This is a genomic window from Jiangella endophytica (assembly GCF_003427025.1).
In the GTDB taxonomy this organism is placed as follows: domain Bacteria; phylum Actinomycetota; class Actinomycetes; order Jiangellales; family Jiangellaceae; genus Jiangella; species Jiangella endophytica.
Map to the genome: position 1 here is coordinate 57146 of NZ_QVAI01000004.1, position 229473 is coordinate 286618.

General features: G+C 72.9%; 207 protein-coding genes and 1 pseudogene (2 of these 208 only partly in view). 94 read left to right on the forward strand and 114 right to left on the reverse strand.

What is annotated here, in order from left to right; translation table 11 throughout:
- The 3 genes from DZA62_RS09735 to DZA62_RS09745 all read left to right on the forward strand — a co-directional run.
- Positions 1–492, forward strand: partial view of a tRNA (adenine-N1)-methyltransferase gene (locus DZA62_RS09735; protein ID WP_116948696.1) — the 3' portion only. It extends 408 nt beyond the left edge of the window; 492 of the gene's 900 nt are visible here — the last part of the coding sequence; its start codon lies off the left edge, out of view; it ends in the stop codon at positions 490–492.
- 124 nt (positions 493–616) lie between these two features.
- Positions 617–2302 (forward strand): proteasome ATPase, encoded by a 1686-nt coding sequence (arc, locus tag DZA62_RS09740; RefSeq protein WP_116948697.1) that lies wholly within the window; start codon positions 617–619, stop codon positions 2300–2302.
- 95 nt (positions 2303–2397) lie between these two features.
- Positions 2398–3561 (forward strand): hypothetical protein, encoded by a 1164-nt coding sequence (locus DZA62_RS09745; RefSeq protein ID WP_116948698.1) that lies wholly within the window; start codon positions 2398–2400, stop codon positions 3559–3561.
- Here the strand turns inward: DZA62_RS09745 and DZA62_RS09750 are convergent.
- From DZA62_RS09750 to DZA62_RS09760, 3 genes are read right to left on the reverse strand one after another with little or no spacing between them, the layout of a single operon-like run.
- Positions 3512–4015, reverse strand: a complete 504-nt coding sequence (locus DZA62_RS09750; protein WP_116948699.1) for a hypothetical protein — start codon at positions 4013–4015, stop codon at positions 3512–3514. The genes DZA62_RS09745 and DZA62_RS09750 overlap by 50 nt on opposite strands.
- Entirely contained in the window at positions 4012–4593 is a 582-nt protein-coding gene (locus DZA62_RS09755) for a hypothetical protein (RefSeq protein WP_116948700.1), read from the reverse strand. Before DZA62_RS09755 ends, DZA62_RS09750 begins: the two co-directional genes overlap by 4 nt.
- Complete coding sequence (locus DZA62_RS09760; RefSeq protein ID WP_157987576.1) at positions 4593–5219, reverse strand: hypothetical protein; 627 nt, start codon at positions 5217–5219, stop codon at positions 4593–4595. Before DZA62_RS09760 ends, DZA62_RS09755 begins: the two co-directional genes overlap by 1 nt.
- 42 nt (positions 5220–5261) lie before the next feature.
- Between DZA62_RS09760 and DZA62_RS09765 the strand changes: the two genes are divergently transcribed.
- The 11 genes from DZA62_RS09765 to DZA62_RS09815 all read left to right on the forward strand — a co-directional run bounded on the left by DZA62_RS09765 (position 5262) and on the right by DZA62_RS09815 (position 15619).
- Positions 5262–6278, forward strand: coding sequence for a Gfo/Idh/MocA family protein (locus DZA62_RS09765; protein WP_116948702.1), 1017 nt, complete (start codon positions 5262–5264; stop codon positions 6276–6278).
- A gap of 5 nt (positions 6279–6283) precedes the next feature.
- Positions 6284–6562 (forward strand): hypothetical protein, encoded by a 279-nt coding sequence (locus DZA62_RS09770; RefSeq protein WP_157987577.1) that lies wholly within the window; start codon positions 6284–6286, stop codon positions 6560–6562.
- A gap of 51 nt (positions 6563–6613) precedes the next feature.
- Positions 6614–8125 carry a depupylase/deamidase Dop gene (dop, locus tag DZA62_RS09775; RefSeq protein ID WP_116948704.1) on the forward strand — a complete coding sequence of 504 codons (1512 nt, stop codon included), beginning with the start codon at positions 6614–6616 and terminating at the stop codon, positions 8123–8125.
- A 1012-nt stretch (positions 8126–9137) separates the two neighbouring features.
- Complete coding sequence (locus DZA62_RS09780) at positions 9138–9347, forward strand: ubiquitin-like protein Pup (RefSeq protein ID WP_116948705.1); 210 nt, start codon at positions 9138–9140, stop codon at positions 9345–9347.
- Positions 9348–10190 (forward strand): proteasome subunit beta, encoded by an 843-nt coding sequence (gene prcB, locus DZA62_RS09785; RefSeq protein ID WP_116948706.1) that lies wholly within the window; start codon positions 9348–9350, stop codon positions 10188–10190.
- A 50-nt stretch (positions 10191–10240) separates the two neighbouring features.
- On the forward strand, positions 10241–10975 hold the full coding sequence (gene prcA / locus DZA62_RS09790; protein WP_232827368.1) for a proteasome subunit alpha: 735 nt from the start codon (positions 10241–10243) through the stop codon (positions 10973–10975).
- Between the two features lie 9 nt (positions 10976–10984).
- Positions 10985–12346 carry a Pup--protein ligase gene (gene pafA / locus DZA62_RS09795; RefSeq protein WP_116948708.1) on the forward strand — a complete coding sequence of 454 codons (1362 nt, stop codon included), beginning with the start codon at positions 10985–10987 and terminating at the stop codon, positions 12344–12346.
- A 109-nt stretch (positions 12347–12455) separates the two neighbouring features.
- Positions 12456–13526, forward strand: a complete 1071-nt coding sequence (locus DZA62_RS09800; protein ID WP_116948709.1) for an FKBP-type peptidyl-prolyl cis-trans isomerase — start codon at positions 12456–12458, stop codon at positions 13524–13526.
- Positions 13526–13891: an FKBP-type peptidyl-prolyl cis-trans isomerase gene (locus DZA62_RS09805; RefSeq protein WP_116948710.1), complete on the forward strand. Its 366-nt coding sequence runs from the start codon at positions 13526–13528 to the stop codon at positions 13889–13891. The genes DZA62_RS09800 and DZA62_RS09805 overlap by 1 nt, the downstream gene beginning before the upstream one ends.
- A gap of 94 nt (positions 13892–13985) precedes the next feature.
- Positions 13986–14501 (forward strand): SigE family RNA polymerase sigma factor, encoded by a 516-nt coding sequence (locus DZA62_RS09810; RefSeq protein ID WP_116948711.1) that lies wholly within the window; start codon positions 13986–13988, stop codon positions 14499–14501.
- Positions 14498–15619 carry a hypothetical protein gene (locus tag DZA62_RS09815; RefSeq protein ID WP_116948712.1) on the forward strand — a complete coding sequence of 374 codons (1122 nt, stop codon included), beginning with the start codon at positions 14498–14500 and terminating at the stop codon, positions 15617–15619. Before DZA62_RS09810 ends, DZA62_RS09815 begins: the two co-directional genes overlap by 4 nt.
- A gap of 317 nt (positions 15620–15936) precedes the next feature.
- Here DZA62_RS09815 and DZA62_RS09820 read toward each other — a convergent pair whose 3' ends face one another.
- Positions 15937–17025, reverse strand: a complete 1089-nt coding sequence (locus tag DZA62_RS09820; protein WP_116948713.1) for a DUF3866 family protein — start codon at positions 17023–17025, stop codon at positions 15937–15939.
- A 54-nt stretch (positions 17026–17079) separates the two neighbouring features.
- Here DZA62_RS09820 and DZA62_RS09825 point away from each other — a divergent pair, with 54 nt between their 5' ends.
- The 8 genes from DZA62_RS09825 to DZA62_RS09855 all read left to right on the forward strand — a co-directional run bounded on the left by DZA62_RS09825 (position 17080) and on the right by DZA62_RS09855 (position 25216).
- Positions 17080–18054 carry a helix-turn-helix transcriptional regulator gene (locus tag DZA62_RS09825; protein ID WP_198663596.1) on the forward strand — a complete coding sequence of 325 codons (975 nt, stop codon included), beginning with the start codon at positions 17080–17082 and terminating at the stop codon, positions 18052–18054.
- Positions 18051–19100 carry a helix-turn-helix transcriptional regulator gene (locus DZA62_RS09830; protein WP_198663597.1) on the forward strand — a complete coding sequence of 350 codons (1050 nt, stop codon included), beginning with the start codon at positions 18051–18053 and terminating at the stop codon, positions 19098–19100. The genes DZA62_RS09825 and DZA62_RS09830 overlap by 4 nt, the downstream gene beginning before the upstream one ends.
- Positions 19101–19109: 9 nt before the next feature.
- The gene (locus DZA62_RS35625) at positions 19110–19283 is read left to right on the forward strand and encodes a hypothetical protein (protein ID WP_157987578.1); all 174 of its coding nucleotides are present in this window, start codon (positions 19110–19112) and stop codon (positions 19281–19283) included.
- Positions 19284–19367: 84 nt separating this feature from the next.
- Positions 19368–19652, forward strand: coding sequence for a Sec-independent protein translocase subunit TatA (tatA, locus tag DZA62_RS09835; protein WP_116948714.1), 285 nt, complete (start codon positions 19368–19370; stop codon positions 19650–19652).
- Between the two features lie 30 nt (positions 19653–19682).
- Positions 19683–20552, forward strand: a complete 870-nt coding sequence (gene tatC, locus DZA62_RS09840; RefSeq protein ID WP_157987579.1) for a twin-arginine translocase subunit TatC — start codon at positions 19683–19685, stop codon at positions 20550–20552.
- Complete coding sequence (locus DZA62_RS09845; protein WP_116948716.1) at positions 20530–21432, forward strand: diacylglycerol kinase; 903 nt, start codon at positions 20530–20532, stop codon at positions 21430–21432. The genes tatC and DZA62_RS09845 overlap by 23 nt, the downstream gene beginning before the upstream one ends.
- Positions 21433–21436: 4 nt before the next feature.
- A complete protein-coding gene (locus DZA62_RS09850; RefSeq protein ID WP_116948717.1) occupies positions 21437–24196 on the forward strand; it encodes a DEAD/DEAH box helicase in 2760 nt (919 codons plus the stop codon).
- A gap of 9 nt (positions 24197–24205) precedes the next feature.
- Entirely contained in the window at positions 24206–25216 is a 1011-nt protein-coding gene (locus tag DZA62_RS09855) for an NAD-dependent epimerase/dehydratase family protein (protein ID WP_116948718.1), read from the forward strand.
- Positions 25217–25341: 125 nt separating this feature from the next.
- Here the strand turns inward: DZA62_RS09855 and DZA62_RS09860 are convergent, their stop codons facing one another.
- The 3 genes from DZA62_RS09860 to DZA62_RS09870 all read right to left on the reverse strand — a co-directional run bounded on the left by DZA62_RS09860 (position 25342) and on the right by DZA62_RS09870 (position 27623).
- Positions 25342–26166, reverse strand: coding sequence for a nitroreductase/quinone reductase family protein (locus DZA62_RS09860; RefSeq protein ID WP_116948719.1), 825 nt, complete (start codon positions 26164–26166; stop codon positions 25342–25344).
- A gap of 159 nt (positions 26167–26325) precedes the next feature.
- Positions 26326–26676, reverse strand: coding sequence for a hypothetical protein (locus DZA62_RS09865; protein ID WP_157987580.1), 351 nt, complete (start codon positions 26674–26676; stop codon positions 26326–26328).
- A gap of 17 nt (positions 26677–26693) precedes the next feature.
- On the reverse strand, positions 26694–27623 hold the full coding sequence (locus DZA62_RS09870) for a 5'-3' exonuclease (protein WP_232827334.1): 930 nt from the start codon (positions 27621–27623) through the stop codon (positions 26694–26696).
- A gap of 92 nt (positions 27624–27715) precedes the next feature.
- On the opposite strand from DZA62_RS09870, the gene DZA62_RS09875 reads away from it, so the two are divergent.
- Positions 27716–29863, forward strand: a complete 2148-nt coding sequence (locus DZA62_RS09875) for an MMPL family transporter (protein WP_116948721.1) — start codon at positions 27716–27718, stop codon at positions 29861–29863.
- On the opposite strand, the gene DZA62_RS09880 is transcribed toward DZA62_RS09875, so the two are convergent.
- Positions 29844–30545 (reverse strand): class E sortase, encoded by a 702-nt coding sequence (locus tag DZA62_RS09880; RefSeq protein WP_157987581.1) that lies wholly within the window; start codon positions 30543–30545, stop codon positions 29844–29846. The two genes, DZA62_RS09875 and DZA62_RS09880, sit on opposite strands and share 20 nt — an antisense overlap.
- A gap of 39 nt (positions 30546–30584) precedes the next feature.
- Between DZA62_RS09880 and DZA62_RS09885 the strand changes: the two genes are divergently transcribed.
- The 4 genes from DZA62_RS09885 (at position 30585) to DZA62_RS09900 (ending at position 34396) form a co-directional block, all read left to right on the forward strand.
- Positions 30585–31262 carry a GOLPH3/VPS74 family protein gene (locus DZA62_RS09885; RefSeq protein ID WP_116948723.1) on the forward strand — a complete coding sequence of 226 codons (678 nt, stop codon included), beginning with the start codon at positions 30585–30587 and terminating at the stop codon, positions 31260–31262.
- A 31-nt stretch (positions 31263–31293) separates the two neighbouring features.
- Complete coding sequence (locus DZA62_RS09890; protein WP_116948724.1) at positions 31294–32400, forward strand: M24 family metallopeptidase; 1107 nt, start codon at positions 31294–31296, stop codon at positions 32398–32400.
- Positions 32401–32477: 77 nt separating this feature from the next.
- Entirely contained in the window at positions 32478–32780 is a 303-nt protein-coding gene (locus DZA62_RS09895; protein ID WP_116948725.1) for a hypothetical protein, read from the forward strand.
- On the forward strand, positions 32777–34396 hold the full coding sequence (locus DZA62_RS09900) for an amidase (RefSeq protein ID WP_116948726.1): 1620 nt from the start codon (positions 32777–32779) through the stop codon (positions 34394–34396). The genes DZA62_RS09895 and DZA62_RS09900 overlap by 4 nt, the downstream gene beginning before the upstream one ends.
- 149 nt (positions 34397–34545) lie before the next feature.
- Here the strand turns inward: DZA62_RS09900 and DZA62_RS09905 are convergent, their stop codons facing one another.
- The 3 genes from DZA62_RS09905 to DZA62_RS09915 all read right to left on the reverse strand — a co-directional run bounded on the left by DZA62_RS09905 (position 34546) and on the right by DZA62_RS09915 (position 38031).
- Complete coding sequence (locus DZA62_RS09905; protein ID WP_198663601.1) at positions 34546–35898, reverse strand: FAD-binding oxidoreductase; 1353 nt, start codon at positions 35896–35898, stop codon at positions 34546–34548.
- Between the two features lie 105 nt (positions 35899–36003).
- Positions 36004–36951, reverse strand: a complete 948-nt coding sequence (locus DZA62_RS09910) for a DUF1254 domain-containing protein (RefSeq protein WP_116948728.1) — start codon at positions 36949–36951, stop codon at positions 36004–36006.
- 36 nt (positions 36952–36987) lie between these two features.
- Entirely contained in the window at positions 36988–38031 is a 1044-nt protein-coding gene (locus tag DZA62_RS09915) for an aminotransferase class V-fold PLP-dependent enzyme (RefSeq protein WP_116948729.1), read from the reverse strand.
- A 46-nt stretch (positions 38032–38077) separates the two neighbouring features.
- Between DZA62_RS09915 and DZA62_RS35630 the strand changes: the two genes are divergently transcribed.
- A complete protein-coding gene (locus DZA62_RS35630; RefSeq protein WP_157987583.1) occupies positions 38078–38224 on the forward strand; it encodes a hypothetical protein in 147 nt (48 codons plus the stop codon).
- A 50-nt stretch (positions 38225–38274) separates the two neighbouring features.
- The gene (locus DZA62_RS09920; protein ID WP_116948730.1) at positions 38275–38715 is read left to right on the forward strand and encodes an Lrp/AsnC family transcriptional regulator; all 441 of its coding nucleotides are present in this window, start codon (positions 38275–38277) and stop codon (positions 38713–38715) included.
- A gap of 220 nt (positions 38716–38935) precedes the next feature.
- Here the strand turns inward: DZA62_RS09920 and DZA62_RS09925 are convergent, their stop codons facing one another.
- The 5 genes from DZA62_RS09925 to DZA62_RS09945 all read right to left on the reverse strand — a co-directional run bounded on the left by DZA62_RS09925 (position 38936) and on the right by DZA62_RS09945 (position 45994).
- The gene (locus DZA62_RS09925; protein WP_116948731.1) at positions 38936–40108 is read right to left on the reverse strand and encodes an acyl-CoA dehydrogenase family protein; all 1173 of its coding nucleotides are present in this window, start codon (positions 40106–40108) and stop codon (positions 38936–38938) included.
- 1 nt (position 40109) lies between these two features.
- Complete coding sequence (locus DZA62_RS09930) at positions 40110–42257, reverse strand: thiamine pyrophosphate-dependent enzyme (RefSeq protein ID WP_116948732.1); 2148 nt, start codon at positions 42255–42257, stop codon at positions 40110–40112.
- Complete coding sequence (locus DZA62_RS09935) at positions 42254–43810, reverse strand: aldehyde dehydrogenase family protein (protein ID WP_198663602.1); 1557 nt, start codon at positions 43808–43810, stop codon at positions 42254–42256. Before DZA62_RS09935 ends, DZA62_RS09930 begins: the two co-directional genes overlap by 4 nt.
- 22 nt (positions 43811–43832) lie before the next feature.
- Positions 43833–45179, reverse strand: coding sequence for an L-lysine 6-transaminase (lat, locus tag DZA62_RS09940; protein ID WP_116948734.1), 1347 nt, complete (start codon positions 45177–45179; stop codon positions 43833–43835).
- 89 nt (positions 45180–45268) lie between these two features.
- Entirely contained in the window at positions 45269–45994 is a 726-nt protein-coding gene (locus DZA62_RS09945) for a GNAT family N-acetyltransferase (protein ID WP_116948735.1), read from the reverse strand.
- A gap of 51 nt (positions 45995–46045) precedes the next feature.
- Between DZA62_RS09945 and DZA62_RS09950 the strand changes: the two genes are divergently transcribed.
- Positions 46046–46606: a helix-turn-helix domain-containing protein gene (locus DZA62_RS09950; protein ID WP_116948736.1), complete on the forward strand. Its 561-nt coding sequence runs from the start codon at positions 46046–46048 to the stop codon at positions 46604–46606.
- A 697-nt stretch (positions 46607–47303) separates the two neighbouring features.
- On the opposite strand, the gene DZA62_RS09955 is transcribed toward DZA62_RS09950, so the two are convergent.
- Positions 47304–48407, reverse strand: coding sequence for a winged helix DNA-binding domain-containing protein (locus tag DZA62_RS09955; RefSeq protein ID WP_116948737.1), 1104 nt, complete (start codon positions 48405–48407; stop codon positions 47304–47306).
- Between the two features lie 60 nt (positions 48408–48467).
- Here DZA62_RS09955 and DZA62_RS09960 point away from each other — a divergent pair, with 60 nt between their 5' ends.
- The 8 genes from DZA62_RS09960 to DZA62_RS09995 all read left to right on the forward strand — a co-directional run bounded on the left by DZA62_RS09960 (position 48468) and on the right by DZA62_RS09995 (position 57777).
- Entirely contained in the window at positions 48468–50057 is a 1590-nt protein-coding gene (locus DZA62_RS09960) for an amidohydrolase (RefSeq protein WP_232827336.1), read from the forward strand.
- 212 nt (positions 50058–50269) lie between these two features.
- The gene (locus tag DZA62_RS09965; protein WP_116948738.1) at positions 50270–51148 is read left to right on the forward strand and encodes an FAD binding domain-containing protein; all 879 of its coding nucleotides are present in this window, start codon (positions 50270–50272) and stop codon (positions 51146–51148) included.
- A 1-nt stretch (position 51149) separates the two neighbouring features.
- Complete coding sequence (locus DZA62_RS09970; RefSeq protein WP_116948739.1) at positions 51150–51671, forward strand: (2Fe-2S)-binding protein; 522 nt, start codon at positions 51150–51152, stop codon at positions 51669–51671.
- The gene (locus tag DZA62_RS09975; RefSeq protein WP_116948740.1) at positions 51668–54061 is read left to right on the forward strand and encodes an aerobic carbon-monoxide dehydrogenase large subunit; all 2394 of its coding nucleotides are present in this window, start codon (positions 51668–51670) and stop codon (positions 54059–54061) included. The genes DZA62_RS09970 and DZA62_RS09975 overlap by 4 nt, the downstream gene beginning before the upstream one ends.
- An 11-nt stretch (positions 54062–54072) precedes the next feature.
- Entirely contained in the window at positions 54073–54966 is an 894-nt protein-coding gene (locus tag DZA62_RS09980; RefSeq protein ID WP_198663603.1) for an XdhC family protein, read from the forward strand.
- A gap of 3 nt (positions 54967–54969) precedes the next feature.
- Positions 54970–55830, forward strand: a complete 861-nt coding sequence (locus DZA62_RS09985) for an AAA family ATPase (RefSeq protein ID WP_232827338.1) — start codon at positions 54970–54972, stop codon at positions 55828–55830.
- Between the two features lie 20 nt (positions 55831–55850).
- Complete coding sequence (locus DZA62_RS09990) at positions 55851–56582, forward strand: SRPBCC family protein (protein ID WP_116948741.1); 732 nt, start codon at positions 55851–55853, stop codon at positions 56580–56582.
- A 7-nt stretch (positions 56583–56589) separates the two neighbouring features.
- Positions 56590–57777 (forward strand): vWA domain-containing protein, encoded by a 1188-nt coding sequence (locus DZA62_RS09995; protein WP_116948742.1) that lies wholly within the window; start codon positions 56590–56592, stop codon positions 57775–57777.
- A gap of 55 nt (positions 57778–57832) precedes the next feature.
- Here the strand turns inward: DZA62_RS09995 and DZA62_RS10000 are convergent, their stop codons facing one another.
- On the reverse strand, positions 57833–58792 hold the full coding sequence (locus DZA62_RS10000) for a LysR family transcriptional regulator (protein ID WP_116948743.1): 960 nt from the start codon (positions 58790–58792) through the stop codon (positions 57833–57835).
- A 725-nt stretch (positions 58793–59517) separates the two neighbouring features.
- Between DZA62_RS10000 and lnt the strand changes: the two genes are divergently transcribed.
- The 3 genes from lnt to DZA62_RS10015 are packed head-to-tail and all read left to right on the forward strand — an operon-like array spanning position 59518 to position 62272.
- Positions 59518–61017 carry an apolipoprotein N-acyltransferase gene (gene lnt, locus DZA62_RS10005; protein WP_198663604.1) on the forward strand — a complete coding sequence of 500 codons (1500 nt, stop codon included), beginning with the start codon at positions 59518–59520 and terminating at the stop codon, positions 61015–61017.
- On the forward strand, positions 61014–61757 hold the full coding sequence (locus DZA62_RS10010; RefSeq protein WP_198663605.1) for a polyprenol monophosphomannose synthase: 744 nt from the start codon (positions 61014–61016) through the stop codon (positions 61755–61757). Before lnt ends, DZA62_RS10010 begins: the two co-directional genes overlap by 4 nt.
- A gap of 26 nt (positions 61758–61783) precedes the next feature.
- Positions 61784–62272, forward strand: coding sequence for an FxsA family protein (locus DZA62_RS10015; RefSeq protein WP_116948744.1), 489 nt, complete (start codon positions 61784–61786; stop codon positions 62270–62272).
- A 322-nt stretch (positions 62273–62594) separates the two neighbouring features.
- Here the strand turns inward: DZA62_RS10015 and DZA62_RS10020 are convergent, their stop codons facing one another.
- The gene (locus DZA62_RS10020; protein WP_116948745.1) at positions 62595–62984 is read right to left on the reverse strand and encodes an RNA polymerase-binding protein RbpA; all 390 of its coding nucleotides are present in this window, start codon (positions 62982–62984) and stop codon (positions 62595–62597) included.
- Between the two features lie 164 nt (positions 62985–63148).
- Entirely contained in the window at positions 63149–64546 is a 1398-nt protein-coding gene (locus DZA62_RS10025) for an MFS transporter (RefSeq protein ID WP_198663606.1), read from the reverse strand.
- A gap of 83 nt (positions 64547–64629) precedes the next feature.
- Here DZA62_RS10025 and DZA62_RS10030 point away from each other — a divergent pair, with 83 nt between their 5' ends.
- Together DZA62_RS10030 and DZA62_RS10035 are read left to right on the forward strand one after the other, a co-directional pair.
- A complete protein-coding gene (locus tag DZA62_RS10030; RefSeq protein ID WP_116948746.1) occupies positions 64630–65124 on the forward strand; it encodes a peptide deformylase in 495 nt (164 codons plus the stop codon).
- A complete protein-coding gene (locus tag DZA62_RS10035; RefSeq protein ID WP_116948747.1) occupies positions 65117–66061 on the forward strand; it encodes an LLM class flavin-dependent oxidoreductase in 945 nt (314 codons plus the stop codon). The genes DZA62_RS10030 and DZA62_RS10035 overlap by 8 nt, the downstream gene beginning before the upstream one ends.
- 7 nt (positions 66062–66068) lie before the next feature.
- Here the strand turns inward: DZA62_RS10035 and DZA62_RS10040 are convergent, their stop codons facing one another.
- Entirely contained in the window at positions 66069–66854 is a 786-nt protein-coding gene (locus DZA62_RS10040) for a glycerophosphodiester phosphodiesterase family protein (RefSeq protein WP_116948748.1), read from the reverse strand.
- A gap of 29 nt (positions 66855–66883) precedes the next feature.
- Here DZA62_RS10040 and DZA62_RS36295 point away from each other — a divergent pair, with 29 nt between their 5' ends.
- Positions 66884–67585 carry a GNAT family N-acetyltransferase gene (locus DZA62_RS36295; RefSeq protein ID WP_198663607.1) on the forward strand — a complete coding sequence of 234 codons (702 nt, stop codon included), beginning with the start codon at positions 66884–66886 and terminating at the stop codon, positions 67583–67585.
- A 136-nt stretch (positions 67586–67721) separates the two neighbouring features.
- Complete coding sequence (locus tag DZA62_RS10050; protein ID WP_116948749.1) at positions 67722–68999, forward strand: serine hydroxymethyltransferase; 1278 nt, start codon at positions 67722–67724, stop codon at positions 68997–68999.
- 1202 nt (positions 69000–70201) lie between these two features.
- Here DZA62_RS10050 and DZA62_RS10055 read toward each other — a convergent pair.
- On the reverse strand, positions 70202–70735 hold the full coding sequence (locus DZA62_RS10055; protein WP_116948750.1) for a winged helix-turn-helix domain-containing protein: 534 nt from the start codon (positions 70733–70735) through the stop codon (positions 70202–70204).
- Positions 70725–71558, reverse strand: a complete 834-nt coding sequence (locus DZA62_RS10060; RefSeq protein ID WP_198663608.1) for a TrmB family transcriptional regulator — start codon at positions 71556–71558, stop codon at positions 70725–70727. Before DZA62_RS10060 ends, DZA62_RS10055 begins: the two co-directional genes overlap by 11 nt.
- Positions 71559–71756: 198 nt before the next feature.
- Between DZA62_RS10060 and DZA62_RS10065 the strand changes: the two genes are divergently transcribed.
- Entirely contained in the window at positions 71757–76217 is a 4461-nt protein-coding gene (locus DZA62_RS10065; protein WP_116948752.1) for a S8 family serine peptidase, read from the forward strand.
- 100 nt (positions 76218–76317) lie between these two features.
- Here the strand turns inward: DZA62_RS10065 and DZA62_RS10070 are convergent, their stop codons facing one another.
- On the reverse strand, positions 76318–77292 hold the full coding sequence (locus DZA62_RS10070; protein ID WP_116948753.1) for an N-acetylglucosamine kinase: 975 nt from the start codon (positions 77290–77292) through the stop codon (positions 76318–76320).
- 223 nt (positions 77293–77515) lie between these two features.
- On the opposite strand from DZA62_RS10070, the gene DZA62_RS10075 reads away from it, so the two are divergent.
- The 5 genes from DZA62_RS10075 to DZA62_RS10095 are packed head-to-tail and all read left to right on the forward strand — an operon-like array spanning position 77516 to position 82543.
- Positions 77516–78403, forward strand: a complete 888-nt coding sequence (locus DZA62_RS10075; RefSeq protein WP_116949084.1) for a MurR/RpiR family transcriptional regulator — start codon at positions 77516–77518, stop codon at positions 78401–78403.
- Positions 78400–79155, forward strand: a complete 756-nt coding sequence (locus DZA62_RS10080) for a sugar isomerase domain-containing protein (protein WP_116948754.1) — start codon at positions 78400–78402, stop codon at positions 79153–79155. The genes DZA62_RS10075 and DZA62_RS10080 overlap by 4 nt, the downstream gene beginning before the upstream one ends.
- A 43-nt stretch (positions 79156–79198) precedes the next feature.
- Positions 79199–80674: an N-acetylglucosamine/diacetylchitobiose ABC transporter substrate-binding protein gene (gene ngcE, locus DZA62_RS10085; RefSeq protein WP_116948755.1), complete on the forward strand. Its 1476-nt coding sequence runs from the start codon at positions 79199–79201 to the stop codon at positions 80672–80674.
- Between the two features lie 10 nt (positions 80675–80684).
- Positions 80685–81608 carry a carbohydrate ABC transporter permease gene (locus tag DZA62_RS10090; protein WP_116948756.1) on the forward strand — a complete coding sequence of 308 codons (924 nt, stop codon included), beginning with the start codon at positions 80685–80687 and terminating at the stop codon, positions 81606–81608.
- Positions 81605–82543 carry a carbohydrate ABC transporter permease gene (locus DZA62_RS10095; RefSeq protein ID WP_116948757.1) on the forward strand — a complete coding sequence of 313 codons (939 nt, stop codon included), beginning with the start codon at positions 81605–81607 and terminating at the stop codon, positions 82541–82543. Before DZA62_RS10090 ends, DZA62_RS10095 begins: the two co-directional genes overlap by 4 nt.
- Positions 82544–82649: 106 nt before the next feature.
- On the opposite strand, the gene DZA62_RS10100 is transcribed toward DZA62_RS10095, so the two are convergent.
- A complete protein-coding gene (locus DZA62_RS10100; protein ID WP_116948758.1) occupies positions 82650–83045 on the reverse strand; it encodes a winged helix-turn-helix transcriptional regulator in 396 nt (131 codons plus the stop codon).
- A 93-nt stretch (positions 83046–83138) separates the two neighbouring features.
- Here DZA62_RS10100 and DZA62_RS10105 point away from each other — a divergent pair, with 93 nt between their 5' ends.
- The 3 genes from DZA62_RS10105 to DZA62_RS10115 are packed head-to-tail and all read left to right on the forward strand — an operon-like array spanning position 83139 to position 88121.
- Positions 83139–84548: an MFS transporter gene (locus tag DZA62_RS10105; protein ID WP_157987584.1), complete on the forward strand. Its 1410-nt coding sequence runs from the start codon at positions 83139–83141 to the stop codon at positions 84546–84548.
- 34 nt (positions 84549–84582) lie between these two features.
- Positions 84583–86193, forward strand: a complete 1611-nt coding sequence (locus DZA62_RS10110; protein ID WP_116948760.1) for an MFS transporter — start codon at positions 84583–84585, stop codon at positions 86191–86193.
- On the forward strand, positions 86193–88121 hold the full coding sequence (locus DZA62_RS10115; RefSeq protein WP_116948761.1) for an ABC transporter ATP-binding protein: 1929 nt from the start codon (positions 86193–86195) through the stop codon (positions 88119–88121). Before DZA62_RS10110 ends, DZA62_RS10115 begins: the two co-directional genes overlap by 1 nt.
- Here DZA62_RS10115 and DZA62_RS10120 read toward each other — a convergent pair.
- From DZA62_RS10120 to DZA62_RS10135, 4 genes are all read right to left on the reverse strand, one after another.
- Positions 88085–89365 carry an alpha/beta hydrolase gene (locus tag DZA62_RS10120; RefSeq protein ID WP_116948762.1) on the reverse strand — a complete coding sequence of 427 codons (1281 nt, stop codon included), beginning with the start codon at positions 89363–89365 and terminating at the stop codon, positions 88085–88087. The genes DZA62_RS10115 and DZA62_RS10120 overlap by 37 nt on opposite strands.
- Positions 89366–89495: 130 nt before the next feature.
- Complete coding sequence (locus tag DZA62_RS10125; RefSeq protein ID WP_116948763.1) at positions 89496–90266, reverse strand: SRPBCC family protein; 771 nt, start codon at positions 90264–90266, stop codon at positions 89496–89498.
- Positions 90263–90766, reverse strand: coding sequence for an SRPBCC family protein (locus tag DZA62_RS10130; RefSeq protein ID WP_116948764.1), 504 nt, complete (start codon positions 90764–90766; stop codon positions 90263–90265). Before DZA62_RS10130 ends, DZA62_RS10125 begins: the two co-directional genes overlap by 4 nt.
- Positions 90763–91077, reverse strand: a complete 315-nt coding sequence (locus DZA62_RS10135; protein ID WP_116948765.1) for an ArsR/SmtB family transcription factor — start codon at positions 91075–91077, stop codon at positions 90763–90765. Before DZA62_RS10135 ends, DZA62_RS10130 begins: the two co-directional genes overlap by 4 nt.
- A gap of 335 nt (positions 91078–91412) precedes the next feature.
- Here DZA62_RS10135 and DZA62_RS35635 point away from each other — a divergent pair, with 335 nt between their 5' ends.
- Positions 91413–91571, forward strand: coding sequence for a hypothetical protein (locus tag DZA62_RS35635; RefSeq protein WP_157987585.1), 159 nt, complete (start codon positions 91413–91415; stop codon positions 91569–91571).
- A gap of 114 nt (positions 91572–91685) precedes the next feature.
- On the opposite strand, the gene DZA62_RS35640 is transcribed toward DZA62_RS35635, so the two are convergent.
- On the reverse strand, positions 91686–92612 hold the full coding sequence (locus tag DZA62_RS35640; protein ID WP_157987586.1) for a hypothetical protein: 927 nt from the start codon (positions 92610–92612) through the stop codon (positions 91686–91688).
- Positions 92609–93130, reverse strand: coding sequence for a SigE family RNA polymerase sigma factor (locus tag DZA62_RS10145; RefSeq protein ID WP_232827340.1), 522 nt, complete (start codon positions 93128–93130; stop codon positions 92609–92611). Before DZA62_RS10145 ends, DZA62_RS35640 begins: the two co-directional genes overlap by 4 nt.
- Before the next feature lie 235 nt (positions 93131–93365).
- Here DZA62_RS10145 and DZA62_RS10150 point away from each other — a divergent pair, with 235 nt between their 5' ends.
- The 4 genes and pseudogenes from DZA62_RS10150 (at position 93366) to DZA62_RS35645 (ending at position 97999) form a co-directional block, all read left to right on the forward strand.
- Positions 93366–95519: an MMPL family transporter gene (locus tag DZA62_RS10150; RefSeq protein WP_198663610.1), complete on the forward strand. Its 2154-nt coding sequence runs from the start codon at positions 93366–93368 to the stop codon at positions 95517–95519.
- 62 nt (positions 95520–95581) lie between these two features.
- Positions 95582–97131, forward strand: a pseudogene (locus DZA62_RS37540) (phytoene desaturase family protein).
- On the forward strand, positions 97128–97859 hold the full coding sequence (locus DZA62_RS36810; protein WP_157987587.1) for a tetratricopeptide repeat protein: 732 nt from the start codon (positions 97128–97130) through the stop codon (positions 97857–97859). The pseudogene DZA62_RS37540 and the gene DZA62_RS36810 overlap by 4 nt, the downstream one beginning before the upstream one ends.
- A complete protein-coding gene (locus DZA62_RS35645; RefSeq protein ID WP_157987588.1) occupies positions 97859–97999 on the forward strand; it encodes a hypothetical protein in 141 nt (46 codons plus the stop codon). Before DZA62_RS36810 ends, DZA62_RS35645 begins: the two co-directional genes overlap by 1 nt.
- On the opposite strand, the gene DZA62_RS10165 is transcribed toward DZA62_RS35645, so the two are convergent.
- From DZA62_RS10165 to DZA62_RS10190, 6 genes are all read right to left on the reverse strand, one after another.
- Positions 97986–98759, reverse strand: a complete 774-nt coding sequence (locus tag DZA62_RS10165; RefSeq protein ID WP_116948769.1) for an aminotransferase class IV family protein — start codon at positions 98757–98759, stop codon at positions 97986–97988. The genes DZA62_RS35645 and DZA62_RS10165 overlap by 14 nt on opposite strands.
- The gene (locus DZA62_RS10170; RefSeq protein WP_116948770.1) at positions 98756–99580 is read right to left on the reverse strand and encodes an oxygenase MpaB family protein; all 825 of its coding nucleotides are present in this window, start codon (positions 99578–99580) and stop codon (positions 98756–98758) included. The genes DZA62_RS10165 and DZA62_RS10170 overlap by 4 nt, the downstream gene beginning before the upstream one ends.
- Entirely contained in the window at positions 99573–100217 is a 645-nt protein-coding gene (locus DZA62_RS10175; protein ID WP_116948771.1) for a class I SAM-dependent methyltransferase, read from the reverse strand. Before DZA62_RS10175 ends, DZA62_RS10170 begins: the two co-directional genes overlap by 8 nt.
- A 311-nt stretch (positions 100218–100528) precedes the next feature.
- Entirely contained in the window at positions 100529–101032 is a 504-nt protein-coding gene (locus tag DZA62_RS10180) for a TetR/AcrR family transcriptional regulator (protein ID WP_116949085.1), read from the reverse strand.
- A gap of 125 nt (positions 101033–101157) precedes the next feature.
- A complete protein-coding gene (locus tag DZA62_RS10185) occupies positions 101158–103710 on the reverse strand; it encodes an amidase (RefSeq protein ID WP_116948772.1) in 2553 nt (850 codons plus the stop codon).
- Positions 103711–103817: 107 nt separating this feature from the next.
- Positions 103818–104519 (reverse strand): GntR family transcriptional regulator, encoded by a 702-nt coding sequence (locus DZA62_RS10190; protein WP_116948773.1) that lies wholly within the window; start codon positions 104517–104519, stop codon positions 103818–103820.
- Positions 104520–104567: 48 nt separating this feature from the next.
- Between DZA62_RS10190 and deoC the strand changes: the two genes are divergently transcribed.
- The 5 genes from deoC to DZA62_RS10215 all read left to right on the forward strand — a co-directional run bounded on the left by deoC (position 104568) and on the right by DZA62_RS10215 (position 109652).
- Positions 104568–105290: a deoxyribose-phosphate aldolase gene (gene deoC, locus DZA62_RS10195; RefSeq protein ID WP_116948774.1), complete on the forward strand. Its 723-nt coding sequence runs from the start codon at positions 104568–104570 to the stop codon at positions 105288–105290.
- 59 nt (positions 105291–105349) lie between these two features.
- Positions 105350–105760: a VOC family protein gene (locus tag DZA62_RS10200; protein WP_116948775.1), complete on the forward strand. Its 411-nt coding sequence runs from the start codon at positions 105350–105352 to the stop codon at positions 105758–105760.
- 31 nt (positions 105761–105791) lie between these two features.
- Positions 105792–108164: an ATP-binding cassette domain-containing protein gene (locus tag DZA62_RS10205; RefSeq protein WP_116948776.1), complete on the forward strand. Its 2373-nt coding sequence runs from the start codon at positions 105792–105794 to the stop codon at positions 108162–108164.
- 80 nt (positions 108165–108244) lie between these two features.
- Positions 108245–108634 (forward strand): VOC family protein, encoded by a 390-nt coding sequence (locus DZA62_RS10210; protein WP_116949086.1) that lies wholly within the window; start codon positions 108245–108247, stop codon positions 108632–108634.
- Positions 108635–108806: 172 nt separating this feature from the next.
- Entirely contained in the window at positions 108807–109652 is an 846-nt protein-coding gene (locus DZA62_RS10215; protein WP_198663613.1) for a glycine betaine ABC transporter substrate-binding protein, read from the forward strand.
- 166 nt (positions 109653–109818) lie between these two features.
- Here DZA62_RS10215 and DZA62_RS10220 read toward each other — a convergent pair whose 3' ends face one another.
- The 3 genes from DZA62_RS10220 to DZA62_RS10230 all read right to left on the reverse strand — a co-directional run bounded on the left by DZA62_RS10220 (position 109819) and on the right by DZA62_RS10230 (position 111172).
- Positions 109819–110322, reverse strand: coding sequence for a hypothetical protein (locus DZA62_RS10220; RefSeq protein WP_116948778.1), 504 nt, complete (start codon positions 110320–110322; stop codon positions 109819–109821).
- Positions 110323–110530: 208 nt separating this feature from the next.
- On the reverse strand, positions 110531–110782 hold the full coding sequence (locus DZA62_RS10225; RefSeq protein WP_116948779.1) for a hypothetical protein: 252 nt from the start codon (positions 110780–110782) through the stop codon (positions 110531–110533).
- 54 nt (positions 110783–110836) lie between these two features.
- The gene (locus DZA62_RS10230) at positions 110837–111172 is read right to left on the reverse strand and encodes a winged helix-turn-helix transcriptional regulator (RefSeq protein WP_116948780.1); all 336 of its coding nucleotides are present in this window, start codon (positions 111170–111172) and stop codon (positions 110837–110839) included.
- Positions 111173–111259: 87 nt separating this feature from the next.
- Between DZA62_RS10230 and DZA62_RS10235 the strand changes: the two genes are divergently transcribed.
- Positions 111260–112138 (forward strand): NAD(P)-dependent oxidoreductase, encoded by an 879-nt coding sequence (locus DZA62_RS10235; RefSeq protein ID WP_116948781.1) that lies wholly within the window; start codon positions 111260–111262, stop codon positions 112136–112138.
- 6 nt (positions 112139–112144) lie between these two features.
- Here DZA62_RS10235 and DZA62_RS10240 read toward each other — a convergent pair whose 3' ends face one another.
- Positions 112145–112648, reverse strand: a complete 504-nt coding sequence (locus DZA62_RS10240) for a helix-turn-helix domain-containing protein (protein WP_232827347.1) — start codon at positions 112646–112648, stop codon at positions 112145–112147.
- A gap of 112 nt (positions 112649–112760) precedes the next feature.
- Between DZA62_RS10240 and DZA62_RS10245 the strand changes: the two genes are divergently transcribed.
- Positions 112761–114686, forward strand: coding sequence for a vWA domain-containing protein (locus DZA62_RS10245; RefSeq protein WP_157987589.1), 1926 nt, complete (start codon positions 112761–112763; stop codon positions 114684–114686).
- Here DZA62_RS10245 and DZA62_RS10250 read toward each other — a convergent pair.
- The 5 genes from DZA62_RS10250 to DZA62_RS10270 form a co-directional block, all read right to left on the reverse strand.
- Positions 114670–115863, reverse strand: coding sequence for a serine/threonine-protein kinase (locus DZA62_RS10250; RefSeq protein ID WP_116948784.1), 1194 nt, complete (start codon positions 115861–115863; stop codon positions 114670–114672). The genes DZA62_RS10245 and DZA62_RS10250 overlap by 17 nt on opposite strands.
- A 21-nt stretch (positions 115864–115884) precedes the next feature.
- Positions 115885–117327, reverse strand: coding sequence for an NADP-dependent phosphogluconate dehydrogenase (gndA, locus tag DZA62_RS10255; RefSeq protein WP_116949087.1), 1443 nt, complete (start codon positions 117325–117327; stop codon positions 115885–115887).
- A gap of 81 nt (positions 117328–117408) precedes the next feature.
- On the reverse strand, positions 117409–118656 hold the full coding sequence (locus tag DZA62_RS10260; RefSeq protein WP_116948785.1) for an arginine deiminase: 1248 nt from the start codon (positions 118654–118656) through the stop codon (positions 117409–117411).
- Positions 118657–118684: 28 nt separating this feature from the next.
- Entirely contained in the window at positions 118685–120118 is a 1434-nt protein-coding gene (locus DZA62_RS10265) for a basic amino acid/polyamine antiporter (protein ID WP_116948786.1), read from the reverse strand.
- 107 nt (positions 120119–120225) lie between these two features.
- On the reverse strand, positions 120226–121008 hold the full coding sequence (locus DZA62_RS10270) for a TetR/AcrR family transcriptional regulator (protein ID WP_198663614.1): 783 nt from the start codon (positions 121006–121008) through the stop codon (positions 120226–120228).
- A gap of 101 nt (positions 121009–121109) precedes the next feature.
- On the opposite strand from DZA62_RS10270, the gene DZA62_RS10275 reads away from it, so the two are divergent.
- The 5 genes from DZA62_RS10275 to DZA62_RS10295 all read left to right on the forward strand — a co-directional run bounded on the left by DZA62_RS10275 (position 121110) and on the right by DZA62_RS10295 (position 126220).
- A complete protein-coding gene (locus DZA62_RS10275) occupies positions 121110–122081 on the forward strand; it encodes an ATP-binding cassette domain-containing protein (RefSeq protein WP_116948788.1) in 972 nt (323 codons plus the stop codon).
- On the forward strand, positions 122078–122932 hold the full coding sequence (locus DZA62_RS10280) for an ABC transporter permease (RefSeq protein ID WP_198663615.1): 855 nt from the start codon (positions 122078–122080) through the stop codon (positions 122930–122932). Before DZA62_RS10275 ends, DZA62_RS10280 begins: the two co-directional genes overlap by 4 nt.
- A gap of 221 nt (positions 122933–123153) precedes the next feature.
- Entirely contained in the window at positions 123154–124821 is a 1668-nt protein-coding gene (locus DZA62_RS10285; protein ID WP_116948789.1) for a substrate-binding domain-containing protein, read from the forward strand.
- Between the two features lie 83 nt (positions 124822–124904).
- On the forward strand, positions 124905–125744 hold the full coding sequence (locus DZA62_RS10290; RefSeq protein ID WP_157987590.1) for a polysaccharide deacetylase family protein: 840 nt from the start codon (positions 124905–124907) through the stop codon (positions 125742–125744).
- On the forward strand, positions 125741–126220 hold the full coding sequence (locus DZA62_RS10295) for a phosphatase domain-containing protein (RefSeq protein WP_116948791.1): 480 nt from the start codon (positions 125741–125743) through the stop codon (positions 126218–126220). Before DZA62_RS10290 ends, DZA62_RS10295 begins: the two co-directional genes overlap by 4 nt.
- A gap of 125 nt (positions 126221–126345) precedes the next feature.
- Here the strand turns inward: DZA62_RS10295 and DZA62_RS10300 are convergent, their stop codons facing one another.
- The 9 genes from DZA62_RS10300 to DZA62_RS10340 form a co-directional block, all read right to left on the reverse strand.
- The gene (locus tag DZA62_RS10300; protein WP_116948792.1) at positions 126346–127089 is read right to left on the reverse strand and encodes a prepilin peptidase; all 744 of its coding nucleotides are present in this window, start codon (positions 127087–127089) and stop codon (positions 126346–126348) included.
- Positions 127086–127937 (reverse strand): shikimate dehydrogenase, encoded by an 852-nt coding sequence (locus tag DZA62_RS10305; protein WP_116948793.1) that lies wholly within the window; start codon positions 127935–127937, stop codon positions 127086–127088. The genes DZA62_RS10300 and DZA62_RS10305 overlap by 4 nt, the downstream gene beginning before the upstream one ends.
- Entirely contained in the window at positions 127931–129082 is a 1152-nt protein-coding gene (mltG, locus tag DZA62_RS10310) for an endolytic transglycosylase MltG (RefSeq protein ID WP_116948794.1), read from the reverse strand. The genes DZA62_RS10305 and mltG overlap by 7 nt, the downstream gene beginning before the upstream one ends.
- Entirely contained in the window at positions 129075–129536 is a 462-nt protein-coding gene (gene ruvX, locus DZA62_RS10315; protein WP_116948795.1) for a Holliday junction resolvase RuvX, read from the reverse strand. Before ruvX ends, mltG begins: the two co-directional genes overlap by 8 nt.
- On the reverse strand, positions 129536–132220 hold the full coding sequence (gene alaS, locus DZA62_RS10320; protein ID WP_116948796.1) for an alanine--tRNA ligase: 2685 nt from the start codon (positions 132218–132220) through the stop codon (positions 129536–129538). The genes ruvX and alaS overlap by 1 nt, the downstream gene beginning before the upstream one ends.
- A 2-nt stretch (positions 132221–132222) precedes the next feature.
- Positions 132223–132525, reverse strand: a complete 303-nt coding sequence (locus DZA62_RS10325; RefSeq protein WP_198663616.1) for a DUF6167 family protein — start codon at positions 132523–132525, stop codon at positions 132223–132225.
- Positions 132525–132926: a DUF948 domain-containing protein gene (locus DZA62_RS10330; protein WP_116948797.1), complete on the reverse strand. Its 402-nt coding sequence runs from the start codon at positions 132924–132926 to the stop codon at positions 132525–132527. The genes DZA62_RS10325 and DZA62_RS10330 overlap by 1 nt, the downstream gene beginning before the upstream one ends.
- 142 nt (positions 132927–133068) lie before the next feature.
- Entirely contained in the window at positions 133069–133623 is a 555-nt protein-coding gene (locus tag DZA62_RS10335; RefSeq protein WP_116948798.1) for a YdeI/OmpD-associated family protein, read from the reverse strand.
- The gene (locus tag DZA62_RS10340) at positions 133620–134048 is read right to left on the reverse strand and encodes a VOC family protein (RefSeq protein ID WP_116948799.1); all 429 of its coding nucleotides are present in this window, start codon (positions 134046–134048) and stop codon (positions 133620–133622) included. Before DZA62_RS10340 ends, DZA62_RS10335 begins: the two co-directional genes overlap by 4 nt.
- An 89-nt stretch (positions 134049–134137) precedes the next feature.
- On the opposite strand from DZA62_RS10340, the gene DZA62_RS10345 reads away from it, so the two are divergent.
- Entirely contained in the window at positions 134138–135124 is a 987-nt protein-coding gene (locus DZA62_RS10345; RefSeq protein ID WP_116948800.1) for a helix-turn-helix transcriptional regulator, read from the forward strand.
- A gap of 113 nt (positions 135125–135237) precedes the next feature.
- Here the strand turns inward: DZA62_RS10345 and DZA62_RS10350 are convergent, their stop codons facing one another.
- From DZA62_RS10350 to DZA62_RS10360, 3 genes are read right to left on the reverse strand one after another with little or no spacing between them, the layout of a single operon-like run.
- Positions 135238–136191 (reverse strand): sensor histidine kinase, encoded by a 954-nt coding sequence (locus tag DZA62_RS10350; protein WP_116948801.1) that lies wholly within the window; start codon positions 136189–136191, stop codon positions 135238–135240.
- Complete coding sequence (locus DZA62_RS10355; RefSeq protein ID WP_116948802.1) at positions 136188–136859, reverse strand: winged helix-turn-helix domain-containing protein; 672 nt, start codon at positions 136857–136859, stop codon at positions 136188–136190. The genes DZA62_RS10350 and DZA62_RS10355 overlap by 4 nt, the downstream gene beginning before the upstream one ends.
- A 2-nt stretch (positions 136860–136861) precedes the next feature.
- Positions 136862–138508: a serine hydrolase domain-containing protein gene (locus DZA62_RS10360; protein ID WP_116948803.1), complete on the reverse strand. Its 1647-nt coding sequence runs from the start codon at positions 138506–138508 to the stop codon at positions 136862–136864.
- A 77-nt stretch (positions 138509–138585) separates the two neighbouring features.
- Between DZA62_RS10360 and DZA62_RS36300 the strand changes: the two genes are divergently transcribed.
- Entirely contained in the window at positions 138586–139416 is an 831-nt protein-coding gene (locus tag DZA62_RS36300; protein WP_116948804.1) for a Gfo/Idh/MocA family protein, read from the forward strand.
- A gap of 3 nt (positions 139417–139419) precedes the next feature.
- Here DZA62_RS36300 and DZA62_RS10370 read toward each other — a convergent pair whose 3' ends face one another.
- Genes DZA62_RS10370 through DZA62_RS10385 form a run of 4 tightly spaced genes read right to left on the reverse strand, consistent with a single transcriptional unit; the run spans position 139420 to position 146912 of the window.
- Positions 139420–140775 carry a replication-associated recombination protein A gene (locus tag DZA62_RS10370; RefSeq protein WP_116948805.1) on the reverse strand — a complete coding sequence of 452 codons (1356 nt, stop codon included), beginning with the start codon at positions 140773–140775 and terminating at the stop codon, positions 139420–139422.
- Between the two features lie 10 nt (positions 140776–140785).
- Positions 140786–141736: a dihydrodipicolinate synthase family protein gene (locus DZA62_RS10375; RefSeq protein ID WP_116948806.1), complete on the reverse strand. Its 951-nt coding sequence runs from the start codon at positions 141734–141736 to the stop codon at positions 140786–140788.
- 47 nt (positions 141737–141783) lie between these two features.
- Positions 141784–144471, reverse strand: coding sequence for a PQQ-binding-like beta-propeller repeat protein (locus tag DZA62_RS10380; RefSeq protein ID WP_157987591.1), 2688 nt, complete (start codon positions 144469–144471; stop codon positions 141784–141786).
- Positions 144468–146912, reverse strand: a complete 2445-nt coding sequence (locus tag DZA62_RS10385; protein WP_116948808.1) for an NHL repeat-containing protein — start codon at positions 146910–146912, stop codon at positions 144468–144470. Before DZA62_RS10385 ends, DZA62_RS10380 begins: the two co-directional genes overlap by 4 nt.
- 170 nt (positions 146913–147082) lie before the next feature.
- On the opposite strand from DZA62_RS10385, the gene DZA62_RS10390 reads away from it, so the two are divergent.
- Genes DZA62_RS10390 through thyX form a run of 3 tightly spaced genes read left to right on the forward strand, consistent with a single transcriptional unit; the run spans position 147083 to position 151048 of the window.
- On the forward strand, positions 147083–149473 hold the full coding sequence (locus DZA62_RS10390) for a ligand-binding sensor domain-containing protein (RefSeq protein ID WP_116948809.1): 2391 nt from the start codon (positions 147083–147085) through the stop codon (positions 149471–149473).
- 32 nt (positions 149474–149505) lie between these two features.
- Entirely contained in the window at positions 149506–150258 is a 753-nt protein-coding gene (locus DZA62_RS10395; RefSeq protein WP_116948810.1) for an NAD-dependent epimerase/dehydratase family protein, read from the forward strand.
- 4 nt (positions 150259–150262) lie between these two features.
- Complete coding sequence (thyX, locus tag DZA62_RS10400; RefSeq protein WP_116948811.1) at positions 150263–151048, forward strand: FAD-dependent thymidylate synthase; 786 nt, start codon at positions 150263–150265, stop codon at positions 151046–151048.
- Between the two features lie 705 nt (positions 151049–151753).
- Here the strand turns inward: thyX and DZA62_RS10405 are convergent.
- Genes DZA62_RS10405 through DZA62_RS10415 form a run of 3 tightly spaced genes read right to left on the reverse strand, consistent with a single transcriptional unit; the run spans position 151754 to position 154346 of the window.
- Entirely contained in the window at positions 151754–152476 is a 723-nt protein-coding gene (locus DZA62_RS10405) for an amidohydrolase family protein (RefSeq protein ID WP_116948812.1), read from the reverse strand.
- The gene (locus tag DZA62_RS10410) at positions 152473–153180 is read right to left on the reverse strand and encodes an amidohydrolase family protein (RefSeq protein WP_116948813.1); all 708 of its coding nucleotides are present in this window, start codon (positions 153178–153180) and stop codon (positions 152473–152475) included. Before DZA62_RS10410 ends, DZA62_RS10405 begins: the two co-directional genes overlap by 4 nt.
- A complete protein-coding gene (locus DZA62_RS10415; protein ID WP_408618602.1) occupies positions 153177–154346 on the reverse strand; it encodes a DegT/DnrJ/EryC1/StrS family aminotransferase in 1170 nt (389 codons plus the stop codon). Before DZA62_RS10415 ends, DZA62_RS10410 begins: the two co-directional genes overlap by 4 nt.
- Before the next feature lie 140 nt (positions 154347–154486).
- Between DZA62_RS10415 and DZA62_RS10420 the strand changes: the two genes are divergently transcribed.
- The gene (locus DZA62_RS10420; RefSeq protein ID WP_116948815.1) at positions 154487–155713 is read left to right on the forward strand and encodes a hypothetical protein; all 1227 of its coding nucleotides are present in this window, start codon (positions 154487–154489) and stop codon (positions 155711–155713) included.
- Here the strand turns inward: DZA62_RS10420 and DZA62_RS10425 are convergent.
- The 10 genes from DZA62_RS10425 to DZA62_RS10470 all read right to left on the reverse strand — a co-directional run bounded on the left by DZA62_RS10425 (position 155703) and on the right by DZA62_RS10470 (position 164191).
- A complete protein-coding gene (locus tag DZA62_RS10425) occupies positions 155703–156737 on the reverse strand; it encodes a dihydrodipicolinate synthase family protein (RefSeq protein ID WP_116948816.1) in 1035 nt (344 codons plus the stop codon). The two genes, DZA62_RS10420 and DZA62_RS10425, sit on opposite strands and share 11 nt — an antisense overlap.
- A 1-nt stretch (position 156738) precedes the next feature.
- Positions 156739–157755 (reverse strand): NAD-dependent epimerase/dehydratase family protein, encoded by a 1017-nt coding sequence (locus DZA62_RS10430; RefSeq protein ID WP_116949089.1) that lies wholly within the window; start codon positions 157753–157755, stop codon positions 156739–156741.
- Positions 157756–157878: 123 nt separating this feature from the next.
- Positions 157879–158127 (reverse strand): hypothetical protein, encoded by a 249-nt coding sequence (locus DZA62_RS10435; protein WP_116948817.1) that lies wholly within the window; start codon positions 158125–158127, stop codon positions 157879–157881.
- A 40-nt stretch (positions 158128–158167) separates the two neighbouring features.
- Positions 158168–158305, reverse strand: a complete 138-nt coding sequence (locus DZA62_RS35655) for a hypothetical protein (RefSeq protein ID WP_157987592.1) — start codon at positions 158303–158305, stop codon at positions 158168–158170.
- Between the two features lie 128 nt (positions 158306–158433).
- A complete protein-coding gene (locus DZA62_RS10445; RefSeq protein WP_116948819.1) occupies positions 158434–159612 on the reverse strand; it encodes a DegT/DnrJ/EryC1/StrS family aminotransferase in 1179 nt (392 codons plus the stop codon).
- A complete protein-coding gene (locus tag DZA62_RS10450; RefSeq protein ID WP_116948820.1) occupies positions 159609–160388 on the reverse strand; it encodes an amidohydrolase family protein in 780 nt (259 codons plus the stop codon). Before DZA62_RS10450 ends, DZA62_RS10445 begins: the two co-directional genes overlap by 4 nt.
- Positions 160385–161107, reverse strand: coding sequence for an amidohydrolase family protein (locus DZA62_RS10455; RefSeq protein ID WP_116948821.1), 723 nt, complete (start codon positions 161105–161107; stop codon positions 160385–160387). The genes DZA62_RS10450 and DZA62_RS10455 overlap by 4 nt, the downstream gene beginning before the upstream one ends.
- 7 nt (positions 161108–161114) lie before the next feature.
- A complete protein-coding gene (locus DZA62_RS10460; RefSeq protein ID WP_198663618.1) occupies positions 161115–161993 on the reverse strand; it encodes a carbohydrate ABC transporter permease in 879 nt (292 codons plus the stop codon).
- On the reverse strand, positions 161990–162895 hold the full coding sequence (locus tag DZA62_RS10465; RefSeq protein WP_116948822.1) for a carbohydrate ABC transporter permease: 906 nt from the start codon (positions 162893–162895) through the stop codon (positions 161990–161992). The genes DZA62_RS10460 and DZA62_RS10465 overlap by 4 nt, the downstream gene beginning before the upstream one ends.
- A gap of 42 nt (positions 162896–162937) precedes the next feature.
- Positions 162938–164191 (reverse strand): sugar ABC transporter substrate-binding protein, encoded by a 1254-nt coding sequence (locus DZA62_RS10470; RefSeq protein ID WP_198663619.1) that lies wholly within the window; start codon positions 164189–164191, stop codon positions 162938–162940.
- 195 nt (positions 164192–164386) lie between these two features.
- Between DZA62_RS10470 and DZA62_RS10475 the strand changes: the two genes are divergently transcribed.
- A complete protein-coding gene (locus DZA62_RS10475) occupies positions 164387–166696 on the forward strand; it encodes an outer membrane protein assembly factor BamB family protein (protein WP_116948824.1) in 2310 nt (769 codons plus the stop codon).
- The gene (locus DZA62_RS10480) at positions 166693–168639 is read left to right on the forward strand and encodes a PQQ-binding-like beta-propeller repeat protein (protein ID WP_116948825.1); all 1947 of its coding nucleotides are present in this window, start codon (positions 166693–166695) and stop codon (positions 168637–168639) included. Before DZA62_RS10475 ends, DZA62_RS10480 begins: the two co-directional genes overlap by 4 nt.
- On the opposite strand, the gene DZA62_RS10485 is transcribed toward DZA62_RS10480, so the two are convergent.
- The 3 genes from DZA62_RS10485 to DZA62_RS10495 all read right to left on the reverse strand — a co-directional run bounded on the left by DZA62_RS10485 (position 168539) and on the right by DZA62_RS10495 (position 171998).
- Positions 168539–169477, reverse strand: a complete 939-nt coding sequence (locus DZA62_RS10485; RefSeq protein WP_116948826.1) for a ribosomal RNA small subunit methyltransferase A — start codon at positions 169475–169477, stop codon at positions 168539–168541. The genes DZA62_RS10480 and DZA62_RS10485 overlap by 101 nt on opposite strands.
- A gap of 264 nt (positions 169478–169741) precedes the next feature.
- A complete protein-coding gene (locus DZA62_RS10490; protein WP_116948827.1) occupies positions 169742–171379 on the reverse strand; it encodes an ABC-F family ATP-binding cassette domain-containing protein in 1638 nt (545 codons plus the stop codon).
- Positions 171380–171527: 148 nt separating this feature from the next.
- A complete protein-coding gene (locus DZA62_RS10495; protein ID WP_116948828.1) occupies positions 171528–171998 on the reverse strand; it encodes a pyridoxamine 5'-phosphate oxidase family protein in 471 nt (156 codons plus the stop codon).
- Between the two features lie 122 nt (positions 171999–172120).
- On the opposite strand from DZA62_RS10495, the gene DZA62_RS10500 reads away from it, so the two are divergent.
- On the forward strand, positions 172121–174073 hold the full coding sequence (locus DZA62_RS10500) for a ligand-binding sensor domain-containing protein (protein ID WP_116948829.1): 1953 nt from the start codon (positions 172121–172123) through the stop codon (positions 174071–174073).
- 61 nt (positions 174074–174134) lie between these two features.
- Here the strand turns inward: DZA62_RS10500 and aspS are convergent, their stop codons facing one another.
- Both aspS and DZA62_RS10510 read right to left on the reverse strand, forming a co-directional pair.
- Complete coding sequence (gene aspS / locus DZA62_RS10505) at positions 174135–175904, reverse strand: aspartate--tRNA ligase (protein ID WP_116948830.1); 1770 nt, start codon at positions 175902–175904, stop codon at positions 174135–174137.
- Positions 175905–176131: 227 nt separating this feature from the next.
- On the reverse strand, positions 176132–177649 hold the full coding sequence (locus DZA62_RS10510) for an Rv2578c family radical SAM protein (protein ID WP_198663620.1): 1518 nt from the start codon (positions 177647–177649) through the stop codon (positions 176132–176134).
- Positions 177650–177815: 166 nt separating this feature from the next.
- Between DZA62_RS10510 and DZA62_RS10515 the strand changes: the two genes are divergently transcribed.
- The 3 genes from DZA62_RS10515 to DZA62_RS10525 are packed head-to-tail and all read left to right on the forward strand — an operon-like array spanning position 177816 to position 180046.
- Positions 177816–178442, forward strand: a complete 627-nt coding sequence (locus DZA62_RS10515; protein ID WP_116949091.1) for a dihydrofolate reductase family protein — start codon at positions 177816–177818, stop codon at positions 178440–178442.
- Between the two features lie 36 nt (positions 178443–178478).
- A complete protein-coding gene (locus tag DZA62_RS10520; protein WP_116948832.1) occupies positions 178479–178802 on the forward strand; it encodes a YciI family protein in 324 nt (107 codons plus the stop codon).
- A gap of 2 nt (positions 178803–178804) precedes the next feature.
- The gene (locus DZA62_RS10525; protein ID WP_116949092.1) at positions 178805–180046 is read left to right on the forward strand and encodes an RNA polymerase sigma factor; all 1242 of its coding nucleotides are present in this window, start codon (positions 178805–178807) and stop codon (positions 180044–180046) included.
- A 40-nt stretch (positions 180047–180086) separates the two neighbouring features.
- Here the strand turns inward: DZA62_RS10525 and DZA62_RS10530 are convergent, their stop codons facing one another.
- The 3 genes from DZA62_RS10530 to DZA62_RS10540 form a co-directional block, all read right to left on the reverse strand.
- Entirely contained in the window at positions 180087–180677 is a 591-nt protein-coding gene (locus DZA62_RS10530) for a class I SAM-dependent methyltransferase (protein WP_198663622.1), read from the reverse strand.
- An 8-nt stretch (positions 180678–180685) separates the two neighbouring features.
- Complete coding sequence (gene hisS / locus DZA62_RS10535; protein ID WP_408618604.1) at positions 180686–181882, reverse strand: histidine--tRNA ligase; 1197 nt, start codon at positions 181880–181882, stop codon at positions 180686–180688.
- Between the two features lie 70 nt (positions 181883–181952).
- Entirely contained in the window at positions 181953–182618 is a 666-nt protein-coding gene (locus DZA62_RS10540; RefSeq protein WP_116948835.1) for an MBL fold metallo-hydrolase, read from the reverse strand.
- A gap of 152 nt (positions 182619–182770) precedes the next feature.
- Between DZA62_RS10540 and DZA62_RS36815 the strand changes: the two genes are divergently transcribed.
- Together DZA62_RS36815 and DZA62_RS10550 are read left to right on the forward strand one after the other, a co-directional pair.
- A complete protein-coding gene (locus DZA62_RS36815) occupies positions 182771–183568 on the forward strand; it encodes a peptidylprolyl isomerase (protein ID WP_116948836.1) in 798 nt (265 codons plus the stop codon).
- Between the two features lie 16 nt (positions 183569–183584).
- Positions 183585–185375, forward strand: a complete 1791-nt coding sequence (locus DZA62_RS10550; protein WP_232827350.1) for a DUF349 domain-containing protein — start codon at positions 183585–183587, stop codon at positions 185373–185375.
- A gap of 22 nt (positions 185376–185397) precedes the next feature.
- Here the strand turns inward: DZA62_RS10550 and DZA62_RS10555 are convergent, their stop codons facing one another.
- The 15 genes from DZA62_RS10555 to pgsA all read right to left on the reverse strand — a co-directional run bounded on the left by DZA62_RS10555 (position 185398) and on the right by pgsA (position 197747).
- Positions 185398–187698 carry a RelA/SpoT family protein gene (locus DZA62_RS10555; RefSeq protein ID WP_269813866.1) on the reverse strand — a complete coding sequence of 767 codons (2301 nt, stop codon included), beginning with the start codon at positions 187696–187698 and terminating at the stop codon, positions 185398–185400.
- Between the two features lie 129 nt (positions 187699–187827).
- Positions 187828–188082 (reverse strand): hypothetical protein, encoded by a 255-nt coding sequence (locus tag DZA62_RS10560; RefSeq protein WP_116948839.1) that lies wholly within the window; start codon positions 188080–188082, stop codon positions 187828–187830.
- 8 nt (positions 188083–188090) lie between these two features.
- Positions 188091–188636: an adenine phosphoribosyltransferase gene (locus DZA62_RS10565; RefSeq protein WP_116948840.1), complete on the reverse strand. Its 546-nt coding sequence runs from the start codon at positions 188634–188636 to the stop codon at positions 188091–188093.
- Between the two features lie 26 nt (positions 188637–188662).
- Entirely contained in the window at positions 188663–189058 is a 396-nt protein-coding gene (gene yajC, locus DZA62_RS10570; protein ID WP_116948841.1) for a preprotein translocase subunit YajC, read from the reverse strand.
- Positions 189059–189154: 96 nt separating this feature from the next.
- Positions 189155–190231, reverse strand: coding sequence for a Holliday junction branch migration DNA helicase RuvB (ruvB, locus tag DZA62_RS10575; RefSeq protein WP_116948842.1), 1077 nt, complete (start codon positions 190229–190231; stop codon positions 189155–189157).
- Positions 190228–190845, reverse strand: a complete 618-nt coding sequence (ruvA, locus tag DZA62_RS10580) for a Holliday junction branch migration protein RuvA (RefSeq protein WP_116948843.1) — start codon at positions 190843–190845, stop codon at positions 190228–190230. Before ruvA ends, ruvB begins: the two co-directional genes overlap by 4 nt.
- Entirely contained in the window at positions 190842–191366 is a 525-nt protein-coding gene (gene ruvC / locus DZA62_RS10585) for a crossover junction endodeoxyribonuclease RuvC (protein ID WP_116948844.1), read from the reverse strand. The genes ruvA and ruvC overlap by 4 nt, the downstream gene beginning before the upstream one ends.
- 75 nt (positions 191367–191441) lie before the next feature.
- Complete coding sequence (locus DZA62_RS10590) at positions 191442–192206, reverse strand: YebC/PmpR family DNA-binding transcriptional regulator (protein WP_116948845.1); 765 nt, start codon at positions 192204–192206, stop codon at positions 191442–191444.
- A gap of 6 nt (positions 192207–192212) precedes the next feature.
- Positions 192213–192764 carry a pyridoxal 5'-phosphate synthase glutaminase subunit PdxT gene (gene pdxT, locus DZA62_RS10595; protein ID WP_232827377.1) on the reverse strand — a complete coding sequence of 184 codons (552 nt, stop codon included), beginning with the start codon at positions 192762–192764 and terminating at the stop codon, positions 192213–192215.
- A gap of 112 nt (positions 192765–192876) precedes the next feature.
- Positions 192877–193407: an NUDIX hydrolase gene (locus DZA62_RS10600; RefSeq protein WP_198663623.1), complete on the reverse strand. Its 531-nt coding sequence runs from the start codon at positions 193405–193407 to the stop codon at positions 192877–192879.
- 10 nt (positions 193408–193417) lie between these two features.
- The gene (gene pdxS / locus DZA62_RS10605) at positions 193418–194317 is read right to left on the reverse strand and encodes a pyridoxal 5'-phosphate synthase lyase subunit PdxS (protein WP_116948847.1); all 900 of its coding nucleotides are present in this window, start codon (positions 194315–194317) and stop codon (positions 193418–193420) included.
- A gap of 217 nt (positions 194318–194534) precedes the next feature.
- Positions 194535–195077 carry a hypothetical protein gene (locus DZA62_RS10610; RefSeq protein WP_198663625.1) on the reverse strand — a complete coding sequence of 181 codons (543 nt, stop codon included), beginning with the start codon at positions 195075–195077 and terminating at the stop codon, positions 194535–194537.
- Positions 195074–196213 carry a glycosyltransferase family 4 protein gene (locus DZA62_RS10615; RefSeq protein ID WP_116948848.1) on the reverse strand — a complete coding sequence of 380 codons (1140 nt, stop codon included), beginning with the start codon at positions 196211–196213 and terminating at the stop codon, positions 195074–195076. Before DZA62_RS10615 ends, DZA62_RS10610 begins: the two co-directional genes overlap by 4 nt.
- The gene (locus tag DZA62_RS10620) at positions 196210–197139 is read right to left on the reverse strand and encodes a phosphatidylinositol mannoside acyltransferase (protein ID WP_116948849.1); all 930 of its coding nucleotides are present in this window, start codon (positions 197137–197139) and stop codon (positions 196210–196212) included. Before DZA62_RS10620 ends, DZA62_RS10615 begins: the two co-directional genes overlap by 4 nt.
- The gene (pgsA, locus tag DZA62_RS10625) at positions 197136–197747 is read right to left on the reverse strand and encodes a phosphatidylinositol phosphate synthase (protein WP_116948850.1); all 612 of its coding nucleotides are present in this window, start codon (positions 197745–197747) and stop codon (positions 197136–197138) included. Before pgsA ends, DZA62_RS10620 begins: the two co-directional genes overlap by 4 nt.
- Positions 197748–197957: 210 nt before the next feature.
- On the opposite strand from pgsA, the gene DZA62_RS10630 reads away from it, so the two are divergent.
- Positions 197958–200087, forward strand: coding sequence for an elongation factor G-like protein EF-G2 (locus DZA62_RS10630; protein ID WP_116948851.1), 2130 nt, complete (start codon positions 197958–197960; stop codon positions 200085–200087).
- A 60-nt stretch (positions 200088–200147) separates the two neighbouring features.
- On the opposite strand, the gene DZA62_RS10635 is transcribed toward DZA62_RS10630, so the two are convergent.
- The 8 genes from DZA62_RS10635 to DZA62_RS10670 all read right to left on the reverse strand — a co-directional run bounded on the left by DZA62_RS10635 (position 200148) and on the right by DZA62_RS10670 (position 210537).
- Positions 200148–201650, reverse strand: coding sequence for a S10 family peptidase (locus DZA62_RS10635; RefSeq protein WP_116948852.1), 1503 nt, complete (start codon positions 201648–201650; stop codon positions 200148–200150).
- A 43-nt stretch (positions 201651–201693) separates the two neighbouring features.
- Positions 201694–202203: an HIT family protein gene (locus DZA62_RS10640; protein WP_232827352.1), complete on the reverse strand. Its 510-nt coding sequence runs from the start codon at positions 202201–202203 to the stop codon at positions 201694–201696.
- Positions 202204–202205: 2 nt separating this feature from the next.
- Positions 202206–204179 (reverse strand): threonine--tRNA ligase, encoded by a 1974-nt coding sequence (gene thrS, locus DZA62_RS10645; RefSeq protein WP_116948853.1) that lies wholly within the window; start codon positions 204177–204179, stop codon positions 202206–202208.
- A gap of 58 nt (positions 204180–204237) precedes the next feature.
- Positions 204238–205098 carry an ATP-grasp domain-containing protein gene (locus DZA62_RS10650; protein ID WP_116948854.1) on the reverse strand — a complete coding sequence of 287 codons (861 nt, stop codon included), beginning with the start codon at positions 205096–205098 and terminating at the stop codon, positions 204238–204240.
- A 252-nt stretch (positions 205099–205350) separates the two neighbouring features.
- Positions 205351–207747, reverse strand: a complete 2397-nt coding sequence (locus tag DZA62_RS10655) for a [protein-PII] uridylyltransferase (protein ID WP_269813868.1) — start codon at positions 207745–207747, stop codon at positions 205351–205353.
- Positions 207744–208082 (reverse strand): P-II family nitrogen regulator, encoded by a 339-nt coding sequence (locus DZA62_RS10660; RefSeq protein ID WP_116948856.1) that lies wholly within the window; start codon positions 208080–208082, stop codon positions 207744–207746. Before DZA62_RS10660 ends, DZA62_RS10655 begins: the two co-directional genes overlap by 4 nt.
- A gap of 4 nt (positions 208083–208086) precedes the next feature.
- The gene (locus DZA62_RS10665; RefSeq protein ID WP_116948857.1) at positions 208087–209382 is read right to left on the reverse strand and encodes an ammonium transporter; all 1296 of its coding nucleotides are present in this window, start codon (positions 209380–209382) and stop codon (positions 208087–208089) included.
- Positions 209383–209511: 129 nt separating this feature from the next.
- On the reverse strand, positions 209512–210537 hold the full coding sequence (locus DZA62_RS10670) for a LacI family DNA-binding transcriptional regulator (RefSeq protein WP_116948858.1): 1026 nt from the start codon (positions 210535–210537) through the stop codon (positions 209512–209514).
- A 157-nt stretch (positions 210538–210694) separates the two neighbouring features.
- Between DZA62_RS10670 and DZA62_RS10675 the strand changes: the two genes are divergently transcribed.
- Genes DZA62_RS10675 through DZA62_RS10690 form a run of 4 tightly spaced genes read left to right on the forward strand, consistent with a single transcriptional unit; the run spans position 210695 to position 216106 of the window.
- Positions 210695–212029 (forward strand): extracellular solute-binding protein, encoded by a 1335-nt coding sequence (locus DZA62_RS10675; protein ID WP_116948859.1) that lies wholly within the window; start codon positions 210695–210697, stop codon positions 212027–212029.
- 1 nt (position 212030) lies between these two features.
- On the forward strand, positions 212031–212939 hold the full coding sequence (locus DZA62_RS10680) for a carbohydrate ABC transporter permease (RefSeq protein WP_116948860.1): 909 nt from the start codon (positions 212031–212033) through the stop codon (positions 212937–212939).
- Positions 212936–213769: a carbohydrate ABC transporter permease gene (locus tag DZA62_RS10685; RefSeq protein ID WP_116948861.1), complete on the forward strand. Its 834-nt coding sequence runs from the start codon at positions 212936–212938 to the stop codon at positions 213767–213769. The genes DZA62_RS10680 and DZA62_RS10685 overlap by 4 nt, the downstream gene beginning before the upstream one ends.
- 21 nt (positions 213770–213790) lie before the next feature.
- On the forward strand, positions 213791–216106 hold the full coding sequence (locus DZA62_RS10690) for a glycoside hydrolase family 3 N-terminal domain-containing protein (RefSeq protein ID WP_116948862.1): 2316 nt from the start codon (positions 213791–213793) through the stop codon (positions 216104–216106).
- Between the two features lie 44 nt (positions 216107–216150).
- Here DZA62_RS10690 and DZA62_RS10695 read toward each other — a convergent pair whose 3' ends face one another.
- A complete protein-coding gene (locus DZA62_RS10695) occupies positions 216151–216540 on the reverse strand; it encodes a YkvA family protein (protein WP_116948863.1) in 390 nt (129 codons plus the stop codon).
- Between the two features lie 57 nt (positions 216541–216597).
- Between DZA62_RS10695 and DZA62_RS10700 the strand changes: the two genes are divergently transcribed.
- Positions 216598–216909, forward strand: a complete 312-nt coding sequence (locus tag DZA62_RS10700) for a hypothetical protein (protein ID WP_116948864.1) — start codon at positions 216598–216600, stop codon at positions 216907–216909.
- Entirely contained in the window at positions 216906–217322 is a 417-nt protein-coding gene (locus DZA62_RS10705; protein WP_116948865.1) for a MerR family DNA-binding protein, read from the forward strand. The genes DZA62_RS10700 and DZA62_RS10705 overlap by 4 nt, the downstream gene beginning before the upstream one ends.
- 73 nt (positions 217323–217395) lie before the next feature.
- On the opposite strand, the gene DZA62_RS10710 is transcribed toward DZA62_RS10705, so the two are convergent.
- Complete coding sequence (locus DZA62_RS10710; RefSeq protein WP_116948866.1) at positions 217396–218631, reverse strand: MFS transporter; 1236 nt, start codon at positions 218629–218631, stop codon at positions 217396–217398.
- Between the two features lie 106 nt (positions 218632–218737).
- Positions 218738–219130, reverse strand: coding sequence for a pyridoxamine 5'-phosphate oxidase family protein (locus tag DZA62_RS10715; RefSeq protein WP_116948867.1), 393 nt, complete (start codon positions 219128–219130; stop codon positions 218738–218740).
- Positions 219131–219216: 86 nt separating this feature from the next.
- Between DZA62_RS10715 and DZA62_RS10720 the strand changes: the two genes are divergently transcribed.
- On the forward strand, positions 219217–219885 hold the full coding sequence (locus tag DZA62_RS10720; RefSeq protein ID WP_232827353.1) for a response regulator: 669 nt from the start codon (positions 219217–219219) through the stop codon (positions 219883–219885).
- 21 nt (positions 219886–219906) lie between these two features.
- Positions 219907–222291: an HAD-IC family P-type ATPase gene (locus DZA62_RS10725; RefSeq protein WP_116948869.1), complete on the forward strand. Its 2385-nt coding sequence runs from the start codon at positions 219907–219909 to the stop codon at positions 222289–222291.
- Here the strand turns inward: DZA62_RS10725 and DZA62_RS10730 are convergent.
- The 5 genes from DZA62_RS10730 to DZA62_RS10750 form a co-directional block, all read right to left on the reverse strand.
- A complete protein-coding gene (locus tag DZA62_RS10730; protein ID WP_198663627.1) occupies positions 222273–223988 on the reverse strand; it encodes a sensor histidine kinase in 1716 nt (571 codons plus the stop codon). The two genes, DZA62_RS10725 and DZA62_RS10730, sit on opposite strands and share 19 nt — an antisense overlap.
- 274 nt (positions 223989–224262) lie before the next feature.
- Complete coding sequence (locus DZA62_RS10735) at positions 224263–225096, reverse strand: MetQ/NlpA family ABC transporter substrate-binding protein (protein ID WP_116948871.1); 834 nt, start codon at positions 225094–225096, stop codon at positions 224263–224265.
- Positions 225097–225116: 20 nt separating this feature from the next.
- On the reverse strand, positions 225117–225794 hold the full coding sequence (locus DZA62_RS10740) for a methionine ABC transporter permease (RefSeq protein WP_116948872.1): 678 nt from the start codon (positions 225792–225794) through the stop codon (positions 225117–225119).
- The gene (locus DZA62_RS10745; protein WP_116948873.1) at positions 225791–226780 is read right to left on the reverse strand and encodes a methionine ABC transporter ATP-binding protein; all 990 of its coding nucleotides are present in this window, start codon (positions 226778–226780) and stop codon (positions 225791–225793) included. Before DZA62_RS10745 ends, DZA62_RS10740 begins: the two co-directional genes overlap by 4 nt.
- 112 nt (positions 226781–226892) lie before the next feature.
- Positions 226893–229473 carry the 3' portion of a M14 family zinc carboxypeptidase gene (locus DZA62_RS10750; RefSeq protein ID WP_116948874.1) on the reverse strand. The gene runs 113 nt beyond the window's last position, so only the last 2581 of its 2694 coding nucleotides appear in the window; the start codon falls outside the window, past its right edge; the stop codon is at positions 226893–226895.

A 229473-nucleotide genomic window follows, 5' to 3' on the forward strand; every position in this document is an offset into this window, starting at 1 on the left:
GAGCGGCGCGCCGACTTCGCGAAGATCGCCGCCGAGAACGTGGAACGGTTCTTCGGCGGCGACCACCCGGCCTGGCGGCTCACCGTCGGCGACCTCGTCGAGTCGCTCGACGACGCCGAGGCCGACCGCATGGTGCTCGACATGCTGGCGCCCTGGGAGTGCGTCGACGCCGCCGCGAAGGTGCTGGTCCCGGGTGGCGTGCTGTGCTGCTACGTCGCCACCACCACGCAGTTGTCGCGCACCGTCGAGACCATCCGCGAGAGCAACCGGTTCACCGAGCCGGTGTCCTGGGAGTCCATGGTGCGCACCTGGCACGTCGAGGGCCTGGCCGTACGCCCCGATCACCGCATGATCGGGCACACCGGGTTCCTCGTGACGACCCGCCGCATGGCGCCCGGGGTCACCCCGCCGCCGCGCCGGCGCCGCCCCGCACCCGGCAACGACGCCGCCAATGACTCCGGAACCACCACGGCGGCGAGCGAGTTGGGGTAAACAGATTTCCACGTTCGTCGGACCGAAAGTCAACATCTGGTCACTAGCTGATCTCCTGCATGGCGTTCGGGCCGGGCGACTGTAAGGTCTGGCTATAGACGACCCCCTTCCGAGGAGGTGCGAGATGGCGTCGTACGACGATGGCTTCGATCACGGCCGTCGCGGGTCCGGGCGCGAGCCGTCCGACATGGCCGGCGAGGTGGCATTCCTCGAGGCACGACTGGCGTCCGTGAACGCCCAGAACGAGCGGCTGGCGGCCACTCTCCGCGAGGCCCGCGACCAGATCGTGGCACTCAAGGAGGAGATCGACCGGCTGGCCCAGCCGCCGTCCGGATTCGGCACGTTCCTGTCCAAGTACGACGACGGCACGGTCGACGTCTTCACCGGCGGCCGCAAGCTCAGAGTGGCGGTCAGCCCCGACGTCGAGCTCGGCGAGCTCCGCCCGGGTCAGGAGGTCATGCTCAACGAGGCGCTCAACGTCGTGCGCGCGCTCGAGTACGAGCGTGTCGGCGAGGTCGTCATGCTCAAGGAGCTGCTGACCGACGGCGAGCGGGCCCTGGTCATCGGGCACACCGACGAGGAGAAGGTGGTCCGCATCGCCTCGCCGCTGCAGGACTCCGGCCTGCGGGTCGGCGACTCCCTGCTGCTCGAGCCGCGGGCCGGGTTCGTCTACGAGCGCATCCCGAAGTCGGAGGTCGAGGAGCTCATCCTCGAAGAGGTCCCCGACATCGACTACTCCGACATCGGTGGCCTGTCGCGGCAGATCGACCAGATCCGCGATGCCGTCGAGCTGCCGTTCCTGCACGCGGAGCTGTTCCGCGAGCACGAGCTGCGGCCGCCGAAGGGCGTCCTGCTCTACGGCCCGCCCGGGTGCGGCAAGACGCTCATCGCGAAGGCCGTCGCGAACTCCCTGGCCAAGCAGATCGCCAGGCTGAAGGGGATGTCCGAGCACAAGTCGTACTTCCTCAACATCAAGGGCCCGGAGCTGCTGAACAAGTACGTCGGCGAGACCGAGCGGCACATCCGCCTGGTCTTCCAGCGGGCCCGCGAGAAGGCCAGCGAGGGCACGCCGGTCATCGTGTTCTTCGACGAGATGGACTCCCTGTTCCGCACCCGCGGTTCGGGCGTCTCGTCCGACGTCGAGAACACCATCGTCCCGCAGCTGCTGAGCGAGATCGACGGCGTCGAGAGCCTCGAGAACGTCATCGTCATCGGCGCCTCGAACCGCGAGGACATGATCGACCCCGCCATCCTGCGACCCGGCCGCCTGGACGTGAAGATCAAGATCGAGCGGCCCGACGCCGAGGCGGCCCGCGACATCTTCAGCAAGTACCTCACGACCACGCTGCCGCTGCACCCCGACGATCTCGCCGAGCACGGCGGCGACACCGCGGCCACCACGGCGGCGATGATCCAGCGGTCGGTCGAGAAGATGTACTCCGAGACCGAGGACAACCGCTTCCTCGAGGTCACCTACGCCAACGGTGACAAAGAGGTCCTGTACTTCCGCGACTTCAACTCCGGCGCGATGATCCAGAACATCGTCGACCGCGCGAAGAAGATGGCGATCAAGGACCTCCTCGAGACGGGCGCGAAGGGCCTGCGGGTGCAGCACCTGCTGACGGCCTGCTTCGACGAGTTCAAGGAGAACGAGGACCTCCCGAACACGACCAACCCCGACGACTGGGCGCGCATCTCCGGCAAGAAGGGCGAGCGCATCGTCTACATCCGCACGCTCATCTCGGGCAAGCAGGGCACCGAGGCCGGCCGCTCCATCGACACCGTGGCCAACACCGGCCAGTACCTCTGAGCAGCTCGTCCGGCGGAGGCGCCGTCCTGCTCGACGCAGGGCGGCGCCTCCGCCGTTGCTGGCCGGCGCTGGTCGCCCTGGCGGCGACCGGGCTCGTGGCCCGCGAGTACACGCTCGACGCCGCCGTGTGGGCGGGCCGGCACTCGGCGGTGGCCGGGCTGCTGGTGCTGGCGCTGGTGCCGCTCGGCGCCATGCTGGTCACCGTCGCGATGCTGCTGGTCATGCGGCCGTCGACGGTGCCGCCCGGGCGCCGGGTGCGCACGGTGCTGGCCGTTCTGGGCAGCCTCATCGTCCCGTTCCTCGTCGTCTACGAGCACTACGGCACGTTCGCCGAGGACCAGCGGCAGTATTACAACAGGTCCGCCCGCGACGCCGCCGAGCTCGCCGCCACGACAGGCGAGATCACCGACCGCATCCCGGCCGGCGCGTCGGCCGCGGTGCTGGGGACGGCGCTCGGCGCGCTGGCGCTGCGATCGCTGGCCGGGCGCCTGTCGCGCGGGCAGCCGCGCACGTCGGGACGGCGGACGCTGCTGCAGGTGCTGGCCGGCTACTGCGACGTCGTCTGGATCGTGCTCGGCGTCTTCGTCGTCGCGCTGGCCTCGCGCCGGTTCCGCGACTGGTGGTCCGGCCGGGTCGTCACGGACCGGCTCGATCGCTGGTGGACGGAGCTGACCGACCGGTTCGAGCTGCTCGACCGGCTGGCCGCCGGGCTGGTGCCCACGACGGACCTCCTGGTCGCCGGCGTGTTCACCGGCCTGGTGGTGCCGATCTCGTGGCTGGCGTTCGGCACCATCGTGTACGGGACGCAGCCGGCCGAGGCGATCGCCCCGGTGGCCGGGCGGGTCTCCGCCCGGCTGAGTGCCCGGGTGGGCGAGCAGAACGTCGCCCGGGCCTGGCGGGCCGGCCTGGACGGCGAGCGCCGGTTCGGGCCGCTGGCCGCCGGGCTGGCGATGATCTGGCGGTCCGGCTGGTCGTCGGCGTTGCTGTTCTGCCTGGCCTACGTCGCGGTCGGGCTGCTCGGGCACCTCGTCTGGGGCGTGGCCCGGCTGGTCGTCGGACCGGCGCCCATTCTCGACTGGACGGCGCTGGCCGGCCCGCTGGACGCCGTCGCGACGATGCTCGTCCAGGTGCTGTCCGCGGCGCTGCTCGCCGCCGCGGCCGACGCGCTCCTCGGCCGGCTGCCGGTCACGGAGGGGGCGGACGGCGCCGTCACGGCACCGGAAGCGACCAGTACTCCGGCAGCAGCCCCAGCGCGCTGACCCGCACGACGTCCGGCTCGGCGTCGTGCGGCAGCAGGAAGTAGGCGACACCACCGCCCTCAGCGCCGCCGCACTCGATGCTGACCGACTCGTCCTCGTACGACGGCAGGTAGCGCGACCCGGCGGCGTACCGGTGGCCGCCGGCGTCCTGCAGTTCGGCCGAGCAGGGGAGCGGATCGTCGCCGCCGTCGGTGACCAGCTCCGCCCGCCACACGGCGTACCCGTCCGGCGGCGGGTCGTCGGGCAGCTCGTCGGCCGGGCCGAACGCGGCCAGCCGCAGCGACACGTCGCCGACCGCGGCCCAGCCGTCGCCGGCGGGGGAGACGGGGACGTGCTCGCCGCGCGGCCACCACAGCTCGCGGGCCGCCTCCGACGCCGGCCAGGAGAGGCCCGCCAGGGCCACCACCATGACCGGCAGCGCGACGCGGTTCCGCCGCCACCACGTCCTGCTCACTCGTCCACCTCGGCGAGGTCGCGCGAGCGGAGCGTCAGCGGCTCGTCGGCCGCCTCGTCCACCCGCAACGGCAGCTCGGCCTCGGCCCGCGGCACCACCCGGCCCGGGGCGTCCGGGCTGATCACCAGCGTGAGCCGGCCGAGCGCGTCGGAGGGCAGCTCGAACACGACCTCTCCGCGCTCGGGGACCAGCGGGTCGAAGGGTCCGCCGACCATGGCGTTGGTGACCCGGTTGGACGACGCGTACTCGCGGCCGCGCCGGTCGCGCAGGGCCATGCCGGAGATCGCCGCCGGCTCGTCCAGCGCGGCGGCGGTGAGGTCGACGGCGATCCAGACACCGCCGGTGTCGAGGTCGTCCAGCCCGTCGGCCAGCACCGTCGCGGCGCGGACGCCGTGCACGGTCACCCGGACCGGCTCGACGACGACCGCCTCGCCGACCGCAGCCCCGGTGACGATCGGCCGGGCCTGCGGCCACCAGGTGTCCGCCCTGGCGGCGACGGCGCCGGCCGCGACCACGACGACGGTCATGGCGACCAACCCGGCCCGGGACGGCCGCTTGACCCTGCGGTGCCGCGCCATCACCGGTCGTCCTCCGGCTCTTCGGCGATCGCGTCGCCGGCGGCGTCGTCGCGGGGGAGCGTCGTGTGCGCGGCGACGCCGTCGGGCCGCCAGACCCGGCTGGCGTCGATGGTGCTGTCCGACAGCCGCGACCGCAGGTAGGTGAGCGCCAGCTCGTCACCCGGGTCGGCATCGTCGCCGACCGGCCAGAGCAGCGCCACGCGGGCCGGCAGTCCGGGCTGCAGCTGCGGCCCCAGCGTGTCGTCGGCGAGCAGCACGACGCGGTCCGGCTCGGTCTCCAGCCCCAGCTCGCTCGGCAGCCGCAGCGCCGTTTCCGGGAACGTGGTCGTGGCGTCGGTGAGCGCCGTGACCTCGGCCTCGACGACCAGCCAGGCGGCGGCGCCGGAGTACTCCAGGCCGCTGGTGGCGACGTCGTCGCGGATCGTCCAGCCCTGCGCGGCCAGCCGCACGGGCCCGACGTCGACGGCGTCGCCGGCCGCCACCCGCTCAGGGGCCGGCACGGGCGCCTTCGCGAGCCCGCCCGTCAGTACCGTCACCAGCACGGCGACCGGCGGGAGCAGCCAGGCGAGTCGACGCGGCCAGGTGCCGGCGAGGGTCGTGGTGGCGGCGCGGACGGACAGGGGCATCGGCGGGATCATACGAGACCGGGGCCACGTAGGGTTCGAGACATGACCACCTCGCAGCGCACGATCGGCTGGGGCGTCGTCGCCACCGGCTCCATCGCCCACAGCGTCGCCGGCGATCTGCGGCTGCTGGAGCACAGCCGGCTGGCCGCGGTCAGCTCCCGCCGGCTCGACCGCGCCGAGGCGTTCGCCCGCGAGCTCGGCGTCGACCGCGCCTACGACGACGTCCGCGCTCTGGTCGACGACCCCGCGGTCGACGTCGTCTACGTCGCGACGCCGCACGCGCAGCACGGGCCGGTCGTCCAGCTGGCCCTCGACGCCGGCAAGGCGGTGCTGTGCGAGAAGGCGTTCACGACGTCGCTGGCCGACACCACGCGGCTGGCCGAGCTGGCCCGCGAGCGGGGCGTGTTCTGCATGGAGGCCATGTGGACGCGGTTCAACCCGCTGATCGTGCAACTGCGGCAGCTGGTCGCCGACGGCGCCATCGGCGACGTCCGCGCGGTCTCGGCCGACCTCGGCTTCGTCGCCCCGGCCGACCGCACCGACCGGCTGTGGGACCCGGCGCTGGGCGGCGGCGTGCTGCTCGACGTCGGCATCTACCCGGTCGCGTTCGCGCAGATGCTGCTCGGCGCGCCGTCCGCGCTGACCGTCACCGGCAGCCTGAACGAGCAGGGCGTCGACAACGAGGCCGGGCTCTTCCTCACCTGGCCCGGGGGCGTACGGGCGCACCTGGACGTGTCGCTGGTCTCGCCGATCCCCGGATCCGCGCTGGTCATGGGCACCACGGGACGCATCGAGGTGCCGCCGAGGTTCCATGCCGCCACCACCATGCGGCTGGTGCACGCGCCGGCCCGCGGCGTCGAGGAGACCCAGACGTTCGAGTGGGAGAAGGAGGGCCGCGGCTACGTGCCGATGCTGCGCGCCGTCGCCGAAGCGGTCCGGCAGGGCCGGACCGAGTGCCCGGAGATGCCGCTCGCGCACACCGTCGAGATCGCCGACATCCTCGAGCAGGCGCTGGCCGGGCTGGGCGTCCGGTATCCGGAGCCGGCGCCGCTGGGGTGAGCGTCTTGCGGGTCGAACCGCTGACCGACGCGCTGTGGCCGGCGTTCGACGAGCTCATGGCCGACAGCGGCGAACCGCGACGACGTCCGGGTGGTGCTCGCGGCCGGGCCGCCGCCCGGGCTCGTGCGGCCGGGGCGCCCGCCGTCGAGGCAGATCCGCTGGACGGCGCGGTCTCGCCCAGCTCCACCAGCACGGGCTACGCGTCGACGTTCGTCCGGGCCGGCTTCCGGGAGATCGCGCGGCGGTCGCCGGAACGGCCGGTCATGCGGCTGGTGTGGGGCTGACGGCGTCCGCGTCGCGTGGGTGGACGGCCGTTGCTGCCGTAGGCTCGTGACATGAGTGCCCGGCGCATCATGGGAATCGAGACCGAGTACGGCATCTCGGTGCCCAGCAACCCGGCGGCCAACTCCATGCTGGCCTCGTCGCAGGTGGTCAACGGCTACGCGGCCCAGCGTGCCCATGCGCGGCGGGCGAGGTGGGACTTCGAGGAGGAGAACCCGCTGCGCGACGCGCGCGGGTTCGAGCTGTCCCGCGGGGGCGCCGACCCCAGCCAGCTCACCGACGAGGAGATCGGGCTGGCCAACCTGATCCTCACCAACGGCGCCCGGCTCTACGTCGACCACGCCCATCCCGAGTACTCCTCGCCCGAGGTCACCTCGCCGCGCGACGCCGTCATCTGGGACAAGGCCGGCGAGGCCATCATGGGTGTCGCGGCCACGTGGGCCGGCCGGTTGCCGGGCGCGCAGCCCATCCAGCTGTACAAGAACAACACCGACAACAAGGGCGCCTCGTACGGCTGCCACGAGAACTACCTGATGAACCGGTCGACGCCGTTCGCCGACATCGTCCGCCACCTCATTCCGTTCTTCGTCTCCCGGCAGGTCGTGTGCGGCGCCGGGCGCGTCGGCATCGGGCAGGACGGCAGCGGCCACGGCTTCCAGATCTCGCAGCGCGCCGACTACTTCGAGGTCGAGGTCGGGCTGGAGACCACCCTCAAGCGGCCGATCATCAACACCCGCGACGAGCCGCACGCCGACCCCGAGCGATACCGCCGCCTGCACGTCATCCTCGGCGACGCGAACCTCTCGGAGATCTCGACCTACCTCAAGCTCGGCACGACGGCCCTGGTCCTCGCCATGATCGAGGACGGCTTCCTCGTCGGCGACCTCGCGGTGTCGCGGCCGGTCGGGGCGCTGCACGACGTCTCCCACGACCCCACCCTCGGTCACCTCGTCGAGCTCGCCGACGGCCGCCGCCTCACCGCCGTCCAGCTGCAGACCGAGTACGCCGAGCAGGCCCGCAAGTTCGTCGAGGACCGCTACGGCGCCGACGTCGACCCCGTCACCGCCGATGTGCTGGCCCGCTGGGAGGCGACCCTGCACGCGCTGGCCACCGACCCCATGTCGCTGTCCGACCAGCTCGACTGGGTGGCGAAGCTGGCCCTGCTGCAGTCCTACCGCGACCGCGACGGCATGGACTGGACGCACCCGAAGCTGCACCTCATCGACCTCCAGTACGCCGACATCCGCCCGGAGCGGGGGCTCTACCGGCGGCTGGTGGCCAAGGGCCGCATGCAGCGCCTCATCACCGACCGCGACGTCGACGACGCCGTGCACCTGCCGCCCGAGGACACCCGGGCCTACTTCCGCGGCCGCTGTCTTGACAAGTACGCCGAGTCCATCGCCGCGGCGTCCTGGGACTCCGTGATCTTCGACCTCCCCGGCCGCGAGGCGCTGCAGCGGGTGCCCACCCTCGACCCCAGCCGCGGCACGAAGGCCCACGTCGGCGACCTCCTGGACCAGTGCGACACGGCGGGCGACCTCGTCAGCGCACTGACCCAGCGCTGAGGTTCTCGGGCTCGGCGCCGGTCGCCGCGGGTCCGCTGCGGTGGCCGTGGGTTGCCGCGTTCGCCGCTGTGCGGCCGTTGGCCGTCCCCCTGCTGCCCATTTCTTCGCCGCGGCACCGCGCCTCAAGCGAAGCCGAATGGCGCTTCGCGCGCGGGACACCGCTTGACCCGCGGCGCCGCGGGTCAGGAACGGGCAGCTATCAGGGGGATTGGGAAGTGCGGTCACAGCCCGCCCGGTGCACCGTCCGCCGCCCAGCGCGGCGTTCGCCGTTGCCCGGGTTCGTGCCGATGGCAGTGGGCCCGTCCTCGATACGGGGGTCGCGTTTGGGGCGCCGTTGGAGGCCGGTTCTCGTGGTTCTGGCTATCGAGGTCGATTCTGGGTGCCGTTTGGGCTGCGGGTGGTGGTGGGCGGCACGGCGCCGTTGGCTTCACTCGTGTGGCGTGCACTTCACCCGCCGTGGCGCCGGATGACGGCCGTTGTCGGCGGCCATGCGGTCCTGGCGCGGGTGAGGTGCCCCGGCGCGCGTGAAGCCACCCCCCGGGCGGCTGTTGATCATGGAGAAATCGGGGTTCCGGCGCACTGGGAACCCCGATTTCTCCATGATCAACTTGGTGATGGGGGGCCACGACGGGCCAGCATCACGGCGGCGAACCCCAAGGCGTGCCCAGACTTCCCCCGGATAGGTGCCCGTACTTGGCCGCGGGACCGTGGGTCAAGCGGACCTTCGCCGCGCGAAGCGCCCCACAAGTCCGCTCGAGGCGCGGTGGCGCGGCTGAGAGAATGGGCGCCAGGGGGACGGCCCACTGCCGCAAAGCGGCGAACGGTCGGCCAACCCACGGAACGCCTGGCGAACGCCGAGTTGGCCGGGGGAACGCCGAGTCGACCCCGCCCGGAGTCGGTTGCGCTGTCGGCGTAAGAAGAAAATCTCTGCCCCGATCCGGCGTCCCGGGGCGGCAAGATGTCACCACTCCTGGATAGGGTCGTTCTCAAGGCGACCAGGTGGAGGTTGGCGATGGCGCGTGAGACGACCGGTGGTCACAAGCAGACCCGGAAGAACGAGGACGCCGAGGACACCGCGGCGACCGAGTCGAGCGAAGAGCTCAAGGAGCGACAGGACAAGATCGACGACGACGTCGACTCCATCCTCGACGAGATCGACGAGGTGCTGGAGGAGAACGCCGAGGACTTCGTCCGTTCGTTCGTGCAGAAGGGTGGAGAGTAAGTGGTTGATGTCTCGCGTATCGGCAGCCTGCCGGCGGAGTTCCTGACTCCGGGGACGTCGTCGTTCACCGAGTTCCTGCGGCTGTACTCACCCGAGTTGCTGCCGGGGAACCGGGTTCCGGCGGGCGCCGATCTCGGTGGTCTCTCCCCGCACGCCACCACGCTGGTGGCCACCACGTTCGTGGGCGGGGTGGTCATGGCCGGCGACCGGCGGGCCACCATGGGCAACATGATCGCCCAGCGCGACATCCAGAAGGTCTTCCAGGCCGACGAGTACTCGGCGGTCGGCATGGCCGGCTCGGCCGGGCTGGGCCTCGAGCTGATCCGGTTGTTCCAGCTCGAGTTGGAACACTACGAGAAGATCGAGGGCACGGTGCTGTCCCTCGAGGGCAAGGCCAACCGGCTGTCGCACATGATCCGCGGCAACCTCGGCATGGCCATGCAGGGCCTCGCGGTCGTGCCGCTGTTCGCCGGGTACGACCTCGCTACCGGCGGCGGCCGCATCTACTCCTACGACGTCACCGGCGGGCGCTACGAGGAGCACCAGTTCTTCTCCGTCGGGTCCGGCTCGGTGTTCGCTCGCGGCGCACTGAAGAAGCTCTACCGCGACGACCTCACGGCCGACGACGCCATCGCGGTCACCGTCCAGGCGCTGTACGACGCCGCCGACGACGACTCCGCGACCGGCGGGCCCGACCTGCAGCGGCGCATCTTCCCCATCGTGGCGGTGGTCGACGAGACCGGCTACCGGCAGCGCGACGAGCAGGCCGTCGCGCAGATCGTCGAAGAGGTCGTCGCCGGCCGCGAGATCCGGCCCGACGGCCCGGTCGCGCCGCTGCGCTGACCGGCCACCACCCCAGCACCCAGCCCGCAGGAGAGGAATCGTCGGTGTCGATGCAGTTCGGATACGTCTCGCCCGAGCAGATCATGAAGGACCGGGCCGACTACGCCCGCAAGGGCATCGCCCGCGGCCGGTCGGTCATCGTGATCCAGTACGCGGGCGGCATCCTGTTCGCTGCCGAGAGCCCGTCGCCGTCGTTGCACAAGATCAGCGAGATCTACGACCGCATCGCGTTCGCCGCGGTCGGCAAGTACAACGAGTTCGAGAACCTCCGCCAGGCCGGCGTGCGCATGGCTGACCTGCGGGGCTTCTCCTACGACCGCGTCGACGTGTCGGGGCGGGCGCTGGCCAACGTGTACGCGCAGACGCTGGGGACGATCTTCACCCAGGACCCGAAGCCGTACGAGGTCGAGCTGGTGGTGGCCGAGGTCGGGCAGACCATCGAGACCGACCAGATCTACCGCATCACCTACGACGGCTCGGTGGCCGCCGACAGCGGCTACTCCGTCATGGGCGGCGCCGCCGAGCAGGTCGGCCGCTACGTCGGCGAGCACTTCACCGAGGGTGCGTCGCTCGAGGGTTCGCTGCGGCTGGCCGTCGACGCGCTGGGCCGCGACACCGACGAGCCGCGGCAGCTGGTGCCCGCGTCGCTCGAGGTCGCGGTGCTCGACCGCGAGCGCCCGCGGCGCACGTTCCGGCGGCTCAGTGGGCCGGTCCTCGACTCGTTGCTCGACCGTGGCGGTTCCGACACCCCGCCACAGGCCGACTCCGAGGGCTCGGGCGACTAGGCTCGAACCATGGATCGCCGCATCTTCGGTCTCGAGAACGAGTACGGCGTCACGTGCACGTTCCGCGGGCAGCGGCGGCTGTCGCCCGACGAGGTCGCCCGCTACCTGTTCCGCCGGGTCGTCACGTGGGGCCGCAGCAGCAACGTCTTCCTGTCCAACGGTGCGCGTCTGTACCTCGACGTCGGCAGCCATCCCGAGTACGCCACGCCCGAGTGCGACAGCATCACCGACCTCGTCACGCACGACAAGGCCGGTGAGCGGGTCCTCGAAGGGCTGCTGGTCGACGCCGAGAAGCGGCTGGCCGAAGAGGGCATCGCCGGCGATGTCTATCTGTTCAAGAACAACACCGACTCCGCCGGCAACTCCTACGGCTGCCACGAGAACTACCTGGTCGGACGGCATGGTGAGTTCTCCCGGCTGGCCGACATCCTGATCCCGTTCCTGGTCACCCGGCAGATCATCTGCGGCGCCGGCAAGGTGCTGCAGACGCCGCGGGGCGCGGTGTTCGCCGTCAGCCAGCGGGCCGAGCACATCTGGGAGGGCGTCTCGAGCGCCACCACCCGCAGCCGGCCCATCATCAACACCCGCGACGAGCCGCACGCCGACGCCGAGCGCTACCGCCGGCTGCACGTCATCGTCGGCGACTCCAACATGAACGAGTGCACCACGCTGCTGAAGGTGGGTGCCACCGACCTCGTGCTGCGCATGATCGAGGCCGGTGTGGGGCTGCGCGACATGACGCTGGAGAACCCCATCCGGGCCATCCGCGAGATCAGCCACGACCTCACCGGCCGCCGCAAGGTCCGGCTGGCCGGCGGGCGCGAGGCGTCCGCGCTGGAGATCCAGGAGGAGTACTTCACCAAGGCCCGCGACTTCGTCGAGCGCCGCGAGCTGGCCACGCCGGCCATCCAGCGGGTGCTCGAGCTGTGGGAGCGCACCATCAAGGCCATCGACTCCGCCGACCTCTCGCTGGTCGAGGGCGAGATCGACTGGGTGACGAAGTACCGCCTCATCGAGCGCTACCGCGCGAAGCACAACATGACGCTGACCCACCCGCGGGTCGCGCAGCTCGACCTCGCCTACCACGACATCCACCGTGGTCGCGGCCTGTACTACCTGCTCGAGAAGCGCGGCCAGGTGCAGCGGGTGGCGCGCGACGTCGAGATCTTCGAGGCCAAGTCGGTGCCGCCGCAGACCACCCGCGCGAAGTTGCGCGGCGAGTTCATCAAGCGGGCCCAGGAGCGCCGCCGCGACTTCACCGTCGACTGGGTGCATCTGAAGCTCAACGACCAGGCACAACGTACGGTGTTGTGCAAGGACCCGTTCCGGTCCGTCGACGAGAGGGTCGCTCGCCTCATCGAGGGCATGTGAGCGTAAGCTGCCTGCCGCAGCCCGTTCAGGTAGTTCTCAGGTGCAGCGCTTAGGGTTGCCGTTTCGTCGGACCACACAGCCCGCGATAGAGATGAAGGACTAGTTCACCGTGCGCAGACGACAGGCTCTGGCCGCTCTGATCGTGTCATCCGCCCTCGCGCTCTCCGCCTGCGGGGGCGACGACGGCGGCGACGGCGACTCCACCGCCACCACGGACCTGGGCGTCGAGGTCTCCGGCGCGCAGGGCGAGAAGCCGACGCTCACCATCCCTGACGAGGACCCGCCCGAGGACCTGCAGATCGAGGTCATCGACGAGGGCGACGGCGACGAGGTCGGCGAGAACGACGTCGTGGTGGCCAACTACCTCGGCCAGACGTGGGCGCCGCGGCCCCCGGCCTCGGACGCCCCGGTCGAGCCGCCCGCCGACGACCCCGCCGCGAGCGAGACTCCCGCCGAGGGCGACGTCGGCGGTGCCACCACGCCCGACGCCGAGGCCAGCGCCGACCCGTCGGCCGACGCGGGCTCCGGTGACGCCGAGCCGTACGTCTTCGACAACTCCTACGACCGCGGCAGCGCGGCCAGCTTCTCGCTGAACCAGGTCATCGACGGCTGGAAGGAGGGCCTGGCCGGCCAGACCGTCGGCTCCCGCGTCCTGCTGTCGATCCCGCCGGACCAGGGCTACGGCGCCCAGGAGGGCCACGACCTCCAGAACGACACGCTGGTCTTCGTGGTCGACATCGTCGACTCCATCGACCCCACCGCGCACGCGTCCGGTGAGGCCGTCGCCGACCTCCCCGCGGGCCTGCCCACCGTCACCGACGGCGAGGACGGCACCGCGCCGACGCTGGACTTCGCCAGCGCCACGCCGCCCGAGGCCTCCGACTCCACGCTGGTCATCACCGGCGACGGCGACGAGTTGGGCCCGAACCTGGTGGTCAACATGGTCCAGGCGTCCTACCCGGACGGCGCCGACGTCATCACGACGTGGGACGAGGGCCAGGCGCCGCTGACGCTGGCCGCCGAGCAACTGGCCGGCATCCCCGGCCTGGCCGAGGCGCTCACCGGCGGCACGGTCGGCAGCCGCGTGGTCAGCCGCATCTCCGCCACCGACAACGCCAACGCCGACGGCACCGAAGGTACGCCGCTGGTGCTGGTCATCGACGTCATCGGGAGTTACTGATGGGACTCAACCGACCCGAGATCGACTTCGTCGGCGGCGACGCCCCGGCGGACCTGCAGATCACCGACCTCACCGTCGGCGACGGCGCCGAGGCCGCGCCGGGCGCGACCGTCCTCGTCCACTACGTGGGCGTGGAGTTCGAGACCGGTGAGGAGTTCGACGCGTCGTGGAACCGCGGCGCCCCGATCGAGTTCCCGCTGCGCGGCCTGATCAAGGGCTGGCAGGACGGCATCCCGGGCATGCGCGTGGGCGGCCGCCGACAGCTGGTCGTCCCGCCGGACCAGGCCTACGGCCCGGCCGGTGGCGGCCACCGCCTGTCGGGCAAGACGCTGGTCTTCGTCATCGACCTGCTGGACGTCAAGTAGCCGAGTTCCTCTCGCGGACTCCCGTCACCCCTCGGGTGGCGGGAGTTCGCGCGTTCCGGGCAACCTTTCCGGACGTCTCGGTGTCTGGAGGGGTGTGCGCAACAACGGGTTCGACGATTTCGTGGCCGGGTGGTCCAGCCGACTGCTCCGCTCGGCCTACCTGCTGACCGGAGACCGGGGCCTCGCCGAGGACCTGCTCCAGGACATGTACGAGCGCCTGTACGTGGCCTGGCCGCGGGTCACCGATCCGGTGGCGTACGCGCACCGGGCGCTGACCCGGCACGCGATGAATCGCTGGCGGATGCGGTCACGGCGGCCCGCCGAGGCCGCTCTCGGCACGGAGCACGACCGGCCAGACCACCGCGCGGACGCCGTCGAGGCGTTGCACGAGCGCGCCGTCGTGGTGTCCGCGCTGCGGACGCTGCCGGCGCGGCAACGGGCGGTGGTCGTGCTGCGGTACTTCGCCGACCTCTCGGAGGCCGACACGGCGGTGGCGATGGGCTGCTCGGTCGGCACCGTGAAGAGCCAGACAGCGCGCGCACTGGCCCGGCTGCGGACAGTGCTGCCGGTCATCGACGACACCAGAGTCATTTCGGAGGACAGGTCATGACCCACGACGAGAACGCCCTGCGCGCTGCCCTGACGGCGGCGACGGCGTCGGTGGACCCCGAGGCGGACGCGGTGCGCCGCGCCCGCGAGGGCGGCCGCCGCCGGCTGCGCAGACACCGAGTGCAGGTGGGTGCTGCCTCGGTGCTGACGGCGGCGGCCGCCGTCACCGGGCTGGTGCCACTGTTCGGTGGCGGTTCGGGCCCGGAGACCCTGGCGCCCCAGCCCGCCGGGTCGGGGCAGGCGGCGTTGCCGACCGCGGCCGCGGAGCCCTGCGAGGACCAGCCCGGCTACGGCTACGAGATCACCCCGGCCGAGTTGCCGGACGAGGTCCGGCTGCTGTGGCCGGACGACGGGCGGCTCGAGGTCGGCGAAGCCTGGCCGCGGATGGAGACCGGCCCGTGCAGCGGCGGCGAGCTGAGCCTGGCCGGCGTGGACGACGACGGCGTCATCGAGCGGCTCGCCACCGTGTTCGGCCCGGAACCGGCCTCCGTGGTGCCGGCCGGCACGGCGCCGGGCACGCTGGTGCCGGGACCGGAGGACCACGAGGCGGGGCGGCGTGACCTCGCGTGGCTGCTGCCGGACGGTCAGCAGTTGCGGATCGACGCGGACGGCTTCACCCCCGCGCAGCTGGAGGACCTGGCGGCCACGGCCACCCTGACGGACGGCGCCGTCGACCTGGGCGACTGGCCGGCCGAGACGGCGCTGGAGTACGTCGGCGACCCCGGGGCCGCGTCGTCGACCCAGTACGTCTGGGAGGTGTCGGGCTCGCAGGGCTCGCTCAGCGTCCAGACCGCGTCCGGTGGCATCTACGGCTGGGGACTGGCCGGCGACCGCATCGTCGACCTCGACGGACAGCCGGCCGTGCTGCGTGGCACGGACCGTGTGGTGTGGGCGCCGGCGCCCGGCGTGGTGGCCTCGCTCACCGTCGCCGAGGGCCTGGATCCGCTCGAGGTGGCCGCCACCGTCGGCCCGGTGCCGGCCGATGACCAGCGGCTGGCCGACGCGGACGCCCCCGAGCCGGGCGAGAGCCCGTCGGCTGACGGTGAGACGCCGGCTGACGGTGAGACGCCGGCTGACGGTGAGACGCCGGCGTCAGGGGACACGACGCCGACCCCGTGACCACCGTCGGCGGGCGGTTGTCGGTGCCCGCCCATAGGGTGGGCCACCCACCCGAACGGGAGGGGTCCACCTAGCGGCACAGACGTCGCTCGCCGGTCACGCCGGCCGACCCGGTCACCCGGTCACGCGAGCCGACCTGGTCACGCCGGCCGACCCGGTCACCCGGTCACCCGGGCCAATCTGGCCACCCGGGCACGCGAGCCGACCTGGTCACGCCGGCCCGACCCGCCCCACCCGAGTTGATCATGGAGACGTGCAGGTTCCGGAGGATCGGGACCTGCACGTCTCCATGATCGACGGGTTGGGGTGCGGGAGGGTCAGCCGTCGTGCTGGAGCAGGGCGCCGGCGTGCCGGCCGGCGGCGGCCGCGGCGAGGAAGTAGGCGCCGTCGTCCTCCAGGCCGCGGCCCATGGTGGACAGGCCGACGGGTGCGGCCGCCAGGGCCTCCTCCAGGCCGTCGACGGCCACGGAGACGACGTTGTGCCGGTTCTCCAGCCGGGCCGCCTGGGTGCGGACCTTCTCGCCGAACTCACCGGGCAGGTCGGGGACGACGATGTCGGCCGGCGCCAGCGCGACCCGGCCGTACGCCGTCAGGCTGTGGTGCGACACGCCGTGGTGCCGGGCCCGAGGGTCGGCCGAGCTGACCCGCAGCGACCCCACCGGCCGCCCGCCCAGCACGACCGCCGCGTTGACCGCCTCGCCGCACGCGACGCCGGAGAACCCCCAGCGGGTGCCCGTGCCGAGGTTGCCCGGCCCCTGCGTCACGACGGCGACGTCGGCCTCCAGGACGTGTTTGGCGGCCAGCAGCCCGGTGTGCAGCGTCACGGCCTCCAGATCGCCGCCGAAGGCCTGTCCGACGGTGACCGTGCCGGCCAGCCAGCCGGCCTCGCGAAGCGCCGCCGCGGTCTTGCTGAACCAGAGCGGCAGCGCGCCGCCGTCGGTCATGACGTAGGCCACCCGGACGTCGGCGGGGAAGGCCGCCGACGTCGTCAGCCCGGCGAGGATGGCCGGCAGCGCCGAGTGCAGGTCCGCCGTCACGACCGGCAGCCCGTCGAGGTCGTCGGCCTCGCGCAGCAGTTCGTGCCACTCGGAGTCCTGCTCGTCGACGCCGAGGACGGTGGCCTGCAGCGGCGTGTAGCGGGCCTTGACCAGGTGCCCGGGACCCGGCTCGGGGTCCGGCGGCAGCTGGTTCGGCACGGCGACGACCAGCGCGTAGCCGCCGGTGCCCAGGCCCATGGCCAGGGCCGTGGTGTTGAGCACGACGATCTCGCCGGGCCGCGGCCGCCCGACCAGGTGGTCGTAGGCCAGGGCGCGCACCTGCTCGCCCTCGACCTCGACACGCAGTTGCGTGGCACCGGGCCAGGAGGCGTCTACTGTTTTGACAACACCGTTTCGCCAGCGAATCACGCGTTGAGACTAGCTATTGGCTAGTCTCGCGCTGGCAAGGGATTGGGGGTAGGCGTGTCGCAGGCGGCCAAGAGCGAGCGGCTGATGAACCTCGTCATCTGTTTGCTCGTCGCGCGCGGGTACGTGCCGAAGAGCCGGATTCGCGAGGTGGTCGGCGGGTACGGCGACCAGACCGACGAGGCCTTCGAGCGGATGTTCGAGCGCGACAAGGAGGAGCTGCGCGAGGTCGGCATCCCCATCGAGACCGGCGGCTTCGACCCGCTCGGCGACGAGGAGCCCGGCTACCGCATCCTGCGCCACGAGTTCGAGCTGCCCGAGATCCGGCTCGAGCCCGACGAGGCCGCCGTCGTGGGGCTGGCCGCCCGCGTCTGGCAGCACACGTACCTCTCCGAGGCCTCCAGCAACGCCGTGCTGAAGCTGCAGGCGGTGGGCGTCGAGGCCGACACCCGCTCGCTGGGCGCCGTCGAGCCGCGGGTCGGGGGAGAGGAGCCGGCGTTCTGGCCGCTCTGGGAGGCCGTGCGCGACCGCCGGCCGGTCGCCTTCCAGCATCGCAAGAGCTCGACGGCCGAGCCGCTGCTGCGCCACGTGCAACCGTGGAGCGTGCTGTCCTGGCACGGCCGCTGGTACGTCGTCGGCTTCGACACCGGCCGCGAGGCGGCCCGCATGTTCCGCATGTCGCGCATCGTCGGCGACGTCCGGCCCGACGGCGCTGCCGGCGGCTACGAGGTCCCGGCGCCCGAGACGGTCCGCGAGGCGGCCGCCAGCCTGGCCCCGCCGGAACGCTCGCCCGTCCTGCACGCGGTCGTCCGGGTCCGGCACGGCAGCGGGCACGGCCTGCGCCGGCGCGCTACGTTCGTAGCGACGGACGCGACCACCGGATGGGACGAGGTGACGGTGCCCTACACGAGCAACCAGGCCCTGGCCGAAGAGCTGGTCAGCCATGGTGCCGACGTCGTCGCCGACCAGCCGGTCGAGCTGCGCGACGCCGTCGTCGAGCGCCTGCGCGCCATCCTGGCGGTGCCGGCGTGACGCCGGCGAAGAAGCCCGCGGCGAAGACGACTCCCCGGAAACGGGCGGCCGGCCGGGCCACCGCGCCCACCCGCCGGGCCGACAGCGCGCAGTCGCAGGTCACCCGGCTGCTGTCCATGCTGCCGTACCTGCGTTCGCACCCCAGCGCGAAGGTCTCCGAGGTGGCGGCGCTGTTCGGGGTCACCGAGCGGCAGGTCATCCGCGACCTCCAGGTGCTCTGGTTCTCCGGCCTGCCCGGCCTGCAGATGGGCGACTACATCGAGGTCGACATGGAGGCGGTCGAGGGCGAGGGCATCATCAGCGTTTCCAACGCCGACTACCTCGCCCGGCCGCTGCGGCTGCGCACCGACGAGGCGGTCGCGCTGATCGTCGCGCTGCGCACGCTGGCGTCGGTGCCCGGCTCGTTCGAGCGCGGCGCCGTCGAGCGGGCCATCACGAAGCTCGAGAACGCCGCCGGCGAGGCCGCTCAGCAGGCCGCGGCGGTGCAGGTGCAGGTCGACGGCGACGCGGTCGCCGATGTGGCCGCCACCGTGCGCGGCGCGCTCGACGCCAAGAACCGCCTGCACCTGTCCTACTGGGTCCCGGCCCGCGACGAGGCCACCGAGCGCGACGTCGACCCGATGCGGCTGGTCGTGGTCGACGGCCGGCTCTACCTCGAGGGCTGGTGCCACCGGGCCGAGTCGGTGCGGCTGTTCCGGCTCGACCGCGTGCTCGACGTCAAGGAGCTCGACGTCCCGGCCGAGGTTCCCAGCGAGGCGCGGCCGCGCGACCTCGACGGCGGGCTGTTCCAGCCGTCGCCCGATGACGAGTTGGTGACATTCGAGCTGACTCCCGCCGGCCGCTGGGTGGCCGACTATTACCCCTACGAGACCGCCGAGGAGCTGCCCGGCGACGCGCTGCTGCTGCGGTTGCGGGCCCGCGACCGCGCGTGGGTGCGGCGGCTGGCGCTCCGACTGGGCAGCACCGGCCGCGTGGTCGCGCCGGCCGACCTGTCCGCCGAGGTCACCGCCGCCGCCCGCGACGCGCTGGCCGCGTACGAGAGGTAAGGTCGGGCCATGTCCGCACTCGCCGCTTGGCTGTTCGTCGCGCTGGCCGTCGCGCTGGTGCTGGCCATCGTGCTGGTGGTGCGAGCCGCGTGGGTGCTGGTGCGCAAGCTCGGCGCGCTCGGCCGGGAGATGAACGCTCTGCAAGACGACCTTGACGAAACCGTAGGATCGAGGTTGAAGTAGTCTCCGGCACGCGTCCGGCATGCCAGGCCCGCCGAGCGCGGCGGGTACCATCGACGGGACGTCCCCGTCAGGAAGAGGTCGACCATGGGTAGCATCGGCACCTGGCAACTCATCATCGTCTTGGCCATCGTTTTCCTGCTGTTCGGGGCCAAGCGGCTGCCGGAGGCCGCGCGTGGGCTGGGTCGTTCGCTGAAGATCTTCAAGACCGAGACCGAGGGTCTGATCAACAAGGACGACAAGAGGGACGACATCACCGGCGAGGGCGCCCCGCAGGCGCAGCAGCCGGCGCCGCGCGCCGTCGAGCAGCAGGCCGCCCCGCAGCAGCCGGCTCCGCAGCAGGCCGACGACCAGCCGCGTCGCGACGCCTGACCGGCGTCGCGCTGAACCGACGTGGCCACCGTGATCGGCCGTCGGGGGAAGGGCTCCAAGCCGGAGCGTGACCCCGAGGGCCGCATGACCCTCACCGAACACCTGCGCGAGCTGCGCAACCGCTTGCTGTGGTCCGCGCTCGCGGTGGTGGCGTTCGGCATCCTCGGGTTCATCTTCCGCGAACGCATCTTCGACTTCCTCGTCGACCCGTTCGTCGACGCAGCCCGGGAGACCGGCCGGAATGCCGATCTGAACTTCCGCGAGATGCTCGACCCGCTGACGGTGCCGCTGCGCATCGCCATGCTCACCGGCATCGTGTTCGGCGCGCCGGTCTGGATCTACCAGCTGTGGGCGTTCGTCACCCCGGCCATGTACCGCAACGAGAAGAAGTGGGCGCTGGCCGTGGTCGGCGCGGCGGTGCCGATGTTCGGCCTCGGCGTCGTGCTGGCCATGTGGCTGATGCCGCGCGCGATGATCTTCATGCAGAACTTCGCGCCGGGCGACACCTCGATGCTGGTCGACTTCAACAGCTATCTCAGCTTCTCGATCCGGCTGGTGCTGGTCTTCGGCATCGGGTTCCTGCTGCCCATCTTCGTGGTACTGCTCAACGCCGTCGGCGTGCTGCGGCACGAGACGCTGGGCACGGCCCGGCGCTGGGTCATCGTCGGCATCTTCGCGTTCGGCGCCGTCGCCACCCCCACGGGCGACCCGCTCTCGCTGATGGTGCTGGCCGTCCCGATGTGGCTGCTGTTCGAGATCGCCGTCCTGGTCTGCCGTGTCATGGACAAGCGCCGCGACGCCGGGGCCACGGGCGGGCTGTCCGACGACGAGGCCACCCCGGACGACATGCTCGACGGCCTGGGCCGCGTCGACGACGATGACGACCGCCGCCGCCGATGAGCTCGCGCTCCTGATCAACCCGTCGGCCGGCCGTGGGCGTGGCGCCCGGGCCGGCCGGCGCGCCGCCCACCGGCTGGCCGAGGCGGGCATCGCGGTGCGCACGCTGGCCGGGCGCGACGTCCGCGAGGCGGCCGACCTCGCCCGTGAGAGCGTCGAGGACGGCGTGCGCGCGCTGGTCGTGGTGGGCGGCGACGGCATGGTCCACCTGGGCCTGCAGGCCGTCGCCGGCACCGGTACGGCGTTCGGCGTCGTCCCGGCCGGCACCGGCAACGACTTCGCCCGCGCGCTCGGCCTGCCTCTGCGCGACCCGGACGCCGCGGCGGACGTCGTCGCCGCCGGTCAGCTGCGCGAGGTCGATCTCGGCCGCACCCACGGTCAGTGGTTCGCCGGCGTCGTCGCCGCCGGGTTCGACGCCAAGGTGAACGACCGCGTCAACCGCATGCGCTGGCCGAGAGGGCCGCGCCGGTACGACCTCGCCACGTTCGCCGAGCTGGGCGTCTTCCGGCCGATCCCGTACCACCTCGAGCTGGACGGCGAGGTGCTCGACCTCGAGGCCATGCTGGTCGCCGTCGGCAACATTCCGTCCTACGGCGGCGGGCTGCACATCACGCCCGGCGCCGAGCTCGACGACGGCGTGTTCGACGTCGTCGTGGTGGCACCGGTGGGCCGGGCCACGCTGGTCAGGGCGTTCCGCCGGGTCAAACGGGGCACGCACACGGCGTACCCGTTCGTCACCGTGCACCGGGCCCGGCGGGTCAAGCTCGACGCCCCCGGCATCACCGCCTACGTCGACGGCGAGCGGCTCGGCCCGTTGCCCCGCACGTTCGACGTCGTACCGCGAGCCCAGCAGGTGTACGCCCCGTCCGGCGGGTTACCGTAGCCCCATGAGTTCGCCGGCGGAACGCTACGCGGCAGCATATGAGCGGCAACGCGATCCGTCCCCGCGGTTGCGGGACTTCCAGGCCGGCTACGGCTTCGAGCTCGACGACTTCCAGCTGCGTGCCTGCCGCAGCGTCGAAGCCGGCCGCGGCGTGCTGGTGGCGGCGCCGACGGGGGCCGGCAAGACGCTGGTGGGCGAGTTCGCCGTGCACCTGGCCCTCGAGGAGGGCCGCAAGTGCTTCTACACGACGCCGATCAAGGCGCTGTCGAACCAGAAGTACCACGACCTCGTCGAACGCCACGGCGAGGACATGGTCGGCCTGCTGACCGGCGACAACACCGTCAACGGTGAGGCGCCCGTGGTCGTCATGACCACCGAGGTGCTGCGCAACATGCTCTACGCCGGGTCGGCGACGCTGAACGGGCTGAGCTACGTCGTCATGGACGAGGTGCACTACCTCGCCGACCGGTTCCGTGGCGCCGTCTGGGAGGAAGTGATCATCAACCTCCCCGAGTCGGTGAGCGTCATCTCGCTGTCGGCGACCGTCTCCAACGCCGAGGAGTTCGGCGACTGGCTGACCACCGTCCGCGGCGACACCGACGTCGTCGTCGAGGAGAAGCGGCCGGTGCCACTGTGGCAGCACGTGATGGTCGGGTCGCGGCTGTACGACCTGTTCGGCCAGGGCGAGGCCGACGGCGAGGGCCGCCGGGTGGTCAGCCCGGAACTGGTGCGGGCCGGCCGCGACGACTTCCGTGGCTCCCGGCCCGGCGGACGTGCGAGCCGCGGCGGGCGACCGCCACGCCGTCCGCGCGGCACGTACACGCCGGGCCGGGTCGAGGTGCTGGAGAAGCTGGACGCCGCCGGGTTGCTGCCGGCGATCGTGTTCGTGTTCAGCCGGGCCGGCTGCGAGGGGGCCGTACAGCAGTGCCTGAGCGCCGGCGTGCGCCTGACGTCGCCGGACGAGCGGGTCGAGATCCGCGCGCTGATCGAGGAGCGGACGTCCGGCATCCCCGAGGGCGACCTGCACGTCCTCGGGTACCACGAGTGGGCCGAGGGCCTGGAACGCGGCATCGCGGCCCACCACGCGGGCATGCTGCCGACGTTCAAGGAGGTCGTCGAGGAGCTGTTCGTCCGCGGTCTCATCCGCGCCGTCTTCGCCACCGAGACGCTGGCGCTGGGCATCAACATGCCGGCCCGCACGGTCGTGCTGGAGCGGCTGGTCAAGTGGAACGGCGAGACCCACGCCGACGTCACGCCGGGGGAGTACACCCAGCTCACCGGCCGGGCCGGGCGGCGCGGCATCGACATCGAGGGCCACGCCGTCGTGCTGTGGCAGCCCGGGTTCGACCCCACGGCGGTCGCGGGGCTGGCCTCCACCCGCACGTTCCCGCTGCGCTCGTCCTTCCGCCCGTCGTACAACATGGCCGTCAACCTGGTCGGAGCGGTCGGCCGCACGCCCGCGCGGGAGATCCTGGAGTCCTCGTTCGCCCAGTTCCAGGCCGACCGCGCCGTCGTCGGCCTCGCCCGCCAGCTGCGCCGCGCCGAGGAGGCACTCGACGGCTACCGCGAGGCGATGACCTGCGACAAGGGCGACTTCCCGGAGTACGCCCAGCTGCGCCAGGCGATCAAGGACCGCGAGACCCAGCTGGCCCGCGAGGGGACGGCGCTGCGCCGGGCCGCGTCCGCCGCGGCGCTGGAGAAGCTGCGCCCGGGCGACGTCATCCGGGTGCCGACCGGCAAGTTCGCGGGGCTGGCCGTGGTCCTCGATCCCGGCATGCCCGGCGGCGGACCGCACAGCGGCGACGGCCCGCGCCCGACCGTCCTCACCGAAGGCCGGCAGGTGCGCCGGCTGTCGCTGATCGACTTCCCCAACGCGGTCGAGCCGCTGGCCAGGCTGCGCATCCCGCGCTCGTTCAACCCGCGGGTCCCGGCCTCGCGGCGCGACCTCGCGGCGTCGCTGCGCGCCAAGGCGCCCCATGAGGCGGACCGGCAGTACCACGGGCGGCGCCGCGGCCGGTCCGCCGCGGCCGACGACGAGGAACTGGCCCGCCTGCGCCGGCAGCTGCGCGACCACCCCTGCCACCGCTGCCCGGACCGCGAGGAGCACGCCCGCTGGGCCGAGCGCTGGCTGCGGCTGCGCCGCGAGGCCGACCAGCTGCAACGCCGGGTCGAGTCGCGCACCAACACCGTCGCGCGCCAGTTCGACCGCGTCTGCCGGGTCCTGGAGGACCTCGACTACCTGTCCGGCGACGAGGTCACGCCGTCGGGCCGGCGGCTGGCCCGGCTCTACGGCGAGCTGGACCTGCTGGCGGCCGAGTGCATCCGCCGCGACGTGTGGGCCGGCCTGGACCCCGCCGAGCTGGCCGGCGCCGTGGCCGCGCTGACCTACGAGTCGCGCCAGCCCGACGACTCGGTCCCGCCGCGGCTGCCTCCGGGCCGAGTGCGCGACGTGCTGGCCGAGATGGTGCGGCTCTGGGGCGACCTCGACCACGTCGAGTCCACCCACCGGCTGGACTTCCTGCGCGAGCCCGACCTCGGCTTCACGCACGCCGCCTGGCGCTGGGCCAGCGGCCACCAGCTGGACTCCGTCCTGCGCGACGCCGACCTCGCCGCCGGCGACTTCGTCCGGGCCATCAGGCAGCTGCTGGACCTGCTCGACCAGGTCGCCGACGCCGCGTCCGGCACGCCGCTGCGCGAGGCCGCGCGACTGGCGGCGGGGACGCTGCGGCGCGGCGTCGTGGCGTACGCGACACTCTCGGCCTGAGGAGACGACATGCGGCTGTTGGTCCTGGGCGGGTCCGGGTTCGTCGGGCGGGCGGTCGTCGCCGACGCCATGGCGCGCGGCTGGGACGTCACGACGTTCAACCGCGGTCTGCGCGATCCGGCCGGCGACGGCGTCGAGTCGCTGCGCGGCGACCGGCTGGACCCCGCGTCGCTGGGCGTGCTGGGCGGGCGGGAGTGGGACGCGGTCGTCGACACGTGGTCGGGCATCCCGCGGGCCGTCCGCGACAGCGCCGGCCTGCTGGCCGGGCGCGCCGGGACGTATGTGTACGTGTCGAGCCGGTCGGTGTACGCGCCGCCCGTCCCGCCGGGCGCCGACGAGTCCGCACCGGTGCTGGAATCGTCGCCTGACGCCGAGGACGGCGATTACGGCGAGCAGAAGGCCGGCGGCGAGCTGGCCGCGCGGGCCGCGTTCGGCGACCGCGCGCTCGTCGCCCGGGCCGGGCTGATCCTCGGCCCGTACGAGGACGTCGGGCGGCTGCCGTGGTGGCTCACCCGGGCCGCGCGCGGCGGCGACATGCTGGCGCCGGGACCGCGGGACCTGCCGATCCAGTACATCGACGGCCGCGACCTCGCCGCCTGGCTCGTGTCGTGCGTCGAGGCCGGGACCGGCGGGGTGTTCAACGCGGTCAGCCGGCCGGGCCACGCGACGATGGGTGAGCTGCTGGACGCCGTGGTGGCGGTGACGGGCGGGGCGGCCACGCTGCGCTGGGTCGACCCGCCGGCGATCCTCGCGGCCGGTGTGGTGCCGTGGAACGACCTGCCGGTATGGATCCCGCCGCGCCACGAGTTCGAGACGCTCGGCCTGCACTCCGCCGACGTCTCCCGTGCCGAGGCGGCCGGGCTGCGGCCACGGCCGGTCGGCGAGACCGTCGCGGACACCTGGGCGTGGCTGCGCTCCATCGGCGGCGCGGCGCCGCAGCGACCCGACCGGCCGGCGGTCGGCCTCGACCCGGAGGTCGAGGCCGCCATCCTGACGTCAGCCGGCTCGCTGTCGCCCTGACCCGCCTCCGCGCCCCCGACAGTTGATCTTGGAGTTCTTCGCGCTTGCGGGGTGATTCGTCCGTATGATTCCCCCATTTCTCCAAGATCAACGTGGGGGTGGGCGGCGCGGAAGGGCGGCTCGGGTCAGAACACCGCGTTCAGCACCGGAACGAGCTGCTGTTCCTCCCAGTCCAGGTGCGCCTCCAGCCGCTCGATCAGCGCATCGACCTCGGGCAGGACCGGCCCGTCGGCCTCGATCGCCTGCTGCAGCCGCGCGATCAGGTCCGCGACGACGCCGTGCTCGGCACGCAGCCGCTCGAGGACGTCCGCGAGGTCCGGCCGGGCCGCCGCGATGGCCGGGAACATGCCGCCGTCCTCGGCCGTGTGGTGGAAGTGCAGGCCGTGGCAGGCGCTCAGGCAGTTGACCCGCAGCTGCGCCGACAGCTTCGGGCCGGCGGCCGCGACCTCGGCCCGGACCAGGGCCAACTCGCGCCGGAACGACTCGTGGACGGTGGTCAGGAACGCGGCGGGGGAGTCGACGCCGGGGCCGCCGGGCGGGCCGGGCACCGGCGTCAACGCGACGACCGGCAGCCGGCGGCCGGAGCGTCGCTCGTAGTCCGCCCAGCCGGAATCGGCCTCGACCGCGCGCGCGAAGACCGCGTCGCGCTCGTCGCCGTCGAGCACCGCGGCGTCCGCATCGTAGGCGAACAGGCCGTCCTCGACGTGCACGCGCGGGTGGGCGACGAGGTTGTGGAACCAGGCCGGGTGGCGGGGCGCGCCGCCGGCCGAGCCGATGACGACGAGGCGGCCGCCGTCGTCGGGCAGGTAGCCGACGGGGACGGTGTGAGCAGCGCCGGAACGGGCGCCGGTGGTGGTGAGCAGGAGCAGCCGGGCTCCGTCGAACGGCCCGCCGACGCGGCCGCGGCTCGCGCGGAACTCGTCGACGACCTGCTGGTTGTAGTCGATGATCGGTGACCCTTCTTCTCCGGGGGTGTCGTGCGTGGAACGTGAGGAGAAGAAGGCGACGGCGGGCTCCTGGCCCGCCTGGTGGTCACTCGGCGGCCGGGAAACCCGTCCGCTCGCGGCCCATGGCCGACCCGGCAGTCACGACGTCGACCCTAGCACCGGTCAGCTCTGGCTGAAGTAGACCCGGGTGACGGTGTCGTCAGGGCCGAAGTCGACCATCAGCAGCTCGAAGTCGAGCGTCGTGGGCCGCGTCAGGTACGTCCAGCTGGCGTCGCCGGGCTCGCCGCCCTCGCCGAGCAGCTCCGCCGTCTCGGCCCGGGTCGCGTCGTCGAGCAGCCCGCAGTCGACCACGATGCCGGCCAGCCCGGACCGGCTCCCGCCCTGCTCGTAGTCGGTGGGGTCCAGACGCGCCCACTCGGCGCGGTCGAAGTCGCAGCTCGCCTCGTCGTCGCTGCCCGAGCAGCCGGTCGCGAGCACGACCAGAGCGACGGCCGCAAGGAACGTCGTGCGCATGTCCCCGAACCGCACGGTCAGGCCGGAGCGGGGTTGAACGCGTTGAGCACCCGGTTCAGCGAGGAGTCCAGCCCCCATCGGCCGGCCAGCTCGACCAGTGCCTCCGGGTCGGCCGGCGTCGTCGGCAGGGTGTCGTCGTAGTCGGGCAGCGGGACGTCGTGGCGCACCTTCACGACGTCGGGGGCGACGGCCAGGTAGTCGCGCGCGTCGGTGATCTTGCGGCGCAGCGTCGGCGACAGCTCCGCCTCCGGGTCGTCGACCGCCGCCAGCAGGCCGTCGATGCTGCCGAACCGGGTGATCAGGGTGCCGGCGGTCTTGTCGCCGACGCCGGCCACGCCCGGGAGGCCGTCGCTGGGGTCGCCGCGCAGCGTCGCGAAGTCGGCGTACGAGCGGCCTGGGATGCCGTACTTGGTGGCGACGACACTCTCGTCGACGATCTCGTGCCGGCCGACCCCACGGGCGGTGTACAGGATGCGCACACCCCGGTCGTCGTCGACCAGTTGGAACAGGTCGCGGTCGCCGGTGACGACGTCGACCGGGCCCTTGTCGCTGGACGCGAGCGTGCCGATGACGTCGTCGGCCTCGAAGCCCGGCACCCCGAAGTGCGCGATGCCCAGCGCCGTCAGCACGTCGAGGATGACCGGGAGCTGCGCGTCCAGCGCCGCCGGCACCTCCTCGATGTTGCGCGCGGCGTTGGCCAGCCGGTGCGCCTTGTAGGACGGCAGCAGCGCCACCCGGAACGCCGGGCGCCAGTCGGCGTCGAGGCACGCGACCAGCCGGGCGGGCCTGCGGTCGGTCGTCAGCCGCGCGATGAAGTCGAGCAGCCCTCGCACCGCGTTGACCGGCGTGCCGTCGGGAGCCTTGATCGACTCGGGCACGCCGAAGAAGGCGCGGAAGTACAGCGAGGCGGTGTCGAGGAGCATCAGGCGGTTCTCGGTCCCGGGCATGGTCGCCAGCCTACTGAGACCCGGCCCCGCCAGGCCGTTGACAGGCCCGGACGGCCGTCTTACGTTCGCAGAGGGGACGCCAGGGGGGCACGATGGCGGAGTCAGCGGGGTTGGAGCGGCTCGGGCGTGCGTGCGCGCGGCATTCGTGGCCGGTCATCGCGGTGTGGCTGGTGGTCCTGATCGGCACGCTGGTCGCCGACCGGGTCTGGGGCGGGACGTACAGCGACGACTTCAACCTGTCGGGGACCCAGTCCGGCCAGGGCAGCGACCTGCTGGTCGAGCACGGCGTGACCGCCAGCTCCGACTCGGCCCGGCTGGTCTTCAAGGACGACGCCGGCCTGTCGGCGCAGTCCGACGCGGTCGACGAGGCGCTCACCGACGTCGCGTCGGTCGACCACGTGCTCACCGTGTCCGACCTGGTGCCGTCGCAGGACGGCACCATCGGCTACGCCACCGTCCAGTTCGACGGCAACCCGGGCGCGTTCGGACCGACGTTCGTCGATGACGTCGACACGGCCGTCGACCCGGCCCGCGACGCCGGCGTTCAGGTCTACTACACCGGCACCCTGGGCCAGGCCGCCGAGCCGGCGCCGAACGACCTGCGATCGGAGGGCATCGGGATCGCGGTGGCGATCGTGGTGCTGCTGGTGGCGTTCGGCAGCGTGCTGGCCGCGTTCCTGCCGATCGTGTCGTCGGCGATCGGGGTGCTGGCGGCGCTGAGCCTGCTCGGGCTGTTCGCGGCCGGCGTCGACTTCGCGACGGCGTCCCCGACACTGGCCGCGATGCTGGGGCTGGGTGTCGGGATCGACTACGCCCTGTTCCTCACGACCCGGTACCGGCAGCAGGTGATGAACGCCGCCGACCCGGTCACCGCCGCCGGGCGGACCGTCGCCACCAGCGGCCGATCGGTGCTGATCGCCGCGTCGACGGTGGTCATCGCGCTGTCCGGGCTGTGGGCCACCCGTATCGGCTTCATCGGCAAACTCGGGCTGGCCGCGACGGTCGCCGTCGTCGTCGCCGGGATCGCGGCCGTCACGCTGGTACCGGCGCTGCTCGGCGCGGCGGGCCGGCGGATCGACCGGCTGCGGGTCCGCACACCGGTGGCCGAGGAGTCCGGAGACGGCTCCGCGTCGGGCTGGCGGCGGTACGCGCTGGCGCTGGACCGGCACCCGTGGCGGTATCTGACCGGCGGTGTGCTGGTCGCCGTGGTGCTGGCGATCCCGGCGCTCTCGCTGCAGCTCGGTCACATCGACGACGGTGCGTCGGCGCCGGGCAGCACGACCAGGGACGCGTACGACGCGATCTCGTCCGGCTTCGGCGTCGGCGTGAACGGCCAGTTCACCGTCGTCATCGAGGTCGGGTCCGGCGACGACGGCGCGACCATCGGCTCCGAACTGGAGACCGCGATCGCCGGCACGGACGGGGTCGCCTCCGTCACCGACTTCACGCCCAGCCAGGACGGCGTCCTCCTGGTGTCGACCGTGACACCGACGACGCGCCCGCAGGCCGCCGCGACCGACGACCTGCTGCACACCCTGCGCACGGACACCATCGCGCCGGTGCTGGAGGGCTCGAACACGACGGCGTTCGTGACCGGCTCGACGGCGGCGCAGCTGGACTTCCGCAACCTGGTGGCCGACCGGCTGCCGGAGATCATCGCGATCGTCGTCGGGGCGGCGTTCATCGTGCTGCTGCTGTCGTTCCGCAGCCCGGTGCTCGCGCTCAAGGCGGCGCTGCTCAACCTGCTGTCGATCGCCGCCGCGTACGGCGTCGTCGTCGCGGTCTTCCAGTGGGGCTGGGGGTCGTCCCTGCTGGGCGTCGACCAGGACGTGCCGATCGAGTCGTACGTCCCGATGATCATGTTCGCGATCGTGTTCGGGCTGTCGATGGACTACGAGGTCTTCTTGCTGTCGCGGGTCCGCGAGGCCTGGCTGGCGACGGGGGAGAACCATGGCAGCGTCACGACCGGGCTGGCGGTGACGGCGCGGGTCATCTCGTCGGCGGCGCTGATCATGATGAGCGTCTTCTTCGCCTTCGTGGTCTCCGACCAGGTCGTCGTCAAGATGCTGGCGGTCGGGCTGGGGTTCAGCGTGCTGATCGACGCCACCGTGATCCGGCTGCTGGTGGTGCCGTCGGCGATGTTCCTGCTCGGCGACCGGTGCTGGTGGCTGCCGAACTGGCTGGACCGCGTGCTGCCGCACCTGGAGCCTGAGCCGGACGTCACCCGCTCGGGCCGCTGACCAGTGTGCCCGTGGCATACATGCGGTGCGACGAGCCGAACCGCGGCCAGCACGTGGTGAGCGTGATGCGCCGTTGCGTCGGCTCGGTGTCGCGCGGCTCGCCGGGCACGGGGTCGACCACCCACACGTCGCTGATGTTGATCTTGTTGCCGTTGCTGTCGCCGTCGGGCGCGTCGTCGAGCTCGTAGACGTACGTGCCGTCGGCCATCTCGATCTCGATGGTGTCGCCGACCCGCAGATCGGGGAAGTCGGCGAACGGCGACAGGTGCCCGGAGCGGTGCGCGGCGATGCCGACGTTGCCCAGCTCGCCGGGGTTCGCGGTGTTCGGGTAGTGGCCGGGGCCGCGCGCGAGGTCGTCGTCTTGCACGCCCTGGACGATGGTGAAGCTCCAGTCGTCGCCGAAGCGGGGGATGCGCAGGATGCCGTAGGCGTCGCCGTCGACCAGCTCGTCGGGGTCGGGCGGCGTGTTCTGGCCGGGCTGTCCCCACTGCACGCTCAGCTCGTCCTCGAGCTTGTCCTGCGCCTGCGCGGTCTGGATGCCGGTGCCCCAGATGACGTAGACCACGAAGAGCAGGACCAGGACGCCCGCGGTGAGCAGGAGCTCGCCGATGCCTCCGATGACGACGGCCCAAGCGCTGCGACGAGGGTGGGTGCTGACGCGCTCCTGCGCGTGTCGTGGCATACCCATGACCCTAATCGCGCGGCGGCTAGAGTCGAAGACGTGTTGATCGCCGAGGACCTCCTCCTGATCGCCTACGACGACGAAACGGGCAAATCGCTCATCGACGGCACGCGGCTGGAGTACGGCCTGGCCGGCGCTCTGCTCCTCGAGCTGTCCGTGCTGGGCAAGGTGTCGGTCGCCGGGCCGGGTGAGCAGGTGAAGCGCGACCGGCTGGTCGTACGCGACGCCGGACCCGTCGGCGACGACGTCCTCGACCACGCCCTGGCCGAACTGGCCGACGACGAGGGCAAGAAGCCGAAGAACGTCCTCGGTTCGCTGCGCAAGGGCCTGCGCGACCGCCTGCTGCGCCGCCTCGCCGATCGCGGGCTGCTGCGCCAGGAGTCCGGCACGGTCCTGGGCATCTTCCCGACCACCCGCTGGCCGGCCGCCGATGCGTCGCACGAGGCCGCCGTCCGGCAGCGGCTGCGGGACGTCCTCGTGACCGGTCTCGAGCCCGACTCCCGCACGGCCGCGCTGGTGTCGCTGCTGCTCGCCGTCGACGGCCTGCGCAAGGCGGTGCCGGCCGACGACCGCCGCGCCGTGAAGCGCCGGGCGAAGGAGATCTCCGAGGGCGACTGGGCCGCCGACGCCGTCAAGAAGGCGGTCCAGGAGGTCCAGGCGGCGGTCACCGCGGCCATCCTCGCCGGCAGCACCGCCGCGGCGGCCGGTAGCAGCTGACCAGGAGCAGGCATCGCCTAGAGTGCGACGCGTGACCGCCGACCTCGACGACCGTCTCGCCCGCGCCCGCGCCGCCGCCGCAGCCGAGGGCCTCGACGCCCTGATCATCACGCCCGGCGCCGGGCTGCGCTACCTCACCGGTTACGACGCGAAGCCGCTGGAACGGCTCACCTGCCTGCTGCTGCCGGTCGACGGCGCCGCGACGCTGCTCGTGCCCGCCCTCGAGCAGCCGGCCGCGCTGGCCTCCGGCGCCGGTGAGCTGGCGCTCGAGGTGCGGCCGTGGCAGGAGACCGACGACGCCGTCGCGCTGGCCGCCGGGCTGCTGCCGGACGCGCGCCGGGTCGGGCTGGACGACCAGATGTGGGCCGAGAAGGCGCTGCGGTTCCGCTCCGCGATGCCCGGCGCCGAGCAGGTCGCCGCCGGCGCCGTGCTGTCCTCGTTGCGGATGCGCAAGTCGGCCGAGGAGGTCGAGGCGTTGCGCGACGCGGCGGCCGCGATCGACCGTGTGCACGCCCGTATGGGCGAGTGGCTGCGGGCCGGGCGCACCGAGGCCGAGGTCGGCCGCGACATCGCCGCGGCGATCCTCGCGGAGGGGCACGAGGCCGTCGACTTCGTCATCGTCGCGTCCGGACCCAACGGCGCCAGTCCGCACCACGAGACCAGCGAGCGCGTCATCGCGGCCGGCGACCCCGTCGTGGTCGACATCGGCGGCACGACGGCGGCCGGTTACTGCTCCGACTCCACCCGCACGTACGCCGCCGGTGAGCCGTCCGAGGAGTACCGGACGGCCTACGAGGCGCTGCGGCGCGCGCAGGAGGCCGCGGTCGCCCACGTGCGGCCCGGCGTCACGGCGGAGTCGGTCGACGCGGCCGCGCGGGACGTACTGGTGGCGGCGGGACTGGGGGAGTACTTCATCCACCGGACCGGCCACGGCATCGGGCTGGAGACACACGAGGACCCGTACATCGTCGCCGGCAACACCTCCCCGCTGGAGCCGGGCATGGCGTTCTCGGTCGAGCCCGGTTTCTACCTGGCCGGGCGCCACGGTGCGCGCATCGAGGACATCGTCGTGACCACGGCCGACGGCGTGGAGGCACTGAACCGGCGGCCGCGCGACCTGGTGATCCTCGATACGTGACATTGCAGACATAACGCCGAAATCGCTCCGCGCGAGCGTGGTCCCGGACTCGTCCCGACCACCCATCGAGGAGCGACATGGCGCCCACCCCACCGACCGACGCCGAGCTCGACACCATGATCCGGGCCCGCCTCGCGGCCGTCGGCATCGACCTTGACCAGCTGCCGCCCGGCACGGCCGCCGACCCCGAGACCGGCGCTCCCGGCCAGGCCGCCGTCCTGGCGTCGCTGCGCTCGTTCACGCGCTCGTCGCTGGCTGAGCTCAGCGCCTGGGTGCCGCCGGCGCCGTCCGGCACGCCGGCCGGCCAGGCCGTCGAGCTGTCCCAGCAGGCCGCGCCGATGCTGTACCCGTCCATCAGCACCGCCTGGCGGGAGGCATGAGCGCCGAGGGCCCGCAGGACGTCCAGGTCGACCGGCGCTCGTTCGTCGCCCGGATGGCCGTGCTGTCCGCGGGCGCGGCCGTCGCGGGAACCGTCGGGCTGCCGCGGGTGGCCTTCGCCGGGCCGGCCGCGACGCGGGGGAGGACCGGGCCGCATCCGGACGCGTACACGGCGCCTCGGCCGGAGGCGATCGCCGACCCGACCGAGCTGACCATCGCCGAGGCCGCGTACCTGCTGCGCGCCGGGTCGCTGCGAGCGGAGACGCTGCTGGAGGCGTACCTGGACCGCATCGCCGCGTTCGACGGCACCTACCAGGCGTTCACCCTGGTGCTGACGGAGCAGGCGGCCGCCGCGGCCCGGGCGTTGCGGCGCGGGCACTACCACGGCCCGCTGCACGGGATCCCGCTGGCGATCAAGGACAACTACTACACGGAGGGCGTGGCGACGACGGCGAACTCGTTCGTCTTCGCCGACTTCGTGCCGCCGTTCGACGCGACGGCCGTCGCCCGGCTGCGCGAGGCCGGCGGGATCGTGCTCGGCAAGACGCAGATGGGTCCGCTGGCGACGACCCGCGCGACCACGCCCGACGGCCTCGTCACGACGGTGAACGCCTGGACGCCGGAGAACCCGTCGACGAACCCGGGTGGCTCGTCGACCGGGACGGCCACCGCCGTGGCCGGCCGGCTCGCCACGTCGGGCATCGGGACGCAGACCGGCGGCTCGATCACGGCGCCGTCGAACGCGCAGAACCTCACCGGCCTGAAGCCGACGATGGGCCGGGCCTCGCTGTACGGGATCGTGCAGCTCACGTACTCGCGTGACCACCCCGGCCCGCTGGCCCGCGACGCCAAGGACGCGGCGATCATGCTCTCGGCGATGGCCGGTGCGGATGTCAACGACCCGCGCACGCAGGGCCTCCCGCCGGTGCCGGACCTCGTCGCCGCAGCCACGCCCGCCTACCGCGGCAAGCGGCTGAAGCTGCGCTGGCCGACCCGCATCGGCGTGATCCCCGGGTTCGTGTCCGGCACGAGCCCGACGGCCGCCGCCCGGCGGGCGTTCCTGGACACCCTGGCCGGCGTCGAGGGCGTCTCCGTGGTGGACGTGACGCTGCCGGACGAGTGGGACCTGCTCACCGGCCGCTTCAACGACGTCCGGCTGCCGGAGCGGTCCGAGCCGTTCGTGCCGTACCTGCGCCAGGACCTGCGGCTGTTCGGGGTGTCGCTGACCAGCTGGCTGCAGGGGGCGCTCATGGGCGCCGACGAGTACGTGACCGGTCAGCGGGCCAAGCTGGTGCTGCTGGAGCGGGTGCTCGGCGACCTGTTCGCCCAGTGCGACGTCGTGGTGCAGACGTCGCCGGTGCCGTTCGACATCATCGGGCTGCCGGAGCTGGCGCTGCCGATCGGCTTCTCCGGCGGCCTGCCGATCGGGACCATCCTCGGCGGCCGCCCGTACGCCGAGGACCGCCTGCTCGCCGTGGCGGCGGCCTACCAGGCGCAGACCGACTGGCACTGGCAGCGACCGGCCGACCCGGTGGCGGCCGCGGGCGCCCGGACGCTGGCCACCGCCGGCGCCCGCCTCCGGCTGACCGCGGCGGAGGCGGCCGAGCAGTCGCAGTGAGTACCCGGCGGCCTGGCCCCGCGCCGCTGGGCCAGGCCGCCGGGCTGCTGTTCGGGCGGGGTGACACCAGCGCCGACTGCCGGCGATGTGGTCACCCCGCCCGAGTCACGTCTGCCCGAGCCACGCCTGCCCGGAAGGCGGCGGCCCGCTCAGGCCGCCGGCGGGACGTTGTGCGTGTAGCGGAACACGTTGTCGGGGTCCCACGTGCGCTTGATCTCCCGCAGCCGCTGGTAGGCGGCGTCGGAGAAGGCCGACTTCACGATCTCCGGCGTCGAGCCGGAAGAGAGGAAGTTGAGCGCGCCGATGGGCCGTGTGTGCGCGGCCAGCCCGGCGAACCCGTCGTCGAGGCGCTGCTGGACGGCGGCGCGCTGCTCCGGCGTCGCGGCCAGCGCGTTGGCCGCCGCGACGTACGGGGTGTCGCGGTGGGACAGCGGGCCGTCCTGCTCCTTCGCCGCCGCGCCGCCGAGGTGGCGGATGTCGACGCCCGGGACGGGGGATCCGGGCGCGACGAGCTCGAGCAGACCGTCGATGGCGGCGTCGCTCAGCCCCGCCACGCCGGTGCTGCGCCCGGCCGTCGGCATGGGATCGGTGGGCTCGCTGCCGGACAGCGCCGCCTCGAGGTACGTCATGGTGCGGAAGCCGCCCATGACCGGCTCGCCGAGAGCGGCCCGCAGCGGCTCGAGCACGGACCCGTCGTCGCCGGCGATGGTGGCCCGGAAGGAGACCATGTGCTGGCCCCGCAGCGGCTCGGGCACGGCCGGGATGGGCGGGAACGTCATGACCATGACGGCCGACGTGACGTCGTCGGAGACCTGGCCGGTCCACTCGGCCCACGCGCGCAGCACCTCGCCGGCCCGCGCGCCCGGGTACATCAGCGTGCCGTTGTGCACGGCCGGCAGGTCGTAGAGCTGCACCTCGAGCGACGTGACGACGCCGAAGTTGCCGCCGCCGCCCTTGAGCGCCCACAGCAGGTCGGGATTCTCGTCGCGGCCGGCCCGCACCAGCGAGCCGTCGGCGGTGACGACGTCGGCGCCGACCACGCTGTCGGCGGCGAAGCCGAAGCGCCGCAGCAGCAGGCCGATGCCGCCGCCCAGGGTGTAGCCGACGGCGCCGACGGTGGGCGCCGTGCCGGACAGCCCGGCCAGCTGGTGCGGCGAGGCGGCCTCGAGCACACCGCGCCAGCGGGCGCCGGCGTCGATGCGGGCGATCTTGCGCCCGGGGTCGACGTCGACCCCGGTGAGCCGCGTGACGTTGAGCAGCACGCCGTCGTCGTTGGGCCGGACGGCGCCGTGGCCGGAGGACTGGACGGCGAACGGCACGTCGTTCTCGCGCGCCAGCCGGACCGCGGCCTGGACGTCGGCGGCGTTCTCGGCCACGACGACGACCGCGGGATGCTGGTCGATGACCAGGTTCCACGGCTGTCGCACGTCGTCGTAGCCGTCGTCGCCGGGTGCGTAGGCCCGGCCGGTGAGCGTCGAGCGGAAACCGTCGAGGTCGATCATGGGACTCTCCATCCAGGTGCTGTGATCATGGGTGCCCGACATCAGTGTGCCGGGCGGGTCCGACAACGGGACGGATCGCAGCGCAGAAGTGTGACAGGGAACGGTTCAGGCGGCGCTGACCTGTGGGAACGTCCAGCTGCCGTCGAGGATCTCCGCGCGCGGGCGGTAGAGCCGCACCACGTAGTTCCAGCCGTCCACGAGCGGCAGGCGGTTGGGCAGGCCGGGGTCGCCGCCGAAGTGGACGGTGACCGACGCGTCGTCATCGTCGCGCGCGGCGGTGACGTTGTTGACGCTCACCGACGAGCCGTGGTCCCGGGGGAAGTAGCCGTCGGCGCCATAGAGCGAGATCGACCAGAAGCCGTCGACCGGCACGTCCCGCACGGTGAGCCGGTACGCACCCGACGCGGGCAGGCGGGGCTCGACATTGAGATAGGTCGCCTCGCGCTCGGGCAGGCCGCCCCAGGCGCCGGCCGTGCCGATGAGGTGCCGGACGGGGTCGACCTCCCCGCGGGCGCCGAAGGCCCGCTCGAAGCTTCTGAGACCGCGTCCGAGCTGTTGCAGGGCGTCGCGAGTCGCGGTGAAGGACGCCTCGTCGTAGGCGGGCGGCGCGAAGGGCGCGGCCGACCCGGCGTCCAGGCGCATCCGGTCCTGCAGGGCGTTGACGGCGGCCACGTCGGCGGGGTCGCCGGGGTCGACCAGGGTGCGCACGGCGACGAGAACGTGCCTCGTCCCGAACCGGGACGGGTCGAGCCGATGCTCACCGGCGCCGTGGAACACGTCGTCGACGTAGCCGTCCTGGTCGATCGGCATCGCGGACAGGTACCGGCCGCCGGCGTGGGGCAGCGTCACCGTGGCGCCCGCGCTCACGTCGGCCAGCACGGCGCTGTAGAGCGTGTCGCGGTTCTGCCGGATCACCGGCTGGTGGTCGAGCGGCGTCGGCGTCCGGTTGTGCATCCACGCGTTGACGCCGCCGCTGTCGCGCAGGATGGCCGTGAACATGCGATCGGTCTCGGCCCGGGCGAAGTTGTCGACGTCGACCAGCGTCTCGTCCATGCCGCCGACCGTACGGAGCCGCTCCGGCGGCGCGGCTCACCCGCGGCGGGTGAGTGCGCCGACCGCGAGATCGACGTCGGCCTCGGTGGAGTACAGGTGGAACGACACCCGCAGCCGCCCGCCACGCACTGCCGCCCGCACCCCTGCCGCCTCCAGCCGCTCCTGCGCGCCCGCGACGTCCACCGACACGATCGCGGAGTCGCCCGGCGGCAACCCGAGCCCGGCCCGGAACCGGTTCGCCAGCCCGACGTTCCAGTCGTGGACGGTCTCGACGGTCACGGCCTCCAGCAGCTCCAGCGCCGGCGCCGCACCGACCCAGGAGAACCACGCGGGCGACAGGTCGAGCCGGCGCGCGTCGGAGGCCAGCCGCAGCGGCGGCCCGTAGTACGCCGCATAGGGGTCGTCGCCCGCCCACCATCCGGCCTGCGACGGCACCACCCACGACCGCAGCTCGGCCGTCGTCACCAGGAAGGCGGTCCCGCGCGGCGACAGCTGCCACTTGTACCCGCCCGCGACGAGGGCGTCGAACCGGCTCGCGTCGACCGGCAGCCAGCCCACCGCCTGGGTGGCGTCGGCCACGGTGACGGCGCCGGCTGCCCGCGCGGCGGCCAGCACGCCGTCGACGTCGGCGATGGCCCCGCTGGCCGACTGCACGACGCTGAACGCGACGACGTCGACGTCCGGGGTGACGCGCTCCGCGAGCTGCGCCGCCGGCACCGTCCGCACCACGACGCCGCGGTGCGCCTGCGCCAGCCACGGGAACAGCAGCGACGTGAAGTCCTCCTCGGGCGCCAGCACCACGGTTCCGTCGGGAACCGACGCGGCCAGCTGCCCGACCAGCTGCGACACCTGCGCGCCGGTGGTCACGTCGGTCTCGGCCACCCCGACCAGCCGCGCGAACGCCGCCCGCGCCTGCCCCGTCGACACGCCCCAGACCTCCCACGACACCCGCCCGTGCCGCCACTCGTCCTGGGCCGCCTGCAGCGCGTCCCACGCAGTCGACGGTGGCAGCCCGTAGCTTGCGGTGTTCAGCCAGCCAGGCTCGGGCTCGAACAGGGAACGCGCCGCGGCAAGGTCCATGCCGCCATCGTGCCACCGCGGCCCACCGTCGCCCCGGCGCTGGAGCGTGGAGTGGGCGCGGTATCGCCATCGCCGCCGCCTCCAGGAGGCCGACGCCGAGCTCGCGCGCGCCGTCGTCGACGTCGGGCCGCGGCTGACCAGCATCCTCGCCGCGCTCCTGGACGGCTACGGCCGCGACGCCACAACGGCCTGACGTGCGTGCCGCGGCCGGGTTCTGGACCGCGCCGCCAGTAGAGTGCACTCGTGGAGGACATCGACAGGAAGATCGTGGCGCTGCTGATGCGGGACGGCCGGATGAGCTACACCGATCTCGGCAAATCGACCGGCCTGTCCACGTCGGCCGTGCACCAGCGGGTTCGCCGGCTCGAGGAGCGCGGCGTCATCCGCGGCTACTCCGTCGTCGTCGACCATGAGGCGGTCGGGCTGCCGCTGACGGCGTTCATCTCCATCAAGCCGATCGACCCCAGCCAGCCCGACGACTCTCCGGACCGGCTGGCCGGCGTCCCGGAGATCGAGGCGTGCTACTCCGTCGCCGGCGACGAGAACTACATCCTCAAGGTGCGGGTGGGCCGTCCCGCCGACCTCGAGGACCTGCTCGCCCGCATCCGCTCGTCCGCGAACGTGTCCACCCGCACCACCATCGTGCTGTCGACGGCCTACGAGAACCGCCCGATGACCGCCTGACCCCCATGTCGGACTGGGAATGATCACGTTCAGTGGGGGTGTGGTCGCTTCACCAGGAATGCATTCCTGGTGAAGCGGGAGGAAGCCTGGTGGAGTCGTCGGGCAATCGCTTTCCGCCAGGGCCCGGGGAGTTCACGGTTCACGAGGAATGCATGCCTCGCAGAGCGGGTGCACCCCCACTGAACGTGATCATTCCCGGTCGGGTGACGCGGCGGCGGGCTCAGCCGAAGGCGTTCTCGCCGGTCAGGGCCTGACCGATGACCAGCTGGTGCACCTCGCTGGTGCCCTCGTAGGTGAGCACCGACTCCAGGTTGTTGGCGTGGCGCAGCACCGGGTACTCCAGCGTGATGCCGTTGGCGCCGAGGATGGTGCGGCACTCGCGGGCGATCGTCAGCGCCTCGCGGACGTTGTTCAGCTTGCCCAGGCTGACCTGCTGTGACGACAACCTGTCGTCGTCCTTCAGGCGCCCGAGGTGCAGGGCGAGCAGATAGCCCTTCTGCAGCTCCAGCGCCATGTCGGCGAGCTTGGCCTGCGTGAGCTGGAACGACGCCAGCGGCTTGTCGAACACCTCCCGCGTCGTCGCGTAGTCCAGTGCCGCGGCGAGGCAGTCGCGGGCCGCGCCGAGCGCGCCGAACACGATGCCGAACCGGGCCTCGTTCAGGCACGACAGCGGCCCGCGCAGGCTCGACACCTCCGGCAGGACGGCGTCGGCCGGCAGCCGGACGCCCTCCAGCACCAGCTCGCTGGTCACCGATGCGCGCAGCGACAGCTTCTTGCCGATCTTGGGCGCGGAGAACCCGGGCGCCCCCGCCGGGACGAGGAAGCCGCGCACTGTCTCGTCGTCGCAGCGGGCCCACACCACGGCGACGTCGGCGACCGAGCCGTTGGTGATCCACATCTTGGTGCCGTCGAGCACCCAGTCGTCGCCGTCGCGGCGGGCGCGGGTGCGCATGCCGGCCGGGTTGGAGCCGAAGTCGGGCTCGGTCAGCCCGAAGCAGCCGATCAGCTCGCCGGCCGCCATGCCGGGCAGCCAGCGCTGCTTCTGCTCCTCGGAGCCGAACTTCCAGATCGCGAACATCGCCAGCGATCCCTGTACCGACACCAGCGAGCGGACGCCGGAGTCGCCGGCCTCCAGCTCCATGCAGGCCAGGCCGTACGAGACGGCGTTGGTGCCGGCGCAGCCGTACCCGGTGAGGTGCATGCCGAGCAGGCCGAGCTTGCCGGCCTCGCGCGCCAGCTCGCGCACGGCCTCGGTCGACAGACCGTCCTCGTACCAGTCCGCGATCGACGGGCGGACGCGGTCGTCGACGAAGTGGGCGACCGCGTCGCGCAGGTCGCGCTCCTCCTCGCTGAGCAGGTGCTCGACGCTCAGCAGCTCCAGGGGCGAGGTCATGTCACTCCTTCTCGGCCAGCTCGGCGGCGGCCGTCTCGATGTGCTGCTCGCCGAGCAGCACGTGGCTCGCGGCGGTGCCCAGCGGCACGAAGCTGTCGTGGCTGGAGACCCGGGCGATGCGGCCGTCGTACCCAGACTCCACCAGAGCCGTGACGACGCCCTCACCGACCCCGCCGGAGTGGCGGGTCTCGTCGGCCACCAGGACCCGGCCGGTGAGGTTGGCCTCGCGGACGATGTCCTCGACCGGCAGTGGCGCCAGCCAGCGCAGGTCCAGCACCTGGGCGCTGATGCGCCGCGCGGCCAGCCGCTCCGCGACGCGCAGGCTCATCGGCACGCCGTTGCCGAACGTGATGATGGTGAGGTCGGAGCCCGCGCCGTGCAAGCGGGCCCGGCCGATCGGCACGTGCTCGCCCGGATCGGCCGCGAGCCAGTCGCCGTCGCCGTCCTCGTGCAGGTCACGGGTGTGGTAGAGCGCAATCGGCTCGAGGAAGGCCGACACGGTGCCGTCGACGGCGGCCGCGGCCAGGCACGTGCGCAGCATGGCCGCGGCGTCGTCGCCACGCGACGGGCAGGCGACCACCAGGCCCGGGATGTCGCGCAGCACGGCGACGCCGTTGTCGTTGTGGAAGTGCCCGCCGAAGCCGCGCTGGTAGGCCAGGCCGGCGATGCGCACGACCAGCGGGTTGCGGTACTGCCCGGTGGAGAAGAACGCCAGCGAGGCCGCCTCACCCCGCAGCTGGTCCTCGGCGTTGTGCAGGTAGGCGAGGTACTGGATCTCCGGCACCGGCAGCAGCCCGGCGAGGCCCGACCCCAGCGCGAGGCCGAGGATCGACTGCTCGTCGAGCAGCGTGTCGAACACCCGCGCGCGGCCGTGCCGGCGGGCCAGCCCGCGGGTGACGCCGTAGACGCCGCCCTTGCGGCCGACGTCCTCGCCGAACACGACGACCCGGCGGTCGCGCTCGAGGGCGGCCGACAGCGTCTGGTTGATCGACTCGGCCAGTGTGGCCGGCTGGTCGGCGCGGGCCTCGTCGTACAGTCCGGTCGCCGCCCGGGCGACGGCGTCGGGCGTGCGCGGGGCGAGCGGGGCGACGATCTCGGTCGCCGAGCCGAGCGTGCGGGCGCCCTTCAGGTCGTCGGCGACGGCGTCGACCTCGGCGCGCAGTTCGCGGTAGCGGACGATCAGCTCGGCCGGGGTCGCGGCGCCGGCCGTGACCAGCGCGCGGGCGGTGCCCAGGATCGGGTCGCGGGCGTGGTCGGCGGCGATCTCGGCCGGCGTGCGGTAACCGATCTCGGCGTCGCTGCCGGCGTGCCCGAGGTAGCGGACGGTGCGCAGGTGCAGGAACGCGGGCCTGCGCTGCTCGCGGACGTAGCCGGCGGCCCGCCGCGCCGCCGTCAGCGCCGTCGCGGTGTCCGACCCGTCGGCCTGCAGGTAGGTGAGGCCGGGCCGCGAGCCGTAGGACGTCTCGATCCAGCCGGCGGGGGTCGGGACGGAGATGCCGATGCCGTTGTCCTCGCAGACGAACAGCACCGGCACCGGCAGTCCCTGGAACGCCGTGTTCAGCGCGGTGTTGACGGCGCCGACGGCGGTCGAGTGGTTCGCCGAGGCGTCGCCGAACGAGCAGACGACGACCGCGTCGTCGGGCCAGGCGACGGGCACGCCGAGGCGGTGTGCCCGGTGCAGCGCGACCGCCAGCCCGACCGCGCGCGGCAGGTGCGAGGCGATGGTCGACGTCTGCGGGACGATCGACAGCGCCGCGTTGCCGAACACCTTGTGCCGGCCGCCGGCGATCGGCTCGTCGGCGGCGCCCATGAGGCTCTGCAGCACGTCGCGGACCGGCGTCGAGCCGGGCACCTGGGCCGCTCGGGCGGCGTAGAAGCCGCCCGAGCGGTAGTGCAGCAGTGCCGGATCGCTCGGGCGCAGCGCCGTCGCGACCACGGCGTTCGACTCGTGCCCGGCCGACCCGATGGTGTAGAAACCGCGCCCGGCCGCCTGGAGCTCCCGCGCGACGACGTCCAGGTGCCGGCTGGTCACCTGGGCGTCGAACACGCCGCGCAGGACGTCGGCGCCGTCGACCTTCGCGGCCGGCCCGGCGGGCAGCGCCTCGATCGCCGCGAACAGCGCCTGCTCGAGCGCGGCCGGGGTGCTCACGGCTGGTCGAGCCGGAAGCCGAGGTCGGCGTCCAGGTCGGCGACGTCCATCTGCGCCTTCTGCAGCCGGCCGGAGTAGTCCCAGTTGACCGACTGCCAGCGGGTGAACTGGTCGAGCACCCACATGCCGGACTGCCGCGAGCCGTTGCCGGACTTGCCGTTGCCGCCGAACGGCAGGTGCGCCTCGGCGCCGGACGTCGAATTGTTGATGCTCACCATGCCGGCGGAGATGCCGCGCCGGTACGCGAACGCGTCGGCCGGGTTCGTCGTGTAGATGCTGCTGGACAGGCCGTAGCCGGGCGCGTTGGCGAGGTCGATGGCCTCGTCGAGCGTGCTGTAGGACGTGACGCCGACGATGGGGCCGAACGTCTCCTGGTCGAACAGCTCGTCGCCCGGACGCACGCCGTCGACCACGACCGGGTGGTAGAAGAGGCCCTTCGCGGGGTCGCCGACGAAACCGTCGCGCGGGTTGCTCGCGGTGATGCGGCCGGTGCGCCCGAGCACGGTGTGCTGGGGCTGGACCCAGCCGAGGAACTTCTCGTACCGCTCGGCGAACTTGGCATCGAGCAGCGGGCCCATGAGGACGTCCTGGGACGGGTCGCCGACGGCGGCGGCGTCGACCGCGGCGCCGTAACGGCGGATGAACTCGTCGTGCAGCGATTCGTGCACGATGACCGTGCCCAGCGAGGTGCAGCGCTGGCCCGCCGTGCCGAAGCCGGAGAACAGCGCGCCCTCGACGGCGAGGTCGAGGTCGGCACTCGGAGCGATGACCAGCGGGTTCTTGCCGCCCAGCTCGAGGCAGGCAGCCTGCAGGTGGCGGCCCGTGAGCGCGCCGATCTCGCGGCCGACCTCGGACGAGCCGGTGAACCCGACCTTGTCGATGTAGCCGAGCTCGAGCGACTCCTGCAGGCCGGCGTAGGTCTCGGCGCCGTCGGCGTGCACCAGGTTGAACACGCCGTCGGGCAGGCCGCCGCCCTTGACGAACAGGTCGTGGAAGGCGTTGGAGACGACCGCGGAGTACTCGGCCGGCTTCCACACGATGGTGTTGCCGGTGAGCAGCGCCGGGACGATGTACCAGGACGGCACCGCGACCGGGAAGTTGCCGGCCGTGATGATGGCGACCGCGCCGACCGGGTTCCGGAACGTGAACAGCTGCTTGTCGGGCATCTCGCTGGGCACCGTCTGGCCGTACAGCCTGCGACCCTCGCCGAGGAAGAAGTCGCAGGTGTCGATGATCTCGCGGACCTCGCCGAGCGCCTCGGCGTACGGTTTGCCGATCTCGCGGGTGACCAGCCGGGCCAGGCTCTCGGCGTTCTCCTCGACGACGCGGCCGATGTGCGCGATGGCGCGGCCGCGGACGGGCGCCGGGACGTCGGCCCAGGCCTGCTGGGCGTTGCGGGCGACGACCGCGGCGGCGGTGAAGACGCGCCCCGGAACGAGGCTCACCTCACCGACGACGTCGTCGAGGTCGGCCGGGTTGAGTGACTGGAAGGTCGGCTGTGTTGCGTCGAAGACGGCCTGGCCGTCGACGACCGAGGTGACGGTGCGGGTCACAGTGGTTCTGCTCCTCGAATGCTCAGCGGACGCGGGCGGACTGACGGGCGACGGCGCGGCCGAACGCCGCGACCGCGAGGTCGATCTCATCATCGGTCACCGACAGGGCAGGACGGAAGCGGATCGCCCGCTCGCCGCAGGGCAGCGCGATGACCTGCTCGTTCTCACGGAGGTCGGCGACGACCGCGCCGCGCGTGGCGGCGTCGGGCAGATCGGCGGCGACCATGAGGCCCCGGCCGCGCACGTTGCTCACGGCCCCGCCGGTCTGCGTCCCGACGGCGCGGAGGCCCGAGAGGAACCGCTCGCCCTTGGGCCCGGCCGCGCCGATCAGCCCGTCCTGCTCGATGATCTCCAACAGCCGGCGCGAGCGGACCATGTCGGCCAGCCCGCCGCCCCACGTCGAGTTGATGCGGCCGGACACCGTGAACACGTTGTCGGCGACCTCGTCCACCCGGCCGCCCGCCATGATGCCGCCGACCTGCACCTTCTTCGAGAACGCGACGATGTCGGGCTGCAGGCCGAGCTGCTGGTAGGCCCACGCCGTGCCCGTCGTGCCGGTGCCGGTCTGCACCTCGTCGACGATGAACAGCGCGTCGTGCTCGTGCGCGAGCGCCTGCATGGCCTGCAGGAACTCGGGGCGCATGTGGTTGTCGCCGCCCTCGCCCTGGATCGGCTCGCAGATGAACGCGGCGATGTCGTGCGGGTGGGCCTCGAACGCCTGCCGCGCCTGCTCGAGCGCGTGCCGCTCGGCGTTCTCGACGTCGGCCAGGTGGTCCTCGAGCGGGAAGGTGATGGCCGGGACGTCGATGCGCGGCCAGTCGAACTGCGGGAACCGGGCGGTCTTGTTCGGCTCGGTGTTCGTCAGCGACATGGTGTAGCCGCTGCGGCCGTGGAAGGCCTTCGTCAGGTGCATGATCCTGGTGCCCAGGCGGGCGTCGCGGCCGTTGGCCTCGTTGTGGCGGCTCTTCCAGTCGAACGCGACCTTGAGCGCGTTCTCGACGGCGAGCGCGCCGCCCTCGACGAAGAACAGGTGCGGCAGCCGCGGGTCGCCGAGCACGCGGACGAACGTCTCGGTGAACTCGGCCAGATGCACGGAGTAGATGTCCGGGTTGGCCGGCTTGTTCGCCGCCACGCGGCCCAGCAGGTCCATGAACGCCGGGTCGTCGATCAGTCCCTGCGGGTTGCAGCCGAGCGGCGCGGAGGCGAAGAACGTGTACATGTCCAGATACCGCTTGCCGTCACGCGCGTCGACCAGCCAGCTGCCCTGGCTGGCGTCGGTGTCGAGGACGAGCTTGAAGCCGTCCGTGAGCAGGTGCTTGCCGAGAACCGCGTGGACCTCGCCGGCGGTGATGGTGAGCTGTTCGGCCACGATCGGTGAACCTCCTCGAACCCGGGTACGGTGACAGAAGACGTCCCTCGTGAGGCTCGCCTTGACGTAATTCTTGCGTTGATTCGCCGCTAGAGCAAGAAGACATCCCGCGATGCCTGGCTCGGGTGCGGGGGTCGTTTCCGCCGGGCGAGGTCGGGGCTGTTCGCCCGCGAGCAGCCGAGGGTGCGCTGGAGCAGGACGGTATCGAGCCAGCGGCCGTGCTTGTAGCCGACGGCGGCCAGGCGGCCGGCCTCGGTGAAGCCGAGGGAGCGGTGCAGGGCGAGCGACGGGTTCGCCCGGGCTGTGGAGCCGGCGGACGGGGTGGGGCTGTTCTGGGTGGGGCTGCTCTCGGCGGAGCGGTCGCGGCCGGGGTCGTCGCGGCCGGGGTCGGGCCTCGGGCCGGCCGATGTCCGGCCGGCCTCCGCGTCGTCGCCCTCGTCGACGACGACGGCGACCAGTTGCCGCACGCCGGCTGCCGCGCAGGCGTCGAGCAGTGCCGTCATCAGCGTCCGGCCGAGGCCGCGGCCGACGTGTCCGGGGGAGAGGTACACGGTGTTCTCGGCCGTGTGCCGGTAGGCGGGTTTGGGTCGCCATTGCGCGGCGTAGGCGTAGCCGGCGATGGTGTCGCCGGCGTCGGCGACGAGGAACGGCAGGCCGCGGTCGCGGAGGCCGGCGAGCTTCAGCGCCCAGTCGGCGACCGGGGGCGGCGTCTCCTCGAACGTGACGACGCTGGTCTCGACGTAGTGGGCGAAGATCGCGGCGACGGCGGGCAGATCGGCGGTGGCCGCGGGCCGGACCGTGGTCGTCGTCAGCATGGAGTCTCCGTCATTCGCTATAGAGAACGAATTTTCATTATAGTGAGTGACGTGGACCTCGTCGCGCTCGGCCGCCGCATCACCGACGCCCGCACGCAGCGCGCGCTGACCATGAACGCGCTCGCCGATAAGGCGGGCGTCAGCGCCAGCATGCTGTGGTCGGTGGAGCGTGGCCGCAAGGCCGCGACGGTCGTCGTGCTGGATCGGATCGCCCGGGCGCTCGGCACGCCCATGTCGGCCCTCCTCGACCCCGGCGACGTTCCGCGGGTGATCGTCCGCCGCGCCGCCGACCAGGACGTCGCCGTGGCCCCGGACGGGTGGCGGCGCACGATCCTGACGCCGGTGGTGCCGGGCGTGAACTTCGAGTGGGTCAGGGCGGAGCTGCCGCCCGGCTCCGCGCCGGGGGAGTATCCGGCGTACGCCGCCGGATCGCACGAGTACGTCGTCGTCGAGTCGGGCCGCCTGCGCCTCACCCTCGCCGGCGACGTGCACGACCTCGCCGCCGGCGACTCGATCTACTTCGCCGCCGACGTGGAGCACGGCTACGCCAACCCGTGGGACGAGGCGTGCTCGTACCACGTGGCGGCGCTGATCATGCGGCCGCGGCGCTGACGGGCCGGCCGGGTCCGTGCGTCCGTTCGGTCGGCGGCCCGGCAGCCGGTTGGCCGGCGTGCCGTTCGTTGAGTTCGCCGTCCCCCTGCTGCCCATTTCCCCAGCCGCGCACCCGCGCCTCGAGCGGACCATTGGGCGCTTCGCGCCGACGAGACCGCTTGACCCACGGCCGCACGGTCGAAGAACTGGCAGCTGTCAGGGGGACGGGGCGAGTCTGGACACGCCTCGGGCTCCGCAGCCGTGCTCCCGGGCCGCCGCAAGTGGCCGTCGTGGTCTGCGGTCGCCCGTGAAGGGGTGCCTCGGCTGACCGTCGGTGGCCGTCGTGGTCCGCCGTCGCCGTGAGGGAGCGTCCGGCTCACGGGTCGGGCCGAGCGGCGAGCCTGTGCACATCCACGATCGCCGGCGAGCGCGTGCATCCCTTGGCGTTCTCACGCTTCACCTGGAATGCACGCCCTCTGAAGCAGCAGAACGCCTAGGGAGGTGCGCGATCGTTGATGATCATGAGGGTCCACGGCGTCAAGACGGCCGGCCGAAGCCGGAGGCCCCCACGTCAGAGGCCACCGACGGCGGGGTCGCCGAAAGCGCGGCGGCCACGTCCGGCCGGTTACCCCCGGCGTCCCAGGCCACCCCGGCGCACCGCGACTCGATCCGCCCGCCAGCTCACGAGCCGAGGAGCCTCACCCGGGCGATGGAGACCTCACTCCACCGGCATCACCCGCACCTCGGCCGCATCGAGCGCGTCCGACGACAGCGCGAACGCCAGCAACTCGCGCCCTTCCGCTTCGACCTCCGCCGTCTCGGGGACGGACAGCGGCCGGTACGGCGTCACCGCGAGCACGCCGTCCTCCAGCCGCCACCAACCGGCCACCTCGCCGTCGACGAGGAGGGCGTGCGGCACCACGCCGTTGCGGCGGTTCATGCGTTTGCGGCTGACGTCGTCGATGACGCGGGTGCGGTCGGAGTGCGAGCGCAGCAGGTTGTCGAAGTCGGGCAGGAAACGGACCGGTGCGGGGGTGTCGGCCGGTGGGCGGGGCGCGTCGGGGAGGTCGAACAGCTCGCGGCCGGCCTCGTCGCGGAAGACGAGCAGCGACGGCCGGAGGGCGTCGACCGCCGGGCGCAGCCGGGTCAGCCCGCACCACGTCTGCAGATCGGCCACCGACGCGGGGCCGAAGGCGCCGAGATAGCGCCGCACGAAGACCTCGGGCGGCACCGAATCATCCAGCGGCCGGCCGAGCCAGCGCTCCGCCGTGGTGAGCCGGGTCTGCCCCCTCTGCCCCCACACGGCCCGCGGGGGCACTTGAACCAGCGCCAGCAGGCTGCGCGCCGCATGCGCTAGATGCGACGCCTCGACGGACGGCCACGACGGCGCCAGCAGCGCACCCAGCTCGGCCATGGTGCGCGGCTCGGCATCGACCAGCGACCGCGCGGACGCCCCGACGGCGTCGAGGTCGACGTCGGCCAGGGCCTTCGCGTGCAGCGTGTTGGTGCGCAGATCGGCGTCGTAGAGCGACTGCACCCATGGTCGCAGCGCCAGCGCGTCGGGCGCCGACAGCAGGTGGATGGTGCCGCGCTGGGCCGCCAGCCGCACCACCGTGCGATCAAGCAGCAGCGTCGCCAGCTGCGACGGCACGAACCCGCGCAGCCGCGACCACAGCTGGTAGTACGGCGAGAACGGCTGCTGCGCCTGCAGACCGCCGAGGTGCTCGACGACAGGGAGCACCGGGGAATCGGCGCGGGACAGCAGGAACTGCCGGGCCAGCGTGGCGCGGTTGAGCTGGCGGCGCGTCAGGACGTCGGACATGGGCCAAGCCTCTCGCGCCCCGCCGACAGCGTCGCGCCGGGAGGCAGGGAGAATCGCCGGGTGACGACGACGCTCTACCGCAACGGCCGCATCCACAGCCCCGCTGACCCGTTCGCGACCGCGATGCTGGTGGTGGACGACACCGTCGCCTGGGTGGGCGCCGAGGGCGCGGCACAGACGCACGTCGACGCGGCCGACGAGGTCGTCGATCTGCAGGATGCGCTGGTCGCGCCCGCGTTCGTCGACGCTCACGTGCACCTGACGGAGACCGGGCTGGCCCGCGACGGCCTCGATCTCGCCGGTGTCGCCGGCCGGACGGCCCTGCTCGACCTCGTCGCCGAGCGGGTGAAGACCCGGCCGGGCGAGGTCGTTCTCGGCTTCGGGTGGGAGGAGGACGGCTGGAGCGACGGCGGCGCGCCCACGCCGGACGAGCTGGACCGCGCGAGCGCGAACACTCCCGTCTACCTGGCCCGGCGCGACGTCCACACGGCCGCCGTCTCCGGCACGCTGCTCGCCGCCGACCGCTCCATCGCCCGCGCCGACGGCTACGACGACGGCCTGGTGCGCCGCGACGCCCACCATCGTGCCCGCCAGGCCGCCCGGACCGCCGTCCCCGCGAGCCGCCTGGCCGGGCTGCGCACGGAGGCGCTGCGCCACGCGGCGACCCTGGGCATCGGCGCCGTGCACGAGATCGGCGCGCCGCACATCGGCGACCCCGCCGACTTCACCGCGGTCCTCGCGCTCGGCGCCGATCCGGAGCTGCCGGACGTCATCGGGTACTGGGGCGCGACGGCCGTCGGCGAGGCGCAGGCGCTCGGCGCGGCCGGGGCGGCCGGCGATCTCAACATCGACGGCTCGATCGGATCGCGCAGCGCCCGGCTGTCCGCCCCCTACGCCGACGCCCCGGGCGAGCGCGGCCGGCTCTACCTCGACCCTGACACCGCCGCCGACCACGTCGTCGCCTGTACGCGGGCCGGCATCCAGGCCGGTTTCCACTGCATCGGCGACGAAGCGGTACGGACCGCCGTCCAGGCCATCGCGGCCGCCGCCGAGGTCTGCGGACTGGCCGCCGTCGTCGGGTCACGGCACCGGCTGGAGCACGTCGAGATGATCGACGACCTGCTGATCGCCGAGATGGCCCGCCTCGGCGTCGCCGCGAGCATGCAGCCGGCGTTCGACGCGCTGTGGGGCGGCCCCGACGGCCTGTACGTCGAGCGGCTCGGCCCTTCGCGCGGCGTCGCGTTGAACCCGTTCGCCGCGATGGCCCGGGCCGGGGTGCTGCTGGCCTTCGGGTCCGACTCGCCGGTGACGCCGCTGGCCGGCTGGGAGACGGTGCGCGCGGCGTCGCAGCACCGGACGCCGTCGCAGCGCATCAGCGCGCGGGCGGCGTTCTCGGCGGCGACGCGGGGCGGCTGGCGCGCCGCACGGGTCGAGGACGCCGGCGTCCTGGCGCCCGGGATGCTCGCCTCGTTCGCCGTCTGGGAGGTCCCGTACGAGCTGGTCGTCCAGGCGCCCGACTCGCGGGTGGCCGCGTGGTCGACCGACCCGCGGGCGGGTGTGCCGGGTCTGCCCGACCTGTCGCCCGGGGGCGAGCTGCCCCGTTGTCTGCAGACGGTGGTGCGCGGCCGGACGGTCTACTCCGCCGCCTGATCGGTGCGCTGGAAAGCGGTTGCCTGGCCTCCTGCGCCAGGCGTTCTCACGCTTCACCAGGCATCCATGGGTGGTAGAGCGGGAGGACCCCCACTCCACGTGATCATTTCCGGGCCGGCGGGGTGAGTTAAGCGATCGATTAGGTCACCGTTGACATCCCCGCGCGCCGGGCGTGTGCTGATCTCAGCAGCACGGGGACAAGGGGGTCCGGCATGCAGGTACCCGCGCCGTTCGAGTACGAGCGAGCCACCAGCGTCGACCACGCGATCGGCCTGCTGGAACGCCTGGGAGGCAGCGCCCGGCTGGTGGCGGGCGGTCACAGCCTGCTGCCGATGATGAAGCTCCGCCTCGCCAACTTCGAATACCTCATCGACATCAACGACCTGCGCGACGAACTGGGCTACCTCGACGTCAGGACCGACGAGATCCGCATCGGGGCGCTGACGCGGCACCGCGAGCTGCTCGAGTCCGACGAGCTGGCGGCGGCGTTCCCGATCTTCCGCGACGCGGAGAAGGTGATCGCCGACCCGGTCGTACGGAACTGGGGCACGCTCGGCGGATCGTTGTGCCAGGCCGACCCGTCCGAGGACCTGTCGGCGGTCTGCACGACGCTCGACGGGCGCTGCGTCATCCGCGGCCAGTCAGGGGAGCGGGTCGTGCCGATGACGGAGTTCCACCGCGGACCGTACGAGACCGCCGTCGGCGACGACGAGATCCTCATCGAGATCCGGTTCCCGGTGCGCCCGCGCGGCGGCAGCGCGTTCGAGAAGGTCGAGCGGCGGGCCGGCGACTGGGCGGTCGTCTCCGCCGGCGCCGCGGTCTGGCTCCTCGACGACGGGCGCATCGCCGACGCGCGGGTCGGGCTGGCCGCCGTCGGCCCGAACACGACCGCGCTGCCGGAGATCTCCGCGGCCCTCACAGGCCGCGAGCCGTCTGAGGAGCTGTACGACGAGGCCGGCCGTCTCGCCGCCCAGGGCTGCCGCCCGGAGTCCGACATGCGCGGCAGCGAGGAGTACAAGCGGCACCTCGCCGGCGAGCTGACGAAACGGGCGCTGCGCCGGTCGGTCGAGCGCGCGCGGGAGAGGGGCTGACATGCAGGTCTCGATGACGGTGAACGGCGAGGAGGTCACCCGCGAGATCGAGGGGCGGCTGCTGCTGGTGCACTTCCTGCGCGACGTGCTCGGGCTGACGGGGACGCACTGGGGCTGCGACACGAGCAACTGCGGCACCTGCGTCGTCTGGCTGGACGGGCGGCCGGTGAAGTCGTGCACGGTGCTCGCGGCGATGGCCGGAGGCCACGAGGTCCGCACGGTCGAAGGGCTCGCGCAGAACGGCGAGCTCGACCCCGTCCAGCGCGGCTTCATGGAGTGCCACGGGCTGCAGTGCGGCTTCTGCACGCCCGGCATGATGATGACGGCGCGCGCCCTGCTGAACGAGAATCCCGACCCGTCGCCGGACGAGATCCGCGAGGCGATCAGCGGGCAGATCTGCCGGTGCACCGGCTACGCCACCATCGTGCGCTCCGTCCGCTGGGCGGCCGCCTACGAGGCGGACCAGCGCGCCGACGCGGACCAGCCGGCCGAACCCGCCGCGACGACCGGAGGTGCGCCATGACCACCGTCGGCGACCGCAAGCCCGCCGGCTTCGAGGACAACGACCAGCATCCGGTCGGTCACGGCCGCATGCTGCGCAAGGAGGACCCGCGCTTCGTCCGCGGCCGGGGCAACTACGTCGACGACGTGCAGCTGCCGGGCATGCTGCACCTGGCGATCCTGCGGGCGCCGGTCGCGCACGCGCGGCTGGTCAGCATCGACACGACGGCCGCCGAGGCGCACCCGAAGGTGAAGGCCGTCGTCACCGGCGCCACGCTCGAGACGCTGAACCTGGCGTGGATGCCGACGCTGTCCAACGACGTCCAGGCCGTCCTGGTGACGGACAAGGTCCGGTTCCAGGGCCAGGAGGTCGCGTTCGTCGTCGCCGAGGACCGCTACGCCGCCCGCGACGCGCTGGAGCTGATCGACGTCGAGTACGACGTCCTCGACCCGGTGATCGACGTCCGGCGTGCCCTCGAGGACGCAGCGCCGGTCATCCGCGACGACCTGGAGGGCAAGACCGACAACCACTGCTTCGACTGGGAGACCGGCGACGCCGCCGCCACCGAGGCCGTGTTCGCCAAGGCCGACGTCGTCGTCAGCCAGGACATCGTCTACCCGCGGGTGCACCCGGCGCCGATGGAGACGTGCGGCGCGGTCGCCGACTTCGACCCCGTCGAGGGCCGCCTGACGCTGTGGTCGACGACGCAGGCTCCGCACGCGCACCGGACGCTGTACGCCATCGTCGCCGGGCTGCCGGAGCACAAGATCCGGGTCATCTCGCCGGACATCGGCGGCGGATTCGGCAACAAGGTGCCGATCTACCCCGGCTACGTGTGCGCCGTCGTCGGCTCGATCGTCACGGGCAAGCCGGTGAAGTGGATGGAGGACCGGTCCGAGAACCTGGTGAGCACCGGGTTCGCTCGCGACTACGTCATGCGCGGCGAGATCGCGGCCACCCGCGACGGCCGGATCCTCGGCATCCGCACCCATGTGCTGGCCGACCACGGCGCGTTCAACGGCACCGCCGCCCCGGTGAAGTATCCGGCCGGGTTCTTCGGCGTCTTCACCGGCAGTTACGACCTCGAGGCCGCGTACTGCCACATGACCGCCGTCTACACGAACAAGGCGCCCGGGGGCGTCGCCTACGCCTGCTCGTTCCGTATCACCGAGGCCGTCTACCTGGTCGAGCGCATCGTCGACTGCCTCGCCGCCGAGCTGGCGATGGACCCGGTCGAGCTGCGGCTGAAGAACTTCATCAAGCCCGAGCAGTTCCCCTACACGACGAAGACCGGCTGGGTGTACGACTCCGGGAACTACGAGCCGACCATGCGCAAGGCGATGGACCTGGCCGGCTACGAGGACCTGCGCCGCGAACAGGCGGAGAAGCGGGCCCGCGGCGAGCTGATGGGCATCGGCGTCTCGTTCTTCACCGAGGCCGTCGGCGCCGGGCCGCGCAAGCACATGGACATCCTCGGCCTGGGCATGGCCGACGGCTGTGAGCTGCGGGTGCACCCGACGGGGAAGGCCGTGGTCCGGCTGTCCGTGCAGTCGCAGGGGCAGGGGCACGAGACGACGTTCGCGCAGATCGTCGGCGAGGAGCTGGGCATCCCACCCGCCGACGTCGACGTCGTCCACGGCGACACCGACAACACGCCGTTCGGCCTGGGCACCTACGGCAGCCGCTCCACGCCCGTCTCGGGCGGCGCGGCGGCGCTGGTGGCCCGCAAGGTCCGCGACAAGGCCCGCATCGTCGCGTCGGGCATGCTGGAGGTGTCCGCCGACGACCTCGTCTGGGACAAGGGCTCCTTCCACGTCGCCGGCGACCCGAGCACCGCGGTGACCATCCAGGACATCGCCATGCGGGCGCACGGCGCCGGCGACCTGCCCGAGGGGTACGAGGGCGCGCTGGAGGCGCAGATCACCTACAACCCGCCGAACCTCACCTACCCGCACGGCGCCTACATCTGCGTCGTCGACGTCGATCCGGGGACCGCGCAGGTGAAGGTGCGCCGGTTCGTCGCCGTCGACGACTGCGGCACCCGGATCAACCCGATGATCATCGAGGGGCAGATCCACGGCGGGCTCACCGACGGAGTCGGCATGGCGCTCATGGAGATCGTCGCGTTCGACGAGGACGGCAACTGCCTCGGCGGGTCGCTGATGGACTACCTGCTGCCCACCGCGATGGAGGTGCCCGACTGGGAGACCGGCTTCACCGTGACGCCGTCGCCGCACCACCCGATCGGGGCGAAGGGCGTGGGGGAGTCCGCGACGGTCGGCTCGCCGCCGGCCATCGTCAACGCCGTCGTCGACGCGCTCGCGCCGTTCGGCGTCCGGCACGCCGACATGCCACTGACACCGTCGCGGGTCTGGGACGCCATGCGCGGCCAGGCCCGCCCGCCGATCTGACGGAGCCGACGGTGACCACCGCGATCGAGGACCGGGCCGGCCAGCTGCTCGCCGGCCGAATCCCGTTCGTCCACGCGACCGTGGTCCGCGCCCAGGTCCCGGCGTCGGCGCGGGCCGGCGACGACGCGATCATCCTGGCCGACGGCACCATCGAGGGTTTCGTGGGCGGTCAGTGCACCGAGAGCTCCGTGCGGGCCGCCGCGCTGGGCGCCATACGCGACGGCGAGAGCGTGCTGCTGCGGGTCCTGCCGCAGGACGAGGGCGAGTTCCCCGAGACCCCGGGCGCACGGGTCGTCGTCAACCCGTGCCTGTCCGGAGGCGCGATGGAGATCTTCCTCCAACCGCGCCTGCCGCGGCCGCTGCTGCACGTCATCGGACACTCACCGATCGCGGCGGCGCTGTTCGAGCTGGGGGCGCCGCTGGGATTCGACGTGCAGCGGGCCGCCCCGGGCGCTGCACCGGGCCCGGTGCCGACGGCGTTGCTGATCGCCAGCCACGGCGGCGACGAGCCGGCCGCGATCAGGGCGGCGCTGGACGCCGGCGTCGGGTGGATCGGGCTGGTCGCGAGTCCGCGGCGGGGCGCGGGCGTGCTGGCGGAGCTGACGCTGACCGAGGGGGAGCGCGACCGCGTCAGCACGCCGGCCGGGCTGGACATCGGCGCACGCACGGCGGCCGAGATCGCGCTCTCGATCCTCGCCGAGCTGGTGCGCGAGGTGCGAGCCGGCCGGCTGGCCGTCCCGGCCCGGGCGCCGGCGTCGGACGCCCCGCGGGAGGCCGTCGACCCGGTCTGCGGCATGACCGTCGTCGTCGGGCCGGACACCCCGCACCTGGTCGTCGACGGCGCCGACGTGTGGTTCTGCGGGCCGGGCTGCCGCGACACGTACGCACGGACGACGGGGAGGTAGCGCTTGTTCGCCGACCCCGACGAGGTGCGGCGCCGGCTCGACCGCGTCGACTACCTGGTGGACGAGGGCACGGCCACCGCGATGTACTTCGCCGTCGAGCTCGGCCAGCCGCTGCTGCTCGAGGGCGAGCCCGGGGTCGGCAAGACGGCCGCCGCGAAGGCGCTGGCGCAGGTGCTGGACGCGCGACTGCTGCGGCTGCAGTGCTACGAGGGCCTGACCGCGGGCGAGGCGCTCTACGAGTGGAACTACCAACGCCAGCTGCTGGCGATCCGGCTGTCGGAGTCGCGTCACGAGCGGCTCACCGACGCCGACCTGTTCACCGAGGAGTTCCTGCTCGAGCGGCCGATCCTGGCCGCCGTCCGGGCCACCGGGCCGGTCCCGCCGGTGCTGCTCATCGACGAGATCGACCGCGCCGACGACGAGTTCGAGGCGCTGCTGCTGGAGTTCCTCGGTGAGGCCTCGGTGACCGTGCCGGAACTGGGTACCTACAGCGCCGTGCACCCGCCCGTCGTGGTCCTGACGTCGAACCGCAGCCGCGAACTGCACGACGCCCTGCGCCGTCGCTGCCTCTACCACTGGATCGACTTCCCGGCGCCGGAGCGGGCGGCGGAGATCCTGCGACGGACGGTGCCGGCGGCGAGCGAGCCGCTGATCGGCTCCACCAGTCAGTTCATCGGCCGCGTCCGGGCCCTGGACCTGGACAAGGCCCCCGGGATGGCCGAGACCATCGACTGGGTGGCCGCGTTGTCGTCGATCGGCGCGACCGAGCTCGTCCGGGCCGACGCCGTCCGGACGCTGTCGGCCGTCGCGAAGACCCCGGACGACCGCGAGACCATCGCCGCGGCGTTCGAGGAGCTGGCGTGAACCGGTGACAGGAGGGATCCATGCAGATCGACAACGAGTTCACCGTGGGCGTGCCCGTCGAGCGGGCCTGGGAGGTCCTCACCGACCTCGAGGGCATCGCGCCGTGCATGCCGGGTGCCCAGCTCACCGGCCGTGACGGCGACGTGTACCGGGGGAGGGTGCGGGTCAAGGTCGGCCCGGTCGTGTCCGAGTACGCCGGCACCGCCACGTTCGTCGAGAAGGACGACGCCGCCCGCCGCGCCGTCATCAGCGCGTCCGGCCGCGACTCCCGCGGCGCCGGGAACGCCTCCGCGCAGATCGTCGCCCAGCTCCGGCCCGACGGCGAGCGGACGGTCGTGACCGTCGACACCGACCTGCGGATCTCCGGGAAGATCGCGCAGCTCGGTCGCGGCATGATCAAGGAGGTGTCGACGAAGCTGCTCGGCCAGTTCGTCGACTGCCTGGAGGGCAAGCTGGGCGCCGCCGCGGCGACCCCGGCCGCCTCGGCCGCCTCGGCGGCCGAGCCCGTCCCCGAGCCGGCGGCCGCTCCGGCGGAGCCGGCGCCCGGCGCGGCGGCCGCGGAACCCGTCGCCGAGCCCGCGGCGGAGCCCGTCTCCGAGCCTGTCGCCGAGCCCGCCGCCTCGACGCGGCCCGAGCCGGAGCCGCTGGACATCATCGGCGTCGCAGGCGGCTCCATCGTCAGGCGGATCGTCCCGCTGCTGCTCGTCCTGATCGTGGTGGTCGGTGCGGTGATCTACCTGGCCACCCGCTGAGCCGGCCATGACCCTGTTGCGCGGCGCCGACCGGGCGGCGTTCGCGACGGCGTTCGGCATCCGGCTGCGCGAGCATGGCGTCGCCGCCGGGCAGACCGCCGTCGAGGACTTCGTGCGGGCGCTGGCCGCCTGCCCGCCCGACTCGCGGTCGCGGCTGTACTGGACCGCTCGCACGACGCTGGTGCGCCGCCACGGCGAACTGGCGGCGTTCGACGCCGTGTTCCGGGCGGTCTTCGAGCACGCCGCACTGGACCTGGGGGAGCGCGGCCAGGACGGCGGCCTGCCTCCCGCGCGCGGCGACGAGCAACGGCCGGCCGACGGCGCGACGCGGGGACGGGCCGACGGCGGTGGCCTGCCGTGGGTGACGCCGCCGCGGGTGACGGCGCCCGCGGAGGAGCCCGGCCCCGTCGCGGTCCCGCAGCGGCTGCCCAGCGGTCTGGCCGGGCTGCCCGACGCTCCGTTCGACCAGCTCGACGCCCGTCAGCTCGCGCTGCTGGGGCAATGGCTGCGCGCCGTCCTGCCGGACTGGCCGACGCGGCGCGGGCGACGGCTCGTGGCCGACCACGCCGGGCACCGTGTCGTCGTCCGCCCGACGATCGCCCGGGCCCGGCGGACCGGCTGGGAGGCCGTCACGCTGGTGCGGGCGCGGCCGGCCCGGCGGCCCCGCCGGATCGTGCTGCTCTGCGACGTCAGCGGGTCGATGCGCGCCCAGGCGACGGCGTACCTGCACCTCATGCGGGTCGTCGCGGCCGGCGCGCCCGGAGCCGGCGCGGAGACGTTCGCGTTCGCGACCACACTGACCCGGCTGACGACGGTACTAGCGCAGCGGTCCCCGGAGGAGGCGGTCGCCCGGGCGACCGAGCAGGTCACCGACCGGTTCGGCGGCACCCGCATCGCGGCCAGCCTGCGGGCGCTCCTGGCGTCGCACCATGCCGACAGCACCCGCGGCGCCGTCGTCGTCATCGCCTCCGACGGCTGGGACAGCGACCCGCCCGCCGAGCTGGCCGCCGTGCTGGCCCGGCTGCGGCGGCGTGCCCACAGGGTCGTCTGGCTGAACCCGCGGGCCGGCGCGCCGGACTACGCCCCCGCGGTGGCAAGCATGGCCGCTGCACTCCCGTACTGCGACGACTTCCTGCCGGCCGGGACGTTCCGGTCGCTGGCCGACGCGATCGCCGTCATCGGGCGGCACCGCTGAGGCCGGCGGGGCCGCCCACCGGCCTGGCTGTCCCGTCCGGCCCGGCCGCGCGTCGTCAGCTCCAGAGGGTCACGTGGATGGACGGGCGGAACCGGCCGACGTGGACGCCGGCGCCCTTGAGCATCGCCTGGGTGGCCCGTGGCGTCGTGACGAACCGGACCAGTTCGGCCGCGGGCGTCGCCGGGCCGCTGTCGGCCAGCGTGAGGGTGGCCCAGACGCCGTCGCCGTGCAGAGACGGGCCGGAGAGGCGCACCAGGCGTCCGCTGCCGACGTCGCGGGCGACGGCGTACGAGACCGCCAGCGCGACGCCGTGGCCGCGCTGTGCCTCCTCCAGCGCCGCCGCGTGGCTCTGGAAGATCCGCTGCCGCTCCTCGGCCACCCCGAGCCGCCGCAGCAGCACCGGGACGGTGCCGGTGTCGGCCGCCGCCGACGGGCCGAGCAGCCAGACCTGCTCGCGCAGTTGCGCGGCGCCGGGTGAGGGCACCGACGCCAGGGGGTGCGTCGGCCCGACGACCACGATCAACTGGTACTGCAGGAAGCGGGTGCAGCGCAGGGAGTCGTCGACGGTGCTCGGCTGCGGCCCGATCGCGACGTCGGCGGCGCGGGTGCGCAGCAGCGAGCCGAAGGTACGCGGGTTGTGCACGCTGAGCTCGACGTTGAGGTCGTCGGCCCGGCCGGCGAACAAGTCGATCAGGCCGGGCGCGGCGTACTCGGCGAACAGGCTGGACGCGGCGATGCGCAGCAGCCGACGACCGTCGCCGGCCTGGCTGACCTCGAGGATCGTGCGGTTCTGCAGGCCCACCAGCTCCGCCGCCCGGCTGGCCAGCCGCAGCCCGCCGGGGGAGAACGCGAGGCCGGCCGCGGTGCGGTTGAACAGCTGATCGCCCAGCTCACGGCGCAGTTTGCCGATGTGCAGCGACACGGCCGCCTCGGTGATGGACAGCTCGCTGGCCGCCTGCTTGACCGAGCCCAGCCGGACGACCGCGAGGTAGGCCCGCAGCTGCGTCGGCGTCACCCGTCGAGCCTATCGTCCGGACCGTCCCTCCCGGCGATTGATGATCATGGGTGTGGTATGTCCGGCTCGAAGATCGCGACACGCCGCGCGGAAGCAATGTTTCTCGATCGACTTCTCTGGATCCAGTCGTTCGTGACCAGCGGCGCAGGGACGTTCTCGCAGGTCGACCGGCGGCTTGACACCCTGCCGATGCATCCAGCAAAGTCACGAGAGTCCACCAGCGGACGAAACCGTTCGGGCCGGCAGTCCGGACGGGCGTTGCGAGAAGGGTCGAGGGGCGGTTCCTGTGCCAACAGGGGCCGGGCATCCTTCGTGAGCCAGGCCCTCGCTCGCATGACCCGTCTGTACGTCGCCCGCAACGGCACGGGGTGAGACGAGGTCGGGCCCGGCCCGCCCAGTAGACAACGGTCCGCGAGCCGCATCCAGCGGCGTCCGCGGCCCGGTCCGAAGGGCGGAGCCGGGCTGCGTCCTTCGTCACGGACGCTGGCTGTTCTCCAGGTTGTGCGGGGCTGTGGCCGCCTGCGATCTTCACGGCCGTCGGCCGGGTCGGCACGACCCCGGGCACTCTGCACCGCGGACGCACGTTGTACCGTCACGCGATCGGCAGCACACTTGACGGGGCCGGTCGCGCACCGCGCACGGCCCCACCGCCAGCCGCTGGACGTCGGACGGAGCAGGACAACGTGACTCACCTGTGGCGACACGCAGGAGCCGCGCTCCTCGGTGTGTCCCTGATCGCCGCGTTCCCGCCGTACGACCTCTGGTTCGTGGCGATCCTCGTCCCGGGTGCGTTCGCGCTGCTGGTGCGCGACCAGCCGCTCAAGCGTGTCGCCCTGATGGGTTACCTGTTCGGCGCGGGGTTCTTCCTGCCGCTGCTCGACTGGACGGGCATGGAGGTCGGGCCGATCCCGTGGCTCATCCTGGCCCTGTTCGAGGCGCTGTTCTTCATCCCGCTGGCGCTCGGCCTGACGCTCGTGCAGCGGCTGCCGGCGTGGCCGCTGTGGACCGCCGCGGTCTGGGTCGCCGACGAAGCCATCCGCGGGCGCCTCCCGTACGGCGGTTTCACCTGGGGCAAGCTGGCGTTCTCGCAGGCCGACAGCCCCATGCTGGGGCTCGTCTCGTGGGGCGGCACGCCCGGGCTGTCGTTCGCGGTCGCGCTCACGGGCGGGCTGCTCGCGTGGGTCGTCGTCGAGCGACGGCTCTGGCTGCGGGCCACCGCCGCCGCGGGCGCCGTCGCCATCGTCGTCGCGCCGCTGCTCATCCAGCCGTTGGAGCCCGACGGCGACACCGTCACCGTCGCGATCGTCCAGGGCAACGTGCCGGCCGAGGGCCTGGCCTACAACGACGAGAAGCGCGCCATCACCCGCAACCACGTCGAGGCGACCGAACGGCTGGCCACCGACATCGACGAGGGCCGCGTCGAGCGGCCCGACGTCGTGCTGTGGCCCGAGAACTCCTCCGACATCAGCCCGTTCCACGACGCCGACACCTACCGGGCCATCGACGGCGCCGTGCAGGCCATCGGCGTGCCGACGCTGATCAGCGCGATCGTCCCGACCGACGACGGCCGCAACGTCCGCAACACCTCGATCCTGTGGGACCCCGCCACCGGGCCGGGCGACACCTACGTCAAGCGGCACCCGATGCCGTTCGGCGAGTACATCCCCATGCGGTCCATCGCCGAGCGCATCACCGACGCCGTCAACCAGCAGCCACGCGACCACCTGCCCGGCGACCGCGTCGGCATCTTCCACGTCGGCGACACCACCATCGGCGACGTCATCTGCTTCGAGGTCGCGTTCGACGGCATCGTGCGCGACGCCGTCATCGACGGCGGCCAGTTCCTCGCCGTGCAGACCAACAACGCCACGTTCGGGCGCACGGAGATGACGGAGCAGCAGCTGGCGCAGTCGCGGGTGCGGGCGTTCGAGCACGGCCGCACGGTCCTGGTGTCCGCGCTGGCGGGCGTCAGCGCCGTCGTCGCGCCCGACGGGACGGTCCACGACCGCGCCGAGCTGTTCACCCAGGACGTCATCGTCACCGAGGTCCCGCTGGCCGACGGCCTCACGCTGGCCACGCGCATCGGTGCCTGGCCCGAGTGGGTCATCACCGCGCTCGGCCTCGGTGCCGTCGCCGTCGTGGTCGTCAACGCCCGCCGCGCGCGGCGCGACAGCGCCTCGGTCGCCGACGAGCCGCGGCCGCCCGTCGAGGCAGGTGTGCCGTGACCTCCGTCCTGGTGGTCGTCCCGACCTACAACGAGGCCCTGACCATCGGCAAGGCGGTCGACCGCACGCGGACGTCCGTGCCCGGCGCGCACATCCTCATCGTCGACGACGACTCGCCCGACGGCACCGGTGCCATCGCCGACGAGCTGGCCGAGCTCGACGACCACGTGCACGTCCTGCACCGCGGCGGCAAGCAGGGCCTCGGCGCGGCGTACGTCGCCGGCTTCGGCTGGGGGCTGGCGCGCGACTACGACATCCTCGTCGAGATGGACGCCGACGGCTCACACCAGCCGGAGGAGCTGCCGCGGCTGCTGCACGCCGCCGAGAACGCCGACCTCGTCCTGGGGTCGCGCTACGTTCCCGGCGGGCGCACGGTGAACTGGCCGTACAAACGGCAGGCCATCTCGCGCATCGGCAACACGTACACCCGCATCGCGCTGGGGACGGCGCTGCGCGACGCGACCGGCGGGTTCCGGGCGTTCCAGGCGTCCGCTCTGCGCGAACTGGACATCGAAAGCGTGGCGTCGCAAGGTTATTGCTTCCAGGTCGACATGGCGTGGCGGGCGGTCCGGGGCGGGTTCCGGGTCATCGAAGTCCCCATCACGTTCGTCGAGCGGGAGCAAGGAGAGTCGAAAATGGACGGCAAGGTCGTGCGCGAAGCATTGTGGCGGGTCACCCAGTGGGGCGCGGTCCACCGCGCCCGGCAGCTGCGGGCCCTGGTCGGAGGGAGCCGGCGGTGAGACGATTCGGCCCATTAGCCCTTGGCGTGGTCGAGCTGATCGCGCTGGTCATGGTGGCCGACTGGGTCGGATTCGGCTGGGCGCTGCTCCTGCTGCTCGGCACCAGCGTCCTCGGCGTCGCGTTGCTGCGCATCGAGGGCCTGCGCGCCTGGCAGGAACTGCGCGCGGCGGCTGCCGACGGCCGGTTCCCCCAGGACGAGCCCGAGTCCGTCGAGGCGTCCTCGGCGCGCATGGCCGACACCGGCGCGCGCATCCTGTCCGGCGTTCTGCTGACGTTCCCCGGCTTCGTCACCGACTTCATCGGCCTGGTGCTGCTGATCCCGCCCATCCGCCGCGGCGTGGGTCGCCGGCTGGCGGCGTCGGCGTTCCGGACGTTCCCCGGGCGGCGCGGTGCGGGCATGGGCGGGCTGGGCGGCCGGCCAGGTCCGGGCGGGGCGGACGGACCTGGGGTTCAGCACGGCGTCGTCATCGAGGGCGAGGTCGTCGACACCGACCCGCCGCGCGACCAGCGCTGAGTTCTACCGGGGATCTGCGACTGTTGGCCTTTCCTCCGCTACCCATTGTCCTAGCCGCGCATGCGGCCTGAGAACTGGCTATCCGGGGGCCTTGCCTAGGAGTGTGTTCGCTCTGCGAGGCATGCATGCCTGGTGGAGGGGGAGAACGCCTGGTGAGGTAGGCGATCCTTGATGATCATGGCTCGTTCGCGGCAAGAGAATGGGGCAGCAGCGGACGGCGAACCGTCGCAACTCCGGGTGCGGTTCCGCACGCAGAACCGCACCCGGCCCCCGGAACCAACGGGGGACGGGCGCGGGCTCAGTGTGTCGGGGTGGATGTGGCTCAGGCGGTCTTCTTACGGCGCGTGCCGCGGTCGGCCAGGTGGGCGGCGCCGGGGATGAGGCCGGAGCGGAGCAGCTCGAGCCGCTCGTCCAGCAGGGCTTCGAGGTCTTCGAGGGAGCGGCGCTCGAGGAGCATGTCCCAGTGGGTACGGGCCGGCTTGCCCGGGGCCTCTTCGGGACGATCGGCGGCGACCCGCAGCGACTCGGAGCCGCAGCGCGGGCAGTCCCACAGCGCGGGCACCTCGGCCTCGGTCGAGAACGTCATCTCGAAGCGGTGGCCGGCGGTGCAGCTGTAGGCGACCGTCTGGCGCTCGGCGAACTCGACGCCGCGCTCGTCCTCGTAGCTCGTCGCGCCGAGGCGGGAGCCGCGCAGGGTGGAACGCTCGGACATGTGTGAAACCCTTCCGGGGCGGTGGCCCCTGGGACGAGACGTCGGTCCTTTACCCGCCGTCGTGGTCACGTCGTGGCGATCACAACGACATGGTGACAACGGACGACCGCAGAGTAATGTTCCGCGTTCCCTGTGATAATGCAATCTGAGCGACGTGACGTTCCTCACCGGTAACCTGCGACCGACCGCGGTACCTGGTTGCCCGCCGCTACGATTCCGGCCCGTAGATCCACCTTCGACAGCAGCGCCAGCCCGGCGATGAAGAACGTCACCAGCACCAGCACCGACCACCGGTAGCTGTCTGTCAACTGGAACGCCAGACCGAACGCCAGGGTTCCGAACCAGCTCGTGCCGCGCTCGGCCGCCTGGTAGAGGCTGAAGTACTCCGCCTCCTTGCCCTTGGGGACGAGCAGGCTGAACAGCGACCGCGACAGCGCCTGGCTGCCGCCCAGCACGAACCCGATGGCCACGGCCAGGATCAGGAACGGCACCACCTGCTCCACCGGCAGGAAGAACGCCCCGCCGACGACCACCGTCCACAGCACGAGGCTCGACATGACGACGTTCTTCGCGCCGTAGCGGTCGGCCAGGCGGCCCAGCGCCAGCGCGCCGCCGAACGCGACGAACTGGACGATGAGGATCGCGACGATGAGGATGTCCTCGCCGAGCCCGAGCTCCCGGTTGCCGTAGATCGACGACGCGGCGATGACCGTCTGGACGCCGTCGTTGTAGAGCATGTACGCGACGAGGAACAGCAGCGTCTGCGGATAGCCGCGGGCGTGCCGCAGCGTCTCGCGGAGCTGGCCGAACGCCTGCCGCGTCGCACTGCCGCCGACCCGCACGACCCCGGTGGGTGGCCGGTCGCGGATGCCGCGGTACGGGATGATCGTCCACAGTGCCCACCACACGCCGGCCGACAGCAGGCTGATGCGGACGGTGTCCGACCGGCTCAGCCCGAACGGTTCCAGCGTCACCAGCGCCAGGTTCAGTGCCAGTAGCAGGCCGCCGCCGAGATAGCCGAACGCCCAGCCGCGCGACGACACGCGGTCACGGTCGTCCTCGTGGGCGATCTGCACGAGGATCGCGTCGTACACCACCATCGAGGAACCGAGGCAGATTGAGGCGATGACCAGCAGGAACGCGCCCAGCTGCCAGTTCGCCCCAGCGACGAAGACCATCGCCGCGGCCGCCGCGGACCCCGTCCACGCGAACCCCGCCATGAGGTGCCGCTTCTTCGCCGTGCGGTCGGCGATGGCACCGACGACCGGCAGCAGCAACGCGGAGAGGATCGTCGCGAACGTCACGGTGTACGCGGCGACCGACCCGGCGGCGATCGGGATGCCCAGCACGGACAGGTCGCCGCGGCAGGGATCGGCGGTGGTCCCGGCCTCACCGCACGCGGCCGTCTCTGCGACCGCCGTCAGGTACGGACCGAACAACACGGTGGCCGTCGTGGTGACGAAGGCCGAGTTCGCCCAGTCGTAGAAGTACCATGCTCGGTGCTCCCTGGCCCGCTCGACGGGGTCGGCCAGCGGGCCGGACGGGGCGAGGACGTCGGTCACGCGCGGACGGTATCGGGTGCGGGGCGGTCCTGGCCAGACGACACGATGTCGTGGCCGTGAACGAGTGATGAGGAGACGACGACGTGACGGTGCGGGAGATCCGGCTCTACGGCGACCCGGTGTTGCGGACGGTGGCGGACCCGGTGACGGAGTTCGGCGAGGCGAGCCGGGCGCTGGCCCAGGACCTGCTGGACACGCTGGACCTGCCCGGCCGGGCGGGTGTGGCGGCCCCGCAGATCGGGGTGCCTTTGCGGGCGTTCTCGTACGACCTCGAGGGCCAGCGCGGCGTCGTGTTCAACCCCGTCCTCGTGGCGACCGAAGGGGAGCAGGGCGGCGAGGAGGGGTGCCTGTCGGTGCCGAACCTCTGGTTCCCGACGACGCGCGCCGCCTGGGCCGCCGTCGAGGGCGTCGGCGCCGACGGCGAGCCGCTGCGCGTCGAGGGCGACGGCGAGCTGGCCCGCTGCCTGCAGCACGAGACCGACCACCTCGACGGCATCGTCTACATCCACCGCCTCGAGCCGTCGACCCGGCGCGGCGCGATGCGCGAGATCCGCCGCAGCGCCTGGTTCAGTGCCTGAGCCCGCGGGCCGGCGGCCGGTGAAGGTCGGCCTGCTGCTGCCCCACCTGGAAGGCTCCTACCTCGGCGGGACGGCCCGCTGGGCCGACCTCGCCGCCATGGCGACGGCGGCCGAGGACGCCGGGTTCGACTCGCTGTGGGCCGCCGACCACCTGCTGTACCGGTTCCCGGACACGCCCGAGTTCGGCGTCACGGAGTGCTGGTCGCTCATGGCGGCGCTGGCGGCCGTGACCAGCCGGGTCGAGCTCGGCACGCTCGTCACCGTCACCCCGTGGCGCAACCCGGCCCAGTTCGCCAAGACGGTCGACGCCGTCGAGGAGATCAGCGGCGGGCGGGTCGTCCTCGGGCTCGGAGCGGGCTCGCACGAGGCCGAGTTCCCGGCGTTCGGCTACGACAGCTGGGACCACCGGGTGAGCCGGTTCGAGGAGGAGATCGGCATCATCCACACCCTCCTGCGCACCGGCCGCATCGACCACCAGGGACGGTTCCACACGATCCGCGACTGCGAACTGCGCCCGCGCGGGCCGCGCCCGGACGGTCCGCCGATCATGGTGGGCGCGCTGCGGCCGCGGATGCTGCGGATCCTCGCGACCTACGCCGACGAGTGGAACATCCCGTGGCACCAGCGCGTCGAGGACCTCGTCGAGGTGCTGCCGCGCGGCGAGGACGCCTGCCGGGCGGCCGGGCGCGACCCCGCGACGCTGCGGCGCTCGGCCGCGCTGCAGGTCGACCTGCCGGACGCTGCCTCGCACCCGGGGAACGACCTGCTGCGTGCGGGCCGGGGCCGCGCCATCACCGGCGATCCGGCCGAGGTCGCCGAGACCCTCCGCGGTTACGCCGCCGCGGGTGTGGGGCACATCCAGGTCTGGCTGGACCCGAACAGCGTCGCCGGCATCGAGTGGTTCGCCGACGTGCTCGCCGACCTCGACCGCGGCTGACGGCTCCTCACCCTCCCCGGTGCCACTGACCGCGCGACTCCAGCACGTCGCGGAGCAGGTCGGCGCGGTCGGTGATGAGCCCGTCGACGCCGAGGTCGAGCAGGCGGCGCATCTCGGCCGGCTCGTTCACGGTCCACACGTGCACCGGCGTGCCCGCGGCGTGTGCGGCGGCCACCGTCGCGGGCGTCACCACCTCGATGCCGCGGAAGCGGGCCGGCACCTGCAGGCAGTCGACGCCGCGCAGGGCCGTGCCGGCGAAGCGGCGCAGCACGGGCGTGGACGCGAGTGCGACGAACGCCGCGATCAGCGTCTGCCCGGCCGATGTCGCCACCGGCGCGGCGACGCGGCGCACCACGGCCCGCCGCCGGGCGTCGGAGAAGGAGGCGACGCAGACGCGGTGGTGCGCGCGCGTGCGGTCCAGGACCCGGGCCAGTGGCGCCACGGCACCGGCCGACTTCACGTCGATGTTGACCCGCAACTCCGGCCAGGTCCCCAGCACGTCCTCGAGCGCGGGCACCGGCTCGACGCCGCCGATCAGCGCCTCGCGCACCTCGGACCACGGGAGTTCGGCGACCGCGCCGGTCCGGTCGGTGACCCGGTCCAGCGTCGCGTCGTGCAATGCCACGACCACCCCGTCAGCCGTCGCGTGCACGTCGGTCTCGACGTACCCGTAGCCCAGTTCCACAGCCGCGGCGAAGGCCGCCATGCTGTTCTCGAGGCCGTTGCGGGAGAATCCGCGATGGGCCAGCGCGAGCGGGCCGGGACGGTCGAGGTACGGATGGATGCCGGCCACGAGGCCAGGCTAACCGCAGGGGAGGGGCCGTGAGCGACGACGGGGTTCTGCGCGACGTGCTGCTGCGCTGGCACGCGGGCTGGGTGACGGCGCGCGACTATCGCAGCGCCGTCGGCGGCGACGCCGTCACCGTCCGCATCGGGCTGCCCGAGCGCGTCACCGAGACGATCCTGCTGTCGTCCGACCCCGTCCTGTACTCCGACGCGGCCGCGCGGCTCGGCGGGCCGAGCCAGTGGCTGACCGCCCCGACCGCCGACCGCGCGCGCACCGAGGCGGCCGCGGCCGCCGCCGGATTCACCGTCCACGCGCCGGAGTGGCTGATGTCTCGCCCGCTCGACGACCACCCCGCGGCCCACGCACCGGACGGTTACGAGCTGTGGCTGAGCGGGCGCCATCCGATCCTGGTCGCCGAGGTCGTGACGACGGGCGGCGAGTCCCACACGCTCGCCGCGAAGGGGCACCTCGCCCTGAGCGGCGACGATGCTGCCGACGCCGTCGCCGACCGCATCTTCACCGTGCCGGAGCACCGGCGGCGTGGCCTCGGCGCGGTCGTCATGGGCGCGCTGACGACGTCGGCCCGCGAGCGCGGCGCGCGCAGCGGGCTGCTGGTCGCGTCGGCCGAGGGGCGCAAGCTCTACGAGCGGCTCGGCTGGCGAGTCGAGGCCGAGATGGCGGTGGCGCACTGGTCCGGCCACGCGGCGCCCGAGGAACCGGCCGACCCGTTAGAGTGATGCCCGTCGCGACTGGCGCAGCGGCCCGGGTCACCGGGCACGGGTGGAACCGACCACCGGGGAGCGGACGTCCGTGGCACCGCGCGCCTGGGTGCCTCGGGAGACACCGACACATCGAGAGGATGTGGCTCTCGCCATGACCACGAACGTTCGCCCTGCGCTGCAGTCCGCCGACCCCGAGGTGGCCGCGCTCATCACGGCCGAGGAAGAGCGGCAGCAGCAGACACTGAAGCTCATCCCGTCCGAGAACTACGTCTCTTCCGCCGTGCTCGAGGCCACCGGCACGGTTCTGACGAACAAGTACTCCGAGGGGTACGCCGGCCGCCGCTACTACGAGGGCCAGCAGATCATCGACCAGCTCGAGACCCTCACCGTCGAGCGGGCGAAGGCGCTGTTCGGCGCCGACCACGCCAACGTGCAGCCGTACTCCGGCTCGCCGGCCAACCTCGCCGTCTACCTCGCGGTCGCCAGCGCCGGCGACACCGTCATGGGCATGTCGCTGCCGATGGGCGGGCACCTCACCCACGGCTGGAAGGTCTCGGCCACGGGCACCTGGTTCCGCCCGGTGCAGTACGACGTCCGCCGCGACACCGGCCGCATCGACCTCGACCAGGTCCGCGAGCTGGCGCTGGCCGAGCGGCCGAAGCTGATCTTCTGCGGCGGCACCGCCATCCCGCGCACCATCGACTTCGCCGGCTTCGCCGCCATCGCCCAAGAGGTCGGCGCCGTCCTCGTCGCCGACATCGCGCACATCGCCGGTCTCGTCGTCGGCGGCGCGCACCCCACCCCGATCGGCCACGCCGACATCGTCACCACCACGACGCACAAGACCCTGCGCGGCCCGCGCGGCGCGATGATCCTCACCACCGACGAGTACGCCAAGCCGGTCGACAAGGCGGTCTTCCCCGGCCTGCAGGGCGGCCCGCACAACCACACGACCGCCGGCATCGCGGTGGCGCTCGGTGAGGCGGCCCAGCCGGAGTTCAAGGACTACGCCCACCAGGTCGTGGCCAACGCCTCCACCCTCGCCGACGAACTGCTGGCCCGCGGGTTCGACCTCGTCTCCGGTGGCACCGACAACCACCTGATCCTCATCGACCTCACCTCCAAGGGCGTCGCTGGCAAGCCCGCCGCGCAGGCGCTCGACGTGGCCGGCCTCGAGACCAACTACAACACCGTCCCGTTCGACCCCCGCAAGCCGTTCGACCCGTCCGGCCTGCGCATCGGCACGCCCGCTCTGACCAGCCGCGGCATGGGCGATGCTGAGATGCGCGAAGTCGGCCGCTGGCTCGACGAGGTCGTCACCGCGGCGGCGGGTTCCGACGCCGACGCTCTGGCCGCGGTGATCGCCCGGGTACGCGGCGAGGTCACCGAGCTCACCGGCCGGTTCCCGACGCCCGGCCTCGACGGCTGAGCCCGGCTGCTCTCACCCGGGCGGCTGGCTCCGGCCGCTGATCTGGGCGGCCCCGACGTGGGCGGTCGGAGGTGGGCTGCCCGACGTGGGCGGCCCGGGCGGCGACCCGACGTGGGCGGTCGGAGGTGGGCGGCCCGGGCGGCGACCCGACGTGGGCGGTCGGAGGTGGGCGGCCCGGGCGGCGACCCGACGTGGGCGGTCGGAGGTGGGCGGCCCCACCCGGGCGACCCGAACGGGGCAGCCCGATTTGGGCGGCTGAGCCCGGTCGAGCCGAGCGGCCTGCCTCGCTGGCTGGTCTCGGAGGCTGGCCTGGGCGGGCGACCCGGGCGGGCGACCCGGGCGGGCGACTCGGGCGGGCGACTCGGGCGTCGGTTGGTAGCGGCCGCTCGGGCCGCTCTGATCGTGATGGGACGCGGGTTCCGGGCAGTCCGGAGCCCGCGTCTCCATGTCCGCCCATCGGCGTGGCTTCGGTCGCCTGTGCATGCGGCGACGCCCGCCGGTCCCGGTCCGCGGCCAGTCCCGATCCACGGGGCCGATGTACCCGGCCCAGGTGGGTGAGTCCGATCGACGGTGGGGCTGGAGCGCGCCGTGCCTCGGGACCATGGTGCCCGCCGTTGTGTGCCTTGACGTGAACCGGGCAGCGGCCCGTGCGTGGACGTCGCTGATCATCAACGATCGCGTACGACACCAGGCGTTCTCCCGCTCTACCAGGCATGCATGCCTCGTGATGCACCAGAACGCCTCATGATGGCCCGTCCTTCTGACGGCCGCTCAGAGCAGGGGCAGCAGGGGATCGCGAACGTGCGGTGTCCCGTTCATGCCGGCAGCTCCGGCGAACCCCGGCGCGACCTACCGGCGGAGCGGACTGCGGAGCCCGTTCGAACTCAGTCGTCCAGGGCGCGCCGAGCGTCCCCGGTTCACCAGGGCCGACGCGCCCCAGGCCCCGAGCCAGGGCGCGCCGAGCGTCCGCGGTTCACCAGAGCCGACGCGATCCGGACCAGAGCGCGCCGAGCCCCGTCTACCGGGACTGACGCATCCCGAGCCAGGGCGCGCCGAGCGTCCGCGGTTCACCAGGGCCGACGCGCCCCAGGCCCCGAGCCAGGGCGCGCCGAGCGTCCGCGTCCACCAGAGCCGACGCGACCCGGACCAGAGCGCGCCGAGCGTCCCCGGCCCCGACGGCCAGACAACCCCCACCGCGCCCGCTACCGGTGCGCCTCGCGCACGAGCGTGAGCTCCGGCCCGCCGTCCAGCCGGAACCCGACCCCACGCGTCGCCCGGATGGTGACCGACGCGCCCGCCGCCCGCAGCTTGCCCCGTAATCGCTTGATCACGGACTGCACCGCCGCCGGCCCGGCGAAGTAGGTGCCGCCCCAGGCACGCTCGTGCAGCTGCTCGTACGTCCACACCTGCCCAGGCCGCCCGGCGAGGCAGCTGAGCACCTTGAACTCGTATTGCGTCAGCGGCAGCCCGTGGCCGCGCCAGGTCGCCTCGTGACGGGGGAGGTCGAGCGCCAGCCCGCCGACCTGGACGACCTCGTCCGCCGCGGGCGCGACGCGGGCCGGAACCGCGGCGAGTCCGGTGCCTGTTCCGGCGAGGTGGCGCAGGAAGCTGCCGGCGGCCCCGGCGTCGGGCGCGAGCACGAGGATGCCGGTGCCGTCGAACTGACCGGCGAGACGGGCCCGCTCGGTGGGCGAGCTGGTGATGCACACGACGACCGGCGCGGGATCACTGGACATGGCCGCCGTCCACGGTCACGGGCTCGTGGTCGTGCTGGTGCTTGAAGGCGTCCGGATCGATGGGGATCGATGCCGCCCACAGGGTGTCGAACAGCAGCCCGAGCGCACCGCAGAGTTCCCGGCTGCGCACGATCAACGCGACCACGCCACCGACCCCCGGCGCGAACAGCGGCATGAGCACGGTGTGTCCGTCGAACACGGCGAACTTCATCGGCAGGTCGCCGTGGAAGACGCGCGCCTCCTCGCCGGCGTGGACCCAGGCGCCGATGTTGTCGGAGACCTCCGGATGCCGCATGAGCGCGTGGTCGTAGACGGCGCGCGCCCGGACGCCGCGGGACAGTGCGTCGAGCTCGGGCTGGTTGGTGCCGCCGAGCTGGACGGGCCGCCGCACGACGATGTCGATGCTCTGCTGCGAGGCCGCATGCAGACGGTCGAACCGGTCGCCGACCAGCTTGGGCGTACGCAGGATCTCGACCAGCTCGCCATCGCCTCCCGCGCTGGCCTCGAACCGCCGCATGAGGTCGGGCAGCGCCGACTGCACGTTGTGCTCGCGTTCGCGCTGTTCCTCGCGTCCGCGCTCGAGCAGCCCGGCGAACGCGACGTCGGGTGCGGCCGGCTGGAACCGGCTGCTGTAGCCGGCGCCGGCGTCGACCAGGCCCTTGTCGACCAGCGAGCGCAGGATGAGGTACACGCTGCTGCGCGACGTGCCGGTGAGGTCGGCGATGGTCCCGGCCGCCAGCGGTGACTGTTCGAGCAGGCACAGGTAGATGCGCGCCTCGGTCTTCGTGAGACCGAGGTCTTCAAGGAGCGATTCGGTGTGCACACGCGCCTCCGGGGGGTGTGGAGCGTGCCGGGATTGCGCCAATGGTGACCCCGTGTGACCCACCGCGTCAAACACGTCGTACAAGATGTGGACGACATTCTCCGATTGCCCGCGAACTGCCCCGATCGTGACCCCGAAACCGCCCGTTTCCGCCCGTAAGGTCACCAGCACCATCAGGCGTCGTAGGAGGTCAGGTCGATGAGCAAGCAGGTGCGGCTCGGTGCGGGCGTCGTGGGTGCCCTGGTGCTCGCGGCGGCTCTTCTCCCGGCCCCGGCGGCGACGGCGGCAGCCGGTCCGGCGCCCCGAGCGGTGGTGGCCACGCCGCCGGACGACGCGGCCACGAGCGACGGCGCCCCTGCGCCGGCCGCCGACGCCCCCGCCACCATCGAGCCGGGGCTGCGCCGCCAGCTGGCCGCCGCCGACACCGCCGAGTTGTGGGTCCGCTTCGACGACCGCGCCGACCTCGCCGCGGCGGCCGCCCTCACCGACTGGACCGAGCGCGGCACGGCCGTCGCCGAGGCGCTGCGGCAGACCGCCGAGAGCAGCCAGGCCGCCATCCGCGCCCGGCTCGACGCCGAGGGCGTGCGGTACGAGGCGTTCTGGGCCACCAACGCCATCCGCATCCCCGACGGCACCGCCGAGCTGGCCGCCGAGCTGACGGCGCAGCCCGAGGTCGACTCCCTGCACCCGGCCCGCGCCTACGACCTGCCCGACCCCGACACCACGCCGGCCCAGCAGGCACGCGCCGCCGCCGACGCCGTCGAATGGGGCATCGCGAACATCAACGCCGACGACGTCTGGGACCAGTACGGCGCCACCGGCCAGGGCATCACCGTCGCGAGCATCGACTCCGGCGTCCAGTACGACCACCCGGCACTGGTCGGGCAGTACCGCGGCGCCAACCCCGACGGCACGTTCGACCACGCCTACAACTGGTTCGACGCACGCGGGGTGTGCGACGGCGCGCCCTGCGACGACCACGGCCACGGCACCCACACCATGGGCACCATGGCGGGCGACGACGCCGGCGGCAGCGCCATCGGGGTCGCGCCGGGCGCACGCTGGATCGCCACCAACGGCTGCTGCACCGACGAAGCGCTCATCGCGTCCGGCCAGTGGCTGCTCGAGCCGACCGATCCGCACGGCGACCACCCCGACGCCGCCCGCCGACCCCACGTCGTCAACAACTCGTGGGGGAGTCAGCTGCCGTCCACCGACCCGTTCATGGAAGACATCAGCCGCGCCTGGGCGGCGTCGGGCATCTTCGCCGTCTGGGCCAACGGCAACCTGGGCCCGCGCTGCCTGACGTCCAGCTCGCCGGGCAGCCGCACGGTCAACTACTCCGTCGGCGCCTACGACGTCACCGACTCGATCGCGGGCTTCTCCGGCCGCGGGACCGGTCAGGACGGCGAGATCAAGCCGAACCTGTCGGCTCCCGGAGTCGACGTCCGGTCCGCCTGGCCGGGCGGCGGCTACGTCGACGCCGACGGCACGTCCATGGCGGCGCCGCACGTCGCCGGGGCCATCGCGCTGGCGTGGTCGGCGGCGCCGGCGCTGGTCGGCGACGTCGAGACCACCATCGACCTGCTCGACGGCACCGCCCGCGACACCGCGAGCGACGAGTGCGGCGGCACCGACGCCGACAACAACGTGTTCGGCGAGGGCCGCCTCGACGCCCTGGCCCTGCTCGACTCCGCGCCCGTCGGCGAGACCGGCACGCTGGTCACCACGGTCACCGACGCCGGCACCGGCGACCCCGTCCCGGGCGCGGTCATCACCGTCACCGGGCCGGTCGAGCGCCGGCGGACCACCGGCGACGACGGCACGTACACCGTCCCGCTGCGAGTCGGCGACTACGAGGTCACCGCCACGGCGTTCGGGTACGTGCCGCGGACGGCGTCGGTGCACGTCGCCGAGGACCGGACCGTCGCCCTCGACCTCGCGCTGGAACGGCAAGACACCGTCACCGTCAGCGGCCGGGTCACCGACGGCTCCGGGCAGGGCTGGCCGCTGTACGCGCAGGTCACGGTCGACGGCATGCCTGGCGGCACCGTCCACACCTCACCCGGCGACGGCCGTTACTCCATCGACGTCCCGGTCGGCACGTCGTACACGCTGACCGTCTCGTCCCAGTACGCGGGCTACCAGCCGGGCACCGCCACCGTCGTCGCCGATGACCGCGACGTGACCGCCGACGTCGCGCTCACCCGCGTCGACGACCGCTGCACGACCGCCGGCTACGCCTACGCCTACACCGGTGGCGGCGCCGACTTCGACCACGGCCTGCCCAGCGGCTGGAGTGTCACCGACGGCAACGACAGCGGCGAGGTCTGGGCCTTCGACGACCCCTACGACAAAGGCAACCTCACCGGCGGCAGCGAAGCGTCGGCCAGCGTGCAGAGCCCCGGCCTCGGCCTCTACATCGACACCACCCTGACCACGCCGGTCTACGACCTGAGCGACGACGCCGCGCCGGTCATCGGCTTCCGGCAGGCGCTGATCCAGCTCGGCGACATCGCCGACGTCGACCTCAGCCTCGACGGCGGAGCCACCTGGCAGACCGTGCTGAGCCAGACCCGCGTCGACGAACGCCGCGGCGCCGACAAGACCATCCCCATTCCGCAGGCCGCCGGGCAGTCCGCCGTCCAGGTGCGGTTCCACTACCACAACGCCCGGTACAGCTCGTACTCCTGGCAGCTCGACGACGTGTACGTGGGCAGCCGCGAGTGCGCGCCGGTCGAGGGCGGCCTGATCATCGGCGACGTCACCGATGCCAACACCGGCGCGCCCATCACCGGCGCCCGGGTGGCCGACGCCGCGGCGCCGCTCGACCCCGTCCTGTCCGCCGCGACGGCCGACGACCCAGCGCTGCCCGACGGCTTCTACGCGCTGTTCGCGGCCGGCACGTCGCCACGGCTCGTCGCCGACGCCGGCCGGTACGCTCGCGGCGAGGCCACGGTCGACGTCGCTGCCGGAGGCGTCACCAGGCACGACATCGCGCTGACCGCCGGCCGGCTCGAGGTGTCCGACGCGGTCGACGCGGCGCTCGAGCTGGGTGCGGCGGAAGAGCACACCGTCACGCTGACCAACACCGGCACCGCGCCGGTCGCGCTGCAGCTGACCGAGCGGCAGGGCGACAGCACCGTCCTGCGGCCCGACGGCAGCACCACCGGCCGGGCCGAGATCGCCGCCTCGCCGGGCGCGCCGATCGTCCGGGTCGAGGGCGACGCGTCGCCACTCGGGTTCGATCCGGCGGCGGCCGGCGCGGCGGAGACCGCCGGCGCAGCTGCGCCGCCGTCCGGTGACGGGCCGTGGACCGATGTCGCGGCGTACCCGATCCCCGTTCTCGACAACGCGGTCGGCGAGCTGAACGGGCGGCTGTTCTCCGTCGGCGGCATCGGCGGCACCGGGGTCCTCGACTGGGTCAGCGCGGGCTGGTCGTACGACCCGAAGTCGCTGCGCTGGGAGCCGATCGCCGACCTGCCGCAGGCGCGCGAGGCCGCGAGCGGCGCGGTCATCGGCGACCTGTTCTATGTCACCGGCGGGGCGTGGAGCGACCAGCGGCCCAAGACCGACACCTGGGCGTACGACCCGCACACCGACCGCTGGACCGCTCGGGCCAACGCGCCGATGCCGGTCTACGGCGCCGGGCGGGCCGTGCTCGACGACCAGCTGTACGTCGTCGGCGGCTGCGACAACAACTGCGGCCGCGACACCGTCTACCGCTACGACCCGGCGGCGGACACGTGGGCGACGCTCGCGCCATACCCGATCACCACGTCGCGGCAGGCGTGCGCCGGCATCGACGGCCGGGTCATCTGCGCCGGCGGCATCCAGCGCGACGGCCGCATCAGTGACCACACGTACGCCTACGATCCCGCCACCGACGCCTGGTCCCGGGTCGCCGACCTCCCCGCCGCGCGCTGGGGCATGGCCTACACCGGCGCGTCCGACGAACTGATCGTGGCCGGCGGCTACGACGGCAGCGCCATCACCAACGAGAGCTGGGCCTACGACTCCGGCACCGACGCCTGGCTCGACCTGCCGGCGCCGGCGCACGTGCTGTACCGCAGTGGCAGCACGTGCGGGCTGAACCGGGTCGGCGGCAGCGACCGCACCGGCTTCTTCCCGGTCACCACGGTCGACCAGCTCCCCACCTACGGCGACTGCCGGCCGGCCGACGTGCCGTGGCTGACGGTCGACGGCGGCGCCACCGTGCTCGAGCCGGGGGAGTCGACACAGGTCACGCTTCGTCTCGCGGCGGAGGTCGCGCAGCCCGGCACCTACGAGGGCGGGCTCTGGGTGCGCGAAGACACCCCGTACACCGTCGCCCCCGTCGACATCACGCTCACGGTCGACGTGCCCCGCCGCTGGGGCGCCCTCATCGGCACGGTGACCAGCGTGGCCTGCGGCGACGGCGAACCCGACGCCGGCGCGACGCCGGTTCCGGGAGCCGACGTGCTGGTCGACGGCCGGACGACGGACACCACCGTCCGCACCGACCGCGACGGCCGGTTCCTGCGCTGGATCGACCGCGCCGACATGCCGCTCACCGTCACCACCACGGCCGACGGCTACGAGACCGACACCCGGCGGGTGCGGCCGCCCGCCATTGGCCCGAGCATCGTCGACGTGGCGCTGAGGTGCGACGCCGACTGAGCGTGCTCCGGGGAGCCGGCGACCTCATCCAGGATCCGTGGCGTCCCGGCGCCACTGATCCTGGATGATCGACCGCGCCGGCCCGGCAGGTGGGGCATCCTCAGCCGAACAGGGCGCCATGCAGACGATCCGCTCCGGCCGGGTCCAGCAGCCGGGCGGCGAGCCACGCCGCGCCGGCGGCACCGTCGAGTGCCAGCCCGACGACCGCGTCGGGCCAGGTCGCCGCGAGACCCGAGCGGACCAACGCCGCCAGCGGGGTGCCGGTCGTCAGCAGCGACCCGGCGAGCACGATCGGCGTCGCGTCGTCATCGCCCCGCACGACGCCCGCGGCGGCGAGCAGGTGGCCGGCCGCACCCGCGAGAATCCGGTCGGCCTCCGGGTCGATCCCCGCGTTCGCCGTCACCAGCGGCGCCAACGCCGACAACGCGACCGGCGGCCGCTCGTGGACCGCCAGGACGATGTCGTTGGTCGCGGTGCGCGACGGCGCGTCGGTGCGACCGGTCAGCTCCCGGGCCACCGCCAGCCCGAGCGGCCCCGGGACGTCGCCGCGATCCAGCGCGGCCAGAGTCGCCTGGACCGCCGCGCGCCCGATCCAGAACCCCGACCCGAAGTCGCCCAGCAGCCATCCATGCCCGTCGACGATCTGGACGGGGGATCGGTCGGCGAACCGCGCGGTGATGGCGCCGGTGCCGGAGAGCACCAACGTGCCGTCAGGCGACGGCGTCCCCGACACGAACGCGCCCACTGCGTCCGCGACCACGCGATAGCCGCAGGTCAGGCCCACCTTCTGCCACAGTGAGGAGAATTGCGCGGCGACCTCCGGCCGGGTGAGGTGGTGATCGCCGGCGGTCGCGATGACCGCCGCCTCGACACGCGCCGGGTCCACCGGCGCCAGCGCCGCCGCCACCGCCGCCGCCACCGCGTCCAGCGCCTTCGCCAGCGCGTGCGACGTGACGTTGGCGCCGTCCGCCCGGCCGGTCCCGAGACGGCGCCCGGCACCGTCGATGACGACCGCCCGGGTGGACGTGCCGCCGATGTCCAGGCCGAGCGTGAGTGGCGCCTCCGTGGTCCGCACGAAAATCCTTTCCGCCCGGTCTCGCCCAGGCTGCGGGTGGGTCACGCTTCCGAAAACTCGCCTCAAACTCTTGACTTCCAGCCAAAGGTAGAAAGAATTCTCACCACTACGCCCCAGAGGGTCGCAGACGAAACTGACTACCACGCCGGGAGGTCGTGTGGCGGAAGGGACACTACCCACCGCGGAAGTGCCCGAGGCCGGGTCGCCGGCCGATTCCGTGCTGATGCGGATCCGGGCAGCGCTGCCCGACCTGCCCGCCGCGTTGCAGCGCGTGGGGGAGCAGGTGCTGTCCGCGCCCGCCGTCGTCGCGCGGGCGACGATCCTGGAGACGGCGGAGCGGAGCGGGACGTCGGCGGCGACGGTGACCCGGTTCTGCCGCGCGCTGGGGCTGCCCGGCTATGCCGACCTCCGGCTGGCGATGGCCGAGGAGACCGGCCGCTCGTCGGCGGTCGCCGGCTGGGAGATCGACATCGGCCGCGAGATCCTGCCGACGGACTCCCTCCAGGCCATGCTCGACCTCATCACGACGGCCGACCTGCGGGCCATCCAGGAGACCGCCGCCCAGCTGGACCTCACCGAGGTCGAGCGGGCCGCCGACGCCATCGCGAACGCCGGCCGGGTCGAGGTCTACGGCATCGGCGGCAGCGCCCTGGTCGCGGGCGAGATGCAGCTGTGCCTGCACCGCATCGGCATCCCGACGTGGTCCTGGAGCGACGTGCACGTCGGCCTCACCAGTGCCGCGCTGCTCGGCCCGAGCGACGTCGCCATCGCCGTGTCGCACTCGGGCGCCACCTACGAGACGGTCGAGATGCTGTCCGCGGCCGGCAGCCGGGGCGCCACGACCGTCGCGCTGACGAGCTACCGCAACTCCGCGCTCGCCGAGGTCGCCGACATCGTCCTCACGACCGCCATCCACGAGACGACGTTCCGGCCCGACGCCCTGGCGGCCCGGCACCCGCAGCTGATCGTGCTCGACCTGATCTACGTGGCGGTCGCGCAGCGGCGCTACGAGACCACGGGGGTCGCCCTCAATCTGACCGCGCAGGCGGTCAGCGCACACCGCGCCGTCAGCCCCGAGACGGCGCGCGCACTGAAGAAGGAGCAGCGGTGAACGACGTCAGCGCGCCGGCCTACCTGGCCCGGCTCACGGAGATCCTCGACAGCGTCAGCACGACGCAGCTCGAGGGGGTGCACCGTGCGGCTGACATCGTCGCCCGGGCGGTGCGCGACGGCGGGGTGGTGCAGGCGTTCGGCACCGGGCACTCCCAGGCGACGGCGATGGAGATCGCCGGGCGGGCCGGCGGGCTCATCCCGACCAACCGGATCGCGCTGGCCGACCTGGTCATGTACGGCGGAGAGGCCCCCGAGACGATCCTCGACCCGCGCACCGAACGCGACCCGTCGCTGGCGCAGCGGCTCTACGACCTCGCGCCGATCGAGGCGAACGACGTGTTCGTCATCGCGTCGAACTCCGGCATCAACGGCAGCATCGTCGGCATGGCGGAGGTCGCCCGCAAGAACGGCCACTCCGTCATCGCGATCACGTCCCTGCAGCACAGCGAGCAGGTCGAGTCACGGCACCCGTCGGGGCGCAAGCTCACCGACTTCGCCGACGTCGTCCTCGACAACGGCGGGCCGTTCGGCGACGCCGTCCTGCCGCTGCCCGGAGGCGGCGCGGTCTGCGCCGTCTCGTCCATCACCGCGGCACTGCTCGCGCAGCTGCTCACGGCGGAGGTCGTCCGCCGGCTCCTCGAGGCCGGCGACACCCCGCCCGTCTATCTCTCCGCCAACGTCCCCGGAGGAGACGTTCACAACGACGGCCTGCTGCAGCGCTACGCGGGCCGCATCCGTCGTGGTGGCTGAGGATTCGCCGGACCCACACACAACAGTCAGGAGAGGCTTCACGATGTCCAGCAGCATCGAACGCACCCCTGCGGCGGCAGGTACGGACCGCCGGACGTTTCTGCAACGCGTCGCGCTCACCGGCGTGGCCCTCGGGCCGGGTGGCGCGTTCCTCGCCTCCTGCGCGACGGGCGGCGGCGACGATGACGACGACGCCGCCTCCCCGGCTCCGACGGGTGACGTGTCGGACGACAACCCGCTCGGCATTCCCACCGACCAGCCGCTGGAGATCTACATCTTCGACGGCGGTTTCGGCGACGCCTACGCGACCGAGCTGCACCAGCCGATGTTCGCCGAGCGGTGGCCGGACGTCACCATCGAACACCGCGCGGCCGTCGACATCGGCGCGGAGCTGCAGCCGCGCTTCGTGGCCGGCGACCCGCCGGACTTCGTCAACAACTCCGGCGACGGGCAGATGGACACCGCGACACTCGTGGCGGACGGCCTGCTGTACGACCTGTCGCCGCTGTACGACGCGCCCAGCTGGGACGACCCGAACGTGACAGTGCGCGACAGCCTGCTCCCGGGCACCATCGAGTCCGGCACGTTCAACGGCACCCCGTACGTCTTCAACTACGCGTTCACGGTGTTCGGCACCTGGTACAACAAGACGCTCATGGACGAGAACGGCTGGCCGGTGCCGACGACGTGGCAGGAGATGATGGACGTCTGCGCCGACATCGCTGCCGCCGGCATCGCGCCGTGGGTCTACCAGGGCGTCACGGCGCCGCGGTACATGAACTGGCCGCTGCTGGCGATGGCCGCCAAGCTCGCCGGCCCGGAGATCCTCGTCGCCATCGACAACCTGGAGCCGGGCGCCTGGGGCAACGAGGCGGTGAAGGAGTCGGCGGCCGCCATCCGCCAGCTGGCCGAGAACAGCTACTTCCTGCCGGGTGTCGAGGGCATGGAGTTCCGCGACGCGCAGGGTCTCTGGGCGCGCGGCCAGGCCGTCTTCTGCCCGTCCGGCTCCTGGCTGGAGAACGAGGAGGCCGACGCGATCGCCGAGAACGAGACGTTCGAGTTGGCGATGATGCCCGACCCGCTGCTGTCGCCCGACGCCGTCATGCCGCTGGAGACCGTCCGGGCCACCGCGGGCGAGCCGTACATCATCCCGGCAGATGCGAAGAACCCGCTGGCGGCGATGGAGTACATGCGCGTCATGCTGTCGATGGACGCTGCGCGCGGCTTCAGCGAGCGCGTGACCAGCCTCACCGCGGTGGTCGGTGCCTCCGACGGCGTGCAGATCGACGCGCCTGGGCTGTCGTCGGCGCAGGCCGCGCTGCAGGCCGCCGGCACCAACGTCGTCAACTGGTTCTACCCGGTGTGGTATCCGACGATGGAGAACCCCGGTATCGACCAGGTGACCGCCGCGCTGCTGCGCGCCGAGATCACCGTCGACCAGTGGGTGGAGCAGTGCGAGGCGGTCGCCACGACCATCCGCGACGACGACTCCATCACCAAGCAGACCCGCGAGTCGTAGGGGCACAGGTATGCGGCACGGCAAGTATCCCTTCATCCTGGCCTTCCTGCTGCCCCCGGTCGGGATCTACGCGATCTACATGCTGTCGCCGTACATCCAGGCCATCTACATCTCGATGACGGACTGGAGCGGCTTCACGTCGTCCCAGACCTTCATCGGGTTCGACAACTACGTGGCGATGTGGCACGACGACCAACTGCGAACAGCGTTGCGCAACAACCTGATCCTGGTGCTCGTCGTGCCCGTCCTCACCCTGCTGCTCGGCCTGTTCTTCGCGTCGATGCTCAATGTCGGCGGGCGCAGACGCGGGGGAGCGGTGACCGGCGTGCGCGGGGCGTCGATCTACAAGGTCGTGTACTTCTTCCCGCAGGTGCTCTCCGTCGCGATCATCGGCATCGTCTTCAAGTACGTGTTCGCGCCGGAGAACGCGGGCGGCATCCTCAACCGGGTGCTCGGCGCCGTCGGGTTGGGCGGCCTGCAACGGCTCTGGCTGGCCGAGCCGAACTACCTCATCTGGATCGTCGTCCTCGTCATGACGTGGTCGTTCGTCGGCTTCTACGTGGTGCTGTTCTCCGCGGCGATGCAGTCGATCCCGCGCGACATCTACGAGGCCGCGCTGCTCGACGGCTCCAGTCGGCTCACCACGTTCCGCAAGATCACCGTCCCGCTGGTGTGGGACACGGTGCAGGTGGGCTGGGTGTACATGGCGATTCAGGCGATGGACGGGTTCGCGACGGTGCACATCATGCTCGGCATCAACGGCGGCGTGCAGGGCGCCGGCGACGTGCTGGGCATCGCGATGTACCGCGAGGCGTTCTCCGAGGCCGACTTCGGCTACGCCGCCGCGATCGGCGTGCTCATGCTCATCCTGACCATGGTGGTCTCGATCGTGTTCATGCGCGGACTGCGGCGGGAGAGGGTGGAACTCGCATGACGACGACGCAAGCGCCGCCGCGCGTGTCCGGCGACAGCAACGGCGGGGGTGGCAACCGTGGCCGGTTGCCCGGAACCGGCGCGGGGGAGAAGGCGATCGGCCTGCTCAACGGCGGGTTCCTGCTGTTCTGGGGGCTCATCACGACGCTGCCGTTGCTGTGGGCGATCCTGTCCGCGTTCAAGACCAACGGCGAGTTCCGCGTCGACCCCCTCGGGATGCCGACGGGAGTTCAGTGGGACAACTTCTCTCGCGCGTGGTCGGCGGCCAACATCGGCCAGTACTTCCTCAACAGCGTCATCGTCGTCACGATGTCGCTGACGCTGACCATGCTGTTCGGCGCGATGGGCGCGTACGTCCTGGCCAGGTACGACTTCCCGGGTAACCGGTTCATCTACTACCTGTTCGTCGGCGGGCTCGTGCTGCCGGTCTTCCTCGCCCTCGTCCCGATGTTCTTCGTCGTGCGCAATCTCGGCTCGTTGCCGGTGGTCGGGCAGTTCCTCGGGCTGAACAGCTACCTGAGTCTGGCGCTCGTCTATGTCGCCTTCTCGATGCCGTTCACGGTGTTCTTCCTGACGGCGTTCTTCCGAACGCTCCCGACTTCGATCGCCGAGGCCGGGATCATGGACGGCTGCTCGCATTTCACGCTGTTCTGGAAGGTCATGCTGCCGATGGCGCGGCCCGGCATGATCAGCCTCGCGTTGTTCAATTTCCTCGGCCACTGGAATCAGTACGTCCTGCCGCTGGTGATCATGCAGGACTCGGACAAGAAGGTGCTGGCCCAGGGGCTGGGCACGCTGGCCGCGAGCACCGGATTCCGGGCCGACTGGACGGCGCTGTTCGCCGGTCTGGTGATCGCGCTGCTGCCGGTGCTGATCGTCTACATCATCTTCCAGAAGCAGGTGCAGGCGGGGTTGACCGCTGGGGTGCTCAAGTAGGTCGGGTGATGGGCCCCATCAGGGCCGGGATCATGGCGCTGATGTTGCTGCTCCGGCGACACGAACAGCGCCATGATCACGGTTCTCAGCGGTGCCGGGGCGTCGCTCAGGCCGAGACGGAGGCGTTCTCGCTGTCGTAGGACTCGCGGCAGCGGCTGATCGCGAACCGGTGCCGTTCCGCCCACGCCGTCAGCTGGCGCAGAGTCTCGAGCAGTTCGCGGGCCATGTCGGTGAGCTCGTACTCCACCTTCGGCGGCACCGTCGGGTAGACCGTGCGCACGAGCAGGCCGTCGCGCTCGAGCTTGCGCAGAGTGAGCGTCAGCATGCGCCGGCTGACACCCTCGACGGCGCGTTCGAGCTCGGTGAAGCGGATGGGGCCCTGAGCGGCCGCGGTGATGACGCCGATGCTCCACTTGCCGGCGACGTGGTCGATGACCTCGACCACCGGGCACGCCTCCTCGGCGATGAGCTGGCGGGTCACATCGATGTTCCTCTGGGACATGAAAGTGCCTCCTTCCGCTGACCGGCATAGTCACACATCATGGCGTCAGTAACAAGTCGTGCACCAAGGACACGAACAGAAACTGAGGACGCCGTGACGACCCTGACCAACCAGCCGACCGCGAGAACCGCTCCGGGCGCCGCCGCGCTCGGGCTGCTCGCGCTGGCGCACTTCATCGTCTCCGTCGACTTCAACATCGTGTACATCGCGTTGCCGGAGATCGGCCGCGAGGTCGGCTTCACCGCTCAGTCGCTGCAGTGGGTGGTGAGCGCCTACGCACTCGGCTTCGGCGGGTTCCTGCTGCTCGGCGGCCGGCTGGTGGACCGGCTCGGGGCGCGGCGGATCTTCGTCGCCGGGGCGGCGTGGTTCGGCGTCGCGTCGGTTCTGGGGCTGGTGGCGACGGCGCCAGGCCTGCTGGTCGCGGCCCGGGCGCTGCAGGGGATCGGCGCCGCGCTGCTGTTCCCGGCGACGCTGGCCCTGGTCAACACCCGGTTCGCGGCGGGTGCCGAGCGCACGCGCGCGCTGGCCGTCTGGGGCGTCGCCGGCGCGTCCGGAGCGCTCGCCGGCGGCGGCGCGGGTGGCGTGCTGACCAGCGTGTTCGGCTGGCAGTCGGTGTTCGGCGTGATGGTGCCGCTCACGGTGGCCGCCGCCCTGGCGGCGCCGCGGCTGCTGGCGGCCGACGCCGTGCGGCACGTGCGGCTGTCCGGCATCGACGTCCCCGGGGCGGTGACGGCGACGGCCGGCTCGCTGCTGGTGGTGTTCGGCCTGGTCAGTGGCCCGGAGGCGGGCTGGACGTCGGCGCGGGCGGGCGGTGCCGTGCTCGCCGGGGTGGCGCTGATCGGCGTCTTCCTGCTCATCGAGGCCCGCACGCGGACGCCGCTACTGCCGTTGCGACTGCTCCGGCACCGCACGCTCGTCGCCGCGACCGCGCTGATCTTCGTGCTGATGGGCCCGGTCACCGGCCTGCACTACCTGTACACGACGTACCTGCAGGACGTGCTCGGCTACGGGGCGCTCGCCGCCGGCCTGGGGTTCCTGCCGCAGAGCGCCCTGGCGATGGCCGGCTCGTGGCTGCTGCTCCCGGTGCTGCTGCGCCGCTGGGGCACGCGGATGACGCTGGTGGCGGGGACGGCCGGGGTCGCGGTGTCGATCGTCGCGGTGGTCGCGGGGATGTCCGGCGACGGGACGTACTGGGCGCTGCTGCCGGGGCTGCTGCTGTTCGGCCTGTTCGCGGGGACGGCGTACCCGGCGGTCTTCGCGGCGGTCGGGTCCGAGGTCGACGCCGGTGAGCAGGGCGTCGCGTCCGCACTCGGGTCGACGGCGCAGCAGGTCGGCGGAGCGATGGGGCTGGCCGTCCTCGTCGCGGTGGCGAACGCGGGCGAGGGGAGCGGGCCCGCCACTGACGCCGTCGTCGACGGGTTGCAGCGGGCCGGGATGGTCGCCGCGGCGGTGACGCTGCTGGCCACCGTGCTCGCGTGGGGAATCTCGGCGCGCCGGACTTGACCTCAACCTTTGTTGAGGTATTTGACTCGTCGGCATGACGATCGAACCGCGTACCGAGACCGATCACCCGCCGCCGCGCGCGGGTGCCAAGGAATGGACCGCACTGGCCGTCCTGAGCCTACCGGCGATGCTCGTGATCATGGACCTGACGGTGCTGCACCTGGCCGTTCCGCACCTGAGCGCCGACCTGGCGCCGTCAGCGTCGCAACTGCTCTGGATCACCGACATCTACGGGTTCCTCATCGCCGGCTTCCTGATCACGATGGGGTCGCTGGGCGACCGGATCGGACGTCGGAAGCTGCTGCTCATCGGCGGCGCGGCCTTCGGCCTGGCGTCGGTCCTGTCCGCGTACGCGAGCAGCGCGGAGATGCTGATCGCGGCCCGCGCGCTCATGGGGATCGCCGGCGCGACGCTCATGCCGTCGACCCTGTCGCTGATCCGCAACATGTTCCTCGACGACCGGCAGCGGACCACCGCGATCTCGCTGTGGATGATGAGCTTCATGGTCGGCGGCTCGATCGGGCCGCTGGTCGGCGGGGCACTGCTGGAGGCGTTCTGGTGGGGCTCGGTGTTCCTCGTCGGTGTGCCGGTGATGGTGCTGCTGCTGGTCGCAGGGCCGATCCTGCTGCCGGAGTACCGCGACCCCCGCTCCGGCCGGCTCGACCTGCTCAGCGCGGTGCTGCTGCTGGCTGCCGTCCTGCCGGTGATCTACGGGATCAAGAAGCTCGCCTCCGACGGCTTCGGCTGGCTGCTGGTCGCCGCGATCGCGGTCGGGCTGACGTTCGCCGTGCTGTTCGTGCGGCGGCAGCGGACGCTGGACGACCCGCTCATCGACATCGAGCTGTTCCGGAACCGCGCGTTCGGCGCGACGCTCGGCGTGATGACGACGGCGACGTTCGCGATGATGGGGCTGAACCTGTTCGTCATGCAGTACCTGCAGCTCGTGCACGGGCTGTCGCCGTTCCGCGCCGGGCTGTGGGTACTGCCGATGACCGGCGCGATGATGATCGGGATGATGTTCGCGCCGCTGCTCGCGGCCCGGTTCCGGCCGGGGTACGTGATCGCCGGCGGGTTGCTGGTCAGCGCCGTCGGCATCGTGATGGTGACGCAGATCGACGGCTCGTCCGGGTTCGGCATGCTGATCGCCGGGACGTGCGTCATGGCCGCCGGGTTCACGCCACCGGCCGCGCTCGGCACCGACCTGGTGATCCGGGCGGCGCCGCCGGAGAAGGCCGGCGCGGCGTCGGCCGCGTCGGAGACGAGCAACGAGCTCGGTGGCGCTCTCGGCCTGGCGATCCTCGGGAGTGTCGGTACCGCCGTCTACCGTTCGGGCATGAGCGATTCCCTGCCCTCCGAACTGTCCGGCGACGCCGCCGCGACGGCCGGCGACACCCTGGCCGGCGCTACCGCGGTGGCAGCGGCACTGCCCGACTCCGTCGGCGGCCCGCTGCTCGACGCCGCGCGCGCCGCGTTCACCGACGGGCTGCAGACCACGGCCGTGGTCAGCGCGCTGACGGTGCTGGCCGGTGCGGTCCTCGCGGCGGTGCTGCTGCGCCGCGTCGGCGGGCCCGATGTCGAGCCGGCGTCCGGTGGCGAGGCCGAGCCCGCCGCCGTCGTCGTCCGTCCCGAGGAGGCGCCGGCCTGATGAGCATGGAAGTCACCGCATGGAACGCGCTCTACAACGCCATGCACACGCAGGAGGACACCCGGCCGTTCTCGCGGGCCACCCTGCGCCGCATCTTCGGGTTCGCGCAGCCACACCGGCGTTACCTGGTCGCGTTCATGCTGCTCAGCGTCGTGACGGCGGTCCTCGCGGTGGCCACGCCGGTGCTCGCCGGCCGGGTCGTCGATGCCATCATCGGCGGCTCGACGCAGCGCTACGTCGTCGGGCTGGCTGTGGTCATCGCCGTCATCGCCATCGCCGAGGCCGGGGTCGGGCTGGTGCAGCGCTGGCTGTCGGCCAGCATCGGCGAGGGCCTGATCCTCGACCTGCGCCAGTCGGTCTTCGATCACGTGCAGAAGATGCCGGTCGCGTTCTTCACCCGCACGCGCACCGGCGCACTGGTCAGCCGGCTGAACAACGACGTCATCGGCGCGCAGCGGGCGTTCAGCGACCTGCTGTCCGGCGTCGTCAGCAACGTCGTCATGCTGGTGCTGGCGCTCGTCGTCATGCTCGGCATCTCGTGGCAGATCACGCTGCTGGCACTCGTGCTGCTGCCGGTGTTCGTGCTGCCGGCGCGGCGCATGGGCGGCAAGCTCGCGCGGCTCGAGCGCGAGGCGGCCAACCACAACGCCGTCATGGGCACGCAGATGACCGAGCGGTTCTCCGCGCCCGGCGCCACGCTGGTGAAGCTGTTCAGCCGGCCCGAGCGCGAGTCCGCCGAGTTCGCCGTCCGGGCCCGGCGGGTCCGCGACATCGGGCTGCGCACCGCCATGGTGCAGTGGATCTTCGTCACGGCGTTGACACTGGTCGGCGCGCTGGCGCTGGCCCTGGTGTACGGGCTGGGCGGGTTCTACGCGCTGCGCGACGAGCTCGACGCGGGCGCGGTCGTATCCATGGCGCTGCTGCTCACGCGGCTCTACGCACCGCTGACCGCGCTGGCCAGCGCGCGGGTCGAGGTGATGAGCGCGCTGGTCAGCTTCGCCCGGGTGTTCGAGGTGCTCGACCTCAAGCCGCTCATCCAGGAGAAGCCCGACGCACGAGCCGTGCCCGACGGCCCCGTCTCCGTCGAGTTCGACGACGTGCACTTCAGCTATCCGGCGGCGTCGGAGGTCTCGATCGCCTCCCTCGAGGAGGTCGCCATGCTCGACACTCGCGGCGGCGACGAGGTGCTGCACGGCGTCTCGTTCACGGCCGCGCCGGGCGAGATGGTGGCGCTCGTCGGGTCGTCCGGCGCCGGGAAGTCGACCATCGCCCAGCTGCTGCCGCGCCTCTACGACGTCGACTCCGGCGCCGTGCGGATCGGCGGGGTCGACGTGCGCGACCTCACGACCGCGTCGGTGCGGGCGACGCTGGGCATGGTGACCCAGGACGGCCACCTGTTCCACGAGTCCATTCGCGAGAACCTGCTCATCGCGCGGCCGTCGGCCACCGACGACGAGTTGTGGGACGTGCTGCGCCGGTCCAGGCTCGACGCGTTGGTGGCGGCGCTGCCCGACGGGCTCGACACCGTCGTGGGGGAGCGCGGCTACCGGCTCTCCGGCGGCGAGCGGCAGCGGCTGACCATCGCGCGGCTGCTGCTGGCCCGGCCGCGCGTGGTGATCCTCGACGAGGCGACGGCGCACCTCGACTCCACCTCGGAGGCGGCGGTGCAGGAGGCGCTCGGCGAGGCACTCGTGGGACGGACCGCCGTCGTCATCGCGCACCGGCTGTCGACCATCCGAGCGGCCGACCAGATCCTTGTCATCGAGGCCGGCCGCGTCGTCGAGCGAGGTGCGCATCCGGAGCTGCTGGCGGCGGGTGGCCGCTACGCGCAGCTCTACCGGACCCAGTTCGACCAGCCCGCCGCCGACGCTGCGGCGGCCGCCGGCGGGGCTCAGGCAGTGGCCGCGGAGGAGGTGGCACCGCGCTGAGCCGCTGACCCGTCGGCGGTGGCGACCACCCACGCGACGAACGCCTCGACACCGTCGATCACGGCCTCGTGCCGCACGGAGCGGAACAGGTCGAAGGCGTGCTGCGCGCCGGGGAGCTCGGCATAGACGACCGGGTTCGGCGAGGCCGACCGCAGGTGCTCGACGAACTCCCGCGCGGCGGCGACGGGCACCAGGGAGTCGCGGTCGCCGTGCGCCACGAAGACCGGCGGCGCGCCGTCGGCGGCGTAGCCGAGCGGCGACGACACCGGCTGGTCGGCCGGGCCCATGCCGTAGTAGTGCCCGTAGTAGCCGTACAGGCAGATCGCCGCCAGCACTGGCGGGCCGTCGGCCGTGCTAGCGGCGGCGACCGTGGGGCCGGGCGCGTCGGCAGGGCTGGGCGCATCGGCAGGGGCGGCCGGGGCGGCGGCCGGCTCGTCGTGCCAGCCGGCGGGTCCGCGCTGGGCCGGCGAGAGCGCACGGACGGCCGCGAGGTGTGCACCGGCGGAGCTGCCGGCCACGATGACGCGCGCGGGGTCGCCACCGTGGGCCTCGATGTTCGCGCGGACCCAGGCAAGCACCCGGTCCAGGTCGGCGAGGTGGTCGGCGAACGTGGCCTGCGGGCGGAGCCGGTAGTTCGCGCTGACACCCACGTAGCCGCGGGCGGCGAGCCGGTACAGCATCAGCCGGCCCTCGCGGTTCTTGTGGCCGCTGAAGTAGCCGCCGCCGTGGAGGTACACGACCACCGGGGCAGGGGCGCCGGACCGGGGCGTGCGCGGCCGATAGACGTCGAGCAGCTGGCGGCGGCCGGCGTCGCCGTAGCGGAGGTCGCGGCTGCGCACCACATCGCGGCGGTGCACCCACACGGGCCGCAGCAGGATCGACGGCCACGGGATCGACCAGGCGGCGCGGCCGGCGGCGGTCTCGCCGAGGGCGCCGGCCACGGCGGCCCGGACGATCCGCGGCGCCGACAGCGCGCGGCGGGCGACCACCACCAGCCCGGCCGCGGACAGCACCGCGGCCCCGACGGCCGCCCACGCGCCCGCCGAACCGACGTCGCCCTGAGCGAAGACCAGCGCCGTCGACACCGCGAGCCAGGCGAGCGCCAGGAAGGCGAGCTCGTTGACGAGCAGTCCCAGGACGAAGCTCACCGGCCCGGCGACCGGGCGGCGGTAGGGAGCCGGTGCCAGCGCCGCCACCGTGCCGACGGCGAGCAGGACGGTCGAGAACAGGTATCCGTAGGGCATGCCGCCACGCTAGGGAGCGGGGCGGCCGCGCACCCATGACGGAAGTCACCACCCGGCCGTGAACCTGCGCCGGCCCGGCCGCGGCCACCGGGTCGAGGCCGCTCGGCGCCCCGGCGCCCCGGCCGCCGGGTCAGCCGCGCAGCTGGCGGGCGAGGTCGGCGACGCGGTCGGACCAGACCGGGTCGGCGGCGGCGTCGCCGGTGACGGTGAGCACGAGGCGCGCGCCGTGGCCGGTGCCCTCGCCCAGCTCCCAGCGCGCACGGGCGCCGTCTGCCGCGGTGTAGGCGAGCGCCTTCGGCTCGTCGCGCTCCACGACACCATCGGCCGGGGCGGCGGCCAGCCGCTCGATGATCGGCCAGGCGACGTCGGCCGGGGCGGTGAGCTGCCGCTCGAGCCGGACTCGGGGCACGCCGTCGACGGTGTCGGCCGCGCCGATGCCGAGGCCGAACCGGTCGACGTACGCGTCGTGCTGGGCTGCGGACGGGGAGGCGTCGACGACCGGCGCGCCGGCGAGCAGCTGGTCGAGTCCGACGAAGCACAGCTCCCAGCCGGAGGCGTAGCTCGCGGCGCCGTGATGGTCGTCGAAGACGTGGGTGAACTCGAGCCGGCAGCCGTCGCCGTCGTCGTGCAGCTCGAAGCGCAGCAGCTCGCTGGACCAGGTGAACGCGAGTACCCGGCCGGGGGTGGCCTCGGTGACCTGCCCGTCGACCTGGGGACCGGAGCCGTCGTCGTAGCGGACGTCGCTGCCGGCGACCGCCTCGAACTCGGCCCGGGCCGGGAACCACCGCTCCATCTGGTCGGGCTCGGTCAGCGCTCGCCAGACCTTGTCGCGCGAGTGCCGGAACCGGCGCTCCATGCGCAGCACGCTGCGGTCGCCGTCGGTGCGCAGGGTCTCGGTCATGATTGCTCCTTGTAGATGTTCTGCAGGTCAGTGACGCGTCGCCAGATGTCCCAGTCGATCGGGCGGTCGTCGAGCACGGCGTCGAGGACCTCGAGCCCCGCGTGCCAGCCGGCCGCGATGGCCGGGCCGGAGCCGTCGTCGTCGACGGTGTTGACGAAGACGAGCCGGCAGCCGTCGCCGTCGGGGGTCAGCTCCCAGCGCAGCGTCTCGGCGCCCCACGTGTACTCGAGCAGCCGTGGCGGGTCGACGGCGACGACGCGGCCGGCGACGGGGTCGGGGGCGACGCCGAAGCGTTCGCGCTGCTCGTCGGTGGGATGGAACCAGACGGTCGCGCCGAGGGTGAGGTCGAGCTCGACGATGGCGGGGAAGCGCCAGCCGCGCAGCTCGGCGGGGTCGGTGAGCGCCCGCCACACCTTGGCCGGCGGGTGGGCGAACCGGCGCTCGAACCTGATCTCGGCCCGCCCGCCGGCGGTACGGCGCAGGCTGCCCGGCGCGCTCACTCGTCGTCCATGGTGTCGAGGTGCCGCTCCAGGGCGTCGAAGCGGTCGGCCCACATCCAGCGGTACGGCGTCAGCCACGCGTCGATCTCGGCCAGCGGCTCGGGCCTCAGCTCATACCAGCGGCGCTGGGCCTCGGGGCGGACGGTGACCAGCCCGGCCTCGCGCAGCACCCGCAGGTGCTTGGACGTGCCGGGCTGCGACAGGCCGATGGCCTCGGTGAGTTCGCCGACCAACCGGGGGCGCTCGCGGAGTAGGTCCAGGATGCGCCTGCGGGCAGGGTCGGCCAGGACGACGAACGGTGCGGACGACATGCCATCGAGGTTAGCCTCTTGGCTATATAACCGCAACCGCATGTTCAGATGTGGCGTCACCGCGAAGGGCCGGCCGTCCGGGCATCGGCCGTTCGGTCAATACGCGCCACCGCCGAACGGATGAAATTTGCGTTCCAATGCCGCCACAGCGGGTTCGACCAGGGGAAACGCGGCGTGGCGCGGCTCGTTCGCGTTGCGGCCCCGGCATAGTCGGTAGATCATCGACAAGGCAGGGTTTTCCTCTTCCGGTCGGCCCCGGCCGGGGAGTCTTGGGTGAACTCAGATACCCACGGATCGTTGCCAGGGGACGGGCAGCGAGGAGCAGGAGGATCACGATGTTGCGCCGGGACACGGAGTACGTGTTGACCTGGAACGCACAGAACCACAGCTGGCTGGTGCGGCCGATCGAACGCGACGGAAACCAGATCATGCAGATCGGTGGCGGCACCCAGATGGGCGATCCCGCCTGGGCCAAGGCCGGCTGGGACGACTAGGAGCGCGGCGCCCGCCGCGATCCGTCGTCCGGCGACACCCTCCCGGCAGTACACGACGCGGTGCCTGCTGCCCTCCGCCATGAGCGTGGGGCAGCCGGCACCGCGGCATTTCGGCTACTCGCCGGACGTGGGGGTCTCGATCGGCACCTCGGTCGTGCCCTCGCCCTGCTCCAGAGTGAGCGGGCCGTGGTCGAGTTCGTCGTCCACCTCGTCGGGCACCACCTGCAGGTCGGGGTCGGTCACGAACGCGAACGCCTGCTCCAGCGTGACGTCGACCTCCGACACCGGGGTGAGGCTGTTGTTGCCGAACAGGTCGTACACCGCGACGCCTACCATCGAGCCGTCGGGACGCTCGTAGCTGACCGCGAACAGCAGGTTCAGCTCCGGGTTGGCCGGCGCCACCAGCACGGTCTCGCCGCCGGGCAGGGTCTGCTCGGTGCAGTTCTCCGGCAGGTCGCAGCCGAAGTCGACCACGAAGTTCTCGACGGCATGCTCCTCGGCCTCGGTGTACCCGGCTGTGGTGACGCCGACCCGCACCATGGCCTCGCCCTCCTCGCCGGTGTTCGTCCAGCCCAGCTTGGTGCCGACCTTCACCGCGCCGTCGCCGCCACCACCGGTGAAGCCCGTCGCTTCGTCCACCAGGTGCTCGTGTGCCGGGTCGAGGTGCTCGACGGCGGTCGCCAGCAGCAGCTGCCGGGTGTCCCAGAAGGCCTCGTTGCCGGCGGCCGGCGGCTCGGCCGGGGTGCTCGCGGAGTCGGGCGGGGTCGTCGTGGTCGGCTCGACCGGCGACTCCGTGGTGGCTCCGGCTCCGGCGACCGGGAGGTCCTCGGAGCCCGACGGCCCGCCGCTGGGCAGCGCGAACGCCACACCGACGGCCAGCGCCGTCACCCCCAGGACGCCGCCTCCCATGACCGCGGCGCGGCGCCGGCGCAGGTGCCGCCGTCCACGCGTGAGGTCGTCCGTCGCGGTGGAGGCCATCGGGGGCTCGCCGGCGAACCCCATCGCCTGGAACCGCCGGTGCAGCTGCTCGTCGTCGTTCATCTCGATCGCCTCTCGGTCGTCGTCGCGTCGTCGGTCGACAGGGAGACGCGCAGGCCGGCCATCGCCCGTGCGGTCTGGCTCTTCACCGTGCCCGTGGAGCAGCCGAGGTCGTCGGCGGTCTCCTCCACGGACAGCCCGCACCAGTAGCGCAGCACCACGGTGGCGCGTTGCCGCTGGGGCAGGGCCTTGAGGGCGGTGACGAGCGCGTCGCTGTCCTCCAGCGAGAGCGCCTCCGGCGCGGCGGCGTCGATGCCGTCGAGCCCGATGCGCTCGCGGCGCCAGGGCCGCCGCTTCTCGTCCAGGTGCGCCCGCACGATGATGCGGCGGACGTACGCGTCCTCGGCGCCGTCGGTGTGGATCCGGGGCCAGGCCGCGTACAACTTCATCAACGCGGTCTGCACCAGGTCCTCGGCGGCGTGCCAGTCGCCGCAGACCAGGTACGCGACACGGCGCAAGTACGCACGCCGGGCATCGACGTAGGCCACGAACCCGTCAGCTCGCGTCTGCCCTCTACTCACACCAGCGCCTTTCCGTGCGGCTCTCATCCTGTCTCACCTCCTAGACGGAGCGCGTGGGCGCCGGGTTGTCGCGGACCCGAAAGAAAACCGGGGGGATAGCCCCACCCAGGGCCGGTACCTGGCACCAGTGTGCCGTCGCACGGCCACGACCAGCATGGTGGGCGACCTGTTGATCACCTGCCCGGAGGGCCGTCCGGTGTCCCACACCACCAGCTCCCGCTACTCCCGTCCACCCGTGACCGTCCGCATCGCGCGCTGGAGCGCGACCCACCCCGGTCGCGCGATCGGCGGCTGGTTCGCGCTCGTGGTGCTGTGCCTCGCCGCGATGAGCGTCGCAGGCATCCAGCAGGCCAGCCAGCTCGACCTCGGCATCGGCGAGTCCGGCCGGGCCGACCGCATGCTCGACGAGGGCGGCCTCGACGCGCCGATCACCGAGAACGTCCTCATCACCCCGGCCGGCGGCGACGCCGACGCGGCGGCCGCGGAGATCGCCGAGCGGATGGCGGCGCTGCCCGAGGTGGACGTCGTCGGCGACCCCGTCACCTCGCCCGACGGCGCCGCCGTCACCGTCCCCGTCACGATGACCGGCGACGAGGAACAGGCCGAGGAGGACGTCCAGGCACTGCTCGACGTCACCGCCGGAGTGCAGGAGCGGAACCCGGACCTGCTGGTCGAGCAGGCCGGCGAGGCGTCGGTGATGAAGGGCTTCTTCGCCCTGCTCGAGGAGGACCTCGGGACGATCGCCGTGCTCAGCCTGCCGATCACGCTGCTCGTGCTGCTGCTCGCGTTCGGCGCGATCCTGGCCGCCGGCGTGCCGGTGCTGCTGGCGATCTCGTCGGTCGGGTCGGCGATCGGGTTGTACGCGGTGGCGTCGTACGTGGTGCCCGACGGCGGCACCGTCACCCACCTGGTGCTGCTCATCGGCATGGCCGTCGGCGTCGACTACTCGCTGTTCTACCTGCGCCGCGAGCGCGAGGAACGGGCCAAGGGGCGGGACACGCTGCAGGCCGTGGAGATCGCCGCCGCGACGTCCGGCCACTCCGTCGTCGTGTCCGGACTGGCCGTCGCGGTGTCGATGGCCGGGCTCTACCTGGCCGCGGACGTCAACTTCGCCTCGATGGCCACCGGCGCGATCCTCGTCGTCGCGATCGCCGTCGCCGGCTCGCTGACGGTGCTGCCGGCACTGCTCGCCAAGCTCGGCCACCGCATCGACCGGCCGCGGGTCCCGGTGCTCTGGCGGCTGACGAACCAGCAGCGGCCGCCCCGGTTCTGGCCGGCCGTCCTGCGCCCGGCGCTGCGCCGGCCCGCCGTCGCGCTGATCGTCTCGGTGCTGGCGCTGCTCGCGCTGGCCGCGCCCGCACTGAACCTGCGGCTGGCCAACCCCGACGAGGCCGCCTTCCCGCGCAGCCTGCCCGTCATGCAGAGCTACGACCGCCTGGTCGAGGCGTTCCCGAGCACCGGCGGCGCGCACGACGTCGTCGTCGAGGCGCCCGCGGCCGACGCCGGCGAGGTCCGCGCCGCGCTGGAGGACCTGGCCGCCCGCACCGCCGCCGACGAGAACTTCGCCCACGACCAGGAGCCGGTCCTCGAGCAGTCGGCGGACGGCCGGATCAGCTCGCTGCGGGTCGGCGTGCCGTTCGGGCCGGACTCTGAGGAGGCCGAGCACTCGCTGGCCGTCCTGCGTGACGAGCTGATCCCGGCGACGGTGGGCGCGCTGCCCGGCGTGGAGACGGCGGTGACGGGCGACGTCGCCGGCGGCGTCGACTACAACGACAACCTGGCCGCGAAGCTGCCGTGGATCATCGCGTTCGTGCTCGTCCTGGCGTTCGTGATGATGACGGTGACGTTCCGCTCCGTCGTCATCGGGCTCACCACGGTGTTCGTGAACCTGCTGTCGACGGTGGCCGCGTTCGGCGTGCTGGCGCTGGTGTTCCAGTACTCGTGGGCCGAAGGGCTGCTGGACTTCACCTCGACGGGGACGGTCGTGGTGTGGATCCCGCTGTTCCTGTTCGTGATCCTGTTCGGCCTGTCGATGGACTACCACGTGTTCGTCGTCAGCCGCATCCGCGAGGCCGCCGACCGCGGGCTGCCGATCCGTGACGCCGTCCGCTCCGGCATCACCACCTCCGCCGGTACCGTCACCAGCGCCGCGCTCGTCATGGTGGCCGTCTTCGGGCTGTTCGCCGCGATGCGGGTGCTGGAGATGAAGCAGATGGGCGTCGGCCTGGCGGTGGCGGTGCTGATCGACGCGGTGGTCATCCGGGCGGTCGTGCTGCCGTCGGCGATGGCGCTGCTCGGCAACGCGAACTGGTGGGCGCCTCGCTGGCTGCGCCGCTCGCGGCCGGCCGTGAGCACCGACACCGGCCGCGAGCTCACCCCCGTCGGCTGATGCTCTGGCTGAGGGCGGTCCCGGGTAGCGGCGGCGGAGCGGTGCGCGTGAGGATGTCGGGCATGGCTGACGATCTCTCGACGCTGCGGGCCCGGTACGACGCCGTCGTGGTGGGCGGCGGGCACAACGGCCTCACCGCCGCCGCCTACCTGGCCCGCGCCGGACGCAGCGTGCTGGTGCTGGAACGCCTCGACCACGTCGGGGGAGCGGCCGTCTCGGAGCGGCCGTTCCCCGGCGTCGACGCCCGGCTGTCGCGCTACTCCTATCTGGTGTCGCTGCTGCCGCGGCAGATCGCGGACGAGCTGGCGCTGCCGATCACGCTGCGGCGGCGCCGGTACTCGTCGTACACGCCGGTCGGCGACGGCGGACTGCTGGTCGACACCGGATCGCGCGAGGCGACCCGCGCGTCGTACGGTCCCGCCGCCGACCACGACGCCTGGGAGCGGTTCTACGCCATGACCGGCGAGGTGGCCCGCCGTCTGGCGCCCACGCTGACGTCGCCGCTGCTCTCCCGGGCGGCCGTGCGCGACCTCGTCGGCTCGGACGAGGCGTGGACGGCGCTGTTCGAACAGCCGGTCGGATCGGTGGTGCGGGCGGCGTTCGCCGACGACGTCGTCCGCGGCGTCGTCCTCACCGACGCGCTGATCGGCACCTTCGCCGCCGTCGACGAGCCGTCGCTGCGGCAGAACCGGTGCTTCCTCTACCACGTCATCGGTAACGGGACCGGAGACTGGGACGTCCCGGTCGGCGGCATGGGTGCGGTCAGCGGTGCGCTGCGCGACGCGGCGGTGGCGGCCGGCGCCGTCATCGTCACCAGGGCGACGGTGACGGCCATCGACGCCGACGGCGGCGAGGTGGTGTTCACGTCACGTGACGGCGGGGCGAGGTCGGTGGGCGCGGGGCACGTGCTGGCCGGCTGTGCGCCGTCGACGTTGGCCGGGCTGCTCGGCACGGCGCCGGGGAAGCCGCCCGAGGGCGCCCAGCTGAAGCTCAACCTGCTGCTGACCCGGCTGCCGCGGCTGCGCTCCGACGTCGACCCGGGCGCCGCGTTCAGCGGGACGTTCCACGTCAACGAGTCACTGACACAGCTGGAGACGGCGTACGCGCAGGCCGCGGCCGGGTCCGTGCCGGAGCTGCCGCCGTGCGAGATCTACTGCCACTCGCTCACCGACCCGTCCATCCTCGGGCCGTCGCTGCGTGAGTCGGGCGCGCACACCATCACGCTGTTCGGCCTGCACATGCCGGCGCGGCTGTTCCGGTCCGACCCCGAAGGCGCCCGCGCGGCCGCCGTCAAGGCGACGCTGGCCTCACTGAACTCCGTCCTGGCCGAGCCGATCGAGGACTGCCTCGCCGTTGACGCCGACGGCCGGCCGTGCCTCGACGCGCGCACACCCGTCGACCTCGAGGCATCGGTCGGGCTGCCCGGCGGGCACATCTTCCACCGCGACCTGTCCTGGCCGTTCGCCGAGTCGCCGGACGACGTCGGCCGGTGGGCGTCGAGACGGAGCACCCGCGGGTGCTGCTATGCGGGGCCGGCGCGCGGCGCGGCGGCGGGGTCAGCGGCATCCCCGGCCGGGCCGCGGCGATGGCCGTGCTGGGCGCGGGCCGATGAGTGCCACCCTCCCGCGTGGCGCAGAGCCCGTGCTGGCGGCCGCGTTCGTGACCGGCGACTTCGATGCCGCCGACGCTGCCCTGGCCGCGTCGTTGTCGACGGCTCAGGCGGCGGGCGACCAGGTCGCCGAGGCTGCGACGCTGCACTGGCAGGCGATGGCGCTGCACTACCGCGTGATCGACGGCGGCCGCGCGGCGCTGGCCGAGCTGGCGCCGTCGTCGATCGAGGCCGAGGAAGCACTGTTCACGCGGGCGTTGGACCTGCGGCGGGCGGTCGGCGACCGCGCCGGTGTCGCGGAGTCGCTGTTCGGCGTGGGGCTCGTGCACCAGGTGCTGCGCGACGACTGGGATGCCGCGATGCCGTACTTCCGCGAGGCGCTTGCCGAGGCCGGCGCGCACGGCGACCTGTACACGCGGTCCGAGACCTACCGGCACGTCGGGTTCTTCCACCTGGTCGTGTCCGGGCGGCCGGACGAGGCCGTCGACCACCTGCGCCGCTCCCTGGAACTGCGCGTCGAACTGGCCGATCCGCGGCTGCTGGCCAGCGCGTCGCTGTCGCTCGGGCAGGCCCTGCTCGTCGCCGGCCGCCGCGACGACGGGCTCGCCGCCCTCCGCGATGCCGTCGACCAGGCGGCGGGAGCGGGGTTGCGGCCCGTGTGGGCGGACGGCGCGGCCGGCTGGCTGCGGCGCGCCGAGGCCGGCGAGACGCCGTCGTTCACGCGTAGCTGATGTCGATGGAGGTGGCCGCGCAATTTCTCGTACGGCCGCGCGAAGGCCACTTCGACCCGGGTGAGCGCGTCGCGAACCTGGTGCTGCTCCCGGTCCTGACGGTCATCTGGATCGCGCGGGTAGCCGTCAGGGAGCGGTGAGCGGCTCGGTGGCGTAGGCCTCGTGCAGCGCGGCGACGAAGCCGGGGGCGTCGGGCAGGGGAGTGGCGCCGACGCGGCCGACGGGCACCCCCGGGGTCCACGAGTTCAGGACGACCGCGCCCGCGAGGGCGGGCAGATCGGACGGCCGCACCTCGGCGTCGCGCTGGGGGAGCCCGAGGGCGGCGAGGCGGCGGCGCAGGATGCCCATCGTCACGCCGCCGAGCACGTCGGCGACCGGCCACACCACCGCGGAGCCGTCCCAGAAGGCGAGGTTCCAGATCGACGCCTCGGTGAGCCGGCCGGCGCGGTCGACGAACGCGGCGTCGTCGAAGCCGTCGCGGGCGGCGACGCGCAGCACGTGCGACTTCGCGACCTCGCCCACGTGCTTGACGGCGGGCAGGTAGCGCTCGTACGGCACGACGGCGAGTGCGAGCGGACCCACGGGCGGCGACGCGGGTGGTCCCGTGCGCACGAGCAGGTCCAGTGGCGCGTCGTCGGCGCCGGAGTAGACCGTCGCCCTCAGCGAGACGTCGGCCGGCCCGGCCGCGAGCGCCGTCCGCAGGTGCTCGCGGACCACGTCGTCCTGGAGGGCGCGGCCGAAGAGCTCGTGCGAGGCGCGCCGGAGCCGGTCCAGGTGCAGGTCGAGGCCGCGAGTCCGGCCGTCGCGGACCTGCATCGCGGTGAAGTGGGCGTAGCCGGCGAACGCGAGCGGCGCGAGATCGGCGGTCGTCGCCTCGACGCCGTTGCGCTGAACGATCACGCGGCGACCTCGGCGCGAGCCCGCTCGACCCGCTGCATCGCCTCTCGGTAGATCGGCCCCTCGCGCACCGGCAGCGCGTTGATCACGCCGCGCAGCCCGATGACCGTCAGCGACGCGGCGACGTCCGTCGTCGGCAGGCCGGGCAGCCGGTACAGCCGGCGCGCCCAGCGGGGGAGCAGCGCGACCGCCGTCGTCGCCAGCCCTAGCCACGCGGGCCTGCCGATCGCGACCACGCGGCCCGGCATCGGCGGGAGGGTGAGGAACCGGGCGACGTCGCGGGCCTCGGCCGTGAGGGCCAGCTCGGGCCGGACCGACCGGTAGAACTCGTCGACGGCGGCGGCGCTGTCCGGGACGGTGGCGGGATCGAGTCCGACGAGTGCGGCGGCGCGGGTCTGCTCGGCGTAGTAGCGGTCGATGTCGGCGTCGGAGAGTCCGATGCGGGCCCGGCGCGCCGTCGACACGAACGACTCGACCTCCGTGACGTGCACCCAGCGCAGCAGGTGCGGGTCGTCGACGCGGAACTCCTCACCGGTGCCGGGGTCGCGGGCACGCAGGCGGTCGTGGATGCGGCGGACCCGCTGGCCGGCCTGTTCGGCCTGATCGGTGGTGCCGTAGACGACGGTGCCGACGTACTCGGCGGTGCGCATGAGCCGCGGCCAGCAGTTGCGCCGGATGTCGGAGTTCTGCACGACCCCGGCGACGGCACGCGGGTGCAGCGCCTGCAGGTACAGCGCGCGGATGCCGGCCAGCCACAGCACCGGCTCGCGGTGCACCCGCCAGCTCACGCTGTCGGGGCCGAACAGGCCGAAGTCGTCAGTCATGTCGGAACTCCGCCCGCCACCACCGCTGCTCCGGCCGCTCGATGGCCACCGGACGCAGGCCGTCCTTCCCGAACGCGTCGATCTCCGGCCGGGTGAGCGGCCAGGGCGGGCCCGCCGCGGCAGCGCCGTCGCCGGCCACCATCGTGATGACGAGCAGTGTCCCGCCCGGCGCGACGAACCCGGCGACCGATGCCGTGGCCGGCGGGTGGTACCGCGGCGGCATCGACTGCACCGTCATCACCTCGAGGACCAGGTCGAACGCCTGCCGGAACTCGGGCGGCGGCGCCAGCAGGTCGGCCGTCCGGTAGTCGACGGACGAACCGGGGAACCGTCCGCGTACGGCCGCGACGGCGCTGGGGGAAATGTCGAACGCGGTGGTCGTCGCGCCGCGAGCGGCGAGGAACTCGGCGTCGAACCCGGGCCCGAAGCCCACGACGAGGGCACTCCCGCCGCCCAGCTCGCGGCCGTCGGCCCAGTCGACGAGCAGCGGATGCGGCGCGCCCCGGTCCCACGGCACGAGGGCGGCACCGTCGGCCGCGGCGGCGTAGAGACGCTCGAACCAGCCGGTCGGGTCGTCGGCCGCGAGCGACACCGCCGCCAGCCGCCGGGCGGCCTCGTCGGGGTCCTCGGTCGTCATCACGTCCAGCCTAGGCGGAGTGACGCCGATTGTCGGTGGTGGGGCGGCGGCGTGATCGGGGATCGCCTACGACACCAGGCGTTCTCCCGCTCACCGAGGCATGCATGCGTCGTGATGCGCAGCACGCCTCATGATGCCCTGCGTCCGGGCCACGTGGGCGCGGCCGGATGGGCGCCAGCCCGTCGCGGGTGCGTCTCCCGCATCAGACCCTCGTCGGCCTCGTGGGAGCGGAGATCGGCTGAACGCGGTCATTCCGTTCGCCGGCCGCGGGATCGGGGACGAGGCACGGCGGCCGGGCCGGGGGACGGGCGTCAGCGGGCGACCGCGTGCCGCACGAGCTCGAGCAGCCGGGCCTGCTGGTCCGACGACGTCGCCGTCAGCGCCACCCCGCGCACCAGCGCCAGCAGGTCGCCCGCCGTCAGCTCCGGCCGGACCGCCCCGGCCCGCTGCGCCGCCGTGAGCAGCCCGGACACCGTCGCCCGCACGGACGCGTACCAGTCACCGTCGGCGGCGAGGGCGAGGTCGCGGGTGTGCGCCAGTTGCGTCGCCACCGCCCGCAACCACGCGTGCAGCGCGTCGTCCGGCGCCTCCTGCTCGCGCAGCAGCTCCGCGTAATCCCGCAGCGCCGCCAGCTCGTCCGCGTAGACGGCGGCCAGCAATGCCCGGCGGGTGGGGAAGTGACGGTACAGCGTCGCGTTGCCGACCCCGGCCCGCCGTGCGACGTCGTCGAGCGGGGCGTCGGCGCCGGCCTCGGCGAACACCTTCGCCGCCGCCGTCACCAGCGCCTCGCGGTTGCGCCGTCCGTCCGCCCGCATCTCCACCCGTCTCGTCGATGTGGGGAGTTATCCGGATCTTCCGGAGAACTCCCCACATATGGCCTCAGACGCGGATGACCCTACCGCGTGTCATCGATGCCACGCAGCCGATGGCATCGATGACATCATCCGTCGTTCTCGCGTTGCTCCGTGTCCGCGGCGAGCGGGCCGAAGAGACGCGCCCCGGTCGCCGCCGGGGTTCTCCCCGGAACCAGCGGGGAGATCTCCGGAACGGCGTGCGGCCGAGCGTCGGGCCGGTACTCCAGCGGCGGCGCGTCGTCGGGCACCTGCTGACCCCGCGTCCGCTGCTCCAGCGCATAGCCCATGCCCAGGATCGTCGCATCGTCCCACGCGCGGCCGACCAGCTGCATCGAGATCGAGTAGCCGTGCGGGCTCGCACCCACGGGCACGACCACCGTCGGCAGCCCGACGTTCGAGGTCAGCACGCCGGTGGCGCGGTCGGCGGTGAGCTGGTTGCCGGCCGCGTCGTTGTTGTACATGTCGCTGATGAACCCGGGATACACCACGGCGTCGACGTCGGCCGCGTCCATCCAGCCGGCGATGATCGCCTTGTAGTTCGCCCGGTAGGCCAGCCACGCGTCGACCTGCTCGGTCGTCATGCGCGGGGTGTCGCGCAACGCACGCTGGTTGTAGGGCAGCACCAGGGGCGAGGCGAGCAGCGCGTCGCCGTCGGGGTAGGGGAAGTCGTCGTGCAGCTCGATGTAGCGGGCCCAGCCCTCCTCGCTGCGGCTCCCGGACGGTGACGGCCCGCCGCTCGGCGGCGCGCCCAGCTCGACCATCGTCGCGCCGGCCGCCTTGAGGTCGGCGAAGTGCGCCCGCACGGCGGCGCCCGTCCCGTCGTCGGCGTACGAGGACACGAACGACGCGGGCAGGTACCCGATCCGCGTGCCCGACAACGCCCCTGCGTCGAGGTGCGCCGTCCAGTCCGCCGGCCGACGCGCGTCGGCCTCCACCGTCAGCGGGTCCAGCGGGTCCGTGCCGGTCGTGGCGTTGAGCAGGTGCGCGAGGTCGGTGACGGTGCGCGCGATAGGGCCGCCGTAGTCCTGCGCCCAGCTCAGCGGCATGATGCCGCGCAGGCTGGCCATGCCGTCCGTGCCGCGGAACGTCGCCAGGCTGTTGCCGGTCGACGGCGCGTAGAGCGACACGCCGGTCTGGCTGCCCAGGGCGCCGGCCGCCATGCCGGCCGCGACGGCGACCGCGGAACCGCCGCTGGAGCCGAACGACGTCTTCGACGGGTAGAGCGCGTTCCACACCTGGCCCCAGCCGCTCTCGCTGTAGCCGCCGGAGTTGGCGAACTCGCTCAGGTTCGCCTTGCCGATGATGACGGCGCCGGCGTCGCGCAGCCGCTCGACCTGGTAGGCGTCGGTCTCGGGCTGCCAGCCCTCCAGTGCCAGCGTGCCGCCGGTGGTCGGCATGTCGGCGGTGTCGTAGAGGTCCTTGATCGCGATCGGGATGCCCAGCAGTTCGCCGGTCGCGCCGCGTGCCCGGGCCCGGTCGGCGGCGCGGGCCTGCCGCATCGCGTCGTCGGCGACGTGGATGAACGAGTGGTAGCCGAGCGGGCCGCCGTCGTAGACCGCGATCCGGTCCAGGTAGGCGCGGGTGATCTCGGCCGACGTCGTCACACCGGCCTCGAGGTCGCTCAGCAGCTCGTCGATCGACGCGTTGACGACGTCATAGGAGGACGTCGTGTAGGCCGGGACCTGCGGGCCCGCCGACGGCGTCGCCAGCTGCCTGGCGGACGGGCAGCGGGTGACGCCGAGCTGCGACGGGTCCCAGTTCTCCAGCGTGCAGCGCTCCAGCGTCGTCAGGCCGGTGAAGTCGGGCCGGGCCGCGAGCGCGGCCAGTTGCTCGGCGGCGGCCGCCTGGGCGCCGCCGCCGGTCGCGCCGGCCGTCACGAACCGGGCCAGCGACCGGGTCTCACGCGGCCGCACGGTGAACGAGCTGACGTAGCCCTGGAAGTTGGCCTCGTGCCCGGTCGTCGCCATCGGGGTCACGAACGGGTCGCGCTGCTGGTTGCCGGTGCGATCCAACGTGCCAGGCGCGCCGGGGGCGCCGAGCACGACGCCGACCGGCCGCTGCGCCGCGTTCGGGGTGGCGGCCAGCGTCCACGCGTCCTGCCCGTCGACGACGGCGTCACCGCTCGACGTCGCCCGGATGGCGCCCTGGTTCTGAGCGGCGCCGTAGCCCAGGGAGCCGCCGAACGAGACCTCGACGGTGACCGCCTCGCGGCCCGTGTTGGTGAACGTGTCGAAGAACCGGGCCCAGCCGTCCGGGCCGTCGACCGTCACCTCGCGGGTGATGCGGACGTCGCCCAGCTGGACGGAGCGGGTCGGCTCGAACGTGTCGACTCCGTCGTACGTGAGGCCGAAGCCGCGCATCATCTCCCCGTTGAGCCGCGGCTCCGCCGTGCCCTCCGGCCCGTCGACGCGGACGAAGATGTTGCCGAACCCCTCGATCGGCGCGTTGCTCACTGCGCGGATGCTGCCGGTGTCCAACCCCGGTGGTGCGGCATCGTGGAGCTGCCACGTCGCGCCGTTGCCGGCCGGAACGCTGGTCACGGCGCCGGTGGGCGCCGCCGGCAGTAGGACGGCCGTCGTCAGTGCCGCGACGGCGCAGCCCGCCACGGCCGCGCGGCCTCTCGACACGCTGGTCCGCATGTGGCCCCTCTCTGGTGGATCGATGATCACCGGTGCAAACGGTGAAACTTCACCAGCCGGGCGTTGCGGACGGATTTCCGGGCGGTCGCGGGGGCGTAATGCGGGGCTCAGCCCGCCACGGTGAAATCGACCTTCAGGGCGTACCGCTCGGCGACGTAGCGGCTCACGGTGTGCTCGAGGGGAGCGCCGTGCTGGTCGACGATGGTCCGGGTCTCGATCAGCATCGGCGTGCCGGGGTCGACGCCCAGGGCGGCGGCGTCGGGGCCGGCGGTCCCGGCCGTCAGCACGGACGAGCCGAGCGTGGGTCGCAGCCCGAGCCGCCGCAACGCCTGGTGCAGCGAGCCGGACTCGAGGTCGGCGTCGAGCAGCGCGCCGAGCGACCCCGCGAACACGGCCCGCTCGACCGCGACCGGGACGTCGTCGGCCAGCCGCACCCGGGTGACGGCGACGACCTCGCCGCCGGGCGCCAGCGCCGCTGCCTCGTCGTCGCCGGCCGGGCGCACGCAGGCCTCCAGCAGCCGCGACCTCGGCGTCCGCCCGGCCGCGACCATCTGGTCGTGGAAGCTCAGCAGCGTCCCGACCGGCCGGACCGCCGCGGGCGCGCGCACGAAGGTGCCGCGGCCGGGGAACCGTTCCAGCCGGCCGTCGCGCTCCAGCCCGGCCAGCGCCTGGCGCACCGTCATGCGGGCCACGCCGAACTCGCGGGCCAGCTGCTGTTCGGACGGGAACGGGTCGCCGTCGGCGGCGGTGTCGACCCGGGCGCGCAGGCGCTTCTCGATGCGCTCGTACAGCGGTTGCGGAGCGGGCATATCATCAGTCTAGGCTGTCTAGACCGTTGCTGCTGGAAGGAGACCGCCGTGTCTGTCGCCTCGATCGACGCCCCGCGCTACGCCGGCCCGTTGCCGTCCGTCCGGGACGTCGCGAAACTGATCGATCACTCACTGCTGCGCCCGGAGCTGACCAGGGCCGACGTCCTGGCCGGACTGGCGACGGCGCGGGACCGCGACACCGCGTCGGTGTGCGTGCGACCGGCCGACGTCGCACTGGCGGCGGACGAGCTGCGGGGGAGCGGGGTCGCCGTCGGCACCGTCGCCGGCTTTCCGCACGGCGGCGCCACCACGGCGGCCAAGGCGTACGAGACGGCCGAGCTCGTCGCCCTCGGCGCCGGGGAGATCGACCTGGTCATCGACATCGGGCGGCTGCGCGACGGCGACCTCGCGTACGTCGAGGACCAGATCGCCGCCGTCGTGGCCGCCGCAGACGGCCGGCCGGTGAAGGTGATCCTGGAGACCTGGTACCTCACCGACGAGCAGAAGATCGCGGGCTGCGCCGCGGCCGAGCGGGCCGGCGCCGCGTACGTGAAGACGAGCACCGGGTTCGCCGCCGGCGGCGCCACGGCCGCCGACGTCGCGCTGCTGCGCCGCAGCGTGTCGCCGTCGGTGGGCGTGAAAGCGGCCGGCGGCGTGCGCACGCTGGACGCGCTCCTGGCACTACGCGACCTCGGCGCCACGCGGTTCGGCGCGACGACGACGGCGGCCGTGCTGGACGACCTGGCGGGGCGGCGGGCCGGGCGCGGCTGACGGCGACCGGTCAGGAATCGAGAAGCGCCGCCGACCTGGTCGCACCTAGCGTCACCAGCATGGACCTGTCCATCCAGGCGAGCTTCCTGCCGCACGACGACCCGGACGCCGCGCTCGCCTTCTACCGCGACGTCCTCGGCTTCGAGGTCCGTAACGACGTCGGCTACGAGGGGATGCGCTGGATCACCGTCGGCCCGGTCGGCCAGCCCGCCACGTCGATCGTTCTGGAACCGCCGGCCGCCGATCCGGGCGTGACGTCGGAGGAGCGCCGTACCATCACGGAGATGATGGCGAAGGGCAGCTACGCCGGGATCCTGATGTCCACCCACGACCTCGACGGCGTCTTCGAGCGCCTGCGGGGGAGCGGCGCGGAGATCGTCCAGGAGCCCCTGGAGCAGCAGTGGGGCGTGCGCGACTGCGCCGTTCGCGACCCCGCCGGGAACCTCATCCGCATCAGCGAGCTGCGCTGATGTGCACGTACGACGGACAGATGGAGACACGATGAGCGAGGCGGCCGCGCCGCACCTTGCCGACAGCCACGACCTCATCCGCGTGCAGGGCGCGCGGGAGAACAACCTGCGCGACGTCAGCATCGAGATCCCGAAGCGCCGGCTGACGGTCTTCACCGGCGTCTCCGGTTCGGGCAAGAGCTCGCTGGTGTTCGAGACCATCGCGGCCGAGTCGCAGCGGATGATCAACGAGACGTACAGCGCCTTCCTGCAGGGCTTCATGCCGTCGCTCTCGCGGCCGGACGTCGACCTGCTCGAGGGTCTGACCACGGCGATCATCGTCGACCAGGAACGGCTGGGCGCGAACCCGCGCTCGACCGTCGGCACCGTCACCGACGCCAACGCCATGCTGCGGATCCTGTTCAGCCGGCTGGGCGAGCCGCAGATCGGGCCGCCGCCCGCGTTCTCGTTCAACGTGCCTGCGCGCAAGGCCAGCGGCGTCATGACCACCGACAAGGGACACGGCGAGAAGACCGTCGTCCGCGACGCGATCTACCACGGCGGCATGTGCGCGCGGTGCGAGGGCCGCGGCAGCGTCTCCGACATCGACCTCACGCAGCTCTACGACGACAGCAAGTCGCTCAGCGAGGGCCCGTTCACGATCCCCGGCTACAACGCCGACGGCTGGAACGTGCGCATCTTCGCCGCCTCCGGCTACTTCGATCCGGACAAGCCGATCGCGAAGTACACGGAGAAGGAACTCGACGACCTCCTCTACCGGAAGCCCACGAAGATCAAGTTCGAGAACATGAACCTGACCTACGAGGGCCTCATCCCGCGCATCCAGAAGTCGTTCCTGTCCAAGGACGTCGACTCCCTGCAGCCGCACCTCCGCGCGTTCGTCGAGCGGGTCGCCACGTTCACCGCGTGCCCTGACTGCGGTGGCACCCGGCTGAACCAACCGGCGCTGTCGTCGCGCGTCAAGGGCATCAACATCGCCGAGGCGTGCGCCATGCAGATCACCGACCTCGCGGAGTGGATCCGCGGGCTCGACGAGCCGTCCGTCGGGCCGCTGCTGGCGGCGCTGGGCGCGAACCTCGACTCGTTCGTCGAGCTGGGCCTGGGCTACCTCAGCCTCGAGCGGCCGTCCGGCACGCTGTCCGGCGGCGAGGCGCAGCGCATCAAGATGCTGCGCCACCTCGGGTCGTCGCTCACCGACGTCACGTACGTGTTCGACGAGCCCACCGTGGGACTACACCCGCACGACATCCAGCGCATGAACGACCTGCTGCTGCGGCTTCGCGACAAGGGCAACACGGTGCTCGTCGTCGAGCACAAGCCCGAGGCCATCGCCATCGCCGACCACGTCGTCGACCTCGGTCCCGGCGCCGGTTCCGGCGGTGGGGAAGTGGTCTTCGAGGGCACCGTCGACGGGCTGCGCGGCAGCGACACCGTCACCGGGCGGCACCTCGACGACCGCGCGGCGCTGAAGTCGTCGGTGCGAGAGCCGTCCGGCGTGCTGGAGATCCGCGGCGCGTCGGCGCACAACCTGCAGGATGTCGACGTCGACATCCCGCTCGGCGTCCTGGTCGTCGTCACCGGTGTGGCGGGGTCGGGCAAGAGCTCGCTGATCCACGGCTCGGTGTCCGGCCGCGACGACGTCGTCGCCGTCGACCAGAGCGCGATCCGCGGATCGCGGCGCAGCAACCCAGCCACGTACACCGGGCTGCTCGACCCCATCCGCAAGGCGTTCGCCAAGGCCAACGGCGTGAAGCCGGCGCTGTTCAGCGCGAACTCCGAGGGTGCCTGCCCGGCCTGCAACGGCGCCGGCGTCGTCTACACGGAGCTCGGCTTCATGGACACCGTCGCCACGCCGTGCGACGACTGCGGCGGCAAGCGGTTCCAGGCCGCGGTCCTGGAGTACCGGCTGGGCGAGCTGAACATCGCCGAGGTGCTCGACCTCCCGGTCGCCGAGGCGCGGGCGTTCTTCACGTCCGGTGACGCCAAGACGCCGGCGGCCGCCACGATCCTGGCCCGCCTCGACGACGTCGGCCTTGGTTATGTCTGGCTGGGCCAGCCGCTGACCACGTTGTCCGGCGGGGAGCGGCAGCGGCTCAAGCTGGCCACCCAGATGGCCGAGAAGAAGGGCGACGTGTACGTCCTCGACGAGCCCACCAGCGGCCTGCACCTGGCCGACGTCGAGCAGTTGCTCGGCCTGCTGGACCGGCTGGTCGACTCCGGCAAGTCGGTCATCGTCATCGAGCACCACCAGGCGGTCATGGCACACGGCGACTGGATCATCGACCTCGGGCCCGGCGCCGGGCACGACGGCGGCCAGGTCGTCTTCCAGGGCACGCCGGCCGACCTCGTCGCGGCGCGGTCCACACTGACCGGCGAGCACCTCGCCGAGTACGTCGGCGGCTGATCCGTCAGGAATCGAGAAGCCCGGCCGGCGCCGGGCGCCGTAGCGTGATGGTGTACTCACTGGAAGGCAAGGAGAACATCATGTCGCTGCAGGTGAACGTGGTCATGCTCGGTGTCGAGGACATCGACCGCGCCAAGAAGTTCTACGCCGACGGCATGGGCGGCGAGCTCGAACAGGACCACCCGGGCTTCGCCCTGGTCCGTCTGGGCGGCGGCGCCACGAAGCTGGCGCTGTACCGCTGGGAGGCCGTGGCGGGCGACGCCGGCGTCGAGTCGGAGGGCTCGGGGTTCCGCCGCTTCGCGCTGCACTACATCGCCGACACGCGCCAGGAGGTCGACGACGTCATCCAGGCCGCCGTGGCCGCCGGCGCCACGGTGCTCAAGCCGGCCAAGGCCGCCGAGTGGGGCGGCTACTCCGGCACGTTCAGCGACCCTGACGGTCACCTCTGGAAGGCCGCGACCAACGCGTGAACCCTGGCGGGACGTCCCGCCCAGCATGGCCCCGACGGCGGGCCGCCCGAAGGTGGGCGGCCCGCCGTCTTGTAGCCTGATCCATTTGCCATGCGAAATTGCACGAAACGAGAAGGGACACCTTTTGCGGTTCGGACGGACTCGACGACAGACCATCGCCGCCACGGCCTCCGTGTTGGGACTCGGGCTGACGCTCGCGGCCTGCGGAGACGACGGCGGCTCAGACGACGACACGATCACCATCGGCGTCATCTCGTCGTGGACGGACTACCTGTCGATGGGCTACCTCTGGAAGGACATCTTCGAGGACGAGGGCTACACCGTCGAGATCCAGGAGCTGGCCGACAACGGGCCGCTCTACACCGGCCTCGCCGACGGCGACATCGACCTCATGCCGTCGTCGTGGCCCGAGGTCACCCACGCGCAGTACATGGACGAGTTCGGCGACGACATCGAGGATCTCGCCACCTACTACGACGGTGCGGTCCTGACGTTCGCCGTGCCGGAGTACACCGACATCGACTCGATCGACCAGCTCACCGGCAACGCCGAGCGCTTCGGCGGGCGCATCGTCGGCATCGAGTCGGGCGCCGGGCTCACCGAGATCACCCAGAACGACGTCATGCCGCAGTACGGCCTCGACGCCGAGTACGAGCTGATCACGTCGTCGACCGTGGCGATGCTGGCGGAGCTGTCCAACGCCATCGACGCGCAGGAGGACATCGTCGTCACGCTGTGGCGGCCGTTCTGGGCGAACAACGCGTTCCCGGTCAAGGACCTGGAGGACCCGCAGGGCGCCCTCGGCGAACCCGAGAGCCTGCACGTGCTCAGCAGCAAGGACTTCAAGGAGGAGCACGCCGACCTCGCGGAGATGATCGGCAACGCCTGGCTCGACGACGAACAGTACGGCTCGCTGGAGAACCTGGTCGTGAACGAGTACGGCGAAGGCCAGGAGGCCGAAGCCGTCGCCGAGTGGCTGGAGACGAATCCCGACTGGCTGGACACGCTGCAGGGCTGACGTCGTCGCCGTGCGGGCCGGGTGCTCCGGCCCGCACGGAACCGCAGGTCCAGGCCCGATCGCGTAACGCCGATAATGCACATTATGTCAAGTAGTGGAGATGGGGAGCGCCGGAAGAGGTTCGTGTCGGACGCTCCCCTTCGACCGGACCGTTGTGCGTCGTGGGTCAGCGGGCGTCGCCGGGCCAGTCAGATGAGCACCTCGACCCGATGCAGATCGTCACCTTCATGCGCGACTCCAGTCTGTAGATCCGGCCGCCTTCGGTGTACGTGATCTCCACGCCGTCGATGGTCGACGCGCCCGGGCGGCCGGGTCGCAGCCCGACGACCAGGTCGTGGCCGCCGCCGGGCGGGACGACCGCCCCCACCGCGTCGACCCGCTGCCGCCAGGTGAGCGCATAGTCGGCCCAGTGCTCGTCGTTCGTCTCTGGCGGATACGGGCCACCGATCGGGAACCGCCCCGGCACCACATGCGCCGCCTCCAGCGTGAGTCCGTCGGAGTTCAGCAGCCCCACGTGAGTGATCGTGACGGCCCGAGATCCGTCGTTCGGCAGCACGTAGCTGATGGTCACCGGGCCACCGTCCCGGGATCGCTGTCCGACCTCGGTGGTGAGCCCGGCCAGCGGGCCGTCCTCGACAACGCCGGCGGCGCAGAGGGCCGCCACCGCCACGACGGCCGTCAGTGTGGCCCTCCGAGCCCACCGGCGCGCTGCGTTCTCCGTACTCAGGTCGGGTTCCAGCCGGGACAGGTGCGCACATCCGTCACCAGCATGATGTCCCACTCCATCGTCACTCGGTGGGACCGGCCGGCGTCGAGGTAGGAGATGTCGAAGCCGCGGATCGTGGCCGGCGCGTCGGTCGTGCGGCGGACGACGAGGATCAGCGCACGTACCTCCCCGGGCGCGATGTGGGCGCCGGTTCACGCAGGGCGACGTCGGTGAGGGTGATCTTCGCGGGGCCGGTGTTCGGGAGCCACTGCCCCACCGTGGCCAGGCCGTTCTCCGGCCACGGCATGCAGATGCCGGCGCCGCTCGCGGAGATCGGGCCGGCCCCGACGGTGCCGGCCGCACAGAGCGCGGCGACTGCGGTCGTCGCCGTCAGAGCGATCGTTCGAGCCCACCTGATCGGCACCGCCGCCTCCCCCGGATGTGACCTCAGCGTAGCGGCGCGCTGCATTGTGGGGAACTACTCGAACGGGATCGCTTCGATGCGGTCCATGTTCTGCTCGCCCCAGTCCCCCAGCGGTGCCAGCGCGGTGTTCAGCGACCGGCCGAACTCGGTGAGCGAGTACTCCACCTTGGGCGGGACCTGCTGGTACACCTCGCGGTGCACCAGGCCGGCGGTCTCGAGCTCGCGCAGCTGCAGGATCAGCATGCGCTCGCTGATGGTGCCGACCTCCCGGCGCAACTGGCCGAAGCGGAGCGGACCGTCCTGGAGGGTGAACAGGATGAGGCCCTTCCACTTGCCGCCCATGACGGCGATGGCGGCGTCGAGGCCGCAGGTGTACGTTCGCCCGGCCATCTGACCTCCTGACATACAAGAATGTGGGTAGTGAACAGAATTGTAGGTACTTGCGGATCTGCAGGTGCAACCCGCAGCATCGAGGGCATGACGCACCACGAACCCGCCGCGGTCACCGTCCTCGGCCTCGGCTCCATGGGCAGTGCCCTGGCACGCGCGTTCCTCGCCGCCGGGCACCCGACGACGGTCTGGAACCGCACCCCGGACAAGGCCGCGCCGCTCGTGGCCGCCGGCGCGCGGCAGGCGGCCACCGCCGGCGACGCCGTCGCGGCGAGCCCGCTCGTCGTCGCGTGCCTGACCGGCTACGACGACACCCGGCGCGTCCTCGGCCCAGTGGCCGAGACGCTGGCCGGCCGCACGCTCGTCACCCTGAACAGCGGCACGCCCGCCGCTGCCCGGGAGTTCGCGTCCTGGGCCGGTGAGCGCGGCGTCCGATTCCTCGACGGCGCCGTCAAGGACGTGCCGGACGCGGTCGGCCGGCCCGGCACGCTGCTCTACTACGCCGGCGACGCGGCGCTCTTCGCCGAGCACGTGGCCACCCTGCGCGTGCTCGGCGGCGACACCATCTTGCTCGGCGGCGAGCCGGACCTCGCGAAGTTCTACGAGTCCGCCGTCGGCGCCACCCTGCTCCCCACGCTCGTCGGCTTCTTCGCCGGCGCGGCGGCGGCCCGCACCCGCGGCATCGCGGCCGCCGACCTGGTCCCTTACACGGTCCGCTGGCTGCAGATGATCGGGGAGATCCTGCCCGTGTTCGCCGCCGAGATCGACGCCCGCGACTACAGCGCCGGGGCGTCGTCCGTCGACCTGTTCCTCGCCGGCGCGGACTGGGACGTCGAGTTCGCCCGCGAGTCGAAGGTCGACGACGCGTGGCTGCGGCCGCTGCACGACCTGGTGCGCAAGGCGGCCGGCGCCGGCCACGGCGACGACAGCATCGCCGCCCTCACCGAGGTGCTCGGGACGCCGTAGGCGGGCTCAGCCGAGCAGGTGCGCGACGGCGTCGTCGGTGCGGCCGGCGCCGTAGACGCGCAGCAGCTCGGCGATCTCCGGGTGGGCGTCCGCGACCTGGTCCGCCGCGGCGAGGTAGTCGGGCGCCGACGCGACGCGGCGGAACAGGCTCTGGACCTGCTCGGCGGTCTCGCGCGCCGACGCGCGCCGGGTGGTCGCGCCGGTGAGCACCTCGCCCGGCGCGCCGGCCGCCTCGATGCGCGTGATGGCGTCGGCGACCGGCAACCTGCCGCCGGCGACCGCGTCGGTGACCTCGACCATGACCCGCAGCCGCTCGACGGCCGACGGGTTGCCGATCTTGATGCGTTGCCCGCTGACCAGCTGTGACAGCATCGGCGCGGAGATGCCGAGCAACGCCGCAACCCTCCCCTGCGTCAGGCCCAGCGTCGCACGGCAACGGTCGACGACGACGCCCAGCGGCTCGCCGTAGATCTCGCGCTGCGCCGCGCGACTGGCGTCGACGTCCGCCACGTGCCCTCCCACGATTTGCACCCGTAAAGCTGCAACCATGTTGACACGCGCGGTGTTCGCGGTCCAGACTCGGATCGAGTTTGCAAGTGCAAATCCGCTTCCGGGAGTCGCCATGATCCGTCTCGCCGCCGCCCTCACGGCCGCCGCCGCGGTCGTCGCGACCACGGTGGCGTTCCCCGCGCCGTCGTCGGCGATCGCGCCGGAGGAGCCGATCGATCCGGGCAGCCGGATGCTGCTGGTGCTCGACTCGTCCGGGTCCATGGCCGAGGCCACGCCGGACGGCGGCACCCGCATCGACGCGGCGAAGGACGCGTTGCGGCAGGTCATCGCGGGGCTGCCGGACGATCAGGAGGTCGGGCTGCGCGTCTACGGCGCCGAGGTGTTCTCGCAGAACGATCCCGGCGCGTGCACCGATTCCCAGCTCATCGCCACACCCGGCACCGGCAACCGCGACGCGCTCACCGCGGCCCTGGACGACTACGAACCGTACGGCGAAACTCCGATCGGTTACGCGTTGCAGGAGGCCGGGAAGGACCTGGGCACCGAGGGCCCACGCACCATCGTCCTCGTCTCCGACGGCGAACCCACCTGCGCGCCGGACCCGTGCGAGGTCGCGACCCAGCTGGCCGGCGGCGGTGTCGACGTGCGCATCGACGTCGTCGGACTCGACGTCGACACCGCGGCCCGCGACAAGCTGCGCTGCATCGCCGAGAACGGCCACGGCACTTATTACGACGCCAAGGACGCCGACGACCTCGTCCGGTCCCTCGACACCTCCACCACCCGTGCGTCGCGTCCGTTCGACCTCACCGGCACGCCCATCGAGGGCGCCGCCTCGCCGGCGGACGCGCCGGTCGTCACCGCCGGTCAGTACCTCGACACCGTCCCCCTCAACGACGGCCTCTGGTATCGCGTCGAACGCACCGCACCCGGCAGCACGATCCACGTCGGCATCGCGCACTACTCCGCCGACATCGGCAACATGGGCAACTGGATGTCGGTCTACCTCTACGCCGACCCTGACGGCATGGAGTGCGGCGGCCGCAGCTCGTTCCCGATGGGCAACCTCGGGTACACGGCGGCGATGACCTGGAGCGAACTCCCCGACGACGCGTGCAACACCGCCGACGTCATCTACGTGCACGTCGACGAGGTCCAGAACATCAGGGCCGACCTCGCCGGGCAGCCGGTCGAGGTGGTCGTGTACGAGGAGCCGCCGCTGGCCGACCCGTCCGGCCGCGACCTCGTGGCCGCTCCCGGCCCGCCGACCTGGGAGACCCTGGTACCGGGCGACCCGGCGACCGACGTGGTGCCCGGCACGTCCACGTCCAACGCCCCGGTGGTCTCCGACGGCACCTACGCCTTCGACATCAACCCGGGTGAGACGCAGGTGCTCGCGATCCCGCTCGACTGGGGCCAGAACCTGCAGGCGCAGTTCGACGGCGTCGTGCCCGAGGTGACCAGCATCGACGTCGGTCCCACCGTCCAGATCTCCGGACCGGTCCGCGACGTGGGGACGGTCGACTTCTACGGCGACCAACCAGCCGACTGGACCGGCAACACCTGGGGCATGATCGCCGTCGGCTCGCCGTACCGCACGGGAGCCCAGACCCTCACCGTCGGCTACCTCAACCGGCTCGAGTTCAGCGACGGCACCAGCATGCCCGGGCTGCGCTACGTCCAGGTGTCCTACGGCGAGATGGGCGACCCGCTCCCCTACACGTTGACGCTGCGGACGAACGGCACCGCCGGCGAGGGCGCCGCCGAGTACGCCGACATCGATGGCCTCACTCCCCCGGTGGCCGACTCGACGCTGGTGTCCGGTGGCGACGAGGGCGACTCCGCTGAGGAGCAGCCGGCCGATGACGCGACACCGGGCGACGAGGCGACCGAGGACCAGGCGCTGACCAGCGACGACGACAGCGGTGGCGGGTCGGAGCCGCCGTGGACGCCGATCGGGCTCGGGGTCGCCGGGGTGCTGGCGCTGGCCGGGGCGGGCTGGCTGGTCCGCCGGAACCGGGCTACGTCAACGCCGTGACGACGGCCGCCACCAGCAGGCCGACGCCGATCACGGCGAGGACCATCGCTGACCGCGGCACCCTCCTCGACGCCGGCCGCTCCGGCGCGGCGGGTTCGGCCGCCTGAGCGCCGAGCGCGGCCGGCCGGGCCGAGGGCGTCGTGGTGCCGGTCGACGAGGTTCCGGCGGTGACGGCTGACGGTTGAGCCGCCTCGGCGCCGTTCACCGTGGGCCGGGCCTGCGGTGCGGCGGGTCCGGTGGCCGCAGGTCCAGCCGTCGCCGGCTGCGCGATCGGTGCGGAGTCGGCGACCGTCGCCGGCGGGGCGGCCGGCACCGGTCCCCCGGGACCCCAGCCGGCCGGCCACGGCGGCAGCTGGTCGAAGACCTCGACCGGCTCGGCGTCGAGGGCGGGCGGTGGCACCGGCACGGCCATCAGTGCGGCTCGGGCCTCGTCGGCCGAGGCGAAGCGGTCGTCGGGATCCGCGGCCACGAGGCGCCCGATCACCCCGGCCAGCGGCCCGGCCGGCACCGACTCCGGCACCGACTCCGCCAGCGACTCCGACGGCGAGCCAGACCGCCCCGGGCGCCGGCCGGTGAGCAGCTCGATCAGCACGACCCCGGCGGCGTAGAGGTCGTGCCGCGGATCGGGATCGGCGCCACGGCGGGCCTCCGGCGCCGAGTAGCCGGGCGTGTGCACGACCTCGGTGTGCCGCGTCAGCCGCGGCTCGTCGACCCCGGCGGCGATGCCGAAGTCCGACAGCCGCAGCACCGGCCGGCCCGTCCCGGTCGCCTCGAGCAGCAGGTTCGACGGCTTCACGTCGCGGTGGACGATGCCCGCCGCGTGCACGGCGGCCAGCGCGTCGAGCAGCTGGCCACCCAGCGTCGCGGCCCACCACTCCCCCAGGACGCCGTGGTCGGCGAGGAGGACGGCGACCGATCCACCGGCGACGATCGGCATGGCGAACAGGACGCGGCCGTCGTCGGCCCACCAGCCGGCCGGGGTGAGGACGTGCGGGTGGTCGACTCGGGTCGAGGACTCGCGGACGAACCGCAGCAGTGCCGCTCCGTCGGACTGACGCTGCAGCTTGGCCGCACGGAACACGCGTTCGCGCAGGTCCCAGACCCGCCAGACGTCGCCCATGCCGCCGCGGCCGAGTACGTCGACCAGCTCGTAGCGGCCCGCGAACACCTCACCCACGGATCAGACCCTAGCGAGGGCTCAGCTCTGCTGCTCCTCGTCGCGGCCGTCGGACCAGAGCGTGTGGAACACGCCGTCGCGGTCGACGCGGTGGTAGGTGTGGGCGCCGAAGAAGTCGCGCTGGCCCTGGGTGAGCGCGGCCGGCAGCCGCGGCGCCCGCAGCGCGTCGTAGTAGGCCAGCGCGGTCGCGAAGCCGGGCGCCGGGATGCCGAGTCGTGTCGCCGTGGCCACGACGGTCCGCCACGCGTCCTGCGCGGCGCCCAGCTCGGCCGCGAAGCCCTCGTCGGCCAGCAGGCTGGGCAGCGCCGGGTCCTTCGCGTACGCCGCGGTGATGCGGTCGAGGAACGCCGCCCGGATGATGCAGCCGCCGCGCCAGATGCCGGCGATGGCGCCGAGGTCCAGCGTCCAGTCGTACTCGGCGCCGGCCGCCTGCAGCTGGTGGAAGCCCTGCGTGTACGAGACCAGCTTCGACGCGTACAGCGCCTGCTCGACCTGCTCGGCGAACCGCTCCGCCTCGTCGGCGGGCAGCGGCGACGGAGTCGGGCCGGCCAGCCCGCGGCCGACGGCGCGGAGGTCGCCGTGGCCGGACAGCGAGCGGGCGAACACCGCCTCGGCGATGCCGCTGACCGGCACGCCGAGGTCGAGCGCGATCTGCACCGTCCAGCGGCCGGTGCCCTTCTGCTCGGCCTGGTCGAGGACGACGTCGACGAACGGCTTCCCCGTGGCGGCGTCGACGTGGGCGAGGACCACGGCGGTGATCTCGATCAGGTAGGAGTCGAGCCGGCCGGCGTTCCAGCCGCGGAACACCTCGGCGATGCGGGCCGGCTCGTAGCCGGCGGCGTGGCGGAGCAGGTCGTACGCCTCGGCGATGAGCTGCATGTCGGCGTACTCGATGCCGTTGTGCACCATCTTGACGAAATGCCCGGCGCCGTCGGCGCCGATGTGCGCGCAGCACGGCGAGCCGTCGGGGGCCTTCGCGGCGATGGCCTCGAGCATCGGGCCGAGCGACGCGTACGACTCGGCCGAGCCGCCCGGCATGATGCTGGGGCCGTTCAGCGCGCCCTCCTCGCCGCCGGAGACGCCGGTGCCGACGAAGTGCAGCCCGCGTTCGCGCAGCGCCGCCTCGCGCCGCCGGGTGTCGGCGAAGTGGGCGTTGCCGCCGTCGATGATCATGTCGCCGGGCTCGAGCAGCGGCGCGAACTCGGCGATGACGGCGTCGGTCGCGGCGCCCGCCTTCACCATGATGACCAGCCGGCGCGGGCGCTCGAGCGCGGCCACGAACTCCTCTGCGGTCTCGGCCGGGACGAACGTGCCCTCGTCGCCGAACTGCTCGACGAGCTCGCGGGTCCGGCTCGCGGTGCGGTTGTGCAGCGCGACGGCGTACCCGTGGCGGGCGAAGTTGCGGGCGAGGTTGCGGCCCATGACCGCGAGCCCGGTGACGCCGATCTGTGCCGTTCCAGCCATCAGTGCCTGCTCCTGTCCCGCCTGCCCGAATCCGACGGCGGCCGCCGTCATGACCCAGTATGCCGAGCACCGCCCTGCCGGTCAGAACGCGACCGGATCGCGGATCAGCGGGCAGGTCATGCAGTGGCCGCCGCCGCGGCCGCGACCCAGCTCGGCGCCGACGACGGTGAGCACCTCGATGCCGGCCTCCTCCAGCGCCGCGTTGGTCTGGGTGTTGCGGTCGTAGGTGAACACGACGCCCGGCTCGACGGCGACGGCGTTGTTGCCGCTGTCCCATTGCTGACGTTCCGACGCGTAGACGTCGCCGCCGGTCTCGACGACGCGCAGCCGGTCCAGGCCGAGCGCCGCGGCGACGACGTCGACCAGCCGGGCGTCGCCCTCGTCGGTGACGTGGACGCCCGGCGGGCGGTCGTCGGGGCGCAGCGTGAACACGTGCACGGAGTCGACGATGCGCGGGAAGACGGTGACGACGTCGCGGTCGGCGAAGGTGAAGACGGTGTCCAGGTGCATCGCGGCGCGCAGTTTCGGCATGCCGGCGACGACGACCCGCTCAGCGGCGCCCTTGGCGAACAGGGCGGCCGCGACCTGGCTGATGGCGTGCCGGGAGGTGCGCTCGCTCATGCCCATGAGGACGGTCCCGTTGCCGATGGGCATGATGTCGCCGCCCTCGAACGTCGCCCGGCCCCAGCTGAGCTCCGGGTCGCCCCACCACACCGTCGAGCCGGCGTAGTCGGGGTGGAACGTGTAGATCGCCTTGTAGAGCAGTGTCTCGTCGTGGCGGGCCGGCCAGTACAGCGGGTTCATGGTCAGCCCGCCGTACAGCCAGCAGGTGGTGTCGCGGGTGTAGATCGTGTTCGGCAGCGGCGGCATCAGGTAGTCGCGGGCGCCGACGGACTCGCGCGCGAGCGCCCCGTACCCGGACGCCTGGCCGTCCGGCAGGTCCCCGGTCGCCAGCCCGCCGATCAGGAACTCCGCCAGCGCCGACGGCTCCAGCGACTCGAGGAAGGCGCGGGTGGGCTCGACGAAACCGAGTCCGACCTGGTCGGGCGTCACCTTGCGGTCCAGCAGCCACATGCGGGCGTCGGCGAGCGCCATCGTCTGCGCCAGCAGCTCGTGCAGCTCGACCACCTCGACGCCGCGGCCGCGCAGCTGGTCGACGAAGTCCTGGTGGTCGCGCTGCGCCGACTCCACCCACATGACGTCGTCGAACAGCAGGTCGTCGGCGTTGGTCGGGGTGAGCCTGCGGTGCGCGAGGCCGGGTCGGCAGACCAGCACCTTGCGCAGCCGTCCCACCTCGGAGTGGACGCCGTGGACTGTGCCGTCGGTCATGTCGGCTCCTTTCGCTTCGCGGACGGGGTCAGAGACTGATCCACCCCTGGACCAGCGCGACGACGCCGACCGCCGCGCCGACGAGCGAGACCACCAGGATCACCAGCTCGCCCGGCGAGAACGGTTTGCGCCCCTGCTCACGGCGGGCCAGCACGAACAGCACGCTGGCGGGGGCGTAGACGATGAACGAGACGAGCAGGTACTTCGGCCCGGCGGCGTACAGCAGGAAGGCCGTGTACAGCGTCGCGATCGCGCCGATGACGAGTTCGCGGGCCGGTCCGCGCGGCCAGGCGGTGTCGCGGCCGGACGCCAGCTTGACGGCGTAGGCGGCGGCGAGCAGGAACGGGATCAGCGTCAGGGCGCTGGTGAGGTTCAGCGCGAAGTTGAACGCGTCCTCGGAGAACGCCGTCACGATCAGCACCACCTGGACCAGCACGGTGGTCATCAGCAGCGCCGGCCCAGGCACGTCGGCGCCGGTCTTGCGGCCCAGGAACCGCGGCATGTCGTCGTCGGCGGCGGCGACGAACAGCACCTCGGCCGCCATCAGCGTCCACGCGAGGTACGCCCCCAGGACGGAGATGATCAGGCCGATGCTGACGAAGACCTCGCCCCAGTCCCCCACCGCCGCCTCGAGCACGCCGGCCATCGACGGCTGGCGCAGCTCGGCCAGCTCGTCGGCGGGCAGGATGCCGTACGACACGATCGTCACCGACGCGAAGATGCTCAGCACCATCGCGAAGCCGAGCAGCGTCGCCCGGCCGATGTCTTCGCGCCGGCGCGCGTGCCGCGAGTAGACGCTGGCCCCCTCGACGCCGAGGAACACGAACACCGTTGCCAGCATCGTCCCCCTGACCTGGTCGAACAGCGAGCCGAGGTCCTGGCCGCCGCTCCAGTTGTCGGCGAACACCTGGGGGTCCAGGTAGAAGACGGCCAGGATGACGAAGACGATGATCGGGATGACCTTCGCCACGGTGACGATGCGGTTGATCGCCGTGGCCTCCTGCACGCCGCGGCGGATCAGCAGGTAGAAGACCCACAGGCCGACGCTGCTGAGGACGATGGCCAGCGCGGTGTCGCCGTCGCCCAGCGCCGGGGCGATGGCCCCGATCGTCGACATGATCAGCACCCAGTACGTCACGTTGCCGACGCACGCGCTGGCCCAGTAGCCGAACGCGGAGAAGAAGCCGAGGTACTCGCCGAAGCCGGCTTTCGCGTACGCGTACACGCCGGCGTCGAGGTCGGGGCGCCGCACGGCCAGCGTCTGGAAGACGAACGCCAGCATGAGCATGCCGCTGCCGGCGATGATCCAGGCGACCAACGCTCCGGCCACCCCGGTCTCGCTGCCGAAGCGCTGTGGCAACGAGAAGACGCCGGCGCCCACCATCGAGCCGACCACCATGGCCGTGAGGGTCGCCAGCGTCACTTTGTGTGCGGTCGTCCGGGCCACCGAGGTGTCGGCCATATCACCCTCCGCGGAAGGTCCCGCTCTAGCGTCCCGCTCACGCTAACGCAAACTGATCATCACCTCAGGTGATCCCCCAAACTGACACCCGGGTGACATCAACGGCGTCACTCGGGTGACATCGCAGGCCGGCGACGCTCGACGTACCGGTCGATGCCGTCGAGGACGAGCTCGAGGCCGAAGGTGAAGTCGTCGCCCAGCCACTCGTCGTCGGGCTCGGCGTAGCCCTCGAACCCGTCCTCGGCGACGATGCGGGCCAGTGTCGGGTGGTCGTCGGCGTTGACGAAGGTCGTCAGCATGCGGCCGTACGCCTGGTCCCAGGCCTCCTGGGGTGTGCCGGTGCGCTGCTCGACGTCGGCCAGGGCGGTGGCCAGCTGGGCGTGCCCGCGGACGTAGCCGCTGAGCACGACCAGGATTCCGAGCATCTCGCCCCCGCTGAGGCCGGTCTCGTCGAGCGCGCTCAGGCCCTGTTCCATGCGCTTGACCTGGTTGGGGCCCATCGGCGGGGTGTTCAGCGGGACGTCCAGGGCCCAGCGCCGGCGCCGGTAGATCTCGGCGGTGTCGTTGGCCCACCAGCGCAGCTTGTCGCGCCACCCGGTCAGCTCCGGCGGCAGGTCCGGCACCTCGGCGGCGTGCTCGACCATGAGGTCGAGCAGGTCGGTCTTGCTGGGCACGTACCGGTACAGCGACATCGTGGTGTACCCGAGCTCGTCGGCCACGCGGCGCATGGAGACCGCCGCCACCCCCTCCGCGTCGGCGATCGCGATGCCGGTGTCGACGACCTGACGCAGCGACAGCGCGGGCTTGGGCCCCCGGGTCGGCGGCGCCTGGACGTCCCAGAGCAGCTCGAGCGTGCGGTTCGGATCGGCCTGACGCTGGTCGGTGCCCATGCTCTCCCTCGATGAAGTCGGTCGCTTGACGCCCATCCTAGAACTGTGTACAACATAAACCAAGCGCTATACGCCATAAACAGTTTTCCAGGAGGGTGGCTGTGACCACGAGCGACGCGGCGATCGCCGCAGAAGGGCTGCGGAAGCGATACGGCCGCAGCCATGCACTGAACGAGCTGGACCTGACGGTCGAGCGCGGGGTCGTCCACGGCCTGCTGGGTCCGAACGGCGCCGGCAAGACCACCGCCGTCCGTGCCCTGGCGACGCTGCTGCGGTTCGACGAGGGAAGCGCGCGGGTCGCGGGGCACGACGTCGTGACCGAGGCCGACGAGGTGCGTCGGCGGATCGGTCTCACCGGGCAGTACGCCGCGGTCGACGAGACGCTGTCCGGCCGGCAGAACCTGGTGATGTTCGGCCGCCTCTACCACCTGAGTCCGCGGCAGGCGAAGCAGCGGGCCGAGGAGCTGCTCGAGCAGTTCGACCTCACCGGCGCCGCCGACCGGTCCGGGCGGACGTACTCCGGCGGCATGCGGCGCCGGCTCGACCTCGCGGCCAGCCTGATCCTGGCGCCCGAGGTGCTGTTCCTCGACGAGCCGACGACCGGCCTGGACCCGCGCAGCCGCAACGACGTGTGGGACGCGGTCCGCGCGCTGGTGGCCGGCGGCACGACGGTGCTGCTCACCACCCAGTACCTGGAGGAGGCCGACCAGTTGGCGGACCGCATCTCCGTCATCGACACCGGCCGCGTCGTCGCCGAGGGCACCGCCGACGAGCTCAAGGCGCGCATCGGCGGCGACCGCATCGAGGTCGTCGTGCGCGACGCCGTCCAGCTGGGCGCCGCTGCCACCGTCGTCGCGCGCATCGGCACCGCGGAACCGGAGCTCGACGCCGACACCCGCCGGGTCAGCGCGCCCGTGGCCGACCGGATGGCGGCGCTCACCGACGTCGTCCGCGAGCTCCAGGCCGCCGGCGTCGTCGCCGAGGACATCGGTCTGCGCCGCCCGACCCTCGACGAAGCCTTCCTGCACCTCACCGGCCACCAGGCCGCCGCGAACGAGGAGACCGCCGCATGAGCGTCACACTGCAGCAGCCGCCGGCCCTGATCGCTCCCCCGCCGGCCCGCACGCCGCTGGCCCGGCTGCGCTGGACGCTCGCCGACGGCTGGGTGATGACGAAGCGCAACATGGCGCACGTCGTCCGGGCGCCCGAAGAGGTCGTCATCTACTTCACCCTGCCGATCATGTTCGTGCTGGTCTTCGGCTATGTGTTCGGCAGCGGCATGGCGCTGCCCGGCGGCGGCAGCTACCGGGAGTTCCTGCTGCCCGGCGTGTTCGCGATGACCATGCTATACGGGCTGGGCGCCACCGCCACGGGCGTCGCGTTCGACGTCGACCGCGGCGTCGTCGACCGCTTCCGGTCCATGCCGATGGCGCGGTCGGCGCTGGTCGTCGGCCGCAGCGGCGCCGACCTCATCCGCGCCGTGCTGGAGATGGCGACCCTGGTGCTCTGCGGACTGCTGGTCGGCTGGCAGTGGCGCAACGGCATCGGCGACGCGCTCGCCGCGGTGGGCCTGATCCTGCTGCTGCGCTTCGCGATGACCTGGATCGGCATCTACCTCGGCCTGGTGGTGCCGAATCCGGACACCGTCGGCGTCATCGTCTTCCCCGCCGCGTTCCCGCTGACGGCGTTGTCGAACGTGTTCGTCGCGCCGGAGCTGATGCCGGACTGGCTGGGCGCGGTGTCGGAGTGGAATCCGCTGTCGTCGACGGTGGCCGCGGCGCGCGAACTGTTCGGCAACCCCGGCTTCGGCGGCCAGTCGTGGGCCGCGGAGCACAGCCTGCTGCTGGCGGTCGGCTGGCCGCTGGTGATCCTGGCGATCTTCGTGCCGCTGTCCATCCGCCGCTACCAGAAGCTCAGCCGCTGACCGGCCGCCCCTCCGCCGTGTTGATCTTGGAGTAACGGCGGGATTCATCGGGCATTTCACCCCGTGATTCCCTGTCTACTCCACGATCGACGCCGGTGGTCCGGGGCGGGTTCGAGGGTCGTGACCACGGGTGTCACGGGCAACGCAACAGGCTCGTCATTACCCGTGTCCCAATACTCCCGGTTAGTCTGCTATCCCCGACTCGCCCGGAGCCGCCTTTCATGCCAGGACGCCACGCCTCGCACCGGCCGGCCGCGCCGTCGCCCTGGCTGCGCCGGCTCGGCCTGTCCGTCATGGCCGTCGCGCTCGTCGGCGCGGCGGGACTGGGTGTCGCGTCCGTCCTGGACCGGGGCGACGGCGAGTGCGACGGTGAGCTGGCGGTCACCGTTGCCGCCGACCCGACCATCGCGCCGGTGCTCACCGACCTCGCCCGGACCTACGCCGACACCGACCCGCGCCAGGGAGACCGGTGTGTCGAGGTCGACGTCGCCGCCAGCGCCGCGGCGGCCGCCGTGCCGTCGTTCGGCGGTGCCGAGGCGCCGGACCTGTGGATTCCCAAGACCCGCGCATTCGGTCCGGCGGTCGACGAGGGCCTCACCGAGCAGCTGGCCAACGTCGCACTGTCGCCGCTGGTCGTGGCGATGCCGCAGGAGGCGGCGGCCGCTGTCGGCGGCGAGAGCGCCGAGACCTCCTGGGCCGCGCTGGTGCAGGGCGAGGGGCCGGCGATCATCGCCGACCCCTCCGCCAACGACGAGGGCATCGCCAGCCTGGTCGCCGTCCGCACGGCGCTGGGCGACCAGGTGGAACGCGACCAGCTGGTCCAGGTCATGACGCGGGTGTCGCAGGCCGCCGTGCCCACCGTCGACGACGCGTTCGCGGCCGCCGCTGAGACGCCGGCCGCGATCACCGCGACCGAGCAGTCCGTCGTGGCGTTCAACCGGGGCACGTCCGGCCCGCGGCTGACCGCGCTCTATCCCGCCGAGGGCACGTTCGGCTTCGACTACCCGGCGTTCGCGGTGTCCGGCGCCGACGAGGACGACGCCGCCCGGTCGGCGGCAACGGCGTTCGTCACCTACCTCGGGTCGGCCGAGGCGCAGGAGACGGTCCGGGAGGCCGGTTTCCGCAGCCCCGACGGCACCGCCGCCGACGGCGCGGGGGTCGTCGACGGCATCCGCCCGGCACTGCCGGAGCTGCTGCCCGCCCCCGACCCGGCTCTGGTCACCGAGCTGTCCCGGCAGTGGGCGGCGCTCGCGCTCGACATGCGCATGCTCGCCGTCATCGACGTGTCCGGTTCGATGAACGAGCAGGTCAACGGTGGCGCCACCCGCATCGAGCTGACCCGCGACGCGGCGCTGGAGGCGCTGCGGCTGTTCCCGCCGGACGCCTCGGTCGGGCTCTGGGCGTTCTCGATCCTGCAGGACCCGCCGAACGACTACGTCCAGTTGGTCGACGTCGGCCCGATGAACGAGGAGCTCGACGACGGCACGACGCGGCAGGAGGCGCTGGTCGCGGCGTCGGAGTCGCTGCCGTCGCGCGCCGAGGGCGGCACCGGCCTCTACGACACCGCGCTGGCCGCGTTCCAGTCGATGCGCGGCAGCTACCAGGCCGGCATGGTCAACTCGGTCGTGCTGCTCACCGACGGACGCAACGAGGACGATCCCGACGGCATCGACCTCGACACCCTGCTCACCCAGCTCACCGCGCAGTTCGACCCCGCCGCGCCGGTGCCGATCATCACCATCGGCATGGGCCCGGAGGCGGACATGGAGGCGCTGCAGCAGATCTCCGCCGCCACCGGCACGACGGCCTACCACGCCGAGGATCCGAGCGACATCCAGAGCGTGTTCATCCAGGCCATGATCGAACGGCAGTGCCGCCCCAACTGCTGACCTCGTGTGGCGCGCCTGTCCGGTTTCCGCCTCGGCGAACTCTATGATCATGGGTCGACGAGCGCCCGAGGGAGGTGGCACCGGTGAACAACCTGTCCTGGCCGGCCACCATCCTCCTCGGCATCTTCCTCGGGCTCATCGCGGTCGCGGCCGAGAACACCGGCGCCGGGCTCGACGAACCGACGGCGAGCCCGTCGGAGTCGTCGTCGGCCTCCCCCGCTCCGGACGACTCCGGTGGTGGGTCCGGTGATGGATCTGGTGGCGGGTCGGCGGGCGGCGGGTCGGGTGGCGGCGCGAACGTCAGCGACGGCGCTGACGGCGAGACGAATCCCGACACCGGCGGCGCCGTCGAGGACAACACCGTCACGCTCACCTTCGACGACGGCCCGCACCCGGTGTACACACCACAGGTGCTGGAGCTGCTCGAGGAGCACGACGCCATCGCCGTCTTCTGCATGGTCGGCCAGCGCGCCCGCGAGCATCCCGAGATCGTCCGCCAGGTCGTCGATTCCGGCCACGCGCTGTGCAACCACACCGACAGCCACGACGAGAAGCTGTCCGAGCGGACCCGCGAGCAGATCGAGCGGCAGATCAGCGAGACCGACGAAGCCCTCGACGACGCCGTCGGCGGCGACACCGAGGTGCGCTGGTTCCGCCAGCCGGGCACGTACGTGCAGCCGCAGGTCGAGGCCGTCCTCGACGGCGACCTCGAGCCACTGGACTGGACGGTCGACCCGCGCGACTGGTCGCGGCCGGGGACGTCGGCGATCGTGCAGGATGTCCTGGGCAAACTGGAGCCCGGATCGGTCATACTGCTGCACGACGGCGGCGGCGACCGGTCGCAGACGGTCGCGGCGCTCGACCAGATCCTGACCGGCCTCGATGCCGCCGGCTACCGCTACGTCCTGCCTGGAGACCCATGACCCGCCCCGTCGCCGTGGTCGACATCGACGGCGTCCTCGCCGACGTCCGGCACCGCCTGCATCACCTGAAGCGGCGGCCGAAGGACTGGGCCGGCTTCTTCGGCGCGATGGCCGACGACACGCCGTACGCGGAGGGCGTCGAGCTGGTGACGCTGCTGTCGAACGAACACGACGTCGTCTACCTCAGCGGCCGGCCCGAGCGCACCCGCGCCGTCACCCGCATCTGGCTGGCCGACCACGGCGCGCCGGCCGGCACCGTCATGCTCCGCCCCGACGACGACCGGCGGCCCGCGCGGCAGTTCAAGGTCGGCGTGCTGCGCCGGCTCTCGGCGCACCGCGAGGTCGCCATGCTCGTCGACGACGACCCCGCCGTCTGCGCCGCCGCCCGGGCGGCCGGGTTCACCGTCTACGAGGCCGAGTGGAGCCGCCCCGACCAGACGCTGTTCAGCGCCCAGGAGTCCGACGGCCGCACCTAGACATCCCAGAGGCGCAACTTGTCGAGCAGCAGCTGGTTGGTCGTGGGTTCGGTGGGCCCAGGCGGTGTGTTCGTCGTAGTGGGTGTGGTGTCGTACGCAGTCGTCAACCGCAACAGGGGTTGAGGTCAAGCCAGCAGCAGCGCCGCCAGCGCACCCACCAGCATCGGCGGCCCGAACGGCAGGCTCGTCCGCCGGCCCGCCCGCCCCACCGCCAGCGCCACGATGCCGATCAGCCCGCCGGCCAGGAAGGCGAGGAAGACCCCCGACGCGACCGTCGCCCAACCGGCCCAGCCGAGCAGCAGTCCCAGCGACGCCGACAGCTTCACGTCGCCGAGCCCGAGGTCGGCCGGCCGGAGCAGGGCCAGCAGCAGGTAGAACGCCAGGCAGGCGCCGGCTGCCGCCCAGGCTCGTCCGTAGGCGCTCCAGTCGCCGGTCAGCGCGGACGCGACCGTGAGCAGCGCGCCGGCGGCGCCGAGCGCCGTGAGCGTCAGCCAGTCGGGCAGCAGCTGGGTGCGCAGGTCGACGTAGGCGAGCGCGACGCCGAGCGCGCCGACCACGAGGTATGCCGGAAGATCCTCCGGCGCGTTGGCCGCGCCGTCGCGGGCGATCGTCAGCAGCGCCCAGACGGCCGATGTGGCGACCGCCAGCCAGGCCGCCAGCCGGGGCGCCGCCGCCAGCTCGCGGTACGGGATCGGCGTCGGCGGCCGGCCGCCCTCGACCAGCTCCGGCGAGACCGGCTCCGGTGCCGGGTCGCCGGACGGCTCCGCCGCGACGGTGGCCGGCAGGCGGTCCGGGATGCGGGCGACCAGCAACGGCAGCAATGCGCCGGCGAGCAGGCCGGCCGCGGCCAGCACGAGCAGCAGGGTCACGCGCGGGCGCCGATCGCCGCGATCGCCGCCGAGCGCAGCAGGTCGGCCGGCAGGTCGGCTCCGGTCATCAACCGCAGCTGGCCGACCGCCTGATGGGCGAGCAGGTCCAGGCCGCTGGCGACCACGCCGCCGGCCGCCTGCCACCCGGCGGCGACCGGGGTCGGCCACGGGTCGTAGACGACGTCGAACAGCACGCGGCCCGCGGTCTTCTCACCGGCGGCCGAGACGACGGCGGGCGCCAGCTCGTCCAGGGCGCCGGACGGCGCCGTCGACACCGTCACACCGGCGTCGGCGCACGCGGGCAGGACCGCCCAGGGAGCGGGCTCCGCCGGGTGCCCCAGCGCGGCCGCCACGGCCAGCGCCGACTCCGCCCGTGCCGCGGACCGGACGTGGACGTGCACGGGCCCGGTCTCGAGGAAGGCCAACGCCGCCAGCACACTCGCCGCCGTGGCGCCGCCGCCCCACAGACACACCGGCGGCGCACCGGCATCGACGCCGGCACCGACGCCGGCCTCGCGCAGCGTCGCCACGACGCCCGGGACGTCGGTGTTGTCGGCCTCCCAGCCGCCGTCATCGCGGCGGACGAGCGTGTTCGCCGCCCCGACGGTCGCCGCGACGTCGGACGCGCTCGCCGCGACCTCCAGCGCCACCCGCTTCAGCGGCATCGTGAGCGAGAGCCCGCGCCACTCCGGCCCGAGTCCGGCGACGAACCCGGCGAGGTCCGCCTCGCCGACCTCGTGCGCGGTGTACTCCCAGTCCAGGCCCAGGTGCCGGTACGCGGCGCGGTGGATCACCGGCGACAGCGAGTGCGCGATCGGCGATCCGAGCACCGCGCAGCGAGTCAGCACAGGTCGCTCTCCCGGCAGTACTCGTCCAGGCGCGCGCGGTTGGCGTTGTGGTCCTCCGCGGTGACGGCGAACGCGGTCTCGCCGGTCTCGAGGTTCACCGCGACGAAGTAGCAGCTGCCCTCGCTGGTCGGGTTGAGCGCCGCCGCGAGCGCGGCGTCACCCGGTGACGCGATGGGGCCGGGCGGCAGGCCGGACACCAGGTACGTGTTGTACGGCGACTCGGTCTCCCGCTGCTCCCGCGACGTGTAGACGGTGGAGTAGTCGTCGAACGCGTAGTGCACCGTGGAGTCCATCTGCAGCCGCTCCTGCACCACGCCGTTGGCTGCGCAAGCGCCCGTGAGCCGGTTGTAGATGACCTCGGCGACCCGGGGCATGTCCTCCTCGCGGCTCACCTCGCGCTGCACGATGCTGGCGACGGTGACGATCTCGCGCGGCGTGTAGCCGAGCGCGTCGGCGCGGCTGACGAGGTCGGCGGAGGTCGCGGACTGCTCGAACCGCGCCACCATGGCGGCCACCAGCGTCTCCGGCGTCACCTCGCCGCCGAGGTCGTACGAGGCCGGGTAGAGGAAGCCCTCGGCGTCGCCCTCGGCGTACTCGGGCAGTGTCGCCGCGTCGACGGCGGCCTGCAGCTCCTCGGTGGAGAAGCCCGACGCCTCGGCCAGCCGGTCGACGGTCTGCCGGATCCGCAGGCCCTCGGGCAGCGAGACCCGGGAGCCGCCCTGGCCCTCGACGAGCGCGGCGACGGCGTCGGCGGCGGTCATCTCGCTGCGCAGCGTGTAGTTGCCCGGCTGGATCCCGCGCGCTTCGGGGTTCTGGTCGGCGGCCGCGATGAACGCGTCCTGGCTGGCGACGACGCCGGCCTCGACCAGGGTGGCGCCCATGGCGCGCAGCGTGGCGCCGTCCGGGATGGTGACCGGTACCTCGCCGGTGCCCGGCCCGGGGAAGTCCTCGGGCTCGCCGAAGAGGCCGTCGGCGCTGTTCAGCACCGCGTTGCCGCCGTAGTAGATGCCGCCCAGGACGGCACCGATGACAGCGAGCGAGGCCAGCACCGCCATGAACGAGCCGAAGCGGCTGCGCTTGCGCCGGCGGCGCCGCTGACGCCGGGGGCGGACGATCTCCTCCTCCGACGTGTACAGGTCACTCATCCGTTACCGTCAGCACCTCTCCAGGCGGCTCGCCGGTCGTTCGCTCGGCGTCCAGCGCATCTTGCAGGATCACCATCGCCGCGGCCTGGTCGATCGCCGGACGTCCCGCGCGCGACGAGACACCGCTGGCTCGCATGCCGCGCGCGGCGACGGTCGTGCTCAGTCGTTCGTCGACCAGACGCACCGGGCATGGTGCCACATATCGGGCTAAATCCGCACCAAAGGCCCGGGCGTGCGCGGCCGCCGCGTGCTCCTTCCCATCGAGACTACGCGGTAATCCGAGCACGACCTCGATCGCGTCGTACTCAAGTGCCAGGTCACGGATCCGCCGCAGGTCACCCTTCCCGCGGCGGACCGTCTCGACCGGCGTGGCGATCAGCCCGTCGCGATCGCACGACGCGACCCCGATCCGGACCGTCCCGACATCGACCCCCAGTCTGACGCCGCGCCGCACTAGTCCGTCACGGTCTGGCCGATGGCATGCTCGACCTGCGTCAACGCGTCGCCGATCTTGCTCGCATCGGTGCCGCCGCCCTGTGCGACGTCGTCCTTGCCGCCACCGCCGCCACCGAGGGTCTGCGCGGCCACCCGGACCAGCGCGCCGGCCTTGACGCCCCACTCGCGCCCCGGCTCGTTGACGGCGACGACGACGCTGGGCCGCCCACTGTCGCCGGCGCCGGCCACGGCGACCACCGCGGGCCGCTCGGCGCCGAGGCGGCCGCGGACGTCCAGCGCCAGCGAGCGCAGTTCGTCGGCGGCCGTGCCGTCGGGCGCGGTGTGGGCGACGAACGACACGCCGTACACGTCGCGGGCGGACGCCGCCAGCTCGGCCGCGCGGGCGCCGAGCTGCGACGAGCGGGCCTTCGCCAGCTCCTTCTCGGCGTCGCGGACCTGCGTGACGAGTCGCTCGACCCGCTCGGGAAGCTGGTCGGGCTGCACCTTGAGGAGGTCGGCCAGCTGGCTGACCAGCGTGCGCTCCTTCGCCAGGTAGCGGAAGCCCTCGATGCCGACGAACGCCTCGACCCGGCGCGACCCCGCGCCGACGGAGCTCTCGCCCGTCAGCGTGATCAGGCCGACCTGGGAGGAGTGCTGGACATGCGTGCCGCCGCAGAGCTCGCGCGACCACGCGCCGCCCATCTCGACGACCCGCACCTCTTCGTCGTACGTCTCACCGAACAGCGCCAGCGCGCCGAGCTCGCGGGCCCGCTCCAGCGGCATGTACCTGGCCGAGACCGAGTGATCGCGGCGGACGGCGAGGTTGGCGACCTCCTCGACCTCGCTGCGGGTCTGCGCGCCCAGCGCCTGACCCCAGGCGAAGTCGAGCCTCAGGTAGCCGGGCTTGTTGTACGACCCGCTCTGCAGCGCCTGCGGGCCGAGCACCTGGCGCAGCGCGGCGTGCACGATGTGCGTGCCGGAGTGCGCCTGGCAGGCGCCGACCCGCCACTGCTGGTCGACCTTGGCGTGGACGTCCTGGCCGCTGATGACCTCGCCCTTGAGCACCTTCACCCGGTGCACGATGAGGCCCTTGACCGGGCGCTGGACGTCGAGCACCTCCAGCTCGAAGCCGTCGCCGGTGATGACGCCGGCGTCGCTGTCCTGGCCGCCGGACTCGGCGTAGAACGGGGTCTGCTCGAGCACGACCTCGATCGTCTCGCCCTCGCTCGCGCCCGGCACCGCGACGCCGTCGAGGAGCAGGCCGCGGACCTTGCTGTCGGTCTCGAGCTCCTGGTAGCCGGTGAACGGGGTCGGGCCGGCGTCGCGCAACTGGCGGTACGCGCTGGTGCCTGGAGACATGGAGCCGCCGCCCTTTTTACCCTTGGCGTCGGCCCGGGCCCGCTCGCGCTGCTCGGTCATCAGCCGGCGGAAGTGGCCCTCGTCGACCTTCAGGCCCTGTTCCGACGCCATCTCGAGGGTGAGGTCGATCGGGAAGCCGTAGGTGTCGTGCAGCTTGAACGCGGTGTCGCCGGGCAGCGCGAACTCGCCCGCCCGCTTCGCTTCGTCGGCGGCGAGGTCGAAGATCTGCGTGCCGGTCTGCAGCGTGCGCCGGAACGCCTCCTCCTCCGCGTACGCGACGGAGGAGATGCGGGCGAAGTCGGACTCCAGCTCCGGGTACGCCGCCTTCATGCAGTCCTTCGCGACCGGCAGCAGCTCGGGGATGCTGGTGCCGTCGACGCCGAGCAGCCGCATGGCGCGCACCGAGCGGCGCAGCAGCCGCCGCAGCACGTAGCCGCGGCCCTCGTTGGACGGCGTGACGCCGTCGCCGATCAGCATCAGCGAGCTGCGGACGTGGTCGGCGACCACGCGCATGCGGACGTCGTCGCCGTGGTCGGCGCCGTAGCGCTTGCCGGAGAGGTCGGCGGCGCGCTGCAGGGTCGGGCGGACCTGGTCGATCTCGTACATGTTGTCGACGCCCTGCAGCAGGTACGCGACGCGCTCGAGGCCCATGCCGGTGTCGATGTTCTTCGACGGGAGGTCGCCGACGACGGTGAAGTCGTCCTTCGCCTTCACGTCGGTGATCTGCTCCTGCATGAAGACCAGGTTCCAGATCTCCAGGAAGCGGTCCTCGTCGACGACCGGGCCGCCGTCGGGGCCGTGCTCCGGCCCACGGTCGACGTAGATCTCGCTGCACGGGCCGCCCGGGCCCGGCTGGCCGGTGTGCCAGTAGTTGTCGAGCAGGCCGCGGCGCTGGATGCGCTCGTCGGGCAGCCCGGCGACCTTCTTCCACAACTCGGCCGCTTCGTCGTCGTCGTGGAAGACGGTGACCCAGATGCGGTCCTCGGCGAAGCCGTAGCCGCCGTCGTCCCGGGACTTCGTGATGAGGTCCCAGGCATAGCCGATGGCGCCTTCCTTGAAGTAGTCGCCGAAGGAGAAGTTGCCGTTCATCTGGAAGAACGTGCCGTGCCGGGTGGTCTTGCCGACCTCGTCGATGTCGCCGGTGCGGATGCACTTCTGCACGCTGGTGGCGCGCTGCCACGGCGGCGTCTGCTGACCGGTGAGGTACGGGATGAACGGCACCATGCCCGCCACCGTGAACAGCAGCGACGGGTCGGGCGAGATCAGCGAGGCGCTGGGGACGACGGCGTGCCCGTTCCGCTCGAAGTGGTCGAGGAACCGGCGCCGGATCTCGGCGGTCTCCATGGTCAGAACGTGCCTCTCGGGTGCGTGTGGAACAGGTCGTCGACGGCGTCGGGGTCGGCGACGCCGGGCTTGCCGGTGCCGTCGGGGGCGATGCCCAGCGCGTAGCGCAGCTCGGCGTCGCGCTCGGCCATGCCGGCGCGGACCTCGTCGGTGAACTCGCGGACGGCGTCGCCGAGGGTGCGCAGCCCGCCGGCGACGCGGTCGGCTGCTCCCTCGGGCGTCAGGCTCTCGGCCGCCTTGGTGAGCCGGCGGACGACGAGGACGCCGGCGGTGGCGCCGAGCGCGATCCAGAACAGCTTGCTCATCACCGGCTCCCGAACCGGCGCCGGCCGCCACCGGACGCGCCGTCGCGGCGGGCGGCGATGGCCCGGCGGACGCCGTAGGTGAACGCGGCCGTGCGCACCAGCGGGCCGCCCAGCGTGGCCGCGAACAGCGACGACATGGCGGCGACGTTGGTGGTGACGGTCTGCGCGTTCGACGTGATGGCGTCGATGCGCTGCAACTGCGCGTTCGTGGAGGCGAGCAGTTCGTTGGTCTCGTCGACCGTGGTGGCCGTCTTCGCGACGTGCTCCTGGCGCAGGTCGCGGACGACGAGGGTGAACTCGTCGACCGTGCGGCCCAGCTTGAGTATCGGAACGGCGAGGAAGCCGACCAGTGCCACCAGGGCGGCGGCGGCCAGCAACCCGGCGATCTCGCCTACGGACATGGGTGGAGCTGCCTCTCTTCGGATGGTCGTCTCAAGCGTCTGACCCTACCGCGCCGGACCACCCCGCGCGGTCACGACCGGGAGACGGCTGCGGGGCGTCCTGCGGCTGCTCGCCGGTGGATCGACACCATGTCCATACCCATCAGGGTAGGCGCCCTCCCGGCAGCCCGGCCAACGCCTTTTCCAGCGCCTTCGCCCGTGCGGCCGGCGTGCGCGCCTTCATCAGCGCGAGCAGGATCGCGTACCGGGCGGTCCTGGTCAGTGCCTCGAAGGCGGCGCGGCGGGCCGGGTCGGCGTCGAGGGCCGCGGCGAGGTCCGGCGGGACGGTGGCCGTCGCCTGCGAGGCGTACGCGGCGTCCCACCGGCCGTCCGCCTTCGCCTCCGCGACCTGGGCCAGTCCGCCGGGGCGCATCCGCCCGGCCGCCGCCAGGTCCTCGACCAGCGCGACGTTCACCGCGGACCACGGGCTCGCCTTGCGCCGCGGCGAGTAGCGCTGCAGGAAGTGGTGGTCGTCGCCGCTCCGCCGGACGCTGTCGATCCAGCCGTGGCACAGCGCCACCTCGAGCGCCTCGCGGATGGTGATCCCGGGCGCGCCCTTCCGTGCGATCCGCAGGACGACGCCGTCGCTGCTGTCGTGGTGCGCGGCCAGCCACGCGTCCCAGCCGGCCGCGTCGTCGAAGACGAGCACGTCGCTCATGCGTCCGCCAGCGCCTTCCAGTGCGGGTTGTACATGAGGCCGAGGAGGTTGCCGAACGGGTCGACGACGGAGGCGTTGGCGAAGCCATGGGTGCGGTCGACCCGCGGCTGGTGGACGGTGGCGCCGAGCTCGACGAGCCTGGCCAACGTGTCGTCGAGGTCGTCGACGTGCCAGTTCATGATCGCGCCGCCGGGGGCCTCGAGGGTGGTCGGGTCGGCCGGCGACCGCCACGCGCGGTTGATGACCCCGAACTCGTCCTGGTGGTCGCCGATGCGCCACTCGTAGTAGCCGACCATGCCGGACGCCGGGTCGGTGGCCTCGAAGTACGGCTCGGCGCCGAGCACCTCGGTGTACCAGGCGCGGGCGGCGGCCATGTCGTCGGCGTAGAAGTTCAGGGTGCAGAAGCCGCGCAGTTCGATGCTCATCGATCTCTCCTTCGTCTTCGTGCTGGTGAGAACGACGGTATCGGCGGTTGTGGAACCTGCGGTTCCGCAATCGGTGACAGACTTCGGACATGTTGGAGACGTCGGTGCGGCTGCTGCGGCTGTTGTCGCTGCTGCAGGTCAGGCGCGAGTGGTCGGGTGCGGAGCTGGCGTCGCGGCTGGAGGTGACCACGCGGACGGTCCGCAACGACATCGAGCGGCTGCGGATCATGGGCTACGAGGTCGAGTCGACGACCGGTCCGGCCGGCGGCTACCGGCTCGGCGCCGGGTCGTCGCTGCCTCCGCTGGTACTCGACGACGACGAGGCGGTCGCGGTGGCGCTGGGGCTGCGCGCGGCCGCCGCCGGCTCCGTCACCGGCATCGAGGAGACGTCGCTGCGGGCGCTGTCCAAGCTGGAGCGGACGCTGCCGTCGCGGGTGCGGCACCGCATCGACGCGCTGCGATCGGCCACGGCGTCCGCGGCCGGCGTGGGCACGCGGGTCGACGCGGAGGTCCTGACGGCCGTCGCGGCGGCCGTGCACGGACGCGAGCAGCTGCGCTTCGACTACGCCGGCCACGACGGCGCCGCGACCGTGCGGCGGGTCGAGCCGCACCGGCTGGTCTACACCGGACGGCGCTGGTACCTGCTGGCCTGGGACCTCGACCGCGACGACTGGCGCACGTTCCGCGCGGACCGGATCCGGCCGCGGGTCCCGACCGGGCCGCGGTTCGCGCCGCGCGAGCCGCCCGGTGGCGACGCCGTCGCGCATGTGCTGCGTGGTGTCGGGTCACAGGCGTATCGCGAGCAGGCGCGGGTCCGGCTGGACGCGCCGATCGAGGTGGTCCGCGACAAGATCACCGCGATGGGCGGCCTGGTCACCGAGCTGGAGGACGGCAGCTGCCTGCTGCAGACCGGCGGCGACTCCTGGCACGACCTCGCCGGCTATCTCGGCAGCCTGGGCGTCGCGTTCGAGGTGCTCGACCCGCCTGAGCTGCGCGACCACCTGCGCTCGCTGGCGCGGCGCTACCTCGCCGCCGCCTCCCCTCCCCCGGCGCGACCCCGCCCCGACGCACGTTGATCTTGGAGTTGTTCGCGATTCCGGTCCGAAATGCCCGATTGATGGACGAACAACTCCAAGATCAACTTCGGTGGGGGCGCGCGACCGGGGCGGCGCGTCCCTTGGGCGGGGGCTCAGCAGCGCAGGGTGAGGGTGGCGACGCAGCCGTCACCGGCCGGGCCGGGCGAGGTGAGCGTGACGTCGCCGCCGTGGGCGAGCGCGATCTGCCGGGCGATCGGCAGGCCGAGCCCGGTGCCGTGCGCGTCGCGGCTGCCGTGCCAGAACGGTTCGAAGGCGTGGGCCAGCTCGGCCGCTGCGATGCCGGGCCCGTGGTCGGTGACGACGACGGCCAACTCGGCGCCGCGCCGCTCCAGCACGACGTCCACCGCCGAGCCCCGCGGCGCGTGGCGTACGGCGTTGTCGACCAGGTTGGCGACGGCGCGGCGCACGGTGGCCTCGTCGACCGCGCCGACGACCCGCGACGGCGCCGTCACCGTGACCGTGACGCCGCGCCGGGACGCGAGCACCCGGGCGTCGTCGGTGACGGCGCGGACCAGGGCGGCCACGTCGGCCGGCTGCCGGTCGACGGTGCGGGCCCGGCCGCGGGCGTCGACGAGCAGCTCGTCGATGACCGCCCGCAGCCGCGTGGCGGCCCGGCCGGATCGCTCCACCCCTTCGCGATAGACCTCGAGCGTCGGCGCCGGGTGCGCGAGCAGCACCTCGGCGTTCGTCGCCAGCACCGCGAGCGGGATGCGCAGCTCGTGGCTGGTCTCCTCGATCAGCCGTCGCTGGGCGTCGGCCGCGTGCTGGAGCCGGTCGTACATCGTCTCGTACCGCCGCACCGCCCGCCCGGCCCACCACCACGCCAGTCCCCCGGCCGCCGGCGCGAGCGCGAGGACGGTCCCCGTCACCCACGGCGACCGCGCCGGCGACGAGTCGCTGGTGACCTCGACGCCGTCGACCACCTCGGTCGTCGTGTCGTACTCGGTGGCGACGGTGACGCCGAACAGCAACAGCACGGGCAGGTAGCTGGCGAGGAACCCGAGGACGGCCAGCCGCACCCGCAGCGACCGCCAGGCCCGGCTCACGGTCGTGCCCGCAGCCGGTAGCCGACGCCGGTGACGGTGTCGATCAACGGGGGGTCGCCGAGCTTGCGGCGCAGCCGGCTGAGGATCACCCGCACCGACGTCGTGAACGGGTCGGCGTTGACGTCCCAGACGTGTTCGAGCAGTTCCTCGGCGGGCAGCACCTCGCCGGGGTGGTGCATGAAGTAGCGCAGCAGCGAGAACTCGCGGGCGGTGAGCCGCAGGTCGGCCTCGCCGCGCCAGGCCCGATGGCGGGCGAGGTCCAGGCCGAGGTCGCCGACCCGCAGCGTCGCGCCGGTCTCGCCGGCCCGCCGGCCCAGGGCCCGGATCCGGGCCACCAGCTCGGCGAAGTGGAACGGCTTCACGAGGTAGTCGTCGGCGCCGGCGTCGAGCCCGGCGACGCGGTCGGTGACGGCGTCGCGGGCGGTCAGCACCAGCGTGCGCCGCGGCCGGCGCAGCACGGGGTCGGCGCCGAACCGTCGCAGCAGCTCCAGCCCGTCGCCGTCGGGCAGCCCGAGATCGAGGCAGGCGACGTCGTAGTCGGTGGTGACCAGCAGCTCCTCGGCCTCGGCGCGGGTGCCGGCGCGGTCGACCGCGTAGGACTCGTTGCGCAGCCCCAGCGCGACGACCTCGGCGAGGTCGTCGTCGTCCTCGAGCAGCAGGATGCGCATGGTCAGTCCCGTCGCGCCGTGGTGGCGCCGTCCGGGCCGGTGACCGTGACGGAGTCCGCGCCGAAGGACACGGTGACGTCGGGCGGGGTCCCCGCCGGGTCCGCCGGGCGGTAGTCGTCACCGGACGGCGCCAGAGTCAGCGACGGCGGGTCGGCGCCGACCTCCACGCCGTCCACGCCGCCCTCGTCGTTCAGCGCGTACCAGGCCAGCAGCGGCCCCTCCCCGGTGTCGAGCGTGACGTACGTGCGCAGCTCACCCTCGGCAAGAACGGTGCCGCCCGGTTCCGCGTCGCCGACGGGCCCGAACTCGTCCTCCAACGCGGCCAGCTCGTCGCGCCCGGCGTCGGTGTCGCCCGCGAGCAGCTCGGCGACCAGCCGCTCGTGAGCGCGGACGGCGCCGGGGTCGCGGGGCGGGAACAGCGCGAGGACGGCGTCGGCGCCGAGCGCGGCGATGCGCAGGCCGTCGTCGGCGGTCACGCGGTACGCACCTCCCGTGTCGAGCCGGTAGTCGCCGACGATAGCCGCGGCGGCGTCCGGATCGACGGCGCCGCCCGGGACGTCGGGCGCCGGGATCGGATCGCCGGCCGCCAGCGCCGGGCCCACCGCGGCGAGCAGCTCCTCCGCCGATACGCCCGGCCCGTTGGAGGCGATCGCGAGTACCCGCTCCCCCTCGGGGATCCAGATCACCACGGCGTCGTGGCCGACGTCGCCGCCCCCGCCGGCCGCGGCGAGGAACGGCACGCCGTACGCCGTGGCGTCGTAGGCCACCCAGCCGGGCGTCTCGGCCGCGCCGTCGGCCAGGTCCACCTCCGGGGTGGCGATCGCCGCGGCCGACTCCGCAGTGACGACCGCGCCGGTGAACAGCGCGTGCGTCCAGGCGGCGAGGTCCGACACGCTCATCGCGATGCCGCCGTTGCCGTCCAGCGCCCAGTGCGGCCCGGGGAAGTCGCCGGCCTCGCCCGTGCCGCCGTCGTCGAGCCGGCCGACGGCACGGTCACCGGACGCGGCCGGGTCGCCGTCCCAGAAGCCCGCCGACGGGAGGTCGCTCAGGATGCGGGACGCGGCGTGCTCGCGGTAGCTCCCGGCCACCTCCTCCACGACCAGCGCCAGCAGCGTGTAGCCGGCGTTCGTGTACAGGTAGTCGGTGCCGGGCGGGAACGCCGGCGCCATCGCGTCGATCGCGGCCAGTGCGTCGTCGCGGCTCAGGGGCTCGTGATCGGCGCCGGCCGAGCCGTTCAGGCCGCTGGTGTGCGTCATCAGCTGCCGCAGCGTGGCGTCGCGGACCGGCCCGCGCAGCTCCGGCAGCAGGTCGCCCACCCGGTCGTCGACGGACAGCCGGCCCTGGTCGGCCAGGTCGAAGATCGCGGCGGCGGTGAACGCCTTGGTGACCGAGCCGACGGCGAAGACGGTGTCCGCGGTGTTGGGCCGGCCGGTCGCCTGGTCGGCGACGCCGTAGCCCGCCGCGCACACCGGCTCGCCGGCCGCGGCGATCGCGACCGACCCGCTGAAGCCGGCGTCCGCCCAGGCGCTCAGCGCGGCGTCCGTCTCGGGGTCGCAGCGCGGGGGCGTCTCCGGTGTGTCGACGTCGGAGGTGCAGGCGGCGAGCACCACCGCGGCGGCCGCTGCCAGGGCCGGGAGGAATCTGGTCATGCGGCGACCGTAGGAACCGCGCTGCGAACGCCGTGTGAACCGCAGCGGGTGTCCGACACCCCCTAAGCTGGCTGACCGTGACGCGCATCGGTGTGATCGGGACGGAGAGCAGCCACGTCGACCAGTTCCTCCGCCTGCTCAACGTCGAACGGCGGCACGGCGACGCCCACGTCGTGGCGCTGACCGGCGGCGACACCGAGCGCAACCGCGCGCTCGCCGCGGTCGCCGGCAGCGACGTGCCGGGGTTCGTCGACACGCCGGGTGACCTGGTCGGCGCCGTCGACGCGGTGCTGATCTGCTCGCGCGACGGCCGCGGGCACCGGGCCGAGGCGGTCCCGCTGATCGAGGCCGGGCTGCCCGTCTTCGTCGACAAGCCGCTGGCCGGGTCCGCCGACGACGCGGCGGCCATCGTCGGAGCCGCCCGGACGCACGGCGTGCCGCTCTACGAGGGGTCGGCGCTGCGGTTCGTCCCGGCCATCGCCGAGCTGGCCGGCGACCGGCCCACGGCCGTCCACGTCACCGGGCCGGCCGACCCCGCGGGACCGCACGGCGGCCTCTACTTCTACGGCGTGCACCTGGCCGAGGCGGCGTTCCAGCTGATCGGCGACGACGCCGCCGGGCCGGTCGACGTGCGGGCCGGCGAGGGCGTCGTCACGGCGCTCACCACCATCGGCGACGTGCACGTCACGCTGACGTTCGTCGCCGGCCGGGTGCCGTTCCACGCGACCGTCGTGCGGGCCGGCGGCGTCGTGTCGCGCGAGTTGGCGTTGCCGCACGACTACACCGCGCCCGTGCTGGACCGCTTCCTCGCCGTCGCCGGGAAGGGCGAGCCGCCGTCCGAGGCCGACGCGGCCGCCATGGTGGCGCCGGTCGCGCTGATCGACGCGGTGACCGCCCGGCTGGGCTGAGGGCTACTCGCCGCGGACGATGCGGCGCAGCTTGGCGTAGCGGTCGGCGTAGTCGCGCTCCGCGCCGCGGCTGCCCGGCTCGTAGTACTGCTTGTCCTTGACGGAGTCGGGCGCGTACTGCTGTTCGACGACGCCGCGCGGGTCGTCGTGGGCGTAGGCGTAGGACGTGCCGTGGCCCAGCTTCTTCGACCCGGCGTAGTGGGAGTCGCGCAGGTGCGGCGGGACGGCCCCGGCCAGCCCGGCCCGGACGTCGGCGACGGCCGAGCCGATGGCGGTGACCACGCTGTTCGACTTCGGTGCCAGCGCCAGCGCGATGACCACCTGGGCGAGCGTGATCTGCGCCTCCGGCCAGCCGATCAGCTGGACCGCCTGGGCGCCCGCGACGGCCGTCTGCAGGGCCGTCGGGTCGGCCATGCCGATGTCCTCACTGGCCAGGATCACCAGCCGGCGGGCCAGGAACTTCGGGTCCTCGCCCGCCTCGGCCATGCGGGCGAGGTAGTGCAGGCCGGCGTCGACGTCGCTGCCGCGGATCGACTTGATCATCGCGCTGGTGACGTCGTAGTGCTGGTCGCCGTCGCGGTCGTAGCGCACGGCGGCGCGGTCGACCGCCATCTCGGCCACCTCGAGGGTGATGACGCCGTCGGCGCCCGCCGCTCCCCCGGCCGCCGCCTCCAGGTACGTCAGGGCCCGCCGGGCATCGCCGCCGGCCAGCCGGAGCAGGTGGTCGTGCGCGTCGTCGTCGATGGTGACGGAGCCGCCCAGGCCGCGTTCCTCGGCCAGTGCGCGGCGCATGACCTCGCGGATGGCGTCGTCGTCGAGCGGCTCCAGCGTCAGCAGCAGCGAGCGCGACAGCAGCGGGCTGATCAGGGCGAAGTACGGGTTCTCGGTGGTCGCCGCGACCAGCGACACCCACCGGTTCTCGACGCCCGGCAGCAGGGCGTCCTGCTGGGTCTTCGAGAACCGGTGCACCTCGTCGACGAACAGCACGGTGCCGGTGCCGGAGCGGACGAGGTCCTTGCGGGCGGTGTCGATGACGGCGCGGACGTCCTTCACGCCCGCGGTGACCGCGGACAGTTCGACGAACCGCCGCTGGGTGGCCCGGCTGACGACGTAGGCGAGCGTGGTCTTGCCGGTGCCGGGCGGCCCCCACAGCACGAGCGCCATCGGCTGGTCCTGCTCGACCAGCCGGCGCAGCGGCGTGCCCGGCCCGAGCAGGTGCTGCTGACCGACGATCTCGTCGAGTGTGCGCGGGCGCATGCGCACCGCGAGCGGCTTGCCGGCGATGTCGTCGTCGGCGCCGGCGAGCGACCCCGCGGGCACCGAGGGCGCGGCGCCGCCGAACAGTCCTTCCTGCTCCATGCCGTCGAGCCTAGCCACGGACCTGGTCGCGGCACTGCCGCACGACCCGGACCACTTCGTCGCGCTCGGCGTCGTCGAGCTCGGCCGGCCGGTACGGGTCGACGGCGAACTCGGCCGGCACGATGCCCTCGTCGGCCGCCAGCCACAGCATGCGCTGCACGTAGCCCTCGTACGGTGGCCGGAACGTCACGCGCGCGACCTCGTCGACGATCGCCGACACCTCGAGGAACCGGGCCGCGGCGTCGCGCGCCGACGTGTGCACCGCCGCCGCGAACGTCTGGACCGCGGCCACGGTGATCTGCACGGCGGCGGCCGCGAGCCCGATCAGCGCACCCTCGGCACCCCACATGAGCGATGCGCCGAGCATGCGGTCCTCGCCGGTGAGGACGAGCAGGCCGCGCGACCGGGCCGCCGCGATGGTCTCCTGGCAGGCGATGGCGTCGTGCAGCCGGGCCGGCTTGAACGCGCACACGTCGGGGAGGTCCAGCACCCGGCCGAGCGTCTCGAGCGGGTGCGGCCGGGTGTAGAGGTCGAACGCGATGAGCGGCAGCCCGGACGCACGCGCGACCGCCTCGTGGTGGTGGACGACGGCGTCCGGATCGGTCTCGGCCGGCGGGAACACCAGCAGCGCGTCGGCGCCCGCCGCGCCCGCCGTGGCCGCCCATTCGAGGTCGTGGTCGCGCCCCTCGGGGCTGCCGCCGACACCCGCCAGCACCGGGACGCCCAGGGTGGCGGCGCGGCGGACCAGCTCGGACTTGGTGGCGATGGGCAGGTGGTCGCCGCGCCCGGTGTGCGCGGCGATGGCCAGCCCGCCCGCGCCGCCGCGGACCAGGTGCCCGAAGTACGTCTCGCAGACGTCCGGGTCGGTGCTGCCGTCGGCCCGCATGGGGGTCGCCGCCGCGGCCACCAGGGACCACCGCAGCCGTCCCGTCAGCTCCGCCGCACCTCGCGTGTTGGCCACCGATGCAGACTACCCAGTGCCCGGTCGCGTTCCGTCACGGCCGTCCCTCAGCCGGCGCACTGCCCGCGCACCGGTCCGGTGACGTCGTTAGGCTCGTCCAGGACCGGTGCCGGGTCGTTGCCGGTGCAGGACAGCCCGCCGATGACCTGGTTGCCGGCGAACCGGACGCCGCCGGTGTTGCCGTCCAGCGAGATCGAGCCGCTCACGACGGAGTCCCGGACCGAGACCGCGCCGGCGCTGCCGGTCACGGTCAGTGGCCCGGACACCGTCGCGCCGGACAGCACCACGCCACCGGCCCGGTCGGCCCGGATCGGGCCCGACACCGCCGAGTCGGTGACGGTCAGCATCGCCCCCGGGCCGGCCTGCACCGGGCCGGACACCGTGGCACCGACCAGACAGGTGGTGCCCGACTCGACCCGCAGCGGCCCGGCGTGCGGCCCGTCGACGGTGACATCGCACAGCGGCGCCGCCGCCTGGAACGACGTCCACAGCGCACCCCGCGTGGAGAGCCGGCGGGCCTCGACGGTCAGCTCGCCGGAGCGGTCCAGCGGCACGGTGAAGGTCAGGCTCGCCGCGCCGGTGGCGTCGGCCCGCACCGTGCCCAGCTGCCGGGCGTCCGGGCGCAGCCAGAGCTCCGCCTCCTCGCCCGGGCCGAGCCCGGTGAGCGTGACGGTCTGCGGCCGGCCGGCCGGGACCGACTCCGCCGCCACGCCCGCGGCCGCCGCCGGCCGGTCACTCGGGGTGTACTCCCAGTACTGCAGGTCGCGGGCGATGAACACGTTGCCGTTGTTGTGCAGGAACCCGTACGAGGCCGGCCGGAACACTCGGGCGCGGTCCAGCGTCACCGGGTCGATCGTGTACATGCTCCGCTGTGAGACGACGTAGAGCTGGTCGACGTACGGGTCGTACCAGAGCCGTGAGCCGACGTGCGCGTAGTCGATGGTGTCCCACGGGTACGGCTCGTAGGTGCGCCGCGCCCGGACCTCCCGCGTGTCGACGTCGATGCGGAACACCGACACCGTCGTGTGGCTCCACAGCAGGCCGTTCTCGTCGAACGCCAGCTCGCCGATGGCGCCCTCGCCGGGCATCGGCGCGACCTCCCAGAGCTTGCGCCGCTCCTCGATGTCGTAGGCGAAGACCACCGCGTCGGTCTCGGTGGGCCGCGGCCCGCCGACGCCGCCGTAGACCGACGTCGCGCCGTACAGCACGCCGTCCCGGTAGGTCAGCGCCACGACGCTCTGGCCAGGCACGACGTCGGTGAACCAGGACTCGCCGGTCCGCGTGTTCAGCAGCGTCAGCCCGCCGCCGGGCGAGCCGTTCTTCGCCACGGTCCCGATGGCGAGGTGGTCGCCGGCCGAGGCCAGCGCGAACGGACGGGACTGGCCGTGGTCCTCGTACAGCCGCAGCACCGAGCGCGGGTTGACGCCCGGTTCGGCCGGCTGGCCGGGGTCGTAGCGCAGGATCTCGCCCCACGGGTAGGTGCCGACGTAGAGCGCGCCGTCGTGGGTGGCCATGCCTTCGGCCTGGCCGACCTCGGCGGCGAACGACGCCTTGGCGCCGGTCGCCGGGTCGTAGGCGGCCAGCCCGCCGGCCAGGAAGCTGCCGGCGTAGAGCAGGCCGTCGGGTCCCTCGGCGATCGAGCGCGACGCGGCCGGAGCCGCGACGGCGTCCGCGGTGCGCCGCTGCGATGCGCCGGTCTGCGGTGAGTAGACGAAGTAGCCGCCCTGGTGGTTCAGCCCGACGAGGGTGTCGCCGGGCCAGCCCGGGTCGCCGAGGTTCAGGAAGCCGAAGCCGCGGACGTCGCCGACCCCGGTCAGCGAGGTGGCCGCGTAGGTCCGGTCGACCAGGTCGTAGCTGTGCAGGGTCTCGTCGCGGACGAAATGGACGGTGCGCCCGTCCGATGCCACCGGCGACATGTTCAGCCCGTGAACGTCCGGGATCTCCTGCACCCAGGCGCCGGTGTCCAGGTCGTAGACGTGCAGCGGCGCGGGCGAGCCGGAGAGGCTGAAGCGGGCGAACAGCAGCCGGCCGCGGATGTCGAGGTCGTACACCCCGGCCGCCGGGTCGGCGTTTGGCGGCAGCCCGAGGTCGCGCCGCTCGCCCGTCGCCGCGTCGATCTCGACGACGCTGGTCGAGGCGTGGGTGCCGGCATAGACCTTGCCACCGGCCGCGGCGATGCCGCGCACGATCAGCGGGTCGGCCGTGGGTGCGAGCGACCCGAGGTTCGTCGTCGCGCCGGTGGCCGGGTCGTACCGGAACACGTTCGCCCGGGACTGACCGGTGCCGCCGTAGACGACGCCGTCCTCGTCGTGCGTGATCGACCAGACGAACGTCTCGCCCGGCACCGCCACGCCGAGGTCCTCGACGGCCGCGGCGCCCGGCCGGTACCGGTAGACCCGGCCTTCGCCGTAGCTGCCGACGTAGACGTCACCGTTCGGGGCGACGTCGACGGCCCACGAGCCCGACGACCCGGGCAGCGCGAACTCGTGCACCCGGCTGCCGTCGCGCGCGTCGACGACGCTGAACACCGCCGGGCTGCCCGACGACACCAGGTACAGCCACGGCTCGCCGTCCGGGCCTGGCCCGACCCCCGATCCGGGCGCGGTGACGGCGTTCAGCGGCAGGCCGCCGATGTCCTTGAAGGACGGGTAGTCGGCCGCGGCCGCGCCGCCGGCCGCCAGTGTGCCGGCCGCGACCAGCGCGGCGGTGGACCAGGCGATCAGGCGGCGCATCATGCCTCTGGGCACTGGCCGGACACCGGGCCGTCGACGTCGACGTCCTCGACCTCCGGCTCCGGGTCGTTGCCGGTGCAGCTCAGCGGGCCGGTGACGGTGAGCCCGGAGACGGTCGTGCCACCGGTGTTGTTCGTCAGCTCGACCGGGCCGGTCACCGTCGTGCCGGCGATCCAGACCTCGCCGACGGAGCCGGTCACCGACAGCGGGCCGGTCACGGTCACGCCGTCGAGCGTCACGCCGCCGGCGCCGACCGCGCGCACCGGCCCGCTCACCGACGAGTCCTCGGCGACCAGCACCGCGCCCGGGCTGACCTGCACCGGGCCGGACACCGTGGCGCCGTCCAGGCACGTGGTGCCGGCCTCGACGGTGATCGGGCCGGCGTGCGGGCCGGTCACCGTCACGTCGCAGACCGGCTGCGGGCGCAGCGAGAAGTTCCACCGGTACAGCGCCGCGCCCCGCGTGTAATAGAGGTAGCCGTCGTCGTCGCGGGCCAGCGAGCCCACGCCCGCCGCCGCCAGCTCGTCCACCGCCCAGCTCCGCGGGTCGACCCGCCACAGGCTGCCGGAGCTGGTGACGTACAGGTAGCCGTCCTCGCGGAACAGCAGGTGGCGGTCCTGGCCGTACATGTTCGTGCTGCGCGGGAAGAGCCGTTCGGACCGGGTGACGGCGCCCGCCTCGGTGTCGTAGGTGAACAGCGTCCCGTCCGAGACGCCCCACAGCGTGCCGCCGGCATCGAAGGTCAGCCCGTTGACCGCCCGGCCGCCGGGCACCGGCGCCAGGCTCTCCAGCACCTCGCCGGTGGCGGGGTCGGCGACGAACAACCGCGCCTCGGTGGCCACGGGGTCGATGCCGTAGCCGCCGTTGATCGACGTGCCGCCGTAGAGCAGCCCGTCGCGCTCGGCCAGCGACACCACGCTCTGGTCGGGTACGACGCCTCGGTGAGTCACGACCTCGCCCGTGGCCGGGTCCCACAGGCTGAGCGCGCCGCCGAGCCGGCCCGACTTCGGCACGCTGCCCACGGCCACGAGGTCGCCGACCGGCGCGAACGCCTGCGGCCGGTCCTGCTCGGCGGCGATGGTCGCCGCGGGGCCGGGGTTGGTGCCCACGCTCCACGGCTGTGCGGTGTCGAAGTCCAGCAGCCCGGCGTTCGGGTAGCGCCCGAACACCAGGTGCTCGCCGTAGGTGCCGAACCCCTCGACCTGGCCGGCGCCGGCCAGCAGCGTCGTCGAGCCCGCGGCGGGGTCGAACCGGGCCATGCCGGGCGGGGACAGGAACGCGCCGGCGTACACGGCGCCGTCCGGGCCGGAGCCCAGCGCGGTGAGGGTGTTCGGCGCGCCCTGCAGGTCGGTCTCGCCGATGTAGCGGCCATTCCGGGTCTGCGGGTTCCAGATGTAGATGCGGCCGTAGTAGTAGGTCATGGCCAGCGACCTGCCCGGGAAGTCCGGGTGGTCCAGGTCGACCCACGCCCAGCTGCCGGGGAACGCGTTGGGCGCCCAGCCGACCGGCGCGTAGGTGTGGGTGTCCAGGTCGTAGGCCACGACGCCCACCGCGGCGATGCGGAAGTAGACGTACTTCCCGGCCGGGTCGGGCGCGGAGATGGCGCGACCGGAGATGCCCGGCACGATGTTCACGAACTCGCCGCTGCCGGTGTCGTAGACCAGCAGGTCGTTCGAGGGCTGCACCCGCAGCAGCAGGTATTCGCGGGCCAGCGTCATGTCGTAGACGACCTCGTGCGTCTCGTACTGCGCCGGCAGCGCGACCTGGTGGTACTCCCCCGTCGCACGGTCGAAGCGGGTCAGCCGGGCACGCGGCTGGGTGCCGACCCAGACGCTCTCGTCGTCGGCCTCCAGCGTGCGGGCGTACGTCTCGCCCGGCACGGCCCGGCCGTGGTCGGTGAACGCGCCGGTGGACGGGTCGAAGGAGAACAGCTTGCCGCCCGGGTACGTGCCGCCGTAGACGACGCCGTCCGGCGCGGCGTCCAGCCGCCAGATGCCCTCACCGGCGAACGGCACGCCCAACGCCGTCACCGCGTCGTCGCCCGGTGTCCAGGAGTACAGCTCGCCCTCGGTCATGCCGAAGTAGACGGTGCCGTCGGCGGTGCTGAACGTGCTGGCCCAGCTGTTGATGCCGGCCGGCAGCCGCTCGGCGAACACCACCTCGGCGGTGCGCAGGTCGGTGACCTGGAACATGCCGGGGGTCTCCTCGTTCCCGGCGGTGACCCAGTAGGCCTGCGGCCGGCCCTCGGCGTCGACGCCCTGGGACTGCTCCTGCGAGAGCACGCGGCCCTCGATCGGGTAGCCGAGCGACTCCTCCGCGCCCACGATCGGCGCCTGCGCGGTGGCCGCCGGCGCCGGATCGGTGCGCGCGTCCGCCACGGGCACCGTCAACGACAGCACGAGTGCGGCGGCGACGGCCGCCAGCGGCGATCGGTACAGCCTCATCAAGGCATCCTCCTCGCGAGCTTCATTTCGGCCTGGCCCGTTAGCCCGTCATCCTGGCAGCCCGTCGCTCGGGAGGGCAAGACCTCCGGTAATTTCGGCCTTGCCCGATATCCGCGGTGCCGCTAGCCTCCGGGGCAGATCCCCCGTCCCGCCGTCTCGGAGGTCCCGCGATGAGATCGCTCCTGTCCGGATCGGCCGTCCTCGTGCTCGCCCTCGGCACCGCGGCGGTGGCCCCGTCCGCCGGCGCGTCCGGTGCGGCCACGGACGCGCCACCGCCCGGCGAGGTCACCTCGCTCGGCACGCCGCTGCAGGACGTGCTGCTGATCGGGGGCACCCTCGGTGCCGGTCCCGACGGCACGCCGGTGCTGTGGAGCGCGTCGTCCGGTGCGCCCGCGCACCTGAACGCCGTCGACCCCGCGACCGGCGAGGCCGTGGCCCGGTTCGACCTGACCGGCGCGGGCGGCTCGTGGGCCGTCGACGCCGGCGCCGACGGCTCGGTGTACGTCGGGACCTACGGCGCGGCCGGGCTGTACCGCTGGACGGCGGCCGGCGGTGTCGAGGCGCTCGGCAACCCGGTCGCCGGCGAGACGTTCGTCTGGGACGTCACGGTGGCCGACGACGGCCAGGTGTACGGCGGCACGTCGCCCACCGGGAAGCTGTTCGGCTACGACCCCGCCACCGGCGCGTTCCGCGACTACGGCCGACTCTCCCCCACGCACGCCTACGTGCGCAGCGTCGCCGTTCACGGCGACACGATCTTCGCCGGCACCGAGAACCCGGCCGCGCTGTTCGCCGTCGACCGAGTGTCCGGCGAGAGCACCGCGCTGCCGCTGCCCGACGGCCTGGACGTCTCGACCGCCTGGGCCTACGACGTCGACGTCGTCGGCGACCACCTGTACGTGCGGTTCGGCTCGGCGTCGCCGAGCCCGCTCCACGTCTGGGACATCGCCGCCGGTCGATGGGTCGACGACATCCAGACCGCACACGGGCTGGAACCGTCGCCGCCGGACGAGGAGGGCCGCGTCCACCTGATCGCCGGTGGCGAGCTGGTCCGCTACGACCCGCGCGACGGCAGCACCGTGTCCACCGGCGTTCCGTTCACCGGCCGCGTGGCGAACACGCGCGGCATCGGCTGGGCCGAGCTGGGACTGCCCGACTACCCGGGCCGCAGCATCGTCGGCCTGCTCTGGCGCGGGCTGATGTTCCGCTACAACCCGACGACCGGCGCGCACTCGTTCGTCCAGACCACCATCGAGGGCGAGCCCATCGACATCACCGCGCTCAGCGAGGGCCCGGACGGGCGTGTGTACGCGGGCGGCTTCCTCAACGGCGGATTCGCGGCGGTCGATCCCGCGACCGGCGTCCGCGAGGAGTTCCACACGTTCTCGCAGAGCGAGGCGATGACGACGCACGCCGGGCGGCTGTACGTCGGCGCCTACCCGGACGCGCGGGTGTACTCCTACGACCCGGCACTGCCGTGGCACAGCCCGGAGTACTCGCCGTCGCCGGATCCCGGCGCCACCGACAATCCGGCCAGACTGTTCGACTTCAAGGCCGACCGGCAGATCCGGCCGCGGGCGCTGGCCTCGGCCGGCGACCACCTGGCCGTCGGCACCATGCCCGACCTCGGCGAGCTGGGCGGCGTGTTCGCCCTGTACGACACCGCCGGCGGCGAGCTGGTGCATGCCGAACGCGACCTCGTCGACGACGAGAGCATCGTCGCGCTGGCCTACCGCGACGGCGTCGTCTACGGCGCCACCAGCATCTACGGCGGGCAGAGCGCCACGCCGCCGACGCAGCCCGAGGCGACCGTCTTCGCGTGGTCGGTGGCCGAGCGGCGGCTGCTGTGGGAGCTGCACCCCTCGCCCGGCAAGCCGTCGATCCCGGCGCTGGCCTTCGACGACGCCGGTCTGCTGTGGGGGCTCTCCGGCACCGACCTGTTCGCCGTCGACGTCGCTGCCGCCTCCGTCGTCGAGCGGGTGAGCCTCGGTTCGAGCGGCAGCAGCTCCGGCGACCTCGTGCTCAGCCCGGCTGACGGCCTGCTCTACGCGTCGCCGGCCGGCTCCCGGCTGGTCCGGGTCGACCCGTCGACGCTGGCCGTCGAGGAGCTGTGGACCGGCACGGCGTCGCACCTGGCCGCGCACAGCGACGGTGACGTGTACATCGGGTCCGGCGACGAGCTGCTGCGGTTCCGCCCGGCCTGCACGGCGAGCGTCACCGGCACCCACCGCGGCGCGCTGACCGCGTCGGCCGGCACGCTCTGCCTCGACGACGCCACCGTGCTCGGCTCGATCACCGTCACCGGCGGCGCGGGGCTGCGCATCACCGGCGGTTCGGTGTCCGGGTCGGTCACGGCCGACGGCGCCTCGCCGGTCGTCATCTCCGGCGCGACGGTGCGTGGAGCGGTGACGCTGACGAACGGGCCGGCGCCGGCCGCCGTCATCTCCGGGTCGACGATCGTCGGGTCGCTGGCCTGCTCGGGCAACGCCGAACCGCCCACCGACGAGGGGGTGGCGAACCGGATCCGTGGTGCGCGCTCCGGGCAGTGTGCGACGCTGTGAGCCCTGATCCAGGCACCGGGAGGAGCGGCGGCATGCACGTCCTGGTCATCGGCGGCGCCGGCATGGTCGGGAGCAACGTCGTCCCGCACCTCGCCGAGCGGCACACCGTCCGGGTGCTCGATCCGCGCCCGGTGGACGTCGCCGGCGTCGAGTCGGTGGTCGGCGACGCCCGCTCCCCCGGCGACGTCTCGGCCGCGCTCGCGGGCGTCGACGCCGTGGTGCACATGGCCGCCGCCATTCCGCGGGTCGGTGGCTACGACCCGGCCGCGAACCACCTGTCGTTCGAGGTCAACGTCGGATCGCTGCACCTGGCGATGTCGCTGGCGGCGGCCGGCGGCGTGCGGTCGTTCGTGCACATCAGCACGATGTCGGTCTTCGGCGACTACTCCACGCGTCTGATCGACCCGGCGGCCGCGCCCGACTCCGCCGAGGTGTACGGGCTGACCAAGCGGCTCGGCGAGCAGGTCGTGGCCGCGCTGTCGCCGTCGCTGGGGCTGCCGGCCTGCTCGCTGCGGCTGATCTTCCCCACGCCCGACGCCGACTGGCCGCTGTGGCGCTCGCCCGAGGGTCATCCGCCGCGGCAGATGACCATGCGCGACGACGGCGGCGCCCGCATCCCGGCGCTCGCGGCCGCCGACCTCGCGGCCGCGATCGACCGCGCTCTGGCCTGGACCGGGCCGTACCGGCCGTTCCTCGTCACCGCCGATGTGAGTGGGGTCTCCGTGCTCGCCGACGACACGCAGGCCGTCCTGGGCTGGCGTCCCCAGCGGGTGCTGGCAGACTGACCCCGTGCGCAAGGTAGAGCCTGAAGTCCACCTCATCGCCCGTCCCGACTTCGACTACGACGAGGTCGCGGCCTACTTGAAGGAGGTCGGCGGCGAGACCTGGCTGGAACGCGTCGACCGCGGCGACCTCGACGACGCGCAGAACCTCGCCGAGTTCGCCGGACGCATCTGCTATCGGTCGTGGGAGCCGGGGCTGAACCCCAACGTCAGCCGTATCCGCACCGACCAGGCCGAGTACCTGAAGAACATCCTCGCCAGCGCGCACGGCTCGGTGCTCGAGCACGTCAACTTCTCCTTCGTGCTGCACAACGTCAGCCGGGTCGCGACCCACGAACTGGTCCGCCACCGCGCCGGCGTCGCCGTCTCGCAGGAGTCGCTGCGCTTCGTCCGCCTCGACGACCTCCCGTTCTGGTTCCCCGACTGGGCCCGCGAGGACCCTGAGCTGATGGAGCGGGCCGGCGCTCTGCTCGGTCAGATGGAGGAGTTTCAGCACTGGATGGCCGGCCACTTCGGCCTCGACGACGAGGGCGTGAAGTTCGGCGAGAAGAAGCACAAGACGTCGTTCATGCGCCGGTTCGCCCCCGAGGGCCTCGCGACCGGCATGGTGTGGACGGCCAACGTCCGCACGCTGCGCCACGTCATCGAGAACCGCACCGCGCCGGGCGCCGAGGAGGAGATCCGGCTGATCCTCGGCAAGGTCGGCGCGCTGATGGTGAAGGAGGCGCCGGCCCTGTTCGGCGACTACACCGTCGAGGACGGCGTCTGGACCCCCGGCTGGCGCAAGGTCTGACCCCTCCCGGAATGATCACGTTCAGGTGGGGTGTGTTCGCCGAGCAAGGCATGCATGCCTGGTGAAGCGAACGGACGCCAACTGAACGTGATCATCTCGGGCGCCGCCGGTGCGACATGGCGCCCTGGGCACTTGTGGACAGCGATGATCATCAACGATCGCGTACGTCACCAGGCGTTCTCCCGCTCTACCACCCATGCATGCCTGGTGAAGCGAACGGACGCCAACTGAACGTGATCATCTCGGGCGCCTCGGGTGCGACGTGGCGCCCTGGGCACTTGTGGACAGCGATGATCATCAACGATCGCGTACGTCACCAGGCGTTCTCCCGCTCTACCACCCATGCATGCCTGGTGAAGCGAACGGACGCCTGGTGGAGTGCCCTGCGAACCCGGCCCACGCCAGCGGTGGAGGTCGACGGTCGGCCCCGACGGCCAACGGTGGAACCCGGGACCACGCCTGCGGAGCCCGAGGTGTGCCCAGACTCGCCCCGTCCCCCTGATAGCTGCCAGTTCTGAGACCGCGCGGCCGTGGGTCAAGCGGTCATTCGTCGGCGCGAAGCGCCCAAGCAGGTCCGCTCGAGGCGCGGTTGAGCGGCTGAGAACATGGGCAGCAGGGGGACGGCGAACGGCACGTACCCGACACACGTACGCAAGGCCCACGACCCCGTCGCCCCGACCTACGCGAGCGGCAGGAACGGCTCGTTCAGAGGCCGAACACCTCGGCCGCGTTGCGCCACATGATCAACTCCTCCTCGGCGGAGCTGAGCCCGGCCGCCCGGATCGCGCCCAGCGTGACCGCCGGGTGGATGAGGGTGGCGTCGCTGCCGAACATCAGGCGCTCCGGTCCGATCCGGTCCAGCACCCAGCGGATGCGGCCGGGTGCCGGCGTCGACCAGCAGGGCTCGAACCAGAGCCGGTCGGTCCGCTCGGCCGCCGCGGGCGTCAGCGGCCAGGCCGGTCCGCCGAGGTGCGCGGCCACCACACGGGCGCCGTCGACCTGGGCCACGACGTCGGCGAGGGCGACGATCTCGTCGCCCCACGTGTGCACCAGGGCCGGCAGGTCGTGCTCGGCCAGCAGCGCCAGCGCGTCGGCCATCGCGGGTGAGCCGCCGGGCGAGCCGGCGTAGTGGGTGTGGATCTTCGCGCCCGCGAACAGCCCGGTCGGCAGCAGCTCCTCGAGCTGCGAGGCGGCAAGGTCCAGCTCACGCGGATCGACCACGAGCAGGCCGCGCAGCCGCGGGTGCGCCTCCAGGGCGGGCAACAGCGCCGGGTTGCCGGTCAGCGGGTCGTACACCACCGCCTCGACCGCCGACACCAACTGGACGTCGATGCCGCAGTCGTCCATCACCCGCAGGTTGACCGCCGCGTCGGCGACGTCGGTGCTGAAGAACCACGGGCCCCAGTGGCCGTGCACGTCGATGATCACGCCGGCACCCCCAGCAGTCGGCGCAGGTTGCCACCCACGACCAGGTCGTGCTGCGCGGGCGTCAGGCCGCCGGCCGCCAGCCGGTCCACGACGGCGGCCGCCTCGAACCAGCCGGGCCGGCTGCCGAACACCAGCCGCTCGGCGCCGACCTCCGCGGCCAGCACCTCCCAGCCGTCGATATCGCCGAGCAGCCGGGTCGACGCGTGGAAGCCGGGTTCGTCGCGGGCCAGCAGCACGAAGTCGCCCAGGTGGTAGAAGTGCGCGTCGACGAAGACGGCGGACGCGCCCAGCCCGGCCAGCGCGGGCCCGACGACCCGGACGTCGCCCTCGACGAGCAGCAGCAGGTCCGCGTCGACGGCCGCCCGGGCCACCGCCGCCAGGCCGGGCGCGGTGGCCGGCACGCCCTGCCGGTCCGGCGCCAGCCGCACTGCCCGCACGCCCAGCGACGCCGCGCGCGCCACCTCCGCCAGCGCGGTCAGCGGGTCGCGCAGGTCCACCCCGGCCGCCGCGTGCCAGCCCTGCTCGGCGGCGACGGCCCGGGCCTCGTCGTTGCCGCTCGGCGCGTCGAACAGCAGCGACCGCAGCGACGTGACCAGCCCGCCGCCGATGCCGAGCGGCCCCAGCGCCGCCGCCAGCTCCGCGCCCGGCAGCCGCGCGCCGGTCGCGATGTCGCGGCCGATCAGCAGGTCGGCGTCGGTGATCACGACGTCACCAGCGCGGTGTGCACCTTCTCGACCGCGGCGGCGATGTCGTCGACGTCGGTGCCGGTGAAGTTCTCGTTCCACGGCACCACGACGAGCCGCCGGTAGACGAGGTCCTCGGCCACCGGGCAGAGCCCGTCGGGGTAGTCGCGGCCGGCCAGCGGGTAGCCGGACGAGCCGTAGGTGAGCGGCTTGCGCAGCACCGGCTCGGCGTAGAGCGGACGGGCCAGATACCCGCCCAGCGCCGGGACGCCCTCGGCGGTCAGCGCCGCCGCATACCGCTCCAGCCCGGGCTCGTCCAGGCCGTCGACCAGCAGCGGGAAGTACCAGTACACGTGGTCGCCGTCGTCGGGCGGCAGCCCCAGCCCGCGCAGCCCGGCCAGCCGGCCGGCGACCGCCGCGGCACTGCCCCGGCGTCGCTCGACGACGGCCGGCAGCTTGCGCAGCTGCTCCCGGGCGACCGCGCCCACCAGTTCGGTCATCCGGTAGTTCAGCGCGAACGAGAGGTACGCGCGCTCGCCGGTCTCGCGTGGCCAGCCCTTGTCGGCGAACCGGCGCAGCCGCAGCGCCAGTTCCGGGTCGTCGGTGGTGACCAGGCCGCCGTCGCCGGCGGTGATGTGTTTGTACTGCTGCAGGCTGAAGCAGCCGAGCTGGCCGACGGCGCCGGCCAGCGCACCGCCCGGACGGCTCGGCGCGAGGTAGGCCTGCGCGCAGTCCTCGATCAGCATGATGCCGGCGCGGTCGGTGAGCTCGCGCAACCGCGCCACCGGAGCCGGCTTGCCGAACAGATGGACGGCGAGGACGGCACGGGTACGCGGCCCGATGAGCGCCGCGACGGCGTCGGGGTCGAGGTTGCCGGTGACCGGGTCGACGTCGGCGAAGACCGGGACCGCGTTCTGCGCGATGATCGGGGTGACCGAGCCCATGTCGGAGATCGGCGGCACGATGATCTCGTCGCCAGGCTCGGGATCGACGGCGGCGACGGCGAGGTGGATCGCCGCGGTGCCGCTGCTGCACGCCACCGCGTACCGGGTGCCGATGAGCGCGGCGAACTCCTCGGTCAGCGCCGGCACCTCGGTGCCCCAGACGCCGGACAGCATGCCGCTGCGCAGCACCCGCAGCACGGCGGCCTCCTCCTCGGGGCCGATGGTCCGCCCGCTCGGCTCCATGGGTGACGGCAACGGCCGTCCGGCGCGTACCGGCGTCCCGCCGTCGATGGCCAGCGTCACTGCCTCGCCTGCTTCCTGTCGTCCGACTCGCATCGTATCGGCCCGGCCCGAAAACTGGACCGGGTGGCTACAGTTGTCGTATGGACACCTCGATCGGCGTGGTCGGCCCGCACGACCTGGTCGACAGCGTCGCGACGGTCTGCGAGGAGCAGGCCGGGGTGCGGGTGCACCGGTTCGACTACGACCACGAGACGCAGGCCTCGGCCATGGTCACCACGCACGCCTCCGGCGTCGACGCGTGGCTGTTCACCGGCATCGTTCCGTACACCCTCGCGCACGATGCGCTGACGCGCCCGGCCGCCTTCGTGGACTACAGCGGATCGACGCTGCTCGAGGCGCTGGTGCGGCTGCTGCGCGACGGCTACGACGTCACCCGGCTCTCCGTCGACACCCTCGATCCCGCACAGGTGCACGGCACGCTGCAGGACGCCGGGGTGCCGGTCGCCGAGGTGCGCACGCTCCCCTACCGGCCGGGCGCCACCGCCGCCGACTTCGCCGCCTTCCACCGCCGGCACGCGAGCCGTCACGCGGGCACCGTCGCCGTCACCTGCCTGGCGTCCGTGCACGACCAGCTCAGCGGCGAGCTGCCGGTGTTCCGGCTGGCGCCGTCGCGGCAGTCGGTGCGCGCGGCGCTGCGCCAGCTGCTGCTGTCGGCCACCAGCCAGATCCAGGAGGACGCGCAGGTCGCGCTCGGTCTGGTCGAGGTCTCCCCCGCGACCGAGCTCGACGACCTCGCGCGCGAGGTCGGGCTGCTGGGCGGCTCGCTGTCGCAGTACTCCGAGACGCTCTCGCTGATCGTCACCACCCGCGGACCGCTGCACGACGCCTCGCGCGGGTTCACCGCCCTGCCGCTGCTGCACCGCCTCGGGCAGCGGCACGACGTCGTGCGCATCGGGTTCGGCATCGGGCACAGCGGCGCCGAGGCCGAGCGGCTGGCTCGCCGGGCGCTGGCCCGGGCGCGCAGCCACGGCGACGTCGCCGCCGTCGTGTCGTCGCGCAACGACGTCGACATCCTGCTCGAGACGGTTCTCCCGGCCGAGGCGCCGAAGCCCGAACAGAGCCGGGCCGTCGTCGCCAGCCGGGTCGGACTGTCCGTCGGCACGCTCGACCGTCTCCGCGAGATCACCTCCGCCACCGCCGACCGCCCGCTCACCACACGCGACGTCGCCGACGGGCTCGGCGTGCAGCTGCGGACGGCGCGCCGCATCCTGCAGCGGCTGGAGCTGGCCGGGTGCGCGGAGCGGTCGGGCAGCCTGGAGTCGGGGACCATCGGGCGGCCGCTGACGCTGTACCGCATCAGCCTCTGAGCCAGCGGTCCAGCCGCTCGGCGATGAAGGCGTCGTCGCGCAGCTGCGGGTGCGCGGCCCAGATGCGGTCGATCTCGTCCAGCTGGCCGGGCGACAGCACCTCGTTCTCGTCCAGGCACCAGAGGCCGGCCAGCAGACCCTGCCGGCGCAGCACCTCGTGGATGCCCGGCACGCAGCCGTGGAATCCGTGCGCGGCGTCGAAGACGGCGGCGTTGGCGTCGGTGAGGACGGGGTTCAGCGCGAGCAGCTCGCGCAGCGCCGTGTCGTCGCCGCCTCGGGCCCGGCCGGCGGTGGCGAGGATCTCGACCGCGCCACGCACCCACACCGCCCACTGCCCGAGCAGGCCGCCGACCACCTCGATGCGCTCGCCGCCGACGTCGTACGTGGTCAGCAGGTCCATCACGATGTGGTCGTCGTTGCCGGTGTAGAGGGCGATGTCGCCGGACCGGCCGGACTCGGCCAGCCCGTGCACGACCTCGAGGGTGGCGTAGCGGTCGAACGGCGCGACCTTGACGCCCGCGACGGCGGGCTGCTCGGCCAGCCGCCGCCAGAAGTCGCGGCCGAGCACCCGGCCACCGACGGCCGGCTGCAGGTAGAACCCGATGACCGGGATGACCTCGCCGACGGCGCGGGCGCGGTCCAGCAGCTCGTCCTCGGAGGCGTCGCCGGTGCCGTACGGCGTCAGCAGTGCGAGGTCGTAGCCCAGGTCGCGGGCCAGTTCGGCCTCGGCCACCGCTTGCTCCGTCGGTCCGACGATGCCCGTGACCAGCACGGGCGCCTGGTCCGGGTACTCGGCGGCGGTCTCGGCGGCCAGCTCGAGGACCGGCGCGAGCAGGCCGCGGCCGGGCTCGTGGACGGCGAACTGGGTGGTGTGCACGGCGACCGCCAGGCCGGTGGCGCCGGCCTCGACGTAGTACCGCGACAGGGCCCGCTGCCGCTTCTCGTCCAGCTTGCGGTCCTCGTCGAGGGCGAGCGGGTGAGCGGGGATCACTCCACCGGCGCGAAACCGGTCCAGGGCCGTCATCTCAGAACTTCCCGTCGCGTCGCTGGAACTTGGTCGGCTTGCCCAGCGTCGGCAGGCCGGCGCGGACCCAGTGCGCCGTCGCCTCGACCAGCTCCGGCACCGTGACGTCGGGATAGCCGAACAGTCCGTGGCAGCGCTGCGCGTTGGCCAGCAGCGCGGTGGTCGCCTCCTCGCCGGTGAACGTCACCGGCTTGTCCAGCGCCGCGGACAGGTCGCTCGCCAGCCGGCGCACGCCGAGCGTCTCGGGACCGGTGACGTTGAGCAGCAGCGGCGGCGTCGACGCGTGCAGCAGCGCCCGCAGCGTGACCTCGTTGGTGTAGCCCTGCCAGACCAGGTTGAGGCTGCCCATGGTGACGTCGACCGGCCCGCCCGCGTCGATGGCCTGGGCGAGGTCGACCAGCACGCCGTAGCGCATCTCGACCGCGTAGTTGAGCCGGATGATCGCCACCGGGGTGCCGTCGCGCTGCGAGGCGGCCTCCAGGACCCGCTCGCGGCCCAGGCAGGACATCGCGTACTCCCCGATCGGGCCGGGCAGCGTGTCCTCGGTGGCGCCGCCGCTGCCGACGTCGACCAGCGGGTACACGTTGCCGGTCGACAGGGCGCTGATGCGGCTGCCGGCGTAGCGGCGGGCGACGCGTCCGGGCAGGTAGACGTTGGTCTCCCAGGTCCCGGCCTGATTTCCCTCGGTGCCGAACTTCGCGCCGACCAGGTACACGACATTCGCGGCGTCGGGCAGCGCCGCCAGGGCGTCGTCGTCGGTGACGTCGGCCGCGACGACCTCCGCACCGGTGGCCTCCATGGCCTCGCGAGCGCCGGGCCCGCCGTAGCGCGACACCGCGATGACGCGTGCGCCGGTGCCGGCCGCCTCGATGCCCCGCACGGCCAGCCTGACCAGGCTGACGCCCAGCTTGCCGCTCGCCCCGATCACCACCAGATCGCCGTCGAGGCGGCGCAGATCCTGCACCAGCTCCGGCCGTGGCCGCGAAAGTCGCTCGTCGAGCTCGTCGATGCTCCGCACCCGCACACCCCTCCATCAACCGTACTTACGGTCCAGACCGTATTTGGACGGGTGTGGCGATGTCAAGGTGACGGAACCGGTCATGGTCAGGCGCCGTCGCCAGGGCCGTGTCGAACGCGGCGGTCATCGCGCCGAGCGTCCGCAGACGACTCTCTTCGAACGGCGGTTCGTGCCCCACGTCGTCCCACCGGTGGCGCCGCGACCCATGGCCGACTGGTCCATCAGCGCGATCCTCGCGGCGAACCTGACGTCCCATTCGCGGCGCGCCAGGGCCGACACCGCGAGCATCAGCACCTCGACGAACACCTCGGTGCCGCCGTTGGACCTGCGCACCCGCACGTCGACACCGTCCGCCGAGATGACGTGACCCACGATGACCGACCCTCTTGGGTGGACCGTAGGGCGTCGCTGCTCAGTCGGCGGCGAGACCCGCCCCGAAGACGAGTGCGAATCCCACGGCGAAGCCCGCCGCGGAATGGTCGAAGATCAGGGCCAACAGCAGCCCTAGTCCGAACGCGACCATGAACCTCTTAGCCAGCTTCTGACCCATCGCCACTCCCTGCAGTGGTGGGGACAACGCTGGTTCCATGATCAGCCAGACCGCCCGGAGCAGCGCAAGCGGAAGTCTCACATTGAGGGACGGCACCCCGGTGGTTCGTCCCGGTGTGTCGCGGTACGTCAGGGCCGGAGGACGGCCCGATCGTCGCCGAACACCCGGCGGACGGCCGTGACGACGTCGTCCGCGCCGTCCGGGCCGGCCATCAATTGCGGCTGGCGCAGCCAGAAGACCGTCGCGGCGGCCGCCTCCGCTCCCGGCGCCGGCAGCGCGCGGACCTGTCCCCGCAGCGGCTCCAGGCCGCCCAGCGGCGGGTAACCGTCGTCGACGGAGACGCCCTCGGCGGCCAGCGCCCGGCCCACCCAGTCGCGGTCGACGCCCGGCGCCGCCCGCAGCATGAGCAGGTGCCGGGAGTCGGCCGTGGTACCCGGCGGTTGCGGCACGACCTCGACCGGCCGGTCCGCCGCGGCCAGGCCGTCGATCACCCGCCGGGCGAACGCGTCGCGGGCGGCGACCTCGTCGTCCAGACGGTCCAGCCAGGGCAGCAGCAGTGCCGCCTGCAGCTCCGTCATGCGCAGGTTCCAGCCGATGCCGGCGTGGTGGTACCAGGCGCCGCCACGGACCCGGCCGACGTTGCAGGCCGACCAGACTCGCGCGGCCAGCTCGTCGTCGTCGGTGACGATCAGGCCGCCCTCGCCGGCGGTCATCGCTTTGCTGGACTGGAAGCTGAACGTGCCGGCCGTGCCGTGCGCCCCGACGGGGCGGCCGCGGTACGACGCGCCGTGCGCCTGCGCGCTGTCCTCGACGACGGCCAGGCCGTGCTCCGCGGCCAGCGCCAGCAGGTCGTCCAGCGGGGCCGGGCTGCCGGCCAGGTGGACGGGCATGACGGCGCGGGTGCGCGTGCTCAGCGCCGGCCGGACGGTCCCGGCCGTCAGGTGCAGGTGCTCAGGGTCGACGTCGGCCACCACCGGCACCGCGCCCAGCAGCAGCACCGCCGTCGCGCAGGCGACGAACGTGTAGGCCGGCACGACCACCTCGTCACCGGGCCGGACGCCCGCGGCTCGCAGCGCGACGAACAGCGCCAGCGTCCCGTTGGTCAGCACGATGCCGTGCTTCGCGCCGTGCCGCTCGGCGAAGTCGGCGGCCAGGCGCTCGCACAGCGGGCCGGACGTCGCGCCCCAGTGGCCGCTGTCGACCACCTCGGCCAGCAGCTTGCGCTGCGCGTCCGACGCCGGCGGCGGCCAGGCCGGCCAGGGGGCGCGGCGGACCGGTGCGCCGCCGTCGATCGCGAGTGTCGTCATGGCGTCTCCTGCGAGGCGAGGGTGAGTCGCCGGCCGAGCAGCCGGGCGGCGTTGCCGCCCAGCACCAGCGCGCGGTCGGTGTCGGACAGCCGGGCCAGCCGGACCTTTCCCAGGCCCAGCCGCGGGTCGAGGAAGCAGGCGTCGGTGCCGAACAGCACCCGGTCGGCGCCGGCGATCGCGACCATGCGCTCCAGCCAGCGGGTGGTGAGCCGGGAGCCACAGATCTCCAGGTACAGGCCGGGCTGCTCGGCGGCCAGGCGGGCGGCGCGGTGGAAGCCGTCCGGCGACAGCCCGGCGTGCCCGGCGAATACCGGGACGGCCGGGTGCCGGCGGGCCAGCTCGGCGAGGACGCCAGGGTCGGCGAACGGCGACCGCGTCTGCCCGTGGACCAGCGCCGGGACGCCGGCCGCGGCGGCCAGCTCGAGCAGCGGCTCGTACCGGGGGTCGGTGGCGGCGCACTCGTGCGTGTCCGGGTGCAGCTTGAGGCCCCAGACCCCCGGACGGTCCAGCTGATCCCGCAGCCGCGCCGTGGCGTCCGGGTCGTGCGGGTCGGCGACCAGCCAGACGCCGAGCCGGCCGGGATGTCGTCCGGCCTCGGCGAGGGCCAACTCGTTGCCGGTGGCGGGGTCGCGCCCGACGGCGACCAGGTGCGACACGCCGACGGCGTCGATGCCGATCTCGGTGTTGACGTCCACCAGCCAGTCCGCGTCCGGTTCCGGGACGAAGAAGTCCGCCCACGCGCCCAGGTGGCCGTGCGCGTCGATCACCGGGGTCATGGCGTCTCCCCCGCCCGCAGGGCCGCGAACGACCCGGCCGCGATCAGCTCGACGTCGGCGTCCGGCAGCCGCAGGTGGTCCAGCTGGAACCGCGGTCCGGCGTCGTCCCAGACCGGCGCGCCGGTTCCGAACACCAGCCGGTGCGCCCCGGCCTGCCGGGCCAGCCACTCGACACCGCCCGCCGCGGCGAGCGTGCCGGTCTCGACGTAGACGCCCGGATGGACGGTGAGCAGTTCGGCCAGCTCGCGCAGGCACCGGTAGCCCGGCGAGAGCACCAGCACCCGCAGCTCCGGCACCGCCGTGACCAGGGCGCGGACGCGGTCCAGGCCGACTTCGCCGGCGTCCGTCGCGAGCGGGATGCCCGCCGCGGCCAGTTCCCGCCACCAGCCCAGCGCCACCGGGCCGGTGAGCGCGAACCGGTGCCGCACCGGGCAGGCCCGCACCAGCGCCGGTGCCGCGTCGACGACCGCGCCAGGGCCGTCGGGCCAGCCCGCACCCGGCACCGCGGGCAGGATCACCGGGACGGTGACCAGCCGCGCGTGCCCGGCGTCGCGGTGCCGGGCACGAGCCGGGTCGCCGTACAGCTCGTCGCTGGGCGTGACGGCGGCGCCGTCGACGCCGAGGTGGTCCAGCTCGGCGAGCAGTCCAGCGATGTCGGAGGACGGCACGTGGTCGCCCGGCACCGGCCCGAGCACCCGGTGCGCGTCGAAGATCCGCACCGGCAGGTCAGCCCTTCAACCCGGTGGTCGCGATGCTGTTCACCAGGTACCGCTGCAGAACCCCGAAGATGACCAGGCACGGGATCACGCTGATCGCGGCAGACGCCATGATCCGAGCCCGGGCGATGGTCTCGGCGTTCAGTGTCGACAGCCCGACCGTCAAGGTCCGCATGTCGTCGGTCTGTGCGACGACCAGCGGCCACAGGAAGTCGTTCCAGTGCCAGAGGAACACGAAGATGCCCAGTGTCGCCAGCACCGGCTTGGTGAGTGGCAGCACCAGCCGCCAGAACACCGTCCACTCCCCCGCGCCGTCGATCTTCGCCGCGTCGAACAGGTCGTCGGGCAGCCCTTTGATGAACTGCCGCATCAGGAACACCGCCTGCGAGTTCGCCAGCGTCGGGACGATCAGCCCCCAGAAGGTGTTGACCCCCTCCATGCGAGAGACCAGCACGAACATCGGGATCAGGGTGGCCTGGGCCGGCACCATCAGCGTCGCCAGGAACGACCACATCAGCGCGTTGCTGCCCGGGAACCGCTTGCGCGCGAACGCGTAGCCCGCCATCGCGGCCGTCAGCAGGATGACGACGACCGAGACGATCGAGTAGATGAACGAGTTCAGTGTCCAGCGCAGGAACGACGACGCCGACAGGACCGCGGACAGGTTGTCCAGCGTCACCTCGTCGGGCAGCCGCTGCGGGATCGTCTGGGCGCCCTCCGGGGTCACCGCGAGCACGATCACCGCGACGAACGGCACCACGGTGAAGACCGACGCCAGGATCAGCAGGACGGTCAGCCAGAGGTTCGCCCCGCTCCTCCGGCGGCGACGGCGCCCGGTGCCGGCCGGACTCGTCGCCGCCGGAGCGGGTGGTGCGGTGAGCGTGGTCACGTGTTCTCCCGGTCCAGGACGTAGCGCTGCACCAGGGAGATCACGAGGACCACGAGGAACAGCATGACGCCGATGGTGGCGGCGTAGCCGAAGTCGAAGAACTTGAAGCCCTGGTCGTACAGCATGTAGACGAGCCCGTACGACGCCCGGGCCGGCCCACCGCCGGTCATGACGTAGATCGTGTCGAACACCTGGAACGCCACGATCGTCTCGATGACCAGCACGAAGAAGATCACCGGACGCAGCAGCGGCAGCGTGATGCGGCGGAACTTGGCCCACGCACCGGCGCCGTCGAGCGTCGCCGCCTCGATGACGTCCTCGGGGATGTTCTTCAGGCCGGCGAGCAGGATCAGCATCGAGTACCCGAAGCTCTTCCAGACCGACACGATCGCCAGCGAGCCCAGCACCATCGCCTGGTTGCCGGTGAGGAACGGCACCGGCCCGAGGCCGACGCGCTCCAGCAAGCCGTTGGCCAGACCGTTCGAATCGTAGATCCAGATCCAGATGATGCCGGCCATGACGAACGACGTGACGTACGGCAGGAACAACAGACCCCGGAACAGTCCGCGGCCGCGCACCACGTGGTGCAGCATCGTCGCCGTTCCGAGCGACACCACCAGCGTCAGCGGCACGTACATCAGCGCGTAGAGCAGCGTGACGCGCAGGCTGTCGAAGAACAGGTCGTCCTCGATCAGGCGGCGGTAGTTCTCCGCGCCGACGAACGAGAAGTCGCCGCTGAGCCGATAGTCGGTGAAGCTCATCCCGAGCGCACCGAGGCTCGGCACGAACCGGAAGATCACGAACAGCACGAGCATGGGCAGGACGAAGATCAGTCCCCAGCCCGGGTCGCGCACGCGGTCCCGCCACGACGGGCGCGGCGGGGCCGTGCGTTGCAGCGTCATACGGGTCTCCTCGCCCGGCGTCGGGCGTCAGCCGGTGTGGCGTCAGCCGCCACGAGCGATCAGGTCACGCGCCTCCGCCGCGGCGTCTGCGAGCGCGTCCTCCGGCGACTTCGAGCCCTGCAGCGCGGCCTGGAGCTGCGCCGACAGCACCGCCATGACCTGACGGGAGGTCGGCTGCACCTCGCCGGGGCGAGCGTACTGGAGCGCGTCGCTGAGCGGCGTCAGCGCGTCGTCGCCGGTGGGCGCGTCGACGTCGGTGCGGGCCGGGAAGGTGCCGGCCTCGGCGTTCAGCGCCGCGGAGACGTCCGGGCCGGCGATGTACGACGCCACCTCGTACGCGGCGTCCTCGTCGTCGGTGATGCTGGTCAGCGCCAGGACGCCGGGAATGCCGAAGCTCACCTGCTCCTCGCCGATCAGCGGCGCGCCCACCGCCACGTTCTCGGCGCCGAGGCTGGTGCGCATGATCTCGATGTCGGGCAGCGTGATGGCGTACGTCATGGCCGTCGCGCCCGTGGTCAGCGGCCCGCCGTCGACGAGGTTGGTCTTCGTCGCCGCGTCGGCGGGCAGCCCTCCGGCCGCCTGGAGGTCGAGCAGGAACTGCAGGGCCGCCAGGCCCTCGGGTCCGTCGAAGGCGACGTCGGAGCCGTCCTCGGTGAAGATGGTGCCGCCGGCCTGCCACAGCAACGGGTAGAAGGTCAGGTTCAGCGTCGTCTCCGGCGAGCCCGAGTAGTCCAGGACCGAAACCCCGTTCGCCGCCAGCGCGGGAGCCGCGGCGAGCACGTCGTCCCACGTGGCCGGCGGCTCGGTGATGCCGGCCGCTTCGAGGACAGTCGTGTTGTAGGCCGTCGTGGTGCTGGTGTGGTAGATCGGCACGCCGTACAGCTCGTCCTCGAACGTGACGACGTCCAGGGCACTCGGCAGGTACGCGTCGCGGTCGTCCTCGACCGCGCCGTCGAGCGGCTTCAGCCCGCCGCTGACCTGGTATTGCAGCGTCTGGTCGGGAGTGAGCAGCACGAGGTCCGGACCCTGGCCCGACGCGATCGCGGTCGCGATCTTCTCGTCCTTGCCCTCCCACGGCTGCTGCTCGATGGTCAGGTCGATGTCCTCGTTCTCGGCCTCGAAGTCCGCCTCGACCTGGTCCCAGAACGCGATGCTGGCGTCCTGGTCCGGAATGACCGGGTACATCCACACCGTGACCTCGGCCGAGCCGCCGCCGGCCGTGTCGTCGTCCGAACCCCCGCAAGCGGCGACGGTCAACAGCGCCGCCACTCCGACCGCCATACCTCGAACTCGCACCGGAAACCTCCTCGCCGAAGAGCCGGCAAATACCGGCCTGGGCCGAAACTATAGCTGACCAGGCCAGCCGTCAAGGCGCCGCGAGGATCGCACGCCGAACCGGCCCACGCAGGCCGGATGTGCGCGGGAATAACGGTCTTGACCGAATATAACCGGCCCAATACGCTGCGGCCACGCCGAGGCTGAGGAGGCCGGATGCTCCGCCGATCCCCGATCGTCGCATTCCTGCTCGTGATCGCCGTGATCCTCGCGCCCGCCGCGAGCGCGGCCGAGCCGGTGGAGGCGCCACCACCCGCGGCGGCGGACGCGACCTGGACCGCAGAGCCCCTCGGCCCTGCCAGCGTCGCCACCCCGACCGGCTCGGGCCAGTTCATCGGCGACACCCTGTGGTTCTCGACCCGGCAGGCCAACCCGCCGGCGCTGATCGGGCTCGACCCCGCCACCGGCCAGGCGGTCAGCCAGATCCCGCTGCCGGACAGCCTGGGCGCCTGGGTCAGCGCGCCGTCCGGCACGGACGTGTACGTCGGCACCTACACGCCGGCGAAGCTGTACCGCGTCGACACCCTCAATGGTGAGGTCGACGAGATCCTCACCGCCGGCGGTTCCGGCGCGGTCGTCTACGCCCTGACGGTGGCACCGGACGGCGTGGTGTACGCCGGGACCTACGAGTCGTCCGGCGGGCGGATCTTCGCCTACGACCCGGCCACCGGCGTCGTCACCGACCTGGGGGTGACCGTGCCGGGCCAGGACTACGTGCGCGCCCTGGTGGCCGACGAACGGTACGTCTACGCCGGCATCGGCTCGGCCGCGTCGCTCCTGCGCATCGAGCGAGCCACCCACGAGATCACCGACCTCACTCCCCCGGATCTCGCCGGCGCCACCTTCGTCTCGTCGCTGGCGCTGCACGACGGAGCCCTGCTGGGCGGTGTGTCGCCGCGCGGCCAGCTGCTCGTCGTCGACACCGCCGACCCGTCGCGGTACGAGCTGGTCCAGGCTCCGGCCGAGACGTTCGTCGTCGCGGTGACCGGCGGCGAGCCCGGCCGGGCGTACTTCGCCGCGCGCCCGTCGGGGACGCTTTACGGCTACGACCTGTGGTCGGGCGCCGCGGAGCCGCTCGCGGTGCCGGCGCCGGAGAAGGCGGCCAGCGGCCTGACCTTCCACGACGACCGGCTCTGGGGCCTGGTCGACGGTCTGGTCTACGGCTACGACCCGGCCGACGGCAGCGTCACCGGGCTGCCGCTCGACGCGGCCGGCGTCGCACCGAGCCCGGAGGGCCCGATGGCTCTCGCCGCCGACGCCGAGAACGTCTACGTCTCCGGGTCCGGCGGCGTCCAGGTGCACGACATCGCCGATGGCGGCAGTCACCGGGTCTTCGTCCCCGGCGAGGCCAAGTCGGTCTGGCCGGCCGGCGACACCGTCTACCTGTCGATCTACACCCGGGCACTGATCTACGAGCTGCCCTCCGCCGCCGGGCCGGTGCTCCCGCTCGCGGAGATCGGACACGAGCAGACCCGGCCGCGCGACTCCTTCTTCGACGACGGCACCGGCCGGCTCTACGTGGGCACGGAGCCCGACTACGGCCGCTACGGTGGTGCGCTGGCCGTGTACGACACCGCGAGCGGCGGCCTCGACGTCTACCGCGGCATCGTCGAGGACCAGACGATCTCAGCCGTCACCGCCGAGGGCGACACCGCCTACATCGGCAGTGATATCAAGACCGGCCTCGGCACCAGCCCCATCGCGACCCGGGCCGAGGTGGCCGCCGTCGACGTGGGAACCGGCGCGGTGCGCTGGTCGATCCCGGCGCCCGGTGGCGCCACCGTCGTCGGGGACCTCCAGCTCCTCGACGCCGAGCTGGTCGGTCTCACGTCGACCGGACTGCTGTTCGGGCTCGACCCCGCCACCGGGACGGTGCGCTGGCAGCACGCGCTGGGCGTTCGGGCGTCGATCCTGACGCCGTCGGCCACCGGGGTCTACACGACCGACGGGACGTCGATCCTCCGCCTGACCTGGCCCGAACCGGGCGCGCCGGTCGTCTCGACCGTCTACACCGGCCTCGCCGGCGAGTGGTACGGCCCGGCCTCGGTCACCGCGACGCCGGACGGGTCGGCGCTGTTCGCCGTCCAGGGCCGCACCCTCGTGCGTCTCGACGTCCCCGGCGAGCTCTTCGCCGACGTGTCGACGGCGTCCTCGGCGGCCTGGGTGGGTGACCCGGACCGGTCCCGGGTGTGGCGGGCGTCGGTCACGGTCACCGTTCGCGGCGCCGACGGGTCGCCGATCGCCGGCGCCCGCGTCACCGCGGGCTGGCCGGGCGGCGACCGCCCGGCGACCCCGTCCTCCTGCGTCACCGGCGACGACGGCGGCTGCGTGCTGCGCCGCACGGTCGCCGACGCCGCATCCGTCACCGCCGAGATCACCGGTGTCGCGCACCCGTCCCTGCCGGGCGACGGCGTCGAGGTGTCCGAGACCGTCACCGTCACCGCTCCGGAACGAGGCTCCCGATGACCGAGCTCAGCCGTCGTACCTTCCTCTCCGCGGTCGCGGCCGCGGGTGCGCTGCCCGCCGTGCCGGGCCTCACCGGGGTGGCCGCCGCGGCCGGCTCGCCGCCGCCCGAGCTGTTCGGGCCCGCGGCCGTGACGGCGGCCATCGTGGGCATGGCGGTCGAAGGCGACACCGGCTACGTCGTGACCCGCGGCCAGACCCCGCCCAAGGTCGTCACCGTCGACCTGGCCGGCCGGACCGTGACCCGCATCGACCGGCTCGACCGCGGCGACGGCGGCTGGGCGTGCACCATCTCCGGCGGGCAGGTCTACGCGGGCACGTACCCGACCCCGGACCTGTACCGCTACGACCCGGTCAGTGGCGAGGTCGAACTGCTCGGCACGATCGGGCCGTCCGGCGGCTTCGTCTGGTGCCTGACGACGGCGCCCGACGGCACCGTCTACGCCGGCACGTCGCCGCGCTGTGAGCTGTGGGAGTACCGGCCGGACACCGGCGCGCTGCGCAACCTCGGCCGGGTCGCCACCGACACGCAGTTCGCCCGGGTCGTCGCCGCCGACGACACGACGGTGTACGTGGGGACGACGCCGCTGCGGCACGTCATCGCCGTCGACCGCGCCACCGGGGCGATGCGCGACCTCTACCCGGCGGAGCTGGAGCGGGCCGGCTCGGTCGACGCGATCATCGCCACCGGCGAGCGGGTGCTCGTCTCGACCGGAGGCCAGGTGCTCGACCTCGCGCCCGACGGCTCCGACTACACGATCGTGGCCCCGCCCGAACCCTCGACCATGATCGACGGGCTGACCCTGACCCCGTCGGGTGAGCTGCTGGGCGTCGCGCGCCGCACCGGCGCGGTGTTCCGGCGGGTGGGCGACGCGCTGGAACCGGTGGGCGTCGCCAACGCCGGCGACGAGACCCGCGGCCTCTGGCAGCGCGACGGGTCGGTGCTGCTGGGCGCCGGTGGCAGCGGGGTGCTGTGGTTCCACGACCTGGCCACCGGCGAGACCGAGACGTTCGACCTCACCGAGACCGACGTGGCCGGGCCCGACCTCGTCCAGTACCTCAGCTACGACCGCAACGCCGTGTACATCGGCGGGCACTTCTACGTCACCGTGCACCAGCCGTGGGCCGGCGTCGAGCCGCGCCGGATCCGGGTGAACGGCGAGATCAAGGCGCTGCTGCCGCATGAGGGCCTGGTGCTGGGCGCCATCTATCCGAGCGGCGAGCTGATCAGCATCGACCCGGCGACCGACACCGTCACGTCACTGGGCGTGCTCGGGAACGACCAGCAGCGGCCGTGGGAGCTGGCGCTCGACGCCGAGCGCGGCCTGCTGCTGGTGGCGTCGGCGGCGGGCACCGGCCGGCTGAACGGCGCCCTGACCGTGCTGGACCTCGAGACCGGCGCGATGGAGTCCTACGTCGGCGTGCTGCCGGACCAGAGCGTCATGTCCGTCGCTCTGCACGACGGCATCGCGTACCTGGCCGGCGACACCTGGGGCGGCGGCGGCGCCACCCCGACGCAGCCGGCCGCGCAGGTGGCCGCGTTCGACCTGGAGTCCCGGACGGTGCTGTGGCGGACCGAGCCGATCGCCGGGCAGGCCAGCCTTCAGCACGTCGACGTCCACGACGGGTACCTCTACGGCGTGTACAAGCGCCTGAGCGGCACCTGGTTCGCGATGGATCTCGCCACCCGCTCCGTCGTACGGCAGGGCAAGATCAGCGGCTACGGCGAGATCGTCGTCCACCACGGCCAGGTCTTCGCGGCGACCAACTTCGGCGACTACCTCTACCGGCTGCGGCCCGACCACGACGCGGAGCAGCTGGCCGGGCCGCTGGTCGCCAGCTGGTTCACCGTTCCTCAGCTGGAGTTCGAGCGGGGCTGGGGCGCCTGGGGCGTCGCGGGCCGGGAGCTGGCGCGCTTCGACCTGCATCCGCGCCACCGGCGCTGAGACTGCGAGCCAGGTCCAGCCAGACGGCCGTCGGGACGGTCCCGGCGGCCGCCGGCGGGTCGATGCCCGTCGACGTCAGCAGCCTGTGGGCGCGCTTCATCGGCACGTGCGCCCCGAGGACGTCGCGCGCGGCCCGCCGCGGTGCACGGTAGGCGTCGCGCAGGAGCTTCCGGGCCAGCCGGGCCTGCGGCCCCGACACGTCCGTGCGCCTGCGGACCACCAGGTGCGCCGAGTCGACCGACGGCGCCGGCCGGAAGCTGCCGGGCCGGACCCGTCCGGCGACGCTCAGCTCGAACCGTGCCTGCCACCAGGCGACCTCCAGATCGCGCGGGCGGTCGTCGGTCATGCGTTTGGCGAACCCCCACTCGACCAGCAGATCCGCGCTCCTGATCGAGGTCGTGTCCGGGTCCAGCAGGCGGCGCAGCAGCGCCGTCGAGATCGCGTACGGGATGTTCGCGACCACAGCGTACGGCCGGTGCGGCAGCATCACCGTGCGCGCGTCGGCCTCGACCACCCGCACGCCGTCGTCGCCGGCGAAGCGCCGCTCGAGCTTCGCGACGAACCGCGGGTCGCGCTCGACGGCGATGACGCGCGCGCCGGTGGCGGCCAGCGTCGCCGTCAGCGCACCCAGCCCGGCGCCGAGCTCCATGACCAGGTCACCCGGCCCGGCGCCGGACGAGCGGACCATCCGGGCGCTGACGGACGGGTCGCGGAGCAGGTGGATGCCGGCATGGTTCGCCGGCGGAATGGTGGCTTTCGAGGCGGCGCGCTTCTGGCCGTTCGGGCGGCCGGCTCGGTTCGGGCGGCCGGAGTTCTGGGTGCGGGCATGCCGTGGCATGGGTCATCACGACCAATCGGGATCACGGGAGGACGCGGACGTCGAAGAGCCGCGCTGTGCGCCTCGGGCATGATCACCGAGGGGCGGACGCGGCTGCGGCGTGCTCCCGTGCCGCCGGCCCGGACCGCTTCAGATCGCGGTCAGCCGGGGCGACGCAGGACTACGCCGTGACGGCCTGGCGGGGACGCCAGTACGCCACAGCGCTGTTCTTTGTCATTCCCACAACTCCACCGTAACGGGTCCGGCCGGCCGGACACCAATGATTTAGACCAGCAGCTCGCCGTCGACGACCTCGGCGCGTTCGCCCTGCCAGCGGTGCCGCGCCCACCGGTCGTGCGTCACCACCACGACCGCCAGCCCGGCACCGTCGACCGCGGCCTCCAGCTCCTCCACCAGACCGAGCGACAGGTGGTTCGTCGGCTCGTCGAGCAGCAGCACCTGCGGGCGCGTCACCAGCAGCCGGGCCAGCGCGAGCCGCCGCTGCTGGCCGACCGACAGCGCGCCGACCGAGGTCGCGAGCGCCGGGCCGGGCAGCAGGCCGAGACCGGCCAGCTCGGCCTGGTACTCGTCGGCCGGACCGGGGCGGCCGGCCGCGAACGCCTGCACCGCCGTCAGGGACGGGTCGGGGAAGCTGCCGGTCTGGGGCAGCCAGCCGATGCGCAGCCGGCGCGAGCGCAGCACGTCGCCGGTCTCCGGCTCCAGCGCCCCGGCCAGGACCGAGAGCAACGACGACTTGCCCGAGCCGTTGCGGCCGGTGATCATCAGCCGGGTGTCGCGCGTGACGTCCAGGGCGCGGGCGGCGATGCGGCCGGGCACCTTGACGTCGCGGACCGCGATCAGCACGCCGTCGGGCACGTCGGCGCCCAGCGCGCCGTCGAAGGTCAGCAGTCGCGGCGGCTTCGGGATGCGCAGCTCCTCGAGCCGGCGCAGCCGGTTCTCGGCGTCGCGGACCCGCCGCGACACCGCGGCGTCGACCTTCTGGCTGAGGAAGTGCGGCACGAACTTGTCGTTGTCGCGGCGGCCGCGGCCCTCGTGCCCGACCCGGCGGGCGTCCTGCTTGACGACCGCCCGGGCGAGGTCGACCTCGTCGGACCACGTGACGTACGCCTGCTGCCACCGCGCCCGGGCGGCCGCCTTGCCGGCCAGGTAGTCGGTGTAGGCGCCGGTGTAGCGTGCCGGTCCGACGTGCGGCGTGCCGTCGCGGTCGACCGTCAGCACCGGGTCGAGGTCCAGGATGGACGTCGCGACGCCGTCGAGGAACGCGCGGTCGTGCGAGACGGTGACCACGGCGCCGCGGTAGGCGCGCAGGGCGTCCTCCAGAAAGCTGATCGCGTCGTCGTCGAGGTGGTTGGTCGGCTCGTCCAGCAGCAACAGGTCCGGCGCCCGGACCAGCGCGAGCGCCAGCGCCAGCCGGGACCGCTGCCCTCCGGACAACGTCTCGAGCGTCCGGTCGCCGGCGACGTCGGCCAGGCCCAGTCCGGCCAGCGCGCGGGCCGCCCTGGCGTCGGCGGACCAGCCGTCGCGGTGCTCGAACTCGGCGAGCAGGTCGCCGTACTCGTCCAGCACGGACTGGTCGCCGTCGGCCAGCGTCGCCTCGGCGGCGCGCATGCGCTGCTCGAGGACGCGGAACTCGGCCAGCGCGGCATCGATCGCGCCGTCGACGGTGCCACCGGCCGGCAGGTCGGGCTCCTGGGTGAGGTAGCCGAGCGTCCCGTGCCGTTCGACGGTGCCCGAGTCGGGCCGCTCCACCCCGGCGGAGAGCCGCAGCAGCGTCGACTTGCCGACGCCGTTCTCGCCGACGATGCCCAGCCGCTCCCCCGCGGAGGCGTCGTAGCTGACCCCGTCGAGGACCCGGCGGCCGGCGTAGGCGATGGAAAGAGCGCGAACGGAGAGCAAAGACACGTGACGACCTCGACGAGGTTGCTGGGAGCCCGCCGGGTGGAGACACCTCGGGCACGGGCGGAGTCACGCGTCAGATCACATCGCTGTCGATGATGCCAAACCGCCCGGCCGCGAGGCAAGCGATTAAACCCCGCGGCCGGGCCGTCGGTCAGTCGACGGGCTCGTCCAGCCAGGAGCCGTCGAGCATGACGGTGCGTCCGCCGTACTCGTGGAAGCCGTTCCAGACCTGGATGCGGTCCGGCCGGAGGTACAGGTACAGGAAGCCGGGTATCCGCCGCGGATCGTGCGAGACCTGCGCGTACCGATCGGCGACCGTGGCGTCGACATCCGCCACCTCGACGATCGACACGTCGCCGTCGATGGCGACGACGTCGTCGGTATCGCCGATGGCCAGCCTGGCCCGCGGACGAGCCCGGAGATTGGCCATCGTCCGGCTGCGTTCGAAGGTGGCCATCGCGACGTACTCGCCGGCCAGGACGAAGCTCACCGGGATCAGGTGCGCGCCGTGACCGTCGCTCCCGGTGGCGAGCCAGAGCCGTTGGTGCGTGGACAGCCGATGCCGGGCGACCTCGCGGCGTTCGGCCAGCGCCCGCGGGGCGAGGGTGGGTGGCGCGGTCATCTGGTTCCTCCCATGTCTCGAGGCAGGTTCTCTACCTCCTAGACGTCTGGACGCCGTCCGGATCCGACACGGTGCGCGTCCGACCATAGACATTACGGTCCAGGCCGGAATACCATCCGCGCATGATTCCCCGCCGACGCTTCCTCCAGGCCGCCGCCGCGACGGGCGCGGCCGTCACCCTTCCAGCCGTCTCCTCCCTGCCTGCCTCGGGCGCCACCCGCCCGGCCGAGGGCACCGTCACCAACCTCGGCCCGGCCAGCGTGGCCAGCCCTCTGGGCAACGGCGAGTTCGTCGGCGACGTCCTCTACATGGGCTCGCGCGGCCTGGCCCCCAACGTCGTCGGCGCCTGGGACCTGGGCACCGACAGCATCGCCGAGCACTTCGAGATCACGACGGGCATCGGCATCTGGGCGATGTGCAAGGTCGGCACCGACGTCTACGTCGGCACCCACTCGCGTTCCGACCTCTACCGGATCGACTCGGTCAGCGGCGAAGTGAGCAAGCTCGCCGAGTACCCCGACCACTTCATCTGGACCATGGCCGCCTCGCCCGACGGCAAGATCTACATGGGGATGTCCGAGCCGGGACGCGTGGTCGAGTACGACCCGGCCACCGGCGCCAGCCGCGACCTGGGTCAGCCCGCGCCCGGCGAGGCCTACGTGCGCAGCATCCAGGCCGACGACACCTACGTCTACGCCGGCATCGGGGCCAATGCCCACCTCATCGCCATCCACCGGCAGACCGGCCAGAAGCGCGAGCTGCTACCCGCCGAGCTCCTGGACCGCGACTGGGTCTCGAGCATGCACATCAGCGCCACCCACATCGCCGGAGGGCTCAACTCCACCGCCGAGCTCGTCGTCCTGGACAAGGCCGACCCCAGCAGGTACCGGATCGTCAAGGCGAGCGCCGCGGGCGAGAAGTACACCGTCGCCGTCCTCATCCACGACGGCTGGGTCTACTTCGCCGGACGCCCCACCGGGACGGTCTACCGCGTGCCGGTGGACGGCGGGGACCTGGAGGTGCTGGGCGTGCCGTTCCCGGAGGCGCAGACGGTGCGGCTCCTGGAGCACGGCGGGCGGATCTACGGCCTGCAGGACCCCGGCATCTTCGTCTACGACCCGGCCACGGGCTCGATGGACTACGTCAGCCACGTCCAGCGCGGCTTCCGCGCCGCCGCCGAGGCGCCGATGTCGGTGCACTCCGACGGCCAGGTCGTCTACGTCGGCGGCAAGAGCGGAGCCGACCTGCACGACCTGGCCACGGGCGAGGTCACCCGGCTGCCCATCGCGGGTGAGCCCAAGACGGCCATCACCGTCGGCGGCATCACGTACCTCGGCATCTACACCCAGGCCGCGCTCTACTCCCACCGGGCCGGCGACGCGGAGGCCGAGCTGCTGTTCCGCACCGGCCACCATCAGGACCGGCCCAAGGACCTGGCCTACGACCGCGCCACCGGCCTGATCGCCATGTCCACCCAGCCCGAGCCCGGCCACCCCAACGGCGCGCTGGACCTGTACGACCCCAGGACCGGCGAGCTGGACACCTACCGCCCGATCATCGAGCGGCAGACGGTGTTCTCGCTGACCGCCGTCGCCGGAACGCTCTTCCTGGGCACCAGCACGCAGGAGGGCCTCGGTGCGCCGCCCGTCACCCCCACCGCCAAGCTGGCCGCCTTCGACCTGCGGACCAGGAAAGTGACGTGGGAACTGGAGGCGCTGCCGGGCATCGGCGCCATCATGGACCTGGCGCACACCCCGCTGGCCGTGTACGGCATCACCAACACCGGCGTGCTGTTCGAGTACAGCCTGGTGAAGCGCAAGATCACCCGGACGCTGAAGGTCAGCGAGCGGGGCGGCGACCTGCTGATCGCCGGGCTCACCGCCTACACCAGCGACGTGAACGCCGTCTACCGGATCGACCTCGTCCCCTTCACGGCGAAGAAGATCGTCGACGGCCTCGCGAGCGACTGGTTCGGCGGCGGTTCCCGGCTCACCATCGCACCCGACGGTCGCGCCCTCTACGCGTTGAAGGGGCGCGACCTGATCAGCATCGCGATCCGCCCGCTCCTCGGCTGAGTCCGACGAGCAGCAGCGCCCGGGCGGGACCGGCGGCGACGCCGCCGGTCCCGTCGGTGCGTCAGCTCTGCGGCTGCTCCGGGGCGGCGTCGATGCCCGCTTCCTTGCGCTGCTGCGCCGTGATGGGCGCCGGAGCCGCGGTCAGGGGGTCGTAGCCGCCGCCGGTCTTCGGGAACGCGATGACCTCGCGGATGGAGTCGGCGCCCGCCAGCAGCGCGGTGATGCGGTCCCACCCGAAGGCGATGCCGCCGTGCGGCGGGGCGCCGTACTTGAACGCGTCGAGCAGGAAACCGAACTTCTCCTGCGCCTCCTCCTGGCTCAGGCCCATGACCCGGAAGACCCGCTCCTGCACGTCGCGGCGGTGGATACGGATGGACCCGCCGCCGATCTCGTTGCCGTTGCAGACGATGTCGTAGGCATAGGCCAGCGCGCTGCCCGGGTCGGCGTCGAAGGTGTCGGCCGACTCCGGCTTCGGCGACGTGAAGGCGTGGTGCACGGCGGTCCAGGCGCCGCCGCCCACGGCGACGTCGTCGGTCTCGTCGACCGGCTCGAACAGCGGCGAGTCGACCACCCAGGTGAACGCCCAAGCGTCCTCGTCGATCAGCCCGGCGCGCCGGCCGATCTCGAGCCGGGCCGCCCCGAGCAGGTTCTGCGAGAACCGCCGGGGGCCCGCGCCGAAGAAGATCGCGTCGCCGGGCACGGCCCCGACCAGCTTCGGCAGGCCGGCCTTCTCGTCCTCGGACAGGTTCTTGGCGACCGGGCCGGACAGCTCGCCGTCGGCACCCACCAGCACGTACGCCAGGCCGCGGGCGCCGCGCGCCTTGGCCCAGTCCTGCCAGCCGTCGAGCTCCTTGCGGGTCTGCGACGCGCCGCCCGGATGCACGACGGCGCCGACGTACGGCGCCTGGAACACCCGGAAGTCGGTGTCGGCGAAGTGCTCGGTGACCTCGGTGAGCTCCTGGCCGAACCGCAGGTCCGGCTTGTCCGAACCGAAGCGGTCCATGGCGTCGCGGTAGGTCATGCGCGGGATCGGGGTGCTGATCTCGTGGCCGACCAGCGCCCACAGCGCCCTCAGCACCTTCTCGGCCAGCGCGATGACGTCGTCCTGCTCGACGAAGCTCATCTCGATGTCGAGCTGGGTGAACTCGGGCTGGCGGTCGGCGCGGAAGTCCTCGTCGCGATAGCAGCGGGCGATCTGGAAGTAGCGCTCCAGCCCGGCGACCATGAGCAGCTGCTTGAACAGCTGCGGCGACTGCGGCAGCGCGTACCAGGACCCCGGCCGCAGCCGGGCCGGGACCAGGAAGTCGCGTGCCCCCTCGGGCGTCGAGCGGGTCAGCGTCGGCGTCTCGACCTCGACGAAGTCTTCGGCCAGCAGGACGTCGCGGGCGGCCTTGTTCACCGCGCTGCGCAGCCGGATCGCGGCGGCCGGGCCGGACCGGCGCAGGTCGAGGTAGCGGTACTTCAACCTCACTTCTTCGCCGACGGCAGCGCTTGAACTGGGGTCGTCGATCTGGAACGGCAGCGGCTCGGCCTCGCTCAGCACCTCGACGGTCTCGGCGACGACCTCGATCTCGCCGGTCGGCAGGTTCGGGTTCTCGTTCCCCTCGGGGCGCCGGCCGACCTGCCCGGTGACCTTGATGCAGAACTCGTTGCGCAGCCCGCTCGCCACGGCCTCGTCGCGCACCACCACCTGCGCCACCCCGGACGCGTCGCGCAGATCCAGGAACGCCACTCCCCCATGATCGCGACGGCGGGCCACCCAGCCGGTGAGGGTGACGGTCTGGCCGGCGTGGCCGGCACGCAGTGTGCCGGCCTCATGGGTGCGGAGCACGGGTGTTCCTCTCGGGTGTGTTTGCGGCGCTGGCGAGCTGTTGGGTACACAACAGCTCGCCAGCGATCCTACGTAACCCGCTGCGCCAACGGCGAGGCGATTCCCCTCACGACGTTGATCTTGGAGTTGTTCGGCCATCTTTCGGACATTGCGGACGGCATTGCCGAAGAACTCCAAGATCAACGTGGGCGGACGGACGTGGGCGGTCGTGGCGGCGCGGGGCGGCGTCAGAACAGGGAGTCCTGGCCGGGCTCGGACGGTGGCGGCTCAGGGGCGAGCCGCGGCCCCCAGCGCTTGCCGTGCAGTGGCCGCCGGCGGTCGTCGAGCAGCTCCTCGTCGTCGTCGCGGAGGCGGTGCCGGCGCAGGTGCGGCTCGACCCGGGCGCGCAGCCAGTCGCGATAGCGCTGGTCGGAGTAGGAACCGCGGTGGTACAGGCGCCGGTACAGCGGCAGGAGGTCGGGCCGGGTGGACTCCAGCCAGCCGAGATACCACTCCCGCGCACCCGGGCGCAGGTGCAGCGGGATGTAGCTGATGCCCGTCGCGCCTGCCTCGGCGACGGCCGCGACCAACGCGGACAGGTGCTCCTCGGAGTCGGTCAGGCCGGGCAGGATCGGTGCCAGCAGGACGGTGCACGGCAGGCCCGCCTCGCGGACCGCGCGGATGAGGTCGAGCCGTGCCTTCGGCGTCGGCGTGCCGGGCTCGACCGACCGATGCAGTCGTTCGTCGAGCAGGGCCAGCGACACGCCGATGCCGACCTGGACGTCCTCGGCGGCACGCCGCAGCAGCGGGAGGTCGCGGCGCAGCAGCGTGCCCTTGGTGAGAATGCTGAACGGCGTGCCGGACCCGGCCAGCGCCTCGATGACGCCCGGCATCAGCCGGTACCGGCCCTCGGCGCGCTGGTAGGGGTCGGTGTTGGTGCCCATGGCGACGTGCTCGCGCCGCCACGTGTGCCGGGCCACCTCGCGGCGGAGCACGTCGGCGACGTTGACCTTGACGATGACCTGCCGGTCGAAGTCGTCGCCGGCGTCGAGGTCGAGGTAGGTGTGGGTGTTGCGGGCGAAGCAGTTGTGGCTGACGACGCCGTGCGCGATGAAGTCGCCGGTGCCGGTGGTGAGGTCGAACATCGGCAGCTCGACGTCCATCGGCCGGACGTAGCTGACCGCCAGCGCGTCGTCGGACCGCACGGCCGCGCCGACCACGCCGCGGCGCAGCCCCGTCAGGCGGTCGCGGACGGTCAGGTGCGGCCGCGGCGGCTCACCCTCGGCGGCCGCCGCCACGTGCTTCCAACCGTCGGGGGTGAGGAACCGGTGGTCGCCGCCGGCCACGATGGACGTGCCGCCGTCGAGCTCGACGCGGTAGGCCGGCTTCGAGGTGCGCCAGTGGTCGAGCACCTGGGTACGCACCAGCCGGCGGCTCAGCCCTTCGCGCCGGGTGCCGAGCACGGCGTCGCCCGGCCGCACCCGCGCCAGCGGGACGGTGGAGCCGTCGGCCATGCTGATGGGCGCGTACCCGGACAGGCAGTAGGTGCACGCGTGGCTGCAGCCGCGGTACGGGTTCACCGTCCACCGGAACGGCACCTGCGCCGCCGCCGGCACCTTGTTCAGCGCCGACTTGGACGTGACCTCGTGGAACGTGATGCCCTCGAACTCAGGCGTGCGCACGCTGCGGACCAGACCGGACAGCCGCTGCAACCCGGGCAGCGCCGCGCCGTCGGCGACCGCGAGCTCCTGACCTTCCCAACGCACCCATTCATTCGAACACACGTTCGGCACGGTGGCAATCTCCCCGGTCGAGATTTCTGGCAGGGCTCCAGAAGGTCGTCGAACGACGGTGTCGGAACGGGGCACGGCCGTTCGTGGAAGGGGTGAGCGGCCGCCCATGGGAGGCGCCCCGAGGAGAGGAATCGTGATCATGAAGCTGACGACTGTCACCAATGTCTCGGTCGACGGAGTGATGCAGGGGCTCGGCGGGTCCGAGGAGGACCGCAGGGGCGGCTTCGAGCGCGGCGGCTGGGCCCTGCCGTTGTTCGACGACGAGGCCTCGGCGTACCTCAGCCAGGTCTACCAGCGAGCCGACGCGTTCCTGTTCGGCCGGCGGACGTTCGAGATCTTCGCCGCCTCCTGGGGCACCATCGAGGACATGGCGAACGCCCCGATCGGACGTGCCCTGAACGCACGGCCCAAGTACGTGGTGTCGTCCACGCTCACCGACCCGAAGTGGGCCGAGTCCACCGTCCTCTCCGGCGACGTCGCGGCGGCCGTCCGGGAGCTGAAGGCCAGGCCGGGAGGGGAACTGCAGGTGCACGGCAGTGGCACGTTGGTCCGCTGGCTGCTCGACCACCAGTTGGTCGACGAGATCACCCTGCTCGGTTACCCGGTGGTCGTCGGCCAGGGCACGCGGCTGTTCCCCGACGACGGCCCGGACACCGCCCTCGGCCTGGTCGATTTCCGCGCCTTCGCGAGCGGCATCACCCTGCAGGTCTACCGGCCGGCCGGGCGTCCGCAATACGCGACGTCCACGCCGGTCCCCGCCACGTGACGCGACACCGCCGCCCCGACAGGAGATGATCTTCAGATGCGGTACCTGGTTTCCGTGATCGACGACAAGACCGACTCCGCCACGCCTGACGTGATGGCGGCCATCGACGCGTTCAACGAACGGATCCAGGCGGAGGGCCACTGGGTCTTCGCCGGCGGCCTCGCCGCGCCCAGCTCGGCCACCGTCGTCGACAACCGCGGCGGTGAGGCGCTCATCACCGACGGACCCTTCCTGGAGTCGAAGGAGTATCTCGCCGGCTTCTGGGTCATGGAGGCCGCCGACCTCGACGAGGCGCTGAAGCTCGCCGCCGACGGCTCGAGGGCCTGCGACGCGCGCGTCGAGGTGCGACCGTTCCTGTGAACGTGGCCGACGTCCAGGACGCGATCACCCGGGCCCACCACGGGGAGTGGGCGCGGGTGATCGCCTCCTTGACCAAGCGTTTCGGTGACCTCGACATCGCCGAGGAGGCGGCGGCCGAGGCGTTCGCGGTCGCCGTCGAGCGGTGGCCGGCCGACGGCGTGCCGCCCAACCCCGGCGCCTGGCTGACCACCACCGCCAACCGCAAGGCCATCGACCGCATCCGGCGCGAGAGCAAGCGCGACGACAAACACAAGGAGGCGCAGCGCATGTGGGACGACCCGGCTGAGCCGGCCGTGCCCCTCGGCGCCATCGACGACGACCGGCTCCGGCTGATCTTCACCTGCTGTCACCCGGCGCTCGCGATGCAGACCCGGGTGGCGCTGACGCTACGCATGGTCGGCGGCCTGACCGTGCCCGAGATCGCCCGGGCCTTCCTGTTGCAGGACACCGCCGTCGGGCAGCGCATCACCCGCGCGAAGGCCAAGATCAAGGCGGCTCGCATCCCCTACCGAGTGCCGTCGGCCGAGGACCTCCCGGCCCGCGTCCCCGGCGTCCTCGCCGTCCTGTACCTCATCTTCAACGAGGGCTACCTGACGACCGGCCCCGGTACCGATCCCGTACGTCACGACCTCACCGCCGAGGCGATCCGGCTCGCCCGGCTGATCCGTGCCCTCCTGCCGGACGACGGCGAGGTGGCCGGGCTGCTCGCTCTGATGCTGCTCACCGAGGCCCGCCGCACGGCCCGGGTGTCGGCCGGCGGCGAACTGGTCACCCTCGACGAGCAGGACCGCGGCGCCTGGGACGCGGCGCTGATCGCCGAGGGGCACCGACTGGTGCGCGAGCGGCTCGCCGCTGCCGCCGCCGGGGTGGCGCCGGGTCGCTACCAGATCCTCGCCGCGATCAACGCCGTGCACACGTCCGCCCGCGACGTCCGCGACACCGACTGGTCGCAGGTCCTCGCCCTCTACGACCAGCTCGTCCGCGTCGACCCGTCCCCGATCGTCGCCCTCAACCGGGCCATCGCCCTCGCCGAGCTCGACGGCCCGGAGGTAGCCCTGGCAGCCGTCGACCGGCTCGACGATGCCCTGGCCGGCTATCACGCCTACCACGCGACCCGCGCCGACCTGCTGCGCCGGCTGGGCCACAGCCGGCAGTCGCGCGCGGCGTACGACCGCGCCATCGACCTGGCCGGCAACACCGCCGAGACCGCCTACCTCACCCGCCGCCGCGACCAACTCGGGTAGCGTCCGCCACCATCGAGCCTTGCCACGGCACGCCGGACGATCAGGCCGGTGCGCTCCAGGTCAGCGCGTAGCGGAACAGCGGCAGCCGCCGCCAGCGCACGCCCGGCAACGCCGTCGCGGCGATCGCGCGCACCTGGGCATAGGTGTGCGGGAAGTCCAGGCGCACCGGGGCGGTGTGCTCCCACCACCCGCGGGTGCGCGAGTACACCCGGTGCTGCACAGCGCCGACGACGTCCATGGCGAAGTCGGCCGGCCCGGCGCTGCGGGCGCAGCCGATCACGACGAGCACACCGCCCGGCGCGGTCAGCTCCCCCAGCCGGCGCAGGGCGGTGCCGAGGTCGGGCAGGTGGTGGACGGTGGCGATCGACGCGACGACGTCGAACGGGGCGGCGGGCAGGGCGTGCGTCATCACGTCGCCCGCGACCCAGTCGACGTCAGACCGGGACGGACGGGCGCGGTCCAGGACGCCGGCGTCGACGTCGATGGCGGTGACGTGCTCGACGCGGTCGCGCAGGTCGGCGGCCAGCAGGCCGTCGCCGGTGCCGGCGTCCAGGGCGGTCCGGGCGCGGGCCGGAACCGCGTCCAGCACCAGCCGGTGATACTGGACGTTGTGGTTCCAGCCGCGCGCCACGCCGGCCACTAGACCATCCGCTTCAGGTGCGTGACCAGTCCGTTCACCGAGACGGCCTGCTGATCGCCGGTCGTGAGGTCCTTCACCTGGGCCACGCCCTCGGCGAGGTCGCGCTCCCCCACGACGACGGCGTATTTGGCGCCGCTGCGATCGGCCGCCTTCATCGCACCCTTGAGGCCGCGGCCTCCGGTGGCGAGGTCGGCCGCGACCCCCGCGCGCCGCAACGAGGTGACCAGCTCGAACGCCCACGCGGCGGCGTCGTCGCCGAGCGGGACGGCGAACACCTGGACGCCCGTGGCGCCCGGAAGCGGCAGCCCTTCGGCCTCCATGGCCAGCAGCGTGCGGTCGGCGCCGAGCGCCCACCCGACACCGGGCAGGGCGGGCCCGCCGATCAGTTCGGACAGGCCGTCGTAGCGGCCGCCGCCGCCCACCGCGGACTGCGAGCCGAGGCCGTCGTGGACGAACTCGAACAGGGTGCGGGTGTAGTAGTCGAGGCCGCGCACCAGCCGGGGGTCGTCCTCGAACTCCACGCCCGCCGACGTCAGCAGCGAGCGGACGACGTCGTGGTGCGCGCGGTCGGCCGGCGACAGGAAGTCGGTGACGACCGGGGCCGACGCCAGCGCCTTCTGGATCTCCGGCCGCTTGTCGTCGAGCACCCGCAGCGGGTTGATCTCCACCCGCCGCGCGGTCTCGTCGTCGAGGTCGAGGCCGCGCAGGTACTGCTGCAGCGCCGCCCGGTAGGCCGGGCGCGACTCGTGCGAGCCGAGCGAGTTCAGCAGCACCCGCACGCCGGTGAGCCCGAGCGCGCGGTAGGCGTCGACGGCGAGGACGATCAGCTCGGCGTCGCTGGCGGGGTCCTCGGTACCCAGGATCTCGGCACCGACCTGCGAGAAGTGCCGGTAGCGGCCCTTCTGCGGCCGCTCGTAGCGGTAGTACGAGCCGGAGTACCAGAGCTTCACCGGCAGCGCGCCGCGGTGCAGGTTGTTCTCGAGGACGGCGCGCAGCACCGGCGCCGTCCCCTCGGGCCTCAGCGTGACGTCGTCGCCGCCGCGGGTGGTGAAGGAGTACATCTCCTTGCTGACGATGTCGGTCGACTCGCCGACGCCGCGGGCGAACAGCGTCGTCTCCTCGAAGCTGGGCGTCTCGACGTAGCCGTAGCCGGCCGAGCGCAGCGGCGCCGCCATGGCGTCGCGGACGGCGAGCATGGCCTCGCCGCGCGGCGGCACGAGGTCGAAGGTGCCCTTCGGGGCACGGAACTCAGAAGCAGTCACGTCTCTACAGTCCTCGCAGGTACGGGTTGGATGCGCGTTCCCGGTCGAGGGTCGACGCCGGGCCGTGGCCGGGCCGGACGGTGGTGGGTCCGGGCAGCTCGTGTTCCGACGCGAGCCGGGTCAGCGTCGCGCGCATCAGCGCGTCGTCGCCGCCCGGCAGGTCGGTGCGGCCCACCGTGCCCGCGAACAGCACGTCGCCGGTGAAGACGACGTCGTCGGCGGGCGCGTAGTAGAGCGTCGACCCCTCGGTATGGCCTGGGGCATGGATCGCGCGCAGCCCGACGCCGGCGAGCTCCAGCACGGTCTCGTCGCCGCCGAACGGCCGGACGTCGGCCGGCGGAGTCCAGTCGGCGCCGAACTGGGCGAACTGCGCCGACAGCTGCGGGCCGAGCGAGCCGAGCGGGTCGGCCAGCCGGTAGGCGTCGCCTTCGTGCAGGTGGACGGGGAGGTCGCGGCCGCGGCACAGCTCGCTCAGCGCGTGCGTGTGGTCGAGGTGTCCGTGGGTGACGAGGACGGCGGCCGGCTCGAGCGCGTACTCGGCGAAGACCTTCTCCAGCGCCTCGGCGACCCCGATGCCGGGATCGATCACGACGCACTCGCGGCCGCCGTCGGCCGCCACGACATAGCAGTTGGTGCCCAGCACGGGGGCGACGACGGTGAGCAGGAGCACCCAGGAAGGTTACCGGCGGGCCACTCATCGCCGCGAACTCGTTACCTGATTCCCGCCGTGTACTGCCTAGACTGTCCTCCGCGTACCACACACGCGAAGGGGGGTCGCTGAGGCCTTCCTGGACGTTTCGCGACGGAGCGGGAGGATGGCGGGTGGCCCAGAGCGCCAAGCAACGGCGACGTGAGCTCGCGCGCAAGCACGTGGAGCGCCAGCAGGCCCGGAGGGCCGCCGATACCGTGCGCAAGCGGAAGATCGGCATCGTCGTCGGCACCGTGATCGTCGCGGTCGCCCTGGTCATGGGCACACTGCTGGTGTCCGGGGCCCTCGGCGGCGACGACGATCCCGTCGCGGCCGGCTCCGATTCCACGCCCTCTCCCGGCGCCGCCGCCGGTCCCTGCGCCTACCGCGCCGCCGGCGAGTCGGCCGTCCCGGACCTCGGCACGCCGCCGGGCGTCGACCCGGCCGCGCTCACGACGCCACTGCCCACCACCGCGACGTTGACGATCAACGGGGCGCCGGTCACCGTCACGCTCGACGCCGGCGCGCCGTGCACCGTCAACTCGCTGGCGTTCCTCGCCACTGCCGGGTACTACGACGCGACCAGCTGCCACCGCCTGACCACGTCCGAGACGCTGAAGGTGCTGCAGTGCGGCGACCCCACCGGCACCGGCTCCGGCGGCCCCGGCTACGAGTACGACAACGAGAACACCGATGGCGCCACCTACCCGGCCGGCACCGTGGCCATGGCCAACGGCGGGCCGAACACCAACGGCAGCCAGTTCTTCCTCGTGTACGGCGACTCCCAGCTGCCGCCGGACTACACCGTTTTCGGCCAGATCACCACTGGTCTGGACGTGATCACTGGTATCGCCGACGCTGGAACGGACAATGGACTGGAGGATGGCGCGCCCATCACCCCGGTCACCCTCGATTCCGTCACCACCGCCTGACCCGGATGAGGACACCGTGACGAACACGACTGGTAGCCCCGAGCACGACGACGCGGCGACGCCCGCCGCCGAGGTCGAGCCCACGGCCCCCGAGTCCCCGAGCGCCGCCGAACCGGCGCCGACGCCCGAAGCCGCCGCGGCTCCCGAGCCCGCGCCGGCCCCCGAAGCGGCGCCGGTCGATCTCGCGGCCGAGGCGGCACCGGAGGAACCGACGGCTGCGCCGGCGGAGCCCGAGCCAGCGGAGGCCGAAGCCGCTCCCGCGGAGCCCGAAGCCGCTCCCGCGGAGCCCGATGCAGCGCCGGCGGAGCCGGAGCCAGCGGAGGCCGAGGCAGCGCCCGCGGAGGCCGAAGCCGCTCCAGCGGAGCCCGAGGCAGCGCCCGCAGCCGCTGCGGAGGCGGCGAAGCCAGGGCCGCCGGCAGCCGCTCCCGCCGCCGCGACCGAGGCCGCGACTCAGCCGGAGACGGCCGTGGCCGAGGCGGCGCCGGAGCCCGTGGCCGAGGCGGCGCCCGCAGCGGAGCCGACCCCCGCACCCGCGGCTGAGCCGACGTCCGCGACTCCCGCCGAGGCCGCGCCGACCGTCGCGTCCAACGAGTGGGGCCGCGTCGACGAGACCGGCGAGGTGTACGTCCGCACCGCCGAGGGCGAGCGGAGCATCGGCTCGTGGCAGGTCGGCAAGCCCGAGGAGGCGCTGGCCTTCTTCGTCCGCAAGTACGAGGACCTCGCCGTCCAGGTCGACCTGCTCGAGACCCGGCTGGAGTCCGGTGCCGCCGCGCCCGACGACACCGCCCAGGGCGTCTCCAAGGTGCGCGCGCAGCTGGCCGAGGCGCACGCCATCGGCGACCTCGCCGCGCTGTCGGGCCGGCTCGACGCGCTCGACGCCCGCATCGCCGAGCGGCGGGCCGAGCGCCGCGCCGCCCGGGCCCGGGCGCTCGACGAAGCGCGTGGCCGCAAGGAGCAGATCGCGAGCCAGGCCGAGACCATCGCCGAGGGCAACGACTGGCGCAACGGCGCCGACACCCTGCGGGGCCTGCTCGAGGAGTGGAAGTCGCTGCCGCGGCTCGACCGCGCCACCGACGACGAGCTGTGGCGCCGGTTCTCGTCGGCTCGCACGCACTACACCCGCCGGCGCAAGGCGCACTTCTCCGAGCTGGCCGAGCGCCGCGACGAGGCCCGCGTCGTCAAGGAGCGCATCCTCGCCGAGGCCGAGGAGATCTGCACGTCCACCGACTGGGGCCCGACGTCGCGGCGCTACCGCGAGCTGATGACGCAGTGGAAGGCCGCCGGGCCGGCGCCACGTGGCGTCGAGGACAGCCTGTGGAAGAGGTTCCGGGCCGCCCAGGACACCTTCTTCGGCGCCCGGACCTCGCACCAGTCCCAGCGCGACGACGAGCAGCAGGCCAACCTCGTGGTGAAGGAGGGCATCCTCACCCAGGCCGAGGCGCTGCTGCCGATCACGGACTGGAAGGCGGCCCGCCAGCAGCTGCGCGTCCTGCAGGAGCGCTGGGAGGAGGCCGGCCACGTGCCGCGCGACGCGATGCGCTCGGTCGAGGGCCGCATGCGCCGGGTCGAGGACGCCATCCGCGAGGCCGAGCAGAACGAGTGGCAGCGGTCCAACCCCGAGGCGCGGGCCCGCGCGCAGGCGACCGTCACCCAGCTCGAGGCGTCGATCGCCGACCTCGAGCGGCAGGCCGCCAAGGCGCGCGAGACCGGCAACGAGCGCAAGCTGCGCGAGGCCGAGGAGGCCATCACGGCCCGCAAGTCGTGGCTCGAGCAGGCGCAGCAGGCGCTGGAGGAGTTCACCAGCTGACCCGCCGCCCCGGCGCCGCCGCTCAGTGCGTCGGCGCCGGGATGCCGCTGGTGAGCCGGTAGGCGTCGAAGACGCCCTCGACGCCGCGGACCGCCTTGAGGACGTGCCCCAGGTGCTTGGGGTCGGCCATCTCGAAGGTGAACCGGCTGGTCGCGATGCGGTCGGTGTTGGTGGACACCGTGGCCGACAGGATGTTCACGTGCTGGTCGGACAGCACCCGCGTGACGTCGGACAGCAGCCGGGCGCGGTCGAGCGCCTCGACCTGGATGGCCACCAGGAACATGCTGTTGGCCGTCGGGGCCCACTCGACCTCGACCATGCGGCCGTGCTGGCGCCGCAGTCCGTCGACGTTGACGCAGTCTTCGCGGTGCACCGACACACCCGAGCCACGGGTGACGAACCCGACGATGGTGTCGCCGGGCACCGGGGTGCAGCAGCGGGCCAGCTTGACCCACACGTCGGAGACGCCCTTGACGACGACGCCGGGGTCGCCGCCGCTGCGCCGGCGCGGGCGGTCGGGGGTGGCTGCCTCGGCGACGTCCTCGGTGGTGCCCTCTTCGCCGCCGAGGATCTGCACGAGCTTCTGCACGATGCTCTGCGCGGAGACGTTGCCCTCGCCGACCGCCGCGTACAGCGCGGAGATGTCGGGGTAGCGCAGGTCGTCGGCGACGGCCTTGAGCGACTCCTGGCTCATCATGCGCTGCAGCGGGAGGTCCTGCTTGCGCATGGCCCGGGCGATGGCGTCCTTGCCGTGCTCGATGGCCTCTTCGCGGCGCTCCTTCGAGAACCACTGCTTGATCTTGTTGCGGGCCCGGGCGCTGGTGACGAAGGTCAGCCAGTCGCGGCTGGGGCCGGCGCCCTGCGCCTTGGAGGTGAACACCTCGACGACGTCGCCGTTGTCGAGGTTGGACTCCAGCGGCACCAGGCGCCCGTTGACCCGCGCGCCGATGGTGCGGTGCCCGATGTCGGTGTGGACGGCGTAGGCGAAGTCGACCGGCGTGGCGGCGGCCGGCAGCGCGACGACGTCGCCCTTCGGCGTGAAGACGAAGACCTCGTTGGACTCCATCTCGAACCGCAGCGACTCGAGGAACTCGCCCGGGTCCTCGGTCTCCTTCTGCCAGTCGAGCAGCTGGCGCAGCCAGGCCATGTCGTTGCCCGCGTTGTCGCCGGACCCGACGTGCTTGTCGGTCTCGCGGCCGGCGTTGGAGTCTTCCTTGTACTTCCAGTGCGCGGCGATGCCGTACTCGGCGCGGCGGTGCATGGCGTGGGTGCGGATCTGCAGCTCGACCGGCTTGCCGCCCGGCCCGATGACCGTGGTGTGCAGCGACTGGTAAATGTTGAACTTCGGCATGGCGATGAAGTCCTTGAACCGGCCGGGCACCGGGTTCCAGCGGGCGTGCACGATGCCCAGGACGGCGTAACAGTCGCGCACCGACTCGACCAGCACGCGGATGCCGACGAGGTCGTAGATGTCGGCGAAGTCGCGGCCGCGGACGATCATCTTCTGGTAGATCGAGTAGTAGTGCTTGGGCCGCCCGTAGACGTTGGCCTTGATCTTCGACATGCGAAGGTCGCCCTGCACCTGGTCGATGACCGACGCCAGGTAGTCGTCGCGCGACGGCGCCCGCTCGGCGACCAGCCGCACGATCTCGTCGTAGACCTTCGGGTGGAGCGTGGCGAACGAGAGATCCTCGAGCTCCCACTTGATGGTGTTCATGCCCAGCCGGTGGGCCAGCGGGGCGTAGATCTCGAGAGTCTCGTGTGCCTTGCGCCGTGCCGACTCCTTCGGCACGTACCGCCAGGTGCGGGCGTTGTGCAGGCGGTCGGCCAGCTTGATGACCAGGACGCGGATGTCCTTGGCCATGGCGATGACCATCTTGCGGACGGTCTCGGCCTGCGCGGCCTGGCCGTACTTGACCTTGTCGAGCTTGGTGACGCCGTCGACCAGCATGGCGATCTCGTCGCCGAACTCGCCGCGCAACTGGTCGAGCGAGTAGTCGGTGTCCTCGACGGTGTCGTGCAGCAGCGCCGCGGCCAGGGTGGGCGGCGTCATGCCCAGCTCGGCGAGGATGGTGGTGACGGCCAGCGGATGCGTGATGTAGGGGTCGCCGCTCTTGCGCTTCTGCCCGCTGTGGGCGCGCGCGGCGGTGCGATAGGCGCGCTCGATGATCTCGAGGTCGGCCTTCGGATGATTGGCCCGGATGATCCGGAACAGCGGTTCCAGAGCGGGGTCGGACTGCTGTCGTTGCGCGGTCAGGCGGGCGAGCCTCGCCCGCACCCTGACCGGGGTCAGCGCGCCGCTGGGAACAGTCTGCTCGGCCACAGGCCCCCTCTCGTCCCGTGTGAAGGACACAACACAGTTTAGGGGGTCACTGTTCCCGGCGGGTAACTCAACGTCATCGCGCCCGGTGATCGTGCGTGGCGAATGATCAAGTCCGGCGCGAAGACCTGGTCAGGACGGCCGTGTGAGGAACCGGACCGCAGCGATCACCACGGCACACCCGGTGACGGCGACGAGCGTCAGGAACACCGCCAGCAGCACCCACGAGTCCTCGCCGACGCCGTCGCCCCACCAGCCGAATCGCAGCCCCGCGTAGTACAGCGGGACGGCGACCACCGGCACGGCGAGCGCCCACCAGCGCCGGAGCGCGAGCGCAGCCAGTAGCGACAGGGCGAACGGCGCCAGGAACAGCGCCGCCGCCTCCATCGACCTTCCTAGACCAGCAGCAGCGACTGGACGTTGACGTCGGGCAGCTTGTCGCGCCCGGAGAGGAAGCCCAGCTCCATGAGGATGCCGACCCCGACGACGTCGGCGCCGGCCCCGCGGACGAGGTCGACGGTCGCACGGACGGTGCCGCCGGTGGCGAGCACGTCGTCGACGATCAGGACACGCTCGCCGGGCTTGAAGGCGTCGACGTGCACCTCGATGGTCGCCTGGCCGTACTCCAGCGAATAGCTGGCCGCCGAGGTCTTCCACGGCAGCTTGCCCTGCTTGCGGACCGGCACGAAGCCGGCGCCGAGCCGGTGCGCGACCGGCGCGCCGAGGATGAACCCGCGCGCCTCGATGCCCACGACGACGTCGACGTCCTCGCCGCCGACGGCGCCGAGCAGCTCGATCATCGTGTCGAACGCCGCGGGGTCGCGCAGCAGCGGCGTGATGTCCTTGAACACCACGCCCTGCTCCGGCCAGTCAGGGACGTCCCGGATGCGCGAGAGCAGCAGGTCGCGGTCGGAGTCGGCGATCGCCGGGGTTTTCGTCACGACGTCAGAGGGTAGCGCCGCCCGGTTCAGCGGACGTCGTCGCCGTTGGTGCGGTCGTCGGCCTTCGCCTGCGCCGGCTGGTGCGTCGGCGCGTCGTCGGCGATGTCGGCGGCCGAGTCGGCGACCGGGTCGGACGGCGCGGCGGTGGCCGGCTCCTCCGGCTGGATGACATTGGCGATGGCGCGGCGCACGTAGCGGTTGTGCACGCCCGGCGCCGTCTCGAGGACGACCTCGTCGTCGTCGATCTCGACGACCGTGGCCAGCAGGCCGGCCGTCGTCATGACCTTCGTCCCCGGCTGGACCGACTGCTGGAGCTCCGCCATCTGCCGCCGCTGCTTCTGCTGCGGCCGGATGAGCAGGAAGTAGAAGACAGCGATCAGCAGGATCGGGAGCAGCAGTGCTTCCATGATGTGGGCAAGCATCCTTTCCACGGTGCCCCGAGGTGCAGGTGCCCGTGCGGCGGCCGGCGGTCCCGATGACCGCCGAAAGTACGAGTCTACCCGGGCCGCGTCCGGAGGCTACGCCCCGTCGGCGGCCGAGAACAGGTCGGGCTCGTCGAACCCGCGTCCGAACGCCGCCTGTGCGGGGACGCTCAGCCCGAGATGCGTCCACGCGGCCGGGGTCGCGACCCGTCCGCGCGGGGTGCGCGCGAGCAGCCCGGCCCGGACGAGGAACGGCTCGGCCACCTCCTCGACGGTCTCGCGCTCTTCTCCGACGGCGACGGCGAGCGTCCCCAGCCCGACCGGTCCCCCGCCGAAGCTCTTGCACAGCGCCGTCAGCACGGCGCGGTCGAGGCGGTCCAGCCCCAGCTCGTCGACGGCGAACACCTTGAGCGCCGCGCGGGCGACGTCGCCGCTGATGGTGCCGTCGCCGCGCACCTCGGCGAAGTCGCGCACGCGGCGCAGCAGCCGGTTCGCGATACGTGGCGTGCCACGGGACCGGCCGGCGATCTCGCCGGAGCCGTCGCCCTTCAGCTCGACGTCGAGCAGGCCCGCCGAGCGGCGCAGCACGAGCTCGAGCTCGGCCGGCTCGTACAGCTCCAGGTGGCCGGTGAACCCGAATCGGTCGCGCAGCGGCCCCGGCAGCAGGCCGGTGCGCGTCGTGGCGCCGACCAGCGTGAAGTGCGGCAGGTCGAGTGGGATCGCGGTGGCCCCGGGGCCCTTGCCGACCACGACGTCGACCCGGAAGTCCTCCATCGCGGTGTAGAGCATCTCCTCGGCGGGCCGGGCCATGCGGTGGATCTCGTCGAAGAACAGCACGTCGCCCTCGTTGACCGAGGACAGGATGGCGGCGAGGTCGCCGGTGTGCTGGATGGCCGGGCCGCTGGTGATGCGCAGCGGCACGCCCATCTCGGCGGCGACGATCATCGCCAGCGTGGTCTTGCCGAGGCCGGGCGGGCCGGACAGCAGGATGTGGTCGGCGCTCCTCCCCCGGGCCCGCGCGGCGTCGAGGACGAGCGAGAGCTGCTCGCGCAGCCGCTCCTGCCCGACGAACTCGGCCAGCGTGCGCGGCCGCAGCGCCGCCTCGACGGTCCGCTCCTCCTGGTCGGCGTCGCCACCCACCAGCCGGTGCACGTGGTCGTCGGGAAGGCTCATGTCTTCGCCAGGGTACGCAGGGCCTTGCGCAGCAACACGGAGACGTCGTGGCCGGCGTCGCCGTTGACCTCGGCGGCGACGGCCTCGACGGCGCGGTCGGCCTCACGGACGGACCAGCCCAGGCCGAGCAGCGCCTCGTGCACCTGGCCCTGCCAGTCGGCGGTGCCCGGCGCCGGGCCGGACGGTACCGCCGTCAGCGACGGCCCCGTACCGGGCACGCCCAGCTTGTCCTTGAGCTCGATGACGATGCGCTGGGCGCCCTTCTTGCCGATGCCGGGCACCTTGGTCAGTGCGACGAGGTCTTCGGTGGCGACGGCGCGACGCAGGTCGTCGGGCGAGTGCACCGACAGCATGGCCTGCGCGAGCCGCGGCCCGACGCCGCTGGCGGTCTGCAGCAGCTCGAACACCGTCTTCTCGTCCTCGTCGGCGAAGCCGTACAGCGTCAACGACTCCTCGCGGACGACGAGGCTGGCGGCCAGCTGGGCGACCTCGCCGAGCCGCAGCGCCGACGTCGTGGACGGCGTGCAGTGCAGCGCCAGCCCGATGCCTCCGACGTCGACCACCGCCTCGGTCGGGCGGACCACCGTGACCTGGCCACGGACGTAAGCGATCATCGTCGTCCCCTCCCCGCGGCGGCGGCCGCGGCCTGCAGCCGGTTCTGTGCCGAGCCGCGCCACACCTGGCAGATGGCCAGCGCCAGCGCGTCGCTGGCGTCGGCCGGCTTGGGGCGGGCGTCGAGCCGCAGCAACCGGGTCACCATGAACGCGACCTGTGCCTTGTCGGCCTTGCCGCTGCCGCTGACGGCGGCCTTCACCTCGCTCGGCGTATGGGTGACGACGGGGATGCCGCGGCGCGCGGCGACGAGCGTCGCCACGCCGCTGGCCTGCGCCGTCCCCATGACCGTGCGGACGTTGTGCTGGCTGAACACCCGCTCGACGGCGACGGTGTCGGGCCGGTAGGCGGCGACCCACTCCTCGATGGCCGTCTCGATGGCCATCAGCCGGTGCCCGAGCTCGGCGTCGGCGGGCGTGCGGACGACGTCGACGGCGACGAGGCTCAGCGGTCGCCCGGGCGACCCCTCGACGACGCCGAGACCGCACCGCGTCAGCCCCGGATCGACCCCCAACACCCGCATGCAGCACCCTTCACCGAACACCAGTTCGGTGCCGAGCCTAGCGGCCGCCTCGGCGGCGCCCGCGCAGGCGCGCCGTCAGCCGACCGCGGCCATGACGTCGTCGGAGACGTCGAAGTTGGCCCACACGTTCTGGACGTCGTCGCTGTCCTCGAGGGCGTCGATGAGCCGGAAGATCTTCCGGGCGCCGTCCTCGTCGAGCGGGACGCTGACCGACGGGACGAACGACGACTCGGCGGAGTCGTAGTCGAGGCCGGCCTGCTGGACCGCGGTGCGGACGGCGACGAGGTCGGTGGCCTCGCTGCGGATCTCGAACGCCTCGCCGAGGTCCTCGACCTCGTCCGCGCCGGCGTCGAGCACCGCCTCGAGCAGGTCGTCCTCGGTGAGCGTGCGCCCGCCCTCCTGGGCTGCCGGCACGACGACGACGCCCTTGCGGTCGAACATGTAGGAGACCGAGCCGGGGTCGGCCATGGAGCCGCCGTTGCGGGTCATGGCGACCCGGACCTCGGACGCCGCGCGGTTGCGGTTGTCGGTGAGGCACTCGATGAGCACCGCGACGCCGTTGGGGCCGTAGCCCTCGTACATGATCGTCTGGTACTCGGCCCCGCCGCCCTCGGCGCCGGAGCCGCGCTTGACGGCGCGGTCGATGTTGTCGTTGGGGACCGACGACTTCTTGGCCTTCTGGATGGCGTCGTAGAGCGTCGGGTTGCCGGCGGGGTCGCCGCCGCCGGTGCGGGCCGCCACCTCGACGTTCTTGATCAGCTTGGCGAAGAGCTTTCCCCGCTTCGCGTCGACCAGGGCCTTCTTGTGCTTGGTGGTCGCCCACTTGGAGTGGCCGGACATAAGGGGTCAAGCCTCCTTCACGATGTCGAGGAAGAGCGCGTGCACACGCGCGTCCGCGGTCAGTTCCGGGTGGAAGGACGTGGCCAGGAGCCGTCCCTGCCGGACCGCGACGATATTACCGGTGTTGCCCCCGTCGGCCGTTGCCACGCGGGCGAGGATGTCGACACCGTCGCCGACCTTCTCGACCCACGGCGCCCGGATGAACACCGCGTGGAACGCCGGGCCGGCGCCGAGTGCCGGGAAGTCGAGGTCGCCCTCGAAGGAGTCGACCTGGCGGCCGAACGCGTTGCGCCGCACCGTGATGTCCATGCCGCCGACGGTCTCCTGGCCGGCGACGCCGCCCTCGATGCGGTCGGCGAGCATGATCATGCCGGCGCACGATCCGTAGGCCGGCATGCCGCCGGCGACCCGCTTGCGCAGCGGCTCGAGCAGCCCGAACGTCCTGGCCAGCCGCCACATGGTGGTCGACTCGCCGCCGGGCAGCACGAGGGCGTCGACGGCGTCGAGCTCGGCCGGTGTGCGGACCGTCGTGCTCTGCGCGCCGACCTCGGCCAGCATGCGCTGGTGCTCGCGGACGTCGCCCTGCAGGGCGAGGACGCCCACGGTGGGCTGGGTCACGGTGCGCCTTTCGTTCGGGGGGTGCCGACCTCCGATTTTACCGTCCCCGAGGTCAGTCGACCGTACGGGCGACGCCGTCCCAGCCGCGGTCGAGCAGGCCGCGCACGATCGACGGCAGCGCGGGCGGGTAGATCGGCTCGCTGACGGCGTCGAGCTCGTCGGCCGTGCACCAGCGCAGTTCCGTCAGCGACGCCCGCTCGACCGCCGTCCAGCCGGTGGTGTCGAGCTCTTCGCCCGCGTCGACGACGCGGGCGAAGAACAGCACCTCGTCCTGGCGGTAGGGGCGGCCGTCGAAGCTGAACCTGGCGCTGCGGGCGGCGACCGGACCGGCCAGCTCGGCCGGGTCCAGCCGGATGCCGCTCTCCTCGTACAGCTCGCGGACGGCGCCGCTGCGCTCGTCCTCGTCGGGTTCGAGGCCGCCACCTGGGGTGATCCACCAGACGTGGTCGTGCGCGGCGGGGTCGACGCCGCGCATCACCAGCACCCGCCCCTCGGCGTCGGCGGCGATGACCCGGGCGGCGCGGCGGAACCAGACGCCGTCGTCGTCGCGCCACTCCCCCAGGTCGGAGGCGTCTGCCGTCACGGCCGCAGGCTCACCAGCCGCGCTCGGCCAGCCGGTGCGGCTCGGGAACGTCGGCGACGTTGATGCCGACCATGGCCTCGCCGAGCCCGCGCGACACCTTCGCCAGCGTGTCGGGGTCGTTGTAGAACGTGGTGGCCTTGACAATGGCCTCGGCGCGGCGGGCGGGGTCGCCGGACTTGAAGATGCCCGAGCCGACGAAGACACCCTCGGCGCCCAGCTGCATCATCATGGCGGCGTCGGCCGGCGTGGCGATGCCGCCGGCGGTGAACAGCACCACCGGGAGCTTGCCGGCCTGAGCGACCTCGCGGACCAGCTCGTACGGCGCCTGGAGCTCCTTGGCGGCCACGTACAGCTCGTCCTCGGGCAGCGACGACAGCCGGGTGATCTGGTCGCGCAGCTGCCGCATGTGGGTCGTCGCGTTGGAGACGTCGCCGGTGCCGGCCTCGCCCTTCGAGCGGATCATGGCCGCGCCCTCGGCGATGCGGCGCAGCGCCTCGCCGAGGTTCGTCGCGCCGCACACGAACGGCACGGTGAACTTCCACTTGTCGATGTGGTGTTCGTAGTCGGCCGGAGTGAGCACCTCGGACTCGTCGATGTAGTCGACGCCCAGGCTCTGCAGCACCTGCGCCTCGACGAAGTGACCGATGCGCGCCTTCGCCATGACGGGGATCGACACCGCGTCGATGATGCCGTCGATGAGGTCGGGGTCGCTCATGCGCGCCACGCCGCCCTGGGCGCGGATGTCGGCCGGTACCCGCTCGAGCGCCATGACGGCGACGGCGCCGGCGTCCTCGGCGATGCGGGCCTGCTCGGCGGTGACCACGTCCATGATCACACCGCCCTTGAGCATCTCGGCCATGCCACGCTTGACCCGGGCGGTACCGACGGTGGACTGCGTCTCTTCGGACACTGCTGCTCGAACCTCATGAGTCGATGGACGGGTGGACAGGTCCATGGTACGTCCTCGCGGGTGACACCCTGCGCGCCCGTTCTTGCGCTCCGGGCGGCCGGACAGCGCACGCGCCGGCTCACCCCAGGCGTTCTCACGCTTCACCAGGAATGCATGGGTGGTGGAGCGGTAACACCCCTACTCAACGTGATCATTTCCGGCCAACCGGAGCAAGGGCCTACTCCGAGGCCAACCCCCGCGGCACGGTGTCGTCCAACTCGACGGTCTCGGGCATCGGCGCATAGCCGGCCAGCCGCAACCAGCGCACGAACGCCTTCCGCCGCAACCGCACCGCCCCACGGACCAGCTCGTTGTGGAAGCGCCGCGCGTGCGCGGCCCGCCGGCACGCCATGGCCAGATCCTCCAGCGAGGCCTCGGCCGCCGGATCCGAGCGCAGCGGCTCGAGGTCGGCGGGATCGTCCAGCACCACCGTCAGCACGGCGGTCAGGTCGCTCTCGGCCTGGTAGCGCTCCGCGCCCTCGCCCGCGGTCCGGGCCCGCGACGCCGCATCGGCCAGGGCCACCGACGTGGCGGGGTCGAGGAGCCCCGCCGTCGCGAGGTCCAGCACCGACCCGGACCGCCGCAGCAGCTCGGCGTCCAGCACCGCCCGCGATGCCTCCAGCCGGGCGTGCCGGCGGTCCAGCCGGCCGGCCGTCCAGGACAGGTACACGCCCAGTGCGGCGAGGACGACGATCGTGACGAACAGCCATTCCCAGTTCACGGCAGCCCCGGCAACTTGAACGTGTGGCCGCCGGACCCGACGGCGATGGCCATCTCGTACACCGCCAGCACCTCGTCGGCGACCCGCGACCAGTCGTAGCGGCGCACCCCGAGCGACGCCGCCGCGCGGTACCGCGCCCGTCGTGCGGGGTCGCCCAGCAGCGCGATCGCCTCGTCCGCGAGCGCGGACGCGTCGCCGATGGGCACCAGCGCGCCCAGGCGGCCGCCGTCGAGGACGGCCCGAAACGCCTCCAGGTCGCTGGCCAGCACCGGCGCGCCCGCCGCCATGGCCTCGGCGAGGACGATGCCGAAGGACTCGCCGCCGGTCTGCGGCGCGACGTAGATGTCGCTGGTCGCCAGCATGGCCGCCTTGTCCTCGTCGCTGACGGCGCCCAGGAACTCGACGGCGTCGCGGTGCCGGCTGTCGATGCCGCGGCGGATGCCGTCGATGTCTCCAGGCCCGGCGACCAGCAGCCGGGCCTTCGGGAACGCGTCGTGGACCGCGGACCACGCCTTGAGCAGCACCTGCAGGCCCTTGCGCGGCTCGTCCAGCCGGCCGAGGAAGGACAGCGTGCCGTCGGGCGAGCGCCACTCCTCCTTCGGCGCGACGGCGAACCGGTCGACGAACAGGCCGTTCGGGATGAGGACGGCGTCGACGCCGAGGTGCTGGACGACGGTGCGCCGGGCCTCCTCGGACACGGCGATGTGGGCGGTGAACTTCTCGAACGCCGACTTGAGGATGCCCTGCGCGGCGCTCATGGCCCGGGACCTGCGCATCGCGGAGTGTGACGTCGCGACGATCGGCACCTCGGCCCACAGCGTGGTGATCAGCCCCAGCGACAGCGACGCCGGCTCGTGCACGTGCACGACGTCGAACTGGCCGTCGACCAGCCAGCGACGCACCCGGGCGGCGATCCGCGGCCCGAACGCGACGCGCGCCACCGACCCGTTGTACGGGATCGCCACCGGCCGCCCGACCGTGGTGACGTACGGGGGGAGGTCGTCGTCGTCATCGCCGGGCGCGAGGACGGACACCTTGTGCCCGCGGCTGGTCAGTTCCTCGGTGAAGTCGCGGATGTGCACCTGGACGCCGCCGGGGACGTCCCAGGAGTACGGGCAGGCGATGCCGACCTTCACGGTGCCACCGAGTGCGGCCGCCGCCGCGGGTCGTTGACGTCCAGGTCGGCCAGGAACAGCCGCTGTGTCATGTGCCAGTCCTCGGGGTTGGCACGGATGCCGACCTCGAACGCGTCGGCGATCCGCTGTGTCATCGTCGCAAGCCGCTCGCCGCGCTCCTCCGGCGGCTCGATCGGCTCGTGGAAGCGGATCACCAGGCGGTGGTCGGGCTCGCGGCCCTCGTACGACAGCGTGACGGGGATCAGCGCGGCCCCGGTGCGCAGCGCCAGCATCGCGCTGCCGGCCGGCATGCGGGTCGGCTCGCCGAACAGCGTGACGGGGATGCCGCGCCGCGACAGGTCGCGCTCGGCCGGCAGGCAGACCAGGCCGCCGCGGTTCAGGTGCTCGGCCAGCGCGCTCATGACGCCGTCGCCGCCCAGCGGGTGCACCGTCATGCCCAGCGCCTCGCGATAGGTGACGAACCGCTCATACAGCGCCTCCGGGCGCAGCCGCTCGGCCACCGTCGCCAGCGGCGCGCCGGTGAGGCAGGCCCACGCTCCGGCCCAGTCCCAGTTGCCCATGTGCGGCAGCGGGACGACGACGCCCCGGCCGGCGGCCAGTGCGTCGCGCAGGCGGTACTCGTCGACCACGCGGACGCGGTCGAGGATGCGCTCGTGGCTCCACTCGGACATCCGGAACGCGTCGCACCAGTACCGCATGTACGAGCGGGCACCCAGGCGGGTCAGCTCGCGCAGCTCGTCGGGGGTGTACTTGCCGACCCGGGCCAGGTTCAGCTCCAGCCGCCGCACCGACGGGCTGCGACGACGCCAGAAGAAGTCGGCGATGGTCCGGAACGACCGGTACGCGGCCCGTTCCGGCATGTGCTGGACCGCTTTCCAGCCGGTGCTGTAGAGCCACAGCTGGCGCCGGTCGCTGAACGCACTCACTCCAGGGCCGCCTGCCGCCGCACCGTGTTGACGCGGTGCCACACCGTCCACGCGCTGGCCGCCGTCAGCAGCCACAGCAGCACCTCGAGCACCACGACGGGCAGGTCGAGCAGCCCGACCAGCCCGGTCACGAGAAGGATCGCGACCAGGCGGTCGGCCCGCTCGGCGATGCCGCCGCCGGCGGTGTAGCCGAGGCTCTCGGCCCGTGCCTTCGCGTACGAGACGACGGCGCCCAGCGTGAGGCAGGCGATCAGCAGTGCCACCATGCGCAGGTTGTGGCCGTCGCCGGCGAACCACATCGCCAGCCCGCCGAAGATGGCGGCGTCGCCGAAGCGGTCCAGCGTGGAGTCGAGGAACGCCCCCCATTTGCTGGTCCGGCCCTGCAGCCGCGCCATGATGCCGTCGATGTTGTCGAAGAACACGAAGGCCGTGATGAACAGCGTTCCCCAGAGGAACTCCCCCTGCGGGTAGAAGATCAGGGCACCGGCGACGACGCCGAGGGTGCCGATGACCGTCACCGCATCCGGGCCCAGCCCCAGCCGCAGCATGCCGCGTGCGGCCGGAGTCAGGATGCGGGTCGAATAGACCCGGGTGTACTTGTCGAGCATCGCCCGTCCGTTCGACTCCAGATGTCCGTAGCCGGAGCGCTGATTGAGCAGTATCCGGCGCCGCCATGCTACTGGCGTTATGCCGATCACCCTTGCGCATCCACGCGTCGGGCACCAAAGTGGCCATCACCACATCTACGAACCGCGGCGGCGCATCGAGGCGCTGGGACCGCCGGGCCGCGCGTCGCCTGCGAGGCAGGAGGCTGGCGCATGGCGACACGGCACCAGACAGGAGAGCAGGGCGACGCCGGAGGCGTACCTCCGGCCGACGGGGTCGACGTCCGCAACGTCGCCCTCGTCGGCCCGACCTCCGCCGGCAAGACCACGCTCGTCGAGGCCCTCCTCGTCGCGTCCGGGACGATCCACCGGGCCGGCCGGGTCGAGGACGGCACCACCGTGAGCGACCACGACGAGAGCGAGATCCGCCAGCAACGGTCGGTCGGGCTCGCGCTCGCCCCGCTGCTGTACGAGCAGACCAAGATCAACCTGCTGGACACCCCCGGCTACGCCGATTTCGTCGGTGACCTGCGGGCCGGGCTACGCGGCGCCGACTGCGCCCTGTTCGTCGTCTCCACCGCCGAGCCGATCGACGGCACGACGCGGCTGCTGTGGGCCGAGTGCGAGGCGGTCGGCATGCCGCGCGCCGTCGTCCTCACCAAGCTGGACCACCCCCGGTCGGACTTCGCCGGCACGCTGGCCGCGATCCGCGGCGGCTTCGGCGACCGCGTGCTGCCCCTCTACCTGCCCAGCGGGACGGACTCGCTGGTGGGCCTGCTGAGCGAGCGGGTCTTCAGCTACGACGACGGCCGGCGCCGCGAGCGCGACCCGTCGCTCGACGAGGCCGCCCGCCTGGAGGAGGCCCGCGGCGAGCTGATCGAGGGCATCATCGAGGAGTCCGAGGACGAGACGCTGATGGAGCGCTACCTCGGCGGCGAGCACATCGAGCTGAAGGTGCTGATCGACGACCTCGAGCAGGCGGTCGCTCGCGGCTCCTTCCACCCCGTCATCCCCGTCTGCTCCGCGACCGGCCTGGGCACCCAGGAGCTGCTGGAGGTCATCGCGGGTGGGTTCCCCGCGCCGGCCGAGCACCCGCTGCCCGAGGTGACGTCGCTGAACGGCACGCCGCGCGCCGGCATCGCCGCCGACCCCGCCGGCCCGCTGCTGGCGGAGGTCGTCAAGACCACGTCCGACCCGTACGTCGGCCGCGTCAGCCTGGTCCGGGTGTTCTCCGGCACGCTGCGCCCCGACGCGACGGTGCACGTCTCCGGCCACTTCCTCGCCGACCGCGGGCACGAGGAACACGACGAGGACGAGCGCATCGGCGCACTGTCCTGCCCGCTCGGCAAGACGCAGCGGCCGGTCGGTGAGGCACACGCCGGCGACATCGTCGCCATCGCCAAGCTGTCGCGCGCCGAGACCGGCGACACGCTGTCGGCGAAGGACGACCCGCTGCTCATGCGGCCGTGGGCGATGCCCGAGCCGCTGCTGCCTTTCGCGATCGTCCCGTCCGCCAAGGCCGACGAGGAGAAGCTGGTGCTGGGCCTGGCCCGGCTGGTCGCCGAGGACCCGACGCTGCGAGTGGAGAACAACGGCGAGACCCACCAGCTGGTGCTGTGGACGATGGGCGAGGCGCACGCCGACCTCGTCCTGGACCGGCTCAGGACCCGCCACGGCGTCCACGTCGACACCGTCGCGCTGCGGGTGCCGCTGCGCGAGACGCTGGCCGGCAAGGCGAACGGCCGCGGCCGTCACGTCAAGCAGACCGGCGGGCACGGCCAGTACGCCGTCTGCGAGATCGAGGTCGAGCCGCTCCCCGAGGGCGCCGGCTTCGAGTTCGTCGACAAGGTCGTCGGTGGCGCGGTCCCCCGCCAGTTCATCCCGTCGGTCGAGAAGGGCGTGCGGGCGCAGATGGAGCGCGGCACCGTCGCCGGTTATCCGATGGTCGACATCAAGGTGACGCTCTACGACGGCAAGGCGCACAGCGTCGACTCGTCGGACATGGCCTTCCAGACGGCCGGCGGGCTGGCCCTGCGCGAGGCTGCCTCGACGGCCGGGGTGAACCTGCTCGAGCCGGTCGACGAGCTGTCCGTCATGGTCCCGGACGACTACGTGGGCTCCGTGATGGGCGACCTCGCCGGCCGGCGCGGGCGGGTGCTCGGGACGGAGGCCGTGGGCGCGGGGCGCACGGTGGTGCGCGCCGACGTGCCGCAGACGGAGATCGTGCGGTACGCGATCGACCTGCGCGCCATGAGCCACGGCACCGGCACGTTCACCCGGCGCTACGCCCGCTACGAGCCGATGCCGCACAACCTCGCCGCCAAGGTGACCGCCGGCGGCTAGCGGCCCTCTCCCATGATCATCGGCGTTCGACCACACCATCGTGTGGTGGATCGCCGATGATCACTGCGACCCGCCGGTGGTCCGGCGCACGAAGTCCGCGAGGTCGGCGCTCTGCCGCAGCCGGCTGGGCTCGTGCACGTACATCATGTGGCCGGCCTCGTAGTACCGGCGCTCGATGTTGCCCTGCAGCTCGGCCGGGATGTTCAGGTGAGCGAGGTCGTCCTCGGCGCAGGAGAACGGGGTGGCGCCGTCGTAGTAGCCGAAGGCGACGTGGACGCGCAGGTGCGGGTTCTGCCGCATCGCCCGGGAGAGGCGGTCGAGCACCGACACCGGCGCGTTCTCGAACTCCTTGTAGCTCCACTTGCCGATGACGTCCTGGCCGAACACGTGGAACGGCGAGGTGTCCTCGACGCCGAGTTCGGCGCGCACGTAGTGCTGGTACGCCGTCGCGTACGGGCCGAGGATCGCGTCCATGGACGGGTCGGCGTCCATGCCGTCGGCGATGCCGTCGCCGGCCGGTCCGGTGAACCGCGCGTCGAGCCGGCCGACGCTCAGGCCGTCGGCGCGGCGCAGCTCGGTGAAGTAGCGCCAGTGCTCCGGGCGCAGGTCGGCGCGGGCGACGTAGTCCTCGCTCACCCCGGTCAGCCGGGCGAGGGTCGCGACGGCGTCGGCGCGCTCCCGCGGGGTCAGCCGCGACCCGCGGGCGAGCACGTAGAGGTAGTCGCGGGCGGCGTACGCCTCGGCCTCGGCGACGACGTCGCGCAGCTCCCGGCCCGGGTGTTTGCCGTGGTAGTGCGCGGTCGCGGCGTAGAACGGCAGGTAGCGCGCGTAGGCGTCGTCGTTGCCCACCTGGAATTCGGCCACGCCGAAGTTGAGGACGCAGGAGATCAGCATGAGCCCGTTGAGGTACATGCCGGTGCCCTGCAGGTGCTGGGCGAGCGCCGACGCGCGGGTGGTGCCGTAGGACTCCCCCGCCAGGAGCTTGGGCGAGAGCCAGCGTCCCTCCGCGGTGACCCACTGACGGATGATCTCGCCGACGGCCTCGATGTCCGCGGTGAACCCGTGGAAGTCGCCCGCCTTCTCGCCGTCGACGACCCGGGAGCGCCCGGTGGAGACGGGGTCGATGAACACGAGGTCGCTCACCGCGAGCAGCGACTCCGGATTGTCCGCCAGACCGTACGGCGGCGGTGCCAGCGCACCGACGTCGCCCATGACGACGCGGCGCGGTCCGAGCACACCGAGGTGCAGCCACACGCTCGCCGAGCCCGGCCCGCCGTTGAACGCGAAGGTCACGGGCCGAGTGCCGGGCTCGACGTCGTCGAGGGTGTATGTCGTCAGGCCGACCTGGGCGCGCGGCCGCCGGCCCTTCCACACGTCGTCCTCGACCTTGTCCTCCCACAGCACGACCCGGCCGGCCTTGGCCGTGTAGCGCAGCGGGCCGTCGGGGGTGTCGAGAACGTGGTGGCTGGTGACCAGCTCGTCCTCGAGGTGCCGTGCGCCGGCGTCCGAGGCGGGCTCGGAGCCCGGTGTGCTGGACCGCGAGTTGGGGTCGGCGTCGCTCATCGCCGCCGACCCTATCGGTGCCTGCCCAGAGGCAGTCGCCGGGTCAGGCCGGCCAGGCGGCGGCCAGCAGGGCGCGGGTGTCGGCGAGCAGCTGCGGCATGATCTTGGTGTTGTCGAGGACGGTCATGAAGTTGGCGTCGCCGTTCCATCGCGGCACGACGTGCTGGTGCAGGTGCGACGAGAGCGAGCCGCCGGCGACGCCGCCGAGGTTGAGGCCGACGTTGAAGCCCTGCGGGCGGGACGCCGCCTTCACCGCACGGACGGCGTCCTGCGTCATCGTCGTCAGCTCACGCGACTCGTCGTCGGTGAGGGTCTCGAGCTCGCCGGTGTGGCGGTACGGGACCACCATGAGGTGACCGGGGTTGTACGGGTGCAGGTTGAGCACCGCGAACGCCGTGCGGCCGCGGTGCAGGATCAGCCCGTCCTCGTCGGACTTCTCCGGGATGGCGCACAGCGGGCAGCCGTCGCCGTCGCGCCCGTTGCCCGGCTCGCCGGTGATGTACGCCATGCGGTACGGCGTCCACAGGCGCTCCAGGCGGTCGGCCTCGGGCACGGTCAGACCTGGATCCGGCGCGCCACGGCGTCGGCGATCTCGGCGACCGCGTCGTCGACCGGGACGCCGTTCTTCTGGCGGCCGTCGCGGTAGCGGAAGGAGACCGCGTCCTTGGCGACGTCGTCGTCGCCCGCGATGAGCATGAACGGGATCTTCTGCTTCTGCGCGTTGCGGATCTTCTTCTGCATGCGGTCGTCGGAGTCGTCGACCTCGACCCGGATGCCCTTCTCGCGCAACTTCGCCGCGACGGCCTCGAGGTAGGGCACGTGCTCGTCGGCGATCGGGATGCCGACCGCCTGCACCGGCGCCAGCCAGGGCGGGAACGCGCCCGCGTAGTGCTCGACCAGCACGCCGATGAACCGCTCGATGGAGCCGAACTTCGCCGAGTGGATCATGACCGGCTGCTGCCGCGACCCGTCGGCGGCCTGGTACTCCAGCTCGAACCGGGCCGGCTGGTTGAAGTCGAGCTGGATGGTCGACATCTGCCAGCTGCGGCCGATGGCGTCGCGGGTCTGCACCGAGATCTTGGGGCCGTAGTAGGCGGCGCCGCCGGGGTCGGGGACCAGTTCGAGCCCGGAGGCCGTGCCGACCTCCTCGAGGATGCGGGTGGCGGTCTCCCACTGCTCGTCGGTGCCGATGAACTTGTCGGACTCGGGGTCGCGGGTGGACAGCTCGAGGTAGTAGTCGTCGAGCCCGAAGTCCTTGAGCAGCCCCAGCACGAAGTTCAGCAGGTGCGTGATCTCGTCGGCCGCCTGCTCCTGGGTGACGTAGGAGTGGGAGTCGTCCTGCGTCATGCCGCGCACGCGGGTGAGGCCGTGCACCACGCCCGACTTCTCGTACCGGTACACCGAGCCGAACTCGAACAGGCGCAGCGGCAGCTCGCGGTAGGACCGGCCACGGGAACGGAAGATCAGGTTGTGCATGGGGCAGTTCATGGCCTTGAGGTAGTACGAGCTGCCCTCGAGCTCCATGGGCGGGAACATGCCGTCGGCGTAGTACGGCAGGTGCCCGGAGGTCTCGAACAGGCCCTGCTTGGAGATGTGCGGCGTGCCGACGTACTGGAAGCCCTCCTCGAGGTGCCGGCGGCGGACGTAGTCCTCCATCTCCCGCTTGATGACGCCGCCCTTGGGGTGGAAGACCGGCAGGCCGGAGCCGAGCTCGTCGGGGAAGCTGAAGAGGTCGAGCTCGCGGCCCAGCTTGCGGTGGTCGCGCCGCTCGGCCTCGGCCAGCCGCTCGAGGTACTGCTTGAGGGCGTCGCGGCTCTCCCAGGCGGTGCCGTAGATGCGCTGCAGCTGCGGGTTCTTCTCGCTCCCCCGCCAGTAGGCGGCGGCGACCCGCATGAGCTTGAACGCCGGGATGTTCCGCGTGGTGGGCAGGTGCGGGCCGCGGCAGAGGTCCTTCCAGGCCAGCTCGCCGTCGGGCTTCACGTTGTCGTAGATGGTCAGCTCGCCGGCGCCGACCTCGGCGGACGCGCCCTCGAGAGTCGCGGCGGCCTGTTCCGATTTCAGGCCGATGAGCTCGAGCTTGTACGGCTCGCCCGCCAGCTCCGCGCGCGCTTCGTCGTCGCTGACCGGGCGGCGGACGAACGACTGCCGCTCCTTGACGATCTGCTGCATGCGCTTCTCGACGCTCTTGAGATCGTCGGGGGTGAACGGCTCGGCGACGTCGAAGTCGTAGTAGAAGCCGTTCTCGACCGGCGGGCCGATGCCGAGCTTGGCCTCGGGGTACAGCTCCTGCACCGCCTGCGCCATGACGTGCGCCGTCGAGTGACGAAGGATGTCGCGGCCGTCGCGGGAGTCGATGGCGACCGGCTCGACGTCGTCGCCGTCGGCCAGCACCCGGGCGAGGTCGACCAGCGTTCCGCCGACCCGCGCCGCGATGACCGCGGGGGCGTCGGCGAACAGCTCGGCCGCCGTCGTGCCCGCACCGACCTGTCGCTCGCTTCCGGCGACGACGATGCGGATCTGTTCGGACACGACTGCTCCTCGGTCTCGTGCGGTGGCGGCCGGGTTCGGCCGGGGTCGATGGTATCGGTTAGACGCGAGCGAGGATCGCCCGCGCCAGACGTTGCGGGGCGCCCGGCGACGTGGCCAGGAACAGGCTCGGCTCGGTCAGCTCGACCTCGAGGATGACCGGCGTGCCGTCGGGGCCGGGAATGGTGTCGACGCGCGCGTACAGCAGGGTGTCGCTGCCCGGGATGGCGTCGAGCGTGCGCCGGGCCAGCTCACGCTCGGCGGCGGTCGGCTCGCGCGGGTCGATCTGCTCGCTCCACAGCGGCCGGCCGTCGCGGAGGTCGGGCCCGTCGAGCAGGGCGCCCTTGCGGATGGCGTGGCTGAACGCGCCGCCGATGTGCAGCATGGCGGTCTCGCCGGCGGTGTCGACGGCGCTGAGGTAGGGCTGCAGCATGACGATGGAGCCGCGGTCGAGCAGCTTCCGGGCATGAGCGACGGCGAGGGCGCGGTGGCCGGTGTCGTCGAGCCGGTACCGGCCGGTGTCGGCCGAGCCCGCGCTGACCGACGGCTTCACGACGTACTCGCCCTCGTGCGGCAGGTCGGCGGCGTCGCCCGGAGCGAGCCACGTGGTGGGGACGACCGGCAGCCCGGCGGCGGCCAGTTCGCGCAGGTACACCTTGTCGGTGTTCCACTCGACCACCTTCGCCGGGTTCAGCAGCCGCGGCACGGCGTGCGCCCAGGCCAGGAACTGCTCGCGGCGGCGCGCGTAGTCCCACGGGTTGCGCAGGACCACGAGGTCGAAGGCCGCCCAGTCGACGGCGGGGTCGTCCCACACCGGCGTGGCGACCTCGACGCCGAGCGACCGCAGCGGCTCGACCGCCAGCTGGTCGTCGGTGTCGAGGTCGGGCAGCTCGGCACAGGTGACCAGGGCGACGCGAGGCATGCTGGGTCCTTTCGGTGTCTTCGCAGGCGACAGCGCCGACGATACCCGTCGATACTGACACCGCGGGCGGACGGAACCGACGGCCGACATGATCATCAAGGATCTGTGGCGCCATGACCCACTGGATCCTTGATGATCATGGAACCGGGCGCCGGGAAGCGGCCGGTGAACAGCGGCGACCACAGCGAAGCCGGTCGCCGACCCCAGCGGACCAGGGACGAGGCGATACATCGTCACCAGGTACCACGCGTTCTAGGGTGAGGTCTCGGTGACGTCCTCGGCGGCGGCGACGGCCGCTTCCTCGGCCGCCGCGGACAACGGCGCGCCGGTGTCGTCGACCAGATAGAAGACGTCGATCGCCTCCGACCCGAGCGTCCCGACGACGGCCGACCGGACGACGACGCCCGGCCCGCTGAGCGCCGTCGCGAGCCGATGCAGCAGGCCGGGCTCGTCGTGGGCGCGCACCTCCAGCACCGTCGCGTCCGCCGACACGTCGCGCAGCAGCTCCACCCGCGGCCGGGCGTGCTGGATCACCCGCCCGCGCCACTCCGCCGCCCGCGCGGCCAGCCGCTCCCCCACGTCCAGACTGCCGCCGAGCGCCCGTGCGACGTCCTCGCGCAGCCGGACCTCGTCCGGGCCGCCGCCACGGCGTGCGACCACCCGCCAGACCAGTACGGCGGCGTCGCCGGCGGTGTAGGCGCTGGCCGAGCGGACGTCGAGGCGGTGCAGCGCCAGCACGCCGGCGACGATGCCGAGCACCCGCGGCCCGCGCGGCGCGACGACGGTGACGGTGCTCAGCCCGCTCGCGTCGCCGTCGGGCGGCGCGACCTCGACGGCCGGCGCCCCGGCCGCGGGCGTGCTGAGGTCCCGCTCGGACGGGGTGCGGCCCGGACCCATGGGCGGGCGCCGACCGACCTCCTCCGCGAGCGCGGCCTGCTCGTCCGTCAGGCGGCCGGGCTCCGGCGGCGCGGCGCCGGCCAGCACCCGCCGGGTCCGCTCGACGAGGTCGCCGACCAGCCGCGACCGCAGCGGCGTCCACGCGATCGGCCCGGCGGCGGTGGCATCGGCCTCGGTGAGGCAGGCCAGCAGCTCGAGGAACTCGCGCGTCCCGACGGCGTCGACCACCGTCGCGAGCGTGGCCGGGTCGTCCGGGTCGCGGCGGGTCGCCGTCTCGGGCAGCAGCAGATGGTGCCGGACCAGCCGGCCCAGCGTCAGGGCGTCGTCGTCGCCCAGCCCGAGCCGGCGGCCCAGCGCGGCGGCGATCGGCTCGCCCGCCTCCGAGTGGTCGCCGGGGACGCCTTTGCCGAGGTCGTGGACGAGCGCCGCGAGCAGCAGCAGGTCCGGCCGGGAGACCCGGCGGGTCAGCCGGGACGCGACGGCCGCGGTCTCGACCAGGTGCCGGTCGACGGTGTGCCGGTGGACGGGCGTGCGGGTGGCGCGGTAGCGGATCCGCTCCCACTCCGGGAACCAGCGCACCACCAACCCGGCCGCCTCGAGCGCGTCCCACACCGGCACGATGCCCGGACCGGCGCCGAGCAGGCTGACCAGCGCGTCCAGGGCGGGCGCCGGCCATGGCTCGGGCAGCGGCGGGCACTCGGCGGCCAGCCTCGCCAGCGTCCGCGGGCCCGGCACCAGGCCGGCCTGCGCCGCGGCGGCGGCCGCCCGCAGCGGCAGGACGGCGTCGCGGGCCGGATCGGCGTCGCGCGCCAGCACCACCTCGCCGTCGTACTCGTCGACCCCGTCGCCGAGGGCGCGCCGGACCAGCTGCTGGCGCCGTCCGCGCCGCCGCCGGCCGGCCAACGTCCGCTCGACGTCGCGCCAGGTGACGTCGGAGGCGTAGGCGATGCTGCGGCCGGCCTCGGCGACGCGGCGCAGCAGCGGGTCCGCGTCCGGCAGCCCGAGCGTCGCGGCGACGTCGTCCTGGTTCTCGAACAGCAGCCGGTCCTGGCGCCGCCCGGTGGTGCGGTGCAGCGCGTCGCGGACCGTCAGCAGCCATTGCCGGGCGAGGTCGACGCCGCCGGTGCGCGGGCGGTCGGCGATCCAGGACGCCGTCACCGCGCGGAGCGCCAGCGTGTCGCGCAACCCGCCGTAGGCCTGGACGAGGTCCGGCTCGAGCAGGTGGGCCAGCTCGCCGACACTCGCCGCGCGCTCGCGGCACATCGCGGCCAGCTCCGGCAGCCGGGCCGCGGCCTGCTTGCGCCAGCCGTCGCGGACGTCGGAGCGCAGTTGCTCCGTCAGCGCCTCGTCGCCGGCCACGTGCCGGGCGTCGATCAACCCGAGTGCCGCCTTCAGGTCGGCGGCGGCCACGTCGAGCGCCTGCCCGAGCGTGCGGACCGAGTGGTCCAGCGCCAGGCCGGCGTCCCAGACGGGGTAGAACACGGCGTCGGCGACGGCGGCCGGGTCGCCGCGGCCGGTGACCAGCAGCAGCACGTCGAGATCGCTGCCGGGCAGCAGTTCGCGCCGCCCGTACCCGCCGATGGCGACCAGCGCGTACCCGCGGCGCGCGGTGGCCGGCACGTCCGCGAACAGACGCGCCAGCCACCCGTCGGCCAGCTCCGAGAGGGTCTGGGCCCGCTGCGCCGCGCCGAGGCGGTCGTCGTCGACGATCGCCCGGCGCAGCGCGACGAACCGGTGGGTCGAGGCGCTCAGAGCGCTTCCGGCCCGGTCTCCCCGGTACGGACCCGGATGACCGCCTCGGCCGGCGTGACCCAGATCTTGCCGTCGCCGATCTTGCCGGTCCGGGCCGCCTCGGCGATGACGCCCAGCACCTGGTCGACGTCGAAATCGTCGACCAGCACCTCCAGCCGCACCTTCGGCACGAGGTCGACGGTGTACTCGGCACCCCGGTAGACCTCGGTGTGACCCTTCTGCCGCCCGTAGCCGCTGGCCTCGGTGACGGTCATCCCGTTGACGCCGAACGCCTCGAGCGCCTTGCGCACCTCGTCCAGCTTGAACGGCTTGATGACGGCGGTGACGAGCTTCATCTGGTCACGCTCCCTGTGCGGACTCGGCGCGGGCGGCGGTGACGGCCGGTGCGCTGCGGGTGGGTCCGGCCGACGTCGAGGTCAGCTCGTAGCCGGTCTCGAGGTGGCTGTTGAGGTCGATGCCGTCGACCTCCTCCTCCTCGCTGACCCGGAACCCGACAGTCTTGTCGATGATCTTGCCGAGCGCGTAGGCCACGACGAACGAGAACACGATGACCACCGCGGCCGCGACCGCCTGCCGCCAGAGCAGGTCGACGCCGCCACCGTAGAACAGGCCCTCGGGGCCGCCGGTGAAGTCGGCGGAGGCCAGCAGGCCGATCAGCAGCGTGCCGATGACACCGCCGACCAGGTGCACCGCGACCACGTCGAGCGAGTCGTCGTAGCCGAAGCGGTACTTCAGCCCGACGCACAGGGCGCACACCGCGCCGGCGACGACACCGATGACGATCGCGCCGATCGGGCTCACGAACGCACAGGCCGGCGTGATGGCCACCAGGCCGGCGATGGCGCCGGACGCCGCCCCGAGCGTCGTCGAGTGCTTCTGCTTCACGACGTCGACCAGCAGCCAGCCCAGCACCGCGGCCGCCGTCGCCACCAGCGTGTTCACGAACGCCGCCGACGCCAGCCCGTTGGCGCCCAGCGCCGAACCGGCGTTGAACCCGAACCAGCCGAACCACAGCAGCCCCGCGCCCAGCAGCACGAACGGCAGGTTGTGCGGCCGCATCGGCTGCTTCGGCCAGCCGACCCGCTTACCCAGCACCAGCGCCAGAGCGAAGCCCGCCGCGCCGGCGTTGATGTGCACGACGGTGCCGCCGGCGAAGTCCAGCGCGCCCAGCTCGGCGATCCAGCCGCCGCCCCACACCCAGTTCGCCACCGGGAAGTACACGATGGTCGCCCACAGCGGCACGAACAGCGCCCACCCGCGGAACGTCGCCCGCTCGGCGACCGCGCCGCTGATCAGCGCGACCGTGATGATCGCGAACACCGCCTGGAACCCCACGAAGGCGAACTCCGGGATCGGCGCCGAGGCCATGCTGTCCACGCCCACGCCGTTGAGGCCGAACTTCCCCAGCCCGCCGATCAGGCCGCCGTGGCTGCCGTCGAAGGCCAGCGAGTAGCCCCACAGCACCCAGATCACCGGCACGATCGCCAGGCAGAGGAAGCTCATCATGAGCATGTTGAGGACCGCCTTGGCGCGCACCATGCCGCCGTAGAAGAAGGCCAGTCCAGGGGTCATGAGCAGAACGAGAGCCGCGCTCGTGAGCACCCACGCGGTATCGCCCGCGCTGAGTTCGGGCATCGTTGGCTCCTAGCCGAGTCGGAACGCCGGCCCGTTCACAGGCCGGCCACGTCCCTGTGATCGTGACGACTCGTCGTTACTCAGGCGTGCGGCAGCCATTACGGCCAGGTGACATGGACCACTCCTGGGTTACGAGTACGTGAACGCGGCGGTGGAGCTGCGTTCGACCAGGGTGGTCGCGAGCTCGAAATGGTGGGTCTCGGGGCGCTGCCCCTGCGCGAGCCCGAGCAGTGTCCGGAGCGCGACCCGGCCCATCTCGCGCATCGGCTGCCGCACCGTGGTGAGCTGGGGCGACGTCCAGGCTGCGGCGTAGGTGTCGTCGAAGCCGACGATGCTGAGGTCCTCCGGCAGGCGCAGGCCGCGCCGGCGGGCCTCCTCCATCACGCCCAGGGCCGACGCGTCGCAGCCGGCCACGATCGCGGTCGGCGGCTCCGGCAGGTCCAGTAGTTGCCGCGCCATCGCCCGGCCGTCCTCGTGACTGAAGCCCACCTGCAGCACCAGTGCATCGTCGACGGGGACGCTGCGGCTGCTCAGCGCCGCCAGGTGGCCGTGCAGCCGCTGCTGCGCGGGCCGCGACGCGGGCAGGCCGCCGGCGAAGCCGATGCGCCGGTGGCCGAGCCCGAGCAGGTGCTCGGTCGCCTGCAGCCCGCCGGACCAGTTGGTGGCGCTGACGCTGACCAGCTGGTCGGCGGTGCTCGGGTCGATCGACACGGGGTCGACGGCGACCAGCCCGAGGCCGGCGTCGGCGCAGGCGCGGACCTGCTCGGGGCTCACCTCGGTCGTGACGACGATCAGCCCGGCGTGGCCCTTGTCGGCCAGTCCGCGGAACCACGCCGGCGTCAACGCGCCGGACCCGGCCAGGTGCGTCACGACGACGTCGACGCCCTGCTCGAGACCCGCCGCCACGACGCCGGACAGCACCTGCGCCGAGTACAGGTTCACGAACGCGTCGAACAGGACGGTGACCGTGGGCGTGGTGCCGTGCACCCGCCGGCCGGTACTGGGAACGTAGCCCAGCGACCCGATCGCCTCCTGCACCCGCCGCCGCGTCGCCGCCGCGACGTCGCCGCGCCCGTTCAGCACCTTCGACACCGTCGCCTTCGACACCCCGGCGGCTTGCGCGACGGTGTCGAGAGTCGGCCGCTCTCCTCGCATGCGCCCGAAACTATTTCGACCAGGCCACTGTTGTCAACCCGTGATTGACGGCATTCACCTGCCTCGTTAAGCTCCCGAACCATCGAAACATGACCGCAACTGTTTCGAACCCATCGGCACCGGAGCCGCTGCTCCAACGAGGGACAGGGATGGCGCAATGAGGCACACCAGACTCCGGGCCGTGGCGGCAGCGACGATCACCGCCACGGCGCTCACACTCGCGGCATGCGGGGGCGCGAGCCCCGGCGACTCCACCGACGCCGGCACGGACGGCGGCGACGACGACGGTGGGACGGGCGGCGGCGCCGCCAGCGCCTGGATCCTCACCGGCGGCGGCTGGCCCGTCACGGCCGGCTCCTTCGAGCGCTGGAACGGCGAGCACGACGACCAGCCGATCGCCGTCGAGGAGTTCGAGAACGACGCCTACAAGGAGAAGATCCGCACGTCCGTCGGTTCCGGCGAGGCCCCGACGCTGATCATGAACTGGACCGGCGGCACGCTGGCCGACTACGTCGCCAACGACCAGGTCGTCGACATCGGCGCGCAGACCGCCGACCTCACCGGCCGGGTCATGGCGTCGGTCGCGCAGAACGGCGTCGTCGACGGCACCACGTACGCGGTCCCGATGAACGACGTCCAGCCGGTCGTCCTGTACTACAACGAGGACCTGTTCGCGCAGGCCGGCATCGAGGTCCCGACCACCTGGCAGGAGACGCTCGACGCGGTCGCCACGTTCGAGGACGCCGGCATCATCCCGTTCTCGCTGGCCGGGCAGAGCGTCTGGCCGGAGCTGATGTGGATCCAGTACCTCACCGACCGCATCGGCGGCCCCGAGGTGTTCCAGGCGGTGCTCGACGGCCGGCCGGACGCGTGGTCCGACCCGGCCGTCACCGAGGCGCTGACGAAGATCCAGGAGCTGGTCGACGCGGGCGGGTTCGGCGACGCGTTCGCGTCGGTCGCGGCCGACCAGAGCGCCGACGCCGCGCTGGTGCACACCGGCCGCGCCGCCATGCTGCTGCAGGGCAGCTGGGTCTACGCGACGTTCCACACCGACAACCCGGAGTTCGCGACGTCCGCGCTCGGGTTCACGACGTTCCCGACCGTCGAGGGCGGCAGCGGCGACCCGGCGAACATCGTCGGCAACCCGGCCAACTTCTGGTCGCTCTCCGCCTCGGCGAGCGAGGAGGCGCAGCAGACCGCGCTCGACTACATCAACCAGTTCGTCTACGACGACGACCAGCTCACCGCCATGCTCGACGCCGGCAGCGTGCCGCCGGTCGCCGGCCTGGAGGACCGCATCGCACAGAGCGACGACGCCGAGTACCTCGGCTTCGCCTACGGGCTGGTGCAGGACGCGCCGCACTTCCAGCTCTCGTGGGACCAGGCGCTCCCGGCCGACCAGGCGCAGGAGCTGCTGACGAACCTCAGCCAGATCTTCCTCGGCGAGATCACCCCGCAGCAGTTCGTCGACGCGATGAACGCCACGCTCTGACATGACGATCGTCCGACGGTCCGGTGCGGCCAGGATGCGCCGCACCGGACCACCGTTCTGGCTGGCGCTGCCGGCCCTCGTCCTGTTCGGCTGTTTCGCCCTGCTCCCCCTCGTCGGCGTCGCCGTCCTCTCGTTCATGGAGTGGGACGGCCTGGGCACGCCGCGCTGGGCCGGCACCGAGATCTGGCTGGACACCGTCACCGACCCCGCCACCCGTGCCGCGCTCTGGCGCACCGTCGTGTTCGTCGTCGTGTCGTACCTGTTCCAGGCGCCGGTCGCGCTGCTGCTCGGGGTGTTCACCGCCGGGCGGCAGCGGTACCGGGCGGTCTTCGCCGTGCTGTACTTCCTGCCGCTGCTGTTCTCGTCGGCGGCCATCGGCATCACCTTCCGGTCCCTGCTCGACCCGAACTTCGGACTGTCGCGGGCGTTCTCCCCCGGCACCCTGACCACGAACTGGCTGGGCGACCCGGACCTCGCGCTCTACGCGGTGATCTTCGTGGTCGGCTGGTGCTTCGTCCCGTTCCACGCGCTGCTCTACCAGGCCGGCGTCCGGCAGATCCCGGCGTCGCTGTACGAAGCGGCGACGCTGGACGGCGCCGGGCGGTGGCAGCAGCTCCGGCACGTGACGCTGCCGCAGCTGCGCTACACGATCGTGACGTCGTCGACGCTGATGCTGGTCGGCTCGCTCACCTGCTTCGACGTGGTGTTCGTGCTGACCGCCGGCGGGCCGGGCGAGGCGACGCGCATCCTGCCGCTGGACATGTACCTCACCGGGTTCCGCAGCTATCAGATGGGCCCGGCCAGCGTCATCGCGGTGATCCTGGTGGTCATCGGGCTGACGTTGTCGCTGTTCCTCAGCCGGGTCTCCGGTGCCGGGCGGATGCAGAGCCAGCAGGCGGGTGCCGCATGAGCCGGCGCCGGATCCGCGAGACGCCGAACGTGCTGGGGGCACTCGGCGGCCTGGTGTGGGTCGTCGTCACGATCGTGCCGGTCTACTACCTGGTGCTCACCAGCCTGCGCCGGCAGCAGGACTACTTCGTCGAGAACCCGCTGCTGCCGCCCGCGGACCCGACGTTGGACGCGTACCGGCTGGTGCTGGAGAACGACTTCCTCCGCTACCTCGGCAACAGCCTCGTCATCACGGTCGCGTCGGTGGTCGTGATCCTCACCGTGTCGCTGATGGCGTCGTACTACCTGGTCCGCGCCGGCACGCCGCTGTCTCGCGGCACCCTGCGGCTGGTGCTGCTGGGCCTGGCCATCCCGGTGCAGGCGACGATCATCCCGGTGTACTACCTGATCGTGCGGCTCGGGCTGTACGACACCCTGGTCGCGTTGATCCTGCCGGCCGTCGCGTTCGCCATCCCGATCAGCGTGCTGATCATCGTGAACTTCGTCCGCGACATCCCGGCGGAACTGTTCGAGTCGATGCACGCCGACGGCGCCGGGCACGGTCGCGTCCTGGTGGCGCTGGTGCTGCCGCTGAGCCGCCCGGCGCTGCTCACCGTCGGCATCTACCAGGCGCTGCAGGTGTGGAACGGCTTCCTGTTCCCGCTGATCCTGACCCAGAGCTCGTCCGTGCGGGTACTCCCCCTGTCGCTCTGGACCTACCAGGGCCAGTTCGCCGTCAACGTGCCGGCGGTGCTGGCCGCGGTGACGCTGTCGGCGCTCCCCGTCCTGGCCGCGTTCATCGTCGGCCGCCGCCAGCTGGTGTCCGGCCTGACCGCCGGCTTCGGCAAGTGATCCCGACAGCGAAGGACCTCGATGACTGCTGACACCTGGGCCGGCCCGCACTCCGGGCCCTGGCACGACACCGGCCGGCCGCTCGCCGAGCGGGTCGACGCGTTGCTGGCCGCCATGACGCCGGAGGAGAAGGCCGGGCAGCTGGGCAGCTACTGGCACCGGCCGGCGGACGACCCCGGCGGCGACGTCGCGCCGATGGAGAGCGACATGACCGGGCCGGCCTCGTTCGAGGCGGCGATCGAGCACGGCCTGGGCCACCTCACCCGGGTGTTCGGGACGGTGCCGGTCTCGGTGCCCGACGGTGTCGCGGACCTGCGCGCCCGGCAGGCCCGGGTGGTGCGGGCGTCGCGGTTCGGTATCCCGGCTATCGCGCACGAGGAGTGCCTGACCGGGTTCACGGCGTACGGCGCCACCGTCTACCCGACGCCGCTCGCGTGGGGCGCCGCGTTCGACCCCGGCCTCGTCGAGGAGCTGGCCACGGCGATCGGCCGCGACCTGCGCGCCGTCGGCATCGACCAGGGGCTGTCGCCGGTGCTCGACGTCGTCCGCGACTACCGGTGGGGCCGGGTCGAGGAGTCGATCGGCGAGGACCCCTACCTGGTGGCGACGGTGGCGGCGGCGTACGTGCGCGGCCTGCAGTCGACCGGGCTGGTGGCGACGCTGAAGCACTTCGCCGGCTACTCCGCGTCGCGGTCGGCGCGCAACCACGGGCCGGTCGCGATGGGCGCCCGGGAACTGGCCGAGCTGCTGCTGCCGCCGTTCGAGCTGGCGATCCGCGAGGCCGGCGCCGGCTCGGTGATGCCGTCCTACGCGGCCGTCGACGGCGTCCCGCCCACCGCCAGCCACGCGTTGCTGACGTCGCTGCTGCGCGAGCAGTGGGGGTTCGACGGGACGATCGTGTCGGACTACTGGGCGGTCCCGTTCCTGCGGCGCATGCACCGGATCACGGCCGACGACGACGGCGCCGGCCTGCTCGCGCTGGCGGCCGGGGTGGACGTCGAGCTGCCGGAGACCGTCGGCTTCGCCGGTCTCGCGGCGCGGGTCCGGGAGGGCGCAGTCGTCCTGGACGCCGCGGCTCGCCGGGTGCTGCTGCAGAAGGGCCGGCTCGGCCTGCTCGACCCGGACTGGGCGCCACGCGCCGATGACGGCGTCGACCTGGACTCCCCCGCCAACCGCGCGCTGGCCCGCCGGCTGGCCGAGCGGTCGGTCGTGCTGCTGGCCAACGACGGGACCCTCCCGCTCGCGCCCGCCGCGAGCCGGGTCGCCGTCGTCGGCACCACGGCCGTCGAACCGCGCACGTTCCTCGGCTGCTACTCCTTCCCGAACCACGTCCTGGCCAAGCACGGCGGCGACGACCTCGGCGTGGCGGTGCCAACGCTGCTCGAGGCGCTGCGCGTGGAACTGGCGGACGCGACCGTGACGCACGCGACGGGTGCGGCGATCACCGGCGACGACCGGTCCGGCGTCGCCGCGGCGGTGGCGCTGGCGGCAGAGTCGGACGTCGCGATCGTCACGGTCGGCGACCTTGCCGGGCTGTTCGGCCGCGGCACGTCCGGCGAGGGCTGCGACGCGCCGGACCTCACCCTGCCGGGTGTGCAGGCCGAGCTCGTCGCGGCGGTGCTGGACACCGGGACGCCGGTCGTGCTGGTCGTGGTGTCCGGGCGGCCGTACGCGCTCGGCGACCTCGCGCCCCGATGCGCGGCCGTCGTCCAGGCGTTCTTCCCGGGCGAGGAGGGCGGCGCCGCGATCGCCGGGGTGCTGTCCGGGCGGGTGGACCCGAGCGGCCGGCTCCCGGTCGCCGTCCCGCGCACGGCGTCCGGCGCGCTGCCGACCTACCGTGCTGCTCCGCTCGACCAGCGCACGGACGGCATCTCCAACCTCGACCCGGCGCCGCTCTACCCGTTCGGGCACGGACTGTCCTACACGACGGTGACCTACGAGTCGCTGCTGCTCGACGCGCCGTCGATACCGGCGGACGGGCAGGTGGAGGTGACGGTGACGGTGCGCAACACCGGCGACCGCCCGGCGGACGAGGTGGTGCAGCTCTACCTCACCGACCACGTCGCCCAGACCGTCCGGCCGGTGCGCGAGCTGATCGGCTACCGGCGGGTACCGGTGGCCGTGGGCGAGACGCGCCGCGTCACGTTCACGGTCCACGCCGACCGCACCTCGTTCCCCGGCCTGGACCTGCGGCGCGTCGTCGAGCCCGGCACGTTCACGCTGGCCGCGGGGCCGTCCAGCGAGACGCTGCCGGTCGGCGCCGAGCTGGAGCTCACGGGCGCGCCGCGGGTGCTGGACGGCCCGCGCGTCATGACGACCCCATCCCGCCTCACCTGACCGTGGGTGGGTGGGGACGGGCGTCCTCAACCACCCACGCAGGGTCAGCGGACGCCGAGGAGCCGGCGCAGCAGGTCCGGATTGCCGGGCCAGGCCTCGAACAGCGCCTCGGACGGCACGCTCCTCGCGGCGTAGCGCAGCACCAGCGCGACCACGACGACGTCGTCGAGCGGGCCGATGACCGGCAGGAACTCCGGGACGAGGTCGATCGGCGAGAGCACCCACAGCATCGCGACCAGCACCGCCACCTTCGCGCGCCGCGGCACCCGTGGGTCGTGGCGCAGGCGGCGGGCGGCGGTGACGCAGTCGGGCAGGAACCCGGCGAGATCCTTGGCCAGGCCCGGGGGCAGTCGCCGGGCGAGGAGGAGCAACACCAGCCAGGTGAGGACCACCACCCCGGCCGCGACCAGGATCGCCTGCCACCAGCCGGCCACGGCCCACCTCCGCGAGGACTTGCAATCGGTACCCAGGTACGGGTTTACCGTCGGGGCATGGACATCGACGCCTCGTTCCTCCCACCATCGTGCACCCTGCCCACGGCCGACCGCCCACTGCGCCTGGCCGAGTTCGCCGGCCTGTTCGCCCGCTCCGCCCGCGAACCGCGGCGTGTCTCGCCGACCCGGCTGCGGCTCAGGCTCGACGACGACCCCGCCGTCCTCGCCACGGCCCGCGACCTCGCCGTCCGCGAGTCCGCCTGCTGCGCGTTCTTCACCTTCACCTTCGGTGACGGCGGCGTGCTGACGGTGGACGTGCCGCCGGCGCGGGCGGCGGTGCTCGACGGCCTGGCGCGGCTGGCCCGATGACGTTGCGCAGCGGCGAGCTGGCCGCCGCGGCCGGCGTCAACCTGCAGACGCTGCGCTACTACGAGCGACGCGGGCTGCTCACGGCGCCGGACCGCACGCTCGGCGGCCACCGCGTCTACCCGGACGGTGCCGTCACCACGGTCCGCATCATCAAGGCCGCCCAGCGGCTCGGCTTCACACTGGACGAGGTCGCCGAGCTGGTCGACACCGGCCGTGGACACGCCCGTTCCGACGCCGACCTGCGCGAGCGCGCCACGGCGAAGATCGCCGAGATCGACGCGCGGATCGCCGACCTCGCCGCCATCCGCGACACGCTCCGCGCGGCCGTCGACGCCGGCTGCCACGACCTGCGTGACTGCGCCGGCAGCCCGGACTGCCCGATCCCGTTCACCGGCCTGGCCCACGAGGCGTGAGCGCGCCCCGGGCGCGACGCCGCCCGGGGCGCGACCTGGGGGTCAGTGCTCCCAGTCCCAGCTGCGGTTCAGGTCACGATCGCGCATGGCTCCTCCTCTCCTCTGCTCGATGGACGGCCGGGCCGGGCTGGTCGCGGCCGCGCAGCAACGCCGCCCAGACCAGCACCGCGCCCAGCGAACCGGTGGCCGCGCACGCGGCGACGGCCACCGACGGCGGCAGCAGTTCCGCCAGCCCGCCAGCCAGCAGGACGCCGATGCCCTGCGCCGACTGCAGACCGGCCGACGCGAAGCCGATGGCGCGCCCGCGCATCTCGTCGGCCAGCTCTTCGGTGAACGCCACCTGCGCCAGCACCATGTAGGTCGCGAGCAGCCCGGACAGCGCCCACAACGCCACCGTCACCGGCAGCGGCGGGCCGGCGACCGTCGCCACCAGTGGAAGCCCGGTCGCGACGGCGAGCGGCGCCGTCAGCCGGTCCCGCCACACCCGCCGCACCCGGGTCACCAGGGCGGCGCCGACCACCGAGCCCGCGACGTCGGCCGCCATCAGCAGCCCCACGGCGGCCGCTCCGGCGCCGATCTGGTCGGCGTACGGCGCCGCGACGGCCTCCGGGCCCAGGAAGAGGCCGAACAGCCAGATCAGCGACACCAGCCCGAGCAGCCTCCGGTCACCGACCACCAGGCGCACGCCGGCCAGCGCGAAGCCGGACGGCCGCCGCGCGGCGTCCCCGCCGGGCCGGTGCGGCCGCAGCCCCCACCGCAGCAGCGCCGCCGACAGCAGGAACGTGACGGCGTTGGCGCCGAGCGCGACGTGCGGCCCGCCCGCCCACATGACCACCAGGCCGCCGACGGTGAAGCCGGCGATCTGGGCCAGCCCGTCGGTCGCCGTCATGATGCCCAGCCCGACGGCGAACCGGTCGCCGGTCAGCACGGCCGGCAGGGTCGCGGTACGGCCGGCGGCGAACAGCGGCTGCAGGCACGTCATCGCGACCACCAGCGCCGCGAGCAGCGGCAGCGGCATCCCGGGGATCGCCATCAGCCCGGCGAACGCCGCCCTTGCGACATCGACCGTCACCATCACCGTCCGGCGCGGATACCGGTCCGCCAGCCCGGCCAGCAACGGCGCCGTCACCAGCGGCGGCAGCAGGGTGAGCGCGTAGATCACTGCCGTCAGCCCGGCCGAGGCGGTCCGCTCGTACACCAGCAGCGCCAGCGCGACCCGGGCCAGCTGGTCGCCGACGCGTGACTGGGTCTGGGCCAGCCAGAGCACACGGAACTCGGCAACGCCGAACACCTCGCGCCAGCCGGCCATTCGTCCCTCCGCGCCGGCACCACACCGGCTCGGACCGACGGTAGGAGCGGGCTGCTTCAGTCCGTCTTCATCGCGTCTTCATCGCGGCCGGCCGGCGGGCGACGGGTCAGCCGGCCGCTCTGTCCGCCCGGGCGGCCGGCGCCAGCAGCGGGCCGATGCGCCGGCCGCGGACGATCTCCGGCCGAATCCGCAGGCCGTGCCCGTCCGCACTGGACCGCCCGATGGCGACCACGCACCAGCCGGAACGGCTGACCGGGTCGTACTCGTCGGCCTGGAACGCGACGACGCCCAGCCGGTCGGCCGGCGGCAGCGCGGGCGACGGGCCGAGCCGCACGACGACGTCCTCGCCGTCGAGCTCGAAGTGCACCGGCTCGACCGCCGGCAGCGCACCCTCGGTGAAGACCAGGCGGCCGATCGGGGCGCGCGCCAGCAGCGCGTAACAGGCCCGCCGGTCCAGCGGGTCCGCGCCAGCCGGGTCGGCCGGTGTCGAGGGATGCACCTGTCCCACGGTCCTCCGAACCGGCCCGTTCCGGAAGGGACGAAGGTCCTATGACGCCCCCCGCTGGCTGGGGTACCGTCGTTCGTGTGAGCACCGATCGTGTCGTCCGCGTGTTCCTGCTCGACGACCACGAGGTGGTTCGGCGCGGCGTGTCCGCTCTGCTCGAGACGGAACCCGACATCGAGGTGGTCGGCGAGGCCGGTACCGCCGACCAGGCCATGGCGCGCATCCCCGCCCTCCAGCCCGACGTCGCCATCCTCGACGTCCGGCTCCCCGACGGCGACGGCGTCACCGTGTGCCGCGAGATGCGCTCGCGTCTCCCCCACCTGCAGTGCCTCATGTTCACCTCCTTCGCCGACGACGACGCGCTCTTCGACGCCGTCATGGCCGGCGCGGCCGGCTACGTGCTCAAGCAGGTGCACGGCACCGACCTCATCGGCGCCGTCCGGGCGCTGGCCGAGGGCAAGTCGCTGCTCGACCCCGAGAGCACCGCCCGCATGCTCGCCCGGCTGCGCGACCGCGCCACTCGGGCCGACCCGCTGGCCGCGCTCACCGACCAGGAACGGCGCATCCTCGACCTCATCGGCGAGGGCCTGACGAACCGGCAGATCGGCGAGCGCATGTTCCTCGCCGAGAAGACCATCAAGAACTACGTCTCCAATCTGCTCGCCAAACTCGACATGAGCCGCCGCACCCAGGCCGCAGCGCTGTCGGCCCAGCTCAAGGCCGAGGCGAAAGACCATCCGGCCGGCTAGCCGCGCCGCTAGGGTCGTCACATGACCTCCGACCGGATGACGCTGCCGGCCGACATCGGACGCGGCCTCACGACGGCGGAGGTGGCCGCCCGCATCGCCGCCGGGCAGACCAACGACGTCCCCGCCCGGGCCAGCCGGGGCACGTGGGAGATCGTCCGCGGCAACGTCTTCACCCGCATCAACGCCATCCTCGCGGTGCTGTTCGCGATCGTGCTCACCACCGGGTCGATCCTCGACGGCCTCTTCGGCGCGATGATCGTCGCGAACAGCGTCGTCGGCATCGTGCAGGAACTGCGGGCCAAGCGCACGCTCGACCGCCTCACCATCGTCGGGCAGGCCCGGCCGCGGGTGCGCCGCGACGGCGTCGCCGTCGAGTTGGCCCCGAACGAGGTGGTCGCCGACGACGTCATCGAGATGAGCGCCGGCGACCAGGTCGTCGTCGACGGCGAGATCGTGGCGGCCGACGCTCTGGAGGTCGACGAGTCGCTGCTCACCGGCGAGTCCGACCCGGTCGTGAAGCACCAGGGCGACCCGGTGATGTCGGGCAGCTTCGTGGTGGCCGGCAACGGCGCCTACCGGGCGACGAAGGTGGGCCACGAGGCGTACGCGGCCCGGCTGGCCGAGGAGGCCAGCCGGTTCACGCTGGTCAACTCCGACCTGCGCAACGGCGTCAACACCATCCTGCGCTTCATCACCTACCTGCTGATCCCGGCCGGCGCGCTGTCGATCTACAACCAGTTGGCCGGCGACCAGGCGCTGCCCGACGCCCTGCGCGGCATGGTCGCGGCGCTCGTCCCGATGGTGCCCGAGGGCCTGGTCCTCATGCTGTCCATCGCCTTCGCGGTCGGTGTCGTCCGGCTCGGGCGGCGCCAGTGCCTGGTCAACGAGCTGCCGGCGATCGAGGGCCTGGCCCGGGTCGACGTCGTGTGCGCCGACAAGACCGGCACGCTGACCGAGAACGCCATGCGGCTGGCCGAGGTGCGCGACCTCGACGCCGACGCCGCCACGGTGCGCACGGCGCTCGGCGCGCTCGCCGCCGCCGACCCGCGGCCGAACTCCAGCCTGCAGGCCATCGCCGAGGCGCACTCGGACGACCCGGGCTGGCAGGTCACCGGGGTGGCGCCGTTCTCGTCGGCGCGCAAGTGGAGCGGCGCCAGCTTCGACGGCCACGGCGACTGGGTGCTCGGCGCGCCCGACGTCCTGCTGCCGGCGGGCGACGCCACCCGCGACGACGCCGAGCGGACCGCGGCCCAAGGGCTGCGGGTGCTGCTGCTGGGCCGCTCCGACCGGCCGGTCGACGCCGAGGGCGCGCCCGGCGCCGTCACCCCCGCGGCGCTGCTGGTGCTCGATCAGAAGGTCCGCCCGGACGCGAAGGACACCCTCGCGTACTTCGCCGAGCAGGAGGTCACCGTCAAGGTCATCTCCGGCGACAACGCGGCCTCCGTGGGCGCCGTGGCCGGCTCGCTCGGACTGCCCGGTGCCACGCACACCGTCGACGCCCGGACGCTGCCCGAGGACCGCGAAGCCCTCGCCGACGTGCTCGACGACAACGCCGTCTTCGGCCGCGTGTCGCCGGACCAGAAGCGGGCCATGGTCGGCGCGCTGCAGTCGCGCGGTCACACCGTCGCGATGACCGGCGACGGCGTCAACGACGTGCTCGCGCTCAAGGACGCCGACATCGGCGTCGCCATGGGCGCCGGCAGCCCGGCCACCCGGTCGGTGGCGCAGATCGTGCTGCTCGACAACAAGTTCGCCACGCTGCCGCACGTCGTCGCCGAGGGCCGCCGCGTCATCGGCAACATCGAGCGGGTCGCCACCCTGTTCCTCACCAAGACGGTGTACTCCGTGCTGCTGGCGTTCATGGTCGGCGTGCCCGGCCTGATCGGCTTCGACCCGCTGCCGTACCCGTTCTTCCCGCGCCACGTCACCATCACCGGCTGGTTCACCATCGGCCTGCCGGCGTTCGTGCTCTCGCTGGCGCCGAACACCGAGCGCGCCCGGCCCGGCTTCGTCGGCCGGGTCATGCGCACGTCGGTGCCGGCCGGCATCGTCATCGGGGTGGCCTGCTTCGTCTCGTACCTCCTCACCTACAGCGGGGCCGACGCGACGCAGGCCGAGCGCACCCAGTCCACCACCACGGCGCTGATCACGCTGACGATCATCGCGCTGTGGGTGCTGGCCATCGTGGCCCGCCCGTATGCGCCGTGGAAGATCGCGCTCGTCGTCGTCATGGCGGCGTCGTCGGCGCTGATGTTCGTGCTGCCGCTGACCCAGGACCTGTTCCTGCTCGACCCGAGCAACACCGGGTTCACGATCATCGGGCTGATCTGCGCGGGTGCCGGCGTCGTGCTGGTCGAGCTGATCTGGGCGTGGAGCGGGCGCGATCGTCAGGACGAGGCGGACTGAGCGCCGACCGGGACCACCCACTGCACCTCGGTGCCGCCGTCCGGCCCGGGCCCGGCGGTGAACGTGCCGCCCAGCCGCCCGGCCCGCTCGGCCAGGTTGGCCAGCCCGCTGCGGCGGGGTTCCGGCGGCAGCCCGACCCCGTTGTCGGTCACGACGACCCGCAACCGGCCGCCGGACAGCTCGACGATCGCGCCCACCCGTGACGCCTTCGCGTGCCGGACGACGTTGGACAGCGACTCCTGCAGCACCGGCACCAGCTGGTCGGCGATCTCGTCGGGCACGGCGTTGTCCAGTTCGCCCATGAGCTGCAGCCCCGGCGCGAACCCGAGCTGCTCCCGCGCCGACTGGACGACGGCGACCAGCCGGCCGCGCAGCGTGTCGGTGCGGTCCTCCTTGGACGACTGCAACGCGAAGATGGTCGAGCGGATCTGCCGGATGGTCGCGTCGAGGTCGTCGACGGTGCGCTCGACCCGCGCCGCGACCTCGGGCCGGTCGATCAGCCGGGCCGCGGCGGTGAGGCTCATCGCGCTGGCGAACAGCCGTTGGACGACGACGTCGTGCAGGTCGCGGGCGATCCGTTCGCGGTCGTCGACCAGCCCGTGCCGCTCGGACTCCTTGCGGGCGTCGGCCAGCTCCAGCCCGACGGCGGCCTGGCTGACGAAGGCCTGCAGCATGCGCACCGTCGGCGCGGCGAACGGCGGCTCGCCACGTTGCCTCGCCAGGACCAGCACGCCGCGCACCCGCGGCGGCGCGCCCAGCGGCACGAACAGCGCCGGGCCCGCCGGCAGCCGGTCCAGCAGCGGCGTCGGTTCGGCGCCGCGGCGGATCTCGGCGACGGCGCGCGGCTCGCCCGATTCCAGTACGGACTCCGACAGCGTGCCGGCGCCGGAGAACCGCAGGCCGTCCAGCATGTCGGCGTGATCGCCGTCGGCGGCCAGCACCCGCATGAGCCCGGGCGTCTCGTCGTCCGGGGCGACGACGAGCGCGGAGCGCGCCGTCGACATGGTCCGCGCGTGGGACGCGATCAGCGTCAGCGCCTCCTCGAGGGAGCTGCCCGACAGCAGCGTCTGGGTCACCTCGGCGGACGCGTCGAGCCAGGTCTCGCGCCGCCGGCTGGCGTCGTAGAGCCGGGCGTTCTCGATGGCGATGCCGGCGGCTGTGGCCAGCGCCTTGACGACGGTCTCGTCCTGCTCGTCGAAGTCGCGGCCGCCGTTCTTCTCCGTCAGGTACAGGTTGCCGAAGACGGCGTCGCGGACGCGGATCGGGACGCCCAGGAAGCTGTGCATCGGCGGGTGCCCCTGCGGGAACCCGTACGACTCGGGATGGCCGGAGATCTCCGCCAGCCGCAACGGCTCCGGCTCCTTGATCAGCAGGCCCAGCAGGCCACGCCCGTGCGGCCACTCCGCGATGCCGGCGATCTCGTCGGGCGAGACGCCGATCGGGATGAACTGCGACAGCTGGCCGTCGTCGCCGATGACGCCCAGAGCGCCGTAACGGCAGTCGACGAGGTCGATCGCGACCTCGACGATGCGCCGCAGGGCGACCTCGAGCTCCAGCTCACGCCCGATCGACACCACGGCCTCGAGCAATGAATGCACGCTGTCGCGGGCCTCCACGACGGCCTGCAACCGTGCCTGTACCTCCGTCAGCAGCCGATCGAGCGGCACCTTCGGGAGAAGCTGCTCAGACTCGTACACGATCAACCCCCTGCTACCCGGCTCAGTGTCGCATCGAGCAGCGGCGATGTCGAGGTCACCTCTGGACGAGAGTCCCGGTGGGCGCAGGACCTTGGTCCCATCGAACGGCGACCTTCGCCCCGTCCCAAGCAGCCCTCGCGGCGGTGCACTGGTGATGGGGCGGATCACAACAGCCGCACCCGCGGGGGATGGCTCGGGGCTGGCATCGGGGGTTGCCGGCCCCGAGTCACGTCCGGGGCCGGCAACCGGCGAGCAGGGCGTGTCGCCCTCGTGGTCAGAACGCCGGCAGCACCTCACCCAGCGGCCAGCGCTCCTCGATGAAGGCGCGCACCTCGTCGGACCGGAGCAGTTCGTCCAGCGTGGCCAGCGCTTCGTCACCCTCGTCCTCGGCCCGGTAGGCGACGAAGTTCGCGTACGGGTTCTCGTCACCCGACTCCACCAGCAGCGAGTCCTCGGCGGCGCTCAGCTCGGCCTCGAGGGCGTAGTTGCCGTTGATGATCGCGGCGTCGACGTCCTCCAGCGCACGGGCGAGCGACGCCGGGTCGGCCTCGCTGAACTCGAGGTTCTTCGGGTTGTCCGCGACGTCGAGGACGGTGGGGTCGGCGTCGCCGGTGTCGGACAGCGTGATCAGACCGTCCTGGACCAGCAGGTCCAGCGCCCGCGCCTGGTTGGACGGGTCGTTGGTGATGCCGATGACGGCGCCGTCGGGCAGGTCGTCCGTCGAGGCGTACCGCGCGCTGTCGCCGTCCAGGCCGGAGTACAGCGCGTACGGCTCGATGTGCACACCCGGGAAGTGGCCGAAGTCGTAGCCGCGGTCGGCGACCTGGCTGTCGAAGTACGGCTGGTGCTGGAAGTAGTTGGCATCCAGCGAGCCGTCGGCGAGGTTCTCGTTCGGCAGCAGGTAGTCCTCGTACTCGACGATCTCCAGCTCCAGGCCGGCGTCGGCGGCCAGCTCGTCGCGGACGAACTCGAGGATCTCGGCGTGCGGGGTGATGCTGGCGCCGACGGCGAGCGCGGTGGCGTCGCCCCCGTCGCCCCCGTCGTCGGCGGAACCGCAGGCCGCCAGCGCCAGGGTGGCGAGGACGGCGATGGTCAGGGACGTGCGCATGGTGCTCCTACTCTCTTGTCTCAGCGGTGGTCCAGTGCGCGGGCGACCAGGTCACCCACGGTCTGGAGCAGTTGGACCAGCAGCACGATGAGGACCACGCAGACGATCATCACGTCCCACTGGAAGCGGTTGTAGCCGTAGCTGATGGCGAGGAAGCCGAGGCCGCCGGCGCCGATCGCGCCGGCCATCGCGGAGTACGAGACCAGTGCGACCACCGTGACGGTGAAGCCGGAGACCAGTCCCGGCAGCGACTCGCGGACCAGCACTCCGGCCAGCACCTGCCGCCGCGACGCGCCGGCCAGCAGGGCCGCCTCGACCTTGCCGGCCGGCACCTCCCGGACGGCGGCCTCGGCCAGCCGGGCGTAGAACGGGATCGCGCCCACGGTGAGCGGCACCACCGCCGCCTGCCAGCCCAGTGCGGAGCCGGTGAGCCAGCGGGTGACCGGGATCAGCGCGATCGCCAGGATGATGAACGGCAGCGACCGGCCGACGTTCACCACCAGCGACAGGACGGCATTCACGGCGCGGTGGGGGCGCAGCCCGCCCGGGTCGCTGGAGCGCAGCCACAGACCGAGTGGCAGCCCGCCGAGCGCCGCGAGCAGCGCCGACCAGCCGACCATCAGCAGCGTCTCGACGGCGGCCTCGGGCAGCCGGTCGGTGATCGCCGGGTTGCTCGTGAGCTCGGTCAGCCAGCTCATCGCGCCTCCCCGCCCTCGGCGTGCAGGCCGGCATCGCGCAGAGCGCGCAGCACCTCGTCGCGCCGGTCGGCCGGGACGTCCAGGCGCAGCCGGCCCGCTTGGGTCCCGCCGAGGGTCTCGACGGTGCCGGCCGCGACCTCGACGCCGTCGCCCAGGCCGCCGATCGTCCGGAACACGCTCGCGGTGTCGGCGCCCGCGAACGCGACCTCCACGCCGGCACCCGCGCCGCCGGCCGGCAGCGGCGGCAGCGGGATGAGCTCACGGGCCAGCCGGGTGCCGGGCCGGCCGGCCACCTCCGCCAGCGGCCCGTGCTCGGCGACCCGGCCGCGGTCGAGCAGCGTGACCGAGTCGCACACCTCGCGGACCACCGACATCTCGTGCGTGATGATCAGCACGGTGAGCCCGATGCGGTCCCGCACGTCGCGGATCAGCCGCAGGATCTGCCGGGTGGTCGCCGCGTCCAGGGCGGACGTCGGCTCGTCGCAGAGCAGCACCGACGGGTCGGCGGCGAGCGCCCGGGCGATGCCGACACGCTGCCGCTGGCCGCCGGAGAGCTGCGCCGGGTAGGAGTCGCCGCGGCCCTGCAGTCCGACCAGCTCGAGCAGCTCGGCCACCCGTTCGCGCCGGCGCGCGGCCGGGACCTTCGCGATGCGCAGCGGGTAGCCGACGTTGTCGGCCGCCGTGCGCGCGTCGAACAGGTGGACGTGCTGGAACACCATGCCGATGCGGCGGCGGGCCCGGCGCAGGTCGCGCTCGCCGGCCGCGCTGATCTCCTCGCCGTCGACCCACACGCTGCCCGACGTGGGCCGCTCCAGCCCGGTGACGCAGCGGATCAGCGTCGACTTGCCGGCGCCGGACTCCCCCACGATGCCGTGGACGGCGCCACGCTGCACCCGCAGGTCGATGCCGTCCAGCGCCATGACCTCGCCGCTGCGCAACGGGTACACCTTGCGCAGCGCGTTCAGCACGATGCCGTCGTCGACCATATTCCTAGAGTTCCGATCATATTAGTTGGGTTTTGAGCCGCAGGGGTCCCGGTCGAGCCGCTGGAGGTCTGCCGTCGGAAGCGACGGCAGACCTCCAGCGTGCGGAACGGACCTAGCCGAGCCCGGCCGATCCGGCGGCGGCCCGGGTGATCGCGGCCGCTTCGCGGGCGGTGATCAGGCCAGCGGCCTGGAACTCGCGCGCCACCGCGCCCACGTGGCGGACCAACTGGCCGTGGTTCGCGAACGGCTCGCCGGCCTCGACCAGGTCGAGGATCGTGCAGCCGTCGTCGCCGCGGTGGACGTTGGCGACGCCGGAGTCGACGCCGTCGAAGGCCACCGGCAGTGATGGTGCGTAGCCCGCCGGGCAGGCGTCCGCCGTCGCCGCCCAGAGGACGGCCCGGCCCAGCTGCGGCTGCAGGCCCTTCGGATGCAGCCGGTAGGTCGGGTTCGTGCCGAACAGGACGGTGCCGGTGCCGGCCGGGACGACGCCGCGGACGATGCTGGCCTGCCCGGCGGCCGCGGCCTGGCCGTTCGTGCCGGCCTCGTTCGACGCCCACCAGCCGGCCAGCAGCGGGTCGTCGGCGTAGGACTGCTCGACGACGACACCGGTGCCGAGTCCGGTGAACCAGACCGGCTGGGCGATGAACGAGTGCGGGATGGCGCCATCGGTGACCGGTCCGCCCGCGTTGACGATGTTCGCGACCCCGCTCGCCAGACTCGCGCCCGCGGTCGCCGTCACCGGGAGCAGACCGGCCGCGTTGCTGACGGTGGCGCCGGCCGTGCCGAGGCCGACCACGCCGCCGCCGCGGGCGAGGAACGCGTCCAGCGCGGCCCGGTGCTCCGGGGTCAGCGCGCCGACGTTCAGCGTCGCGCCGACCAGCAGCACGTCGACGTCGTCGGTCAGGGTCTGGGCCAGCGTCGCCGCCGTGACCGCACGGGCCTCGAAGCCCAGCGCCTGCAGGGTGTCGCGCGGCTCGGCGCCGCCGACGTAGCCGACGACGAGTTCGTCCAGCACAGCACCGCTCCAGCCGTCCGGCGCCGCGGTGAAGGTGACGCCGTGCTCGGCCGCCTGTGCGGCCGCCGCCGCCCGCCCAGTCCGCGGCACCACGACCGAGCCGTCGGACAGCCGGGTCACCTCGACCCCGCCGGCCAGCAGCGCGTTCACCGCCAGCACATCAGCGGCGTCCTGGGGGTCCAGCCGCAGGTCGACGTCGCCGTCCGGCAGCGCCCCAGCGGCGACACCGCCGGACACCGGCTCGACCGGCACGGACGGGAGCTCGTCCCACAGCGTGTCGACGGTCGCGCCCCAGGTCAGCCCCTGGCTCCACGCCGCCGGTCCCGCGTACAGGTCGCCGACCCGGTCGGTGAGGTCGTAGCCGGGCTCGAGCAGCGCGTTCACCAGGCCGCGCTTGGGCTGGTGCAGGTCGACGACGTACGACCCGGCCGGGTACCGGGTGCCGTTCGCGGTGAAGTCGCCCGTCGCCTGCGTGACCCGGCCGCCGCTGGTCACCAGCAGGTCGATCAGCCGCGCGACGGCCGGCGCCGAGTGCTGCCGCTCCCCCGCCGGGATGACGTACGAGCGCGGGAACTCGGTCGTGTACCGGTCCTCCGGGCCCCAGCCGGGTACGTAGTCGTCCGGGATCTCGCGCAGCGGCTCGCCGGCCCAGCCACGCCGGTACCACTCGGCCTGGTCGTGGATGACCTCCTCGCGGTGGTCCTGGATGTACTGCAGCGACGTCTTGATCGCGACCTCGTGGACGTCGGTGTTGATGGCCGAGCGGCGCACCCGCTCCTCCGGCGTGAGGTTGCCGCGCGGGTTCAGCGGCGCCTCGATCGTGTACGGGATGCTGCTCTGCAGCATGGCGAACGACGGCACGTAGATCGGCGGGAAGTCGTCCCAGACGCCGGGCTCGTCGTCGCGGAACGGGATCCGCGCCCGCTGGGTCTCGGGGTAGCCCAGTTCGCGCAGTCCCTGCTCGATGTTCAGCGCGTTGGGCAGACCGTGCTTGATGTACAGGTCGTACTCGTTGTTGACGTTGTGCGGCGGGGTGCTCGGGTGCAGCAGCGTCGGGTTGACGTAGCCGTGCAGGTCCAGCGTGATGATCGGCTTCGTGTCGACGATCAACTCGCGGATGAGCGTGGTCTCCGGCTGGGAGACGATGGTGAGGTCGCGGTTGAGGTCGTAGCCGGCCGCGTTCTGCCGGGTGCCGGCCACGCGGCCGTCAGGGTTCGATGTGACATTGAACACCAGCCGGTTCCGCTCCAGCAGCGCCTCGACAGCCGGGTCGGTGCTCGTGGCGTACTCCTCGATGACGCGCAGCGCCGCGTCGGTGCCCTCCCATTCGTTGCCGTGGATGTTCGCGTTCACGAACAGCGGCGTCTTGTAGCCCGCCAGCAGCGCCGGATCGGCGCGGGCCGCCTCCGGCTCGTCCTCCAGCCACTGCTTCCACGCCTCCTGCCGGGCGGTCTCGGCCGGCGTCTCGGGCGCGGTGACGACGACCGCGTACAGGTCGTGGCCGCCGCTGGAGCGGCCCGCGACCCGCGCCGAGACGCGGTCGCCGGCCTGCTGCAACGCGTTGAGCCGGGGCGCGATCTCGTCGTACGGGGTGACGCCGATCGGGATCGACGCGTCGGCCGGGTCGTCCGGCCAGACCGGCAGGGCGTTCTGCCGCGGGTACCCGGCGGTGACGGGC

What these genes read in the sequence shown, in the direction of transcription:
- arc (WP_116948697.1), top strand. Translation starts at nt 617, where the DNA reads ATGGCGTCGTACGACGATGGCTTCGATCACGGCCGTCGCGGGTCCGGG.
- DZA62_RS09755 (WP_116948700.1), bottom strand. Translation starts at nt 4,593, where the DNA reads ATGGCGCGGCACCGCAGGGTCAAGCGGCCGTCCCGGGCCGGGTTGGTC.
- DZA62_RS09760 (WP_157987576.1), bottom strand. Translation starts at nt 5,219, where the DNA reads ATGCCCCTGTCCGTCCGCGCCGCCACCACGACCCTCGCCGGCACCTGG.
- DZA62_RS09765 (WP_116948702.1), top strand. Translation starts at nt 5,262, where the DNA reads ATGACCACCTCGCAGCGCACGATCGGCTGGGGCGTCGTCGCCACCGGC.
- dop (WP_116948704.1), top strand. Translation starts at nt 6,614, where the DNA reads ATGAGTGCCCGGCGCATCATGGGAATCGAGACCGAGTACGGCATCTCG.
- DZA62_RS09780 (WP_116948705.1), top strand. Translation starts at nt 9,138, where the DNA reads ATGGCGCGTGAGACGACCGGTGGTCACAAGCAGACCCGGAAGAACGAG.
- prcA (WP_232827368.1), top strand. Translation starts at nt 10,241, where the DNA reads ATGCAGTTCGGATACGTCTCGCCCGAGCAGATCATGAAGGACCGGGCC.
- pafA (WP_116948708.1), top strand. Translation starts at nt 10,985, where the DNA reads ATGGATCGCCGCATCTTCGGTCTCGAGAACGAGTACGGCGTCACGTGC.
- DZA62_RS09805 (WP_116948710.1), top strand. Translation starts at nt 13,526, where the DNA reads ATGGGACTCAACCGACCCGAGATCGACTTCGTCGGCGGCGACGCCCCG.
- DZA62_RS09815 (WP_116948712.1), top strand. Translation starts at nt 14,498, where the DNA reads ATGACCCACGACGAGAACGCCCTGCGCGCTGCCCTGACGGCGGCGACG.
- DZA62_RS35625 (WP_157987578.1), top strand. Translation starts at nt 19,110, where the DNA reads ATGTCCGCACTCGCCGCTTGGCTGTTCGTCGCGCTGGCCGTCGCGCTG.
- tatA (WP_116948714.1), top strand. Translation starts at nt 19,368, where the DNA reads ATGGGTAGCATCGGCACCTGGCAACTCATCATCGTCTTGGCCATCGTT.
- DZA62_RS09845 (WP_116948716.1), top strand. Translation starts at nt 20,530, where the DNA reads ATGACGACCGCCGCCGCCGATGAGCTCGCGCTCCTGATCAACCCGTCG.
- DZA62_RS09850 (WP_116948717.1), top strand. Translation starts at nt 21,437, where the DNA reads ATGAGTTCGCCGGCGGAACGCTACGCGGCAGCATATGAGCGGCAACGC.
- DZA62_RS09855 (WP_116948718.1), top strand. Translation starts at nt 24,206, where the DNA reads ATGCGGCTGTTGGTCCTGGGCGGGTCCGGGTTCGTCGGGCGGGCGGTC.
- DZA62_RS09865 (WP_157987580.1), bottom strand. Translation starts at nt 26,676, where the DNA reads ATGCGCACGACGTTCCTTGCGGCCGTCGCTCTGGTCGTGCTCGCGACC.
- DZA62_RS09870 (WP_232827334.1), bottom strand. Translation starts at nt 27,623, where the DNA reads ATGCCCGGGACCGAGAACCGCCTGATGCTCCTCGACACCGCCTCGCTG.
- DZA62_RS09875 (WP_116948721.1), top strand. Translation starts at nt 27,716, where the DNA reads ATGGCGGAGTCAGCGGGGTTGGAGCGGCTCGGGCGTGCGTGCGCGCGG.
- DZA62_RS09880 (WP_157987581.1), bottom strand. Translation starts at nt 30,545, where the DNA reads ATGCCACGACACGCGCAGGAGCGCGTCAGCACCCACCCTCGTCGCAGC.
- DZA62_RS09895 (WP_116948725.1), top strand. Translation starts at nt 32,478, where the DNA reads ATGGCGCCCACCCCACCGACCGACGCCGAGCTCGACACCATGATCCGG.
- DZA62_RS09900 (WP_116948726.1), top strand. Translation starts at nt 32,777, where the DNA reads ATGAGCGCCGAGGGCCCGCAGGACGTCCAGGTCGACCGGCGCTCGTTC.
- DZA62_RS09905 (WP_198663601.1), bottom strand. Translation starts at nt 35,898, where the DNA reads ATGATCGACCTCGACGGTTTCCGCTCGACGCTCACCGGCCGGGCCTAC.
- DZA62_RS09910 (WP_116948728.1), bottom strand. Translation starts at nt 36,951, where the DNA reads ATGGACGAGACGCTGGTCGACGTCGACAACTTCGCCCGGGCCGAGACC.
- DZA62_RS09915 (WP_116948729.1), bottom strand. Translation starts at nt 38,031, where the DNA reads ATGGACCTTGCCGCGGCGCGTTCCCTGTTCGAGCCCGAGCCTGGCTGG.
- DZA62_RS09925 (WP_116948731.1), bottom strand. Translation starts at nt 40,108, where the DNA reads ATGACCTCGCCCCTGGAGCTGCTGAGCGTCGAGCACCTGCTCAGCGAG.
- DZA62_RS09945 (WP_116948735.1), bottom strand. Translation starts at nt 45,994, where the DNA reads ATGCTGACGACGACCACGGTCCGGCCCGCGGCCACCGCCGATCTGCCC.
- DZA62_RS09955 (WP_116948737.1), bottom strand. Translation starts at nt 48,407, where the DNA reads ATGTCCGACGTCCTGACGCGCCGCCAGCTCAACCGCGCCACGCTGGCC.
- DZA62_RS09965 (WP_116948738.1), top strand. Translation starts at nt 50,270, where the DNA reads ATGCAGGTACCCGCGCCGTTCGAGTACGAGCGAGCCACCAGCGTCGAC.
- DZA62_RS09970 (WP_116948739.1), top strand. Translation starts at nt 51,150, where the DNA reads ATGCAGGTCTCGATGACGGTGAACGGCGAGGAGGTCACCCGCGAGATC.
- DZA62_RS09975 (WP_116948740.1), top strand. Translation starts at nt 51,668, where the DNA reads ATGACCACCGTCGGCGACCGCAAGCCCGCCGGCTTCGAGGACAACGAC.
- DZA62_RS09990 (WP_116948741.1), top strand. Translation starts at nt 55,851, where the DNA reads ATGCAGATCGACAACGAGTTCACCGTGGGCGTGCCCGTCGAGCGGGCC.
- DZA62_RS09995 (WP_116948742.1), top strand. Translation starts at nt 56,590, where the DNA reads ATGACCCTGTTGCGCGGCGCCGACCGGGCGGCGTTCGCGACGGCGTTC.
- DZA62_RS10020 (WP_116948745.1), bottom strand. Translation starts at nt 62,984, where the DNA reads ATGTCCGAGCGTTCCACCCTGCGCGGCTCCCGCCTCGGCGCGACGAGC.
- DZA62_RS10050 (WP_116948749.1), top strand. Translation starts at nt 67,722, where the DNA reads ATGACCACGAACGTTCGCCCTGCGCTGCAGTCCGCCGACCCCGAGGTG.
- DZA62_RS10055 (WP_116948750.1), bottom strand. Translation starts at nt 70,735, where the DNA reads ATGTCCAGTGATCCCGCGCCGGTCGTCGTGTGCATCACCAGCTCGCCC.
- DZA62_RS10065 (WP_116948752.1), top strand. Translation starts at nt 71,757, where the DNA reads ATGAGCAAGCAGGTGCGGCTCGGTGCGGGCGTCGTGGGTGCCCTGGTG.
- DZA62_RS10075 (WP_116949084.1), top strand. Translation starts at nt 77,516, where the DNA reads ATGCGGATCCGGGCAGCGCTGCCCGACCTGCCCGCCGCGTTGCAGCGC.
- ngcE (WP_116948755.1), top strand. Translation starts at nt 79,199, where the DNA reads ATGTCCAGCAGCATCGAACGCACCCCTGCGGCGGCAGGTACGGACCGC.
- DZA62_RS10090 (WP_116948756.1), top strand. Translation starts at nt 80,685, where the DNA reads ATGCGGCACGGCAAGTATCCCTTCATCCTGGCCTTCCTGCTGCCCCCG.
- DZA62_RS10095 (WP_116948757.1), top strand. Translation starts at nt 81,605, where the DNA reads ATGACGACGACGCAAGCGCCGCCGCGCGTGTCCGGCGACAGCAACGGC.
- DZA62_RS10100 (WP_116948758.1), bottom strand. Translation starts at nt 83,045, where the DNA reads ATGTCCCAGAGGAACATCGATGTGACCCGCCAGCTCATCGCCGAGGAG.
- DZA62_RS10110 (WP_116948760.1), top strand. Translation starts at nt 84,583, where the DNA reads ATGACGATCGAACCGCGTACCGAGACCGATCACCCGCCGCCGCGCGCG.
- DZA62_RS10115 (WP_116948761.1), top strand. Translation starts at nt 86,193, where the DNA reads ATGAGCATGGAAGTCACCGCATGGAACGCGCTCTACAACGCCATGCAC.
- DZA62_RS10120 (WP_116948762.1), bottom strand. Translation starts at nt 89,365, where the DNA reads ATGCCCTACGGATACCTGTTCTCGACCGTCCTGCTCGCCGTCGGCACG.
- DZA62_RS10125 (WP_116948763.1), bottom strand. Translation starts at nt 90,266, where the DNA reads ATGACCGAGACCCTGCGCACCGACGGCGACCGCAGCGTGCTGCGCATG.
- DZA62_RS10135 (WP_116948765.1), bottom strand. Translation starts at nt 91,077, where the DNA reads ATGTCGTCCGCACCGTTCGTCGTCCTGGCCGACCCTGCCCGCAGGCGC.
- DZA62_RS35635 (WP_157987585.1), top strand. Translation starts at nt 91,413, where the DNA reads ATGTTGCGCCGGGACACGGAGTACGTGTTGACCTGGAACGCACAGAAC.
- DZA62_RS35640 (WP_157987586.1), bottom strand. Translation starts at nt 92,612, where the DNA reads ATGAACGACGACGAGCAGCTGCACCGGCGGTTCCAGGCGATGGGGTTC.
- DZA62_RS36810 (WP_157987587.1), top strand. Translation starts at nt 97,128, where the DNA reads ATGAGTGCCACCCTCCCGCGTGGCGCAGAGCCCGTGCTGGCGGCCGCG.
- DZA62_RS35645 (WP_157987588.1), top strand. Translation starts at nt 97,859, where the DNA reads ATGTCGATGGAGGTGGCCGCGCAATTTCTCGTACGGCCGCGCGAAGGC.
- DZA62_RS10170 (WP_116948770.1), bottom strand. Translation starts at nt 99,580, where the DNA reads ATGACTGACGACTTCGGCCTGTTCGGCCCCGACAGCGTGAGCTGGCGG.
- DZA62_RS10175 (WP_116948771.1), bottom strand. Translation starts at nt 100,217, where the DNA reads ATGACGACCGAGGACCCCGACGAGGCCGCCCGGCGGCTGGCGGCGGTG.
- DZA62_RS10180 (WP_116949085.1), bottom strand. Translation starts at nt 101,032, where the DNA reads ATGCGGGCGGACGGACGGCGCAACCGCGAGGCGCTGGTGACGGCGGCG.
- DZA62_RS10185 (WP_116948772.1), bottom strand. Translation starts at nt 103,710, where the DNA reads ATGCGGACCAGCGTGTCGAGAGGCCGCGCGGCCGTGGCGGGCTGCGCC.
- DZA62_RS10190 (WP_116948773.1), bottom strand. Translation starts at nt 104,519, where the DNA reads ATGCCCGCTCCGCAACCGCTGTACGAGCGCATCGAGAAGCGCCTGCGC.
- DZA62_RS10200 (WP_116948775.1), top strand. Translation starts at nt 105,350, where the DNA reads ATGGACCTGTCCATCCAGGCGAGCTTCCTGCCGCACGACGACCCGGAC.
- DZA62_RS10205 (WP_116948776.1), top strand. Translation starts at nt 105,792, where the DNA reads ATGAGCGAGGCGGCCGCGCCGCACCTTGCCGACAGCCACGACCTCATC.
- DZA62_RS10210 (WP_116949086.1), top strand. Translation starts at nt 108,245, where the DNA reads ATGTCGCTGCAGGTGAACGTGGTCATGCTCGGTGTCGAGGACATCGAC.
- DZA62_RS10230 (WP_116948780.1), bottom strand. Translation starts at nt 111,172, where the DNA reads ATGGCCGGGCGAACGTACACCTGCGGCCTCGACGCCGCCATCGCCGTC.
- DZA62_RS10235 (WP_116948781.1), top strand. Translation starts at nt 111,260, where the DNA reads ATGACGCACCACGAACCCGCCGCGGTCACCGTCCTCGGCCTCGGCTCC.
- DZA62_RS10245 (WP_157987589.1), top strand. Translation starts at nt 112,761, where the DNA reads ATGATCCGTCTCGCCGCCGCCCTCACGGCCGCCGCCGCGGTCGTCGCG.
- gndA (WP_116949087.1), bottom strand. Translation starts at nt 117,327, where the DNA reads ATGGCTGGAACGGCACAGATCGGCGTCACCGGGCTCGCGGTCATGGGC.
- DZA62_RS10260 (WP_116948785.1), bottom strand. Translation starts at nt 118,656, where the DNA reads ATGACCGACGGCACAGTCCACGGCGTCCACTCCGAGGTGGGACGGCTG.
- DZA62_RS10265 (WP_116948786.1), bottom strand. Translation starts at nt 120,118, where the DNA reads ATGGCCGACACCTCGGTGGCCCGGACGACCGCACACAAAGTGACGCTG.
- DZA62_RS10270 (WP_198663614.1), bottom strand. Translation starts at nt 121,008, where the DNA reads ATGGGCACCGACCAGCGTCAGGCCGATCCGAACCGCACGCTCGAGCTG.
- DZA62_RS10280 (WP_198663615.1), top strand. Translation starts at nt 122,078, where the DNA reads ATGAGCGTCACACTGCAGCAGCCGCCGGCCCTGATCGCTCCCCCGCCG.
- DZA62_RS10285 (WP_116948789.1), top strand. Translation starts at nt 123,154, where the DNA reads ATGCCAGGACGCCACGCCTCGCACCGGCCGGCCGCGCCGTCGCCCTGG.
- DZA62_RS10295 (WP_116948791.1), top strand. Translation starts at nt 125,741, where the DNA reads ATGACCCGCCCCGTCGCCGTGGTCGACATCGACGGCGTCCTCGCCGAC.
- mltG (WP_116948794.1), bottom strand. Translation starts at nt 129,082, where the DNA reads ATGAGTGACCTGTACACGTCGGAGGAGGAGATCGTCCGCCCCCGGCGT.
- alaS (WP_116948796.1), bottom strand. Translation starts at nt 132,220, where the DNA reads ATGGAGACCGCCGAGATCCGGCGCCGGTTCCTCGACCACTTCGAGCGG.
- DZA62_RS10325 (WP_198663616.1), bottom strand. Translation starts at nt 132,525, where the DNA reads ATGAGCAAGCTGTTCTGGATCGCGCTCGGCGCCACCGCCGGCGTCCTC.
- DZA62_RS10330 (WP_116948797.1), bottom strand. Translation starts at nt 132,926, where the DNA reads ATGTCCGTAGGCGAGATCGCCGGGTTGCTGGCCGCCGCCGCCCTGGTG.
- DZA62_RS10335 (WP_116948798.1), bottom strand. Translation starts at nt 133,623, where the DNA reads ATGAGCGACGTGCTCGTCTTCGACGACGCGGCCGGCTGGGACGCGTGG.
- DZA62_RS10340 (WP_116948799.1), bottom strand. Translation starts at nt 134,048, where the DNA reads ATGAGCATCGAACTGCGCGGCTTCTGCACCCTGAACTTCTACGCCGAC.
- DZA62_RS10345 (WP_116948800.1), top strand. Translation starts at nt 134,138, where the DNA reads ATGTTGGAGACGTCGGTGCGGCTGCTGCGGCTGTTGTCGCTGCTGCAG.
- DZA62_RS10355 (WP_116948802.1), bottom strand. Translation starts at nt 136,859, where the DNA reads ATGCGCATCCTGCTGCTCGAGGACGACGACGACCTCGCCGAGGTCGTC.
- DZA62_RS10360 (WP_116948803.1), bottom strand. Translation starts at nt 138,508, where the DNA reads ATGACCAGATTCCTCCCGGCCCTGGCAGCGGCCGCCGCGGTGGTGCTC.
- DZA62_RS10370 (WP_116948805.1), bottom strand. Translation starts at nt 140,775, where the DNA reads ATGGAGCAGGAAGGACTGTTCGGCGGCGCCGCGCCCTCGGTGCCCGCG.
- DZA62_RS10380 (WP_157987591.1), bottom strand. Translation starts at nt 144,471, where the DNA reads ATGATGCGCCGCCTGATCGCCTGGTCCACCGCCGCGCTGGTCGCGGCC.
- DZA62_RS10385 (WP_116948808.1), bottom strand. Translation starts at nt 146,912, where the DNA reads ATGAGGCTGTACCGATCGCCGCTGGCGGCCGTCGCCGCCGCACTCGTG.
- DZA62_RS10390 (WP_116948809.1), top strand. Translation starts at nt 147,083, where the DNA reads ATGAGATCGCTCCTGTCCGGATCGGCCGTCCTCGTGCTCGCCCTCGGC.
- DZA62_RS10395 (WP_116948810.1), top strand. Translation starts at nt 149,506, where the DNA reads ATGCACGTCCTGGTCATCGGCGGCGCCGGCATGGTCGGGAGCAACGTC.
- DZA62_RS10415 (WP_408618602.1), bottom strand. Translation starts at nt 154,346, where the DNA reads ATGGAGCCGAGCGGGCGGACCATCGGCCCCGAGGAGGAGGCCGCCGTG.
- DZA62_RS10420 (WP_116948815.1), top strand. Translation starts at nt 154,487, where the DNA reads ATGGACACCTCGATCGGCGTGGTCGGCCCGCACGACCTGGTCGACAGC.
- DZA62_RS10425 (WP_116948816.1), bottom strand. Translation starts at nt 156,737, where the DNA reads ATGACGGCCCTGGACCGGTTTCGCGCCGGTGGAGTGATCCCCGCTCAC.
- DZA62_RS35655 (WP_157987592.1), bottom strand. Translation starts at nt 158,305, where the DNA reads ATGGGTCAGAAGCTGGCTAAGAGGTTCATGGTCGCGTTCGGACTAGGG.
- DZA62_RS10445 (WP_116948819.1), bottom strand. Translation starts at nt 159,612, where the DNA reads ATGACGACACTCGCGATCGACGGCGGCGCACCGGTCCGCCGCGCCCCC.
- DZA62_RS10450 (WP_116948820.1), bottom strand. Translation starts at nt 160,388, where the DNA reads ATGACCCCGGTGATCGACGCGCACGGCCACCTGGGCGCGTGGGCGGAC.
- DZA62_RS10465 (WP_116948822.1), bottom strand. Translation starts at nt 162,895, where the DNA reads ATGACGCTGCAACGCACGGCCCCGCCGCGCCCGTCGTGGCGGGACCGC.
- DZA62_RS10475 (WP_116948824.1), top strand. Translation starts at nt 164,387, where the DNA reads ATGCTCCGCCGATCCCCGATCGTCGCATTCCTGCTCGTGATCGCCGTG.
- DZA62_RS10480 (WP_116948825.1), top strand. Translation starts at nt 166,693, where the DNA reads ATGACCGAGCTCAGCCGTCGTACCTTCCTCTCCGCGGTCGCGGCCGCG.
- DZA62_RS10485 (WP_116948826.1), bottom strand. Translation starts at nt 169,477, where the DNA reads ATGCCACGGCATGCCCGCACCCAGAACTCCGGCCGCCCGAACCGAGCC.
- DZA62_RS10495 (WP_116948828.1), bottom strand. Translation starts at nt 171,998, where the DNA reads ATGACCGCGCCACCCACCCTCGCCCCGCGGGCGCTGGCCGAACGCCGC.
- DZA62_RS10500 (WP_116948829.1), top strand. Translation starts at nt 172,121, where the DNA reads ATGATTCCCCGCCGACGCTTCCTCCAGGCCGCCGCCGCGACGGGCGCG.
- DZA62_RS10515 (WP_116949091.1), top strand. Translation starts at nt 177,816, where the DNA reads ATGAAGCTGACGACTGTCACCAATGTCTCGGTCGACGGAGTGATGCAG.
- DZA62_RS10520 (WP_116948832.1), top strand. Translation starts at nt 178,479, where the DNA reads ATGCGGTACCTGGTTTCCGTGATCGACGACAAGACCGACTCCGCCACG.
- hisS (WP_408618604.1), bottom strand. Translation starts at nt 181,882, where the DNA reads ATGCTCGCCGTCCGCGACGCCATGGCGGCGCCGCTGCGCTCGGCCGGC.
- DZA62_RS10560 (WP_116948839.1), bottom strand. Translation starts at nt 188,082, where the DNA reads ATGGAGGCGGCGGCGCTGTTCCTGGCGCCGTTCGCCCTGTCGCTACTG.
- yajC (WP_116948841.1), bottom strand. Translation starts at nt 189,058, where the DNA reads ATGCTTGCCCACATCATGGAAGCACTGCTGCTCCCGATCCTGCTGATC.
- ruvB (WP_116948842.1), bottom strand. Translation starts at nt 190,231, where the DNA reads ATGAGCCTTCCCGACGACCACGTGCACCGGCTGGTGGGTGGCGACGCC.
- ruvA (WP_116948843.1), bottom strand. Translation starts at nt 190,845, where the DNA reads ATGATCGCTTACGTCCGTGGCCAGGTCACGGTGGTCCGCCCGACCGAG.
- ruvC (WP_116948844.1), bottom strand. Translation starts at nt 191,366, where the DNA reads ATGCGGGTGTTGGGGGTCGATCCGGGGCTGACGCGGTGCGGTCTCGGC.
- DZA62_RS10590 (WP_116948845.1), bottom strand. Translation starts at nt 192,206, where the DNA reads ATGTCCGGCCACTCCAAGTGGGCGACCACCAAGCACAAGAAGGCCCTG.
- pdxT (WP_232827377.1), bottom strand. Translation starts at nt 192,764, where the DNA reads ATGCTGGCCGAGGTCGGCGCGCAGAGCACGACGGTCCGCACACCGGCC.
- pgsA (WP_116948850.1), bottom strand. Translation starts at nt 197,747, where the DNA reads ATGCTCGACAAGTACACCCGGGTCTATTCGACCCGCATCCTGACTCCG.
- DZA62_RS10630 (WP_116948851.1), top strand. Translation starts at nt 197,958, where the DNA reads ATGGCGACACGGCACCAGACAGGAGAGCAGGGCGACGCCGGAGGCGTA.
- DZA62_RS10635 (WP_116948852.1), bottom strand. Translation starts at nt 201,650, where the DNA reads ATGAGCGACGCCGACCCCAACTCGCGGTCCAGCACACCGGGCTCCGAG.
- DZA62_RS10650 (WP_116948854.1), bottom strand. Translation starts at nt 205,098, where the DNA reads ATGCCTCGCGTCGCCCTGGTCACCTGTGCCGAGCTGCCCGACCTCGAC.
- DZA62_RS10660 (WP_116948856.1), bottom strand. Translation starts at nt 208,082, where the DNA reads ATGAAGCTCGTCACCGCCGTCATCAAGCCGTTCAAGCTGGACGAGGTG.
- DZA62_RS10665 (WP_116948857.1), bottom strand. Translation starts at nt 209,382, where the DNA reads ATGCCCGAACTCAGCGCGGGCGATACCGCGTGGGTGCTCACGAGCGCG.
- DZA62_RS10670 (WP_116948858.1), bottom strand. Translation starts at nt 210,537, where the DNA reads ATGCGAGGAGAGCGGCCGACTCTCGACACCGTCGCGCAAGCCGCCGGG.
- DZA62_RS10675 (WP_116948859.1), top strand. Translation starts at nt 210,695, where the DNA reads ATGAGGCACACCAGACTCCGGGCCGTGGCGGCAGCGACGATCACCGCC.
- DZA62_RS10680 (WP_116948860.1), top strand. Translation starts at nt 212,031, where the DNA reads ATGACGATCGTCCGACGGTCCGGTGCGGCCAGGATGCGCCGCACCGGA.
- DZA62_RS10685 (WP_116948861.1), top strand. Translation starts at nt 212,936, where the DNA reads ATGAGCCGGCGCCGGATCCGCGAGACGCCGAACGTGCTGGGGGCACTC.
- DZA62_RS10690 (WP_116948862.1), top strand. Translation starts at nt 213,791, where the DNA reads ATGACTGCTGACACCTGGGCCGGCCCGCACTCCGGGCCCTGGCACGAC.
- DZA62_RS10700 (WP_116948864.1), top strand. Translation starts at nt 216,598, where the DNA reads ATGGACATCGACGCCTCGTTCCTCCCACCATCGTGCACCCTGCCCACG.
- DZA62_RS10705 (WP_116948865.1), top strand. Translation starts at nt 216,906, where the DNA reads ATGACGTTGCGCAGCGGCGAGCTGGCCGCCGCGGCCGGCGTCAACCTG.
- DZA62_RS10710 (WP_116948866.1), bottom strand. Translation starts at nt 218,631, where the DNA reads ATGGCCGGCTGGCGCGAGGTGTTCGGCGTTGCCGAGTTCCGTGTGCTC.
- DZA62_RS10725 (WP_116948869.1), top strand. Translation starts at nt 219,907, where the DNA reads ATGACCTCCGACCGGATGACGCTGCCGGCCGACATCGGACGCGGCCTC.
- DZA62_RS10735 (WP_116948871.1), bottom strand. Translation starts at nt 225,096, where the DNA reads ATGCGCACGTCCCTGACCATCGCCGTCCTCGCCACCCTGGCGCTGGCG.
- DZA62_RS10740 (WP_116948872.1), bottom strand. Translation starts at nt 225,794, where the DNA reads ATGAGCTGGCTGACCGAGCTCACGAGCAACCCGGCGATCACCGACCGG.
- DZA62_RS10745 (WP_116948873.1), bottom strand. Translation starts at nt 226,780, where the DNA reads ATGGTCGACGACGGCATCGTGCTGAACGCGCTGCGCAAGGTGTACCCG.